The sequence below is a fragment of the Tateyamaria sp. syn59 genome, assembly GCF_007995245.1.
GTDB lineage: Bacteria > Pseudomonadota > Alphaproteobacteria > Rhodobacterales > Rhodobacteraceae > Tateyamaria.
Genome location: NZ_VCBA01000001.1, coordinates 431,732 through 650,556 on the forward strand (window position 1 = coordinate 431,732; position 218,825 = coordinate 650,556).

The window sequence follows — 218,825 nt, forward strand, 5'->3', positions numbered from 1 at the left end:
GCGTGGCAATGACAGCTTCCAGCCGATTTTGATCCGGCGGGGGGCTTTGGGCAAGGGGCTTCCAGAGCGCGACATGCTCGTGTCGCCGCAGCACCGGATGCTGGTGAATTCCGACCTGGCCGAGGTGATGTTTGAAGAACGCGAGGTTCTGATCGCGGCCAAGCATTTGACTGGTCTGGACGGCGTGGACCAAGTGCAAACCGGCGCGGTCAGCTATCTGCACCTGATGTTCGATCAGCACGAGGTTGTGCTGGCCGATGGCGCGTGGTCGGAAAGCTTCCAACCGGGTGATCATTCGTTGCGCGGCATCGGCGCGGATCAGCGTGTTGAGGTTCTGGAACTGTTCCCCGAACTTGATACGCTTGTCGGTCTCGACAGCTATGGCGCCGCGCGCTTGTCACTGAAACGGCACGAGGCCCAGATTCTGGTGGATCGACTCAAGTGATCAGACGGGCCGCCCGCCAGGCGGCCCAATCCTCCGGCGTGTCGAGGTCGAGGCGCGCGCGCATATCCGGCAACCGCACAAGTCGCACCCGGTCGCCAGCGGAGGCGACCACGTCGCGCCCTCCATCATCACCGGTCAGCTTTTGCAAGGCTGGGAAGAGCGCCCGCGCAAAGACGATCGGGTGCCCGCCGCGTCCCTCCCATGTGGAGCCACGCCAGATCAGTGCGTCGGGGTGGGTGTGCACCGCATCCAGGACAGCGCGCAGATCGGCAGCGGTGATCTCCGGCAGATCGCCAAGCAGCAGCATCGCATGGCTGTGGGTGTCGAGTGTGGCAAAGAGCGTACGAATGCTTGCGCCCATCCCTTCTGCAGCCCCTGGAACCGGCACAGGCTGCGCGCGTGTGCCCTCAAGACAGGCATAACGCGGATGCGGCGGCGGGGGCAGTGCGACACGAATGTCGGAACTGACCGCCTCGGCCACACGGATCTGTCGAGCGAGCAGGGGCTGGCCGTCCACGTCCTCAAGCAGCTTGTCAGCGCCGCGCATGCGCGACGACGCACCGGCGGCTAGGATCAGGATCGGCATCATGGCCGAAGCGTATGTGTCTGGTCAAAGCCCTGCAACACTGGCGATCGCATGACTGCACGCTCCGGCAAAGCCAGTTTTTGATCGCAGACGTCATTGGCAAGGGTCAGGTCGAGGGACGTCAGCCGCGCATTCTGGCGCCATCCGCGTCGAATAGTGGTTTTGTTGCAAGGCGCGCGCTGCGCATCTGGCCGAGGATTTCGATCTGCACCTTCAGGTCATCCGCGACCCTGTCGGTGGGCACAAAGCCAAGAGCAACGGACGCCTCTGCATGGTGGGAGTAGCCGCCCGAGGTGCAGAAACCCACGACAGCGCCATCCAGCCAGATTGGTTCATAACCCTGCACATCTGCGCCATCCGCATCGACAATGAAGGCGCAAAGCTTTCGGGCGGTACCCTTTGCGCGTTCGGCTTCGGCGGCGCTGCGCCCGATGAACTGGGTGTTCTTCTTCCACGAGATGAAGCGGTCGAGGCCGGTTTCGGCAGCGGTGTAGTCGGGGGAAAACTCCGACAGCCAGGAGCCGAAGAACTTGTCGAGCCGCAATGACATCATCGCGCGCATGCCGAAGGGGGTGATGCCGTAGGCTTGCCCTGCCTCCCACAGCGTCCACCAGAGCTGGCGTTGGGCCATGGGATCGCAGTAAATCTCAAACCCCAGATCGCCGGTGTAGCTGACGCGCTGGACGACGCAGTCGGTCATGCCGACGGTGAGTTCGCGGACGTCGAGGAACTTCATGTCTGCGATGTCTGTGCGTGTGCAGGATTGCAGCACGTCGCGGGCGCGTGGGCCTGCGAGTTGGAAGCCGTTGCGTTTATCGCTGATATTTTCGATGGTTACACTAGGTTCTTCATGTATTTGGAAGTGGCGCATATGGACGGCTTGCGCGCCGTAGCTGGCGGTAAGTTGGAAGTCGGTTTCGCTGAGGCAGGACATGGTGAAGTCGCCGATCAGTCGCCCCTTGGCGCTGAGCATCGGTGTGAGCGAGATACGCCCCGGTTGCGGCACGCGGCCCGCCATGATGCGGTCGAGCCAGGTGCGGGCGTTCGGGCCGCTGACGCGGTATTTGCCGAAGTTGTGGACTTCGTTGATGCCGACGCTTGCGCGGACGGCTTTGACTTCGCGCGCGGTGGCGGCGAAGGCATCGGAGCGGCGGAAGGATGGGGTTTCGAAGGTGGGCTCGCCCTCTTGGGCGAAATAGTTGGCCACTTCCAGCCCGTATTGCTGGCCCCAGACGGCGCCCATGTCGGTGAAGATGTCGTACATGGGTGTGGTGCGGTTGGGGCGGGCTGCGGGCAGTTCCTCGTTCGGGTAGGCGACGGAGAATCGTTTTTGGTAGTTTTCGATGACTTTGGGGCGGGTGTAGCCGGGGCTGATCCAGTCGCCGAAGCGGGCGACGTCCATGGCGGTCACGTCGCGTTCGCATTCTCCTTCGGTCATCCATTGGGCAAGCATGAGGCCGACACCACCGCCTTGGGAGAAGCCTGCCATGACGCCGCAGGCCGACCAGTAGTTGTGCAGGCCCGGGACGGGGCCCACCAGTGGATTGCCGTCGGGTGCGAAGGTGAAGGGGCCGTGGATGACGGATTTGATCCCTGCGGTTTCGAGGACCGGGAAGCGGTTGTAGGCGAAGGCGATGGAGTCCTCGATCTTGTCGAAATCGTCGGGCAGGAGTTCGTGGCCGAAGCTCCAAGGCGTGCCGTCGACGGCCCAGGGGCGGCAGGGCTGTTCATAGAAGCCAATGCAGAGGCCGCGGCCCTCTTGCCGCAGATAGCTTTCACCGGCCGGGTCCATGACGTGCGGGTGTTCGGCATTGCGATTGTAGATGTCAGAGATGTCATCGGTGACGATATACTGGTGCTCCATCGGGTGGAGCGGCAGGTAAACGCCTGCCATTGCGCCGACCTCGCGTGCCCAGAGGCCACCCGCATTGACCACATGTTCGGCGTGGATCGTGCCCTTGTCCGTGACCACGTCCCATGTGCCGTCGGTGCGTTGGTTTGTTTCCTGCACCATGTTGTGGGTTTGGATCGTGGCGCCGCCCATGCGTGCGGCCTTGGCATAGGCGTGGGTGGTGCCTGACGGATCGAGATGGCCGTCGAGCGGGTCGTAAAGCGCGCCGAGGATGCCGTCGGTGTTGGTGATGGGGGCAATTTTCGCGATTTCGTCGGGGGTGACTATTTCTGTTTCCAGCCCCATGAAGCGGTGCTTGGCCCGTTCGGCGAGCAACATGTCGAAGCGGTCCTGATTGTCGGCCAGCGTCACGCCACCCACGTGGTGCAGGCCGCAGGACATGCCGGTGATCTCTTCCAGCTCCTTGTAGAGCTTGATCGTGTAGCCCTGCAGCGCGGCCATATTGGTGTCGCCGTTGAGCGTGTGGAAGCCACCGGCGGCGTGCCATGTCGATCCCGACGTCAATTCCGAACGTTCCAGCAGCATCACGTCGGACCAGCCGAGTTTTGTCAGATGGTAGAGGACAGAGGCGCCGACGACGCCGCCGCCGATGACGGCGACACGGGTGGTGGTTTGCATGGTTTCGATCCTTGGCTTTGGGGTGGCAAGCCGACCCTTCGGAGAGAGTTTATTTGGCAAGATGAAGCCGCGCGGGTGGTTATCTGCGACATGTTCTGTCGGTATTGGGAACGGCGTGGCGCTTCACGGAGTTTGCCGGGCATGGAGTTTATCAAGCATTTGCCGGCGACGGCCCTGTCCTTGGTTCGCCACTACGGCCGCAAGCTGTGGGTGCGCGTCGCTGCGATGGGCCTTTTTGCCTTCTTTGCGCTGGGGCTGAGCCAGTTGGTCGAGCCGCTTGTGCCGGAGGACATGGCGACCACGTTGCCCGGATCAGCGGCGGACCGGCTCTTGAACGTGATTGCCAATGCGATGCTGGCGGTCACGACCTTTTCGCTGACGGTGATGGTCAGCGTGTATCAGTCGTCCTCGACCCAGTGGACGCCGCGGGTGCATCAGCTGATCATGCAGGACAGCGTGACACAGAACACGCTTGCGGCGTTCATCGGAGCATACGTCTACGCGCTTGTGGCCATCGTGCTGCGCGAGGTTGGCATTTACGTCGATGATCGTGCGCTCGTCTTGTTCTGGTTGACGGTTCTGGTGCTGGCCTTTGTCGTGTGGTCCTTGATCCGTTGGACGCTGCACCTGCAGACGCTAGGCTCGCTCATCGACACGACCCGGCAGGTCGAAGAGATCACACGCCAGCAGTTTCAGGAGCGGCTGGACACCCCGTGTCTTGGGGCCTGTCCGTGGACCAGCGATTTGCCACAGAGCGCCTGGCCCGTACCCGCGGGTGACAGTGGTTACTTGCAATATCTCTACCCGGACGCGTTGCAACAGGTCGCTTGCGAGCATGATGTGACCCTGTATTTCCCGTGCAGCATCGGCAGCTTCGTCTTTGTCAACGAACCGATGGTTTACGTGGTCGGGGCGCCGGAGGATCGCGACGCTCTGGTCGAGGAGGTCGAGCGCCTCGCCGTTATCGGCGATGTGCGCACATACGACCAGGATCCGCGTTTTGGCCTGTTGGTGATGTCGGAGATTGGGTCGAAAGCCTTGTCGCCCGGCGTGAATGATCCGGGCACCGCGATTGACGTGCTGAACCGATCCGCGCGCATCCTGTCGCTTTACAAGGATGAAACAACGAGCGACCGGCCTCCCGACCACGACCGGTTGCACGTGCGTCCGCTGGCATCACAGGATCTGATTATTGATGCCTTTGCCGGAATTGCCCGCGACGGTGCAGGCGAGGTTGAGGTGCAGCAGCGGCTGCAACGGGTGATGGCCGGGTTGATGCAACACCCTGACCGCGGTCTGAGCGCGGCTGCGACCGAGTTGGGCGCCGAGTTCCTGGACCGGGCGAAAGAGGCGATCACCTGGGCGCCAGATCGGGACCGGCTGGTGTCCAAAGCGGCCAAGCGACTGCACGACTGAATTCGGCCCTGCTTGGTCCTCAAGCGACGTGCAATGTCGCCGCTGGGCAATCGGGCACCGACGGGCGCGCGCAGGGTACACGGCAGCGAAACACAGCAAAGGCATATCCATGCGCACCCACGCACAGGCCGTCGTGATCGGCGGCGGCGTTATCGGCTGTTCCATCCTGTATCATCTGACGAAACTAGGTTGGACGGACGTCATTCTGCTGGAGCGGGATGAGTTGACCTCCGGCTCCACCTGGCACGCGGCGGCTAATATCCACGGTCTGCATGACAGCACCAACATCAGCCGGATCCAGCACTACACGATGGGACTGTATAAGGAGTTGGAGCAGGAGACCGGGCAGGGATGCGGTGTATTTCAACCCGGTTCGCTCTATCTCGCGCAGACGGAGGCACGGGACCATCAGCTACGCTTGCAGGCGGCGAAAGCCAAGCTTTACGGCATGAACTTTCACGAGGTGAACCGGGCCGAGGCCGAAAGATTGCATCCGCTGGTCGACTACGACGGCATCCGCTGCATCATGTGGGAACCCGAGGGCGGCAACGTGGACCCGTCTGGTGTGACGGGTGCCTATGCCGCTGGCGCAAAGCAAAACGGGGCGGAGATTGTGCGGTTTTGCCCTGTCATTGGGACGGAGCAACAGCCTGACGGCACATGGATTGTGCGAACCGAGAAAGGCGATATTGCAACCCCCTGGGTGGTCAATGCTGCGGGCCTGTGGGGCCGCGAAGTGGCGGCGCTCGCCGGGATCGAGCTGCCGTTGCAGCCAACCGAGCATCAGTATTTTGTGACCGAAACCATTGTAGAGGTCGCAGCGATGGATCGCCGCTTGCCGTCTGTCGCGGATCGGGACGGCGAATACTACCTGCGGCAAGAGGGGCAGGGGCTGCTTGTTGGGGCCTATGAAAAGGATGTCCGCTTCTGGGCCGAGGGGGGCACGCCGCAGGGCTTTGGCCACGAGCTTTTCGCTGATGACCTCGAACGGATCGAAGAGAACATGATGCGTGCCATCGACCGCGTTCCAGTGGTCGGCACGGCGGGGATCAAGCGGGTGATCAACGGGCCGATGATCTGGTCACCTGATTCCAACGTGCTCTTTGGTCCAGTGCCGGAACTAAAGGGTTACTTTTGCTGTAACGGCATTATCCCCGGATTTTCCCAATCCGGCGGGATGGGGCTGCTCGCTGCGCAGTGGATGGTCGAGGGTGAGACGCAGTACGATATGTTCGCGTGGGACATGGCGCGGTTCGGACCTTGGGCTGGCAAAGCCTTTACCAAGGCGCGGGTGGGCGATCAGTATGCGCACCGCTTCAAGATCCATTTTCCGGGCGAGGAACGGGCCGCAGGACGTCCCGTACGCATCCGTCCGGCGCATGACATGCAGGTGCGTCTTGGCGCCAAGATGGGACTGAACTACGGATGGGAGCATCCGCTGTATTTTGGCGATGTCGAGGACACAGCGGGCTTTACCCGCCAACCATGGTTCGACCTGGTGGGGGCTGAGGCGCGCATGTTGCGTGACCGTGGCGGTATCATCGACATCTCGAATTTCGCAAAGTACGTGTGTCACGGACCGGGCGCGGAGAATTGGTTGAACGCCGTCTTTGCCAACCGGATGCCGGTCGCCGTCGGGCGATCTTGCCTGACGCCTCTCATTGGCAAGCGGGGCGGGATTGCGGGGGATTTCACCGTGACCCGACTGGGCGAGGATGAATTCTGGATCATCGGATCGGGGATGGCGGAACGCTATCACCAGCGGTTTTTCAACGAGGTTCCGTTGCCCGAGGGCACCAGTTTTGTCAGCCAGACAGAGGCGGTCTGCGGCTTTAACGTGGCGGGTCCCGACAGCCGAGCGCTGTTGCAGCGGTTGACCAACGCGTCTCTCGAGAAGGCAGATTTTCCGTTCATGCGATCGCAGCGGATCACCCTTGCCGGAGTCGAGGTCGTGGCGTTGCGCGTGTCCTTTACCGGGGATCTGGGGTGGGAACTGCATTGCAAGACCGAAAATCAGCAACAACTTTATGCGGCACTTGTTGAGGCCGGACGGGCATTCGGCATCGGACCGGTTGGCAGCCGCGCCTTGATGAGTTTGCGGGTGGAAAAGGGATATGGCTCGTGGAGCCGGGAATACAGCCCGGAATACTGGCCACAAGAGGTGGGCCTGGATCGCTTGATCAGGCAAGATAAGGATTTTCTCAACAAGCAGGCTGCAGTCGATGTGATGTCACACGCACCGCGCGAATCATTGGTCATGCTGCACGTAGACACGGCTGACACGGATGCGTCACAGGCGGATGCAACCGGAGGTGAGCCGATTTTCCGCGACGGTGCGGGCATCGGTCGCGTCACGTCGGGGACGTATGGTTACAGCGTCGGAATGAGCCTCGCGCTTGGGTTTGTGCGCGACGCGGTCGCAGGCGACGTGGTGGACGTGAGCATTCTTGGCCGCCCTCATAAGGCAACCATTCTTGGCTCTGCGCCGTTTGATCCGACCGGAGAGAGACTGCGATCCTGACCCGATTTTTTGAAGTTGGCGGGGGCACGAACAAGCACACATACCAACCGATACAGGCCTTTAACTCTCACCGAATGTGAAGCCTGTCCGCGCCCCGGTTAGGCCTGGGAATGCGTTTACTCTATTTAGCGTCACATGTTAGACGGGAGTTATGGATCGGTCGCTGTTTGATCACGAAGTGCAGGTTTATGTCTCGAATGGCAGCTCTGCGCATTTCACGATACGTGAAGTGTACGAGCTGTATTTGTCTTGGCAATTGTGGGTTCTCGTCATGGTTGGCTTTTTGATCATGGCGACGGGGCACCCGGTGACATTGCCGCAATTCGACAGTTTTGGACTGCGATTGGGGTTCTGGTTCGTCGCTCTGTTTGTGTATTTGCTGCTGTCACTGGTTTATACACCGTTCACTTATCGCGGGTGGTACGCAGTGTTTGGCCGTCCGATCCCATTGATCGTTTTGTCGACGCCGCTGGTTCTGGTGGCCACATATGTGACGTCGGGCGGGCTTACCGTCCTGTTTGAACCAGGCAATCCGCCGTTTTCGAGCATGACCTGGCAAATGAACGTCCGCAATGTGTTGGTTGCACATGTGTTCGAAACGGCGGCCCTGATGTGGTTGCTGCCAGCGCAGCGTGCGCGCAAGGCGGCGGCAACTGACGCGCGGGAGGTGACACTTTCAGGCCGTACGATGTCGCTTGATCGGGTTGTGCGGGTCAAGGCTGCTGAACACTATCTTGAAATCCACACGGCCGACGGCGTTGAAGTTCTGCGCGAGCGTTTGGCCACGTTTCTCGAACAGGTCAGGCCGGAAGATGGCATCCAGACGCACCGCTCGCACTGGGTTGCGCGGGACACAGCGCAATCGCTATCCGGGTCCAAGCTGACGTTGCATGACGGGGGCAAAGTGCCGGTCGCGCGCGGACGGATGGACGATGTGCGCGCCTGGCTTGATGCGCACGCGGATGACCAGAAAGTGGCGTGAAGCCCGTCGTCAGTCCAGGCCGCGGATGCGTAGCGCAGTGATCCTGTTGCCTTCGCGCTCGGTCACCTCGAACCGAAACCCATGAAAGCTGAACACCTGGCCCACCGTCGGGATCATCTGCGCCTCGTGGATCACAAGCCCCGCGACCGTGTTCGCCTCGTCATCCGGCAGGTTCCACTCCGTTGCCCGATTGAGGTCGCGGATCGTCATGGCGCCGTCGATGTAATAGTGCCCATCCTCGCCGCGCTGCACGACGTCATCGCCGTCGGGGTCAAACTCGTCCGTGATCTCGCCCACGATTTCTTCTAGGATGTCTTCGAGCGTGATGAGGCCCTGCAGTGAGCCATACTCGTCTACGACCAGGGCAAAATGCGTGCGCATCCGCAGAAACTGGCGCATCTGATCATCGAGCGTCGTTGTCTCGGGTACGAAATAGGGCGGCATGGCCACTTGGCGGATGTCGAAATTCTTGAGCGCCGCGGCTTCGCCATCCGGTCCGCCGATCACCTGGTACATCGCGCGCAGCAGGTCCTTGGCGTGGATCACGCCGATGATGTTTTCCTGTTCGCCGCGGTAGACGGGCAGGCGGGTGTGGTTCGACTGCAGGCATTGTTCCAGTATGGCCTGCGGGTCGTCGTCGGCATTGATCATCTCAATGCCCGAGCGGTGGAGCATGATCTCTTCGACGGTGCGGTCACCCAGATCCAAGGCTCCCAGAATGCGGTCGCGGTCTTCTTTTTCAACGACTCCTTCGGAGTGGCCAAGTTGCAGCGCGCCTGCGATCTCTTCCCTGACCGCCATGATATGGCTGTCGGGGTCAATCCTGACGCCGAACACGCGCAACACGCCCCGGACCAACAGGCGCACCGCTGCCACGATGGGCGAGAACACCAGCACGACCACTGAAATTGGCCGCGACACGAGCGAGGCGGCCTTTTCCGCGTTGGTGATGGCGTATGTTTTCGGCAGCACCTCGGCAAAGACGAGGACGAGGATGGTCATCACCAGCGTGGCCAGCGCCACACCGGATTCGCCAAAGGCTCGCGTAAACAGGGCCGTGGCCAGCGATGTGGCGAGGATATTCACAAGGTTGTTGCCCAGAAGGACAGAGCCGATCAGCCGTTCGTTGTCTTCGGTGATGTCCAGCGCACGCTCGGCCCCGCGTGACCCCTTGTCAGCCTGTGCCCGCAGCTTCCCGCGTGAGGCCGCAGTCAGAGCCGTTTCCGAGCCGGAAAAGAAGCCGGACATGACAAGCAGGCCAAGGATAACCGCGCTGGTGATCCAGAAGGCTGCGTCCAGCGTCGATGTGGGGTCGTCCATTCGTGATTTATCCTTTGGTGGTGCATGGGTTATGGAGGTGCAAAGCGATGCAATCAAGGGATGCAGCGGGATGCGGGTGCACGATCTGGGTATGCTGGACGGACCTGTTCTTTTGTTCGGCGGGCCCTATTCCAATCTTCAGGCGACAAGGGCGGTTCTGGAACAGGCCAGCCGTTTCGCGGCAAAACCGGTCTGCACCGGTGATGTCGTCGCTTACTGCGCGCGCCCCGCGGAAACTGTTGCGGCCATTCGCGCGGCGGAGTGCGCTGTTGTGGCGGGTAACTGCGAGGCGCAGTTGGCAGCTGAAGCCGACGACTGCGGCTGTGGGTTTGAGGATGGCAGCACCTGCGATCTGTTGTCTGCCGGATGGTACAGCTTTGCCCAATCGCGGATCGATGCCGATGCGCTGGCCTGGATGGCCAGCTTGCCGGAAATCATATTGTTTACGCATGCTGGCGCACGCTACGCTGTGATCCATGGCGGCGTGTCGAACGTCGCGCGATTTGTGTGGTCATCCTCTCCGATGTCGGTGTTCCAGGCCGAGTGGGCGGCGGCCGAGGCGCAGGTCGGCCCCGTGGATCATGTTGTTGCGGGCCATTCAGGGCTCCCGTTTCAGCGCGATGTCGGAGCGGGTCGGTGGATCAATGCAGGCGTGGTCGGAATGCCGCCGCACGACGGATTGAAACAGACTGCCTTCATGGTTCTGGACAACGGTCAGCCCGTCCTACACCGCCTCGATTATGACGTGGATGCAGCCGTGTCCGACATGGAAAACGCCAGGTTGACCCAAGGCTATGACATCGCCTTGCGCACGGGCTATTGGCCGTCCGAGGATGTTCTGCCGCCCGATTTGCGCTTGTCCTTCGCCAACGGGTGATGATCCAGCACCAGCTGTGTCAGTCGTTCGTCTACCACATGCGTATAAATCTCGGTCGTGGCGACATCTGCGTGACCCAGCATCGTCTGGATCGCCCGCAGGTCAGCGCCGCCCGCCAACAGATGCGTGGCAAATGCGTGGCGCAGAGTGTGGGGTGTCACCTTGCCCGGATCGACACCGCCATGGACGGCGAGCGACTTGATGCGTGCATAGAACCAGTGCCGGGTTAGAAAGCCGGAGGCGCCGCGCGACGGGAACAGAAAGCGTGAAGGCGGGGCGCCTTCCGCTTCGACCATCTCGCGCCGTGCATCGCGGCATTTGAGCCAGGCGGCAAGCGCTGCACGCGCCGACGGAGAAAGCGGGACCATACGCTCCTTGCCGCCCTTGCCGAGGATCAGCAGCATTTGCGGATCCCCGCGGGCGGAAGATGCAGGCAGGCTGACCAGCTCGCTGACGCGCATGCCGGTGGCATATAGCAATTCCATCAGGCAGGTGTCACGCAGCCGGTCGTGATCGCCGCGCCCGAAGGTGCGTGCGGACAGCAGCAAGCGGTCAACCTCCTCCTCGTCCAGCGTTTTGGGCAGGCGTTTGTCCTGGCCCGGGCTGGCGATCTGGATGGCAGGGTTATCGGCGCGCCAACCTTCCTCGAACGCAAAACGGTAAAGCTGCTTGATGGCGGACAGGCGCCGCGCGCGGGTGGATTTGGCCAGCCCCTGTGCATCGCAATGGATCAGGTAGGCTTTGATTTGGGTCGTATCTGCAGTTTCAAAGTCCGCGTCCTGCCCGGCCAGCCACGCATCCGCGTCCTTGAGGTCGCGGCCATAGGCCAAGAGCGTATTGCGCGCGGCCCCAAGTTCGGCCGCTTGGGCGTCGAGGAAAGTCGAGATCCAACGGTGGCTCATCCCGCGCCTCGCAGCAAAAGGACCTGCAGGGCGGTGCGTCTGGCAACATCCTCCAGCCCAAGCGCGCGCAAGGTGGCAAGCCCGGTCGTCAGCCGCGCGACGTCGCCGCCCGCACCGCCGTGGGTTAATGTGATTGCGTTTGCCAGCGCCAGGCCAAGTTCACCGGCCTGTGCCGCGGCTACAATCCCTGCGTCAGGCGGTGCGTCGCGAAACGCGGCGAGAACAGCGCCCTGAACCCCGTCGGCGGTCAGGTTGGTTGGCACCTCACCCGTCGCGATGGCAATGGGGACCGGGCGATCCATTGCGCGCGCCGGGAATTGCGTTAGCGCCGTTTCATAGGCGGGTGACAGCAGCACCACATCAAATGCCAGATCGGCGGTCGGCCCGCTCAGAACGAGTTTGGTCAGATCCTCGGCAAACATGCTGGCAAAGACCGTCTGCAAGCCGATCTCACCCATCGCGCGCCAGGCGGCGGGCAAGGTTTTGGATACAGCCGCAGGGCTGCCCGTGCGCAATGCCGTTTCAAAGCGCTGGACCGCAGCCACCCGGTCCCAGACGCCGCCCGATGCCGCAGGTTGGCGCTGTGTGTACAACCCGAGGAGGCGATTGTCGCCAAGCGCACCGCGTTGCGCCAGCCGCTCGGCGGCTTCAAGTTGCGCCTTCCAACCTGCATTGGCCGACAGGTCTGCATTGGCATAGACAAGCGGCCAGGTGCGTGTCGGGATCGGCGTGCCGATCGCTTCGAACAGGCGGAAGGTCAGGGGATCCGGGGTCGCGGGGACAGGCAGGGGCGGCTCGCCCTCAAAGAGTTCTGGGTCTAGGAACCGCTCAAGTGCGGCGGCCTGATCTTCGGGTACGAGGTCCAGAACCCGCGCTGTGCCGAGGACAAGGGCGGCATCCTCCCAGTTTCCTGCACGCGCATTGCAAAACACCTCGTCCCCCTTGCCCGGAGACAGCTTGGGAGTGGCGAGGATTAACCTACAGGCTGTGCTGGGATCACCGGACACCAGCGACAGGTCCATATAGCGCTCAAGATGTCCGGCGCGCTTGTCGATGGCAGTTTGTTCCAGAAGCGCCAGCGCCGGGTCGAGCGCGCCGATTTTTGTCAGCGCATCCACGCGGGCGAGGTCAAAGCGCGACGCATCCCCCTGCGGCGGGTTCGCCTCCGCCAAAAGCAGGGTCAGGATCAGGTTTTGAAGCGCGGGCAGGGGCGCGTCGGGCAGCGCGCCGACGGCCCGCGTCAGGGTGGCCGCATCGGTCGATTGCCACAGCGTATCGGGCAGGCCCGTCACGTTCGACGGGGCCAGCCCAACCCGTTGGGCGGCGTCCGTTTGCAGGGGCTGCACAGTGACCTGGGGCACTGCGCCACTGGCTGCGATGTCTGGTTCGGGCGGGGCTGGCAGGGCCGCGTCGATAGCGCCTTGGGTGTCCAGCCAGTCGATCACGCTAAGTGGTGCCGTGGCCTCGCCCTGCGCGCCAAGTGTCGTGCCCGCGCAGACCAGCGCGGCAATCAGAGGGGCAAGACTATTCCGCATCCAATGTCACAGGCGTGCGCACTTCATCCTGGGGCGGCGAAAAGTTGGCGCCGAAATACTCTCCGACATAGGCATAGCCCACAAGCCCGACAAATCCGATGATCGCGAGAAAGATCAACAGCTTGAATAGACGGATCATGTGTTTGCCTGCCCCAGAAGTCTTGGTTGTGTTTCTTAGTTTTGCCCAAAGCATATATGGCCTTTTTTGCAAAATCACGTCATTGACAGCGATATGAGCGAAATTCAGCAGGACAGTGTGGTCGGGGCGACCTACCGACTGAAGAAAACCGTCGTGATGGTCGGCATGATGGGTGCGGGCAAGACCGCTGTCGGGCGTGCACTGGCCTTGCGCCTTAATGTGCCGTTTCTGGACAGCGACGCAGAGATTGAGACGGCGGCGAACATGACTGTTCCCGAAATCTTCGAACGCGATGGCGAGCCGTTCTTTCGCCGTAAGGAAACGCAGGTCATCTCGCGGCTTCTGGACGAGGAACGTGGCATCCTGTCGACGGGCGGCGGTGCCTTTCTGGCCCAGGAAAACCGGGCCAACATCACCGCGCGCGGGGTGTCGGTGTGGCTGAACGCGGATCTTGATCTGCTGTGGCAGCGGGTGCGCCACAAGGACACGCGCCCCTTGCTGCGCACCTCTGATCCTCGGGCCACTCTGGCGGAGATCTATGCCGCGCGCGTGCCGCTTTATGCGCTGGCCGACGTTACCGTGCGGTCTGAGGCGGAGAAGAGCATCGAACAGATGGTTGACAGGGTCGTCGGCACCCTTTTGACGGAACGCCCGGACGTGTTGGAGATGATGAATGCGTGAAACCGTGCATGTGCCCCTGGGCACGCGGGCCTATGACGTTGTGATCGGGCCGGGCCTGATGGCCGAGGCGGGCACGTTCATCGCGCCCATGCTGCCCCGCCCCCGCGTCGCTGTCGTGACGGAGAGCCGTGTGGCCGCTTTGCATCTTGCGGCCCTTGAACGGGGACTGTCGGCTGCTGGCATCGACTGTGTCGCGCTGGAACTGCCACCGGGCGAGAGCACCAAAAGCTGGACATATCTGTCGCAAGTGACGGAATGGCTGCTGGACCAGAAGATCGAGCGCCGTGACGTGGTGGTGGCCTTGGGCGGCGGCGTCATTGGTGATCTGGTCGGCTTTGCCTGCGCCATCCTGCGCCGTGGTGTGCGGTTTGTTCAGCTGCCCACGTCACTTCTTGCGCAGGTTGATAGTTCGGTCGGCGGCAAGACCGGGATCAACACCGCGCAGGGCAAGAACCTGGCGGGCGCCTTTCACCAACCGAGTCTTGTTCTGGCAGATACGGACATGCTGGCCTCGCTCGCCCCGCGCGATTTTCTGGCTGGCTACGGCGAAGTGATGAAATACGGCTTGCTTGGCGACGCCGCGTTCTTTTCCTGGCTTGAAGATAACGCCCCCGCAATGGCTGCGGGCGACGTTGGCATGCGCGTTTCAGCCGTCAAACGGTCGGTCGAGATGAAGGCCGACATCGTGACCCGTGACGAAACAGAGCAGGGAGATCGCGCGCTTCTGAACCTGGGCCACACATTCTGCCACGCGCTCGAAGCGGCGACCGGCTATTCCCAGCGGCTGCTGCACGGCGAAGGCGTCGCTATTGGCTGCGGCCTCGCCTTCGAACTCTCCGCCCGGCTGGGCCTGTGCAGTCAGGAAGACCCGAGCCGGGTGCGGGCACATCTCAAGGCGATGGGGCTCAAGACAGACCTCTCTGATGTTCCCGGTGAACTCCCGGATGCGCGCGGGCTATTGGATCTGATGGGGCAAGACAAGAAGGTCGTCGCCGGAACGCTCAATTTCATCCTCGCACGGGGGATTGGCGAGGCGTTTGTGACCTCGGATGTGCCGCCAGACACCGTGATTGCGGTGCTCGAAGACGCTCTTAGGGCTCGATAACAGATGACAGGAGGGACCAGCGGATGACGCCGGAAAGACTGCGTGAAATCTATGGTGACGTTCATGAAAGAGCGGCGGCCAAGGTCATCCATGCGTTCGATACACATTGTCGGCAATTCATCGAACACTCCTCATTTCTGATCCTTGCCACTTCGGATGGCGACGCGCTCGATATCTCGCCCAAAGGTGATCCGGCGGGGTTCGTGACCGTGGAATCCGACACCACGCTGTTGCTGCCGGATCGGCCGGGCAACAATCGGATCGACAGCCTGATGAACATTCTCGCCCACCCGAAAGTGGCGCTGCTGTTCCTGATCCCGACAGTGGACGAAACCCTGCGCGTGAACGGCACGGCCGAGATCAGCGAAGACCCCGCGCTGCGTGAACAGTTTCAGGTGAATGGCCGCAGCCCAAAGACCGTGCTGCGGATCACGGCTGAGGAAATCTACACCCATTGCGGCAAGGCGCCGATGCGAGGCGGTCTGTGGAAGCCCGACGGTTGGCCGTCGCAGCGGCCGGTTGCCACTCTATTGGATATGTTACGCGATCACACCGCGATACCGCAGGAGCGGACAGGGCAGGACGCGGTCGATAAGCTCTATCGCGATACGCTTTACTGATCCAAGAAAAAGGCCCTCCGGAATGGGCGGGCCTTTTGCAATCAGATTGTTTGTGGTTCAGAATGGAATTTCGTCGTCCAGGTCGCGGCTGGGGGCCGGGCTGGGCTGGCTGCTTCCGCCGCCATAGCCACCGCCTTGATCGTCATAGCCCATCTGGCCACCACCACCGCCACCAAAGGAGCCGCCACCGCCGCCGCCTTCGCCGCGGCCATCCAGCATGGTCAGGGTCGAGGTATAGGGGCGCAGCACCACTTCGGTCGAATAGCGGTCCTGTCCCGATTGATCCTGCCACTTGCGGGTTTCAAGCTGACCTTCGAGGTACACCTTGGATCCTTTGCGCAGATACTGTTCGGCCACACGCGCCAGCGGTTCCGAGAAAATCGCAACCGAATGCCATTCGGTCCGTTCCTTTCGCTCGCCCGTGTTGCGATCCTTCCATGTCTCGGATGTGGCGATGCGCAGGTTGCACACCTTGCCACCGTTCTGGAATGTCCGAACCTCGGGGTCGCGCCCCAGATTGCCGATCAAAATGACCTTGTTGACTGAGCCTGCCATGTCTTTTCCCTTTGTCCCGTGCCGGGCTGATTCCACGCCTCGGCCTTGCGTTCTGGCTAGACTACACATGGTTAACGCAGACTTAAATCTCAGAGGTGGCAAAGGTGTGAAAAACCCGTATATTGCGCGCAAAGAAACGGTGGCAGTGTACGAACTGGGGGACGGTCATGATGCGGGCACTCTGGGCTGGGGCGATAGTCGCCGCCTTCGTTGCAGATGCGGGCATGGCACAAAGCGTGTCGTCGAAAAGCCGGAATAGCCTGTTCAAGTCTCAGACCAAGGTCCTCGACACGCGCGCGGCCAAACAATACTCCAACTCGGTTCGCTTGCAGCCGCGCAAGGTCGTCACGCCGACCAAATGGGACACCGAGACGCGCAAGTTCAACGGCAAGTATCGGGGCCCGTACCTGAACATGGCTCGCGATGCGGCCCGCCGCCACGGCGTGCCTGAAGATCTGTTTCTGCGCCTTGTACAACAGGAAAGCGGCTGGAATTCCAAGGCCGTGTCGCACAAGGGCGCCTACGGTTTGGCGCAGCTGATGCCCGCCACAGCCCGCAGCCTCGGCGTTGACCGCGAGGACCCTGCACAGAACCTCGATGGCGGTGCGCGCTATCTCAAGGAACAGTACCGCACATTCGGCAGCTGGCGTCTGGCGCTTGCCGCCTACAACGCCGGTCCGGGCGCGGTGAAGAAGTACAACGGCGTGCCGCCATTCCGCGAGACACGCAATTACGTCAAGGTGATCTGGGGCAGCTGACCGATCGCTGCCGCGCCTTGGCGCCAGTTTCGCCATAAACCTGCCATGTCGCTTGCCTAACCCGTTAGACGAGAAGCAAAACGGGGGCGGGCATGAAGCCGGGACAATCCACTTTCGACGAACGGTTGGCACGGATCAACAAGGGGCGCACCCTGAACGCGGCGGATGTCGTTGTGGCCAAGCCCCGGATGATCCACCATAGCCCCTCGGCACGGCGCCTCCATCTCGACATGCTGGCGGCAGGCGGTATCGCAGGGGCCATCGCCGGAACGCTCTTTGCGGCGAATATTGGCTTTTTGTTTCTGATCGCGCTCGACCACCTGACCCTCTACGAGCTGGTCGCGGCCGACAACGTGATGGCCGCCTACATGGCCGCAGTTCTGATCGGACCGCTTGGCTTCCTCTGGACACTCATCCTGTCGCGCACGGCCAAAAGGGCTTGGCAGTTCTGGAGCGCGTATTGCATCGGCACCTTGGCCACCAACGCAACCGATCTGCGCTACTGGGCGGACACCACAGCGATCCCTGCATTCTGGCAGTTTATGGAGAATTACGTTGCCGCTGCAGATGCGCTCTGATCATTCCGCTGCAACTTTGATTACCGGTTCCATACGCTCAAGGATGTCGTCGGCGAGGTGGCACTTCACCTGATGTCCCTCGGCTAGATGGCGCACGGGCGGAACCTCTTTCTCGCAAAGACCGCCGGGCACATCCGACTTCCAACGGCACCGCGTCTGGAACGGGCAGCCGGATGGTGGGTTCATAGCTGACGGAATGTCGCCCTCAAGCACGATATGCTGTTTTTCGACTGATGTGTCCGCGATAGGCACCGCAGACAACAGGGCTTCCGTATACGGGTGGTAAGGCGGGGCAAAGACCTGTTCGGTCGACCCAAGCTCCACCACGTGGCCCAGATACATCACCATTACACGGTCGCTGAGATAGCGGACGATGGACAGGTCGTGGCTGATGAACAGGAGTGTCGTCTTCTGCTCACGCTGGATCTCCATCAGCAGGTCGGTTACGGCCGCCTGTACCGACACGTCGAGGGCGGAGACCGGTTCGTCCGCCACCACGATCCGCGCATCCCCGGCAAAGGCTCGGGCAATTCCCACGCGCTGTTTCTGACCGCCCGACAGTTGCCGCGGCATCCGTTCTGCAAAGGCGCGGGGCAGTTTCACCAGATCCAGAAGTTCCAGCATCCGCTGTTGCCGCTCGGCTTCATTCTTGCCGACCTTGAAAATCTCAAGCGCGCGAATGATCTGGCGGCCCACGGTCATGGACGGGTTCAGCGTGTCAAAGGGGTTCTGGAACACCATCTGCACATCGGCCACCGTCTGCGTATCGCGGTCCTCAATCGGCACATCCTGAATGGCCTTGTTGCCGATGGTGATCGACCCTTCGGTCGCGGTTTCAAGCCCCATCAGCACCTTGGCAAAAGTTGACTTCCCGCACCCGGATTCACCCACGATGGCCAGCGTTTCGGATTCCCGCGCCTCAAAGCTCAGCGTCTCGTTCGCCTTCACGACCTTCTTCTCGCCGGATGAGAAAAGGGCAGAGGCAGCCACCTCGTAATACTTCTTGAGCTTGTCCATCTTCAGGACGACGTCACCCACTTCGCCCTTCTCCTTCTGTTCGCCCACGGTCAGCGGGGCGTTCCAGTCGATCTCCTTGAACTTCAGGCAGCGCGTTTCGTGGCTGCCATCGTCATTGGCGGGGAACATCGGGATCGGCTTGTTCTCATTGCATAGGCCCTCCTCGAAATAGTCGCAGCGCGGGCCGAAATTGCAGCCGGGCGGGCGTTCGTGGGGCAGGGGGAAGTTGCCGGGGATCGCCACCAGGGGCCGCGCATTCTTGTCCGCGCCGGGCAGAGGGATCGAACGGAACAGCGCCTGAGTGTAAGGGTGCCGCATCTCGTCAAACACCTGCTTGATCGAGCCACGCTCGACCGCTTCACCCGAGTACATCACGCAAATTCGGTCGCAGGTTTCGAGCACAAGGCCAAGGTTGTGGCTAATGAACAGCATCGAGGTGCCGTATTTCTTGCCCAGATCCTTCACCAGTTCGACCACGGCCGCCTCGACGGTCACGTCAAGCGCCGTGGTCGGCTCATCGAGGATCAAAAGCGACGGCTCGGACATGAGCGCCATGGCGATCACGATGCGCTGCTGCTGACCGCCCGAAAGCTGATGGGGAAAGCTGTTCAGGATGCGCTTGGGGTCGGGTAGCTTCACGTCCGTAACCACCTGCAAGGCACGGTCGTAGGCGTCCTTTTCGCTCATGCCCTGATGGATCATCGGCACTTCCATCAACTGCTTGCCGATCTTCATGGCGGGGTTCAGGGACGCCATCGGCTCCTGATAGATCATGGCAATCTCGGACCCGCGGATGTCGCGCAACTCCTCCATGCTCATCTCACCCAGATCACGACCCTTGAACTTGATGGACCCACCCACGATCCGTCCGTTCTTGCCCAGATCCTGCATGACGCCCAAGGCCACAGTGGACTTGCCGCAGCCGGATTCGCCCACAAGCCCCACGGCCTCACCCGGTTGCACGGTGACCGAAAAGTCCATCACAGCCGGGATCTCCCGCAGCCGCGTGAAGAAGGAAATGCTCAGCTTGTCGATCTCCAGGATCGGGCCGTCATAGTCCAGTTTCGCCATTCTATCTCTCCCCGTCAGCCCGTGCCCTTTGGGCTTCTTCTGGCCAAAAATACCACGGGGGACCGGGGGCTGGCCCCCGGTCCCTCCGCTTCCATCAATCCTTGAGGCTTTCTTCCCGCAGCCCGTCGGCCAACAGGTTCAGGCCCAGCACCAGCGTCAGAAGTGACACCGCAGGTGCAATGGCCGCGTGCGGATACACAGACAGCAAGCGCCGACCCGCGTTGATGGTCGTGCCCCAATCCGGGCTTTCGCTTTCAAGACCCAGACCGAAGAAGCCCAAAGTGCCCAGAAGGATCGTGGTGTAGCCGATGCGCAGGCAGAAATCGACGATCAGCGGCCCACGCGCGTTGGGCAGGATCTCCCACAGCATGATGTACCAGGGCCCTTCGCCGCGCGTCTGCGCCGCCGCCACATAGTCCCGCGTTTTGATGTCGAGGGCGAGGCCGCGGACGATCCGGAACACGGTGGGCGCGTTGACGAAGACCACCGATACGAAGACCACGAGAATGCCAGGATCAATGTCAAAAAGATCAAGAAATTCCGGCAGCACCGCCACCTTCGATCCGCCGTCGGAGATCAGTGACAGATAGATCCAGCCCATAACTCCCAGCACCACGATCAGCAGCGGCGTGCGAAAGCTTGGCTGGGTGTAGTAGCGCGCATTCAACAGCACGCCGACAAAGATCAGCGGAAAGACGAACAACACCGTCGCCATGTAGTTCGGAATGCCCGTCGCCACGATTTCCGGTGTGACCAGCAGGTAGAACAGCAGGATCACGGGGAAGGCGAGGATCAGGTTGGCCAGGAAAGACAGGAAGGTGTCGAGGCGCCCTCCATAATAGCCCGCAGGCAACCCAAGCGTGATGCCGACCATAAAGGCAAAGAGCGTCGCCAGCGGTGCGATCTGCACCACGACCCAGGCGCCCTTGAACAGTCGACTGAACACGTCGCGCGCCAAGTTGTCGCCGCCCAGCAGATACCAGGCATATTCGCCCTCTTCGGCGCCGCGCATTGGCGTGCCGGGCACCTTGTTCTTCATGCCGGACACTTGGCTCAGGCTCTCGTGGGTGGTGATCCAGTCGAACAGGCCCGCCATGGCCCCGGCATAGACCCAAAACATCACCAGAGCGAAGCCGATCATGCCCACTGTGGAATCAAAGAGTTTGCCGTAAAGCCCCAGCTTGCGTTTGAAGGTGATCGACACCGCGAAGGTGGCGATCAGCGCGATCCAGACCGGGATCAGTTGCTGGCTCATCCCGCCGACAATGCCCGTGGCCGCCGGTCCGCCGAAGATGCCCAAAACCACGTAAGCCAGAATGATCAGCAACAGCGCCAGGCCCGACCACCGCGTCGCGCTTGCCGACAGGTCATAGGCCCCGCCCGCCGTGCTCAGCGTGCCGTCGGGGTTTGTGACAACACGCGTGCCGCCCGAGGCGATGCTCATCACGATCTGGATCACCACCGCGATCAGAAAGATGACAGCCAGCGCATAGAACACCGGGTCCAGAAATTGCCCAAGAGGGCCGGTCCATGTCAAAGGGTCCATGGGTAAGCCTCCTTAGGAAATGCGAATGCGCGGGTTGAGAAACACGTAGCCGATGTCGGAAATCAGCTGCGTGATCAGCACAACGACGACAGAAACGACAGACACGGCCAGCAGCAGTTCGATGTCATTGTTGCCTGCCGCTTGCACCAGCAACCAGCCAAAGCCCTTGTAGTTAAAGAGCGTCTCGACAATCACCACCCCGTTCAAGAGCCACGGGATCTGCAGCATGATCACCGTGAAGGGTGCGATGAGCGCATTGCGCAGCGCGTGCTTGAGGACGATGTTTCCGAAACTCACGCCCTTCAGTCGCGCCGTTCGGATGTATTGCGCCGTCATGACCTCGGTCATGCTGGCCCGTGTCATCCGCGCGATATAGCCCATCCCGTATAGCGCGATGGTCAGGACCGGCAGGGTAAAGTTCTCGAAGGTGGCGTTCTCGATGGCTTGCGTCGCCGATCCTTTGAACCATTTGAGCCCAAAGGCTGACGACGCGAAGACCGCGATAAAGATGACGCCCGACACATATTCCGGCGTCGCGGTCGTCGCGATTGAAAAGGTCGACAGCGACCGGTCCAGACCCGACCCCTCGCGCATCCCCGCAAGCACGCCAACCAGCAGCGACATGGGCACCATCACCAGAAGGACAAAGCCCATAAGCTTGCCCGTGGCGCCCAGCCGGGTCGCAACGATGTTGCTGACCTCGTCTTTGAAGACCAGCGAAAAGCCCCAATCGCCCTGTAGCACGCCACAGAACGTGGCCCGATCCTCGACCGGCGCGTTTTCCGCGAAACACTGGCCGGTGACGGTTCCGTCGTCCTTTTCCGTGACCCAGCCCGGTGCGACGCCCAGCCATCTGCCGTATTTGACAAAGGTATTGTCGAGGTATCCGCGGTCATCCAGCCAGCTTGCGACGGCCTCGTCCGACATGCGGAAGTTGCCTTGCGTCTTGGCCAGCTTTTCCAAGTTTGGATAGAGATTGGTCAGAAAGAACACGATGAAGGTCAGGCACAGGGCCGTTAGCAGCATCACGCCCAATCGTCTGAGTATGAAAAGTCCCATGTATCGCCCCTGTTGGGTGGCTTCGGGCGGGTAGGGTCCGCCGCTCTTTTGGCTGCCGGACGTTCTTTAGGTGACGTCTCTGGCAGGGCTCGTGTGAGCCGAATAATGGAGTGGGTGTTGAATCTGCCTACACTGACGCCCCCAGTGACCGAAGTAGACCAATATGTCGGCCCAGCGTGCGTTCATCCGGTTTGGCCCGGACGCATTCGTGCACATCTGCGGTCTTTGTTGTTCCCTGATCTTATGAGGCAACAGATATGCACACAGGTCAACGGGGACGTTTCAGAAATCGGAACACGTTTGCGACATTTGCATATCCTGTTTGCGACATCGCTGATCTCGCGTGCGAAATTCGGACCGACGGCTCAACGCGACGTTTTGCGCAGCGCCGTGGGCGTCTGCCCGGTGTGCTGCTGCATGAATCGGGTAAAATACGCGGCGGATCCAAAGCCCAGGTGGCGTGCTATGTCCTGAACCGGGACGGTGGTTTCGATCAGCGCCATGCGAGACGCGTAAAGGATACGTTCGGTCAACAGATCGGCGGCCGTGCGCCCCGTCGCAGCCTTGCACGCACGGGTCAGGTGGGTGGCGGTGACGCCCAGTTCAGCGGCGTGTTCGGCCATAGACAGCCCATCGGCGTGGTCGCGTGCGACACGCTCGCAAAACCGTGCGCTGAGGCGTGCGGCGGCATTCATGGCCACAGGCAGATGCTCGGGCAAAGCAATCTGGCGGCGCAACCACACCGACATCAACGCCATTTGCGCATCAATCGCGTCCTGGGCGAGCGCGCGACCTTGGGTCATTTCGCGGTGCGCGGCCTCGAAAATGCCTGTCAACTCGCCGATGGCATCGACCTCGCGTACCCGGAGCTGCCGCGGCCCGATCGGCAGGCGGACATCTGTTCCATCGGGGATCAAGGCCACCATTGCGATTCCCTGGCGACCAAGATCCAGCGAAAAAAGCGTGCGGGGCGGAATGGTCAGTGCATTATGCGTGCCAACGCCGCGCCGCGTCCCGTTCAGCAACAGCCGCCCCTGACCGCGTGTGATCCAGATGACAAGGTGTTCCGGACGGTCATGAGCCAGTGCAATACGCCAGTCCTGACCAAACGTCAGCTGGCTGAGCGGTTTGATCTCGACCGGGGGCAGAGACATGGGCAATGGTCCGTTTTGGACAAGTACATGGGGCGATTCCCTGCCGCATTGGCCGCTCCCGCTGCAATTATGTCAAGCCTCAACCATGGCGGGAGATGAAATCCAGTGCCATTCCGCCATCCGGCTGCGAAACCATGTGCGCTGCCGCTTGGCATATTGGCGGGTTGCAATCGTTGCCCGTTCGACGGCCGCTTCGTGATCCATCTCGCCCCGCACCACTGCCAACGCCTCGGCCACACCGATAGCACGGCACGAGGGCAGGGCGGGATTGTGGCGGTCCAGCATTGCGCGGGCTTCTTCAAGTGCGCCGCCCTTGAGCATCTGGTCGAACCGCGCCGCGATGCGCGGGGTCAGCCACTCTTTGGGGCTGTCCATGACGACACCGGCAAAAGCGCCCGGGCCCAGAACAGGGTCACGCGTCTGGTCCTGCCAATGGGACAGCGGCTGCCCGGTGGCGTGCTGCACCTCCCAAGCACGCTGGACACGGGCGCGGTTGGCAACGTCAATCCGCTGCAAGGTTTCACGATCCAGCGCCGCCAGCATCTTGCCCAGATCCAGCGCATCGGCCTGCGCGCGGACCTCGGGCGGCGTGTCAGGAATATCGGCCAGCCCCTCCGTCAGCGCGCCGAAGTAAAGCCCGGTGCCACCCACGATGATCGGGCGCGCGCCGCTCAATAGCGGCGTGACCTCGCGCAACCAATGGCCGGTGGAGTAAGGCGCGTCATACGGGATATGACCATATAGATGATGCGGCGCGCGCGCTTCTTCCTCCGCCGACGGACGCGCCGTCAGCACCCGCCAGCAGTCATAGACCTGGCTTGCATCGGCGTTCACGATGACCCCGCCCTGTGCCTCTGCAATGGCCAAAGCCAGCGCGGATTTGCCCGATGCGGTCGGCCCGGCAATCAGAACCGGCAGGTCCTTGGGCAATTTGGCGATCAGGTCGCGCATCATGTCGTCTCGTCCATTGAAACCTCGCCGCATTTAGGACAGGTTGCGCGCAATTTCAAAGAGCGGGGGCGCACCATGACCGAGACCGAAACACAGGCGACTTTCAAACGGGTCATGTTGAAGATCTCTGGCGAGGCGCTGATGGGCGATCAGGGCTTTGGTCTGCACCCGCCGACCGTCGAACGGATCGCAGGCGAGGTGAAGGCTGTCCACGACATGGGGGTCGAGATTTGTATGGTCATCGGCGGAGGCAACGTCTTTCGCGGCCTGCAGGGCTCCGCCCAAGGGATGGAGCGCACAACCGCCGACTACATGGGCATGCTTGCGACCGTAATGAACGCGCTTGCCATGCAATCCGCGCTTGAGGGGCGGGGGGTGTTCACCCGCGTGATCAGCGCCATCACGATGAACGAGGTGGCCGAGCCCTATATCCGCCGCCGCGCCGTACGCCACCTTGAGAAAAAGCGGGTCTGCATCTTTGCCGCCGGAACGGGCAACCCGTATTTCACCACCGATACCGCAGCGACCCTGCGCGCCAACGAAATGTCCTGCGAGGCCATCTTTATGGGCAAAAACGGCGTCGACGGTGTCTATGACAAGGACCCGAAAAAGCATGACGACGCCAAACGCTACGACGTCGTCACCTATGACGAGGTGCTGCAAAAGCGTCTGGGTGTCATGGACGCATCAGCCATCGCACTTGCCCGTGACAACAACCTGCCTCTGATCGTCTTCCCGCTCGACACGCCGGGCGGGTTCAAGGAAATCCTTGAAGGCAAGGGCACCTTCACGCGCGTACAGGGCTAGGCCACAACTCGCGCTGGTCATATACGCGCCGCTTGATTTATATGCATGTGAAACGCCTATTTGGCGACAAGAAGAAACACGGGGAATACCATGTCTGACGATTTCATGCTGGACACAGACGACCTTGAGCGCCGGATGGACGGCGCCATGGCCAACCTCAAAACCGAGTTTGCATCGCTGCGCACAGGCCGGGCCTCGGCCTCCATGCTAGAGCCGGTGATGGTGGATGCCTATGGCTCCATGACGCCGATCAATCAGGTGGGCACCGTCAACGTGCCAGAGCCGCGGATGGTGACGGTCAACGTCTGGGACAAGGGTCTCGTGGGCAAAGTCGAAAAGGCCATTCGCGAAAGTGGGCTGGGCATCAACCCGCAACTCAACGGCACCATCATCATGCTGCCGATCCCCGAATTGAACGAAGAGCGCCGCCGCGAACTGGGCAAGGTTGCGGGCAGCTATGCCGAGAACGCCCGCGTCAGCATCCGCAACGTGCGCCGCGACGGTATGGACCAGATCAAGAAAGCCAAGGCCGACGGCATGTCCGAGGACGACGAAAAGCTGTGGCAGGACGAAGTTCAAGAGATGACGGACAAATACATCAAGTCCGTCGACAGTGCGTTGGAAACCAAGCAAACCGAGATCATGCAGGTTTGACACTCGAACCTGCGCCGCAGGCGCAGGCAAACGCTCCGGGGGAGCGTTTGGAGTGTCAAAGGGCGGAGCCCCGGACAACCAAGGGCGGAGCCCAAACCGCAGGCACCAACAGCCCAAAGCCAAGGACAGCACCATCGCAGATGCCTCTCATAACGGTCCGCGCCACGTTGCCATCATCATGGACGGCAACGGACGCTGGGCCACCCAGCGGGGCCGTCCACGCCTGTTCGGACACCACGCCGGTGCGCGCCGCGTCCGTGAGGTGGTGGAAACATGCCCGGACATCGGCGTCGAGTACCTGACGATCTTTGCCTTCTCGACCGAAAACTGGAAACGAACCCAGGTCGAGGTGGCAGGGCTGATGAGCCTCTTTCGTCGCTATATTTCTAAAGAGGCGCGTTCGCTAAACCATTTTGGGGCCCGCGTGCGGTTCATAGGCGACCGGGTTCGGCTGGATGCCAAGCTGATTTCGCTGATGGACGAGCTTGAAAACCTCACGTCCGACAATACGACCGTAAATCTCACCATCGCATTGAACTACGGCGGCAGGGATGAGGTGGCCCGCGCCACGCAACGGCTCGCGCGCGATGTCTCGGAGGGCAAGCTGCACCCCGACAGCGTCGACGAGGAAACGCTGCCGCGCTACCTCGACACGTACGTCCTGCCCGACCCCGATCTGGTGATCCGCACCAGTGGCGAGGCGCGGATTTCAAACTTTCTGCTCTGGCAGTCGGCATATGCCGAATACGAATTCATCGACACGCTCTGGCCTGATTTCAGCCGCGAGGAGTTTACCCGCCTCTGTGCCTCATACGGGATGCGGGACCGCCGGTTCGGCGGGGTAAAGAAATGAACGAGAAGTGGTCGGATCTTGCCGCCCGCATGGGGTCGGGCCTGCTGATGGTGCTGGTCGGCGTCTGGGGCATTTGGATGGGTGGCGATGTCTTTCACGTCCTCGTGGCGCTCGTCTGCGGCCTGATGGTGTGGGAACTGGTGCGCATGGTGTCGCCGACCCAAGCCAGTCTCGCGCTCCAGCTTGGCGCGGTGTCGGGTGTGGCCGTTCTGCTCGCGATCTATCTGCCTGTCGGGTTCGCCCTGCCGATCCTGCTGGCCCCCTGCATGGTGGGTCTTGGACAACTGGCGCAAAACCGGTCCACCTACATGGTCTTTACCGTGATGGTCCTGATGGCCGGTTTCGGCATGATGCAGGTGCGCGACGATCTCGGTTTTGGCTGGATGACCTGGCTGGTCATGGTGGTCGTGGTGACTGATGTGGTCGGTTATTTCGCAGGCCGCGCCTTTGGCGGGCCAAAGTTCTGGCCCCGCGTCAGCCCCAAGAAAACATGGTCCGGCACGGTTGCGGGCTGGATTGGGGCAGGGGTCGTTGGCGCCGTCTTTGCCATCAACACCGAAGCGACGCTGCAACTGATCGGCGTGTCGGTGGCCCTGTCGATGGCGAGCCAGATGGGCGACATCGGTGAAAGCGCCATGAAGCGCCGTATGGGGGTCAAGGACAGCTCGTCCCTGATCCCGGGTCATGGCGGCGTGCTGGACCGATTTGACGGAATGCTGGGCGCTTCCGTGTTCCTGCTGATGCTCGGCCAGGTGGCGGGCTTTCCGGGCGGTGTGCTGTGACGCGGCGCGTGTCGATTTTCGGGGCGACGGGCTCCATCGGCCAAAACACTATCGACCTGATCGCGCGCGAGCCGGACGCGTATGACGTGGTCGCCCTGACCGGGGCGGCAAATATCGACCAACTGGCCGCCGACGCCATCCGTCTGCAGGCCGACATTGCGATCACCGCCGACGACGCACGGCTTGATGATCTACGCACTGCTCTTCATGGCACCGGAGTCGAAGCGGCAGCAGGGCAAACAGCCCTGACCGAAGCTGGCTGCCGCCCCGCAGATTGGGTCATGTCGGCCATCGTGGGCGCCGCAGGTCTCGCGCCCGGCCTCTGCGCGCTTGAACAGGGGGCGACACTCGCTCTTGCGAACAAGGAATCACTCGTCTGCGCGGGCCAGCTCATCCTGTCGACGGCCAAGGCGCACGATGCCCGGCTTCTCCCTGTAGACAGCGAACACTCTGCCGTGTTTCAGGCGCTCGTGGGCGAGGACATGGACGCGGTCGAGCGGATCATCATCACCGCCAGCGGCGGTGCTTTCCGCGATTGGCCGCTGGACAAGCTGGCGCACGCCACGCTGGCCGAAGCATCCTCGCACCCAAACTGGGACATGGGCCAGCGCATCACTATCGACAGTGCATCGATGTTCAATAAAGCGCTGGAACTCATTGAAACACGTGAGTATTTTGATGTTCGACCTGATCAGATCGAGGTGCTGGTGCATCCCGAATCCATGATCCACGCCATGGTCGGGTTCAACGACGGGGCGCTGATGGCCCATGTGGGCCCGGCAGATATGCGGCACGCCATCGGCTACGCGCTGCACTGGCCCGACCGCCGCGCGCTGCCTATCGAACGGCTCGATCTCGCGCAAATCGGCGCGCTCACCTTTCGCCCCCCGGACGAAGACCGCTGGCCTGCCTTGCGGCTCTCACGAGAAGTTATGGAGCGGCGCGGCCTCTCGGGCGCGATCTTCAACGCGGCCAAGGAAACGGCACTGGATGGCTTTATTGCTGGGCACATCGGCTTCCAGACCATGGCGCAGGTGGTCGAACAGGTGCTAAATGACACAGATCCGGGCCATATTGATGCCCCAATGACCCTTGATAACGTGCACGCAGCGGACCAAATGGCACGACAAGCCGCACGCAGCGTGATCGAGCACAGAGCAGGATAAAGCCTTGGACATTTCGGCCCTGATTCCCGCCTTTGGCGGTTTTGCCTGGACCATTTTCTTCTTCATTGTCGCGCTCAGCGTGATTGTGGCGATCCACGAATACGGTCACTACATCGTCGGCCGGTGGTCTGGCATTCATGCCGATGTTTTCTCGATCGGCTTCGGCCCGGTGATTTACAGCCGCGTGGACAAGCGCGGCACCAAATGGCAAATCGCGGCGCTGCCCTTTGGCGGCTACGTGAAGTTCGCGGGCGATTCCAACGCAGCATCCGGCAAGGACGAAGCCGCGATGGAGGCCGCCGCGAGTGATCCGGTCGCCCTGCGCCGCACGATGCACGGTGCACCGCTGTGGGCGCGTGCAGCGACCGTTTCCGCTGGCCCCGTCTTTAACTTTGTGCTGTCGATTATGGTTTTTGCGATCGTCGGCTATACCAACGGCGTGCCACGCGACCCGCTGACGGTGGGCGAGCTTTACACTCTGCCGACCGAGGCAGAGGGTCTGCAAGCGGGTGATGTCGTTCTTGAAATTGACGGCACACCAGTGCCCAGCCTGTCGGACCCGGCCTACGGCGACTTGATCGCGAACCTGCCCATCGCGCCACAGCTTGAGTATACGGTCGAGCGTGATGGCGAACGGATGGTGGTGCAGGGCCCGTATCTGCGCCCGCCCTTGGTCCGGTCGGTTACGCCCCGGAGCGCAGCGCTTGCCGCAGGGCTGGAGCAGGGGGACGTCATCACCTCCATCAATGGCGAGCCTGTCTTTGCCTTCCGCCAATTGGTGAACGCGGTGGAGGGATCAAACGGTGCAACGCTCGAACTCGGCGTCTGGCGCGATGGAGAGACTCTGGAAAAAAGCCTGGCGCCCAAGCGCGTGGACGAGCCGCAAGACGGTGGCGGCTTTACGACGCAATGGCGGATCGGCGTGGCAAGCGGCAATGCCTTTGACCCGGCAAGCGAGGCGCCGGGCGTCGTGGACGCGGTCACCGGCGGCGTTGAACAGACGTGGCGCATCATCACCGGGTCCATCTCGGGCCTTGGTCACATGATCACCGGCGCCATCAGCACCTGCAACCTGTCCGGTCCCATCGGCATCGCACAGGTGTCGGGCACCATGGCCAGCCAGGGCGCGCAAAGTTTCGTCTGGTTCATCGCGGTTCTGTCGACGGCAGTCGGCCTGCTGAACCTCTTTCCCATTCCCGCGCTCGATGGCGGGCACCTCGTGTTTTATGCCTACGAGGCGGTGACCGGCAAACCACCCAGTGACGGGGCGCTGCGTGTGCTGATGGCCTTTGGTCTGACGCTGGTGCTCAGTCTGATGATCTTTGCGGTGGGCAACGACCTGTTCTGTCCCTGACGTGCGTCTGGGGGCATTTGCCCCATTCCTGACACATTCGGTCCCATCTGCTGCCGCATTCGGCATCTAAGTCTGCACCAGTCAGAGGGTGGATAGATGCAGACACTTCAAAGCGGATACAGGGGCTTGAGCCTGTTGATGATGCTGAACTGGGATCGCGCCTTGTATTGCGCGACTTTGGCCGGTGCGCTTGCGGCAGGTGCCTGGGTGGGCAGTCTCTAGCTTCGGGCATTTATCCACAAGATGTGCTACCCGCCTCGTGGTCACCCACGGGGTTTTGCGCTTTTGACAACCCCTCGCAATGCCGTTACTCACGTTAATATTGTATGTCTGAACACGTGGGGCAAAACCATGGGACTGGGGTTGAGGGGCGCAATCGCGCAGGCACAGAGGTGCGGGCGCACGGCGTTTTTTAGAGCAGCAATTTTCGTACTGGTGTCAGTGTCTTGGGTCGGAAGTTTGGCTCCGGCACAGGCGCAGAGCTTTCAGTTTTCGCGCATTGTCGTGGACGGAAACCAGCGGGTTGGTGACGCCGCAGTTCTTGCGCGCGCAGGAATCGCAGCCGGTCAGACCCTGACCGCGGGTCAGGTCAATGACGCGCGCCAGAACCTCGAAAACAGCGGTTTGTTTGAAGAAGTGTCTGTCGCGGCTCAGGGCAGCACACTGCTGATCACCGTCACCGAATTCCCGACCATCAACCGTATCTCGTTCGAAGGGAACCGCCGTGTCGACGACGAAGCGCTTTCGGCCACTGTGCAAAGTCAGGAACGCCGCGTGTTTTCCCCCGCACAGGCAGAACGCGATGCAAGCGCCATTGCCGAAGCTTACAGCACCCAGGGCCGCGTCTCCGCACGCGTGACCCCGCGGATCATCCGCCGCACCGACAACCGCGTCGATCTGGTCTTTGAGATTTTCGAGGGCGACGTTGTAGAGGTCGAACGCATCAGCTTCGTGGGCAACCGCGTTTATTCGGATCGCCGCCTGCGCCGCGTGCTCGACACCAAACAGGCGGGCCTGCTTCGCCTGCTGATCCAAAGTGACACGCTGGTCGAGGACCGGATCGAGTTCGACCGCCAGGTCTTGAATGACTTCTACAGCTCGCGGGGGTACGTCGATTTCCGTGTTGTCAGTACAAACGCCCAACTGACCGAAGAACGCGACGGCTTTTTCCTGACCTTCAATGTGCAGGAAGGGCAACAGTTCTCATTCGGGGACGTCACCGTGGTCAGCGAGCTGCCAGAGGTTGATGGCGACGCATACCAAGAGCTGATCAGGGTCCGGCCCGGCGTTATCTATTCGCCCACGCTGGTCGAAAACGAAATCACCCGCCTTGAACGTCAGGGCCAGCGCGACGGCGTCGATTTTCTGCGGGTCGAGCCACGCGTGACTCGCAATGACCGCGCATTGACCCTCGACGTCGAGTTTGTCATCTCCCGCGGCCCGCGCGTCTTTGTCGAGCGCATCGACATCGAAGGTAACACGACGACGCTTGACCGCGTGATCCGCCGCCAGTTCCGCATTGCCGAAGGTGATCCGTTCAACCCGCGTGAAATTCGAGACGCCGCTGAACGCATCCGTGCGCTGAATTACTTCAGTGTCGCTGACGTCAACGCGCGCGAAGGCTCCACACCGGATCAGGTCGTGATTGATGTCGACGTGGAAGAGCAGCCCACCGGGTCGCTGAACTTCGGTGGCGCGTTCTCGCAGGAGAACGGGTTCGGCCTGATCGTCAGCTTTACCGAACGAAACTTCCTCGGTCGCGGACAGACGCTGGGTTTCAACTTCTCGACTGCCGAAGAGTCGGAACAGTACGGCATCAACTTTGTCGAACCAGCGTTCCTGGGCCGTGATGTCGCCTTTGGCCTGAACCTGCAATACAGCGAGGCTGACTCGAGCTTTACGAACTACGACAGCGAATCCCTGTTGTTCCGCCCCAGCCTGACTTTCCCGATCAGTGAGCGCGGGCGACTGCAGTTGAACTACTCGTATCTCGAAGATCAACAACTTGCACGCGATCCGGTCACGAACGGTGTGATCGTGCAGCGGGAAATTGATGCAGGTGAACAGGTGTCCTCCTCCATCGGGTACACCTACACCTACGACACGCGCGAAAGGGGCCTGAACCCGAACGCCGGCGTCCTGGTGGAGTTCTCGCAGGACTTCTCCGGAATCGGCGGCGATCAAGAGTTCATCCGGACCCGTGGCCGCGTCGTCGGTCAACGTCTTGCCTTCAACGAAGAAGTCACGCTGCGCGCCTCATTCGAGGCCGGGTACCTGGCCTGGAACGGTGGGACCAGCCGCAGCGTCGACCGCTTCATTCTGGGGCCAAACGTAATTCGCGGGTTTGAACCCGGCGGGATCGGTCCCCGCGACTTGAACGTGCCGGGCACCGAGGCCGATCCGCTGGGCGGCAACATCTTTGTCGCGGCCCGGTTCGAAGCTGAATTCCCGCTTGGCCTGCCCGAAGAACTGGGGATCCGTGGCGGTCTGTTTTACGACGTCGGCAACCTATGGGACCTCGACTCTGTCGACCTGTCGGGCGGCAATGTCGTTGGCGAAGGCGGTTCGTTCCGCCACGTCATCGGCTTTTCGATCCTGTGGGATACGGGCATTGGTCCGCTGCGCCTCAACTTCTCGAACGCCTTGAGGAAAGAGGATTTCGACCGCGAACAGTCCTTTGATCTGACCATCTCGACCACGTTCTGATCGTATGGGCAGGCTCGCGCGCGCGCTTGTGCTCTTGGCTGCGGCCCTGTTCTGGGCCACGGCGTTGCCCGCACAGGACGTGCGTAGTCCGATTCTGACCATCGACAGCGAACGGCTCTATCGCGACAGCGCCTTTGGACAACGCGTGCTCGACGAGATCGAAGCGCGCACAACGGAACTCTCCGAAGACAACCGACGCATCGAGGCAGAGCTTGAGGCCGAGGAACGCACCCTGACAGAGCAGCGCGCCGACATGACACCAGACGCGTTTCGAGCGCTTGCTGATGCGTTTGACGCCCGTGTCGAGGCCATCCGGCGCGACCGCGATGCCCGCAGCCGGGCCATCGCCGACCTTCTCGAAGAAAACCGCGACCGGTTCCTGATCTCTGCCGCGCCCGTGCTCGAAGACATCATGCGCGACACAGGCGCCGCCGTGATCCTGGAACAGCGCAGCGTTTTCGTCAGCGCCAACGCCATCGACATTACCGATCTTGCCATCTCGCGGATGGACGAGACGTTGGGCGACGGCGGCCAACAGCCATAGGCGCGCTTGCGGGCCTGCGCCCGTCTTGCTACGCAAAACCGGAACAAAGACCAAAGGGCCGAGCACGACATGACTTCTGAACTTAAAACCGCTGACATCGGCCTGATCCAGCGGATCATCCCGCACCGATACCCGTTTTTGCTCGTAGACAAGGTCATCGACATCGACGGCCACGCCAGTGCCACAGGCATCAAAAATGTGACGATGAACGAGCCGCATTTTCAGGGCCATTTTCCCGGTCACCCGATCATGCCCGGCGTCACCATTGTCGAAGCGATGGCCCAGACAGCGGCCGTGATGGTGGGTGTGGCGCTTGACCTCGCGGACAAGGACTTGCTGGTCTACTTCATGTCCATCGAAAAGTGCAAGTTCCGCCGTATGGTGACCCCGGGTGACGTTTTGAAACTCAATTTGACTACAACTCGGGGCAAGCCAGGTGGTAAAGTATGGAAGTTCGCCGGGGTTGCCGACGTGGAGGGTGAGATGGCTTGCGAGGTCGAATTTACTGCTATGATGGATATCCCCAAAACATGAGCGACGGTGGCGTCCACCCCTCGGCTGTCGTCGAACCGGGGGCCCGGATAGACCCGTCAGCCACGGTTGGTCCGTTTTGCGTCGTTGGCCCAGATGTCGCCATCGGGCCGGACGTCACGCTGAAAAGCCACGTTGTTGTGACCGGTCAGACCGAAGTGGGAGAGGGCACAACGATCTTTCCCTTTGCAGTCATCGGCGAAGTGCCGCAGGACCTCAAATTCAAGGGTGAAGCGAGCCGCCTGATCATTGGCAAGCGCAACCGCATCCGCGAGCATGTCACGATGAACAGCGGCACCGAGGGTGGCGGCGGCGTCACCCGCATCGGGGACGACGGTCTGTTCATGGCAGGCTGTCACATTGCCCACGACGCGCATGTCGGCAACCGGGTCATCGTTGTGAATTCTGCCGCCGTCGCGGGCCACTGCATTCTCGAAGATGACGTGATCGTGGGGGGGCTTTCGGGCATCCACCAGTTCGTGCGCATTGGCAAGGGCGCAATCATCGGTGCGGTGACGATGGTGACCAATGATGTGATTCCATACGGTCTCGTACAGGCGCCGCGCGGCGATCTGGACGGGCTGAACCTCGTAGGTCTCAAGCGCAAAGGCGTGGCGCGCAGTGACATCACAGCTTTGCGGGCCGCGTTCCAGATGCTGGCGCAGGGCGAGGGCACCTTTCACGACCGCGCCGAGCGGTTGGGCAAGGAAACCGACAGCGAGTATGTGCGCGAGATTGTGGCGTTTGTGATGGGCGACAGCGATCGGTCGTTCCTGACGCCGCGTTGATGCTGGCGCTGGTCACGGGAACAGGCGCACTGCCCGCCGTGGTAGCGGGCGCGCAATCGGCACCGCCGTTCGTGTGCGCGCTTGAAGGCTTCGCACCCGACGGGCTTGAGGTAGACCACTGGTTCCGGATCGAAACCATCGGCACGCTGCTCCATACGCTCACGCAGCGCGGTGTGACCGACGTGTGCCTGTGCGGCGCAATCCAACGGCCCGGCTTCAACCCGCTCCGGATCGACGCCCGTACGATGCCGCTTGTCCCCACCATCGCCAAGGCGGTGAAGGCGGGCGAGGACGCGGCTTTGCGCGCGGTGATTGGCCTTTTTGAAGCGCGCGGTATGACCGTGCGCGGCGCGCATGATCTGGTGCCCGACTTGCTGCCGCCATCCGGCGTGCTCACGCAGGTGCAGGTGTCGGACGACATCGACTTGCAGGTCAAGGCCGCCGAAGAGGTGTCCATCGAACAGGGCAGGGTGGACGAGGGTCAATCCTGCGTGATCCGGTCTGGCCAGGTCATCGCCCGCGAGGATGCGCGCGGCACCGACGCGATGCTGCGCGGGCTGCTGGAGCGGCCGGTGAAACCCATGCCGCCGCCGGGGGATGACCCCTTTGCCGCCGCGATGGATTTTGTTGGTGACATTTTGGATGACGCGGCCGATTGGCTGTCTGGTCCCGTGGCCGAGGCGCGCGCTCAGCCGGGCGGTGGCATCTTTTTCAAGGCGCCGAAACCGGGGCAGGACCGTCGCATTGATCTGCCGACCATCGGCCCAGACACCGCGCGCGCGGCTGTCGCGGCGCGTCTTGACGGTCTCGTGCTTGAGGCGGGCGGCGTGATGGTTCTGGACCGGGATGAGGTCGTACGCGTGCTGGATGAGGCGGGGCTGTTTCTATGGGTCCGCTGAAGGTCTTTGTCATCGCGGGCGAACCGTCGGGCGACGCCTTGGGCGGTGCGCTGATGGCCGGGCTCAAGCAAGAGGCGCAAGAGGTCAGCTTTGACGGCATCGGCGGTCCGCTCATGCAGGCACAGGGTCTCACCAGCCGGTTCGACATGTCCGAACTCAGTGTCATGGGCATCGCCGAGGTCCTGCCAAAATACCGCCACCTCAAACGCCGTATCGCCGAGACGGCGCGGGCCATTATTGACCTGAAACCTGACGTTTTGATCACAATCGACAGCCCGGATTTCTCGCTGCGTGTCGCCAAGCTGGTGAAGGCCGGATCAGACATCCGCACGGTTCACTATGTCGCCCCCACCGTCTGGGCGTGGCGGCCGGGCCGCGCCAGAAAGATGGCGGCGATGATCGACCATGTGCTGGCCCTGTTCCCCTTCGAGCCGCCCTACATGGAAGCCGAAGGGATGGCGTGTGACTTTGTCGGCCATCCCGCCGCAACCGTTCCCCGCGCCAGTGTCGCCGAAAGGGCCGCGTTTCGCGCACGTCACGGGCTGCGAGACGCTGATCCGCTGCTCTTGGTCCTGCCCGGATCCCGGCGGGGAGAGATCAAGCGCATGGCGCCTACATTCGGCGCGGCTCTGGGCCGGTTGGCTCAGAAAAGGCCGAACATGAAGATGGTTTTGCCGGCCGCCGGTGCCGTGGCGCCGCTCGTGCGCGAGGCGGTCGCTAAATGGCCGGTCAGCCCCCTTGTGCTGGACCCAACCGGGCAAGATCCGGGCGCGGCGGCCAGCGAAAAGCGGATCGCTTTTGGCGCGGCGGATGTGGCGCTTGCCACCTCCGGCACTGTGTCTCTGGAACTTGCTGCAGCGGGCACACCGATGGTCAGCGCCTATGATCTGCACTGGCTGAGCCGCGCGATCATCAGCCGGATGGTGACGACCGATACGGGCAGCCTGATCAATCACGTCTCTGAGACGCGGGTGGTGCCTGAAGTCGTCGGGAAGGACTTTACCGTCGACAACGTGGTGCGCGCGATGGAGGGGTTGCTAGCCGATCCGTCGGCGCAGCAGGACGCGATGGAGTTGACGATGGACCTGTTGGGCCGCGGCGGTGCGGACCCGGGATTGCGCGCAGCGCGGGCGGTTTTAACGCGGATGGGGTGATCTGTCCCCGCGGGGACAGATTTGACCGTACGGTCTAGGATTAACCGATTTGGACGAGCGCGTGCCGCTTTTTACCTGCCGACAGCTTGATCGGTTCCGAAAGTGTTAACGCGTCTATCATCGTCCCGGCTTCGGTGAGTGGGGCGTCATTCATCTTGGCGCCTCCTTCGGCGATGAGGCGCTTGGCTTCCTTGCCGGAGCCGGCGAGGCCGGATTTGACGATCAGCTGCACGATGGAGATACCGTCGCCCACATCCTCTGCCGAGAGCGTCAGTGTGGGCAGGTCGTCTCCGACGCCGCCCTTTTCAAAGACCTCGCGCGCCGTCTCCGCTGCCGCTGCCGCCGCTTGGGCTCCATGCAGGAGCGTGGTGACTTCCGTGGCAAGCCGCGCCTTCGCCTCGTTGATTTCGGACCCTTCGAGCGCGCCGAGACGGTTACACTCATCGAGCGGCAACTCGGTGTAGAGCTTCAAGAAGCGCCCCACATCGGCGTCTGTGGTGTTGCGCCAGAACTGCCAGAACTCGTAAGGGCTCAGCATCTCGGCGTTCAGCCACACGGCACCGGATTGGGACTTACCCATCTTCTTGCCGTCGGAGGTTTCCAGCAGTGGCGAGGTCAGGCCGAACACCTCTTTCTGGATCACGCGGCGTGTCAGGTCGATGCCGTTGACGATATTGCCCCACTGATCGCTGCCGCCCATTTGCAGGATGCAGCCGTAGCGACGGTTCAACTCCATGAAGTCATAGGCCTGCAGGATCATGTAGTTGAATTCGAGGAAGCTGAGCGATTGTTCGCGGTCGAGGCGGGATTTGACGCTCTCGAACGACAGCATCCGGTTGATCGAGAAATGCCGCCCGATGTCGCGCAGGAAATCGAGGTAGTTCAGATCGTCGAGCCATTCGGCGTTGTTCAGCATTTGTGCGCCGGCGTCGTAGTCGATGTAAGCGGAGAAGACCTGTCTGATGCCAGCGATGTTCGCCTCGATCTGCTCAGGGCCGAGCAGGGGGCGTTCGTCGGCGCGGAAGGACGGATCGCCCACCTTGGTCGTGCCGCCGCCCATCAACGTGATGGGTTTGTGCCCCGTCTTCTGGAACCAGCGCAGCATCATGATCTGGATGAGCGAGCCCACATGCAGCGATTTGGCCGTTGCATCAAAGCCGATATAGGCCGTTTGCCCCGGAACCAATAGCGTTTCGTCCAGCGCCTGCATGTCGGTGCAATCGGCCAGGAACCCGCGGCTTTGCATCACGTGCACAAAATCGGATCGGGGGGTGTAGGTCATTTGGCTTGTCCTTGGAACGGCTCCGGCGCAGTCTATAAGCGGGGGACGGGCAAAGGAAAAGGCCATGGATAAGGTCAAAGAGAAAGGGGCGGTTGTAACCGCGCTTGGGGCGATGTCGGGCACGTCGCTGGACGGGGTCGATGCGGCGGTATTGCAGACCGATGGTGTTTCGATTCATGGTTTCGGGCCGCAGGATTATCGGGAGTATGCGGAAGAGGAACGCGCGGCGTTGCGTTCGGCCCTCGGGCATTGGTCCGGGCCAGCTTTGGAGCCTGCGACTGAGGTTGTGATGGCCGCCCATGAGGCGTTGCTGTCCGGCTTTGAGGGCATTGATCTGGTTGGGTTTCACGGACAGACCGTGGCCCATGCGCCGCGTTTGCAGGGCACATTGCAATTGGGCGATGGGGCGGCCTTGGCGCAGGCTTTGGGCAATCCGGTTGTTTGGGATTTTCGGTCGGCGGATGTGGAGTTGGGTGGCGAGGGTGCGCCGCTGGCCCCGTTTTTTCACTTCGCCTGTGCCAAGTGGATGCAAGCCACCAGTCCGGTTGCGTTTCTGAACCTTGGGGGCGTGGGCAATCTGACATGGGTCGATCCGATGCGCGATGCGCCCGAGGAAGAAGGGGCGCTATTGGCCTTTGATACCGGGCCTGCCAATGCGCCGGTGAATGATCTGGTGCAGGCGCGGCGCGGCGTGCCCTTTGATGAGGGTGGGCGGATTGCGGCGTCGGGCACGGTGGAGACAGGGGCGTTGGAGTTGTTTCTGGCCGAGCCCTATTTTGCGCGGATGCCGCCGAAGTCTCTGGATCGAAATGATTTTGCTGAGATGGTAGGGCTGGTCCAAGAGTTGAGCGATGCGGATGCGGCGGCGACGCTGACCGCCATGTGTGCTGCGGGCGTGGCGGAGGCGATGCAGCATTGTCCGTCTCCGCCGTCTCAGGTGCTTGTGACGGGCGGAGGGCGGCACAATCCGGTGTTGATGAAGATGCTGGAGGTGTCTTTGGACTGTCCGGTGCGACCCGTCGAAGATGTCGGGCTGGACGGTGATATGCTGGAGGCGCAGGCCTTTGCCTATCTCGCCGTGCGGGTGGCGCGGGGGTTGCCGACGTCGTGTCCGGGGACCACGGGTGTGCGTGCCGCTGTCGGTGGTGGGACCGTTAGCTACCCCTAGGGATGTCGAAGCCTTCGGGGGCGAGCGTGAACCCTTCGAACTGGAAGCCGGGGGAGACGGTGCAGCTGACGAGTGTGTACTCGCCCGTGGTCCGGGCCGCTTGCCAGTGGTGTTCGGGGACGATGATTTGTGGTGCGCCCTGGGTCAGGTCCGGGGTCAGGAGGTGATCCTGGGCGGGGGTCTCTTCGCTGGCGCTCATCGACAGGATGAGCGGCGCGCCTGCGTGGTAGAGCCAGATTTCGGTGGCATCAACCTTGTGCCAGTGGCTGGCTTCGCCCGCTTTCAGCAGAAAGTAGATGCAGGTGCCTGTTGGGCGGCCTGCGTTCTCGGCCACCCAGGTCTGGCGGTAGTGGCCGCCTTCGGGATGGGGTTGTAGGTGCAGGTGGGCGATGATGTCGTCGGCGGTCATAGCGGATGCTCATAGTAGCGCAGGTGTGGCAGGAAGGCGGGCGGCACGTCGTAGTAGGGATCGCAGGGTTTGAAGCCCAGCCGCTCGTAGAGTGCGATTGCTTCAGTTAGTCGTTCCATCGTGTCGAGCACCATGCGGGTGTAGCCATCGGCACGAGCGTGGGCCATGGCAGTTTCGATCAGCTTTCGTCCCGCGCCGGTGCCGCGTGCCTTGGGGTCGACGTAGACCCGCTTGATCTCGGTCACGCCGTTGAGGGCGAGCGGGTAGTACATGGCGCATCCGACCACCGTGCCGTCCATTTCTGCCAGCAAGATGTCGCCGCGCGGGCGGGCGTGGATGCGTGGGAGGTCGTCGATTAGGGCGCGATAGGTGTCTTCGGGATAGAACTTGGCGGTCATGGGCGGCAGCCCTGCCTCGCGCTCGATCAGAAGGGCGCGGTAGGCCCAGCAGAGATGGGCGATGTCGTCCATGTCGTTGGGTGTTGACGGGCGGATGGTGAGGTCAGTCATGGCCTATGAGTAGGTCGGTGAGCAGGTCGGGTGCAATGGGGCAGCGGAGGGAGATTTCGGTGACGCTGTCGGGCGTGTGTTTGAGCCCGTGTTTTGAGCGGTTTTGGCGGAAAGCGTCGAGGCCAGCGGTGAGCGGGACATAGAGCCAGTCGCCCCGGCGGGCGTGTGCGCCGCCCTGGGTGAAGTTGCCGGAGTTGATGGGGCTGAGGTCGATATGCTCGGTGACGGCCTCGGCCAGTTTGACACTGTCGAGCCAGAGGATCGTGATGTCGAGATCGCGTTTGATGGAGGCGGCGAAGGCTTGCCCCTTGCGCTCGGGCCAAAGGAAGACGCGCTGGTCCAGTTGGTGTGCCCAGCTTTCGGGCGTGTGGCCGTCGAGGACGCGGTTGGCGGCGTTGAGGCCGCGCAGGATCGGTTTCTGGTGGTTCAGCGTGGCGGGGCCGACCTGCATTCGGTGGTTGCGCAGGGCGATGTCCGTAGGGTCAATTCCTGCGTCCGCTGCCAGCTGACTGGCGGGTCGAAGGCCGTTTGCGCGAATTGATCGCACGTTGGCAGAGGCGGTGACGTGGGCGAGCGTGCCGCCCACGGCTTTGACGAAGGCGTCAATCACTTCAGGATCGAACGGCCTGCATATTCGGCGGTTTCGCCCAACATTTCTTCGATGCGGATCAGCTGGTTATACTTCGCCAGCCGGTCCGAGCGGGCGAGCGAGCCGGTTTTGATCTGCCCGCAGTTCGTGGCGACGGCGAGGTCGGCGATGGTGGCGTCCTCCGTCTCGCCCGAGCGGTGGGACATGACGTTGGTGTAGCGGGCGCGGTGGGCCATATCGACAGCTTGAAGTGTTTCCGTCAAGCTTCCGATTTGGTTGACTTTTACCAGCATGGAGTTGGCGCAGCCGCGCGCAATGCCATCGGCAAGGCGGGCGGGGTTCGTGACGAACAGGTCGTCGCCCACAAGCTGCACCTTGTCGCCGATGGCGTCGGTCAAGGCCTTCCAGCCGTTCCAGTCGTCTTCACCCATGCCGTCCTCGATCGAGATGATCGGGTAGTCGTTCACCAGCGCTTCGAGATAGGCGACGTTTTCATCTGACGTCAGCGTTTTATCCTCACCCGCAAGGACATACTTGCCGTCCTTGAAGTATTCCGTGGCGGCACAGTCGAGCGCGAGATGGATGTCGTCGCCTGGCTTATAACCAGCTTTTTCAATGGATTTTAAAATGAAATCAAGTGCGTCGCGAGTGGAGTTGATGTTTGGGGCAAAGCCGCCCTCATCACCGATGCCAGTAGAAAGACCCGCAGCCGACAGCTCTTTCTTCAGCGTGTGGAACACTTCGGAGCCCATGCGCACCGCCTCGCGGATGTTGTCCGCAGCCACCGGCATGATCATGAATTCCTGGATGTCGATGGGGTTGTCGGCATGTTCGCCGCCGTTGATGATGTTCATCATCGGGACAGGCAGGATGCGGGCTGAGGTGCCGCCCACGTAGCGGTAAAGCGGTTGCGAGGTCCAGTCGGCGGCGGCCTTTGCGGCGGCCATTGATACACCGAGGATCGCATTGGCACCCAAGCGGCCCTTGTTGTCGGTGCCATCGAGTTCGATCATGGCGCGGTCAAGTTCGACCTGTTCGGTGGCGTCGATGCCGACGAGCGCCTCTGCAATCTCGCCATTCACCGCTGTGACCGCTTCTAGCACGCCCTTGCCCATGTAGCGCGCCTTGTCGCCGTCGCGCTTTTCCACCGCCTCGTAGGCGCCTGTCGATGCGCCCGAAGGCACTGCGGCGCGACCCATAGTGCCGTCTTCGAGGGTCACATCGACCTCAACTGTCGGATTGCCGCGGCTGTCGAGGATTTCGCGGGCGTGAATGTCGATGATGGTTCTCATGGGAGGGGGGCTCCTGTCTTGGAAAGTTACGCTGCGTCTAACGCGGTGTTTGCGCTAACAACAAGTGCTTTTACGCCGCATCGGGTGATTTCCTGATCTGCTCGCGCCACAGTGTATAAAGGCCGGACAGAATGATGATGGCTGCGCCCAGCAGTGTGAGCGCGTCGGGGCGTTCGTTGAAGACGAGCATGCCGAGGATCAGTGCAAAGACCATGCGCGAGTAGCGGAACGGGGTGACAAAGCTGATCTCGCCCACGCGCATGGCGACGGTGATTCCGAAGTAGGCGATGCAGCCGATGGCCACGGATGCAATCAACAGGCCGAGCTGCGCCTGGGTGGGTACGACGATCTGGTCGCCGCCGAGATAGAGTAGAATGGCGGCGCCGGGGATGGCGACCAGAAAGGCGAGGAAGCTGAGTTGGACCGAGCTGACATTCGCCTGGACCCGGCGGGTGGCCAAATCGCGGGCGGCGAGGCCCAATACGCCCACGACGGCGAAAAGCAGTTTCCAGTCGAAGGCTGCAGTGCCAGGTTTGATGATCAACATCACGCCGAAGAAGCCGACGAAGATGGCGGCCCAGCGGCGCCAGCCCACATCCTCGCCCAGGAACACGGCGGCGCCGAGTGTCACGAGCAGGGGGGCAGCTTGCAGGATGGCGGAGGCGGTGGACAGCGGGATCAGGGCAAGGGCGGTGACGAAGCCGATCAGCCCGACCACCTCTGCCAGGTTTCGGATCATGATCGCGGGCGTGAGGAACGCGCGGTCCCACAAGCGTTGTCCCTGCATCCGGGCGGTGATCGCAAAGACCAATGTGCCGCCGATGCCGAGAAAACCGATCACCTGACCAACCGGCAAGGCGCCTGCGAGGAATTTGATCACAGCGTCCTCTATGGCGAAGCCGAGCATCGCCAGCACCATGATGGCCGCACCGCGCAGGTTGTCCATGTGATCAGCCCGTCCGCTTGAGGCGCATCATCAGCTGATTGCCTTGCTTGCGGGTCTCGACGCCTTTGAGCGCCTGCACCAGTGCCGACAATTTGCGGTGCCCGTATGTGCGCGTGTCAAAGTCGGGGTGGGCGTTCTGGATGGCTTGGCCGATCTGGCCCAAAGCGTACCAGTCATCGTCCTGATCGATCTTGTTCATTGCGCTTTCGATCAAGGGCAGAGCGTCTTTGGGCGCAGCGCGGCCCTTGGGCTGTTCGGTTTCGCCCACGAGGTTTTCGATCAGGATGAAGCGGTTGCAGACATTGCGCAGCGCCTCGGGCGCTTTCGCCTCACCGATGCCGATGACCATCAGCCCGTCTTCTCTCAGGCGGTTGGCCAGGGCGGTGAAATCGCTGTCGGAGGATACGATGACGAAGCCGTCGAAGCGTCGCCCATGCAGAATGTCCATCGCGTCGATGACGAGCCCGATGTCGCTGGCGTTCTTGCCGGTGGTGTTCGACGTGTCCTGGTGGGCGACGAGCCCCAGTTCCAGGATGCGTTCCGACCACGCCTTGAGACGACCAGAGGACCAGTCACCATAGACGCGGCGCAGGGCCGGCTCGCCGATGGACGTCACCTCGCGCAGCACGGCGTCAGCGAATTTGGCAGGCACGTTGTCGGCGTCGATCAGGACGGCAAGCAGCGGGCGGTCACGGTCGGCCATGTGGCCCCTTTCATGCGGTCACCGCTTGCGCGGCACACCATAGAGTTCCAGCCGATGCCCGCGCAGTTCATAGCCCAGCTTTTCGGCGATCTTTTCCTGTAGCGCTTCGATCTCTTCATCGACGAACTCGATCACCTCGCCCGAGTTCATGTCGATCAGGTGGTCGTGGTGTTCGCGTTCCGCATCTTCGTAGCGGGCGCGGCCATCGCCGAATTCAAGCTTGTCGAGCAGCCCCGCCTCTTCGAACAGTTTGACCGTGCGGTAGACCGTGGCGATGGAAATCCCCGAATCGACAGCGCTCGCGCGGTTGTAGAGTTCCTCGACATCCGGGTGGTCTTCGGAGGCTTCAAGCACCTGTGCGATCACCCGGCGGGGGTGGGTCATGCGCAGGCCCTTGGCTTCGCTGCGGTCGGTGAGGGTGGCGCGTTTGCTGGTCATGGGCGCGGGTGTACCGAAAGGTTGAGGCCGGGGCAATTGCGGTTGACGCTGGGGGGCTATGGGTTCACTGGGGGCCATGAGCGATTTTGACATGATGAACCTGCCCGAGGCTTTGGCGCGCCGGGTGGCAGAGATGGGTTTGACCCAGCCGACGCCCATTCAGGCGCAGGCTATTCCCCACGCGCTGAACGGGCGCGACGTGATGGGCCTGGCCCAGACCGGCACCGGCAAGACGGCAGCCTTTGGTATTCCCCTCATTGCGCGGCTGATGGAGGAGGGCGGCAAACCGGCTCCGAAGACGGCGCGTGGTTTGATCCTTGCGCCCACGCGCGAGTTGGCGGGGCAGATCGCTGCCGTGTTGCGGGACTTGACCAGCATGCGCGTGCAGATCGTTGTGGGCGGCGTGAGCATAAATCCGCAGATCCAGCGCCTGTCCAAAGGGGCCGACATTCTGGTGGCCACACCGGGCCGTTTGCTGGACCTGGTGGATCGTCGAGCCATCAAGCTGGCCGATACCGGTTTTCTGGTGTTGGACGAGGCGGATCAAATGTTGGATCTCGGCTTTGTCCACGCGCTGCGCAAGATTTCTTCGCTGATGGGCGAGGACCGCCAGACGATGCTGTTTTCGGCCACCATGCCCAAGCAGATGAACGAGATTGCGCAAAGCTATCTTCAGAACCCCATCCGGGTCGAAGTGAACCCGCCCGGTAAGGCAGCCGACAAGGTGACCCAAGGCGTGCACTTCATCGCCAAGGCCGAGAAGTCGGCCTTGCTGATCGAGCTGCTCGACAAGCACCGGGAGAACCGGGCGCTGGTCTTTACCCGCACAAAGCACGGGGCTGACCGGCTGTCGCGTGCGCTGGAGCGCAAGGGATTTGCCGTCGCAGCGATTCACGGTGACAAGCGGCAGGGGCAGCGCGAGCGTGCGCTGGCGGCCTTCAAGGCGCGCGAGATACGGGTGCTGGTCGCGACGGATGTGGCGGCGCGTGGGCTGGATATTCCGGATGTGAAGTTCGTCTATAACTATGAGCTGCCCAATGTGCCCGAGGCATATGTCCACCGCATTGGCCGCACGGCGCGGGCAGGCAAGGATGGTTCCGCCGTTGCGTTTTGTGCGCCGGAGGAGATGGATCACCTCAAGGACATCCAGAAGGTGATGAAACTGTCGATCCCGGTGCTGTCGGGGCGTGCTTGGGAGCCGGTGCCGGATCCCGATGCCAAGCCCGCCGGTGGCCGGGGCCGTGGGCGCGGACGCCCCGGTGGCAAACCCGGTGGCGGGCGCCCCGGTGCGCCGGGCACATCGAAGCCGTCGAACCGGCGGCGTCGCAAGCCAAAGCCCAAGGGGCCGCGCGCGTAACGCGGCCCGCGCCGGTCAGGTGTAGAGCGACGGAACACCCAGTTGCGCATGGATGTCGTTGACGCTGGCGGCATCCATGTTCAGCGCCTGGGCCAACTTGTGCAGGTATTGCGCCTCAGCCTGACTGTCGAGATCGATGGCAAGCACGGACATGGCATATACCTGCGGGCCCATGGCGTTCGGCACTTGCCGGGCCAGGGCCTGGGCGTCCACGGGACGCTGCATTTCCGTCTTCAGAAACGCGGCCTCTTGCGCGTCGATGTCGCCACCAAGCTGGCCCATCAGTTTTTCCTGTTCGGCATCATCAAGCTGGCCATCGGACTTCGCGGCCTGGATCATCGCGCGCAGCATCAGTGCTGCGGCAGCTTCCTGATCTGCGGTGGGTTCAATGGGCTCTTCGGGCGTTTGGTCGAAGTTCGAGTTCAGGACCTGACCAAAGCTCGCGCCGTTGTCAGTGGGGCGTCCGCCCATGGCACCACCGAGGGCACCCAAGAGACCGGCAGCACCTGCGCCACCGGCCAAGCCGCCGAGCATCCCTTGCAAGCCCTGACCCGAGGCGCCCGCGCTGCCCAACCCTTCCAGAAGGCCGCCGAGGCCACCCGTACCACCGTGGGCCCCACCCATGAGCCCGCCCAGCATGTCCTGCAGACCTGCGCCGCCCTGAGCCTGACCACCGGACAGGCCGCCGAGCAGACCGCCGAGGCTGCCGCCCGCGCTGGCCGTCCCGCCGCGGTTTTTCATCATCGCGCTGGCGCCCTTGGCCACGGCCACGCCGATGGCCACTTTGGCCAGTGTTTTCATCAAGCTCATGGTGTCTCCTCCATCCTCCCGGGGATTCGCTGGCTGTCAGCTTGGCACATATCGCGCACCAAACGGCGGGGAATGTTTGTGCGCGATTGACATTGACCAGCAAACGAGCCGTTCTGCGCCGATGACCCGCAAGTCGCATATCGACCTGATCGGTGCCGTGGCACTGACGCTGTTTTCGCTGAACTTTGGGTTCAATCAGGTGGTGATCAAGGTTGCGAATGAGGGGTTTCAGCCAGTGTTCATGGCGGGCCTGCGGTCCTTTGGGGGGCTGGTTTTACTAGCCCTTTGGATGTGGGCGCGGGGCATTTCAATGCGCCTGCCTGCCGAGGGGCGCGTCGGCGGGATCATCGCCGGGCTGCTGTTTGCAGTTGAATTCATCTGCCTGTTTATCGCGCTCGACCTAATCAGTGTGGCGCGCACATCTATCCTGTTCTACTCGATGCCGGTTTGGCTTGCGCTTGGCGCGCATGTCTTTCTGCCGGGAGAGCGGCTGACCGGTGTGCGGGTGGTCGGCCTTGGATTTGCGATGGGCGGTGTTGTCCTTGCCCTTTTGGACCGCGATGCCGCACAGGGCAATCTGCTTGGGGACCTGTTTGCGTTGGGGGCGGCGCTATGCTGGGCGGGCATCGCGCTGTGCGTGCGGGTCACGCAGTTGTCGCGCATTCCGGCCGAGCAGCAGCTGTTGTGGCAATTGCTGATCTCGACCCCGGTACTGATCCTGCTGGCGCCATATTTCGGGCCGCTCTTGCGCAATCTTGAGGTCGTTCACATCATCGGCCTTGGCTACCAGATCGTGTTCATCGCCAGCTTTGGCTTCCTGTTCTGGTTCTTCCTGATGAAGATCTACCCGGCCTCCGGTGTGGCGTCCTTCAGCTTTCTGTCGCCGGTCTTTGCGGTGGTGCTGGGTTGGGTGATCCTGGGCGAAGACATCTCGGCCACGATCTGGTTGGCGCTGGGGCTGGTGGCCGTCGGGCTGGTGCTGATCAATCGGCAGTAAGGCTGAGGTGTCCTCCGGCCGTCAGGTGCCGCAGAATGTGGCCGGAACGATTTCGTCCTGCGTCGGTGGGCGGCGCAGGTCGTCGTAGCCCGCGGGCAGGTCGTAGGGTGCTGTCAGGGCCGTCATCAGCCGCTCGAATGGATTCATGTCCCCTGCAACGGCGGCGTCTATCATGGCTTCGATCCGGTGGTTGCGCGGGATGATCTGTGGGTTGGTGCGGAGCATCAGGTCCGTGTCGGGCCCGCGTGCGCGCCATTTCTGAGCCCATGTGTCAAAGGCGCCCCGATCGGTGAACTGATCGCGCGCCTGATCCGTGTGCAGCGTGGCGAAGGTGTTGGTGAAGTCGGCGCCGTCCGTTTGCATGAGCGTCAGCAGGTCCTCGATCAATGTCTGATCCTCGGGCGTGGGGTCGGACAGTCCGATCTTCGCCGCAAAGCGGTTCAGCCATTCCGCCTGAAGCTGGCCAGGCATGGCGTGGACGATGGCGGTTGCGTCTTCAACCGCTTTGTCCTTGTCCTCGAACAGCTGGATAAGGGCCGTCGCAAGCTGCGCCATATTCCAGACGGCAATGCGCGGCTGGTTGCCAAAGGCATAGCGCCCCATCTGGTCAATGGAAGAGAACACGCGCCCCTCGTGATAGGCGTCCATGAACGCGCAGGGGCCGTAGTCGATGGTTTCGCCCGAGATGGTGCAATTGTCGGTGTTCATCACGCCGTGGATGAAGCCCACGGACATCCAAGCAGCCACGAGTTTCGACTGGGCTGCGCAGACGGCCTTGAGCAATCCCATGGGACCATCCGCGCCCGGGTGATGGCGCGTGATGGCGTAGTCGGTGAGTGTGCGCAATTCGTCGATATGCCCGCGATGGGCAAAGATCTGGAACGTGCCCACGCGCAGGTGGCTGGACGCGACGCGGGTGAGCACGGCACCCGGCAGCGCGCCCTGTTCGCGGTAGACAGGCTCGCCTGTCGCAATGGCGGCGAGGGCGCGTGTTGTTGGGATGCCAAGGGCGTGCATGGCCTCACTCACCACATATTCGCGCAGGACTGGCCCGAGCCATGCGCGTCCGTCGCCCATCCGGGAATAGGGCGTGGGCCCGGAGCCCTTGAGCTGGATGTCGCGGCGCTGACCATGCTGGTCGATCACTTCGCCCAGAAGGATCGCGCGACCATCGCCAAGCTGTGGATTGTAGTTGCCGAACTGGTGACCTGCATACAGCTGGGCTAGGGGGGCCGCCCCCTTCGGTACGGTCGTGCCCGCAAAAACGCTGTCGTCGGCCCCTTCGATCCCAAGCTCTTGCGCCAGAGCGCTGTTCCACGCCAGCCGCTCGGATTTCGCCACAGGCGTGGGGTTCAGCCGGGTGTAAAACGCACCCGGCAATGTCGCGTAGGTGTTGTCGAAGGGGATGTGCAGGCTCATGCGCGGGATATAGGTCTGCGGGAGCCGTGATACCATCGAAAGGTTGAGATTGGTGCATGCGGGCTATCGTTAACTGAACAACACTTGTTCGGGAGATATGCGATGGCCACCTCAAACCGGGTCGGAATGCAACTGCGCGACCGACCAGAATACGAAAACAAGCCCAGACCGCTGACATTTGCGCCGGAGGCATCAGTCGCCGAGGCGGTCGATGCGATGTGCAAGAAAAACTTCGGGTCGGTGATCGTTGTCGATCCGGAGGACAAGGTGATCGGCGTGATGACCGAGCGCGATGTGATGCGTAAGCTGGTGCATGCCGGGCTGGATGCCAAGACCACCAAGCTGACCGAGATCATGACGCATGAGCCGCGTGTGGCGCAAGAAACGGATGATGTGGTCGACTGGCTGCGCATCATGTCCAACGACCGCTTTCGCCGCCTGCCCGTGGTCGATCAGGAGGGGCGGATCAAGGCCGTGTTCACCCAAGGTGATTTCGTCAGCTATACGTGGCCGGACCTCGTTTACCAGGCGTCGCAACTGGCGCGCGCGTCGCTGGCCCGTAACTATGCGGTGTGGCTGATTGGCGGGGGCATCGCCCTTTATACGCTGCTGATGATCATCGTGGTGCGGTCGCTCTAGCGCAGCGCTACAGTTGTCGTGTCATCAGCGCGTAGCCGTCGCGCAGTTTGAAGCCCGCGCGGGCGTAGAGACGCTGGGCGACGCTGTTTTCATGGCTGACTTCTAGGTGGAGCGCCTTGACGCCCGCCTCTCCCAACGCACGGGGCAGCGCCAACAGAACCTCCGTCGCGATGCCGCGTCCGCGGACGCCGGGCCGGATGAACAACTCGTCCACAAACCCGTCCATGCCGCCAAACTCGATGGACCAGCCGAAGGTGACAACAATGTATCCGATAGGTGCACGGGGCGGGCCAATGAGGTAAGCCGCGCCATGCGGTATACCATCGAGCAGCGGCTGAATCCCCGCGGCGCGTGCCTCGTCGGTGAGTGCGATCCCCTCCTCGGCGTGGAACGCTGCCACAAGGCTGTCGAGACGGTCAAAATGCTCGGGCGTGGCAAGGGTCAGGGCGGCGCTCACAAGCGGGCCAGCCGTTGAGTGAGCAGATCAAAGAAGCCGTCCGCATCCAGATCACCGATGAACAGTGCGTTAGCCGGACGATCCGTGACGCCCCACCAGTCGGCGACGGTCATGCCCATGGTCAGTTCCGACGTTGTCTCAATTTCGACGTTAATGTGTCGCCCGGAAAAAAGATCGGGTCGGATCAGGTACGCGGTCACGCAGGGGTCGTGCAGCGGCGCCCCGGCTGAGCCATATTTTTCCTTGTCGAAGCGTTCGAAGAAGTCGGTCATTTCTGCCACCGCCGTGCCCGCGCCCGTGCCAAGCGCCCGGAAGGCGTCGTTGCGGGTTTTGGTGACAAGCGCCTTGTGCGTGACGTCAAGGGGCATGACCACAATCGGCGCGCCGCTTTTGAACACGATATCAGCAGCTTCTGGGTCGACATAGATGTTGAATTCGGCCGCGGGGGTGATGTTTCCGACCTCGAAATAGGCACCACCCATCAGCACGATCTCTTGCACGCGGTCCACAACGTCGGGCGCCTTTTGAAAGACTGTCGCGATGTTTGTAAGTGGCCCAAGGGGGCAGAGCGTGACGGTGCCCGCATCATGGTTGCGCAGCGTGTCGATGATAAAATCAACCGCGTGCTGGACCTGCAGCGGCATTGTCGGATCGGGCAGGTCAGGACCATCGAGGCCGGTCTTGCCATGCACATGCTCTGCCGTGACAAGATCGCGGCGCAGCGGGCGGTCGCATCCCGCAAACACGGGGACATCAGGTTTCCCCGCCAGTTCACAGACAATGCGGGCATTCTTGGCCGTCAGGTCCAGTGGGACATTCCCGGCAACAGCGGTGATGCCCAGCACGTCAACATCCTCTGGGCTGGCCAGGGCCAGCAGGATCGCAACGGCGTCATCCTGTCCGGGATCGGTGTCGATGATTATCTTGCGCGCTGCCATGCCGCCTCCGCTTCGGGTTTGGCGCACCGTGGCCCCTTTGGCACCCCTTGTCCAGAAGCCGCGCGCGCCGATACGCAAATCCTTGCGTGGCCCGGATGTGCTGCGTTAAGGGCCGAAAGCATGGCCGACGCCCCCATCTTCATTCACGCCGGTGCGCACCGTACCGGCACGTCTTCTTTTCAGCTGTGCCTGCACGACAACCGGCAAGCGCTTGACGCGATGGGATGGACAACGGCCTATCCCGGTCGTGATGGAATTCCGTCTGGCAAGCTCGCGCTGCGGCTGCCTTCGGGTACGCGAATTGATGCGGATGCAGCTGCTGCCAAGGCATCGGAAACGCTGGAGCCTTACCGCGATGGCCGGCCTGTCATCCTGTCCGAGGAAAACATCACCGGGCGCATGTTCCACTTCATGCAAGGTCAATTCTATCCCTTTGCCGAGGACCGATGCCGCGCACTCCGCACGGCGTGGACAGGGCCGGTGGCGCATGTGCTGCTTGTTGTGCGCCCCTATGACGAGCTTTTCGTGTCCGCCTATCGAAAGCGGGCAGAAGACAACGCGATGCCTGATTTTTCCGAGGTTAAGGACAGTTACCTGAACGTTGACCGGGGCTGGCCGGATTTGGTGGGCGGCATATACGATATGTTGCAGCCAGACGTGATTACTGTTGTGCCTTACGCATCACGGGGCAGCAATGTGGACCTGTTGCGCCGATTGGTCCCGGACCTGCCCGTGGATGGGTTGGTCGAACCAGCGCGCGTCGTGAACAAAAGTGCCACCGACGCCGCCCTGATGGTCCTGCAAGAGCATTACCGTGCGGACAAGACACTGTCGCGGGCAGAATGGACGAAGGTCATCAACGCGCATACGGATGACCGTGAGGCACGCGGCATTGCAGAGTTTACAGCGGAAGAAAAATCATATTTGTCCGCGCGTTATGCGTCAGACCTAAAGCAAATCGAGTGGATGCAGCATATCAATTTCGTATAGCTTTTTCCTGAGCTTTGACCGCGTCCCAAAGCGCGTCCATTTCTTCCAGGGTGCTGTCCTGCGGGCGCTTGTCCCGCTCGGCCAGCGCCGCCTCGACCGCTGTGAAACGGCGGGTGAACTTGGCGTTTGTGCGCCGCAGAGCCTCCTCCGGCTCAACGCCGAGATGCCGTGCGAGGTTGGCGACGACGAACAGAAGATCGCCCATCTCGTCCACCATCTCTTCGTGACCCATCGTGTCGCGCGCCTCGACCAGTTCGGCGGCTTCTTCTTTGATCTTGTCGATCACATGTGCGGTTTCGGGCCAGTCAAATCCGACGCGGGCCGCGCGCTTTTGCAGTTTCACCGCGCGCAACAGCGCGGGCAGGTTCATGGCGACGCCGTCAAGCGCGCCTTTCTGCGCTCTGCCCGCGCGCTCGGCTGCCTTGATTGCCTCCCAATCGCGGGTCTGCTGTTCGGCGCTTTTGTCACGGGATTCGTCGCCAAAGACGTGCGGGTGACGGTCCACCATCTTGTTCGAGATGTTGGTGACAACGGATTGAAAGCTGAAATGCCCGGCCTCTTCGCCGATGGCGGTGTGGTAGACCGATTGCAGCAGGAGATCGCCCAATTCGCCCTCCAGCTCGGCCCAGTCCTGCCGTTCGATGGCGTCGGCCACCTCGTAGGCTTCTTCGATCGTATAGGGCGCGATGGTCTGGAACGTCTGTTCGACGTCCCAGGGACAGCCGGTGTCCGGATCGCGCAGGCGGCGCATGATTTCCAGCAGGCGCTCGATGCCTGCGTTTTGGTCGTGGATCAGGTCGTCGCCCATTGCAGCCCCCGCCGGTTTCAGGTTTGCTGACATCTGACGTATCCCATGGCCCGGAGTCCACCCATGCCCATCATCAACCGCATCGGCGATCTTGCCCCCGACATAGCGGCGTGGCGCCAGCATCTGCATTCGATCCCGGAACTGGCCTTTGACTGCCCCAAGACCTCGGCCTTTATCCAGGAGCGGTTGGCGGAAATCGGCGTGGATGAGGTGCATGCAGGCATCGCGCAGACCGGCGTGGTCGCGATCATCAACGGGCAGGGCGACGGGCCGACCATCGGCTTGCGCGCCGATTTTGACGCGCTGCCGATCGAGGAGGAGACGGGGGTGCCTTATGCCTCAACCCATCCGGGCAAGATGCACGCCTGCGGCCATGACGGTCATACGGCGATGCTGCTGGGGGCGGCGAAGTATCTGACGGAGACGCGCAATTTCTCAGGCCGTGTTGCGTTGATTTTCCAGCCTGCCGAGGAAGACGGCGGCGGTGGCGAGGTCATGGTGCAGGAGGGGATCATGGACCGGTTCGGGGTGGGCGAGGTCTATGCCATCCACAACGCGCCCGGAAAGGATTTCGGCAAGTTCCACACCCGTGCTGGTCCGATCATGGCAGCGGCTGATCAGTTTCATGTCCACGTGACGGGCAAGGGCGGCCATGCGGCGCGCCCTTACGATGCGGTGGATCCGGTGGTAGCGGCCTGTGCCATCGTGACCGCGCTGCAAACCATCGTCAGCCGAAATCACCACCCGATGGAACAACTGGTGATCTCGACCACCCAGATCCATACCGGCACGACCGACAACGTGATCCCGGAAAGCGCCTATATCAACGGGACAGTGCGGACCTTTTCCAAGGACGTGCAATCCATGGTCGTGCGCCGGATGGAGGAGATTGTTGCGGGCACGGCAGCAGCCTATGGCTGTACCGCGACGCTGAACATCGACTTTGGCTATCCACCCACGGTGAATGATGCAGACAAGGCCGGCTTCGCAGCGCAGGTCGCCGCTGAGGTCGCGGGCGAGGCCGGAGTGGAGCCGGACGTGGAGCCCGTGATGGGGGCGGAGGATTTCTCCTACATGCTGGAGGCCCGGCCCGGGGCGTACCTGATGCTTGGGCAGGGCGACGGGGCGGGCGTGCATCATCCGAAGTACAACTTCAATGATGAGATTGCGCCGATTGGGGCGTCGTTCTTTGCCCGGCTCGTCGAGACGGCGCAGCCGCTGCGCTAAGGGGCGCTGCCCCTCGGCGCTGCGCGCCTCACCCCGGGATTTTTTGAAACAGGGAAGTGGGATACGGGATGGCGTTGGAAGACGCGAAACATCAGATGGATCACGCCTTTACCCGCGATGATCCGAGAGGGCCGTCGTTCGAGCTGACCTTTGGCGGGGCGACGTCGTTCTTGCGGCGGCGGTACACCAAGGAGCTGTCCGGTGTGGATATTGCGGTGACGGGGGTACCGTTTGATCAGGCGGTGACGAACCGGCCCGGCACCCGGTTGGGGCCGCGCGCGATCCGCGAGGCGTCTTCCTTGCAGGCGCCTGACGCGCCTTATGGCTGGCCGTTTGATGTCGTCAGTGAGCGGGTGATCGTGGACTATGGCGATGTGGCGTTCGACTATGCTGACATTCCGTCTTTCCCCGATACGCTGACCGCGCATATTCGCGGTATTCTGGACGCGGGTGCTGCAAGTGTCGTGCTGGGGGGCGATCACTACATTTCTTTCCCCATTCTCAAAGCCTATGCTGAAAAGCACGGGCCGATGTCCCTGATCCAGATTGATGCACACACCGACACATGGGCCGACGACGACATGAGCCGCGTGGACCACGGCACCATGTTCTACAAGGCGGTGAAATCCGGTATCGTTGACCCTGCAACGTCGGTCCAGATCGGCATCCGCACGACCAACGAGGACACGCTCGGAGTGAACATCATCGACGCACCGGAGTTTCACCGCATCGGGGCGGAGGCGGCGGCGGCGCGGGCGCGGGAGATCGTGGAAGACCGGCCGGTTTACCTCAGCTTCGACATTGACGGCCTTGACCCGGCCTTTGCCCCAGGCACGGGAACGCCGGTCTGGGGCGGTTTGAGCTCCGCCCAGGCGGCGGCGCTGCTGCGGGGGCTTGCGGGCATCAACATTCAGGGCGGCGACGTGGTCGAGGTCTCACCTCCCTTTGACACGACAGGAGCCACAGCCATCGCCGGCGCGCATGTGGCGACCGAGATTTGTCAGCTTCTGGGGTGGAGGATGCGCGGTGGCGCCTAGGAACCAGCCGATCAGCGGCAACGATCTGGCCCGTTTCTCGGGACCCAACACGTTCATGCGCCTGCCGTTTTCCAACGAATTGCACAAACTGGATGCAGCAATACTGGGCGTGCCGATGGACATCGGAACCTCGTGGCGGTCCGGCACGCGGTTCGGGCCCAAGCAGGTGCGCAGCGAATCGGCGATGATCCGGCCTTACAACCTGCAAACCGGCGCGGCGCCTTTCGACAGCTTGCAGGTGGCCGATATTGGCGACCTCGCGATCAACACGTTCTCGCTGGCCGACAGTGTGCGCATCATTGCAGAGAGTTATGAGGCGATCCTCAATTTTGATGCAGTCCCATTGGCCATCGGCGGTGACCATTCTATTACCCTGCCGATCCTGCGCGCCATGGCCAAGCGGCACGGCCCGGTCGCGCTTGTGCATGTGGATGCCCACGCTGACGTCAATGACGAGATGTTTGGCGAGAAAGAGACCCATGGCACCGTGTTCCGCCGCGCCTACGAAGAAGGGTTGTTGCAGCCGTCCAAAGTGTACCAGATCGGTCTGCGCGGCACCGGCTACTCGGCCGAGGATTTCACCGAAGCGCAGGGCTGGGGGTTTCAGCATTTTACGGCGTCCGAATTGTGGGGCCGCAGCCTGAGCCAGTTGGGGGCGGAGATCCGGCGCGATATCGGGGATGTGCCGACCTATGTTAGTTATGACATCGACAGCCTTGATCCGGCTTTTGCACCGGGCACCGGCACGCCGGAGATCGGGGGGCTGACGACGCCCCAAGCCTTGCAATTGATCCGTGCCTTGCGTGGTCTCAACATTGTGGGTTGCGACCTGGTTGAAGTCTCGCCGCCCTACGATACATCGGGAAATACAGCGTTGACGGGGGCGAATATCCTCTATGAGCTGCTCTGCGTTCTTCCCGGCGTTGCCTATCGCTGACAGGGCGGCAGACTACTCAGCCAAGTGAAGGGAGTGAGATGAAAATTGCGATGTATCTGACTGTCATCCTTTGTATAATTGTCATTGGCGTGTTGGCCTTTGTTCGGCTTTCACCAACCGATGCAGCACAGTGGCACGTGCCTGTCGCTCAGACGGACAGCCAGGATATGGCGAGCGGGGCGATCCGTGTGATGGAGGCGGATCCAGATGCGTTGGCGCGTGTCGACGCAGCGGCACGCGATTTGCCGCGCACGCGCGTGGTCGCCGGATCGGTCGAAGACGGGCGCATCACATACGAGACGCGCAGCAAATGGATTGGATTTCCTGACTACACTACTGTCGAATACGCCGACGGGCTGCTCAAGATGCATGCCAGACTGCGCTTTGGCCAGTCAGATCTGGGAGTCAACCGCGAACGATTGGAGCGGTTGCTGGTCGCCGCCCAAGAGGGATGAGCTGAGGCATCCTTCCTCGACCTGGCGCCACATGGGCGAGTTCAGCGACATCTGGCATTGCGCCATGAACATGCGACCATCGACCTGCATGCAGATTGTCTGCCCCAATTCAATGCGGCTGCCGGTCTTGTCGGTGCAATAGCACTCGACCGTCTTGCCGGAGGGCGATGTCACATCCGCCAGTGCAGGGCTGGCCATCAACAGGAATATCAATGTTTTGCGCATCATGGATGGTAGTATAGCACAGTCCGCCCCTTGACCAATACCCGGGCTTGGATCAAACCGGCGTTATGATCCCCGAAGACCGCCTTGTTCAGATCACACAACGCTTTCAATATCTTGAGGCTGCCATGGCCGATGGGTCCGGCGATATTGCGGCCCTGGCCAAGGAATACTCGGACCTCAAGCCGGTCGTGGACCAGATCAGCGCCTACCAGCAGATCGTCGCCGACATGGCAGAGGCGGAGGCGATGTTGGCCGATCCGGACATGGCTGAGCTTGCCGAAGAAGAGCTACCGCGTCTCAAGGCCGCGCTGCCCGAGGCGGAGGCGGCGTTGCAGATTGCGCTGTTGCCCAAGGACGCGGCAGACGCCAAGCCCGCAATGCTGGAGATCCGGCCCGGTACGGGAGGCGATGAGGCCGCGCTTTTTGCCGGTGATCTTTTGCGGATGTACCACCGCTATGCCGAAGCGCGCGGCTGGAAGCTGGAGATCGTCGAAGAGCAAGCGACAGAGCTGGGCGGGATCAAGGAAGTCGTGGCCCATATCACCGGCGAAAACGTCTTTGCCCGGATGAAGTTCGAAAGCGGCGTGCACCGTGTGCAGCGGGTGCCCACCACCGAAAGCGGGGGGCGTATTCACACCTCTGCCGCGACCGTGGCGGTGTTGCCGGAAGCGGAGGATGTGGACATCGACATATCGCCCCAGGACATCCGTATCGACACCATGCGCGCCTCTGGCGCAGGTGGGCAGCACGTCAACACCACCGACAGCGCCGTGCGGATCACGCATCTGCCCACGGGTATCGTTGTTACCAGCAGCGAGAAATCGCAGCACCGCAACCGCGAGATTGCAATGCAGGTTCTGCGCGCGCGGCTCTATGATCTGGAGCGCAGCAGGGTGGACAGTGAACGCTCTGCCGATCGGGCGGCGCAAGTGGGATCCGGCGATCGGTCCGAGCGCATCCGGACCTATAACTTTCCGCAGGGTCGCATGACCGACCACCGGATCAACTTGACACTCTACAAGCTGGATCAGGTGATGCAGGGGGATCTGGATGAGGTCATTGACGCGCTGACCGCTGATGCGCAAGCGCGGCTGATGGCAGAGATGGGCACGTGACCACTGCGGCAGAAGCGATGGTGGCGGCCACCGCGCGGCTCCGTGCGGCCGGTGTGCCGGACCCTGCCCGCGACGCACGCGTCTTGCTGGCGTATGCAGCACAAGTGGATGCCGCGCGCGTCACTCTGATCGCGCCCGAAGACATCGCACCCGACATAGCCGACCGCTACGACCACCTGATCGCCCTGCGTGCAGTACGCGTGCCGGTCAGTCATCTGATCGGTCAGCGCGACTTTTACGGACGCGCCTTCAAGGTGAGCGCAGATGTTCTGGACCCAAGGCCCGAAACTGAAACACTGGTTGAAGCGGCGCTGAGCGAGGACTTTGCGCGCGTTCTTGATCTGGGCACCGGGTCCGGGTGTGTGCTTGTGACTCTGCTTGCGGAGCGGGCAGAGGCGCATGGGGTGGGCGTTGATCTGTCCGAGGCGGCCTGCCTGCAAGCGTCTGCCAATGCGGTGTTGCATGGTGTAACCGCGCGAGTCGCGATCCGGCAGGGGGACTGGTTCAATCCGGTCGAGGGGCGGTTCGACCTGATCGTCGCGAACCCGCCCTACTTGTCAGCCTTTGAAATGGAAGAGGTTGCACCGGAATTGCGCGACCATGAACCCCGCATGGCGCTCACGGACGAGGGGGACGGGCTGACGGCCTACCGCACCATTGCCGATCAGGCGGGCAGCTATCTGACGGCGCAGGGCCGTGTCCTGTGCGAGATCGGATGGCAACAAGGCCCCGAGGTGCGCGCCATTTTCGAGAACGGCGGGTGGGGGATCGTGGACATTCTGCCTGATCTTGATGGGCGCGACCGTGTCCTTCTTGCGCGGAATCCGGCGTGACTGGGTCAAAAAGTGTCGAAACTGCCCCTTTAACCCTTGTCGTCCGGGCCTGAGCGTGCATATTCGAGTTCAGACGCAGATCGCGCAGCTTCGGTGGTGCAGCAGCGTCCCATCCACAAGATCGCCAAGAGACTGTGACACGCAACCACGATGATGCGGCACAGGCGATCCCAAAGTATTGTGCCAGAGAGCTTAACACATCCATGAAGTCTTCGAGATCCCGGTCCCGGTCCAAGAGCAACCGCAACCGCAATTCCGGCGGTGGCGGCGGCAACGTCGTCAACCGCGTGTTCGACAGTTCCGGCCCCGAGGGTAAGGTGCGCGGCACGCCGCAGCAGATTATCGACAAATACAACCAGCTGGCCCGCGACGCGCAATTGTCGGGCGACCGCGTCGCGACCGAGAACTTCCAGCAGCACGCAGAGCATTACCTGCGCATGCTGGCCGAAGCGCAGCGCGAGATTGACGCCCGCCGGGAAGAGCAGGAGCGCCAGAACCGCGAACGCCAGGCCGAACGTGATCGCGAACGTGCCGCCCGGCAAGAGCAGGAGGCCAATGCCGCCGATCCCGCCCAAGCGCCGCAACCTGACGTGGTCGAGAGCGAGGGTGACAGCGGGCTGGTGGAAACGCCGGAAAGCCAACCCAAGCCCAAGCCGAAATCGACCCGCAGCCGGACCCGCAAGCCCAAGGCCGAGCCCGTGGCAGAGCAGGGCGATGCGCCGCCGCAGCCTGATGCGGACGGCCCTGCACCCGAAGCTGCCGAATAGCCAGCGATAGAGTTTTCGAAGACGGGCGTGCCATCGGCGCGCCCGTGTTCGTTTCAGCCCTTTGCCACTTCGCGGGCGAGGGCGCAGAACGCCTCCAGCGGGACCTGTTCGGCCCGGTCGGTCGGCTTGATGCCTGCGGCGATCAAACGGTCCTCAATGTCGGGGGCTGTCCCCTTGAGGGCCGCCCGCAGCATCTTGCGACGCTGATTGAACGCGGCAGCGACCACGCTGCTGAGCACTGCGGCGTCCGCGTCGAACTTCGGCTGAGGCAAAGCGTTCAGATGAACAACTGCACTGGAAACTTTGGGCGGCGGTGTGAATGCCCCTGGCGGCAGGGACAGCACGATCCGCGCCTCCGCGCGCCATTGCGCCAGCACAGCGAGGCGGCCATAGGCCTTTGAGCCCGGCTGCGCCACGATCCGTTCCGCCACCTCGCGCTGAAACATGAGCGTAAGCGATTGCCAGAACGGCGGCCAGTCGGGCGGAGTCAGCCAGCGCACCAGCAGTTCGGTGCCCACGTTGTAGGGCAGGTTGGCGGCCACGCGGATGGGTGCGGTCAGGTGGGCTAGCGGATCAACCTCAAGCGCGTCGCCCTCGATCACCTGTAGGCGACCCGGATAGCGGTCGGCAATCTCGGCCAGCGCTGGCAGGCAGCGGGCATCCTTTTCAATGGCGAGCACCTTGCGCGCGCCCTCCGACAAAAGCCCGCGGGTCAGACCGCCGGGGCCGGGTCCGATCTCAAGCACGTCCGACCCGCTCAGATCACCGGCCTGCCGCGCGATCTTGGCCGTCAGGTTCAGGTCCAGCAGAAAGTTCTGCCCCAGCGCTTTGCGTGCGCTCAGCCCATGGGTGGCGATCACCTCGCGCAGCGGGGGCAGGTCGTCGATGGCGCTCATGTGTCCTGCGCCATTTTGTGGGCCAGGCGGATCGCCTCGATCATGCTCGTGGGGTTGGCGATGCCGCGTCCTGCGATGTCGAAGGCGGTGCCGTGATCAGGCGACGTGCGGATGATCGGCAGGCCAAGCGTGACGTTCACCCCCCGGTCGAAATCGAGCGTCTTGATCGGGATAAGCGCCTGATCGTGATACATGCAGATTGCGGCGTCATAACGGCTGCGCGCGGCGGCGTGGAACATCGTGTCCGCGGGCCAGGGGCCGGTGACGTCCAGACCGCTCTCTGCCAGTTCGGCAATCAGGTCGACGATCCAATCCACCTCTTGCCGTCCCATGGCGCCGCCTTCGCCTGCGTGGGGGTTCAGCCCCGCGACGGCGATGCGGGGGGCAGGCAGGTGAAACTGGTCGCGCATGGCCTGTGCCGTGATCTCTATAGTCTCGCGCAGCAAGTCCGGCGTGAGGGCGTCCCGCACATCTTCCAGCGCGATGTGGATGGTGGTGGGCACGACCCGCAGCGCGTCAGAGGCCAGCATCATCACCGCGCGTGGTGCATCGGTGAGCGCTTCGAGATATTCGGTGTGGCCGGGATATGCGAATGCCGCACCGTCCATCAGCACCTTTTTGTGGATCGGCGCCGTGCACAGAGCCGCCGCGTCTCCGCGCCTCACCAACTCCACGCCGCACGCGATCACGTCGATGACACCTTGGGCGTTTTCAAGGGTTGGATTGCCCGATGTGACCGGCGCCGGGAAGTCGTGCCGCAAGACCGGCAGCGCTTCTGCCGCGTTTACGTCTTTGCAATCGGTAACTTCGGCCCACGGCGTATCCGTAGGAAGGTGCGCGGGATCACCCAACCACACCATCGGGATATCGTGGCGCAAGATGGCCCATGCTTTGGCTGCAATCTCTGGACCGATGCCTGCCGGTTCGCCACAGCAGATGGCGACAGGCCGTGCGGTCATTCGAAAATGCGCACGTCAGCCTCGGCCCGCAGATCCGCCAAGAGCGTCTCGGAAAAGGCGTTCAGGCGCTGGTTGCGCAGTTGCGACGCGACCGCCGCGCGGTCGACCTCCTGATCTTCTTCCAGCGCGGGCGTGCGACCACATAGCATCAGGAACACGAGCGTGTTGCCGCCAGCGCGGGTCAGCGCCGTAGAAACTTCGCCTGGGTCCAGCTTGGATAGCTCAATTGCGATGTCGTCTGGGATCTCCTCGGGCGGCAGGCTGCCACGGTCGAGCACGTTGTCGGGCTGGCCTTGGGCCACGCCATAAAGATCATCACAGCGGTCCACGCGGGCGGCAATTGACTGGGCGCGCGACAGCGCTTCGGGGGTGCGGCCGCCGTTGATGTAGTAGGCCGCGTATTCGATGGCCGAAAACGTCTGCTGCGGAGCTTCGGTCTCGCGGATATCGCGCAACTGGAACAGGGCTACGGCGTTCGGGATCTGCAACGGTGCCGTCACATCACCCGGCCCAAGCGCCAGAAGCAGCGGGCGCAAAACAGGCGGCAGTTCCGAGATCGGGGTCCAGGGCAGGCGACCACCGGCACCGCGCGATGCGGTCGCCGAAAAGCGGCGCGCAAAGCTGGAAAATTCGGCTTCGGTCGTGGACTGGGATATGATCTCGGCCTGCTCCAGCACGCCGTCCACTTCTTGGGGCGGGGCAGGGATGATGATCTCGGACACCAGGACCTCAATACCGGAATTGCCGCGCGCGGACTGGACGGCGCGGTCGATCTCGCGGTCGCCAACATTCACGCGGTTGCCAAAGCGGGCGCGGATGTAGTCGCGCCAGACCAACTGTACGACCACGAAATCGCGGAAGGTCTCTTCGGCAACGCCTTCGCTTGCCAGGCCCTGTATGAACTCTTCGGTGGTCAGATCAGCACGACCGGCAAATTCGGACAGCCCTGCAGCCACTTCATCGGGGCCCAGCACGATGCCCACGGCGCGCGTTTCCGCTTCGCGCAGGCGGTCGCGGATCAACTCTTCGATCACTTCGGTGCGAGTGCTGCCGCTGGCGCCCAGCAGGCGCAGAAAGCGCTGGCGCTGCTGCACCTCGAACTCGGTGATGGTGCGCTGGTCGACCTTTGCAACCGGGTCAAACAGGCCCTGAGCAGGTGCCTGTGCCGTGGACAGGACCAGCGCACATGTTGCAATCAACGCTTGCCGAAATTTCTTACCGCTCATCTCGCCTGCTTTCCGCATGATCGTGTTTCCACGCGCTCTCCGGTGTTGACCGAAAAACCACGCAGGGACACTGTTAACCCTAGACTGGTCGAGGGCTCAAGTGTTGTCGAGTCCGCGAAGGTCCGATTGACCGACAGGCCCACCCTGACGCATTCGTTGGTATAGGCAACGCCGGCGCCTGCCGTTGCGGCGCGGCCTGCCTCCAGATCATACCGCCAGGTCGCGTTCGCGGTCCAAAAGCGATCGATCTGGAACCCGCCGTCAAACGTGACCTCGCCGATATTCGATTCCAGGTCGATGGCGGAATCCTCGGATATCCAGACATAGCTCCCGCCCACCCGCAACCTGTCGCGGGTCCACGCGCCGCGCACTTCGGCCTTCGACACGTCAAAGCTTTCGTTAAAGAGCGTGCGCCCATAAAGCGCCAGCCCACCATTAAATTCCAGCTTGCCCGCCAGCAGGAAGTCCGATGTGGTGCCCGACAGGCCCGAAGTGTCGTTGAAATCGGCCTGGGCCTCTTCGCGCAGGATCTGGGCCAGTGTCACGCTTGCCGACCAGCCCTCCGGGTCCATGCGCGCCCAGGTGCCGCCATAGGCCAGCGCCCAGCCGCGCTCGCGCCGGTCCTCGGAGGGAAAGCGGCTGAGGGACAGCAGGTTGCCTTCGTCGAATTCGACGCGCGTGCTTTCGTCATTCGGCACAAGCAATCCGTCGCCGCCGACCCAGGACAGTTGTGCAATCGGCTCGAAGAACTGCCGCACGCCGTTGTCACTGCGCCGGACCATCGGGTAGCGCAGTGTGACCCCCGCCTGGGGCGCAAGGCCGCTGTCACCGGTGCCAAAGGTAGCGTCATCGCTGACCCGAATGACGTCCGCAGCCATCCCGAGCGTCGATTGCACCTGAAGACCACCGAACTGCATCGTCCGCAGCCATTCCGCATCAAAGCTGAAGCGCAGCACATCGGTGCCATCGACAAAGCCGTCGCCATCGGCATCGAAATCCACGTCTGAGGGGCGTTCATGCGCATGCGCTTCGGCCGCAAGGCGTATTTCACCTCCGATCCGGCCCGGATGAAACCGGCGCTCATAAAGGGCGTCGACCACGTCCGACGGCAAAAGGTCATCGTCTTCGCCATCGCGCAGCGACTTGAAGTTGATATAGGACAGGCGGATGAATTCGTCGCGCCGGGCGCGGGTCAGCTGGATCGTGCTGTCTAGGCGGTCTTTGCCGAACAGGCCGTAGTCGTTGAGGTAGGCATCGTCCGATACGGATTCGATATCGAACTCGAGAACAAAATCGCGGCGCAGCGCAAACTCACCCGCCGCGAACAGGTAGCCACGCGCGTCATCCGGTTGCAGGTCGTCATCTGAATAAGCGCCCTGCACGATGATCCGTCCGCGCCGAAACGCCTGGCGATAACGGAACTCGAGCGTGCGCGTGCCGCTTGAGAAATACGGGGTCAGCGTCAGATCCCGGTGATCGCCCAGCTTGAAGAAATAGGGCACCGCCAACCCCGTACCCAGGCGTGAATTGAACCGGATCTGCGGCAGCAGGACACCCGTCGCCCGTTCAAGGGTCGGGTCGGGCAAGCGAAGCCGTGGCAGGTAGAAGATGGGTGTGTTCAGCACCCGCAACTGCATGCCGTCAAAGTACAGCTGACGCTCTTCCTGGTCGTGGACCACGCGCTTGGCCCGGATCTGCCAAAGCGGTGGGCGGGGGTCGTTTTCGCAAATTCGGCAGGATGTGACGGCAGTTTTGTAAAGCTGCGTGTAGCGCCCGCCGACGCGGTTCATCTGAACCGACGCAAGCTGCAACTGGTCGTTCAGGACAAGCCGTGCACCGGTCAGCAGGCCGTTTTCGAGGTCTTCGCTCAATTCGGCCTGACTGGCGAGGATCAGGACACTGGCACCGTCCTCGATCACGATGGGGCCCGTGATTGTAAGGGCGCCGGTGTCAGGATTGTATTCGATGGCCTGCGCGCTCAGCCGCGTGGTGCCCTGGAATGCCTCGACATTGCCGCGCGCAATGAGGCGGCGGTCGCGCGTGACTTCGATGTCATCGGCCACCAGCACCGCTGCAGGGGTCTCGGTGCTAGGCGCGTCCGGTTGCGCCTGCGCAAGAGCGTGGCCGGTGAGCGCAGTCAGCAGCAGGCCCGCCACTGCGATATGTCGTAAGACCCGCCGCACCCTAGCCATCCTCCGCCCGCAACAGCAGGCCGAGCGCCAGCAGGATGGAGGCTACAGGCGGTGCCCATGCCGCCAAAAGCACTGGTATCTGGCCGTTTTCGCCCAGTATCTGTGCAAAGCTTCGGATGAAGTACAAACCAAACCCCAGCAACACCGCAGCCAGCACTGCCGTGCCGGTCCCCCCGAACCGGGTATGGCGCATCGTGAACGCTGCGGCAACAAGAACCATGCCCATCAGGAAAATCGGGCGGGCAAGTTCCGTCTGCATCCAGACCACGTGTTTGCGGGCGGAAAATCCGGCCTGTTCCAGCTGTGCAATGAAGTCCGGCATGTCCCAGATTGACACACCGGCCGGTGTGCCCAGACGTTCACGTATGCTGTCCAGAGTCAGGGTTGAGGGGATTTCGAGCAATTCATGTTCGACCGCGTTGGCCTCCGGGTTGATCCCGACGGTCAGCGGCCACGCCTTGGCCATGCGCAGCGACCAGGCGCCATCCCGCAGGGCTGCACTTGCCGCCTCGATCCGCCGGACCGGGCCGCCATTTGGCGCGTAGGCCACGAAGGTCACGCCATACAGTACGGAGGCGTCCGCATTCGACCGGGCCGCGCGGATCACCGTTTGCCCCGCGTCGCTGCCCTGGCGCAGCCACAACCCTTCCTCAGAGATGGACAGGGCAGACACGCCACCCGACCGGTAGGTTTCGGCCAAGGTCGCATAGCGCTTGGAGGTGGCGGCAACCATCGGGCCAAGGGTGGTTGTGGCCAGAATGCCCATGATGAGCGACACCACGACCGGCCCGACCAGTGCCCGCAGCGCCGAGCGCCCCGCCGCGCGTGTCACCACCAGCTCCGACGACCGGGCCAGCGACACGAACAGGGCCACGGTGGCCAGAATCATAATCAGCGGCAAGATCTGGTTCAGCGTTTCCGGCACGTTCAGCATCGTCAGTCCGATCCGCTGGCCAAATCCGATGCCGAATTGCGCGAATTTGCGGGTCTGGTCGATCAGGTCCACAAGGGCCACGAGGGCGGTCAGCACCGCCGCAATCCCCAGAATGGCCAGCGCAAATCGGCGCGCGAAATACATATGCAGGATCATGCCATGCCTCCCCGCATCCGGCGCAATCGGGCACTGCCGCCCGATGCCAGCCACAAGAGGACCCCTGTGAGCGTGAGGCCAAGCACCGAGGGCGCGTAGAGGATGGGCCACATGCGCGGGTTGTCGAGCACGGGCGTGGAGAGCGGGCTGCGCATCCCATCAAGCGCGATCAACAAAAGGAATGCGATCACCACCTCGCGCCAGGCCCCGAAGCGCGAATAGCCGCCCACCAGCAGCGTCGCAAACCCGATCAATGCGGTGACGAGGCAGAAGGTCGCGCGGGCAAAGCGGCTGTGCACTTCCTCGGCCACAGCGCCGGGCGTCGTGCCCAAAGCGCGCGCGATACCCTCCCAATTCTGCAGCAGCTCCCCGGTGCGCAAAAACGGCAACGACGGCGCGATCTGATCTTCGCCGCTCATCATCGGTGAGATATCAAAAGAGAAATCCTGAAACTTCGCCGTGGAGAGACGGTTGTCAGTGGTGGCCAGCCGCTGGGCCAGCCCATCAACCATTATCAGCGCCGTGCCATCCGCGTTGCGCACAAGATAGGCCTCGGCGGCGGTGTAAATGACCCGTTCGTTCGGCGTGCGGCGGTCTGCGAGGAACACGTCCTGCAAAACCCCGTCTTCATCGATGGCGCGGGTGTAGAAGGTGACACCAGGTGTGGGGCTGAGGAACGTGCCCTCGGTCAGCAGGCGCGAGGTGATGTTGCGCGAAATCTCGGCCTCGCGCTGGGTCAGCTGTTCGCTTGCGGCAGGCACCAGGATATGGCTGAGGACCGACATCATCAGGGCAGAGATCAGGCCGAACACACCCACGGGCCGCGCCAGCCGCCACGGCGACGTGCCGGTCGACATCATCACCGTCAATTCGCTTTCGTTGTTCAGCCGGTTGGTGACATAGACGGCGGCGGCGAATGTCGCGATCGGCAGCACGGTCGTGATCAGGCGCGGCAAGCCCAGAGCGGAGAATTCAAGAAAGACAAGTGCCGTCTGGCCGTCGCCGATCAGTCGGTCGAACAATTGCACGGCGCGATTGATCCAGAATACGGATACAAGCACGAGGGCGAAGAAGCCAAAGAGCCACATGAGCTGTGACAACATATAGCGGTCAAATCGGACCAAGTGCCCCCCGGTTGTGGTGTGTTCGTCTTTTTGAACGCGGCAGCGTGTGTCCCGAACCTACCCCAAGGGACCGGCGGGGAAAACTCTAAAACTGCGCGGTCGGCGCTGGTCAGTCGGGCGGTGCCGCGTTACCTGTTGTCCAATGACATAATCGGAGCACCCAATGACCGACCTGACCCCCGTCACCTTCACTGCCACGGACCTTGACGCCATTGCTGGGCACGAGGGCCGCGTCGCGGTCATCGTCACGCCCGAGGGCAAGCTGGAGCAAAGCGCGCGCCGCGCCAACCGGCTGACTAAGGGCGCCGTGCAGCGCTTTGTCGACAGCGAGGCGTTCGAAAAGGTGAAACCCGGTCAAGTCACCAGCTTTGCCTGGCCCGTGGGCATGGCGGCCGAAGCACTGGATGTCGTGTGCCTGGCACGCAACCACACCGTCGAAGACGCCCGCAAGGCGGGGTCGGCCCTCGGCAAACTGCGCAGCGGCAAGGCCGTGCTTCTTGCGGCGGATGGCGCCCGCCGCGTGGCCGAGATCGCCTTTGGCCTTGTCATGCGCGATTACGACTTTTCCGCACACAAGACGGATGCCAAGGACAGCGACACCGGCGTGACGGTCATGTGCTCGAAACCTGATGAGGCCGAAGCGGCTGCGGCACCGCTGATGGCGATTGCAGAGGGTGCGTTCATGACCCGCGACCTGACCAATGAACCTGCCAATGTGCTGACGACGACCGAGTTTGCCGACCGCCTGGTCGAGATGAAAGACCTTGGCCTCGACGTCGAGGTGTTGGAAGAGGCGGAGCTGGAAAAGCTGGGCATGCGCACGCTCCTGTCCGTGGGGCAGGGCTCTGACAGCCCGTCTAAGGTCGTCGTCATGCAGTGGAACGGGGGCGAGATGGGTGCGGCCCCTCTGGCTTTGGTGGGCAAGGGTGTTGTGTTCGACACCGGCGGCATCAGCCTAAAACCAGCCGCTGGTATGGAAGACATGACCATGGACATGGGCGGCGCGGGTGTCGTGGCCGGTACCATGCGGGCACTTGCCAAGCGCAAGGCCAAGGCGAATGTCGTTGGTCTGGTTGGGCTTGTTGAGAACATGCCATCCGGCAATGCGACGCGACCCGGCGATGTCGTGACTTCGATGAAAGGCGACACGGTCGAGATCATCAACACCGACGCCGAGGGGCGGCTCGTTCTGTGTGACGTCATGTGGTACGCGCAGGACCGGTTCGAACCCGCAGGCATGGTGGATCTGGCGACCCTGACGGGGGCCATCATCATCGGGCTGGGCCACGAAAAGGCCGGCGTGTTTTCCAACAATGACGACTTCTGCAATGCCTTCCTGAAGGCGGCTGACACGGAAAACGAGGGGGCGTGGCGGATGCCGCTTGGCAAAGCCTATGACGAGCAACTGAAATCCCGGATCGCAGACATGAAGAATGTGGGCGGACGGCCTGCGGGCTCGATCACGGCGGCGCAGTTCCTGCAGCGCTTCGTAAAAGAGGATACGCCGTGGATCCACCTGGACATCGCGGGTGTCGCTTCGGTCAAATCCGCCACGGCGCTGGCACCTGCGGGGGCCACGGGCTGGGGCGTGATGGCGCTTAACCGCCTCGTGGCCGACGGATACGAGACGGAGTGACATGGGCGCCGCCTATTTCTACCACCTGACGCGCCGCCCGCTTGAGGACACGCTGACCATGCTGCTGGGTAAGGCCCTGCAGGCCGGTTGGCGTGTGGCTGTGCGTGGGCCGGATGTGGGGCGTCTGGGCTGGCTGGATGAAAAGCTGTGGCTTGAGCCGGATGAGGGGTTTCTACCTCATGGGCTTGCAGGTGGACCGCATGATGCGGATCAGCCTGTTTTGCTGACGACAGGCCCTGCCGCCAACAACGCGACTTGCGTGATGACCATTGACGGAGCTGAGGTGACGGCGGATGAAGTGGCGGCTCTCGACCGTGTTTGCGTGCTGTTTGATGGCAACGACCCGGATGCACTGAACGTGGCGCGCGCGCAGTGGAAGGCGCTGAAGGACGCGGGCGCATCGGCGCAATACTGGTCCGAGGAAAGCGGGCGCTGGGAAAAGAAGGCCGAGACCTAGCGGCTCAGCGTCATTTCTCCGCCCGCGATTTCGATCCGGCCCCAACGCTGCAAATAACCCATGCCCAGCAGTGATTGCCACAATTCGCCATTGTTGACGACCGCGGGCACGTTGCTGTCTTCATGCGGCCCGATGGCGACGGTATCGAGGCGCACGGGCGCGGTCCGCACCTCACCATTCGCGGTTGCTGCGCGGCCCAGGAACGTCAGGTTGGCCGGGTCCAGCCCGGCGGCTTCGGCATCCGCGAGGTTCAGCACAATGTCGGTGGCACCTGTGTCCACGATGAAATCAGTGGGCTGGCCGTTGATGTCGAGGGTCAGGTAATAGTGCCCGTCGGAGCTGCGCGGGATAATGATCGTGCCGCTGTCGTCAAATCGGGTCTGGTTGGCGAGCAGGTCATCCTGAATGTCGTCCCAGAGGCCCACGACCCCGATGGCCCCGATGAAGATCAGCGCCCAGATCGCCGCCATCTGCAGGGTCTGGCTGAGTTTCAACTTGGTCGAAAGGAGAAACCCGCCGCCGAGGACAAGGGCAAAGGTGCCCAAGTAGATCAGTTGTGCAATACTGTCGCCGCTCATGCAGCTGATATAGGGCGGGTGCGCACCTCTGTCAGCCCGGCATCAGTCCAAAATTGCGCAGACCGTCCAGAACGAACTGCACCGATAGCGCGGCCAGGAGCATGCCCAGAAGGCGCGTCACGACGGTGATGCCAGTCTTGCCCAAGGCGCGTTCCAGCAGGCCTGAGGCAAGGAAGAGGACAAGGCAGACGCCCAGCACAAGGGCGGTAATCGCCAGCACGAGGGCCAGCCCCTCGACCCCCGGTTTCTGCCCGGTGAGGAGGATCACGGAGGCGATGGAGCCGGGCCCTGAAATGAGTGGGATCGCGAGCGGGAAGACAGACGGGTCGTCGTGATCTGCGTCCTCTGACTGATCCTCGCGCCGTTTGGTGCGCCGTTCGAACAGCATGTCGAGGGCGGTGAGGAACAGCAGGATACCACCCGCGACGCGGAAGGCGGGCATCGAGATGCCAATGAAACCCAGCACCGCCTCACCAAAAAGCGCAAAGACGATCAGGATCGCCATGCTGATCGCACAGGCGCGCAGGGCAATGGCGCGGCGTTGGCGTTCGGGGACGCCTTGGGTGAGCGCTACGAAAAGCGGTGCCAGTCCGATGGGGTCGATCACCACGAACATGGTCACGAAAGCGGTGATGAGGAAGGCGGTGTCGAGCATGGTGTTGTCAAAATGTGCGCCTTTGGCGCGTTCGATTTGTTTTCTTGATGAGGGGTTCCACCCCTCAAACTCCCCGCCGTATTTGCAAAGAGAAGAAGGATCAGATGCGTTCGGCGGTTTCGAGCTTTTCGAGGTCCTGCATCCAGATGCTTTCGGCGCGGTCGAGGGCGTCCATGACCTCGGCGTATTTCTTTTGCCAGACGGCCATTTCCGAGATGTTTTCGTCTTCATAGAGGGCCGGGTCCGCCAGCTTGGTCGCCAGCTTATCCCGCATCTGGTTCAGCTTTTCCACGCGCGCCTCGGATTTGCGCACTTCGGAGCGCAGGGCGAGGATGGCGTCGCGGCTGGGTTTCTTTGGTTTTGGAGCGTCGGTTTTCTGCGCTTTGGCCGGTTTGCCATCGCTGAGCAGGAGTTTGCGGTAGGCTTCGAGGTCGTCCTCAAACGGTTTGACTGTGCCCTTTGAGACCAGCCATAGGCGATCCGCCACGAGTTCCAGCAGGTGCATGTCGTGGCTGACGAGGATCACTGCACCGGTGTAGTTGGTGAGCGCTTCGACCAGCGCCTCGCGACTTTCGATGTCGAGGTGGTTGGTGGGCTCGTCCAAGATCAGCATGTGCGGTGCGTCAAGCGTGGCGAGCAATAGCGACAAGCGCGCCTTTTGGCCACCAGAAAGCTGGCCCACGACTGTGTCCGCCTGGTCCGCCATCAGGCCAAAGCCCGACAGGCGTGCGCGCCACTTGGCAGGCGTTTCCGTGGGCCGTTCGCGGCGCAGGTGGTCGAGCGGGGTTTCGTCCACGTGCAACTCGTCCACCTGGTGCTGGGCGAAGTAGCCGATCCTCAGCTTGGACGACTTGGTCATCTTGCCTGACATCGACGGCAGCCGGTCGCTGAGCAGTTTGGACAGGGTTGATTTGCCCTGACCGTTCTTGCCCAGCAGTGCGATGCGGTCGTCCTGGTCGATGCGCAGGTTCAGTTTGCTGAGAATGGTGGTGTCGCCGTAGCCTGTGCTGGAGCCGTCGAGGTGGATAATGGGCGGCGAAAGCTCTTCCGGATTGGGGAAGTCGAAGCGTTTCAGCCCCGCCTCTTGCGGGGTTGTGATGGGCTGCATCTTGGCCAGCGCCTTGAGCCGCGATTGCGCCTGCCGGGCCTTGTCGGCCTTGTAGCGGAAGCGGTCGACATAGGATTGCAGGTGGGCGCGGCGCGCTTCCTGTTTCTTGGCCTGGGCGGCGGCCAGTGCCAGCTTCTCAGCACGTTGGCGTGCGAACTGGTCGTAGGACCCCTGGTAGTAGGTCAGTTTGCGGTCCTCGAGATGCAGGATGCTGCCCACGGCGCGGTTCAAGAGGCCGCGGTCGTGGCTGATGATGACGACCGTGTGGGGGTATTTGGCGAGGTACGACTCCAACCAAAGCGCCCCTTCGAGGTCGAGATAGTTGGTGGGTTCGTCGAGAAGGAGCAGGTCGGGCTGGGCGAAGAGCACCGCGGCGAGGGCCACGCGCATGCGCCAGCCGCCGGAGAAGTCGGCGCAGGGTTTCAGTTGATCCTCGTCGTCAAAGCCGAGACCCTTGAGGATCGTTGCGGCGCGCGCCTCTGCCGACCACGCGTCGATATCGGCGAGGCGGGTTTGGATTTCGGCGATGCGGGTGGCGTCTTCGGTCTCTTCCGCCAGCAGCGCCGCGCGTTCGGTGTCAGCCGCCAGCACCGTATCCAGCAGGGAGGTGTCAGAGGCTGGCACTTCCTGCGCCACGCCGCCGATCCGTGCGCCGGAGGGCAGGCCGATGTCGCCCGATTCTAGCGCCAATTCGCCCCGTATCAGGCGGAAGAGCGTGGTCTTGCCGGTGCCGTTGCGGCCCACGAGGCCGACCTTGTGGCCCTCGGGGATGACGGCGCTGGCCCCTTCAAAGAGGGGGCGGCCCGCGATGGCGTAGGTGATGTCGGATATGCGCAGCATAGGCGCGCTCTAGCAGAGGGTTGCGGGGCGTGCTAGCCCCGGCGGATGACCCGGACGCCGCCCCATCTCGTGACCCTTGTTCTGCTGACAGCGCTGAGCGTGCTGACGCTCAACATGTTCCTGCCCGCGCTACCTGCCATGCGTGAGGCGTTTGGCGTGTCGGAGGCGGTCATGGGGCGGGCCATTTCCCTCTATATGCTGGCCGCTGCGGTGCTGCAGGTGCTGATAGGACCGCTGTCGGATCGGGTCGGGCGGCGGCCTGTGATCCTCGGGCTTCTGGTCGTCTACGCGGTGGCGTCGGTGCTGTGTTTGGTGGCGGACAACATCACCCTGTTTCTGATCGCGCGGACGGGGCAGGCGGTGGCTGTGGGGGGCAGTATCCTCGCCTCCGCCGTGGTGCGGGACATGTATGCCGGGCGCGTGGCGGCGGCGAAACTGTCGCTCATTGCCTCGGCCATGGCGATTGCGCCGATGCTCGCGCCGATGCTCGGTGGGGTGCTGGACACGGCATTTGGCTGGCGGTCGGTTTTTGTCACCTATGGGGCGCTGGGGCTAGGCCTGCTCATGTGGTGCTGGCGAGATCTGGGCGAGACGCATGTCGCAGGACCGGGCCAGCCAATGGAGATCGGTGCCTTGTTGCGGGCGCGGCTCTTTTGGGCCTATGTCGGGGTGCAAGCCCTTGGGGTTGGGACGTTTTTCATGTTTCTGACCGGCGCGCCCTTTGTGGCGGCGGACGTGTTCGGGCTAAACCCGGCGCAGATCGGGATCGGGTTAGGGTCCACGACGGCGGGGTTCATCCTTGGTGCCGGTATTTCGGCGCGGTCAGTGCAGCGGGTGGGGCCGATGCGGTTGATCCTGCTGGGCCGAGTGGTGCCCATTGCGGGGCTGGGCGTTGCTTTTGCATACTACACTGGCGGCGGTGCGCTGGTCTGGCCGCTGTTTCTCAGCACGGTGACTGTGGGGATCGGCAACGGCCTTTCGCTGGCCAACGCCAATGCCGGCGCGCTGTCGGTGCGGCCGGATCTGGCGGGCAGTGCGTCGGGGTTCGGCGGGGCGATTGTGCTGGCTGTGGGAGCGGGGCTCAGCTGGGTGACGACGGCCGCGCTGAGTGGGCGGGCGACGGCTGACGGTCTGCTTCTTCTGATGCTTGCCACGCTGCTTCTGGCGCTGATTGCAGCACTGGCCGCCGCGGCCTGGGACACAAGCGAGACAGGGGTTTCCAAGCCCAAAACCCCGTGATACGGGGGCGCAGAATTTTGCACCGGGACGGTCCCGGATGCCGCTGACAGGAGAGACCCAATGGCGCTCGAACGCACCTTTTCCATCATCAAACCCGATGCCACCCGCCGCAACCTGACGGGCAAGATCAATGCCAAGTTCGAGGACGCGGGCCTGCGGATCGTGGCCCAAAAGCGCATCCACCTGACCAAGGCGCAGGCGGGCGAGTTCTATGCCGTGCACAAGGAGCGTCCGTTCTATGACGAACTGTGCGAATTCATGGCGTCGGCCCCGATCGTGGCACAGGTTCTGGAAGGCGAGGGCGCCATTGCCAAGAACCGCGAAGTGATGGGTGCGACCAACCCTGCCGACGCTGAGCCGGGCACGATCCGGGCGGAGTTTGCGGAGAGCGTGGGTGAGAACTCGGTCCACGGGTCGGACGCGCCGGAGACGGCTGCGGTCGAGATCGCCTACTTCTTCTCGGGTCTGGAGCTGGTGGGCTAAGCCTGCGGCACTTTCCGTGCAGTTGTGATACACCGGCGCGCCCATTGGGTGCGCCGGTTTTTTGTTGGTTGATTGGTGGTTAATGGTCCGCGCGGGCAACGAATGTTGTTTTCCATGCGCTTTGAGTTCAAGATCGTTCGATAGATCTCTGAAAATGAATTATTTTTATCGTCCGTAGGTTCGGTGACATCTATGCACCACCCGCACACCCGGTGTGCAGCCCATGTACACCGGCCTTGTGTTCGTTGGCCGGAGAGCGACCGGATGTGGTATCCGGCAGAGCTTGGTCTTTGATGGTTAAGAGGACGTGGCCCTACCATCCGGTGCTGGCTCCGGGTGTCGTTCAAAATACCTTCGCAACAGGGCCACGTTGCGGGTGTTGGCTTTCCAGCCGATGTCGAAGAGGTCGCCGACGAGGGGGATGGATCCGATCAACGCGTCGATGCCGATATTGCCCATCATGCGCGCCTTAAGGACACCGGGCGTGCCCATTCTGTGCGCTTGCAATACGATGTAGCCTGCGGGGCCCAAAGCTACGGCATCACCGATGCCGGGGATCAGGCCCAGAATGCTGTCCCAGCCGACCTGCACGCCGACAATGGGCAAGCGCGCCGCCCGGTCCATGGTCCGGGCGACGCGGTCAAGATGGTCAAGCCGCGCCTGACGATCAGGCATGTTCCGGGGTGCGTGCGATGACCCAGACGGCGTGCACGATACCAGGGATGTAGCCCAGAAGGGTCAGCAGGATGTTGATCCAGAAGTGTTTGCCGATGCCCACCTGCAGGAACACGCCCAGCGGCGGCAGAATGACGGCGAGGATGATGCGGATCAGGTCCATGATGTCGTCCTTTCGGTTGTGCTGCATTTGCACAATCAACCGGGCGACGGCGGCAGAAGTTCCCAAAAATGTCAGGTTTTGGCGATTACGCCGATCTCGTCCAGCGCGCGTTCGAAGGCGCTGAGATCGGTGTCGAAGGCCTGTGCCTTGATCTGATCAAAGCGTTTCCTCAGGGCCTTTTTCTCGTCGCCCTTGCAGTCGTTCCAGGGTCGACCCTGCAGCCCCATGACCAGTACATAGTAGCCAATGAAATGCGGGCGCATCCCGCTGCGCAGCAGGCGGGCGTAGGTTTCGTCCGCGCCGAGCGTGCGGAGGGTTTCGGCATCGTGAATGCCCGCCTTGGCACAGGCAGCGTCCATGGCCGGGCCAAGGTTGCGGATGGAGGACACAGGCTCGCTCATGCCGCGACCATATCCAGCCGTCTTCGCGCTGTCACGCCGCCTTAGATGCTGGCGTAATCCGTGATCACCGGGGCCGGTTTGGCCTCTTTCTTGGGTTGCGGTTGCGGCGGTTGTTGAGCCGCTTCGGGGCGTGGTTTGCTCGACATTTCGTTACCTCTTACGTTTTGTCACTGGCCGCGAACAGGATGCGACCCCATCACCCCAGCACGGGTCTGTGCCGAAGGCATGGCTGAAATGTGGCAATTATGTGGCGCGTTTAGGCGGCGATGTCAGTGTATATGTCGTGATCTGCACGTAAGGGTGATCCGGCGTTACGATGACATTTGGGAAATGCGTGTGGTTGACGGCGTCGGGCCAGCCCTGCGGTTCCAGCGCGATGCCCGCGAGGGGGGCAATGTTCGCCTGCGGGATCTCGGGCAGGAACGCGCCGGAATAGGCTTGCAGCCCCGGTTCCGTGCTGTCGATACGCAGGGTGCAGTGCGCGGTGCGCAGCTCGGCCATTGGGCGTGGCTCTGCGGCGGGCGCCGTGGATATGCAGAAATTATGATCTGTATCTTTGTCGATGGGACGCGGCGTACGGTGATCGAACGGGGTGCCCGCGACGTCCGCGACATCGCCCGTGGGTAGGTTGCTTGCGTCTGTGGGCAGGTAGTGGTCTGCATGGATGCGCAGGCTGTGACCGCCCGTGACCCGCCAGTAGGGGTGATGCGCGATGGAGGCGGGCGTGGGCGCGTCCGTGGTCATTGTGATGCGCAGCGTCAGGGTGTTCGACGCGAGTTTGAACGTGACCGACACGTCCCGGTTGCCGGGCAGGCCGCCATGGCCATCGGGCAGGTGGCAGGTGAACGTCAGTGTAGCGTTGTCCGGTCCGCATGGCGTCCATTGCGTCCGGTCGAGCCCCTCAGGCCCGCTGTGCAGCGCCGTGATCCCGTTTTCGTTGCAGGGCATTTGGTGAATGGCGGTGCCCGTGGGCACCTTGCCGCCGCGCACCCGGTTCGCCAAAGGCCCTACGATGGTGCCCCCGTATGCGTCACGCAGGGCCGAGGTGATGGCGTCATCCGCGTCGAGGATCAGGTTTGGTCCGCCATCGAGGTGCAGGCGGCGCATCCGTGCGCCATCGGAGTCGAAGGTGGCCGTGAGCCTGTCGTTCCGGATCGTGTGGGTCGTCGTCATCGCCGCACCATGGCGCAGGTCTTTTGCCCATGCAAACGGGTCTGTGCCTAGAGGTCGTAGCGTTTACAGACCAGCCCGTCGGGCTCGCGGTAAGTGCGGAAGCCCATGGCTTCGTAATAGGCTTGACCCTCGGCATTGGTGGCGCCGATGGAGGCGTCGATGAAGGCCAGACCGGCCTCGCGCGCTGCTTGCCTTGTGATAGGGAACAGCGTGCGTCCGACACCGCGCCGCGCGGCCGCGGGGGCGATATGGGTGCCGATAACGCCCCAGCCAGGCTCGACCCCCCATTGGTTGCCGGGTGTTGCGAGGCTCAGGGCCTGGAAGCCGAGGATGGTGTCGTCTTCTTCCGCCACGGTGAGGCGGATCCTGTTTTCGCCGAGGATGTAGTAGTTGCGCACGTGGTCGGGATCGTCCGGGCTGGTGCGTTTGCCCAAGGCGGTCAGTTCCTGCAGGAACGCGCTCATCTGCTCCACGTCGTCGAGTGTGCCGTCCCGTGTGATCATCCGTGCGCGCTCCCTTACTGCCGTGTTGTGACAAGACCTACGCCAAATGTGCGGGGAAGTTCAAAGCCGTTGTCGGCCCTTGTGCGGGTCCGCGCCGTGATGGCATCACGGTACGGTAAGGAGTGCGCGATGACCGAAAAACCCATTTCCACCCACGATGCGGTGGCCGACGACCGCAACGATCACATCCTGATCTATGTCGATGGCCAGATTGTGCCGCGCGATCAGGCGGTTGTGTCGGTCTATGACAGCGGCTTTATGCTGGGGGATGGCATCTGGGAGGGGCTGCGGCTCTATGACGGGCATATCCCCTTCTTTGACGATCATCTCGACCGGCTGTTCGAGGCGGCGGCTTATACCGAGATTGACATTGGGCTGGATCGTGACGCGCTGAAGGCTGCTGTGTGGAAAACATTGCAAGCCAATGACATGCACACGGATGTTCATGTGCGGCTGATGGTGACGCGCGGTCGCAAGGCCAAGCCGTTCCAGCACCCGCATCTGAGCCTTTGGGGGTCCACCATCGTGATCATCGCCGAGCATTCGAAGCCGGATGAGAGCGTGGTGGAGCGCGGCATCCGCCTGCACACGGTGCCGCACCACCGAGGTCTTCCGTTGACGCAGGATGCCAAGCTGAACTCGCATTCCAAGCTGAACTGCATCATCGCCCTGAACCATGCGGTGCGGGCGGGCGCAGACGAGGCGCTGATGCTCGACCCGTTCGGCTTCGTGAACACGACCAATGCCTGCAACTTCTTCATCGTGAAGAAAGGGGCGGTTTGGACCTCGACCGGGGACTATTGCATGAACGGGATCACGAGGGCCAAGGTCATCGACCTGTGCCGGGCCGAGGGGATCCCGGTGTTCGAGCGGAACTATTCGCTGGTCGACACCTACAGTGCAGACGAGGCGTTCCTGACCGGCACCTTCGGGGCGCAGACCCCAGTGTTCGAGATTGACGGGCGGGTGATCGGCGGTGGCGTGGCCGGGCCGGTGTTTCTACGGCTGCGCGCAGCCTACAAGGCGCTGATCGCGTCGGGTGTGTGAAGGAAATTGGCTCCGGCGGTAGGGATCGAACCTACGACCAATTGATTAACAGTCAACTGCTCTACCGCTGAGCTACGCCGGAACGGTTTGTGCCGTATAGCAAGGGCGATTCAGGTCGTCCAGAGGGATTTGCGCAGTGGACGGGAAAAATTTCACGCGCCTTCAGAGGCGGGCAAAGCGGGCGTCTGCGCTGAGCAGGTCCAGCGGTTGAACCTGTGATTTTCCCATCAGATCAATGAGATGCGCCAAAACATTGCGCGTCGCTGCGGGCAGCAGGGCGGGCGGTGTGTCGGTGTAGACGGTGTGGGCAATCTCGGCTGCGGTTGCCGGGCCTGCGGCGAGGGCGCCCAGGATGGCCGCTTCGCGCGCCATCCGGTGATCCACAAGCCATCTCAGCCGTGCGTGCGGATTGGCAATCGGCGCGCCGTGGCCGGGGTAGAAGATCCGCCAGTCGCGCGCCATCAGCGTCGCACAGGACGCCATGAAATCCGTCAGATCGCCGTCGGGCGGGGACACAAGCGAGCTGGCCCAGCCCATCACGTGATCCGCGGTCAGGCACGCGTCGCCCAGGCTAAGGCTGATGTGATTGCCCAGATGGCCGGGTGTGTGGATCACGTCAAGCTGCCATCCATCGCCCGTGATCACGTCGCCATCCGCGACGATCTGGTCGGGGGCAAAGCGCGTGTCGATGCCTTCGCCGCTGCCACAAAGCCCGGCATCGGCAAGGCGCTGCATCACCGCGCTGCGCCCCGCCTGCGCATCGCCGAAGGCGAGCACCGGCGCGCCGGTTGCCTGCGCCAGCGGGCGGGCGAGGGGGGAATGATCCAGATGACTGTGGGTCACGACAATATGCGTGACATGCTGGTCCGGTTTCACTGCGCTTAGGATGGCGTTCAGATGCGCTGTATTATCAGGCCCCGGATCAATCACGGCCAGTCCGGTCGTCCCCACCAGATAGGTGTTGGTGCCGCGATAGGTCATGGGCGAGGGGTTGGGCGCCACGATCCGGCGCAGGCCCGGCTCCAGCACCTCTGCCACGCCGATCGGCGGATCAAAATCATCTGGCGGCTGCATGGCGTCTTTCGTCCCCGTTCCCGGCCCGATAGGGTCTAGCCCATGTCCTTTGCCTGGCTCAAACACTATATGCCGCGCGGCATCTATGCGCGGGCGGCGCTGATCCTGCTCTTGCCGGTCGTGGTGGTGCAGATCGTCGTCTCTGTCCTCTTTGCCCAACGCCATTTCGAAGGGGTGACCGTGCAGATGGCCGACACGGTCGAACGTGAGATCCGCCTGGTGCTGCAGGAGCTTGCGACGCTGCCACAAGGGGCGGATATCCAGTTTGCCGTGGCAGATATCACGGACCCGCTGGATATGCTGGTCGAACGCATTCCCGAAGACGACCTGACCGCCCCCAATACGCGGGATTGGGACGATTTTTCGGGCCGCGTCGTGATCCGCCGCCTGAGCGAGCAGGTGCCCGAGATCCAGTCCTTTGATCTTGCCGGTACTGCCACGGTGCGTCTGGCCGTTGCCTCGCCTGCGGGCCCTGTCGCCATCACCTTCGACCGGCGGCGCATCTCGGCCCGCAACCCGCACCAGCTGCTTGTTTACATGGTGTTTTTCTCGGTCCTGACGACGATGGTCTCCTTCATCTACCTGCGCAACCAGCTGCGGCCCATCCGCCGTCTGGCCCGCGCCGCCGAGGCATTCGGGCGCGGGCGCAACATGCCGTTCACCCCGGCCGGGGCGACCGAACTCCGGGCCGCGGGCACCGCCTTTGTCGACATGCGCAACCGGATCGAGCGGCAGATCGAAACCCGCACGCTGATGCTGTCGGGGGTCAGCCATGATCTGCGCACACCGCTCACCCGGATGCGCCTGTCGCTGTCGATGCTCGACGACGATGACCGCGCGGCACTTGAACAGGACGTGGACGACATGCAGGGCATGATCGACGCCTTTCTCGACTTCGCCAAAGGGGATGGGGAGGGTGAGCCGGAGCGCACCGATCCTATCGCACTCGCCACTACAGTGGTCGAGGACGCGCAGCGCGCGGGCCAGCCGGTGACGCTCGCCGAGGTGGAGGGCGAGGGCACCGTCCGCCTGCGCCCGCTCGCCATGCGCCGCGCGCTGGACAACCTTGTGTCCAACGCCGTGCGCTATGGTGGCAAGGCGGAGGTATCGGTGCGTGTCACCGACAAGTCCCTGCGCTTCCGGGTCGAGGATGACGGCCCCGGCATCCCCGAAGAGCAACGCGCCGACGCCCAACGCCCCTTCACCCGGCTTGATCCCGCGCGCAATCAGGACAAGGGGTCGGGCGTGGGCCTTGGCCTCGCCATTGCGACAGACATCGCACGCGGCCACGGCGGCACGCTCCGGCTTGGACACAGTAGCAAACTGGGCGGGCTGCGCGCCGACATCGTCATCGCCCGCTGATCTGCCGCTGCGGCACGCTTGCTGCCGCACGTGATCCGTCTTTACTGGCGCAAACAGCACGAGGAGCGCCCGAAATGACCCCCTATGACATGATCCGCGACCAACTGGGCAAGGCGGTGCCCTTCGCCAACCACGTCGGTGTCGAACTGATCGAGGTCGGCGACGGGCTGGGCGTGGCCGCACTGGACCAGCGGCCAGAGACGTCAAACCACATCCAGACCCAGCACGCAGGGGCCATGTTCACACTGGGCGAGGCGGCCTCGGGCGCTGCGCTCGCGGGTGCCTTTGGCCCGATGATCTTTCAGGCGCGGCCCGTGGCCTCAGGCGCCCAGATTTCATACGTCAAGATCGCCAAAGGCCGACTTGAGGCGCATGCCAAGACCGAACGCCCGGGCCCGGAACTCGTCAAGGAACTGCAAGAGGTCGGCAAGACCGCCTTCGACATCAACGTGGACATCCGCGACAGCGACGGCGACACAGTGGTGACCATGACGGTCGGCTGGCACGTGCGCCAAGCGTAAGACAAGCGGCGGATATGGTAGGCCCGGCAGGACTTGAACCCGCAACCAAAGCGTTATGAGCGCTCTGCTCTAACCAATTGAGCTACAGGCCCGCCATGCGTGATGCGTATGCGGCACGCGCGGTGGCGTCAAGACGTCCGTTGCGCCGGGCCGCGCGTTGGTCTAGCAGGTGCGCAACCAGCGGACGGGGACAGTGATGGCGCAGGGCAAGAACGGAATGACATACGCCGATGCGGGCGTCGATATCGACGCGGGCAACGCGCTTGTGGACCGCATTAAACCGGCGGCGGCGGCCACGAAACGGCCCGGCGTCGCCTCTGGTCTGGGCGGCTTTGGCGGGCTCTTTGATCTGAAAGCGGCGGGTTTTGTCGATCCGGTTCTGGTCGCGGCCACTGATGGCGTGGGCACCAAGCTGCGCATCGCCATCGATACCGGCAATGTGGATGGCGTCGGCGTCGATCTGGTCGCCATGTGCGTGAACGATCTGGTCTGCCAGGGCGCCGAGCCGCTGTTTTTCCTCGACTATTTCGCCACCGGCAAGCTGGAGCTGGATCAGGCTGCCCGCATTATCGAAGGGATCGCACGCGGCTGCGAAGCCTCGGGCTGCGCCCTGATCGGGGGAGAGACGGCAGAGATGCCGGGCATGTACCCGCCGGGTGATTTCGACCTTGCAGGCTTCTCCGTCGGCGCGATGGAGCGGGGCACCGTCTTGCCCGCGGATGTGGCCGAGGGCGATGTTCTGCTGGGCCTAGCCTCGGACGGCGTGCATTCCAACGGCTATTCGCTTGTGCGCAAAATCGTCGAAACCTCAGGTCTGGGATGGGACGATGCCTGTCCATGGGGTGAGGGCACGCTGGGCGCGGCGCTGCTGACCCCAACGCGGCTCTATGTCAAAGCGTCCTTGGCCGCGATCAAGGCAGGCGGCGTACACGGCTTTGCCCACATCACCGGCGGCGGGCTGACGGAAAACCTGCCGCGCGTGCTGCCCGAGGGCCTGGGCGTGACGGTCGACCTCGACATGTGGGTGCTGCCGCCCGTGTTCCAGTGGCTGGCATCGCAGGGTGGCATGGATCAGGCCGAAATGCTCAAGACCTTCAACGCAGGCATCGGCATGGTCGTGGTCGCGGACGCAGCCTCAGAGGCGGACGTGACCGCAGCACTTGAGGCCGAAGGCCAGACCGTCACCCGCATCGGCAGCGTGGGCGCGGGGCAGGGCGTCACCTACACCGGGTCCCTTCTTTGAAAAAACGGATCGGCATCTTCATCTCGGGCGGCGGATCGAACATGCGCGCGCTGGTCGAGGATATGGACGCCACACATCCGGCAGAGCCCGTGGTGGTGGTCTCGAACAACCCTCATGCGGGCGGCATCACCTGGGCGCAGGACGCTGGCCTTGCCACCGTTGTGGTCGAACATCAGCCCTTTGGCCGCGACCGCATCGCGTTCGAGGCGGCGATCACCGAAGCGCTTTTGCCCCACAATCTGGACCTCATCTGCCTTGCCGGGTTCATGCGGGTGCTCACGGCGGGGTTCGTGACCCCGTGGCGCGACCGGATGTTGAACATCCACCCCTCGCTTCTGCCCAAATACCGCGGTCTGCACACGCATGCGAGGGTACTGGAGGCGGGGGATCGCGAGCACGGCTGCACCGTCCATCTGGTCACGCCGGAACTGGACGACGGCCCGATCCTCGGGCAGGCGCGCGTGCCGGTCGAGGACGGCGATACGCCCGACACGCTGGCCGACCGGGTGCTGGTCCAGGAACACAGGCTCTACCCGGCGGTGCTGCGCCGTTTCGCAGCCGGAGAGCGTACGCCGCTGATGCTCTAGCCATGCTCGGCGAGTTGGTGTAGGACCAAACAACCAGACGGTGAAAAGCAACAAAAAGAACCGCATATGAGAACCATCACGACAACGGATGCGCTGGCCGAGTTCTGCACCGAGGCCCGTGCGCAGCCGTATGTGACCGTCGATACCGAGTTTCTGCGCGAACGGACCTACTATTCGAAACTGTGCCTCGTCCAACTGGCCATGCCGGGCGACGATGACGACAGCGCCGTGCTGGTCGATCCGCTGGCCAAGGGCCTGTCGCTGGAGCCACTCTATGACCTGTTTCGCGACACGTCCGTGGTCAAGGTGTTCCACGCCGCGCGCCAGGATCTCGAGATCTTCTATGTCGACGCCCAGGTCTTTCCCGAGCCTCTGTTCGACACGCAAGTGGCCGCTATGGTCTGCGGCTTTGGCGAGCAGGTGGGGTATGAGACCCTCGTGCGCAAGATCGCCAGGCAACCGCTCGACAAGACCTCGCGCTTTACTGACTGGTCGCGCCGGCCCCTGACGGATGCCCAGAAAACCTATGCCATCGCGGATGTGACGCATCTGCGCCAGATCTACGAATTCCTGGCGGCCAAGCTTGCTGACAGCGGCCGCGCGCGCTGGGTATCCGAAGAGCTGCAGACGCTGCTCAGCCCAGACACCTATATCATCGCCCCCGAAGATGCCTGGAAACGGGTCAAGACGCGCACCAATTCGGCGCGCTTTCTGGCGGTGGTCAAGGAGTTGGCAGCGTTTCGCGAAGCGCATGCGCAGTCGCGCAACGTGCCGCGCAACCGCGTGTTCAAGGATGACGCGCTGGTCGAACTGGCCAGCAACAAGCCCAAAAGCTACGAGGACCTGAACCGCTCGCGCCTCTTGTTGCGCGAGGCGCGCAAGGGGGACATCGCCAACGGCATTCTGGCCGCCGTCAAGCGCGGGGTCGAGATGGACCCCGACGCCATGCCGCGCCCCGACCGGTCCCGCGAAAAGCTGCAGGTGAACCCGGCGCTTGCCGACCTGCTCCGCGTGCTGCTCAAGGCCAAGACGGAAAGTGCGGGTGTCGCCGCCAAGCTGATCGCCTCAGCCGCCGACCTCGACGCGCTGGCGGCTGGTATGCGCGATGTGCCCGCGCTGCATGGCTGGCGGTCAGAAGTGTTCGGCACGGATGCGCTGCGGCTTTGCGACGGGCAGGTGGCGCTGACGGCCAAGGGCGCTGACGTTCAGATCATCCCGCTCGACTGACCCGCATATGCGCCAAGGCGGCTCAGCGGCGGGTCGTGGACTGCGCGTTGCGCCGCCCCTCGACCCGGATCACCCGGATCTCCGCCAGTTCCTGATCGGTCAGACGGCGGGCCGCTGTCACGGTGCGCACCCGCTGGCTGAGCGTGCGGCTCGATCCCGCCAGATGGATGCCGCGCAGCTGATAGGTCAGAACCCCATCGACGGGTTCGTTCTCATCGCTGTCGGTGGTCAGGCGAATGTCATAGACGTCGTCCTGATCGACCACGCCCGTGGCCCGCACGATGGCGCCGCCCGGCACGCGTTCAATCACCAGGTCGGTCACCTGGTCGATGGGCGTGCCGACATAGACGACTTCCCGGTCCCCGCGCAGGTTCCTGAAAAGCGGCGCGCGCGTCTGTTCGGGGATGAGCGGATTGGTCTCAGCGCGCGGATCGGGCCGGATCGGTTCGGAGCGGCTGCCGCCAAACCAGTTGAACGGGTTCACGCGGCTGTCGCGGACGGCTCCACAGGCCGACAGGGTCAAGGTGGCCACCAAAAGGGCTGGAAGGATCTTGGGCATCGTCCGCTCGCGTCTTTGCTTTTGCCAAGGTGGTAACGGATGCCGCCGCACTTGAAAAGCATCCTTTGCCGCACTGGACCTTTGGCGCGGGTGCGCCTAGGTCAGATGCAACACGTGACCGTATCCGAGGGCCGCAGATGGCAACGCCAAGTTTCGAGGAAATCGTCGAGGATTTCGAATTCCTTGACGAGTGGGAAGACCGCTACCGCTATGTGATCGAGCAGGGCAAGGCGATGGATCCTCTGCCTGACGCACTGAAGGTGCCCGCGACCAAGGTCGACGGCTGCGCCAGCCAGGTCTGGCTGCACCCGCAGGTCGAGGACGGCGTGTTCCGCTTTGATGGCGACAGCGATGCGATGATCGTCAAGGGGCTGATCGCCGTGCTGCGGCGGCTTTACAACGGGCTGCCGTTGGCCGAGGTGCGCGCGGTGGACGCCCGCGCCGAGATGACCCGGCTGGGGCTGAACGATCACCTGTCGGCGCAGCGCTCGAACGGGTTGCGGGCGATGATCGAGCGAATCCAGTCGGTGGCCGCCGCCTGATCCAAAGGCCGCTGCGCGACGCGATTTAGTTTTGCTGACGAGGGGGCTGTCTGCCCCCTCGAGCTTCCCCGACCGTATTTATCAAAGAGAAGAAGAGCTAGAGCGCGCCCAATGTCCCTTGCAGGTCGCCGTAGCCGGTGAAGCGGCGCTCGAAAGTGAGGCCGAGCGTGGTCGCAGCGGCGCGCGCCTTTTCGGTCAGGGCGGGATCGTCGGTTTGCGCCTGGTAGACCAGTTTTTCGTAATTGCCGAAATACATGTCGCGCAGCTCGGGATGCCGGTCGAGGCCCATGGGCTTCATGATGAAGGCGTCGAACTGGCGGACCAGAAAATCGGTCAGGTAAAAGGTCGTGATCTCACTTTCGCTTTGCGCCACAAAGCGTTCATTTCCCTCAAAAAAGCTGTAGCAATGCGGGCCCGCGACCATCTCGACACCCATCTCGTCGCAGGCGGCCTGTAACAGCCCGCCGGTGCCGCAATCGGCATAGACGACAAAGACCGTGTCATAGGCATCGCGGTGCTTGGCGACAGTCCCGCGCACCGCCTGTGTGATCTTGTCGGGATAGAGGTGGTACTTGGCGGGCAGGCAGGTCAGGTCCATGTGGTCCCAGCCATTCATGGCCTTCAGGTCCAGGATCTCGCGTGCCAGCGCGCCGCAGGCGATCAGCAGAATGCGGCCCGTTCCGGTGGCCGCCAGCCCGTCTTCGGTCAGGGTCGCGTCGCTCAGCGCCATTTGATCGAACAGCCCATGCTGGGCGTCTGGTCGCGCGGGCCCACACCGGTCTCCGCGATCTTGCGCATTGCGCTGACCAGTTCGGGTGTCCGGTCGCTGGCATCACCCATGCGCACGTCATCGAGGCGTCCGCGATATTGCAGCAGCCCATCCGCGCTGAAGCCAAAGAAGTCGGGGGTGCACACTGCGCCATAGGCGCGGGCGACCGACTGGTCCTCATCGATCAGGTAGGGAAAGTCGAACCCGTGTGCCTTGGCAAATCCGGGCATCTTGTCCGGCGCATCGGCGGGATAGGCAGCGTAATCATTGGCGTTGATCGCAACCACGCCGATGCCTTCGGCCTGCAAGGTCTTTGCATCCGCAGCCAGCCGGTCGGCCAGGGCAACGACATAAGGGCAATGGTTGCAGATAAAGGCGACCAGAACGCCATGTTTGCCCGATACGTCGTTCAGGCTGTGCATCTGGCCGTGGGCGTCAGGCAGGGTAAAGTCCGGGGCAGGGTCCCCAAAATCGCACCCTGGCGTTTCAAGCAACATGTCGGTCTCTCCCAGCAGGGCGCGGATGGGCGCCCGGTCGGCACCGATGCGGTGTTGGCCCCCAGGTCATTCCAGCCGCACCGCGGTGCCATAGGCGACGATTTCGGACGCCCCCGCCATGATGGCAGAGGTTTCCATGCGCACCGCCACGATGGCATCGGCCTGCAGCGCGACAGCCGCGTCAATCATGCGATCCAGCGCCTGTTCGCGGGCCCCGGCCATTAGCGCCGAATACCCGGTCTGTTCGCCGCCTACGAGGTTGCGCAGGCTTGCCACGAAATCTGTGCCGATATGCTTGGACCGGACTGTCGCCCCGCGCACCAGGCCAAGGGTCTCGGTAATGCGGCGCCCCGCGATTGTTTCGCTCGTGACGATCAGCATCAGTTTTTCATTCCGTCATAGTGGTCTTCTGCCGGGTTGCCCAAGCGTTCGGACAACAGGCGCCACAAAACGTAGACGACAAAGCCGATCACCACCACAGCGCCCGCGAGCAGCAGGGGATGAAACAGGCTGCTTGCGTACAAAAGCGCCACGGCGCCTGCAGATCCGGCGATGCCGACGATCACGCAGAACAGGATCAGGAATATCTTGTCCAGCGACATCAGTGCTGTCCCGCCAGCGGCCCCGGCATACATGGGCCGACCCAAGCCACACTGGGCTGCCGCATCGCGCTGCATTTCAAACCATCAAGCCGCATGTCGTCCTCCGGATGTCCGGGGCGACAGGGTTATCCCGCCGCCAACTGGTTGTGTTTGCGCGCCACGAATTCCTTGGCGGTCTCCACCGCGACCGCCGCATCGCGGCAGTAGGCGTCGGCGCCAATGGCCTTGCCGAACTCTTCGTTCAGCGGTGCACCACCGACCAGCACGATATAGTCATCGCGAATGCCCTGTTCGACCATCGTGTCGATCACCACCTTCATATAGGGCATCGTGGTCGTCAGCAGGGCCGACATACCCAGGATGTCCGGACCTTCCTTTTCGATGGCGTCCAGGTAGTTTTCGACCGGGTTGTTGATGCCCAGATCGACCACTTCGAACCCGGCACCCTCCATCATCATCGACACGAGATTCTTGCCGATGTCGTGGATGTCGCCTTTGACCGTGCCGATCACCATCTTGCCCACGCGCGGTGCGCCGGTTTCGGCCAGCAGCGGCTTGAGGATGGCCATGCCGCCCTTCATCGCGTTGGCGGCCAGCAGCACTTCGGGGACAAAAAGGATCCCATCGCGGAAGTCGTGCCCCACGATGGTCATGCCGCCGACAAGCGCCTTCGTGAGGATGTCATAGGGCTGCCAGCCGCGTTCAAGCAGGATGTTGACCGCCTCTTCGATCTCTTCCTTGAGACCGTCATAGAGGTCGTCGAACATCTGCTGGACCAGCTCTTCGTCATCCAGTTCGGACAGGATGATGTCGTCTTCTTCGGACATGGTGCAATCCTTATGCGTGGGTGCCGGACCCGGTGCCTATTTTCCAATATATCGTTCAGAATGTCGCACCCGGACTGTCCGGATTGCGACATGGCCCGCTTCTGGTGCGACGCAGGCGTGCGGTTTTCGTGTGCAATTGTATGCGCTTTGCAGGGCGGCCAGGGGGTGGGACTGGCGGATGTTCTTGTTGTGTTCTATATTTGGCCCATGAAACCCGACCTGCAGACCCGGACGCCCAAGGCGCGCGGCGCGGTGACCAACGTGGTCAGCCGCTATGACAGCGTCACGCGCCATGCCGAGGCGGATGGCTGGGATGCGGACGACGACCTGCCGACGCTGCGGACCGAGGTCAGTGTCGAACGCCCACGGTCGTTGATCACCTACAACCGCTCGCCCGATCTGCCCTTTGACCGGTCGATCAACCCCTATCGCGGGTGCGAACATGGCTGTGTCTACTGTTTTGCGCGGCCCAGCCACGCCTATCTGGGCCTGTCGCCGGGCCTCGATTTCGAGACGAAGCTGGTGGCGCGCCCCGACGCGCCAGACGTGCTGCGGGCCGAGCTTGCGCGCAAGAGCTACCGCGTCGCGCCCATCGCCATCGGCACCAACACCGACCCGTACCAACCGATTGAGCGGGACCACGGCATCATGCGCGCCTGCCTTGAGGTGCTGGAGGGCTGCCGCCACCCCGTCGCCATTGTGACCAAGGGCACGCTGATCGAACGCGACATCGACATCCTGAGCGCACTGGCGCAGCGTGGACTGGCGCGGGTCGGCATCTCGGTCACGACCCTCGATGTGGCCCTGTCGCGTAAGATGGAGCCGCGCGCGCCCAGCCCCGCAAGGCGGCTCACGATGATCCGCAGGCTGGCGCAGGCGGGCATTCCGGTGCGCATCATGGCCTCGCCCATGGTGCCCGCGCTGACCGACCCGGAACTTGAGACGATCCTCGCGGCAGGCAAGGACGCAGGTGCCCGCACCGCCAGCTGGATCATGCTGCGGCTGCCGCGCGAGGTCTCCCCGCTGTGGCAGGAGTGGCTGGCCGTGCACTACCCCAACCGCGCGGGCCGCATCATGTCCAAGCTGCGGGACATGCATGGCGGGCGCGACTATGACGCGCGCTGGGGGCATCGGATGCGGGGGGAAGGGGCTTATGCCGAACTGGTACAGCATCGCTTCAAAATCGCGCTCAAACGCTTCGGGTTGCGGGAAACCGCACCGCCCATGCGCACCGACCTCTTCCGGCCTCCGCGCACCGACAGCGCACAACTCAGCCTGTTCTAGGCCGCACGGCGACCGCGACGCTTGCGCACCGGCCGACCGTCATCATCGCCTGTGCCGTCGCTTTCCGACGAAAACGCGCCCAGGGCCGCCACGATCTGATCGAGGGTCGGGGCGGGGCCTTTGGACCGCACATCCAGCGCTTCGCGCATCGTCTCCAGATGCGCAGGCGTGGTGCCGCAACACCCGCCAATGACTTTCGCACCGCAATTGCGCGCCATTTCGGCATAATCCGCCATCAATTCCGGCGTGCCGTCATAGTGAATATGCCCGTCGTGATACTTGGGGATGCCCGCATTGCCCTTGGCCACGATGGGCAACTCGGTCCCCGTGGCGGCAAAGCCCAGCACGGTACGCAAGAGATCCGACGCCCCCGTGCCGCAATTCGCCCCAAAGGCAATCGGCGGAAACTCCAAACCACCCACCAAGGTCACCATGTCCGTACTGGTCACACCCATCATGGTGCGCCCGGCAGTGTCGAAACTCATGGTCCCGACCCAGGGCAAGCCAGCCAGCGCAAACCCCTCGGCAGCAGCGGTATATTCCTCGGGGGCGGAGATTGTCTCAAGCCAACCAATATCCGCGCCACCCGCCTTCAGCCCGGCGGCGGTCTCGTGAAACATCTCGACCGCATCGGCATGGGTCAGGCTGCCCACAGGCTCCATGATCTCACCCGTCGGCCCGACAGAACCGGCGACCAGCACCTTGCGACCTGCGGCATCCGCGACATCGCGACCAATCTCTGCCGATATCTTGCTCAACTCGAACGCGCGATGCCCTGCATCGTGCAGCTTCAGCCGCGACGCATTGGCGCCAAAGGAGTTGGTCAGAAACACATCGCTGCCTGCATCGACTGACCCTTTGTAGAGGGCGCGCACCTTGGCAGGCTCCTCTTCGTTCCACAGCTCGGGCGCATCGCCCGACATCAGACCCATGGCAAACAGGTTTGTACCGGTGGCCCCATCAGCCAAAAGCGTCCCTTTTTCAGCCAGAAGGGTGGTCAATGGATCGGACATGGTCAAAACCTCTCGCGCGCGGTGATTGCCCCGTCTCTCACGCTGCCGAAGGTGAAGCCAGTTCATAATTCTCATCTTCTTGATGAGGGTTGTTTGCATTCTTTGCCGACACAGCTTCGAAAGCCGGTGCGGGCAAAGGATCCGGCGCGCGAATGGTGCGCGCAATATCCGCCAGCCCCAGGGCCAGTGCGAGCCAATTGGGCGCCGCCGCATATCGGGGCACCCAGCGCGGGGCATAGGCAGATTTGAACTGCCGCAAGCCCGTCCCACCCGCATGGACAACCGCCCGCGCCGTGGCCCACCGCCAGACCGCCCGCTGCGGATCCGGGCAAGCGATGACGGAGGCGAGGCTGACCCGCGCCACGCCCATCCCCTGGGCCGCCTCCAGTCCACGATGCACCAGCGCATGCATGGTGCCGTCCGGTGCGGTGGGGCCCTGCCGCATGATGTCCAGGCACCATTCCCGCGCGCCGCGATGAAAGGTGGCGAAGGCGATCAAGGCGTCACCTGAATAAGCACTCACAACCCATTGGTCTGAAACATAATCAGGGCAGTACCGCCCCATGCTGCCACCGCGCGCAGGCCCGCACCGCCTTTGCCAATCCCGGTCCAGTTGGGCCGCACTCTGCGCGTCCGGCATGTGGCCCGCACGTATCGTGATCCCGGCCTTCTCCGCCGCGCGCAGCTTGCGGCGCAGCCGTCGCCGCGCCGGGCTGGTGAGGTCATAGCCATCCAGATCGACAATTGCGTCATCGGCAACATGCAGGATTGCCCAACGGGCATTCCGCGCCACCTGTGCCAGCCGCCGCCCAGCCTTGTAGATCACCGGTATGCGCCCGTGCCGTGCCGCCAAGCGCGTCAATCCTCGCACCACGTCTGGTTGCGTGGCGGTCGGGTCGGTGAACAAGGTCTCCGTCTGCGCCGTCCGCCAGACCGGCGCCATCGCAGATCCCGCGCGCGCGATCTGCCCCCCGTTCTGGCGCAGCGCCAGCGCCTCGCTGCGGGGCAGGCTATGCCATCCGGGCTGCTGCCGTTCAACCACCTGCGGCACCGGCAAGGGGCGCAACATCGCCGCCATAGCAAGGCAGGCGGGCGCGGCATAATATACAAGGCGAAACGCAAGGATCGCCGCCAAAACCCCCGCCTCGGCGCCCAGCGGGAGGGCCGACACCAGCACCAGTTCAAAGGGACCGATCCCGCCCGGCGTGTTCGACACCAGCCCGCAGCCAAGCGCCACCATGAACAGCGGCAGCAGCGCAAAATAAGGTAACGTCCCGGCGGGCAGCAGGACCCAAAGTGCTGCCGCCGCCAGCACCATGTCCACCGTCGCCCACAGCAGGATCGCACCTGACACGCGCAAGCTGGGCAAGGGAATGCGGTGTGTGCCGATCCGCAGCGTCGGGCGCCAGAAGAGCAGCGCCGCCGCTGCAGGCAACAGCACTAGCGCCGCCAGCGACAGCGCCATCGTCCAGGGCGGCGCGGGCAGCACCGCACAGATAATCCCCGTCACACAGGCCCAGGCCGCCACAAAACTCAGCGACACGAAGGTCGACAATTTCAGCGCCTGGCCCACGCCCATGTCAGGCAACATCCGCCAGCGCGCCACGGCCCCGGACAGCAGGCCAAATCCCACCGTTTGCCCGATCGCGATGCCCACGGCGCCTGAAATACGCCCGCGCCGGGCGCTGATGCCGGTGTTCAGCGTGCGATGCGCCTGCACGTCATATTGCGCCACGGCGGCAAAGCTGCCCACGGTTAGCAGCGCGGCGCAGGCCCATTGCAGGACCGAGATGTCCGCCAGTTGCCGGGGCAGGGTGGCCAGCACATCGCCGGGGATCTGCCGCGACAAAAGCATCGCACAGCCCAGCAGGATCAGGATGGGAAAGCTGATGCGCACCGCGGCGCGCAGGGCGGTCACCGCCTGTGATCTGTTCATGTCTTCGCCCCCTTGCTCGACCACCCGCGTTAAGACCTAGCGCGCGATGGTAAGGCAGGTCTTAACAGGGGCCAGTCAAATACGGACAATGCGATGGAATGGGGCAATGAAAAGGGGGCGCGCATCCGTCAGACCACGCGCCCCATTCACATGAACTACGTATTGCAGTTAATTGTTATGTATCAATTTCCTGCATCAGCTGCGCCTTCGCCTCGGCCATCAATTCAACCATTTTTGCGCGAATTGTCGCTTCATCGGCTTTGGTGCCCAGATCGCCCGACACCTTGCGATAGACGTCCTCGTCTCCCGCCTCTTCAAAGTCGGCCTTGATCACCTCGCGGGCGTACTCTGTTGCCGCGTCTCCGGTCTTGCCCAGGAGGTCAGCGGCCCACAGTCCCAACAGCTTGTTGCGGCGGGCCTCGGCCTTGAACTGCATCTCCGCGTCATGGGCGAATTTGTTTTCGAATGCGTTTTCGCGATCTTCAAAGGTGCTCATCGGCCCCCCCCTTTGTGGCAATGTTTCCTTACCAGATAGGCAGGCACGCCCGGCCCATGCAACCCCCCTCTGACCGTTCAGACCACCCCATCGCTTGCGGCAATTGGGTCGATTGCTTATGAGGTGCCCATTGCAGGGCAGACTCAGCCGCCCGCACACGCGAAAGGACGCCCATGGCGCGACGCAAGAAGATCTATGAGGGCAAGGCCAAGATTCTCTACGAAGGTCCCGAGCCCGGCACGATTGTCCAATATTTCAAAGATGATGCCACCGCCTTCAACGCCCAGAAAAAGGACGTGATCGAGGGCAAGGGTGTGTTGAACAACCGCCTGAGCGAGTTCTTCATGACTGGCCTCGGCCAGATCGGTGTGCCGACCCACTTCCTCAAGCGTCTGAACATGCGCGAGCAGCTGGTGCGATCCTGCGAAATCGTGCCGCTTGAGGTGATCGTGCGCAACTACGCCGCCGGAACCATGAGCGAGCGGCTGGGCATCGAGGAGGGAACGCAACTGCCGCGGCCCATCGTCGAGTACTGCTACAAAGACGACAAGCTGGGTGATCCGCTGGTCACCGAAGAGCACATCGCAGCCTTTGGCTGGGCCAGTCAGCAGGATATGGACGATATTTTGAGCTTGGCCCTGCGGGTCAACGATTTCCTGTCGGGCGTCATGCTGGCCGTGGGTATCCGGCTGGTGGACTTCAAGATCGAGATCGGGCGGATCTACGAAGGTGATTTCATGCGCCTGATTATCGCCGACGAGATCAGCCCCGACAGCTGCCGGCTTTGGGACATCGAGACGGGCCAGAAGCTCGACAAGGACGTGTTCCGCCGTGACCTTGGCAACCTGGCGGACGCCTACACTGAAGTGGCCCGGCGCCTGGGTGTGATGCCCAAGAACGCCGCGCCCATCACCAAACCGACCCTGATCAACTGAAGGACCGACCCGAGATGAAAGCGATCGTGCATGTGATGCTCAAGAACGGGGTGCTCGACCCGCAGGGCGAGGCGGTGCGCCATGCTCTGGGGGCCTTGGGATTTGACGGGGTCAATGGGGTGCGGCAGGGCAAGGTGATCGAGTTGGACCTTGCGGACGGCATCAGCGAGGCGGATGTGACGGCCATGTGCGAGAAGCTTTTGGCCAATACGGTGATCGAGAGCTACCGGGTGGAGATGGGGTGAGAAGTTCACAGGTGTGAATGGTTAATGGATGATTAAATTGATTATTATCAATTTCTTGCGGTCCGTTTTTCATCTTATTTTTTTCTTCAATTCTTACCCGGACCTTAACGCTGAGGAGTGTGTGACGTGAAAGCTGCCGTTGTTGTCTTCCCCGGATCAAACTGTGATCGGGACCTGGCCGTGGCCTTTCGGGCGGCGGGCGCCGAGGTCGAGATGGTTTGGCATAAGGACACTGACTTGCCCAGCGACATCGACATCGTGGGCGTGCCGGGGGGCTTTTCCTTTGGCGACTATCTGCGCTGCGGGGCCATCGCGGCGAACTCGCCCATCTGTAAGACGGTGAAGAGCCACGCCGACAAGGGCGGTTACGTCCTTGGCATCTGCAACGGGTTTCAGGTGCTGACCGAGACCGGCATCCTGCCCGGTGCGCTGTTGCGCAATGAAGGGCTGAAATACATCTGCAAGACCGTCGGCCTTCGGATCGAGACTTCGCAATCGGCGTTCACCGAAGGCTACAACGCGGGAGATGTGGTCGACATCCCCATCGCGCATCACGACGGCAACTATTTCGCGGACCAGACCACCCTCGACGCGTTGGAGAGCGAGGATCGTGTGGCCTTCCGCTACACCGACAATCCGAACGGGTCGCAACGAGATATTGCGGGCATCCTGTCGGACAACCGCAGGGTGTTGGGTATGATGCCGCACCCGGAACGGGCGGCGGATGCGGGCCATGGCGGCACGGATGGACAGGCGCTCTTCCGCGCAGTGGTGGGACAACTGACATCGGCGTGACTTGAGCGAAACCGACCGAGGCCGTAGGGTCGCGGACATGCCAGTTGCATCGCGTAACAAGGAAACCCGGACCTCGACCACCAGTTGGCGTGTACGTATCGCATTGGTGGTGCTGACCGTTGCGGCGGTGATCACCGTCTTTTTCACCAACAGGCTGCTGACCGACCGGTTTACGGAAACGACGCGCAACCGGGCCGAACTGCGCCTCGCGCTGTATTCCGGCAACCTGCTGAGCGAGTTGCGTCAGAACCAGATCGTGCCGCAGCTGCTGGCGCGTGACCCGACGTTGATCGGCGCGCTGAACAGCCAGGATTACCAGCAATCCACGCAGCGCCTGATTTCCTTTGTCGAGGAGATCGGTGCGGCCAACCTGATGCTGCTGGACAGCGACGGGCGTACCGTGGCCGCGACGGACCGCAGCAGGCTGGGGTCAAACCACCGCACAGCGCCCTATTTTATTGACGCATTGCGCGCCAGCAACACGATTTTCACCGTCGCAGAACGTGAGGCGGGCGGGTTCACCTTTACCTATTCGCGCCGGGTGACGGCGGGGGGCGATGTTCTGGGTGTGATCGCTGTTGAGGTCGATCTGCAGAAGTTTGAACGCGCCTGGGCCGGGATTTCGGCGGCGGTTCTGGTGACTGACAGCGCGGGGCAGATCATCCTAGCAACCGAGCCGCGCTGGCGCGGGCGGACCGAAGAGGTGGCGTTGGCGCGCCAGACCCCGCAAAGCGCCATCGAGCGCGCGATCCGGGCCACCGCCGATTGGACCGCACTGCCGCCAGATGCCTATTTGCAGGGCGAGGGGGTCATGCGGCTGGAGGCGCGGATCCCGTTCCGGGGGTGGCGGATGACATCCTTTACCACATACGAATCCGTACGCGAGCGTGTGAACGGGGTTCTGGCCCTTGAAATCATGGGATTCGCCATCTTTCTGGCGCTCGCTTTTTATGCAATGAGCCGCAGGTCCGCCCTGCGCGTGGCCTTGTTTGCACGCGAGTCGGCAGAGCTTCGCCATCTGAACATCCAGTTGCAGCGGGAAATCGCCGAGCGAAAACGGGTGCAGGAAGACCTCGCTCAGGCCGAACAAACCCTTGAGCAATCGTCGAAACTGGCCGCCCTTGGCGAGATGTCGGCCGCCGTCAGTCACGAGCTGAACCAGCCGCTGGCTGCGATGAAGACCTATCTGGCCGGGGCGCGTCTGCTGCTGCGTCGCAACCGGCCCGACGAGGCGCTGGTCAGCTTTGGCCGCATCGACGATCTGATCGAGCGGATGGGTGCGATCACGCGCCAGCTCAAGTCCTATGCCCGCAAGGGGCAGGACGCGCTAAGCCCTGTAAATATGGGCGATGCGCTGGCGTCTAGCCTGTCGATGATGGAGCCGCAGTTGCGTCAGCGTCAGGTGCTGATCAACCGCGTGGTGCCGCCGGAACCCATCGAGGTCATGGGAGACCGGATGCGTATTGAGCAGGTGATGGTGAACCTGTTGCGCAATGCCATCGACGCCACCAAGTCGGAGCGCGAGCCGCAGGTCGATATCATCCTGTCGGCTGGAGAGACCGCCACGCTGACCGTGCGCGACAATGGTCCGGGGATCGAGGATTTGGACAGCCTGTTCGAGCCGTTTTACACAACCAAGCAGCCCGGCGACGGTGTTGGCCTGGGACTTGCTATCTCGTCCGGCATTGTGAACGATTTAGGAGGACGGTTGGTGGCCCGGAACGGACAGATGGGCGGCGCCGTATTTGAAATGCAGCTTCCGGTGCTGGATGACGACAGCACCGCGGGCGACAACGACAAGATCAGCGCGGCGCAGTAGCGACCCGTGAGGAGCATAAGATGACACAAGCCATGAAAATCGCCATCGTCGATGACGAGCAGGACATGCGCCAATCCATCAGCCAGTGGCTGGCCCTGTCGGGCTACGACACCGAGACCTTTGCCAGCGCCGAGGACGCGCTGAAGGTGTTGGGGCCGGAATATCCCGGCATTGTGATTTCCGACATCAAGATGCCCGGCATGGACGGGATGCAATTTCTGAAAAAGCTGATGGGCAATGACAGTGCCTTGCCCGTCATCATGATCACGGGCCACGGGGATGTGCCCATGGCGGTTGAGGCCATGCGGGTGGGGGCGTTCGATTTTCTTGAAAAGCCCTTTAACCCCGACCGGATGAGCGAGCTTGCCAAGCGCGCCACCGGGGCCCGCCGCCTGACCATGGACAACCGTTTGCTGCGTCGCGAATTGAGCGATGGCGGGCAGTTGATGAAGAAGCTGATCGGCCAGAGCCCGGTGATGGAGCGTCTGCGCGAGGACATTCTGGATCTGGGCCAGGCTGACGGTCATGTGCTGATTGATGGCGAGACGGGCACCGGCAAGACGCTTGTCGCCCATGCTTTGCACGCCGTGGGCAGCCGGGCCGGCAAGAAGTTCGTGCTGGTCAGCTGTTCGGCCTGGGAAGAAGAGGCGCTGGCCAAGCGTCTCTTTGGCCCGATGTTGCCGGAGGATTCCGCGCTTCCTGCTGTTGAGGAGGCCCGTGGTGGGACGTTGGTGCTGGAGGATATCGAAGCGCTGAGCGAGAGCCTGCAGGCCCGTTTGCTGTCGGTCATAAACGATCAGGGCACCCCTGCCGAGACCCGCATCGTGGGTATCTGCAACATGCAGGAGGCGGGCAAGACCTGTGAGGATGCGCTGCGTCCGGACCTCTATTACCGGTTGGCGGCGTTGAAGATCACGGTGCCGCCGCTGCGTCAGCGGGGTGAGGACATTCTGACCCTGTTCACGCGGCTGAGCGATCAGTTTGCCGATGAATATGGCTGTGAGGCGCCGAAGGTGTCTGCGCAGGAGGCCGCGCAGCTGTTGCAGGCCCCGTGGCCGGGCAACGTGCGTCAGTTGATCAACATTGCCGAGCGGGCCGTTTTGCAGGCGCGGCGTGGGACGGGGTCTATCGCATCGCTCTTGATGAACGACCACGAAGAGATGCAGCCCGTCATGACCACCGAGGGCAAGCCGCTGAAGGAGTATGTTGAAGCGTTCGAGCGGATGCTGATCGACAACACGATGCGTCGCCACAAGGGCTCGATTGCCTCTGTCATGGAGGAGTTGTGCCTGCCGCGCAGGACCCTGAACGAGAAGATGGCCAAGTACGGGTTGCAGCGGTCGGATTACCTCTGATCCACCTGTAACAGCCTGTTGGAACATGTGACCGCCGGTGCCCCCGGCGGTCATTTCATGTGGGGGGCTGGCGTGGCATGAGGGGGCCATACTCATGCAAGGATTTTCCCGATGATGCCCCCACACGCGTATCTTTTCGACATGGACGGTCTGCTTTTGGACAGCGAGCGGGTCTATGGCGCTGTGGCGCGGGATATTCTGGTGCCGCGGGGGTTTGCGGCCGACGCCGTGGATGCGTTTTTTCTAACGATGGTGGGCTGTTCGGGGGCCGAGAGCCTGCGGCGGCTGGAGACGTTTCTGGGCGCGGAGGCGGCGGCGTTCAACAGCGCCTGGCACGCGGAGGTCGAGCGCCGGGTGAGCGCGCATGTGGCGCTGCGGCCTACGGTGCGCGACAGTCTGGCCCGGCTTGCGGGGCAGGGCGCGCGGATGGCCGTGGTCACCTCGACCAACGGGGACGCGGCGCGCGGGCATCTGGCGCGGGCCGAAATCCTCGACCACTTCGAGGTGGTGCTGGGCGGCGACGAGGTGTCAGCGCGCAAGCCGGACCCGGCGCCCTATCTCGAAGCGGCAGCACTTTTGGGCGTCGCGCCTGATCTATGTGCCGCCTTCGAGGACAGCGACCGGGGGATCACGTCGGCCGTTCACGCGGGCTGTCGCGCAGTGCAGGTGCCTGATATGCGGCCCGCGGACCTGCCGCTGCCCGCGCTGGGGCAGGGGGTCGCGCAGGACTTGGCGACGGCCCTCGACATGGTGGGCGCTTTTGGCCGGCGCAGCGTAGCCGAATGATCTTGTGACCGGCTTCGCTTGCGGGGAACGGCCTTGGATGGTTGGCTGCTGCAGCGTGATGCGGGGAGTGCCATGAACATCGTCAGTCTGAATGCGTGGGGCGGGAAGGTGTGGGAGGCCCTGGCACCCTGGGGTGCGGCGCTGTCGCCGGATGTCCTGTGCCTGCAGGAGGTTACGCGCGCGCCGGTGCCAAGCCCGGATTGGCTGCGCTATGTCGATCCCTATCGTGATCTGGCGCAGCGCGCGGACCTTTTTTGCGACATCTCGGCGCTGCTGCCGCACCATCAGGCGCTTTTCGCTCCGGCCACGCGGGGCACGTTGACGGATGATGCGGGGGCGGCGGTGCCCTCGGAACACGGGCTTGGGATGTGGGTGCGGCGCGATCTTGCCGTGACGCAGGTCGCCCAGGATTTCATCCACGGCACCTATCGTTCAGACGGCTGGGGAGAGGAGCCGGTGCCCCGCACGATGCAGGTGGCCCGGATCGCGGAGCCGGAGACCGGACGGCATGTCTGTGTCGGCCATTTTCACGGATTGCGCGACCCGGCTGGAAAGGGCGACACGCCTGCGCGGGCGGCGCAGACCGAACGGGCAATAAGTCTGTTTCGGCAGGTGTGGGACGGGCAGGCGCCCGCCGTTCTGGCCGGAGATTTCAACCTGTTGCCGGGCAGTGCGGCCTTCCGCCGGTTCAAGGAGGTCGGCCTGCATGACCTGATTGCGCATCACGGGATCACCGACACGCGGACCGCCCTTTATGAAAAACCGCAGCGCTTTGCCGACTACATGCTGGTGTCGGATGACCTGCTGACGGCACGCTTTGACGTGCCGGGACAGCCTGTGGTGTCGGATCATCGACCGTTGATCCTTGAGGTCTGACGGGCGCGGTTTTCGGCGCGAAAACCGGTTGGAAACCGACGCGGTTTCCGTACGTACTGGCGCGCTCCGCCCACGCATGAAATCCATTTGACAGCTGGTGTCCGGGGCGGCGTTTTCCGCGTCGGAAAACGGGCCGGAAAATGCGTCATTTTCCGGTCCATGCGATTGGCCATTGTCATTTGCCGTGCCTTGCTCTTATCTAAGGGGATGAAGCAGTCGTGTGCACTCGCACCGCTTCATGTGAGTTTCGCTGTTGATTGATCCGTGCAGGGACCCTGCCGCTTTCAACAGGCCGATTGGGCCAGATATGGCCACGAGTTGCTGACGCGGACCAAGGTCTGGCGCAGCGTATGAACGGACACCGCGCACCTTGCGCGTGTGTCGGAGAAGAACCGCGATGACGCGCGTGAGGACATCACTGATCCCGGCAGACGGCCCACCCGGCCTGATCTGCAGCGCGTCCCCAATCGCCCAGACAAGACACGCCCCCAAAACCGCTGCGCCGCCAGGTGACAGCCGATTGCGGGCGCGCAATGGACTTTTATGCCAAAGAAAATGCTTATCGACGCCACCCACGCGGAAGAGACCCGCGTCGTGGTGGTGGACGGAAACAAGGTCGAGGAGTTTGACTTTGAATCCGAAAACAAGCGCCAGCTTGCTGGCAACATCTATCTTGCCAAGGTAACGCGCGTCGAGCCGTCGCTGCAGGCGGCGTTTATCGACTATGGCGGCAACCGCCACGGGTTTCTTGCGTTTTCGGAAATCCACCCGGATTACTACCAGATCCCCGTCGCCGACCGTGAGGCGCTGATGGAGGAAGAGCGCGCCTATGCCGAGGCGATGAAGGCGCGCGACGAGGAAGAGGACAAACCCAAGCCCAAGCGGTCGCGGTCCCGGTCGAAGTCGAAAGCCGCCAAGACCGAGGACACCGATGCCACGGTGTCGACAGAGATCGAGGGGATGGAGACCATTGACCTTGATCCCGAGGCCGGCACCGATGTGGCCGTGCCGGAGGACGAGGCCGCGTCGCCCATGGAGACCGTCAAGGACACGCCGGTCGAGACCCCTGAGGCGGGCGAAGAGGCCGCCGAGCCGGAAGAGACAGCGGAGACGGACGATGCTGTGGCGTCCGAAGCTGATGCGCCTTCGGATGACGATGACGAGGTCGAGGCCAAAGGGTCCGATGCGACATCGAAGGATGACAGCATCGAATCCGTGGCGGACGAGGATGACAGCGAGGACATCCGTCCGCCGCGCAAGCCCCGGCCGCGCCGCTACAAGATCCAGGAGGTCATCAAGGTCCGCCAGATCCTGCTGGTGCAGGTCGTCAAGGAAGAGCGCGGCAACAAGGGCGCTGCCCTGACCACCTATCTGAGCCTTGCCGGGCGCTACTGCGTGCTGATGCCGAACACCGCCCGTGGCGGCGGCATTTCCCGCAAGATCACCAATGCCACGGACCGCAAGAAGCTGAAGGAGATTGCGAACGAGATCGAGGTGCCGCAGGGCGCCGGGCTGATCGTGCGCACCGCCGGGGCCAAGCGGACCAAGGCTGAGATCAAGCGCGACTACGAGTACCTGCAGCGGTTGTGGGAGCAGATCCGCGAGTTGACGTTGAAGTCGATTGCGCCTGCGAAGATTTATGAAGAGGGCGACCTGATCAAACGGTCGATCCGTGACCTCTATAACCGCGAGATCGACGAGGTGTTTGTCGAGGGCGAGCGCGGCTACCGCATCGCCAAGGACTTCATGAAGATGATCATGCCGTCCCATGCCAAGAACGTGAAGCAGTACCAGGACGCTCTGCCGCTGTTCGCGCGCTACCAGGTCGAGACCTATCTGGCGGGCATGTTCAACCCGACGGTTCAGCTGAAGTCGGGTGGTTACATCGTGATTGGCGTGACCGAGGCGCTGGTGGCCATCGACGTGAACTCGGGCCGCGCGACCAAGGAAGGGTCGATCGAAGAGACGGCGCTGAAGACAAACCTGGAGGCCGCCGACGAAGTGGCGCGCCAGTTGCGGTTGCGTGACCTTGCGGGCCTCATTGTCATCGACTTCATCGACATGGATGAGCGCAAGAACAACTCGGCTGTCGAAAAGCGGATGAAGGACCGGCTCAAGACCGACCGCGCCCGCATTCAGGTGGGTCGGATTTCGGGCTTTGGCCTGATGGAGATGTCGCGGCAGCGTCTGCGCCCCGGCATGATCGAGGCGACGACCCAGCCCTGTCAGGCGTGTCACGGCACAGGTCTGATCCGGTCGGATGATAACCTGGCCCTGTCCATCCTGCGTCAGATCGAGGAAGAGGGCACGCGCCGCCGGTCGCGCGAGGTGCTGATCAAGGCGCCCGTGGGCATCGCCAACTTCCTGATGAACCAGAAGCGCGAGCATATTGCGCAGATCGAAGGCCGCTATGGTCTGTCAGTACGCATCGAAGGGGATCCGCATCTCGTGAGCCCCGATTTCTCGCTTGAGAAGTTCAAGACGGCGACCCGCGTTGTGAAGGCGGTCGATATGCCTGTGGTGTCGGTTGACACGTCGATCATGGATCAGGTGGACGAGGAAGATGACGCCGTGGCCGAGGCGCCGGATGCCCCAGCTGCCGAGGAAGGTGAGGCCAAGCCCAAGCGCCGCCGTCGGCGCCGTCGGAGCCGGAGCCGGAGCAAGTCGTCGACCACAGAGACGGCTGAGACGACTGAAACGGGCGATCAGGCTGAGGCTGCGGCAACAGAGACGACGCCCGCCGCCGAAACAGACGGTGCGGATGCTGCGCCGAGCGATGCTGAGGCCGCCGACGCCCCTGCGGAGGAGGCACCCAAGAAGGTGACGCGCAGCCGGTCGTCGCGGTCGCGGACGTCTTCCAAGGCGAAAGCGGAGGCGGTGGAGGCTGACGCGCCTGCGGCCGAAGCTGTGGCGGAGCCTGCGGCGAGCGATGCCGCTGAGGCAGACACGCCCGCAGAGGCACCGAAGAAAACGACACGCTCCACCCGGTCGCGCACCACCACGGCCAAGACGACGAAGGCGGAGGACGTGCCTGCGGTGTCGGCCGAAGCCAGCGTTGATGGCGCCGCCACCGTTGCCGCGGAACCGGCGGTGCCGGAGGCCGCGCCAGAACCAGCGCCGGTAGAGGACGTGGCCGCGGAAGAGGTGAAGGTGCCCGAACCTGTCGCGGAAGCTGCATCCCCCGCGCCCGAAGAGCCACCGAAGCCGAAAAAGCGTGGCTGGTGGTCGTTGGGCAAGTAAGCCCATCACCTGAATGGATCGAGAGGGGCGTGCCGGTTGGCGCGCCCCCTTATCCTTTGCGGATGGCGTAGCGCTGGATGGGGCCGCTTGTGTCGGCGGAGACGAGCGTGTGTCCGGCCTCGGCGCAGAAATGGGGCACGTCCACCACCGCCGCCGGGTCATCTGCCGCGACGATCAGGACATCGCCTTTGGCGAGCGCCTGCAGGCGTTTGCGTGCCTTGAGCACAGGCAGCGGGCAGAGCAGCCCAACGGCGTCGAGTTCATGTGCGTTGTCGTTCATACGGGCAGAATTAGGCGCGATGTTACATCCTGTCCACAGACATGTGACCGTTGGCCCCCGTGACGCAGGCGCGCATGACCGCTAGGTGGGAGACATGTTCGGAATTGACATCATCGACGCCAGCCTGATCCCCGCCATGACCGTGGCGCTGTTTGCAGGCATCATCAGCTTTCTCAGCCCCTGCGTGCTGCCCATCGTGCCACCCTATCTGGCCTATATGTCGGGCATGAGCGTGGGCGAGATGTCGGACGACCGCGCAGGGCGCAACCGCGCAACGGTGACGGCACTGTTCTTTGTGCTGGGCCTGTCGACGGTGTTTATCTTTCTTGGCTTTGCCGCGTCGGCCTTTGGCGCGTTTTTCTTGCAGAACCAGGTGCTCTTTGCGCAGATCTCGGGCGTGATCATCATGATCTTTGGCCTGCACTTCTTGGGCGTGTTCCGCATTCCGTTTCTGGACCGCGAGGCGCGGATGGAGGCGGGGGATCAGGGGGGATCGGCTTTTGGTGCGTATATCCTCGGCCTGGCCTTTGCCTTTGGTTGGACCCCGTGCATCGGGCCGCAACTGGGCGCGATCCTGACGCTGGCCGCGACCGAGGCATCGCTGACGCGCGGTACGTTCCTGCTGGGTGTTTATGCGGCAGGCTTAGGCATTCCGTTCCTGCTGGCCGCGATGTTCATGAGCCGCGCCATGGGCCTGATGAACCGGATCAAGCGGCATATGGCGCTGATCGAGAAGGTGATGGGTGGCCTCTTGCTGCTTGTTGGGGCGGCGATGCTCTTTGGCCTGTTCACGCGGTTTTCGTTCTGGCTGCTGGAGCAGTTTCCGGCGCTGGCGACGCTGGGCTGATCGGTCTTTGACGCAAAGACCGGGTGGAAATCGACGCGATTTCCTTTGCCATTTGCGCCGGTTTTCGCGTCGGAAACCTGACGGACACCGCGTCGGTCTCCGCCTTACTTTGGTCCCAGACCTGCGCTAGAGTACGCTCAAGAGGTGCAGGAATGAGCAGGTCGCATCCCAATCCAGTCACGCGGCGCCGGGTGTTTTACATTCCCGGTTACGACCCGATTCATCCCCGCCGGTATCGGGAGCTTTACCGCAAGGAGGGAGCCGCACAGGCGGAGATTTCGGGCTATGAGATCGCGCTGACCCCGGCTGCGAAAGCAGAGCATTTCGGCTGGCAAGTGGATGCGCGGATGGACGGGCGGCCCGTGCATGCGGATGTCGAGGTGCTTGTCTGGTCCGACATCGTGCGCGACAGTATGGAGGCGACCATTCCCGGCACCTATCTGCAACTGGTACGCACGGCGTGGATCTACATCGCCTCGGGTGCGCTGCGGCGCTTGATGCGTTTGCGCAAGGGGCCGGTGATTGCGGCGCTTTATCCGGTGGGCATGCTTGTCGGGCAGGCGCTTCTGGCGCTGGCGCTGTGGTATGCGTTTTGGCGTGTGGGCGGTCTGCTTGGTCCGGTGGGCACGTGGGCCGGTGCGGCGTTGGGCGCTGTGGCTTTTGTCGCGCTGTTGCGGTGGTTCAAGGCGAAGGATGGCACGTTTTTTGCCTATTACCTGATGCACGACTACGCCTATTCGGCGGCGTCGCGCGGGGCCAATCCGCCTGCGCTGGAGGCGCGTATGCGAGCCTTTCAGGACAGCATTGCGGCGGCATTGCAGACGGATGTGGACGAGGTGCTGGTGGTTGGCCACTCTTCTGGCGCGCATTTGGCCGTGTCGATCCTGTCCGATCTGATCCGCGGGGCCCATGTGCCTGCGGAGGGGCCAGCACTGGCGTTCCTGTCGCTGGGGCAGGTGGTGCCGATGGTTTCGTTTCTGCCCGATGCGCACCGATTGCGGGCCGATTTGCAGTATTTGTCGGCACGGGAGGAGTTGACATGGGTTGATGTGACGGCGCCCGGCGATGGCTGCGCCTTTGCCTTGTGCGATCCGGTGGCGGTGTCGGGTGTGGCACCGCCGGACAAGCGCTGGCCGCTGGTATTTTCCGCAGCCTTTACGCAGTCCCTGAGCCCGGCGCGGTGGAAAGAGTTGCGCTGGCGGTTCTTTCGCCTGCATTTCCAGTATCTCTGCGCGTTTGATCGGCCTCGGGACTACGACTACTTTCAGATCACGGCGGGTCCGGTAACCTTGGCTGACCGCTACGCCGACCGTCCGCCGTCGAAATCGCGCATCGACGTGCCGGTATCGAAATACACCAGCGTCGCCGCATGATCCCACCGAAGCCCCCGAGCCGCCCGGATCGCGTGTCGCTGTGGCGATACATGCAGCTTTTTCGGCAGGACATTCTGTCTGCGCAGCCTGCGCGCCTCTATAGAGCGTGGATGGCCGAGTTTCGGACGCCGTTTTTCCGCAGCTACCTAATGAACCAGCCGGAGCTGGTGAAAACGGTGCTGAAGGATCGGCCGGATGATTTCCCGAAGTCTGATCGTGTGGGCGAGGGACTGCGCCCGCTGCTTGGCAATTCGGTGTTTCTGACCAATGGCGAGGTGTGGAAGCGGCAGCGGCGGATCATTGATCCGGCCTTTGAAGGGGGGCGGCTGCGCGAGACGTTTCCGGCGATGTGGGACGCGTCAGAGGCGGCGGCGGCGCGGTTGCCGGAGGGGCTGGTCGAGATTGAGGAGCAGACGAGCCATGCGGCGGCGGATGTGATCTTTCGCACGTTGTTTTCGATCCCGATCGAGGATGCTTTGGCGAGCGCGGTGTTTCATGAGTTCCGCACCTATCAGCGCAGTCAGCCCATCCTGAACCTTGCCGCCTTTGTGCCGCTTCCGCGCTGGATGCCGCGGCTGTTCCGGCGTGAGACTCGGGCGAGTGCGGCGCGCATTCGGGGGCTGATCGGGCAGTTGGTGGACCGGCGGGCGGAGGACATTGCGGCGGGCGCGGCGCCGGATGACTTGGCGACCAAGATCATGACGACGCGGGATCCGGTGACAGGCGCGACGTTTACGCCCGAGGAGATGGTAGATCAGGTGGCGATCTTTTTCCTCGCCGGGCACGAGACAAGCGCGTCAGCTCTGGCTTGGGCGCTCTATTTGATGGCGCTCTATCCGGAGTGGCAGGAAAAGGTGGCGGCCGAGGCGCAGGCGCTTGTGGCCTGCGACTTTGCCGTGATGTCGAAGCTGCCGGTGACGCGCGATGTGTTTCGCGAGACGCTGCGGCTCTATCCTCCGGTGCCGATGATGGTGCGTGAAGCGACGTGTCCCGAGCGGTTCCGGGACCGGGATGTGAGACGGGGCAGCCAACTGGTGCTGAGCCCGTGGCATCTGCACCGCCACGCGCGGCTCTGGGATCGGCCCGATGACTTTGATCCCGGTCGCTGGCAGACGGAGAATGGGCGACGCTGTGGGCGTGACGCCTATATCCCGTTCTCTGCCGGGGCGCGGGTGTGCACAGGGGCGGGCTTTGCCATGGTCGAGGGGCCGCTGATTCTGGCGCGGCTTTTGCGCGATGTAGTGGTTTCGCCGGTGGAGGGGCGCGTGCCGGTGCCCGTGGCGCACCTGACGGTGCGGGCGCGGGACGGGATTTGGCTGAATCTCGCCAAAAGATAGCGCAAACAGGGACTTGGCGGGATGACGTTGGGGGCCGGAATGCGCTAGGTCTGAGGCAATTGAAGCCATGACTTTGGAGCACGGTATGACCGACTTTGCCAAGATGCGGGATCAGATGGAAAACGGGAGCGGATTCATCGCCGCTTTGGACCAGTCGGGCGGGTCCACGCCCAAGGCGCTGGCGTTGTATGGTGTGGACGCCTCAGCTTACGGGTCCGAGGAGGAGATGTTCGCCGAGATCCAGAAGATGCGCGCGCGGATCATCCTAAGCCCGGATTTCACCAGCCAGAAGGTGATCGGCGCGATCCTCTTCGAAAAGACGCTGCATGAGCAGATCGAGGGACAACCGGTGCCGTCCTATCTGTGGGAAAAGCGCGGTGTGGTGCCGTTTCTGAAGATCGACAAGGGGTTGCAGGACGAGGCCGACGGTGTGCAACTCTTGAAGCCCATTCCGGGATTGGCCGAGATGCTGGCGGCGGCCAAGCCGATGGGCATTTACGGGACCAAGGAGCGGTCGGTGATCCACAGCGCCAATGCGGACGGGATCAAGGCCATTGTCGACAACCAGTTCGAGGTGGCGCACGAAGTGATTGCGGCAGGCATGGTGCCGATCATCGAGCCGGAGGTGAACATTCATTCCGAGACCAAGGCCGAGGCCGAGGCGATGCTGTCGGAGGCACTGATGGCGCAGACCGAGGCGTTGGGTGAGGGGCAGGACATTATGCTGAAGCTGACGCTGCCCGAGCAGCCTGGCATATACGATGCCTTGGCCGATCACCCGCGCGTGCAGCGCGTCGTCGCGCTGTCGGGCGGCTATTCCACGGATGATGCCAGCGCGCGTCTGGCGCAGAACCACAAGATGATTGCGAGCTTTAGTCGGGCGCTGACCGAAGGGCTGCAGCGCGATATGAGCGATGACGGCTTTCACGCGGCGCTGGGTGGGAATATCGACCAGATTTACCGCGCTTCGGTGGCTTGATCGGTTTTCGGCGCGAAAACCGGGTGGAAATCGGCGCGATTTCCAGTGAAGTGCCGGTTTTCCGCGTCGGAAAACCCTCGGAAAGCGCGACGCTTTCCGGTTATGTCAGGACACGGACCGGTTCGGCGTTGCAAAAAACGATGATCTGCCCCGCATTTTCAACGGCCCGAAATCCGCGTCTGTTGAGTTCTGCCAAGAAACGGTCGCGGCCGATCAAGCGATCAATATCGCGAGATTTGCGGCGGATGACTGCGCCGTCGCGCACCGCCTTCGACCGGAAAAGGTCTCGCATATATGTTTCGGGATCGAGCGGTCTGGACAGCGCATGTTGTGTCATGGGCCAAGCCTGCACCGATCTCGGTTAACGTTCCGTGAAGTGCTGCAGAACAAAGACCCGAATGGCTGACGCCAGCCCGACATCCCCACGCTCTACATCAATTTCAGCGGCCAAATCATTGATTGGGCGACCTTCTTTCGCTGCAATGGCGCGGAATGCATCCCAAAACTCAGGTTCAAGCGACACGCTGGTGCGGTGTCCCTTGAGCGTGAGCGAGTGCTTTTGCGGCCGTGTGCTCACGGCAATTTGCTCTTGCCGTCCAGATCCCGCTTGGCGCGTTCATTGTCTTTTTTGACGCGCTCTTTTTCGGCCTTGGTCAACCCGAACGTCACCGCGTTGGCATCTGCGCGCGCTTTCTTTTCAGCGCGCGCACGGGCCTTGCGGGCCTTGTTAAGGTTGACGGGTGTGCTCACTTGGGCCCGATCATGTTCTCAGGGCGCACCACTTCGGCAAATCGCTCTTCGGTCACAAAGCCCAGTTTGACCGCTTCCTCGATCAGCGTGGTGCCGTTCTTATGCGCCGTCTTGGCGACCGTGGTGGCGTTGTCATAGCCGATCTCGGGCGCAAGGGCGGTGACCAGCATCAGCGATTCGCGCATCAGCTTGTCGATGCGGACCTCATCCGCTTGCAGCCCGTCGATCAGGTTGTCGGTGAAGGCCACGGATGCGTCCCCCAGAAGCTGCATGCTCTGCAACACGTTATAGGCCATCATCGGTTTGTAGACGTTGAGTTCGAAATGCCCCTGCGATCCGGCAAAGCCCACGGCGGCATCGTTGCCCATCACGTGGGCGCAGACCTGCGTGAGCGCCTCGCATTGCGTCGGGTTCACTTTACCCGGCATGATGGACGAGCCGGGTTCGTTTTCTGGCAGCACCAGCTCGCCCAGACCGCAGCGGGGGCCGGAGCCAAGCAGGCGGATGTCGTTGGCGATCTTAAAGAGCGACGCGGCGACTGTTTTGAGCGCGCCCGACATCTCGACCATGGCGTCGTGCGCGGCGAGAGCCTCGAACTTGTTAGGGGCGGTGACGAAGGGCAGACCTGTGATGTCGGCCATGTGGCCCGCGACGGCTTCGGCCCAGCCGACCTTGGTGTTCAGGCCCGTGCCCACAGCGGTGCCGCCCTGGGCCAGTTCATAGATGCGGCCCAGCGCGTCCTTGACCCGCTGAATGCCCATAGCGACCTGGTGGCTGTAGCCCGAGAATTCCTGTGACAGCGTCAGGGGCGTTGCGTCCTGCGTATGGGTGCGCCCGATCTTGATGATGCCGTCGAACTGGGCGACCTTCGCCTCAAGCCCCGCATGCAGCTTTTCGAGGCCCGGCAGCAGCACGTCGCGCGCGGTCATCGCGGTCGAGATATGCATCGCCGTCGGGAACGTGTCGTTCGAGGATTGGCCCATATTGCAGTGATCGTTGGGGTGGACCGGATCCTTGGATCCGATCACACCGCCAAGGATTTCGATGGCGCGGTTGGCGATCACCTCGTTGGCGTTCATGTTCGATTGCGTGCCGGAGCCGGTCTGCCACACGACAAGCGGGAAGTTGTCGTCGAGCTTGCCGGCGACCACTTCGCTGGCGGCCTCGATGATTGCATCTGCCAGCTTCGCATCCAGCGTGCCTTGCGCCTTGTTCTGCATCGCGCAGGCTTGCTTGATCACGCCCAGCGCGCGCACCACAGCCACGGGCTGCTTTTCCCAACCAATCGGGAAATTCATGATCGAGCGTTGCGTCTGCGCGCCCCAATACTTGTCGGCGGGGACCTCCAGCGGGCCAAAGCTGTCGGATTCGGTGCGGGTGTCGGCCATCGGGCGGCTCCTTGTTGCGCAGTGTCGTCTTGGCTCTTGCATGTACCGGGCGCGCGCCCGCCAGACAAGCGCGCGGCGCGCATGTCCTTGCCATGTGATCACACGCCGCATTACCTAGGGTGCATCCGCGTACCTGGGCCCCTATATTGGGAGGTGCCGGAGGAAAGAGGGCCTTACCATGATCGCCACAGCACGCGTCGCACGCATGTCGCCTCAGAATCTACTGACCGGGATGATGGCCCTTGGCCTTGCCATGCTGGCCTTGGCCGATGTTGCGCGGGCCGACATTGCCCAATTTGTCGGCGCCTACTCTGGAAGCGCGGAGGTGGTGCAGGTCGATGGCACGAGCGTGCCACGCGACATGAGCGTCGAGATTGGTGAAACCCCGGACGGCTTTACGGTCACGTGGACGTCGGTGACCTACCGCGCGTCGGGCAAGGTGTCGGAAAAGTCCTATACCGTGGACTTCGTGCCCAGCGGGCGTGGACAGGTCTATGCCGCGGCCCAGCGGAAAAACGTGTTTGGCCATGAGGTGCAGCTCGATCCGATGAAGGGCGAGCCTTACGTTTGGGCGCGGATCGACGGGAGCACGCTGTCCGTGTTCTCGTTGTTTGTGGATGTCGACGGGGGCTACAACCTGCAGCAATACGACCGGACTGTGACCGAGGGCGGTCTTGATTTGCGGTTTCAGACGATCCGGGATGGACGCATTCTGCGGGCCGTCGACACGTTCCTGGAGCGCAGCGGCTAAGGTATCACTTGCGGAAACTGTCGAGTGACACGATGTCGGCGTCTTTGCCTTCTTTGGCGTCGTTCGTGGCCTTGTCCGCCGATTTGGGCGCGGCGGGTGCGCGGCTGGGCAGGATTTCGGGCGGGGTGGCCGGGACGGTGTCGTCGTCTTCGTCCCCTTGGGTTTCGAACCGCAGGCCGAATTCCACGGACGGATCGACGAATGTCTTGATCGCGTCGTAGGGGATATAGAGCGGTTCGGGCGCGTCGCCGAAGTTGAGGGTGACGGCAAACCCTTCGCTGCCGACATCCAGGTTGTCGTACCAGTGCTGCATCACCACCGTCATCTCGCCCGGATAGCGGTCGCTGAGCCAATCGGCGAGTTCGGCATCGGGGTGGCTGGTGTCGAAGGTGATGAAAAAGTGGTGCGCGCCGGGCAGACCATTTTGAGACACATCCGTGAGGACCTTGCGGATGAGCCCCCGCATGGCCTCGTGCATCAGGTTGCCGTAATCAATGCTGCGGCTCATGTTGTCCCCCGTGGTACTTGGGTCAACCATATCCCAATTTGGCGTAGAGGGAAGGGGCCGCGGCGCTGTTCGTGTTAAACCGCCCCCGCAAGCGACAGTGCGCAGCCCGCGGCGGCCATGACCGCCAAAACAGTGAGCAGCCCAAGTTTGAGGCGCAACATGAGATAAGCCGCCACGACTGTGAGCACGACAGCCCAGCCATTCAGCGTTGATATGTCGGGCAGCGGCAGGGCGAGGACGGTGCCGCTCTGGACGGTTCCAAAGATCACGTGGAGGGCGAACCACACTGACAGGTTCAGGATGACACCGACCACCGCAGCCGTGATTGCCGACAAGGCAGCCGACAGGCGGGGCCGCGCGGAAATGTGGTCGAGATAGGGACCGGCGGCGAAGATCCACAGAAAACACGGCACAAACGTCACCCAGAGCGTCACCGCGCCCGCCGCGAGGGCCAATGCGACGCCGCCTTGCGCGTAGCCCGCCAGCAGCGCCACGAACTCGGTGACCAGGATCAGGGGGCCGGGCGTCGTCTCGGCCAGGCCCAGCGCGTCGATCATCTGGCCGGTGGTGATCCAGCCGTGATCCTGCACCACCTCTTGTGTCATGTAGGCCAGCACCGCGTAGGCGCCGCCGAATGTGACGACGGCCAGCTTGGAAAAGAAGAGACCAATGTCGAGCAGGAACGCCTGCGCCGTCATCCAGAGGAAGGCGAGGGGGGCTGCCCATAGCGCTGCTAGCGTCAGCAAGGTGGGAAGGATGCGTGTCCGGGGTGCCGGTGGCGCGGGCGCTGCGCTGTCCGAGCTGCGCCATGCACCAAACAGACCCGCAGCGAGGACCACCAGCGGAAAGGGCAGGCCCACCACGAACAGGGCAACGAATGCCGCACCTGCGAGCGCCCAGGCCGTGGGGCCCGTCAGTGCCTTCTGACCCAGCCGCAAAAGCGCTTGCAGGACCACGACAATCACGGCGGCCTTGACCCCCAAAAAGGCCGCCTGCACCAGCGGCACGTCCCCGAACTGCACATAGGCCAGCGCCAGCGCGAGGATCACGAGCGCCCCAGGCATCACGAACAGGAGGCCCGCGAGCAGACCGCCCGCCACACCGCGCAGTCGCCAGCCTGCATAGGTGGCCAGTTGCATCGCCTCTGGCCCCGGCAAGAGCATGCAGAGCGACAGGGCGCGCAGGTATTGCTCTTCTGTCAGCCACTTCTCGCGGCTGACAAGCGCGTCGTGCATGAGCGCGATTTGCGCGGCCGGACCGCCAAAGGACAACAGGCCGATGCGGCCAAAGACACGGGTCATCCGGGACCAGTTCTGAACCATCACGCGGCCTCCTGCCGTTGGGTGTGGCGGTGCGCGGCCCAGGCTGCGTCGAGAACAGGCAGGGCGGCATCCGCCAACCCTTCACCAGTTTCATGAAGATTGGACAACATGTCGAGCCAGTCGCCTCCCTGTGCGGTTGCGCGCTCCAGCGCGGCGACATGTGTGAGGAGGCTGCTGCAGGCCAGCCCGCGTTGGGACAACAACTCGGCCAGCGGCGCTGTGTCCGGCACCGCGTGCGCGCCGAAGCGTTCGGCCACGTCGTACACATGGTCTGCAGGCACCCATAGAATGCGCGCATCCGCGTCATACCAGCGGCGGATCACCCACGCGCAAAGTGCGGCGCGCCGGTCACGAGGCGCGGGACAGACCCAGACCGTACCCCATGGGGGCGCCTGGTCCAGCGCAAGCATGGGCCGGTCCGCCGCGCGCCAGGCTTGATTGCCACCGGTCAGCGCGCTGGCGTCAAATCCCATGGCCCGCAGATGGGCCGCAGCCCCGTGCGACAGCTTGAGCCCCTTTTGGCAAATGGTCACAATCGGGCGGTCCGTGTTCCAGGCGCGCGCTCTTTCGGAGATCTCTGTGTGCGGCACATGCTGGGACGTGGGGAGGCGATGCGGGTTGGCGGCGATGTCCTCGGGCAGACAGACGTCGATGAGCCGCGGCAGTTTGTGGGTTCCCAAGAGTGGCAACAGGTCATCGGCGGAGATGGAAAGGCGAGCGTGGTCCATGATGGCATCCTTTGAGCACAACAAAAGGATGCGACATTTGGGCCAGCGGTGTGATCAAGCCTGATGGGGCAGTCGCGTCAGCCCCGCGGTGTGAGGTAGCGGGGATATGAGGCTCTCGTCAACCTTTTCGATTGGTGGCGCTTGGCTGTGAGAGGTTCTTTCAATTCTTGGCACATCGGGAAAATACGGGCCGGCGCAGCGCGATCGCTGCGCGCCCGGTGAACACGATAGGCTGCGGAAATGCAGGCTCAGCGCAGGCGGTTTCCGCTGAGCATGACGGCCATGGCGTTTTCGGGAAGCAGGCCCAATTGTTCGAACATGGTCAGGGAATCAGTGCCGGTATAAACCTCGGCGATCTGCTCGCCTTCGAACCGGGCGATGACCTGACCGAAGACATGGACCGGATCACCGGTGTCGGCCGAATGGCTCTTGATCTCGACCAGGGCAGACAGCCAGTCACCCTGCTCCATCGTGATGGGCAGCGTGATTTCGATGTCGCCCAGCAACTCGCGCACCATGGTCACAAGTTCGGTCAAATCCTCGATCGAGAAGGGCATGTCGCCCATGATGCCGCGCGAGCGGGCATTGGGGGCGAGAAATTTCGGGATCGCATCGAGATCCCCATTGGTCCACACTTCGTCGTACCATCCTTGCAGGGTTTTGACTTTGTGCGGCATGCAATTCGTCCCGAGTAGCCTGTGTCGAGCCAACTGGTAGCGGGCGCGGGTTAACAAGCGTTGAAGCTGTGGAAAAAAGTCGCGCTTTGGGACGGATGTCGTTAGGGTGAAAGTGCAGGCTTCTGTTGCCAGGTGCCTGCGAACCCCGCCTTACGCGGCTAGGCGCAAGGGCTTAAAGTCGGTTCGACAAGGACTGCTTACGCAGCCATTGCAACCGGAGCACGATTGTCGTTTGCAATTGTACTGTTTTCGCCGGTAACGGTGGCAGACAGCCGAGACAAAGCAAACCCCTTTAGACGTCCGTCGATCCTGTTTCGGCCCCATGATCCCGCAAACGACAGAATGTTTGGTGGAGCCGCCGGGTACCGCCCCCGGGTCCGATCCGCTTATTACGAGCGCGTTTATGTCCATAGTCCCGAAGGACACCATGTAAATATGTCAGCCGCGCGCTTTTTGCAATCTGCGGGAGCCTCCGGCGGGGATTTTCTTGAAACAGGGAATATGCTGCCTCAGTGCATAAGCTTCGCCGTGTAGTGTATTGATTAGAAAGGATTTGCAGCTATGAACCATGCGGCGAGCGCCGCTTCTATTCCGCCAAATAGAAGCACTTTTTTCAATGGTGGTTTGTCCAATATCAGAGAAATGACCCGACCCGCAGCGGCACCCACAAAGGCGAAACCGATCATCGCGTAGGCCAATGGCGCATCTATCCAAATCGCAGCGATGCCCGCCACGACAAAGAGCCCACCGACGGAAGCGCGCATCTCGCTCAGTCCCATTGTGCTGTCTGTGGGTGCCAGGTCGAGGGCAGAGGCCGTGTAGCGCGGGGCCAGAAAGCCGAAAAGCCCGAATGCGATGGTCAGCAGGGCGGTGAAGATGTTCAGGATGTCAATCATGCGCGGCAGTTAGCGCCGGTGGCGCGGCGCGGCAAGGTCAGAAGTGGTCGCGGAGGGGGCGGTTCAATCGCTCTTCCAGATCCCGGTTGAACTCGGACAGCTCCATCTGCGGATCGAGGTCATCCACCGTCTTTATGTCGACGGAGATATGACGCCGGCCTTTGCTGCGCCCGATGAAGGTCCAGAAATAGTCGTAGCGGGCGGGTTGAAAGCGGCCGAGCCCGTCGATGCGGAGCAGCAGGACAGGTCGGTCGGGCCGCTTCTGCAGGATGTCGCGCGCGCCTGAGAGGTGTGGGGCGATGATTTCAGGGCCGACCTGCCGCGTGTGTCCGGCTGGAAAGAGCAGCACGCTTTCGCCGCGGTCGAGTGCCGCCAGGATGCGCGCCATGCTGCGCTCTTTTTGCGCCTGACGCTTTTCGGCGGGCCATGATTTGGGGGAACTGACATGGATGGCGCGGGCCACGAACATCGGAAACCACTGCATCCAGTTGTGGTATTCGCGGTAGTGCACCACCGGTCGGATGCGCTGGGTCGTGTAAAGGATGGCCGCGATCAGTGGCCCGTCGAAGCGGCTGACATGGGTGGCGAGGATCAGTGTTCCGTTTGAATCCTGCAGCAGGTGTTTGCCTGCGCAACTGACATTGTAGAAGAGCGAAAAATAGGTGCGCACGATGGCGAAAAAGAAGTGCCGCAGCCATTTGCCCAGCGTGTTGTCAATGAACCGAACCATGTCTTGGGGCACCTGAACGTCGTCGCACTCGTACCAGAATTCGCGATCCGGTGACGTTTGGTCAATCGGTTTTTCAGAATGCAGTCCAGAGGCCGATGCCGCCGACAAGGATGAGGCTGAGCGCCCAGACGAGTTCCAGATCGAACCAGCCACGCTTGAGGAAATTAAGGCCGAGCCAGCGGTGGACGGCATAGGCGACGGCGCCCCCTGATCCCATCATCGCGGCGGTGTGCAGGACGGCAACGGCGAGAGCGAGGGCGGTTGTCGCCATGAGCGCCGAGGCAGCGCGGTGGCCTGCGTCGAGTTCTTCGATGGCGCAGAGGCCGAGATATATAGGCACCAGCATCAGGGCTGCACCGTGTGCGAGGGCCACTAGGAACGACCAGAGCGTCAGCTTGTGCGGCGGGATGCGGGCGAGGAAGCGAGGGTGTTTGCGGGTGATGGCGAGGTAAAGGCCCATGCCGATGACCAGAATGCCTGCGCCGATGCGGATCTGGCTTTCGAAGTCGATGAGCAGGGTCATCATAGAAAAGGGGAGCAGGATGCCGAGCATCGCTGCAAAATGGCCCAAAGATAGCGCCCCAAGCGCGGGCCAAAGCGCGCTGCGACGACGCTCGAACAGGGCCGAGGAGACGGCGAGGGGCCAGCCCATGCCGGGGTTCAGACCGTGGTAGAGGCCGGAGAGGATCACGGCGAGCCAGAGGCCCGCCGCGGTTGTCATGTCCATCAGCCCACCGACGGGTAGCAGAAGCTGTCGGTGGAACAGTCGCCCCCCTCAAGCCGGATCTGGTGGCTGCGGTAGCCTCCGGGGAAGTCGATCCAGAAGTCGGGATCGAGGGCAAAGCCGCCATCCTCGCCCACGCGCGCCATGACCATCGCCGCCCCCCGGTCACCGGGGTAGAACTGGTCGTCCCAGGTGGAATAGAGCGAGTTGGTCCAGTAGACCCGCTTGCCGTCGCGGCTGACCTCGACCATCTGCGGGCCGTAGCCGAACGCCTTGCCATTGGGGTGCTTGTGGTTGGCAACGATGCCGCCGATCTCGACCTTGCCGGCGAGCACCGGGTTCATCGGGTCGGATACGTCATATTGGTGCATCTCGCCCAGTCCCCAGCACGCGACGTAGAGGTACTTGTCATCGAGGCTGAGGTCGATGTCGGTCACCAGCGGCGGCACGGCGCCGAAGCCTTTGAGCAACTCGGGCAGATCGTCGGCATCCGCGGGCACGGGGTCAATGGTGATCGTCTTCTTGGCCTGCCACTCGCCATCTTCGTCGCGCCACCAGGTGAAGATCGCGCCCTGCAGGTTGGTGGTGTCAACCACCACACCGCAGAAGCCGTATTCCTTGACCGGATCGTGGGCGGGCCGGATCTCCAGCGCCATCTGGTGATGCGCGCCAAGATCAATCGACTTCGTCACCTTGCGTCCACGCAGATCCCAGAAATGGATCGTGTGGCCGTATTTGTTCGACAGTAAATCCTCAGGCACCACGCCGTTTTCAAACTGCGGCGGCAGGCCCCACTCGGAACTCACCATGTAGTCACGCGGCAGGTTCCACCAGAAATCGTAGTGCTTGTCCTGAATGCCCCGGTCCATCTCGTAACGGCCAAGGATATCGAAGCTCTCGCAGTCCATGATGAAGATGCCGGGCGGGCCGTCGGTGCCATCCTCGCCACCGCCACCCAGGGTCGAGACATAGATGCCTTCGGGGCCGCAATGGATTGTGTGGGGGCGGGAGTAACCCGTCTTGGCCATCAACTCTTCGGGTTCGATGATCTTGTGAATCTTGGCGTTCAGCGGCTCTTTCACATCAATGATGTAGATGCGCGAGGACCGGATGCCGGGAATGATGAGGTAGCGACGTTCCAGGAAGGCGTGGCCGGTGAGCGGCGACAGGGCCGAAGAGCAGGCGTTCCAGCCGAAATGGTGAAATTCGTCGCCGAGGTTCGGCACATAGAGTTCATGGACGATCTGGCTGTAGGTCTTGCTTTCCGGGTCCACGTCCACAACGGCCAGACCGTCGGGTTTCGTGCCATCCGGGCTGAGCATCAGCGTAAAGGCCAGCTTTTCCACCGGCGCGTGGATCGCGTCATTGGGCGAGGGGTAAAATGTGGGGTCAGGTCTTAAATTCATGGCTTCCTCCCTGAAGCATATGTCTGTCGGTGCCCGGCCCCTCGGCTGCCTTTGCGACTTTTTCGGGGAGGGATCAGGCGGTCTTGTGCTCCTTTTCTGCGGCCCGGTTTTCATGGGACTTGACGACAGAGTGCGCCAAGAGCCGCGTGTAGGCTTCTAGTTTGATGAGTGCCGCGTCGAGTTTCGGCGCATCCTGCGCTTCAACCGCGTTCGCGATGTCCGTGTGTAGTGCCACGATCTCTTCCCGCGAGCGGGCGGTGAAGGTGATCATGTTCATGAGGGGCTGCATGGCCTCGACCGCGCCTGCAAGCTGGTAGCTGAGCACCTTGTTGCCCGCACCATCGACAAGCGCGCGGTGAAAGGTGACATCGGAGGCGCAGAAGGCTTCATCGGTGAGACCCGGTTGACCCTGGCGGTGGATTTCAGCCCGCATGGTGGCGAGTTGATCGGGTGTGCGCCGTTCTGCTGACAAAGGCGCGCAGGCCCGTTCGAGCGCGTAGCGTGCTTCGCAGGCGACGTCGAAGCTGACCGCGTTCATAGATAAAAGCAGGGTCGATGTCGTCACCTGCTGGGCATAGGCATCTTCAAACCGCAACCGGTTGACGAAAGCACCGCCCGATGCGCCGCGTTGCGTGCGGATCAGCGATTGCGCTGCGAGTCGCTTGAGCGCCTCGCGGACCGTCGGGCGGGAGACATCAAAATGGTCGGCAAGTTCGGATTCAGATGGCAACCGCTGATCGACAATCAGATCACCCGCGATGATCGCATCCCGGATTGCCTTGGCAATCTGGGCCGACAGGTCAACCGTGCTGTCGGGATCAATTCTCATGCGCGCACTTTTTCATTTGTCATACATTTTATTGTCTGACATTTAATCTGGCAAGCGTTGAGTCGTGTGCGTCGGGGAGGACACATGCCGCATCTCGTCAGATCAACACTCTGGCTGGGGTTCTTTGGGGCCATACTGGTGGCGTGGTGGGTCATGTATGCCATGTCGGTCGACATGGATGTGGACCTGATCGGGCGGCCGGGCGAAATGGGCGCGCGCATGGCCGCCATGGACCCGCGCATGCCGATGTACATGCCGATGGCGAATTTCGGACCGCTTTTCGCGATGTGGGCGATCATGATGGCGGCGATGATGTTGCCGACGCTGGTGCCCACCTTGCGCAGCTATGAAGACCTGATGGTCAGTGCCAACGGCACGCGGGCCGGATGGTTGGGCGTGCTGGCGGGCTACTCGATCGTCTGGGTCGCCTTTGCGGCCCTGATCACAGGCGTACAGCTTGCGCTGCTCTTTGGCGGTGTGATCGACATGCTCGGCATATCCAAGACCACCACATTTGCAGGCGCGCTTCTCATCGCCGTTGGTTTGTTTCAATTCACCCGAGCGAAGGAAATCTGCCATGGCGTCTGCCATAGCCCGATGACGTATTTTCTTGGACACTGGCGCACCGGCTTTGCCGGTGGGCTGCGGATGGGGCTCGGCCTCGGCGCGTTTTGCGTGGGCTGCTGCTGGGGCTTCATGGCGCTTGGATTTGTCGGCGGCGTAATGAGCCTGCTCTGGATGGGCCTCGCCACGCTTTTCATGGTGATCGAAAAGCTGCCGCAGATCGGGCATGTTGTCACCAAACCCATGGGGGTCCTGCTGACCCTTGCAGGGCTGGCCGTGCTGGCCTGGCCCTTTGTGAACGGAGGATAGAATGGCCGTAAAGAAACGCCCCGACGCCGACAAGCTGCCGGTCAGCCAGCGCATCGACAGCCGCATGCCGAACCCCGGTCGCCGCCAGATGTCGCCCACCGAATGGGCCATCAAGGGCGAGCTGTTCCTCAACTGCTCGTGCGAGGTGTTCTGCCCCTGCGTCGTCTCGCTGGGCGCACACCCGCCCACCGAAGGGCACTGCCACGCCTGGATGGCCATCGCCATCGACGAGGGGCACTACGAGGGCGAGGACCTGTCGGGCCTGAACGTGGGCCTGATGGTCGACATTCCGGGCCGTATGGGCGAGGGCGGCTGGCGCGTTGCGGCCTACGTGGACGAGCGGGCATCAGGCAAGGCTTACAACGGACTGCTGCAAATCTTCTCGGGCGCTGCCGGGGGCACAACAGGTCTCTTCACGATGCTGGTGAGCGACATCGTCGGGGCCGAGCGGGAAAAGGTCGAGATCGTGCGCGAGGGCAAGAAGCGCGGACTATACATCGGGCGCAAGATCCAGGGCGAGATCGAGATGATCGACGGCAAGTCACCCGATCACCCGGTGATGATCTCGAACTCCAAATACTGGATGGGTCCGGACATCATCGCGGCGCGCGGCGTGAAATCCAAGGTGCGCGACTATGGCCGCATCTGGGATTTTGGCGGCAAATCGGCCGAGATCTGCCCCATCGACTGGAAAGGCCCCAAGCCGTGATCGAGGCGGGTTATGCACGCACAATGGCCCGTTACAACGCCTGGCAGAACCGCCAGTTGACGGAGATTCTGACCGGCGTGCCAGACGACGAGCTACGCAAGGACCGTGGCGCATTCTTTGGCTCAATCATGGAGACCTTGAACCACATCCTGTGGGGCGACACGATGTGGATGAGCCGGTTCAACTCGGACATTTCGCCCCCCTTGATCCCGTCCGACCAACATAGGGAATTCACGCCCACCTTCGCGGTCTGGAGTGCCGAACGCTTCCGCATGGACGGGGCGATCCGACTTTGGGCCGACAGCCTCGATACCGTGGCGCTGAAAGGTCAACTGACGTGGTATTCCGGCATGACCAAGCGCGACCTCAGCGAACCGCTTGAGACCTGTGTGGTCCATATGTTCAACCACCAGACCCACCACAGGGGTCAGGTTCACGCCATGATGACGGCTGCCGGTCTGCCTGCGCCCGTCACTGATATCGTATTCATGCCAAAGGACGAGTGATGGCCGTTATCTCCCCATCGCGCCGCCTGCGCCGCACGCCGTTTTCGGACGGGGTCGAGGCGGCAGGCGTCAAAGCCTATACCGTGTACAACCGGATGCTGTTGCCCACGGTCTTTGAAAGTGTCGAGGCGGACTACCGCCATCTCAAGGACCATGTGCAGGTCTGGGACGTGTCCGTCGAACGCCAGGTCGAGTTGCGGGGGCCCGACGCGGGCCGCCTGATGCAGATGCTCACCCCGCGGGACCTGCGCCGGATGCTGCCGGGCCAGTGCTATTACGTGCCCATCGTTGATGAGACGGGCGGGATGCTGAACGATCCTGTCGCCGTGAAGCTGAGCGAGGACCGCTGGTGGATCTCGATTGCCGACAGCGATTTGCTGTTGTGGGTCAAGGGCATTGCGAACGGCTATCGGCTGGACGTGCTGGTCGACGAACCCGACGTGTCGCCGTTGGCCATTCAGGGGCCAAAGGCGGACGATCTGGTCGAGCGTGTCTTTGGTGAACGCGTCCGGGACATCCGGTTCTTCCGCTTCGACATGTTCCAGTTCGAGGGGCACGACCTCGCCATCGCGCGGTCGGGATACTCCAAGCAGGGCGGGTTCGAGATCTATGTGCCGGACAGCGCGATCGGCATGCCGCTGTGGGATGCACTTTTTGATGCGGGTGATGACCTGCAGGTGCGCGCCGGTTGTCCCAACGGGATCGAGCGGATCGAGGCGGGGCTTTTGTCCTATGGCAACGACATGACCGACGACAACACACCTCATGAATGCGGGCTGGGCCGGTTTTGCGACACGCAGACGGCCATCGGCTGTATCGGGCGCGACGCGCTCTTGCGTGTGTCGAAGGAAGGGCCGGTGCAACAGATCCGCGCCATCTCCATCCATGGCGAGCCTGTGCCGTCCTGCGACCGGCCCTGGCCATTGCTTGCCGGTGGCAAGCGCGTTGGGCAGGTAACCTCCGCCGCGTGGTCGCCCGACTTCAAGACCAACGTGGCCATCGGTATGGTGCGTATGACTCACTGGGATCCGGGCACTGAGTTGGAGGTTGAGACCCTGGACGGCATGCGCCGGGCGACGGTGCAGGAGGCGTTCTGGTTGTGACGTCGGACCGGGGCGCTGCCCCGGACCCCGGGATATTTTTAGCAAGAGGAAGCAGGGGATGATCCCTGCCGAAATGGAGAGCGATATGTTCAATGCACTGGTGGTCAATAAAGATGAAGAAAGCGGGAAGACATCCGCTGCGGTGACCGAACTGTCGCTAGATGACCTGCCGGAGGCCGAGGTGACGGTGGCCGTCGAGTATTCGACGGTGAACTACAAGGACGGGCTGTGCATCGGGCCTGGTGGCGGTTTGGTGCGCAAGTATCCGCATGTGCCGGGGATCGATTTTGCGGGCACGGTCGAGACGTCCGACGACGACCGCTACAAGCCGGGTGACAAGGTCGTGCTGACCGGCTGGCGCGTTGGTGAAGCGCATTGGGGTGGCTATGCGCAGAAGGCGCGTGTGAAGGCAGATTGGCTGGTGCCACTGCCCGACGGTCTCGACACGCGTCAAGCAATGGCCGTGGGCACCGCAGGGTTCACCGCGATGCTGGCCGTGATGGCGCTGGAAGATCACGGGATCAAGCCGGGGCCGGTCCTTGTCACTGGGGCCGCCGGGGGCGTCGGGTCGGTCGCGACCGCAATCCTTGCCAACCTTGGACATAAAGTCGCCGGTGTCACCGGGCGGCCCGAAACGGCAGAATACCTGACCAGCCTTGGCGCCACCCAGATCGTTGCACGCGAAGAGCTCAACGAGACAGTGAAACGCCCGCTCGAATCCGAGACCTGGGGCGGCTGCGTCGATGCGGTTGGTGGCGCGATGCTGGCGCGCGTGCTGGGTCAGATGGAATACGGTGCGTCCGTTGCCGCCGTGGGTCTTGCTGGTGGGGCGGGGCTGCCTGCAACCGTCATTCCGTTCCTGCTGCGCGGTGTGAACCTGCTGGGCATCGACAGTGTGATGCAGCCCTATGACAACCGGGTGCGCGCCTGGCAGCGGATTGCCAAGGACCTGCCCATGGACAAGCTTGAGGCGATGGTCCAGCCCGCAACTCTGTCGGATCTGTCGCAGCTGGGTGCAGACATCCTCAAGGGTCAGGTCAAAGGCCGCGTTGTCGTGGACGTCAACGCCTGATCGGTCTACACGGGTCTCCGATAATGCATTCGGAGACCCGCATGACCGCCTATGACGACAGCAATATTTTCGCTCAGATCCTGCGTGGCGAGATCCCGTCTTTCAAGGTTTACGAAGACGATGACACACTGTGCTTCATGGACATCATGCCGCGCACGGACGGGCATTGCCTGGTGATCCCGAAAACGCCGTGCCGCAATGTGCTGGATGCGAGCGACGCGCAGCTGGCGGCGGTGATGTCGACGGTCAAGAAGGTGGCGAATGCAGCCAAGGCGGCCTTTGACGCCGACGGCATCACGCTGCAGCAGTTCAACGAAACGGCAGGCGGGCAAGAGGTGTTTCACCTGCATTTCCACATCCACCCGCGCCATGCGGGTGTGTCCATGCGTCCAGCCGGAACGATGGGCGATATGGAGGTGATCAAGGGCCACGCCGAAAAGATCAGCGCGGCCCTGTAGGGTGCGCATTCATTGCGCACCTCTTTTTTCGTGAAAGCTGCGTGGGGACCGCACACCCTACGGGATCATTCAGCAGGCTGCCCCACCACATCGTCCGCCTTGGCGCGGCGGCTGTCATTGAACAGCGCCTTGGCCAGCGACACCGCCATCAGCACCATGATGAAGGTGAAGGGCAGGGCGCCCACGATCATCGCGTCCTGAAGCGGGGCGAGGGCGTCGGCGTTGTTCGGATCAATAGCGCCCGCGATCAGCAGGCTGGCGATCACACCGGTCAGGATCAGGCCCCAGATGACACGGTGCCGGATACCGGTTTCCTGCGCGCCGCCCGACATGATCGTGTTCATTACCAGGATGCCCGAATCTGCCGATGTGACGAGGAATGTCATGATCAGCACCACGCACATCAGGATCACCGCGCCCAGCAGCCATTCCGGTAGGATCATCGCCAGCGAGACGAACAGCTTGTTGGTGTTGGATGCCGCGATGATCGCCCCATCAGCCACGCCTTGCAACTCGTTGTTAACTGCCGTGCCGCCCAGAATAGTCAGCCAAGCAAAGCACACCAGAGACGGAGCAACGACGCAGCCCAAGATGAACTCGCGCACCGTGCGGCCTTTGGAGATACGCGCAAGGAACAGGCCCACGAAAGGCGAGAACGCGATCCACCAGGCCCAGTAAAACGTGGTCCAGCCCGACTGCCAGCCGAACAGACGGCCTTGCGTACCCGCGTCGTAGGCTGCCGCCTGAACGGACGGATCGAGCGCTGCGGCATCGCCTTCGAGGCCAGCTACGAAACCGTCATAGCTGCCCCAGGCATTCGTCGCGCCGGAATACAGCGCACCTGCGACCGGCTCGGCCTCGGGCGGTAGGGTCGCCGTGAACGCCTCTTGTGACAGCGGGCTGTAGGCCTCGAAGCTGAGCGGGATGAAGTTCCAGATGTAGTCGGCAAGCGCCGTGCCATAGGTGGTCAACGCAAAGAGGAATGAGCCGAAAACAATGAACGTCAGCAGGAGCAGCATCGACAGCACCAGGTTCAGGTTCGACAGGTATTTGATCCCGCGCCCGACACCGGACACAGCCGACAGGATCGACATGCCCATGATGATGCTGAGCGCCGCGATCAGCCCGACGGTGGACGGCTTCGGTGCAGCACCATCGACAGCATCGCCCATCAACCACTCCATCCCCGTGACGTTATAGACGCCATCGACGAACTGGCTCACGCCGTAGCCGATGGTGACGGCCACGCCGAGGATCGTGGCCACGACGCCCAGCACATCGACGATGTGCCCTAGAAACCCGTTGGCAAAGCGTCCGAGAAGCGGGGTCAGCGCCGACCGGATCGTCAAAGGCATGTCGCGGGTGTAAGCATAATAGGCCAGGCTCAGCCCGGTGATCACGTAGATCGCCCAGGCGTGAAATCCGAAATGCAGCAGCGAGTAGCGGAACGCGGATTGCACCGCCTCGGCACTGTTGGGCGTGGCGTCCTGCGCCACGGTGATCGGGTTGGACCCCCACAGCCCCACGGGTTCAGCGGTGGCAAAAACCATGAGGCCCACGCCCAGACCAGCGCCGAACATCATGGCGAACCAGGAAAACGTCGTGAATTCGGTTTCGGTGTCCGGCCCGCCCAGCTTGCGCTTGCCGATGGGCAGGGCGGCTAGAACGAACAGAAAGAATGCAAAAAAGCCCACCGAAATGATATAGAATGTGTTGAAGTCCTGCAGCGTCGCCCAGTTCCAGGCGTCGAGTGTCTGGGTCGCAGTGACGGGCCACAGGATTGCCCACAACACCAGCGCCACCATCGTGACCTTGGATATCAGCGCGATGGGCAGGCTATGTCCCTCGTAAAAACCGGAGTCCTGAGTGTTGATCTCAAGATCCGTAAAAGGTTCTTTCAATGCCATTTGACTGGCTCCCTGTTTTTGTTTGATCCGGCGTCTGTCTGACCGGTCATGTCGGGGCGTCGGTTGCGTGGGTTTGCACGCTGGCCTCCGGTCAACGCATCTGAGTGCGTTCAATCGTTCAAGGGTGGCACGGTTCCGCGCGAAAACTGGTGATTCTGCGACAGCGCGCCGCCCGCATTTGACGTTTTTTGTCGGTCATTTGGCAAAATAGCGGAAGAATCGCGAAAAATTGAGACAAAATTTCCGAATGACCGCCCGTCAGCGGCACGAAAACTGTGCGCTTGGGGGCACAATCTTTGAAATTCAAGTGCGGAATTTCATATCCGACACAGAAACGGCGATCTGACGCCAATTGCGACCTGGAAACGCGAATTTTACCCTTCGCCAAGAACGGGAGCCGTGCTTTGCTGTTGTCATAAAAATGACAACAGGAAGGTAGCCATGTCTATTCAACCCCCTTTGACGGAGCTTCCGATCAAGACCGCCGACAGCGGTTTTTATCGCGGGTTCAGCGTCAATGTTGCTGTGATCAGCAAAATCATCATCAGTATGCTCGTCGTCTGGTGTATCGTCTGGCCGACCGAGGCTGGCACGATCCTGGGCGACTGGAACAGTGTCATCCTCGAAAACTTCGCCGCCTGGTACATCTGGGTTGTGACGTTCTTCGTGATCGTGTGTCTGGGCCTTGCCATCTGGCCAACTGCCGGGAACCTGAACCTTGGCCAGCCCGGTGAAAAACCCGAGTTCTCCAACTTTTCGTGGTTTTCCATGATGTTCGGCGCCGGGATCGGTGTCGGGATGCTGACTTGGGCCGTGGCCGAGCCGGTCGCGCACTTCAAGAACAACCCCTCTGTCATTCAGGGCGCCACGACGGCCTTGGGAGAAGACAACGTGCGCGAGGCCTATGTCTGGTCGTTCCTGCACTGGGGTCTGGGCGCTTGGGCCTGCTACGCAATTGCGGGTCTTGCTCTGGCGTTCTTCAGCTACCGTCGCGGTCTGCCCCTGACGATCCGGTCGTCGCTGACGCCGCTCTTTGGCGCCAAGCTGTCTGGCTTCCTCGGCAACCTGATCGACATCGTGGCCGTTGTGGCGACCATCCTCGGGGTGGCTCAAACGCTTGGCTTTGGCGTGGAACAGTTCGTGGCGGGCCTCACCCGGATCGGGATCGGCGGCCTGATGGAAGAGGGCGGCTCCGCAACCACGCTCGGCATCATTGTGGCTCTTTTGGTCATCATGGGTGCCTCGACGCTGTCGGCGCTGTCTGGCGTCGGCAAGGGCATCAAGTGGCTGTCGAACATCAACATGGTGCTGTCGATCTTCCTTCTGGGCTTCTTCATCCTGTTCGGGGCGACGTTCTTTGGTGCCGCGGCCTTCTTTGTGGGCATCTGGGACTACCTGATCGCGCTGCCATGGCTCAGCTTCAACGTCTACGCCTCTGACGGTGTCGAAGGGTCCGAAGCGTTCCTGCTGGCACAATGGCAGGGCTGGTGGCCGGTGTTCTACTGGGCCTGGTGGATCGCGTTCGCACCCTTCGTGGGCCTGTTCCTGGCGCGCATCTCGCGCGGTCGGACCATCCGCGAGTTCGTGCTGGGTGCCATGATCGTGCCGTCGCTGATGTGCTTTGTCTGGTTCTCCTGGGCTGGTGGCACGGCCATCGACCTTGAACTGAACGGGGAAGCGAACGGTGTCATTCTGGACGCGGCCAATGGCGACAAGATCTTTGCCATGACCGAGTTCATGCTGGCGCCTATCGCGCAATTCCTGGCGTGGGCCATGGCCGTGGTGATCGTTGTCCTGCTGATGACGTTCCTCGTCACATCCGCCGACTCCGCCGTGCTGATCGTGAACACGATCAACGCCGCTGGTGACGAAGGGCCCAAAGCGCGCCCCCACATCCTGTTCTGGGGCTCGGCCCTCGGCCTTGTGGTGGCGGGTCTGCTGATTTCCGGCGGAACCGGGGCCATTCAGACCGCCATGGTGATCGGGGCGCTTCCGTTCTCGATCGTGATGGCGCTGATGTGCATCGCATTGATCAAGGCGATCTACAATGACGGTCGTCGCGAGGCTGCAGGCGTGCCTGCCGTTCACTCGGAAATTCCGGGGGCTACGGGCAACGGGCTGTCGCCTGCCGAGTAGTACGCAGTCACACGCGTGAATCATGGGCCCCGGCGCTTGCGTGCCGGGGCCTTTTTCGTACTCTGGGGGTGACGTTGAAAGGTCCGCCCATGTCTCTTGATCTCGACTTTGTCCGCGCCCAGTTTCCAGCGTTTTCCGAACCGTCCCTGCATGGGCAGGCGTTCTTCGAGAATGCAGGTGGTAGCTATACCTGCAAGCAGGTCATCGACCGGCTTTTCCGCTTTTACACCCAGCGCAAGGTGCAGCCCTATGCAGATTACGAGGCCTCTCGGCTGGGCGGGGAAGAGATGGACGAGGCGCGCACGCGCATGGCGGCGCTCCTCGGGGTGGATACGGACGAGTTGAGTTTCGGCCCATCCACAACGCAGAACACTTATGTGCTTGCGCAGGCCTTTGCCGGGATGATGCAGCCGGGCGAGGCGATTGTTGTCACCAATCAGGACCACGAAGCGAACTCCGGCCCGTGGCGGCGCTTGGCAGAACGCGGGTTTGAGGTACGCGAATGGAAGGTCGATCCGGGCACCGGACATTTGGACCCCGCGGCGCTTGAGGATCTCCTGGATGAAAGGGTGCGGCTGGTCTGTTTCCCCCATTGCTCAAACGTGGTCGGAGAGATCAATCCCGTGACCGAGATCACGGCACTCGCCCATGCTGCCGGTGCCTTTGTCTGCGTTGATGGCGTCAGCTATGCGCCCCACGGATTTCCCGATATCGGCACGCTTGGCCCGGACATCTATCTGTTTTCCGCCTACAAAACCTACGGTCCCCATCAGGGCCTCATGACCATCCGCCGCACATTGGGAGAGCTGCTGCCGAACCAGGGCCATTGGTTCAACGCAGGGTCACTCTACAAGCGCTTCACGCCAGCCGGCCCCGATCACGCGCAAGTGGCGGCCTGTGCGGGCATGGCAGATTATGTAGACGCCCTTTACGACCACCATATTTGTAGCGGTGAGGCACAAGTGTCCCCGCGGGGACAGATCGTGCACGACCTGATGCGCACCCGCGAGATAGAGGCGCTGACCCGCGTGATGGACGCGCTGAAGAACCGCAATGATGTGCGCGTGATTGGCCCAACGGATGCGATTGCCCGCGCGCCAACGGTTGCGCTGGATTTGGGCCGCGATCCCGTTGCTGTCGCAGCGGACTTGGCAAAGCATGGCGTTATGGCGGGCGGCGGAGATTTCTATGCCGGACGCGCTCTGCAGGCCATGGGCGTTGATCCGGACCGAGGCGTTCTGCGGTTGAGTTTCACGCATTACACGAACGACGCCGAGATCGACCAATTGCTCAGTGCACTCGATGCCGTGCTTTGACGCAAGGGCACCCTGCGACATCTTGATCCAACTGGACGCGCGCTACGTAAGCCTCGGTAACTAAAAGGGGCGGGGCATTGAGCAGCACACCGATCATCATGTGGTTCCGCCGTGATCTGCGGCTGAGCGATCACCCGGCGTTGAAAGCCGCCTGCCACAGCGGTCGTCCGGTCATCCCGGTTGTGATCCGGGACCGAAGCGTTGATGACCTGGGCGCAGCACCGAAGTGGCGCTGGGGCCTTGGGGTCGCGCATCTGGCCGAGGCGCTTGCCGAAAAGGGCAGCAAGCTGATCTTTCGCTCGGGCGACGCGCTGGACGTCCTGCAAAAGCTCATCGAAGACACGGGGGCAGGGGCCGTCTATTGGTCGCGGCTCTATGACCCGCAAGCGGTTGAGCGCGACAGCAAAATCAAATCGACGCTCAAGGATCAGAACATCGACGCGCGCAGCTATGGCGGGCACCTGATGTTCGAGCCGTGGACAGCCGAGACCAAGACCGGTGGGTTCTACAAGGTCTACACGCCCTTCTGGCGGTCGGTGAAGGATCGAGACGTCGATACGCCGCTGTCCACACCGGGCAGCATTCCCGCGCCGGACGCATGGCCGGACAGTGAGGCGCTCGATGATTGGGCTTTAGGGGCCGCAATGAACCGCGGAGCTGAGGTCGTACGCCCATACGTGCGCCTAGGTGAAAGTGCGGCGCAGTCCCGGTTGGGTGCGTTCATGTCCTCGAAAGTCGGCAGCTACGACGAGGGGCGCGATATTCCCGCCGAAGATCGCACCTCGAACCTGTCGGAAAACCTGGCCCTCGGAGAGATCAGCCCGCACCAGTGCTGGCACGCGGGCGTGCGTGCGCTCAACGAGGGGAAGGCCGGTGCGGAAACCTTTTTGAAGGAATTGGTATGGCGCGAGTTTGCGTATCACCTCATGCACCACACGCCGCGCATCGTGGACCAGAACTGGAAAGAAGATTGGGACGCCTTTCCCTGGAACGAGGATGAGCGCAAGGCCGAGGTCAAGGCGTGGAAGCAGGGGCGCACGGGCATCCGCTTCGTCGATGCCGCCCTGCGCGAAATGTATGTGACGGGCCGTATGCACAACCGCGGGCGCATGATCGTGGCGTCGTATCTGTGCAAGCATCTGATGTGTCACTGGCGCATCGGGCAGCAGTGGTTCGAAGACTGCCTGATCGACTGGGATCCGGCCAGCAATGCGATGGGCTGGCAGTGGTCGGCGGGGTCGGGGCCGGATGCGACGCCTTATTTCCGCGTATTCAACCCGGTCACGCAGCTCGACAAGTTCGACAAGAATCGCGACTACGTCAGCCGCTGGATCGCAGAGGGGCGCAGCAACAAGGCGCCCGAGGCCTTGACCTATTTCGATGCGATCCCGCGGTCGTGGGCCATGTCGCCCGATGACAGCTATCCTGACCCGATCGTACCTGCTGACGAGGGGCGCAAACGCGCGCTAAGTGCTTATGAAAACCGCAATTTCTGAGGGCAAACGCGTGGGAACGGTTGCGCCAGTGAAAGTGTCTAGCTAACTTGACAAAAACGCCTATGGGGAGCGTGTATGATCCTGACAACGACGGACGGCCAGTCAAACTTGCCGCGCTATTTTGCCCGTGTCTTCGACATGGCGCAGGGGATGAACAACGGACGTGTTGACTTTGTACTGCCGGATGGCCGCCAGTTTCGCGCCGAAGGGCCGAACCCCGGTCCGGTCGCCGAGGTGCATATCCACAATGATGACCTCTTTGCCCGCCTGATCCGCGAAGGGGATCTGGGGTTCTGCGACGCTTATCTGGATGAATGGTGGAGCACGCCGGATTTGCAAGCCTTCATGGATTGGGTGCATGCGGACAATGACGACATCTATGACGGCTTTCCCGGTATGGGGCTTGTCCGGCAGTTCGAGAAGTTCCGCTTCTGGCTGCAACGCAACCACCGTGAGCAGGCGCGCAAGAACATCAGCTATCACTACGACTTGGGCAACGACTTTTACGGTCTATGGCTGGATGACACGATGACCTATTCCTCGGCCCTTTTCGAGACGGGGCAGGAAAGCCATGAGGCGGCGCAGATTGCGAAATATGCCAGCATGGTGGACCAGATGGGCGCGCAGCCGGGCGATCATATCCTTGAGATCGGCTGCGGCTGGGGTGGTTTTGCCGAATACGCGGCCAAGGAACGGGGACTGAAGGTTACGGGCCTGACCATCAGCGAAGAGCAGTTCAAGTACGCACGAGAACGCATTGAGAAGGCAGGCCTTTCTGATCTCGTCGATTTCAAACTGCAGGACTATCGCGATGAGCGCGGCACCTATGATGGCATCGCTTCGATAGAGATGTTTGAGGCTGTGGGCGAGAAATACTGGCCGGTCTATTTCGAGACGGTCAAGGAACGGCTTAAGCCGGGCAAGAACGCGACGCTACAGATCATCACGGTGCAGGACCGCCGATGGAAGGTCTATAAACGCGGCGTTGATTTCATCCAGAAATACATCTTTCCCGGCGGCATGTTGCCCAGCCCATCCGTCTTGCGACAGCAGATCACGAAGGCGGGGCTTGGCGTCGAGCGGTCCATCGAGTTCGGAGCCAGCTACAACATCTCGCTGCGCCGCTGGCATGAGACCTTCAACCAGAAGTGGGACGAGATTGCCGAGATGGGATTTGACGACCGTTTTCGGCGGATGTGGAATTTTTACCTGACCTCTTGCGCGGCCACCTTTGAAAGTGCCAACTGCGATGTGACCCAGATCACGATCAAACGACCCGGATAAGAATGAAAGACCTGAACGATGCCTGACGCAGCCAAACTTGTCGGTGGCGTGTGCCTGGCGATCCTGGCCTTTGTCGTGTCCGGCATGATCATGCCGCTGTTCGAGGAAGACAAGAATTTCGGCTGGTTCGTCTATGTCAACGTGGCCGTCGGCTTCATTTCCGGCTGGATGGTGATCGGCACCCGCGCGGGCCGGGGCATGACATCTGCAGTGAATGTCGGTCTGACGGGACCGGTGGTCATGGTGTTCTGGGGGCTGTTCATTCAGTCTTGCAACGAGATGGTGCGCGTGGCCATGAAGAACCGCTATGATGGTGCATTCGAGGCCATCGTCGCCATCTTTCAGATCGGTGCGGAATGGGCCCTGTTGATGGCCACGATACCGATTTGGGCGACTTTGCTGGCCGGCGGGGTCATCTCTGGCGTGTTGACCGAATACGCCTGGCGCACCTGGCGATAGGGCGATGACCACAGTTTTCTTCTATGGCACGTTGCAATATGTGCCCCTTTTGGACTGCGTTATGGGGCGCGAGGGGCCGCTTGATTTTGCTGCAGCGGCGCTGCCAGGCTACGTGGCCAATGCGTCGCCGGACGGTCTGTATCCTGTCTTGCGCGCAGCAACCGGCGCGTTGACGCATGGGATCGCCATGCGGGATGTGACGGAAGACGAGGTTGCGCGCCTCAATTTCTACGAGGGTGGTTTTGACTACGAACTGACGCCCGTTGTGCTGGCATCGGGGGAAGAGGCGCATGTCTTTGTGCCGGGGCCGGACGTCTCTGCCACGGATGCGATATGGGACTTTGAGGCATGGCAGGCGAAATGGGCCGAGATGACCCTGTGGGCGGCGCAAGAGGCCATGGCGGGCTATGGTCATCTGAGCCCGGCCGTCATTGCCGCACGCTTCCCCCGCATCCGGGCGCGTGCCTGGAGCAAGGTGCTGGCGCAGTCGGGTCGGCATGGCCGCGATGTTCTGGACGGGCGGGTCGAGATCGTGTCGCGCCGCCAGGGCTATGTGAATTTCTTTGCGCTCGAGGATGTCGTCTTGCGGCACGAGACGTTTGATGGCGCCATGTCGGAGCCGATGGAGCGTGGGGTGTTCGTGTCTTCGGACGCGGCGCTTGTCCTGCCTTATGATCCGGTGCGGGATCGGGTCTTGCTGGTCGAGCAGATCCGCATGGGGCCTATTGGTCGCGCGGATCCGGTGCGCTGGCAGCTCGAGCCGGTGGCTGGCCTGGTCGACCCCGGCGAGACCCCGGAAGAAGCGGCGCACCGCGAGGGGCGGGAGGAGGCCGGGCTTTCCTTTGATGCGCTTGAGCCGGTGGGCGAATGCTATGCCTCGCCCGGTGCGACGACGGACTTCTTTCATATGTTCGTCGGGCTTTGTGATTTGCCGGATGGTGCAGCGGGTATCGGTGGGGAAGAGGCCGAGGGCGAGAATATCCGCAGCCATGTCATCACGTTCGATGCCTTGCTGGCCATGGCGGATGACCGGCGCATCGCCAACGCGCCCCTTGGCCTGCTGACCTATTGGCTGCATCGCCACCGCGATCGGCTGCGTGGACGGTCCTGACCCGACGCGGCTTGAGGTCGCGTCATTGCACCGCTACATCTCGGAAGGAACGACGGAAGGAATGCCCCATGCGCTACGCATCTGATCTGGCCGCGGCCATTGGAAACACGCCCCTGATCAAGTTGCGGCAGGCGAGCGAGGAGACGGGCTGTACCATTCTGGGCAAGGCCGAGTTCATGAACCCCGGTCAGTCGGTCAAGGACCGCGCGGCACTGTCGATCATTCAGGAGGCTGTCGCGAGCGGCGCCTTGCGCCCCGGCGGTACGATTGTCGAGGGCACGGCTGGCAACACTGGCATTGGACTGGCGCTGGTGGGCGCGTCGATGGGGTTCAAGACCGTTATTGTGATCCCCGAAACGCAGAGCCAGGAAAAGAAGGATATGCTGCGCCTGGCTGGTGCCGAGCTGGTGCAGGTGCCCGCAGCACCCTATCGCAATCCGAACAATTTTGTGCGCTATTCCGGGCGCTTGGCCGAGGAGCTTGCCAAGACGGAGCCGAATGGCGCCATCTGGGCCAACCAGTTCGACAACGTCGCCAACCGCAAGGCACATATCGAGACGACAGGGCCCGAGATCTGGGAGCAGACCGACGGCAAGGTCGATGGCTTTATCTGTGCCGTGGGCTCGGGCGGCACGCTAGCCGGTGTCGCCGAGGTGTTGCAGCCGAAGGGGGTCAAGATCGGTTTGGCCGACCCGGATGGTGCGGGGCTATTCAGCTACTACACTACCGGTGAGATCGCGATGGAGGGTGGCTCAATCGCCGAAGGTATCGGGCAGGTGCGCATCACCAAGAACCTTGAAGGGTTCACGCCTGATTTCAGCTACAACGTGTCGGACGCAGAGGCTTTGCCCATCGTCTTCGATCTGCTTGAACACGAGGGACTGTGCCTGGGCGCGTCATCCGGCGTAAACATTGCGGGTGCGATCCGGTTGGCCAAGGACCTGGGGCCGGGCCACACCATCGTGACGATCCTGTGTGACTTTGGCACGCGCTATCAGTCGAAGCTGTTCAACCCCGACTTCCTGCGCAGCAAGGATTTGCCGGTGCCGGACTGGCTGGAACAAGGGCCATCCAGCATTCCTGGTGTTTTCGAGGACGTTTGATGATCATCGCGTGGATGCGCACCGCGCTTCTAACACTTTGTCTTGTGCTCTTTGCGTCCTTTGCGGCCGCGCAAGGCAATGGACCGGACTATGGGGCGTGGGAATCGACGGCCACGCGGGCAGAGCGCGCCGTGGAGATCGCCGAAGCCTCGGACCAGGCATTTGAGACGCTTCGCAGTGAGATTGCCGATTGGCGCGTGCAGTTTCAGAACCAACTGAACGCCAATGACAGCCGCCTGCAGACCCTGCGTGAGCAGATTGCGGCCCTGGGTCCTGCGCCCGAGGAAGGGCAGGACGAAGCCACTGAAATCGCCAACCGCCGGGCCGAGCTGAATACGCAGCTGGAGCGGCTCAGCACACCGCGCCGCACCGCCGAAGAGGCATTCAGCCGTGCGAACGGCATCATCACCGAGATCGACGGCATCCTGCGCGACAGGCAGACCGAAGAGCTGTTGAACATGGGGCCGTGGCCGGTCAATCCGGGCAATTGGCCAGCCGCGTTACGGCACGCGCAGGAGTCCTTCACCGCACTTGTGACGGGCATACGCCAATCCTGGCAAAATCCGTCCCGCAGATCGAACGCCAGCGACAACCTGCCCCTGGTGCTGTTCCTCCTGGTGATTGGCGGCGTCCTCTTGGCGCGATCCAGGTATTGGACGGAAATGCTCGCGGTCCGCATTCAACGCGGCAGTGGCGGTTCGAGCGCGGGTGTTGCCAGTTTCGTGGTGTCGCTCGGCCAGATCATACTGCCTATGCTTGGTCTGTTTGCCTTTATCCGCGCGGTGCGTGCCACGCAGCTTTTTGGCCCGCGGGGTGACCTTCTGCTGGACGGTTTGGAGATCTTTGGCCTCGTCCTGTTCTTTTCACGTTGGCTTGCCAGTCGCTTGTTCCCTAAGGACGATGCGCTGCGCGCACCGGTGTCCATTCCTGATACCCGGCGCGCGGAAGGGCGGGCTTATGCCGTCATTCTGGCATGTGTGTTCGGGGTGGCCGTTCTGCTGGCCGGCGTGTCAGATTTTGACCGATATGACGCCGGATCGGATGCCGTCTTGCACTTCCCGCTGGTCATCATTGCGGGTCTGATCCTGGCCCGGTTCGGGTGGCTTTTGCGGCGACAGGTGCGCGCACGCCGGGATGATCCGGAGCAAACTGTGGCGTATGGCGACCGCATCGCGGGCACGGTCGGGCGCGGCTTGATCGTGGTGGGGATGCTGGCCCCGTTCCTCGCCGCCTTTGGATTTGGAGCGGCGTCAAAGTTCCTGATCTATCCAACCATTCTGACCCTAGCGCTGATCGGCACGGTGGTGCTGCTGCAAGGCTTTGTGCGTGACGTCTATGCCGCCATCCGACCCGGCGATGGTGCGCGTGAAAGCCTTGTCCCGACCCTGATCAGCTTCCTGCTGGTTCTGATCGCCATCATCCCTCTGTCGCTGATTTGGGGTGCACGTGTCACCGATCTGACCGAGGTGTGGGCGAGGGTGCGGTCGGGCCTGACCATCGGCGATATGACCATTTCTCCGGGCAGCTTCCTGACTCTGATCATCGTCTTTACGATTGGCTATGTGCTGACACGCGCGGTGCAGAACGCGCTGAAAACCTCTGTTCTGCCCAAGACCAAGCTGGATCCGGGCGGCCAGGTCGCGATTGTGTCCGGCCTTGGCTATGTCGGGATATTCCTGGCGGCGCTGATCGCCATCACCTCTGCCGGGATTGACCTGTCGAGCCTTGCGATCGTGGCTGGTGCGTTGTCGGTGGGTATCGGCTTTGGTTTGCAGACCGTGGTGTCCAACTTTGTCTCGGGCATCATCCTGCTGATCGAGCGACCCATTTCCGAGGGCGACTGGATCGAAGTGGGCGGGCAGATGGGCTATGTCCGCTCGATCTCGGTCCGGTCGACGCGGATCGAGACCTTTGACCGCACCGATGTGATCGTGCCCAATGCCGATCTGATTTCCGGCACGGTCACGAACTACACCCGTGGCAACACGGTTGGCCGGGTGATCGTACCCGTCGGCGTGGCTTATGGCACCGACACGCGTCGGGTCGAACGGATCCTGAAAGAGATTGCGGACGCCCATCCGATGGGGCTGGCCAACCCGCCGCCCGCGATCCTCTTCATGGGCTTTGGCGCTGACAGTCTGGACTTTGAGATCCGCATGATCCTGCGCGACGTGAACTGGATGCTCTCCGTCAAGAACGAGATCAACCATCAGATCAACGAGCGGTTCCAGCAGGAAGGGATCGAGATACCCTTTGCCCAGCGGGATGTGTGGCTGCGCAATCCCGAGGTGCTGCAAACAAAGGTCGCGCCTGCGAACGTTGATAGGACGCCTGTCGATGAGAACGAACCCGTTGTCGAGCATATGGACCACAGCGATCTTGAGCCGGACGCCCCGGAAGGTGACGGTGAAGGAGACGCGCGATGACCACGCCGCTTTTTCGAGAAGATGCCTATGCCCGGGACGCGGATGGTGTGGTGCAGGCGCATACGCCCGAGGGTGGCATCATTCTGGATCAGTCCGTGTTCTATCCAACCGGTGGCGGGCAGCCCGGTGACAGCGGCACACTGCGCTGGGACGGCGGTGCCTTGACCATCGCCACCACAGTGAAGGGCGAGGGCGAGGGCATCGTACTTGTCCCGTCCGAACCGCGCGCCTTGCCCCCCGTGGGCGCGCGTGTCACGCAATCGCTGGATTGGGACCGACGCTATGCGCATATGCGTGTTCATACTGCGCTGCATCTGTTGTCAGTTGCTTTGCCATTTGGCGTGACCGGTGGCTCCATTTCCGCCGGTCGCGGGCGGCTGGACTTCGACATGGCCGATGCGCCTGAAGACAAGGATGCGCTTGCCGCCGTTCTGAACGACCACGTGGCCGCCGATGCGCGCGTCAGCGCCGAGTGGATCACCGAAGCCGAACTTGATGCCAACCCTGACATTGTGAAGACCCTGTCGGTGAAACCGCCGCGCGGGGCGGGCAAGATCAGGCTGATCCGGATTGGCGGAGGCCCGGCGACCATTGATCTGCAACCCTGTGGCGGCACCCATGTGGCCCGGACCGGTGAGATTGGCGCCCTGCGCATCGGCAAGATCGAAAAGAAGGGGCGCATGAACCGGCGCGTCTATCTTCATCTGGACGGCTGAGATTTTTCCCGACGAACCTGCTTGCATCCCGGTGCCTACATTGGATAGAGACGGCGGTGGACAGGTGGCCGAGTGGTCGAAGGCGCGCGCCTGGAAAGTGCGTAGGCGGGAGACCGTCTCGAGGGTTCGAATCCCTTCCTGTCCGCCACCCACCCCCGTCGTTTGAAATGGTTCGTGCTGATGCCTCTTGGTTTTTGCGCAAGCTGTTGTCGGGGCGTTTGATTTCCGCTCTGCGCCGCTTAGCTTCCGTTTGAGGCAAGGACACGCGACGCAGATGACAGATCACTCACATCTTTCCCGGCCCTTGGCGGTTCCGGCGGGGCGTTTGACCCGCTTTGGCCGCATGGGGTCGATGGCGGCGGGCGTGGCGGGGCGGATGGCCTTCGACGGGGTGCGGCAGCTGGGGCAAGGCGCGCGCCCGAATGCGCGTGACCTTCTGCTGACGCCTGCGAACATGCGCCGTGTCGCGGACGAGTTGGCGCGGATGCGCGGTGCGGCCATGAAGGTGGGCCAGCTTGTGTCGATGGACACGGGCGATGTGCTGCCACCCGAGCTAGCCGACATCATGGCGCGGCTGCGGGCCGATGCGGATTTCATGCCGCCGCGGCAATTGCGCGATGTTTTGAATGCGGAATGGGGCACGGGCTGGCGCGCGCGTTTTGCGTCTTTTGACGTGCGCCCGATTGCCGCCGCCTCTATCGGGCAGGTGCACCGTGCGCAGTTGCCCGATGGCACTGACCTGGCGATCAAGGTGCAGTATCCCGGCATCGCCCGCAGCATTGACAGCGATGTCGCCAATATCGGGCGATTGATCCGTCTGTCCGGCTTGCTGCCCGAAGGTTTTGCGCTGGAACCTTACCTGGATGAGGCGCGCGCGCAATTGCGGGAAGAGGCTGATTATGGTGCCGAGGCCGCCCACCTGGAGCATTTCATCGGATTGCTGGGCGACGACGACAGCTTTGTCCTGCCGCGTGTTCATGCGCCGCTCAGCACCGAGCGTGTCCTTGCGATGTCCTTTGTTGGCTCCGATGCCATCGAAAGCGTAGAGGGTGCGCCGCAGGACACGCGTGATCGCGTGATGCACGACCTGTGCCATCTGGTTCTGCGCGAGCTTTTCGAGTTCGGCATAATGCAGACAGATCCGAACTTTGCCAATTACAGGTTCGACCCGACATCGGGGCGCATCGTCTTGCTGGATTTTGGCGCAACCCGAACGGTGCCGTCTGGTCTGGCCGACCAGATGCTGGCGCTGATCCGTTCGGGCATGCAGGACGCACGTGAAGAGGTGTCCGACATCGTTGCCGAGATGGGATTGGTCCCGCTGACCGTTGCGCCTGAGTTCCGCACACGCATCCTCGACATGATCATGCTGGTCTTTGACGAGCTGCGTGCGCATCCGGTCCTCGATCTGGCTGCGTCCGACCTGTCGCGCCGGTTGCAGCACATGGGCGAAAGCCTTGCCCGTGACGGTTTTGTGCCGCCGCCCGTGCCGATGGATTTGCTTTACGTGCAGCGCAAGGTTGCGGGCATGTTTCTTTTGGCGCGCCGCTTGAGGGCGCGCGTTCCGGTGGCCGAGATGATTGCACCCTTTGCGGAGCCTGCATGACAGAGGCCGCACCCGTCCTGCATCTGAGCGGTGTTACGAAGTCCTATGCCGTTGGCGCTGATGCTGTGCCCGTGCTGCGCGGTGTGGACTTGCACCTCAACCCCGGTGAGACGCTTGCCCTCACAGGTGAGTCCGGCAGCGGCAAGAGCACGCTCTTGCACATTGCGGGCGGGCTGGAGACGGCGGATGCGGGGCAGGTGCGCGTCGCAGGCCAGGACCTGGTCCCGATGACGGATACCGAGCGTGCGGCGGTGCGGTGCAAGGATATCGCCGTCGTCTTTCAGCAGTTCAATCTGATCCCGTCATTGAACGTTGCGGACAACATCGCGTTTCAGGCCCGGTTGGCCGGGCGCGTCGATGCGCAGTTCGTCGATCATTTGGTTGCAAAGCTCGGGCTGTCCGAACAACTGAAGAAATACCCCGAGGCGCTGTCAGGTGGTCAGCAACAGCGGGTGGCCATTGCCCGTGCGCTGGCGGCGCGCCCGCGCGTCCTGCTTGCCGATGAACCGACCGGCAACCTTGACGAAGGCACGGCGGGCGAGGTGTTGGAGCAGCTTTTGGCACTTGTCGCAGACACCGGCGCCGGGCTGCTGCTTGTTACGCATTCACCGGGTATTGCCGCGCGGATGGACCGTCGCCTGCATCTGAGCCGGGGGCAGGTTGAATGACGCGCGCCTGCCTCGCAGCGCTCATGTCGCATTGGCGGCGCAATCCGCTCCAGCTTTTTGCCTTTCTGGCGGGCCTCGCTTTGGCAACCGCGCTCTGGTCTGGCGTGCAGGCGATCAACGCGGAGGCGCGCGCCAGTTATGATGCCGCTGCGTCAACGCTGGGCGAGGGCCAGTTCGACCAGATTGTGCCGGTGTCTGGCGACCGCATCGAACAAGCCGATTTCGTCGCCCTCCGGCGGGCAGGCTGGCTGGTGGCACCGGTGATTGAGGGGCGCGTGGGCGACGTGCGCCTGCTGGGCATCGACCCGCTGTCCTCGCCCGCGGGCTTTGGTGCTGGGCAGGATGGCGATCTGGCGGGCCTGTTGAGTGAAGACCGCATCTTTGCGAACGCAGAGACGGCCGCCAAGCTGCCTGTCGATCTGTCGGTGGCTGTGGACGCGAGCATCGCGCCCAACCTGGCCGTGACGGACATCGGTGTGGCGCAACGCGTGTTGGAACGCACGGATCTGAGCCGCTTGCTCGTGCAACCGAACCAGCCGCTGGTGCAACCGCCGCTAGCCGATGTCACGCCGCATTTGCGCCTGCAACCCGCAAGCCAGACAGCGGATGTGGGCGAGTTGACGGACAGCTTTCACCTCAACCTGACAGCCTTTGGCTTGCTTAGCTTTGCGGTGGGCCTGTTTATCGTCTACAGCACCATTGGCCTTGCCTTTGAGCAGAGGCGCGGGGTGGTCCGGACGCTGCGCGCGCTTGGTGTGCCGCTGCCGCGGCTGATCACCTTGATGGTGGTCGAGGTTTTGATCCTTGCTCTCATCGGCGCAGGTCTGGGCGTCATTCTGGGATACGTCATCGCGGCGGCCCTGTTGCCGGATGTCGCGGTGACCTTGCGCGGGCTTTACGGAGCCGACGTGTCGGGCAGTTTGCAGTTTCGCGTGTCTTGGTGGGGGTCCGGCCTGGCCATTGCTGTGCTGGGGGCGCTTTCGGCGGCGGGGGTCACGCTGGCGCAGATTGCCCGCATGCCGCTTTTGGCCAGTGCGCGTCCACGCGCCTGGGCGATGTCATCGCGCCGGGCGCAGCGGGCGCAGGCCGTGTGCGCGGCAGCGTTGTTTGCCGGGGCGCTCGCGCTGGGTGTGGGCGGGCAGGGACTGCTTGCCGGTTTTGCCCTCTTGGGCTGTTTCCTGATCGGGGCCGCCCTGATCCTGCCGGTTCTGATCGCGCCGCTGTTGCGCATGGCTGAGCGGAGGACGCATTCGCCGGTGGCACGCTGGTTCTGGGCCGACACGCGACAACAATTGCCCGGTCTAAGCCTCGCGCTCATGGCGTTGCTGCTGGCCATTTCGGCCAATATCGGTGTGGCGACGATGGTGTCGAGCTTTCGGCTGACCTTTGTCTCCTTTCTGGATCAGCGTTTGGCACCAGAACTCTACGTCCAGACCGAAAGCGCGACGCAGGCGGACGCTGTGGAGGCAGGTTTGGCGCAGGCGGGCGCGATCGTGTTGCCGCTGCTCGTGGCCGAGGCGCAGATTGCCAATCAACCCGCGCGCCTGTTCGGGGTTCGGGTTGGACCGACATATCGCGAGAATTGGGTGTTTCTGGATGAGGGCGCCGGGGCCTGGGATGCCGTGGAGGCCGCGCAGGCCGCCGTGGTCAATGAACAGCTTGCGCGCCGGGGCGGCCTGTGGCTGGGCGACGTGATCGAGGTTGCGCCGGGCGTGCCTTTACCGATTGCCGCGATTGTCGCCGATTACGGCAATCCCAAGGGGCAGGTGATCGTGAGCGAAGATCTGTTCCGCACGCTGTACCCGGAGGTGCGCCCGCGGCAGTTCGGTGTGCGCACGGATGACATTGCTGCCATGCGGCGCATTTTGACTGACGATCTGGATGTGTCGGACAGCGCGATCACGGATCAGGCGGCGCTCAAAGCGTTCTCGCTGCAGGTGTTCGAGCGCACCTTTACCGTCACGGCTGCCCTGAATGTGCTGACGCTGACCGTGGCGGGGTTTGCGATGTTGATGAGCCTGCTCACGCTGGCCGATTTGCGCGTTCCGCAATTGGCGCCTGTCTGGGCACTGGGCCTGACGCGGCGCACCATCGGGCGGCTGGAGTTGTTGCGTACGGTTGTGTTTGCCGCCGTGGTGTTCCTTTTTGCCCTGCCGGTGGGTCTGGGGCTGGCCTGGGTGCTGCTGGCCGTCATCAATGTCGAGGCCTTTGGCTGGCGCCTGCCGATGTTTCTGTTTCCCGGCGATTATACGCGCCTTGGGCTCTATGCATTGCTGGCCGCTGTGGCGGCGGCGGCTTGGCCTGCATGGCGTTTGATGCGGACGCCACCAAATGCGCTGCTGAAGGTGTTTGCCCATGAACGCTAAGGTTCTGTTGCTGGTCCTGTTATGGCCCTTTGCAGCGCTGGCGCAGGGGTTTGCCGGTCTCGGCACCGATGCAGAGGGCTTTGCCATCCCGCAGCCTGACCCCGTTTTTGACTTTCCGGCCGATCACGGCCCGCACCCGGACTACCGCATCGAATGGTGGTATCTGACGGCCAATCTGAAGGACGCGCAGGGCACGGCCTATGGTTTGCAATGGACACTGTTTCGGTCGGCGCTTGCGCCGGGTGAGGCGGCCGGGTGGCAGTCGCCACAGGTGTGGTTCGCCCATGCTGCCGTGACCACGCCCGCGGCGCATTTCGCAACCGAACGGTTTGCGCGCGGCGGGACGGGCCTCGCCGGTGTAGAAGCAGAGCCGTTTCGGGCCTGGATCGACGAATGGGTGATGGAGGGACCGACGCTCGATGCCGTGACCTTGCGCGCCCAGGGGCCGGAGTTTGGCTATGATATGGCGCTTGAGGCGCAGGGGCCGCTGGTGTTTCAGGGGCAGGGCGGCTTTTCCGTCAAATCCGCGGAAGGGCAGGCGAGCTACTATTACTCGCAGCCCTTCTACGACATCAAAGGCACGCTGACGCTTCCGGATGGGCCAGTAGAGGTCACGGGTCAGGCGTGGCTGGACCGTGAATGGTCGTCTCAGCCACTGTCCGACAACCAGACCGGATGGGATTGGTTTTCGCTGTCCTTTGACAGCGGCGACAAGATGATGGGCTTTCAATTGCGCCAGCGTGACGGCACGCGGTTCAGCGCCTCCACCTGGATTGAGGCTGACGGATCGACCACCGCCTATCCCGATGGCGCCTTTGTGGCAGAGCCGCTGGACGTGACCTCTGTCGTGGGTCGGGAGGTGCCGACCGCGTGGCGCATACGCCTGCCCGACAAAGGCGTGGATGCGCGGGTGGAGGCCGTGAACCAAGACGCTTGGATGCCGCTGAGTATCCCCTATTGGGAGGGACCGGTGCGCATTTCTGGCAGTCACACCGGTGTCGGATATTTGGAGATGACGGGATATGAGTGACCCCGCCAATCTGGCCGCGTTCCTCGAGGATGCGTGGCAGCTGTTGCGCCGCGGCGTGGCCGACAGCCGGTCGCCTGCCCGCTACCCGACCTTTGCAACCGTGTCACCGGGCGGCGTGCCCGAAGCGCGCACAGTGGCCTTGCGGCATGCCGCGCAGGCAGAGGCGGTGCTGGAGGTGCATACCGACATCGTGACACCCAAGGTCACCGCCCTTCAAGCGTCGCCGGTGGCTGCATTGCATGTCTGGCTGCCCAAGTCGAACCTGCAAATCCGGCTGACAACGACGGTCGCGATCCTGAGGGGCAGCGCGGTGGAGGAGGCATGGTCCAAGGTACCGCCCGCCTCACGCGTATCATATGGAACGGTGCCTGATCCCGGCATGCCCATCGACGACGTCTATGATTACGAAAAGCCACCCGATCAGACGCGGTTCGCTGTTCTGCGCTGCACGGTCGATCACATTGACCTCGTGCATCTTGGCAAACGGCATCGTCGCGCGGCCTATGTGCGCAGTGACGGGTGGGCAGGGACCTGGCTGGCGCCCTAGCTGCCCAAGAGCAACGTGCGACAGGTCGCGATATGCCGCTGGGCGACCTTCTGCGCGGATCGGGCACGGGCAGGCGTTGTGCCGAAGGTGGCCTGCTGCAACAAGGCGGCGTGCGCCAGTTTCACGTCAATCCTGTGACTGAGGATGCTGCGCCCGTCGTTCGGGGCCATCGTGGCGGAGGTCAGCATGACAAAAGAAGACCTGTCGGCCGCGATATCCGATGCGCCGGGGTCGTTCATCAACCACGCATGTTCCATTTCAGCAGAGAAGCGGCCCGCGCATTCGGCAAACGTGTAGGCAAGGTCGTCATGCGCCGGTGCTGCGCCTGACATGCCGCATATGACTGCTCCGGCGGCTATCATTGTTTTTAATCCGCTCATTTTTTAAGCATTGCGGCTGAAATCAAGTACGTCAACTGTGCGGTATAAAAACTTTGAGGGATTTCAACCGCTCCGCGAGCTTTGTGCATCTCGTCTCGTGTCGGTGGTATGTTGAAAGCACACACCGCAGAGCAACGACATTTCATGCGCGCCCAAAACGCAGATCGGATACAATTGTCGCGCCTGCATGACTGGCATTGAGCCTGTGCGCATGACCCGTTATCTGCACGGTATACTATGGTGTGCAGAAAGCGCACCGGACGCCCGAACCCGAAACAAGCGAAAGATCGCCCCATGTCCCACGACGCCGCACCCGATATCATCTACACCGTCACCGACGAAGCGCCGCAACTGGCGGCGGCCTCACTGTTGCCCATCGTGCGCAAGTTCGTCTCTGCGGCGGGCATTGATGTGTCCACGCGCGACATCTCGGTTGCGGGGCGTATCTTGGCCACGTTCCCCGAACGCCTGACGGCCGAACAGGCGCAAAGCGACGATCTGGCAGCCCTGGGTCAATTGGTGACCACCGCGCAGGCAAACGTGATCAAATTGCCGAACATCTCGGCCTCGGTCCCGCAACTTCAGGCAGCGATTAAGGAGTTGCAGGGGCAGGGGTACGATGTGCCCGACTATCCCGAGGCGCCCGCGACCGACGAGGAAAAGAACATTCGCGCGCGTTACGACACGATCAAGGGGTCGGCTGTGAATCCGGTTCTGCGTGAGGGCAACTCGGACCGTCGCGCGCCTGCCGCCGTCAAGGCCTACGCCAAGGACAATCCGCATTCGATGGGCGTGTGGACGTCTGACAGCAAAACCAAGGTGTCCACGATGGGCGCCAATGACTTCCGCTCGAACGAGATGTCCGTCACGTTGAGCGCTGCACAAGCCGGTGCGTTGAAGATTGAGCATACGGCAGCCAATGGGACCGTGACGGTGCTAAAGGACGGGATCGACATGCCCGAGGGCGCCATTGTCGACGCCACATTCATGTCTCGCGCGGCATTGATGGATTTCCTCGCGAAAGCCATCGAGGACACCAAGGCAGACGGCACTCTGTTTTCGTTGCATATGAAAGCAACGATGATGAAGGTGTCAGATCCGATCATCTTTGGTCATGCCGTGCGCGCGTATCTCAAGCCGGTCTTCGACAAGTACGAGGCGGAATTCACGGCTGCTGGCGTCAACCCGAATTCGGGCCTTGGCACCATGCTTGAGGTCATCGCAGGCATGGGCAAGGGCGCCGAGATCCAAGCCGAGATCGACGCCGTCATGGCTGACCGCCCGCCCATGTATATGGTGAACTCGGACAAGGGCATCACCAACCTGCACGTGCCCTCGGATGTGATCATCGACGCCTCGATGCCCGCTGTGCTGCGCGCAGGCGGCAAAGGCTGGGGCCCGGATGGCAAAGAGGGCGACACGAACTGCGTGATCCCCGACAGCTCTTACGCGCCGGTCTATGCCGAGACGGTGGACTTCTTCAAAGCCAACGGCGCGCTTGACCCCACCACCGCGGGCACCGTGCAGAACATCGGTCTGATGGCGAAGAAGGCCGAGGAATACGGCTCGCATCCGACCACGTTTGAAATTCCCGCCGATGGTACGGTCAAGGTGATCGCGGCCAACGGTAACGTGCTCACCAGCCATGAGGTTGAAGCGGGCGACATCTGGCGCATGGCCTCGACCCGCAAGGAAGCGGTTCTGAACTGGGTCGATCTGGCGATTTCCCGCGAGGCGACAACCGGTTACGCGTCGGTCTTTTGGCTGGATGAAACGCGCGGGCATGATGCCGAACTGATCAAGATGATCACGCCGATCCTTGAGGCGAAAGGCAAGGCAGATACGTTCCAGATCATGGCCCCCGCAGCTGCCACACGCCACGCGCTTGAGGTCATCACCAAGGGCGACAACTGCATCGCCATCACAGGCAACGTGCTGCGCGACTACCTGACGGACCTGTTTCCGATCCTTGAGGTTGGCACCTCGGCCAAGATGTTGTCGGTCGTCAAACTGATGAACGGCGGCGGCATGTTCGAAACCGGTGCGGGCGGGTCCGCTCCCAAGCACGTTCAGCAGTTGATGGAAGAAAATCACCTGCGTTGGGACAGCTTGGGTGAGTTCTGCGCCATCGCGGAAAGCCTGCGCTTTTTTGGCGACGCCCATGGGAATGCGAAGGCGAAGGTCATGGGCGACGCGGCGGATGCGGCCATCATCAAGTTGCTGGCCGAAGGCAAGTCGCCCGGTCGCAAGGTGGGTCAGCCCGACAACCGCGACAGCCACTTCTTCTTCGCGCTGTACTGGGCTGAAGCGCTTGCAGGTCAAAACGATGATGCGGCGCTGTCAGCCACCTTTGCCGAGTTGGCGGGTGCACTGAGCGGGCAGGCGGACACCATCGCGACCGAGATGATGACCGGTCGTGGCGCTGCCGTGGACCTTGGCGGGTACTACAACACAGACGACGCCAAGGTCGCGGCTGTCATGCGTCCGTCAAGCACGCTCAACGCCTTGATCGACGGCTGATCTGACCCGGTGTCAGTATTCGGGATGTGAATGCTGCATCTGCGAAACAACTGAAATTGAGACAAAACACCGGCCCATCTTTCGGTTTTCGAAAGGTGGGCCGATTTGTTTTTGAAACTCGCAAATGGCGTCCGGGATGATCTTGCGTCGCCCCGCACCCTCGCCCTAGCGTGCGCGCAATCAGACATCGTTCAGGGCACGGCATGGCACGCGAATACCTAAAGAAAGCAACATTGACCGCGACCTCCGGCGCGTCGGACGTCCACGATATCGTCACCGGCATTCTGAGCGACATCGAGGCGCGCGGGGATGAGGCGGCGCTGGAATACGCGGCCAAATTCGACAAATACGAGGGCAACATCCTGTTGACCCCGGAAGAGATCGAAGCGGCCTGTGCCCTTGTCCCCGACAAGCTGAAGGCCGACATCCAATTCGCCCACGACAACGTGCGCCGCTTTGCTGAAACGCAAAAGGCCACGGTCGCCGATGTCGAACTTGAGATCGTGCCGGGCCTGATTGCGGGCCAAAAGGCGATCCCGGTGGACGCGGCGGGCTGCTATGCGCCCGGCGGGCGCTACAGCCACGTGGCCAGCGCCATCATGACTGTCACCACGGCCAAAGTCGCAGGCTGCAAGCATATCACCGCATGTTCGCCGCCGCGCCCCGGTGTGGGCATTGCCCCTGCCATCGTCTACGCCGCGCATATCTGCGGTGCGGACAAGATCATGGCGATGGGCGGCGTGCAGGGTGTGGCCGCGATGACCTTTGGACTGTTCGGCCTGCCCAAGGCGAACATCCTTGTCGGTCCCGGCAACCAGTTTGTGGCAGAAGCCAAACGCATCCTCTTTGGCCGCGTCGGTATCGACATGATCGCGGGCCCAACCGACAGCCTGATCCTGGCTGACGGGCAGGCGGATGCGCATATCGTGGCCACCGACCTGGTCAGCCAGGCCGAACATGGCTACAACTCGCCCGTTTGGCTGGTCACCGACAGCCGGGATCTGGCCGAGACGGTGATGGAGATGGTGCCCAAACTGATCGAGGATTTGCCGGACGTGAACCGCGAAAACGCCACTGCGGCGTGGCGTGATTATGCGGAGGTGATCTTGTGCGCCGACCGCGAAGAGATGGCGGCCTGTTCCGATGATTATGCTCCCGAACACCTCACGGTGCAGGCGGAGGATCTGGATTGGTGGCTGGCTCGGCTTACCTGCTACGGCTCGCTGTTTCTGGGTGAAGAAACGACGGTGTCGTACGGCGACAAAGCCTCGGGCACCAACCACGTTCTGCCAACGTCGGGTGCAGCGAACTACACCGGTGGCCTGTCTGTCCATAAGTACATGAAGATCGTCACCTGGCAGCGCGCAACGCGCGAAGGGTCGAAACCTGTGGCCGAGGCGACCGCGCGCATCTCGCGTCTCGAAGGGATGGAGGGCCACGCCCGCTCTGCGGATGTGCGGCTGGCCAAGTACTTTCCGGGTGAGAACTTCGACCTCAGCGCCAATGAGTGATGCCGTTCCCCACGGTTCCTGTGACTGCTACGATGCAGCCGGGGAGGCTGTGAGATGAAGGCATTGGTCTATGAAGGCGTTGAGACGCTGCGGTTTCGCGATGTCGCGGATGCAGTACCTGACGCAGGCCAAGAGTTGGTGCGCATTGCATCGTCGGGCATCTGCGGGTCCGATATGCACGCCTATCTGGGCCATGACGACCGCCGCCCGGCGCCATTGATCCTGGGCCATGAAGCGGCGGGCACAATTGTTGGCGGACCGCGCGACGGTGAGCGGGTGACCATCAATCCCCTCGTTGGGTGCGGTGTCTGCCGCTATTGCCGTTCGGGGCGCGAAAACCTGTGTCCCGAGCGCAAGATCATCTCGATGCCGCCGCGAGAAGGCGCCTTTGCCGAACTCGTCGTCATGCGGCCCAGCAATCTCGTGACAGTGCCCGATCACGTTCCCTTTGACAAAGCGGCTCTGGCAGAGCCTCTGGCTGTCAGCTGGCACTCCATACGATTGGGTTTGGCAGCGCTCGATCCCGGTGCGACGCGCTCGGCGCTCGTGCTCGGTGGAGGTGCAATAGGAGTGGCGGCGGCACTCGCGCTCAGAGCACAGGGTTTGGGGGATGTCACCATTGCCGAACCCAACGAAACACGACGCCAGTTCGTTGAAAATCAGTGCCTTATTCCATCTGTCCCCGCGGGGACAGGCGAATACGGCATGGTCGTCGACGCCGTCGGTTACGCCGCCACGCGCGAGATTGCGTCGTCACTGACCGAGCCCGGCGGCGTCATCGTCCACATCGGTCTGGGCGAAGATCTTGGCGGCCTCGATATCCGCCGCATGACCTTGCAAGAGATCACGTTCATAGGCACCTACACCTACACACCTCAAGACTTCCGCGACACCTGCGCCGCCATTTTCGATGGTCGTCTTGGCCCGCTCGACTGGACCGAACAGCGCGGCCTGTCCGATGGCGCCGCCGCCTTTGCCGATTTGCGCGCAGGCCGTGTCGCTGCCCCGAAAATTATTCTGCACCCCTGATGCCGGAGATTGCAAACAGATGGACATAGACAAGAAGATCACTGACGACCTGGTGGCGAATGACATTTCATTCGTAACCACCGTGCCGTGCAAGCAGCTTGCGGGGGTGATTGAGGAAATCGACAACCGCGACGACATTTTCCATATCCCGTCGAACAAGGAAGACGAGGGCATGGGCCTTTGCGCCGGCGCATGGATGGGCGGCAAACGGCCCGCCATCATCATGCAGAACACGGCCATAGGCGTGACGATCAACACGCTGGCGACGCTGATCCAATACTACCGGATGCCGCTGCCTATGCTCATTTCGTATCGCGGCGAACTGCGTGAACCCGTCGCCTGCCAGGTCGAGATGGCGATCCACACCAAGGCGCTGCTCGCGCAGATGAACATCCCGACCTACCACTTCCACCAACAGAAGGATGTGGAAGAGCTGGATATGATTCTGAAATACACCTTCATGTGCAACAAACCCGTGGCGATCCTGACCGACGCCAACTTCTGGGGAGGCTATGGCGACCAATGATCCGTTCTGAAATCCTCAAAGAGATTGCGCCCATTCTTCGTGACCAGCTGGTGGTCTGCAACATCGGCATACCCAGCCAGGAGCTGCATGCCATCGACGATCAACCCACGAATTTCTACATGCTGGGCACCATGGGCCTAGCCTCCTCGATCGGGCTGGGCCTGGCGCTGGCGCAGGACAAGACTGTCATCTCGATAGATGGCGACGGGTCGGTCCTGACAAACCTTTGCACTCTACCGACCATCGCCAACAACGTGGCGGACAACTTCATCCTGATGATCATCGACAACGGCTCCTATGGCTCGACCGGCGATCAACCGACATATACCGGTAAGAAAACGTCCCTTGCGGGCATGGCGCGGGCCGCTGGTTGTGACAATGTTGTCGAGGTGATGGACGTGGATACCGGGCCTGCCTTGGAAAAAGCCATCGCCGAGCGAAAGATGACGGTGATGGTTGTAAAGTGCGACAGCGGCAACGCCAAGATGCCGGTGATTACGATGGATCCGGTCGTCATCAAGGATCGGTTTATGAAAGCCGTCAGCGCCTGACAGACGTCATGCGGTGCCCGTCTGATTTTGGGCACCGCCATTAACACGGCGTTCATGCGCGGATCTTAAGCTGTCAGCCAATGTTTTGGCACACTGGTGGACAGATCACTTTGCGCGTTGCGGTCTCCCAAGAAACAATACACCGGTACGCGGCAGCCTTGGCATAGCGCGGTGGGTATACACGTCTCCTCAACCGTCGAACGCAAACCACACCGGGTTGTTGTGATCGACGATTCAAAGGTCATGCGGCGGTGGTTGGGCAGCATGATTTCCGGCGATCCGCGCCTTGAGCTTGCGGGCACCGCCGCATCGGCGGAAGAGGCGCGGCAGGTGATCAAGTCAACCAACCCCGATGTCCTGACACTCGATGTCGAAATGCCGGGGATGGACGGCATTGAATTTCTGTCGCACCTCATGCGTCTGCGTCCAATGCCGGTTGTGATGTTGAGCAGCCAGATGCGTCACAACACGGAACACGCACGGCGCGCGCGTGCGTTGGGCGCGGCCGTCTGCCTTGCAAAACCGTCCATTCCCACGCCCGAAGCGCTGGCAAGACTGTGCGACAAGATCGTCGCAGCGGCACGGCAGGATGCGGATGCCGATCACGCCAGTTGTGCAACATCGGATAAGGTCATTCTGATCGGGGCATCGACGGGTGGCGTCACGGCTCTCGAGAGCATCCTGCCACTGTTTCCTGCCAACGGACCGCCCATCGTCATTGCACAGCATATGCCGCATGCGTTTCTTGGTCGGTTCATTGAGCGGCTCGACCGGAACCTGGATCAGAGTGTGGATTTCGCTGCGGATGGGGAACGCTTGACCGACGGTCAGGTTCGGCTGGCTGCGGCGCGGGACACACAAACAGTTCTGACCTGGCACAGCGATGGCTGGCATGTTCAAGCCATACGGCGCGGGCGCAGTGACGTGTTTTGTCCATCTGTGGACGTTCTTTTTGGCTCGGCTGCACCGTGGGGCGCGCAGGTCGGCGCCATCATCCTGACCGGGCTGGGCAATGATGGGGCAAAAGGGATGCTGATGCTGCGCCGCAACGGCGCGAAGACCTTGGGCCAATCGGAGCGTACATGCGCCGTCTATGGCATGCCCGCAGCAGCACTTGCACTCGACGCCACAGAGGAAGAGCGTGATTTGATGGAATTGCCTTCCAGGATGGCGGACCTGCTGCTGCTCGGAGACACCGTCACGTGACGCAACAGCACATCCATATCACGCAAGGCGAGCATGCAACGGGCACTGATCCAGATCTGGTGATCTCAACCTTGCTGGGGTCATGCGTGGCCTGCTGTCTCTGGGATGCTGATGCCGGTGTCGGGGGTATGAATCACATGCTTCTTGCGCACGCGCCGGGCCGCAGTACGCATCACACATTGTCTGGCATTAATGCGATGGAATTGCTGATCAATGACCTGGTCAAACTTGGCGCTGCGCGGCGCAACTTGTGTGCCAAGGCGTTTGGTGGCGCGCGCATGATCTCGGGCCTGTCGGATATCGGAGCGCAAAATGCGCAATTCACACTGCAGTATCTTGAACAGGAGGGGATTCCGGTTGTGACCCATTCGCTTGGCGGACAAATGGCGCGCAACATTCGGTTTTGGCCAAACACCGGACGCGTCATGCAAAAGTTCACGAATGCCGCTGCGGGCGATCCGGATCTAACGGTTCCGATTTCAACGGGGAACGGGCTGGAACTCTTCTGACATGTCGCGGAGGGACCGCGACTAGAAAAGCTCGATCGACCCTGCCACCGGGCTGACAGTGGCGCAACTGTCAGATGACAGGATCGCCCGCGACTCGGCAAGTTTCAATTGTGCATCCTGATGGCGTTCGCCATCGGACACTTCCGCCAGGATCGCTGAGATAATCGACAGGTCGTGCAGTGACTGACCAATATGGTCCAGTTTTTGCAGCTTCTGTATGTGCGCCTCGGGCAATGCATTGCCATGAAGCGTAGTTAATTCTGACACCAAATGCGTAACGGTAGATAGATCATCGGTTAACTTCGCCAACACGCCGGACATGCGCGCCATAGCGCGTTTAGCCGCTGCGTCTGGTCCGTTTGAGGTCACAGCGGGCCAACCACGGATTCAATGCACTGACGAAGCTGTGGCGCGTCAAATGGTTTCTTGAGATAGTTGTTCATCCCCAACTTGCGCCCGTGATCAATGATCTGGTGTTCGGTACGACCCGTGATCAGGATAAATCCGACGCCCTTGGTTCTGGCGCCACTGCGCAGGGTGTGCAGCAGTTTGAGGCCATCCATGTTCGGCATGTTGTAGTCGGATATGACAAGATGCGCGGGCGTCTTGCTGAGCACGTTGACCGCGTTCACACCGTCCGCTGCGATAAAGATGTGGCGGATACCCAATGCCTCGAGCCCTTGAACCAGGAGCCCGCGACTCGTCGACATATCATCAACGACCATAATGCGTATTTGGTCTCGCAACGCCATGTGCGTCTCCTATCTGGAATTGAAATGAGAAGGTGCCGTTTTGGTATATGCGGTTGGTCCACATGACCGAAATCCATGTGCGCCCGGCTCTGCAATACGCTCGGAATGCCCAAGAAAGAGCAGCCCGCCCGGACGTATACGAGTGCTGAACCGCGGCCAGAGCCTTTCTTGCGTGGGCTGATCAAAGTAAATGACCACGTTCCTGCAAAAGATCGCATCAAATGGAAACTGCATCGGCCAGTCGTCAAACAGGTTCAACTCTCGGAACGACACAACTGTCTTCAATCTCTCCGACATGACGCGGTCGCCGCCGTCATCCGGATGCGCCATTGTAAAACCGTGCAAATGCGATTTCGGTACGCCTTTCAGCTGTGCAGGCGCATATTTTCCCTGCTGCGCAAATGCGATGACGTTCGGGTCGATATCTGTTGCCAGGATCCGAAAGTCAGCGTCTGCGAGCGATGGCTCAAGCGACAGCAGATGCATGGCGACCGAATAGGGTTCTTGACCGTTCGAACAGCCCGCTGACCAAATCCTGATCCGCTGCCCTGTTCTGATGCGCTCACGGAACGTTGGCAAAAGCGCGTCGCAAAGCATATCGAAATGCTGTGCTTCGCGAAAGAACTGCGACACATTTGTCGTCAGGGCCGAGATCATGTAGCGGCGTTCGTCTATACCTTGCGTCGATGTCACGTGATCCGCGTAGATTGAAAAGGTATCAATGCTCAGCGCGCGCAGCCGATGCCGCAGCCGCGATTGCACCATCAACTTCTTTTCGCGCACAAGCCTGATGCCGCTTTCGCTATAGGCGAGCGCCGCGATCCGATCGAATTGCTGATCGTTCATGTGAGCTTGGCCGGACGGGTGGCGCATCAGGCGGCGTCGCTTTCTGCCTTGGTCACGACAAGGGCCAAATCCAAGACGCGGATCATCCGATCGTCGATCAGGGTCAGCGACTTGATCACGCTCAAACCATCGCGCACGCCGGTATCGGGCGGGTTTTGCATGTCGCCGGCTTCGAGCGACACGATATCAGACACGGCATCGACAAGAAGCCCCGTCATTTGTCCCTCATGTTTGACGACGATAATGACGTTGCGATTGTTTTGGCCGCATTTTGGAAGGCCCAAACGCTCCGCCAGATCAATCACGGGCAAGACAGTGCCCCTCAGATTGATCACGCCGCGCATGAAGCTGGGCGCCAATGGCATCGGTGTTGCTTTTGTCCAGCCGCGGATTTCACGAACGCTCATGATATCAAGCGAGTATTCCTGATCACCCAGTTTGAACGTCAGCAATTCTATGGGCTGTGCAACGTTTTCGTCACTCATGCGCGCGCCTCCAGTTTTTGTTGCGTGGCCGTGATGGCCCCGGCTGTATTCGCGTGGACAACGATGTCGGCCGGATCCAGAATGAGGGCGATCTGGCCATCGCCCAGAATGGTCGCCGCGGCGATGCCGGGTGCGCGGTAGAAACTGTCATCAAGCCCTTTGATCACGACCTGGCGCTGATCGTGGATTTCATCCACCATGAGCGCAACGTTGACCTCATCCTCGAGCGTCAGCAGCAGCGCGATGCGATCCACGTAACTGTCGCCCGGTCCGCGATACCCAAGAAGGGCACCAAGATCCAAAAGCGGTAGAAAGGCGCCGCGGCTTCGCACCACAGACCGGCCGGGGCTGAGCATTTCCACGTTGGCATCGGTGAGAGTGAGCGTTTCGGACACTGCGCTCAGGGGCAGCACCAAGGTTTCGCCTGCGACATCCACAACCATCCCATCGAGCACGGCCAGCGTGAGCGGAAGGGAGATACTGAACAGAGTGCCATGACCCGGTTCCGAACTGATCGTAATGCGGCCCCCAAGAGCATGGATCGCGGTGCGCACCACATCCATGCCGACGCCGCGGCCAGACAAGTCAGACACGCTGGACGAGGTCGAGAAGCCCGGCATAAACAGAAGGTTGTCGATCTCTGCCTCTGTCAAATGGGCGTCGGCAGGGATCAGTCCTTTGTCACGCGCGATTTGCAGCACGCGCGGACGGTCGATGCCGCTGCCATCATCCGAAACGTCGATCACAACCCGACCCGAACGATGAGATGCGCTGAGCCGCACAGAACCTTGCCGGGGCTTTCCGATGGCCAATCTGTCTTCGGGCCGCTCAATTCCGTGATCCACCGCGTTGCGGATCATGTGTGTCAGCGGGTCGGCGAGCCTTTCGATGACGGTTTTATCAACCTCTGTCGTGTCTCCGTCCGTGATCAGACGCACATCCTTCGATACGGATGCGGAGGTTTCGCGAACGATTCGCGACATCCGTTGGAAGAGCGATTTCACCGGTTGCGCCCGGATCATCATTACACTGTCCTGTATGTCACGGGTGAGGCGCTGAAACTCTTCCAGCCCGTTCATGGCGTCGGAATGCGGTGACAGGCCAGCAGACTGCATGCTTTGCGACAGCATGGCCTGGTTGATCACAAGCTCGCCTACGAGGTTCACCAGCCGTTCAACGCGCTCGATATCGACGCGCACGACCGTCTTTTTAGCGGTGTCGCGGGGTGGGGCGGATGCGGCCGGTTCGGGCAGCGGCGCCAAAACCGCACCTGCACTCGTAGGCTCAGCCGCCGTGCCCGTGTCAGTCGGATCGGATGTGGGTGCGCCCGCGCCGACGGGCAAGATCTGCAATTCGCACAACCCCTCGACAAACTCGAAGATGGACGCAATTTCCGCCTCGTCTACAACGGTGCGGATCGAAATGGACCAACTGAGATAGACCGCCTCTGCCGCCAGCTGATCCAGGGTTGGAATGCGGCTGGTGTCGCATTTGACATCCAGTTCGCCCAAGTCGGCCAATGCAGCAAGGATGTGCGGAACGTCGTTGCCGGTTTCAAAAAGTTCCGGTTCCGGTATGAAGACGATCTGGAAGTGATTGAGCGCAGCGTCGTACTCCGTTTCAGGATCGTCCTCAAAATCAAGAGAGAGTGGGACAGGCGCGAAGTCGACGTCTGCCGGTTCCTCGCTTGGTCTTGAACCTGCTGCTTGAGCGTCCAACTCGGACAAAAGCGCAGCGCTTGACTCAACCGGGAATTCCGCGTCTTCGCGGGCCGCGCGCACAATGTCTGCCAAGTGGTCTGCGGCCCGAAAGAACAGGTTCAAAAGGTTTGTCGTGACCGCCAAACGTGCATCACGAACCGCATCCAGCACGGTTTCATAACGGTGCGAAAAGCGCACCATATGGTCCAGGCCAAACGCCCCGGCGCCGCCCTTGATCGAGTGGACGGCGCGAAACACCACGTGGATGGTTTCGCTGTCTCCAGTCTCGGTCTCCAACGCGTGGAGACCATCGTGCAGGGCTTCGAGCAGTTCCTCGCATTCCACGAAAAACGAAGCGCGAATTTCCGCCATTGGGTCCGGGGCCGTCATGTGCGCTGCTACCCGGCGACCATCTGCAACGCTTTGACGAGTTTGCTTGGATCAAACGGCTTTACGATCCAGCCCGTGGCACCAGCAGAGCGGGCGCGCATCTTCATTTCGGGGGCTGCTTCGGTTGTCAGAACGAGGATGGGCGTCGTCTTGTGACTGCCGTTGTCGCGCACCGCGTCGATAAAACCAAACCCGTCCATCCGCGGCATGTTGATATCTGTGATGATCACATCCGGATTTATGCCGGCCAGCACCTCGGTGCCGTGCACACCATCGTCGGCAGTGTGTACGGTGAACCCGACGGGCTCGAGCGCCAAACGTATCATGTCCCGCATCGTGCGGCTGTCATCTACGGCGAGAATTTCAAGGCTCATATCGCCTCCTGCGGTGCCATCAGTGCCGTCAGGGCCATCAGCGTCAATTGCTGCTGCGCGCGCGGTTGCAGATTGGTGATCGACAACGCCGTGCCATTGACCTCGGTTGTGCGATGCGCGCTGAGCAAGACTTGGGCGCCCAAGGCGCCGATATGGATCGTTTCGGTGGCATCCAGGCGGATGTCAGCGGTCTGATCGCAATCCAACAGCTTTGCCAACAGCGTGGGGGCAGCCACGGCATCCAGCCGGGGCGGCAGTGGGATCACATCATTCATGATGTTTGCGGAAAGCTGCACGGCATTGACGGCTCATCTTGTCCCTCCGGATTGCGACTATGCTGCTTCGTGTAGCGGACGCTCCGTTAAGACCGGGTTACCGAAAGTGTGCCGCAATACGGCCTGGGCCCAAACGAAAACCGCCCAGGCGAAAACCCAGGCGGACGATGAACTCAATGATACCTCTAGCTTGATCAGCCGCGACGACGTCGACCACCGCGTCCGCCGCGCCCGCGGCTTTCCTCGCCTGCCTTGGCAGGGGCGCGATTGAACTTGATCCACTCGCCGCCGCCTTCGTCATTATCGGTCAAGAAGTTCGCCGCGCGGATCGCCTCCATCTCCTTACCTGGGAGGGGCTTTGTGGACCCCATACCGAACATCTGCACAAAGGCTTCGTCATCCATCCCATCCGGCAGGACAATGCCTGCCGCCTCGACCTCGGCGCGCTTTTCCGCGATTTTCTTTGGTCCAACCGGCAGGGCGACCGGGTTCATGATGGCCGATGTCATCCCGGCACCCATTGCCATGGGGAGAAAAGCGTTGTTGATACCGTGACGGTTGGGAAGTCCGAAGGATATGTTTGACGCACCACAGGTCGTGTTGACGCCCAATTCTTCGCGCAAACGCCGGACAAGCGTGAAGACCTGCAATCCGGCGGTGCCCATCGCACCGATGGGCATGACCAGCGGATCGACGACAATGTCGTGCGCTGGAATGCCGAAGTCAGCGGCGCGTTCCACGATTTTCTTGGCAACGGCGAACCGGACGTCGGGGTCTTCGGAAATCCCGGTGTCATCGTTTGAAATCGCCACGACGGGCACGTTGTACTTTTTGACCAAGGGCAGAACCAGCTCAAGCCGCTCTTCTTCTCCGGTGACAGAGTTCAAAAGCGGGCGGCCTTCGGCGGCGGCCAAGCCGTTTTCCAACGCGCCAGGCACTGAACTGTCGATACAGAGCGGGCAATCCGTGACCGCTTGCACCGTCTCGACAAGCTGTTTCATCAATTCAGGCTCGACAAAGTTGTTGTCGGCATAACGCGGGTCTTCGGCCATCTTGTTCGAGAAAACGGCGCCCGAATTGACATCCAGTACGGTCGCACCCGCCGCAACCTGCGCGACGGCATCTGCTTGCACGCGGCTGAAATCGCCACGCTCCAACTCTTCGTTCAGGATCTTGCGGCCCGTGGGATTGATCCGCTCACCGATCACGCAGAAGGGTTGGTCAAAACCAATCAGGGCTGTCTTGGTTTTGGATTCGATGACGGTGCGGGTCATGGGCGCTGCCTTTTTGCATTTGGTTGGCGAAGTGTTGATCCGAGGCCCGCAGCGTTGCGCAGGTCAAAACGACGTCTCGCGGATTGAATAAGACACCTACCGCGCAGAAACGATCTGCGCGAGAGGGGCGGGGTTGAAACCTTTTCAGGACTGTTATGAAGCAGATTAGCCAGCCGCGGCAGGCATAGCAGATGCGCCACCGTTTTCGATGGCCCAGTTTGCGTTCGTCTTGATGCCACCGAGGGGAAAGAAGTGGACCTGCGCGATGTTGAACTCCGGGTTGGCCGCCTTGTGCGCGGCAAGCTCTGAGACAACGTCCGTCGGCTCGAATGGGAGCAGCAGCTTGGTCACATCTCTGGCCCGGCGCTGGAGCACGCGCAGGGAGGGGCCAACGCCGCAGGCTATCGCAAACTTGATCATCGTCTGCAGCTTCGCCGGTCCGGCAATCCCAATATGGATCGGCAGGTCGATCCCTGCGGCCTTCAAGTTGTCGGCCCATTTGATAATCGGGCCTGCCTCGAATGCGAACTGCGTGGCGATGGCCATGTCAGCATCGGTGCGTTCAGAAAATTTCTGTTTCCAACCAAGTGCCTCATCGACGTTCTTCATGCTGCCATCGGCGTCGATGTCCTTGTTCCCCTCGGGGTGACCTGCCACGTGCAAACGTTTGAAACCTGCTCGATCAAAGGCGCCGCTTTCCATCAACTGCATCGAACTGTGGAAGTCGCCATGCGGTTGGTCCACGCCGCCCGCCAACAAAAGTGCTTGATCGACACCGGCCTCGCCCTGATACCGGGCGATCCAGTCTTCGAGCGTTGCCTGATCCTTAATGATGCGGGCCGGAAAGTGCGGCATGACGGCAAAGCCTTCTCCAGCGAGACGCCGAGCGGTGGCCACCATGTCCCCGATGGGCGTGCCTTCGATATGCGCGATGTAAACGCGGGTGTTGGCGGGCAGGATCGCGCGGAAATCATCCACCTTCTGCGCCGTACGCGGCATCACTTCGATGGAGTATCCCTGCAGGAACGCCTCGACCTCGGGGGAGAGCGCACCAGCCACAGGGCCGTCGTCGCGTTTGAAGTTCAGCAATGCCATGGCGGCACCTCCCAATTGCCGGGGCCTGGGGTCAGGCCCATCCGTCGTTGTCAATCAATGCCTTGATGCGGGCCTGATCATATTCCTGTTCCAGCCGTGTGGCCTCTGCCTCGGCCACTTCGGCGGCGTCACCCTCTACGGGGTAGGGGGCTGCCTTGCGCCATTCGGCCAGATAGGCGTCTGCATCCTTGGCGTTGACCTTCATGGCCGCGCGGTCGATGGCCTGCTCGAACCGTTCCTCAAGCTGGCGTTTGGCGCCGCGTCGTCCCTTGCCGACAATCACCTGCGCGGGGATGTCCCGCCAGTAAACGATGGTGACGTCAGGCATGTGATTCCTCCGTGCGTGTTGATCCTGCATACGCGACGACATAAGCGCACAGCGGCCCGTTTTCGACAAAGAAACGTGCACTTGCGACGCGGACATGGCCCGGAAATGCAACAGGCCGACCGTTTCTGGTAAGTGCGTGTTTCGACATGAAACCTTTAGTCTATGGTGCAGATACTCAAAAGAAGATCGAGCAGGCAAACATGGTTATTCGGGTCGATGCCCTTCGCCTCGCGTATATGGCGGTTCCAAAATGCGCGAGCTCGACGGTAAAGCGCGCGCTGGCGGAATTGGATCCGGATGTGGATACGGAGAACCTGATCGCTCCGTCCGATCACAGCAGCTCCAGATGGCATAAAGTGTATCCCACAAGTCGGTTCCGCCCGCATCGCTGGGAAACTGTGCCTGACGAGTGGTTCGGGTTCACTGTCGTCCGCGACCCGCTAGATCGACTGTTGGCCTGCTATACGAACAGGGTTGTGGAGCGACGGGAACTGCACAACAGTCCAAAGCTGCGGGACGGGATCATCGATCTTCCCAAGGATCCTGACGCAGACTTCTTTTTTCAGAACCTGCAGGCCTATCGCGAAGCCTCCTCCGTCGTGAAACACCATTCGATGCACATCTGGCTCTTTACCGGTCCGAAACTGGAAAAGTTCAAGCGCGTCTACACGGTCGAAGCGCTTAGTAAATTACAGGACGATTTAGCGGATTGGATCCAGACGCCGGTTCATTTTCACCGCGAAAACACCAGCAGTGTGCCACTGACAGCCGATGACTTGTCGGGTGACACGCATGAGGCGCTCAGCGACTGGTTGCAGCAAGAATATGACTTTCTGTCGGACTTCTACGCACGGCCTTAATCGGGCGGGCCAACATGGCTGCCAACCCTCTTGCGTGAATGCGTCACAGGACATATCGTCAACCTAACCCGTTATGAAAGGCGCAGAATTATGGCGCCACAGCGTCCCCGAGGTGCGGGCGCGACAAAGACCAAAGGCTCCCGGACCGGGGCCAAGCCCGTGCCGCGTGCCCCAGGATCGCCCGAGCTTTATGCCGCGCTTGATCTGGGTACGAACAGTTGTCGCATGTTGATCGCCGAGCCGCGAGGCGCGGGTTTTCATGTTGTCGACAGTTTCTCGAAATCTGTGCAGCTTGGGCTGGGGTTGGAGAAGTCCGGTAAACTGTCGCGCGGGTCCATGACGCGCACCGTGCAGGCGATGCGTATCTGTCAGCAAAAATTGAAGCGCCACAAGGTCAAGCGCATGCGTCTTGTCGCGACAGAGGCCTGCCGCAGGGCAGTGAACGCCCTTGAATTCGTGCAACGTGTGCATCGTGAGACGGGTCTGCGCCTCGACATTATCGAACCCGAGGAAGAGGCGCGGCTTGCCGTGATCTCTTGCGCGCCGCTGGTCAGCCCCAAGACAGAAAACCTGCTCGTGGTGGACATTGGTGGCGGCTCGACCGAATTGGTGTGGATTGATTTGTCGGCCGTGGCCCGGCCGGATCGTCCGCAAGCCATCATGCGCCTGCACTCAGGCTTCAAGCAGGCCGCGTCCGACATACCTGAGGCGCGTGTGGTCGACTGGATCAGCGTGCCACTGGGCGTTGCCACCTTGCGCGAGCAATTCAATGACGTAGAGGACGATTCCGCCCGTTTTGCCCTGATGAGCTGGTTTTTCGAAGAAAACCTGGCCGACTTTTCGCCGTACCATGCCACGGAACCGACAGAGCGGTTCCAGATCATCGGCACCTCCGGCACGGTCACGACAGTCGCGGCCTCCCACTTGGGGTTGAAACGCTATGACCGGACCAAGGTGGACGGCCTGCGCATGACATCGGACCAGATCGACACCGTTATCCGGTCCTATCTTGCGATGGGGCCGGGGGGGCGGCGGGCCGATCCACGAATCGGATCCGACCGGCACGCCCTGATCATGTCGGGTGCGGCGATCTTGCAGGCGCTCATGCGCTGCTGGCCGACCAACCGCCTGTCAGTCGCCGACCGCGGCCTGCGCGAAGGGTTGCTTTATGCGCAGATGAGTGCGGACGGTGTGTTGGATGATCAGATGGCCTGATGCGCGCCCTTCACTTTCCGGGTCGTCGCATCGTGAAACGGTATAAATGGTGCTAAACTGACGGTCCCTTGAAGCGACCCACAGTGCAATGTATCGCGCAGGCAACAAGACAGGTGACAGCGTGGCCAAGACCCCGACAGGCAAGAACACATCCGGACGCGGGCAGCGCGACCTCAAGGTCAAGGTCAAGACCGCGCGCGGGCGCAAGCTGTCGTCCACGCGCTGGCTGCAACGGCAGTTGAACGATCCTTACGTCAAACGCGCGCAAGCCGAGGGGTATCGCGGACGCGCGGCGTTCAAGATCCTTGAACTCGATGACAAGTACCGCTTCCTCGTGCCCGGCGCGCGCGTTGTCGACTTGGGCGCGGCACCGGGTGGGTGGTGCCAAGTTGCCGTGAAACGGGTGAACGCTTTGGGCGAAAAGTCGGGCAAGGCAGTGGGCACGATCCTGGGTATCGACCTCCAGGAGATGGAGCCGATTGCAGGCTGCGACCTGCACCAGCTGGATTTCATGGCGGATGACGCGGACCTGCAGGTCAAGGAATGGTTGGGTGGCAAAGCCGACGTCGTCATGTCCGACATGGCTGCGGCGTCCTCGGGCCACAAGCAGACAGACCATCTGCGCATCATCGCACTATGCGAGGCCGCGGCGTACTTTGCCTTTGACGTGCTTGATGAAGGCGGCACATTCGTCGCCAAAGTTCTGGCGGGTGGGGCAGAGGGCAGCTTGCAACAGTTGCTCAAAAAGCGCTTCGCCAAAGTGGCAAACGTCAAGCCGCCCGCTTCACGCGCCGACAGCTCGGAAAAGTTTGTCGTTGCGACAGGTTTTCGTGGCGCTGCCGATTGAAGCGTTGGGCTTTGAGATGGTGAAAAGCCGATGCCTGCTCATGACCCTACAGCACAGCTTTATGCAAGTGGCTCAGCGCCGGAGTGACGCCAAAGCTGCAGCTTGCAACCTTGCCCACGCGTCGCGATCTGCTCGATCGGGCTGATAAGCGGCGACCTTTGCGAGACGTTGTTGCCGCATCAACTCAAAGAGCCGCATGTGCGCTGTCGTGGGCGAATAAACCAGTTTCATGCGAGAACGATGCACCCGCATTTCGGCCCAATGATGAAGCCGACATGGCAAAGACGTGGCGCAGTGCGATCAGATAGACAGACGGGCTGCGTGCGTTCCACGTTCGCGATACGGGGTCGTGTCGTAATGCGCCCGGTAGCATTTCGAGAAATGCGAGGGCGAAGCAAAGCCGCAGGCCAAGGCGACGTTGATGACGCTCATATCCGTCTGCATCAGCAGGTTGCGCGCCTTCTGCAGGCGCAATTCCATGTAGTACCGCTTGGGGCTGCGGTTTAGGTAACGGCGGAACAGGCGTTCGAGCTGCCGTGTCGACATGCCGACGTCCTTGGCCAGGATCGACGGACTGATCGGCTCTTCGATGTTTTGCTCCATGATCTGGATCACCTGGCTGAGCTTTGGATGCCGGACGCCAATACGCGTGGGCACGGACAGGCGCTGCGTGTCCTGATCGGTGCGGATCGACGAATAGATCAACTGATCGGCGACCGCGTTTGCCAATTCTTCCCCGTGATCATCGGCAATCAATTTCAGCATCAGGTCAATGGACGAGGTCCCGCCCGCCGTCGTCAATCGTTTTTCATCGACCACGAACACGGATTTCGTCAGCTCAACTTCTTGGAATTCCTCGGAAAAGCTATCCTGGTTTTCCCAATGGATCGTCGCCTTCTTTCCGTCCAGCAATCCTGCCTTGGCCAGTGAATACGCCGCCGTACATAGGCCAGCCATCGGAACGCCCTTGCGCGCCTCACGCCGCAACCACCCTAGCAGACGCTTCGTCGTCGCTGCTTGCACGTCGATGCCACCGCATACCATGACGACATCGTCACGCGTCAACTCATCCAGATCCCCATCCAGCTTGAACCCGGTTCCGGCCGAGCAATAAGCCACGTCGCCGCCGTCCCCGATGATCCTCCAGGCATAGAGTTCTCGGTCCGCCATGCGGTTTGCAATCCGCAGGCTTTCAATCGCGGCCGAAAAGCACAGCATCGTAAAATTGTCGAGAAGGACAAACACGTAACGCTTGGTTTTGTCGACCTCTTGGCGGGTCTGATTTGCCTGGCGAGAAAGCGACATCGCGGCGCGCATCCTGTTGTCGTTGCCGGGTGTGAGCTGCCCGGGTGTTTTGTCAGCCTGATCACGGGCCAAACGCCACGTCAAGGGGCTGCAATTGTGATATGGTGTCCGCCAGATACCTTTTGTATAGAGGCCTACGGTCACGTGACCGCTAACAGCTTATTGCGGAGAGAGAAGATGAGCGATTGGACGAAATCTGACTGGCGCGCCAAGCCCCGGATCCAGATGCCCGATTACACCGACACTGCGGCACTGAACGCGGTTGAGGCGCAGCTTTCCAAGTATCCTCCGCTGGTTTTTGCAGGCGAGGCGCGGCGGCTAAAGGCTCATCTCGCCGATGCTTCCCGCGGTGACGCGTTCCTGCTGCAGGGCGGTGACTGCGCCGAGGCCTTTGATCAGTTCAGCGCCGACGGGATCCGCGACACGTTCAAGGTCATGCTGCAGATGGCGATGGTGCTGACTTACGGCGCCAAGGTTCCGGTGATCAAGCTGGGCCGCATGGCCGGTCAATTCGCCAAGCCACGCTCGGCCCCGACCGAGGTGGTGGATGGTGTGGAATTGCCCAGCTACCGCGGCGATATCATCAACGAGCTGGCCTTCACGCCCGAAGCCCGTATTCCCGACCCCAAGAAGATGCTGCAAGCCTATACCCAGGCGGCCGCCACGCTGAACCTGCTGCGCGCGTTCTCGACCGGTGGTTTTGCCGACATGAACATGGTTCATTCCTGGACGCTTGGTTTTGCCGACGGGCAGGGCGCTGAGAAGTACCGCGAGATCGCGACGCGCATCCAGGACACTATCGACTTCATGGCCGCCGCGGGCATTGATGCGGACACGACGCACGAGTTTTCGTCCGTTGAATTCTACACCAGCCATGAATCCCTGCTGTTGGAGTACGAAGAGGCACTGACGCGCATCGACAGCACAACCGGGAAATGGCTCGCGGGCTCCGGCCACATGATCTGGATCGGCGATCGCACACGGCAGCCGGACGGCGCGCATGTGGAGTTCGCCCGCGGTGTACAAAATCCCATCGGTCTGAAATGCGGCCCCACCACAACCGCAGAAGATCTGAAGATCCTGATGTCCAAGCTGAACCCCGAAAACGAGGCGGGCCGGCTGACGCTGATCGCCCGCTTCGGAGCCGGTTCAGTGGGCGAGCATCTGCCGCGCCTGATCAAGACCGTTCAGGAAGAAGGCGCGAATGTCGTCTGGGTCTGTGACGCGATGCATGGCAACACCATCAAATCGTCGACCGGCTACAAGACGCGCCCCTTTGACAGTGTCCTGCGGGAAGTGCGCGAATTCTTTGGCGTTCACGCAGCCGAAGGCACGGTGCCAGGTGGTGTGCATTTCGAGATGACCGGCCAGGACGTCACGGAATGCACCGGCGGCGTCCGCGCGGTCACCGAAGAAGACCTGAGCGACCGCTATCACACAGCTTGTGATCCGCGGCTAAACGCGTCGCAATCACTGGAACTGGCGTTCCTTGTCGCAGAAGAACTGTCTCAGTTGCGCGCAACGTTGTCCAAAACGCGGGCAGCAAGCTGACATTAAAAAAGCGCCGGGTGTTTCCGCCCGGCGCCTGCCATATCTTGCTAATCACGCGCCTAGCGGTCGTTAGGCTTGACCAAACGCAGATACGGTACGTCTGATCGCGGCGTTGTTGTCTCGAAACTCTTCTGGCTTTCTGCAAACCCATCGATCCGCGCGCGTTGCGCTTCGGGTTGCGGCGTCGGTTTGACCGGCGCAGGCACTGTCGAAGGGGCGGAGACAGGTCTGATGCGCGCGCCAACCACGTTAAAGCGTCGCGGGGTGTGACCGATGTCGCCATGCGCAACAAAGCAGCCCAGGATGCGGCTGACATCACCCAAGTCGCTTTTCAAAGGCAACAGCAACAACCGCGCATCCATCTGCGGTTTTGCAATTGTCGTCTCTGCGCTCATGCGCAGTTCACATACGGCAGGGCGCTGGCAGACATCTTCAATCGCGTCCGAAATCTGGCGGCGGCAGGGCGGCGTGATCAGGGATGTCAGCGGCATTCCGCGCACTTCCATGCCCATCAAATCGCCAAGGTGACTGCCTGCGATGCGAATGCGGGCCATGCCCGGCGCGATCCGTTCAAGGACGAACGTATATTCCAGCGCAGACTCGATCCCGCGCGGGTCAATCTCCGAGCGTTTGGGCATCAGCCGCGCACCGCGCAGGCCTTCCCAATACGCCTCGACCTGCGAAATCGCGGAAAAACCAATCTCTGCACGAAACTCTGTCATAGCCAACACATTGTGCGGGTTCCGGTCGGATTTGTCCATCTGTTCATACTTTCACTGACTCGTTGCACCGTTGTGTGGCGCTGTTGGTGCAAAACATATCAAATTTGACCGGTTCCGCTCGCTTAAAGCTAACAAATGGTTAATCCTGCCCTGTCCCCGCGGGGACAGACCTCGCGGCTTGCTCCGCCCCCGACTTCCCCCTAAACGCTTGGGCATGACGAAAAAACGCCAAGACGCCGCGTTGCGGTCCATGACCGGGTTTGCCGCTCTGACCGGTGCGTCCCCGCCGTTTCGCTGGACGTGGGACATCCGCAGTGTAAACGGCAAGGGGCTTGACCTGCGCTTGCGGGTGCCGGACTGGATCGACGGGTTGGAAACAGCCCTGCGCCCTCTGGTCGCCGGGCACGCCAAGCGCGGCAATGTCACTCTGTCACTGCGCATCACGCGCGACGATGCCGCTGTTGGCCTGTCGCTGAATGTCGATACGATGCGGGCCGTTGTCCAAAACCTTCTTTCGATTGAAGCTGAGGCGATGGAACAGGGCCTATCCTTGGCGCCTTCGCGGGCGACTGACATTGCCGTCATGCGCGGTGTCATGGATACTGGGGCGACCCAGGACGACCCTGCACCTTTGCGCGCGGCCCTCGTTGCAGATGTGCCCGCGCTGCTGGAAGCCTTCGACGACATGCGCACGCGCGAAGGTACAGCACTTCAAGAGGTCCTGATTGGCCAACTCACGGCCATCGAGACATTGACCGAACAAGCCGCAGATCTGGCCGAAGCACGCAAAGATGATGTCGCCGCCACCCTGAAACGCAATCTCGCGCGTGTTTTGGACAACACGGACGGCGCGGACGCGGACCGGGTCGCACAGGAGCTTGCTCTACTGGCGGTCAAGGCGGACGTCACCGAGGAGATCGACCGGCTTCACACCCACGTGCAAGCGGCGCGCGCACTGCTCGATGGTGGCGGGCCCGTCGGGCGCAAGCTGGATTTTCTGATGCAGGAGTTCAACCGCGAGGCCAATACCCTGTGTTCCAAGGCGCAAAACGCGGACCTGACCTCGGTCGGGCTGGAGATGAAAGCGCTGATCGACCAGATGCGCGAGCAAGTCCAGAATGTGGAATAAAAGATGACGCACGTCCCGACCCGCCGCGGTCTTCTGATCATCCTCAGTTCGCCCTCGGGCGCAGGCAAAAGCACGCTGGCGCGACGCCTGCGTGACTGGGACCCCGGCCTTGGCTTTTCGGTCTCCTGCACCACCCGCAAGCCGCGCCCCGGCGAGGTGGACGGCGAGCACTACCATTTTGTGTCCGAGGCGGCGTTCAAGGGGGACGTGGCGCAAGGAGAGATGCTGGAACACGCGCATGTCTTTGGCAATTTCTACGGCTCTCCCAAAGGTCCGGTCGAAGACGCGATCAACAAAGGGCGCGATGTGCTGTTCGACATTGATTGGCAGGGCGCACAGCAGATCACGAACTCGGCGCTGGGGCAGCACACCTTGTCGATCTTTATCCTGCCTCCGTCCATCGCGGAATTGCGCCGCCGTCTTGAAACCCGCGCTCAGGACGATGAGGCGACCATTGTGCGTCGGATGCAGAAAAGCTGGGACGAGATCAGCCATTGGGGCGGCTACGACTATGTTCTGGTCAACGACGATCTGGATGCGACCGAAGCGCAATTGAAGACCATCATTTCGGCAACCCGACTGCGCCGCTTGCAACAACCGCAGCTCACCGACCACGTGCGCGCGCTGCAATCCGAATTCGAGGAACTGACATGACCCTCTATGCCTTGAGCGACAGCCGCCCGCAGATCGCTGATGACACCTGGGTGGCGCCGGATGCCAACCTGATCGGCAAGGTCATTTTGGAAGAAGGCGCCAGCGTCTGGTTCGGCTGCACCATCCGCGCCGACCACGAAGACATCCGCATCGGCGCAGGCACGAACGTGCAGGAAAACTGCGTCATGCATATCGACGCGGGTTTCCCCCTGACCATCGGGCCAGGCTGCACCATCGGGCACAAGGTCATGCTGCACGGCTGCACGATTGGCGAAAACAGCCTGATCGGGATGGGTGCTACGGTTTTGAACGGTGCAAAGATCGGCAAGAACTGCTTGATCGGGGCAGGGGCCTTGATCACCGAAAACAAAGAGATCCCCGACGGATCGCTTGTCATGGGCGTGCCGGGCAAAGTGGTGCGCAGCTTGGATGAACAGGCCATTCAGGGTTTGCGCGCCTCTGCGCTTCACTATCAAGAGAACATGCGCAGGTTCCGCGACACGATGGTTGAGGTGCCGGGCTGATGCCGCATTGCGAACTCAGCTACTCCAGTGATCTGGACATCAATGCCTATGCAATTCTGCAAGAGGTCGAAGCCTGCATTCTGCGCCATGATGGCGATGCGGGCGAAACCAAGGGCCGGGCCTACCCTGCGCCAGACTTCCTGCATACGCATCTCAAGGCCACCGTCGCCTTGCTGGCCAAACCGCACCGCGGCGCCGCGTTCACGGCCGCTCTGCAAAAAGATCTCGTTGATGTGATCTCGGCACACCTGCCGCGTCCCTGCTGGCTAAGCGTTGACATCACTTTCAGTTCCCAGACCTACTACACGGAATTTCTGGAATGACAGCAAACACCAAGGGGTCGCTGATGCGGCCCACACCCTTGCCCGAAAGCGCATCGCGCCCGGTGGTCACCCCGCTCAGCCCATCGGTGGTCTATGCCTCGGACACGCCAGACATGCTCGATGCGCAGTACGACGGCGACCTGCAGGGCTACACCTACAGCCGTGAGGCGCACCCGAACGCCGATGTGGTGGCGCAGGCCATTGATCGGATGGAAGGCGCGCCGCATCTGGGTGTGCTGACGTCCTCTGGTATGGGGGCGGTATCTGCCGTCTTGCTTGGACTGCTTAAGGCTGGTGATCACGTGATTGGCGGCAACCAGCTGTACGGCCGCAGCCTGCGCATGATGGCTGAGGATTTGCCGCGCCTTGGCATTGAAACCTCCATGGTCGACCCGGGCGACGTGGAGGCCGTCCGCGCAGCAATGCGTCCTGAAACGAAGATGATCCTCGTCGAAGTTGTGTCGAACCCGACCCTGCGCGTGGCGGATGTGCTGGGCCTGTCGGCACTTGCGAAAGAGGCGGGCGTGCTGTTTGTCATCGACAATACGTTCACGACGCCCCGCGCCTTCAAGGCGTTTGATCACGGGGCCGACATCTTGATCCACTCGCTCACCAAGCTGCTGTCGGGGCATTCTGACGTGATGCTGGGCTATGTCGCGGCGCGCGATCAGGCCATCAACGACCGGCTGCGGGTTTTCACTGTAACGGCTGGGATGACGCCAAGCCCGTTCGATTGCTGGCTGGCGGAACGCGGTCTGCTCAGCTTTGATCTGCGTTATGACCGGGCGCAGGCGACGGCCGCAGTGCTGGCAGAACATCTTGCCAGCCTGACCGGGGTCAAACGCGTGATCTATCCCGCGCGGCGCGACCATCCCGACCACGCCCGCGCCGAAGCGCTGCTCAAGGGGCAGTATTGCAATATGGTCAGCTTCGAAATCGACGGCGGACGTGCGGCCGCCAATGCGTTTGCGCGCGGCGCCGAAGGTCTGAATTTCGCGCCTACGCTGGGCGACGTTGGCACGACGATCTCTCACCCGGCGTCGTCGTCGCACCGGGCGCTGACGGCAGAGAAACGCGCGGAACTTGGCATGTCCGAGGGGTTCTTCCGCATTTCCGTCGGTCTGGAGGATCCGGATGCGCTGTGCGAGGTCTTTAGCCGCGCGGTTGAGGCGGCTGTCGGCTGAAGGGGCAGGCCATGGGCAATGACGTATTGGATGCGCTGCTGGCCGCCTTTCCGCTGCCTACACTGGCCATTGACGGCTCCGAACGGATCATCGCGGCCAATGCCGAAGCACTGACGCTGATCGGGCAACAGGCGCTGGGGCGCAATTACGTGACGATGCTGCGCCAGCCCGCGCTTCTGGACGCGGTCGAGGCGACCTTGCTGGACGGCCAGCCGCGCGGCACCAGCTATCTGGGCAACGATGGGGCGCAGGACACCACGTTCCGCGTGAGCATCCGCGCTGTCACGGGCGTCGGGCGAGGCGGGGCAGGGGCCGCCGTGCTGGTGTTCGAGGACATCACCCATGTGGAACAGGCCAGCCAGATGCGCCGCGACTTCGTCGCAAATGTCAGTCACGAATTGCGCACCCCCCTGACGGCGTTGATGGGGTTCATCGAAACCTTGCGTGGCCCGGCCCGTGACGACGCGGCAGCCGCAGAGCGGTTTCTGAACATCATGCAAGACGAGGCGGAACGCATGAACAGGCTTGTCGGCGATCTGATGTCGCTCAACCGGGTGGAAGGGGACGAGCGTGTGCGCCCGACCGAGGCTGTGGTCCTGAATGACATTCTCGATTCCACCCTGCGCACGCTGCGGTCCCTCGCCGAAGAGGCGGGCGTGACCTTCGAACGGGAATTCAACGGCGATCCCGTCTACGTCATGGCGGATGCGGATCAGTTGAAGCAGGTGTTCACCAACCTGATCGAGAACGCGATCAAATACGGCGGCACAGGGCAGCGGGTGACGGTTCGTATGACCAGCAGCGCGCGAGAGCCCGCACTGCGCGCGCCAGGAGTTCGGGTGCAAATCGTGGATTACGGTCCCGGCATCGACCCGGTCCACCTGCCGCGCATCACCGAACGGTTTTATCGCGCCGATGATCATCGCAGCCGCGCGCTCGGGGGCACCGGGCTTGGCCTCGCCATCGTGAAGCACATCATCAACCGACACCGCGGGCGTCTGCGGGTCGAAAGCACATTGGGTGACGGTGCGACATTCACGGTGATCCTGCCGGTGCAGACCGTTTAGGGCGACGAATTGCGGTCACTCCAGCATCGCGTCCGAAGGTATTCCCGTTTGAAGGGTGGTCTCGATCTTTGGCAGCGACACCGATTCTTTACAAACCGTCTGGTTTTACGGATTGGTGCGGTTCGGCACTTCAAAGTTGTCGAGTTGTTGAGATCCGGGGATCTTTGAAAATTTGGCACAAGAACAATGCGTTGCATGCGTCTTTCCCAAAACCGCACGCGACCATAGTCAAAGATGTCTATTGTCATACAGCTGTTACAAAACTGACACAAAAGCTGCGCCTATGTCGCCTAAACGGGCGCTCGAGATCCTCATGGGGGGGATCACCAAAAATGCACAAACAGGAGACATTCATGTCCTTTGTGAAACTCACCACATCGGCATTGGCCCTTTCGGCCATGGCTGCAACCGCCGCTGTGGCGCGTGACCAGGTTCAGATTGCCGGGTCGTCCACCGTTCTGCCTTACGCTTCGATCGTGGCAGAGCTTTTCGGCGATAACACCGACTTCCCGACACCGGTTGTAGAATCGGGTGGCTCCTCGGCTGGTCTCAAGCGCTTCTGCCAGGGCGTCGGCACCGAGCACACAGACATCGCAAACGCATCGCGCGCCATCCGCGACAAGGAAATCCAAGCCTGCGCCGAAGCTGGTGTGACCGACATCATCGAAGTGCGCATCGGCTATGACGGCATCGTCTTTGCAAGCCAGATCGACGGCCCTGCCTACACGGCCTTCACACCTTCCGACATCTTCAACGCGCTTGCCCCGCAGGTGATGGTTGACGGCGAACTGGTCGACAACCCGCACACGCAGTGGTCCGACTTCAACGCCGACCTGCCTGCCGACGACATCCTGGCCTTCATCCCCGGCACCAAACACGGCACACGTGAAGTGTTCGAGGAAAAGGTGATCGCGGCTGGCTGTGAAGCCACGGGCGCGATGGAAGCGATGATCGCGGGCGGCATGTCCGAAGATGACGCCGAAGATGCGTGCCTGAGCGTGCGCACGGACGGCCGTTCGGTGGACATCGACGGTGACTACACCGAAACACTGGCCTCCATTGACGCCAACGCCAACGCCATCGGCGTGTTCGGTCTGGCATTCTACGAAAACAACACCGACAAGCTGAAAGTGGCAACGATGTCCGGCGTCCAGCCGACCACAGAAACCATCGCAGCCGGTGAATACCCTGTGTCGCGTCCGCTCTACTTCTACATCAAGAAAGCCCACATCGGCGTGATCCCCGGCCTCAAAGAGTTTGCTGAGTTCTTCGTCTCCGACGCCGTTGCTGGCCCATCCGGTCCGCTGGCCGCCTATGGCCTCGTGTCCGACCCCGAGCTGGCTGCAACTCAAGCAATGATCGCTGACGAGCAAACAATGGGCGGCGGTTCCTGATCTGACCACGGATCCATACCGTGCCACGATAAACGACCGGGCGGCGCCGCTGCCGCCCGGTTTCTGCTTTCAAGGCCGTCGCAAAAGCGGCCTTAGCACTTTGGGGGAAATATGCCTGTTTTCTGGCTCATCCTGATCGTATTGGCGATCTCGGCCGTTGGGTTTGTCGTGGGTCGGCGTCGCGCGCTGGCCAGCGCGGATGGTGACAGTCGCAACCTGCATTCATTGCCGATCTATTACGGCTCAAACGCATTCATGAAATCAGTCGTTCCGGCGTTGGGCCTCATGTTTGTGTGGCTGTTGGTGCAACCGCTGTTCATTGATAACCGCATTTCCCAGATGATCCCTGAAGCTGAGGTGCGAGAGGGCTCGAACATCGGTTTGGTGATGTCGGAAGTCCGCCGCACCGCGGACGGCCTGGAAAACGCGGTCAACCTGAGTCTGATTGACGACGAAACCGCCAAAAACGCGCGCATCGAGCTTACCGACATCACGCAACGCTTGCGCGATGCAGGACAGGTGGTGACGAACCAGATCACGCAACCCGTTCTGCGGGCCGCTCAAGCGTACCGCGCAATGAGCCAGGCCTCGAACCTACTGATGACCATCGCGGTGCTGATTGTTGCTGCCCTTGGCGCGGCGTGGGGCATGATGGAGGGCCAAAAAGCGTTTCGTGCGCGAAACACCGTGGAACAGGGCGTTATGGCCCTTCTGATCGCGGCGGCATCTGTGGCCATCCTGACAACGATCGGTATCGTCCTGTCGCTGATCTTCAACACTATTGAGTTTTTCAGCCTGTATCCGGCGTCAGAGTTCTTTTTCCTCCTCGAATGGGCGCCCAGCTTCTCCGGTCGCGGCGGTGCATCCAGCCTGGGGATCATCCCGCTTTTGTGGGGCACGCTGTATATCTCTTTTGTCGCCTTGCTGGTTGCGGTGCCGATTGGGTTGTTCGCCGCGATTTACCTGTCGGAATACGCTGGACCAAAGATGCGCAGCATCGCCAAACCTCTGCTTGAGGTTCTGGCCGGTATTCCTACCATCGTCTACGGCCTGTTCGCCCTGCTGACCATTGGTCCGATCCTTTTGTCGGTGTTCGGCGACGATGGGCTGGGTTGGATGCAGGGCCAGCGCGCCGTGCTGACGGCGGGTCTCGCCATGGGCATCATGCTAATTCCCTTTGTCAGCTCACTGTCCGACGACATCATCAACGCGGTGCCACAGGCAATGCGCGATGGCTCTTACGGTCTGGGCGCGACGAAGTCAGAGACGATAAAGCAGGTTGTTCTGCCCGCTGCCCTTCCTGGCATTGTGGGCGCGATCCTGCTGGCCGCGAGCCGCGCCATCGGTGAGACGATGATCGTGGTGCTGGGGGCAGGGGCGGCAGCCCGGCTGAGCCTCAACCCGTTCGAGGCGATGACGACCGTAACGGCCAAGATCGTGTCGCAGCTGACCGGTGACAGCGACTTTGCCTCGCCCGAGGCTCTGGTCGCCTTTGCCCTCGGTATGACGCTCTTCATCATCACGCTCGGGCTGAATGTCTTTGCCCTCTACATCGTGCGCAAATATCGGGAGCAATACGAGTAATGACCGACGCAGCCATGACCCCCGAAAGCGCGCGACCCACAAAGTCGCTGACCCACGAGGACGCGCGCACCAAGAAACGCAACGCGTCCGAGCGCCGGTTTCGCGCCTACGGCATCGCAGCAATCTGCACCGGCCTGTTCTTTCTGCTGGCGCTGCTGGCCGCCATCCTGAGCGCAGGTTTGCCCGCGTTCCGTCAGGCTGTGGTCGAAGTGCCCTTTACCATGACGCAGGAGCAATTCGACGAAGCCGAAGAAGCGATGCTGAAGACGGCCATTTACACCGATTACTTCATCACATCGCTGTCGGACACGATGCAGGCCGAGGGCGTGCAGATCGAATTTGACGAAGATGCGGTGGACCGCCTGCTGGGCAAGGTGGGTGGTGACCTGCGCGCCTACTACCGTGAAAATCAGGACCAGATCGGCGAACAGATCGGCTTTGAGCTGGCGGCATCATCTCGCGTCGACCGGTACCTTAAAGGAACCTTTACGCGCGACGACCTGCAAAGCGGCAACCGCTTCTTCATGCCGGAAGACTTCGATCTGATCGACGCCATGCAAGAGGCGGGATTGATCAAGCAAGTGTTCAACTGGAACTTCATCACGGGCGTGGATACCGGCGTGGACAACCCCGGCGGCGCAGGGATCGGGGCGTCGGTTCTGGGGTCATTCTTCATGATGCTGGTGGTTCTTGCGCTCAGTCTGCCCATTGGTGTTGCGGCCTCGATCTATCTTGAGGAGTTTGCGCCCAAGAACCGGTTCACCGACTTCATTGAGGTGAACATTGCAAACCTCGCCGCCGTGCCATCCATCGTCTTCGGTATCCTGGGCCTTGCCGTGTTCATCCAATTTGCACATCTGCCGCAATCGGCGCCTTTGGTGGGTGGCCTGGTGCTGACGCTGATGACGTTGCCGACGATCATCATTTCGACCCGAGCATCGCTCAAGGCTGTGCCGCCGTCGATCCGGGATGCGGCGCTTGGGGTAGGGGCCTCGAAGATGCAATCGGTGTTCCACCACGTGCTGCCACTGGCTGCGCCCGGCATCCTGACGGGCACGATCATCGGTCTGGCGCAGGCTTTGGGTGAAACAGCACCGCTTTTGCTGATCGGCATGGTGGGCTTTGTGGCACGTTACCCCGACACCTTTGTCGAAGGGTTCCTTGAACCGAACTCGGCCGTGCCGGCACAGATCTACAACTGGGCTGCCCGCTCGGATGCGGTCTTTACCGAGAAAGCCTGGGGCGGCATCATCGTGCTGCTCTTGTTCCTGATCACAATGAACACGATCGCCGTTATCCTGCGGCGCCGGTTCGAACGCCGCTGGTAGGGGGCAAGCACATGAACGACATGAGAATTGTGGAGAGAGACGTGGACCAAAACGACGTCAAGATCGCGGCCAAGGGCGTGCAGGTCTATTACGGAGATACACATGCCATCAAGGACGTGGATGTCGATATTGAGGACAAGACCGTTACGGCGTTCATCGGTCCGTCTGGCTGCGGCAAGTCCACTTTCCTGCGCTGCATCAATAGGATGAACGACACAATTGATGTATGTCGCGTGATGGGTGACATTCATATTGATGGCGAAGACATCTACGACAGCAAGGTTGACCCTGTGCAACTGCGGGCCAAGGTCGGGATGGTGTTTCAGAAACCAAACCCGTTCCCGAAGTCGATCTATGACAATGTTGCCTACGGCCCGCGCATCCACGGCCTTGCGAAGAACAAAGCGGAACTGGATGATTTGGTTGAGAAATCCTTGCGCCGTGGCGCAATTTGGGATGAGGTCAAAGACCGGCTTGATGCGCCTGGCACCGGCTTGTCGGGTGGGCAACAACAGCGTTTGTGCATCGCACGCGCCGTTGCCACGGAACCCGAAGTTCTGCTGATGGATGAGCCATGCTCGGCGCTGGACCCCATCGCGACCGCCCAGGTCGAGGAACTCATCGACGAATTACGTCAAAGCTATTCGGTCGTCATCGTGACGCACTCGATGCAACAGGCCGCACGGGTCAGCCAGAAGACCGCGTTCTTCCACCTCGGCAACCTTGTTGAATACGGCGAGACAGGCCAAATCTTTACCAATCCCGTCGATCCGCGCACCGAAAGCTACATCACTGGCCGCATCGGCTAAGGAGCATGACCATGCAAGACCAACACATCGCCTCGGCCTTTGACCGGGACCTAGAAGCGATCCAGGCCCAAATCATGAAAATGGGCGGGCTTGTCGAGAACGCCATCCTTGAGGCTGCCATCAGCCTTGAAACCCGCGACGAAGAGCGCGCAGAACGTGTGCGCAAGGGCGACAAGGCCATCGACAATCTTGAGGAGCTGATCAACGAAGAAGCTGCGCGTGTCATCGCGCTGCGTGCGCCCACGGCAATTGACTTGAGGCTGGTGCTGTCCGTCATCAAGGTGAGCGCCAACCTGGAACGCATTGGAGATTATGCAAAAAACATGGGCAAGCGCACCAGCGTCTTGTCGCAAATGGCGCCCGTGAACGACAGTGCTGCCGCCTTGCGCCGCATGGCGAAAGAGGTTGAACGGATGCTCAAAGACGCGCTTGATGCCTATGTGGCGCGCGATGCCGAACTGGCGCAGGACGTGATCGACCGCGATACCGAGGTCGACCAGATGTACAACGCGCTGTTCCGGGAATTCCTGACCTTCATGATGGAAGACCCGCGCAACATCACGGCCTGCATGCACCTGCATTTCATTGCAAAAAATATCGAGCGGATGGGTGACCACGTCACATCCATTGCCGAGCAGGTCGTCTACCTGGTGACGGGCGCAATACCCGATGAAAACCGCCAAAAGGCGGACAAGACATCGCTTCAGGCATAGGAGAAAGCCCCAATGTCCGTCGATCAACCCCGTGTTCTGGTTGTCGAAGATGAACTCGCGCAACGCGAAGTTCTTGCCTATAATCTGGAGGCTGAAGGCTTTGCCGTGAGCCGCGCACAGAACGGCGACGAAGCCTTGCTGCTTGTCGACGAGGATATGCCGGACATCATCGTGCTGGACTGGATGATGCCGAACCTCAGCGGCATCGAAGTGTGCCGCAGGCTCAAGATCCGGCCAGAGACGCGCAGCATTCCCGTCATCATGTTGTCGGCCCGGTCAGAGGAGGTCGACAAGGTCCGCGGGCTCGAAACCGGCGCCGACGACTATGTGGTCAAACCGTATTCCGTGATCGAACTGATGGCGCGCGTGCGCAGCCAGTTGCGCCGTGTGCGGCCAGCCACTGTCGGCCAGCGTCTGGAATTTGACGACATTATTCTGGATGCCGAAAGCCATAAGGTTACGCGCGGCGAAGACGAGTTGAAACTGGGGCCAACCGAGTTTCGCTTGCTGAGCACATTTATGGAAAAACCCGGTCGCGTCTGGAGCCGTGAGCAATTGTTGGACCGTGTATGGGGCCGCGACATCTATGTCGATACGCGGACTGTCGATGTTCATATCGGTCGGTTGCGCAAGGCGTTGACGTATTTCGGAGGAAGCGATCCGGTCCGCACAGTGCGGGGTGCTGGGTATGCACTTGGGTGAGCTGAGCCGTGTAAGCATCGGATTTTACTGACTCCGGTCACTCCCTAAATTTACATAATGTGGATTATAGGCCTTACGGATCAACCGATGAAATGAGCCAGTCACCGCGTCAGCGCTCGTGACGTTCGGTCAGAGCGCATCCCTCCCTTGGCAGCCTTGCGCACCGAGCCTAGGCTACTCCCGCGTGCATGTTCTTTTCCGGCATGTCAGCAATTGGGAGAAGCAATGGACATCAAGAACAAGGCCGTGGTCGTGACAGGCGCCGCTGCCGGCATCGGTCGTGCGTTGTGCGAGGCATTTGCGGCCCAGGGTGCTGCCACGGTGGTTTGTGCCGACATCGACATCACTGGTGCAAAGGAAACAGCGCTTGCGATCAACGGCTTGGCCAGAGAGGTTGATGTCTCCAAGGAAACAGAGATCGCCAGCCTCATTGAAGATATTGAGGCCTCGGTTGGCTCGATTGACATCTTCTGCTCGAACGCGGGCGTTCTTGTCGAAGGCGGCGCTGATGCGCCTGATGCTGCATGGCAGCGCCTTTGGGAAATCAATGTCATGGCGCATGTCTGGGCCGCTCGTCATGTTGTGCCGCGAATGATCAAACGTGGCGGCGGCTATCTGCTAAACACCGCATCTGCGGCCGGATTGCTGAACCAGATCGGATCGGCGCCCTACGGGGTCACGAAACACGCGGCCGTCGGGTTGGCGGAGTGGCTGGCCATCACCCATGGCGACGCGGGTATAAAGGTATCTGTCCTGTGCCCGCAGGCCGTGCGCACCGCCATGACTGAAGGCCACGAAGATCACGTTGCCGCAATTGACGGTATGCTGGAGCCTGAGGATGCAGCGCAAGCCTGCATGGACGCCATTCGCGACGAAACATTTCTGGTCCTGCCGCACGCCAATGTTCTCAAATATATGCAACTGAAAACGGCCGATTACGACCGTTGGATCGCAGGGATGCAGAAGCTGAACCGCGCCTATTCCGGCTGAGCCTTCGGAGTGATCGGGCGGATCAACCCCTCTTGCGCAACGGAAGCGACAAGCGTGCCGTCCTTGGCGTAGATCATCCCGCGGTTAAATCCCCTGCCCTTGCCCGACCACGGACTGTCCATCGTGTAGAGGTGCCAATCACAAAACGACGCGGGTGCATGAAACCACATCGCGTGGTCGAGGCTCGCCGCCATGACGCGGCCTGTGAACCAAGTCTGGCCATGTGGGCGCAATGCCGTGCCCAACAGGTTCAGGTCCGACGCGTAAGCCAGCAAACAGTGCTGCAATTGCGGGCTGATGCCGCGTGCCGCCGCCATGCGGAACCACAGATGGCTGCGGTCGTCCATCGGCTCTGGCGTGAAGAAATCGCGCGGGGCAACTTCGCGGATGTCGATCGGACGCGGGCGCAGAAACTCCTCATGAAACTTTTGCGGAATGCGGTCAACGACCGTTTCACGGAGCGCCTTGCGGTCGGGTAGGTGCGCGGGACCCTCGACCTCGGGCATCGGGTGCTGGTGTGACCACCCGTCCTCGTCCGCGTGAAATGAGGCGGACATGTTCAGGATCTGGCGACCGTGCTGGATGGCGACGACCCGCCGGGTGGTAAAGCTTCCGCCATCGCGGGCGCGATCCACCTGGTAGATCACCGGGATCGACGGGTCGCCGGGCCGGATGAAATAGGCGTGCAGCGAATGGCATAACCGGTCCTCAACCGTACGATAGGCGGCGGCAAGCGCCTGGCCAATCACCTGACCGCCGAAAATGCGCGTGGGTGTCTCGCCGCCCTGCCCCGTGCCGCGAAACAGATCGACCTCAAGCCGTTCTACGGCCAGAAGGTCCAGCAAAGTCTGGTGTGCATCCGTCATGGTCGCCGTCCTGTCACATCAGCGCGCCATGCACCAGCGCCTTGAGTTCGGCGCGGGCGGGATAGCTGGAGGATGGGCTGAGCTGTGTAAACAGCACCGTGCTGATGTCGTGCGCGCGGTCGACCCAGAAAAACGTGGACGCCATGCCACCCCAACTGAAGTCTCCAATCGAAGACGGCACGCGACTGCGCGCCGGATCAATGACGACCGCACCGCCGATGCCAAAGCCCATGCCTTCCATAGGTTGTTCGGCAAAACTTGCTGGGCCCAGGCTCGCAATATCGCCGGGCAGATGGTTCGACATCATGAAGTCTGCGGTCGAGGGCGAAATCAGCCCCTGCCCGCGCAACCGCAAGCACTCAGTAAATGTCATGTAGTCGTCGATGCTACCGACAAGCCCACCACCGCCGCTGAAACACGTGGTACGGCGAAAGGGCGAGCCCTCCGCATCATCGAAAAGGCGCAGCGCGTTGCCACCCTTGGCTTGCGCATTCAGGTCCATCGCGTTGCCCGCCAGCGGTGTGTAGAGGCTGGCAAAGCGGTCGAGCGCGCCATCGGGCACGGCAAACCCGGTATCGACCATGCCCAACGGTCCAAGAACGCGTGTGCGAAACACCTGATCCAACGTCTCGCCCGTCACAACCTCGATGACGCGTCCGATAACGTCGATCCCGACCGAGTACTCCCACCGCGCACCGGGCGCAAAAGCCAGCGGCAAGGTTGCAAGCTGCGCACATTGTTCAGCCAGCGTGCCGGCTGTCGGTTTGAAGAGCAGATCGAGGTCTTGCATTGCCTTGGGCAGGACACCGGGATTGAACGGGTAGCTGAAACCGGACCGGTGCGTCAGTACCTGATGCAGTGTCGGTGACGGACTTGGGTCTGTGTCCGAGATATCCTTGGCGTTTGGTCGCAACGCGTGCATCTCTGCGAAGTCTGGCAAGAAAGTTGAAAGGGGCGCATCAAGGTGCAGACGCCCCTCCTCCACCAGCATCATCAGGATGAGCGAGGTGATCGGCTTGGTCATCGAATAGATGCGCGCAAGCGTGTCACGCTCAAAAGGCGCGGCACTGTCGAGGTCGCGCACACCCGACTGGGCAAACAAGACCTCCTTGCCATGCTGATGGATCAGCACCGACAGTCCTGCAAATTTCTTCGCCCTCACGTACGCCTCTGCCCAGGTCTGGATGCGGGACAGTCGGGCGGGATCGAGGGTCAGGGACATGTGGTCACGATACGGTGCTGTGCGGTGTTGCCAAGGCAAAACGACCGGGCATAGCGTCGGCGCGAGGGGAGATCGCGATGCTGACACTTCATTTTGCGCCACGCAGTCGCGCGGTTCGTGTGACCTGGTTGCTCGAAGAAATGGGGTTGGAATACGACCTCGTGTCTTACGATCTGGGCGATCCGGTCATGCGCAGCGCTGCGTTTCGATCACAGGTGCATCCGATGGGGCGTGTGCCTGTGCTCGTTGACGGGGACGTGCAGATCATGGAAAGCGGCGCGATTCTCGAATACCTGCTGACGCGCCACGGCGATGGCCGCTTACGGCCTGCCCCTGACAACGCGGACTATCCCACGTATCTGCAATGGCTTCACTACGCCGAGGGCATGATCATGCCGCAGGTCAACAGCTACATGGTCGAGACATTCTTTCTGCCGCCCGAGCGTCGATCAGAGGTGCATGCCAAACGCGCCATGAAGCTGATGGGGCAGATGTTGGTCCCGGTAGATGCGGCGCTGGAGGGTCGGGACTTCCTTGCGGGCGCGTTTTCAGCGGCGGACATCATGACGGGATCGGCGGCAATATCGGCCAAAAGCATCGGGGGCGATATGTCGGCCCTGCCCCATCTGTCTGCCTATACGGACCGGCTGTTGGCCCGTCCGGCCTACCAGAAAGCCGCGGCGCTTTGATGCAAAGGACGCCTGGCGGCGACGCGATTCATTTTTGGGAATGAGGGGCGTCACCCCTCAAACGCCCCACCGTATTCGAAAAGAGAAGAAGATCAGACTTCCAGCCATTCCTTGCGCACGTCGTCGCGCGCCTTGAGTTCAGCGGGCGTGCCTTCGAACACGACCTGCCCGTGCCCCATGACGTAGACGCGGTGCGCGATGTCGAGAGCGATGGACAGTTTCTGCTCGACCAGAAGTGTTGCAATCCCGCGTTTCGCGATCTCTTGCAGCAATTGGGCTACCCGCTGGACCATCTGCGGTGACAGCCCCTCGGTCGGTTCGTCAATCATCACGAGGTCCGGGTCGCCCATGAGGGTGCGGCACATGGTCAGCATCTGCTGTTCGCCCCCCGACAGCACCGACGCCTCCACATCGGCGCGGCGGGCGAGGTTTTCGAACATGTCGAACATGTCCTGCATCGACCAGCGCCCTTCCCCGTCCTTTTGCCCCGGCTTGAGGCCGAGGATCAGGTTTTGCCGCGTGGTAAGTCCAGGAAAGATGTCGCGGTTTTCGGGCACGTATCCGATGCCTAGATTGGCCACCTCATAGGCTTTCTTGCCCGCGATCTCCTGCCCCCTAAACTTGACGGATCCATGCGGGGCCACCTCGCCCATCACGGCCTTGCAGGTGGTCGAGCGGCCCACGCCATTGCGGCCCAGAAGGGCCACGATCTCGCCTTCGGCAATCTGGATATTCACACCCTGAAGGATGTGGGATTTGCCGTAGTACGCATGCAGGTCAGTGACATCCAGCATCAGTGCGCCTCCAATGCTTCGCCAAGGTAGGCTTCCTGCACCTTGGGGTTCGCGCGCACGGCCTCTGGCGTGCCGGTGGCGATGATCTCACCGTAAACCAGCACGCTGATCTGGTCGGCGAGGCCAAATACGACGCCCATGTCATGTTCGACCATCACCAGCGTCTTACCCTCCGTCACCGTACGGATCAGCTCGACAATGTAGTCGGTTTCGGAATGGCTCATCCCAGCCGTGGGTTCATCCAGCATGATAACATCCGCGCCACCAGCAATGGTGATCCCGATCTCAAGCGCGCGCTGCTCGGCATAGCTGAGGACACCCGCAGGCAGATCACGACGGGCGGTCAGGTTGATCTGGTCGAGGATTTCATCGGTGCCTTCGGTCAAGGCACGCGAGCGGCCCACCATGGACCAGAAGTTATAGCGGTATCCCATCGACCACAGCAGCGAACAGCGCACGTTTTCGAACACTGTCATCTTTGGGAAGATATTGGTGATCTGGAAGCTGCGCGACAGCCCCATGCGGTTGATCTCGAACGGCGCTTTGCCGGCGAGGTCCTCCCCATGCAGCCGAATGTGCCCTTCGCTCTGCGGAAAGCGACCGGTGATCAGGTTGAACAGGGTCGATTTACCCGCCCCGTTTGGACCGATGATAGCGTGGCGCTCGCCTTTACCGATGCTTAGATCGACTCCGCGAATGATCTCGGTCTTGCCAAAGGACTTCTTGAGCCCATCCAACTGCAGCGCGGCCGTCATCGCATGGCTCCGTCGGGTGTATTGGCCTGCCCCCAGGCCTCTGCCAGGGCTGGCGCGGTACGGCGCGCGATGCCAAAGCCGATCAAGGTAACGGCAATGGCGATAATCCATGGCACGACCGAATGGGTGTCGAATGTGGTCCAGTAGATCGTCATCTCGTGATCGCCTGCGCTGGCGTGGCGCGCGTGAAACGTCATCTCGATCAGCGCCGCGGCACCCAGACATCCCACCGCACCCGACCCGAGCGTCTTGAGATATGGCATGCCCAGAAGGCCAAGTTTGCCCAAACGCATGGCAGGCACATGCATCATGATCAGCCCCGCCAGACCGCCGGGAAAGAACATGACCGTTACTACAAAAACGATGCCCAGGTAGAAGCCCCACAGCTCGGTTTGCAGGCTCAGCACGGTCTGCACCAGCGTAAACACGATGGCCCCGAGTATAGGTCCGAAGAAGAAGCCTACTCCGCCCAGGAAGGTGGCCAGCAGGATCAGCCCGGATTGGGTGGTGTTCAGGTTCTCTTCGGTCAGGATTTCATAGTTGATGGCAAAGAGTGCGCCCGCGACACCCGCGAAAAAGCCCGAGGCGACGAAGGAGAAGAAGCGCACCCAGCGGGCAGAGTACCCCAGAAACTCGGCCCGTTCGGGGTTGTCACGCACGGCATTGGCCATCCGCCCCAGCGGGGTGCGCGAATAGAGGTACATGAGGGCCGCTGAAATCAGCAGCCACGCGGCGATCAGGTAATAGACCTCGATCTGCTGCAGGAATTCGACCCCAAAGAACGGCATGCCGTAGGTACGGTCACCCGATATGCCTTCCTCTCCACCGAAGAAGGCGACGATGATGACCGAGCAGGCGGCAATCAACTCACCCACGCCAAGCGAGATCATGGCAAAGACTGTGCCTGCCTTGCGGGTGGAAAACGAGCCGACAATGGTCGCCAGCCCCATGCCCATCAAGCCGCCAAAAACAGGCAGCAGTGGTAGCGGGATCTGGGCAAAGAAGTCGTCCATGTTCATGATGTGAACACAGGCAAAGCCGCCGACGCCGGCGTAAACGGCATGGCCGAAGCTCAGCATCCCGCCTTGCCCCAGCAGCATGTTATAGGCCAAAGCGAAGATGATGGTGATCGCCATCTGGTTCATGATCGTGATCGCGGAATTGGCCGTGAAGATGAACGGCAGGACCATCAGCAGCGCCGCGGCCAGCACCCAGGGGATCAATGGGACCGTCAACGATCCCGCGCGCATCCGTTGCGCGGGCTTGGTCGGGTCGGTGGTCAGCTGATCTGTCATGCGTCACGCTTTCCGAACAGGCCATACGGGCGGAAGATCAGGATCAGCACCATCAGGATGTAAGGCAGGATGTCTGCAATCTGCGGGCTGGTGATCGACCACAGGTCACGCCAGGCGCTGTCCCAGATCGGTTCGGGCTTGGTAAAGCCGAGCCAGGTGAGCAGATCCTCCATCCGCAGGTTGTACGCTTTGGAGAACGTTGTGATCCATCCGATGAGCAAAGAAGCCACCAGCGCGCCCCACAGGCTGCCTAAGCCTCCGATGACAATGGTTACGAAGACGATGGAGCCGAGGACAAAGGCCATGCCGGGGAATGTGCCCAAGACCGGGCCTGCAATGACACCTGCAACACCCGCAAGCGCGGTGCCCACGCCAAACACGCCCATGAAGATAAGCGGCACGTTGTGGCCCAAAGCTTCAACCGTTTTGGGATATGTCAGGGCCGCCTGGATGATCATGCCCACCCGTGTGCGCGTCAGCACGTACAAGAGCCCGATGAAAATCGCGATCGAGATGAAAATCATGAAGATTTTGTAGGCCGGGATCGAATTGCCCGCGATGGAGAAGGCGGTGAATTGCAGGACCTCCGGCGTGGCATAGGGCATCTGGTTCTTGCCCCAGATGAACTGCACCAACTCCTCGATCAGCAGTGCAAGGCCGAAGGTAAAGATCAGCTCCGGCACGTGCCCGTATTGGTGCACCCGCCTGAGCCCATAACGCTCCACCCCTGCCCCAAGGACGCCAACCACCAGCGGCGCAATCAAGAGGCCCATCCAGAAGCCGAGATACAGGCTGATCTGGAAGGCGAAATATGCGCCCAGCATGTAAAAGCTCGCATGGGCGAAGTTGAGCACGCCCATCATGGAAAAAATCAGCGTCAGACCCGCTGACAGCATGAACAGGAGGAGGCCCGTGACGAGCCCGTCGATGAGATTGACGAGGATGAGGTCCATATCAGCCGTAATCCAAAGGACGCCTTGCGGCGACGTGATCCATGTTTCGGGAATGAGGGGTTTCACCCCTCAAACTCCCCACCGTATTTGGAAAGAGAAGAAGCAAAAGGGGCGCGGGACCGCCCCCCGTGCCTATCTTTTACGGGCGCCGCATCTTGCAGGTCGTGGGGCTGTCGGCGGCGGCCATCTCGACCGTCTTGACCACCTTCACGCCGAAGCCGGAATTGTCATGGTCGTGCACCACGTCACTGGTGTGCTCCATAATGTGCACGTTCTGGATCAGCTGGTGATCGCTTTCGCGCATCATCAGGTTGCCGCCCCATAGGCTTTCATGCTCCATCCCGGCAAGCGCATAGGCCACCGGCACCACGTCATCTGCCGTGCCCGCCTCGTTGATCGCCTTGGCCAGCATCTCGATGACGTTTGTGATGCGCGCCTGGCTCATGTTCCCGTCCGGATACTTCGCCTTGAACGCCTGAATGTACTCCGAGGCGCGGTCATTGGGTGGCGGGTTCAATTGCCCTTCCGCGACGAGGCGCAAGCTGCCGACGCCCGCGTCGCCAAAAGCTGCGGTGATCCCGTCAGCGGCGGCGTAGTAGGTATAAATCGGCCCGGTAAAGCCGTTTTCAAGCACGGACTTGCCCAACCCCACCATATCGGCGCCCCAGTTGCCGGTGATGACTGCATCGGCCCCCGACGCCACGATCTTGCGGCTGTAAGGCGTGAAATCCTTGACCTTGCCGATGGGGTGCAATTCGTTGCCGACGATCTCGATCTGGGGGGCCTTTTCGCCCAGATACTTCACCGCCGCCGAAGCGACCGCTTTGCCAAAGCTGTAGTCCTGGCCGATGATATAGACCTTTTCGATCTCGTCATTGCTGACGATGCTGTCCGTCAGTGCGTCCATCTTGATGTCTGCATTCGCGTCAAAGCGGAAGTGCCAGAAGTTGCACTTGTCGTTGGTCAGCGCGGGATCCACCGCCGAGTAGTTCAAAAACAAAACGCGGTCGTCCGGATTGCGGCGGTTGTGCTTGTTGATGGCTTCGGTCAACGCGTTTGCAACGCCGGACGAGTTGCCCTGCGCGATGTACCTGATGCCCTGGTCGATCGCGACCTGCAGCTGGATCAGCGACTCCTTTGGGCTGATCTTGTTGTCGAACGCGACAATCTCGAACATGTCGCCGTCCAGCACGCCGCCCTTCTTGTTCACAAGCTCTTCAGCCGCGAATTGATACTGGTGCAGACCATTGGTTCCGGTCCCGGCAAAGGGTCCGCTCAGCGGGTCAATGAATGCAATTTTGATGCTGTCGGCGCCAGCGGCAAAGGCGCTGACGGCAAGAGTCAGGGCTGTCGTTAGCCCAAGCATGGTCTTGGTGCGCATGATGTTCCTCCCTAGAACGCGGTCCGCCAGGCAGCCTCTATCGGGCCAGTTTGCGAAGCGGGATAGGTCCAGCGTTGCACAGGTACAGTAGAAGTCAAGCGTCTAGGTTGAATCCGTCTTCAAGCTCCGACGTAGTCGCATTACATTCATGTATCGCATTAATTTCAATATGTAGAGTATTGCTATTTATCAACTTCTAACGCTTTTAAGCCGTTCTCGGCGAAGACCGGAACAAAGGCACCCAGTTGCATGGCACGTTTTGGGTTGGATGCATTCCCGTCCAGAGCCCTCTTGAGCACGCCTTGGATGATTGCCCCCATGCGGAAAAAGCAAAACGCGACGAAGAAACCAAAGCGGTCCACCTTGTCCAATCCGCGTCTTTGGCAATATTCCGCCACAAACGCGGCATCCGTTGGCAAGCCAAGTGCCGCACGATCAACACCCATCAGGCCCCGTCCTTCCGGTCCGGCCGGAAGTTGCCACTGCATGATGACGGATGCGAGATCGGCATAAGGGTGGCCAATCGTGCTGAGCTCCCAGTCAAGCACCGCAAGGCAGCGTGTGCCGGTCTCCTCGAAGATCATGTTGTCGATCCGGAAGTCACCATGCACCAGCGTACGTTGGCCATCATCGTCCGGCATATCAGCCTCCAACCGCGCGATCAGTCTGTTCATGGCCGGAATATCCTGCGTTTCCGACGCGCGGTATTGCTTCGTCCACCGTCCGATCTGGCGTTCTAGGTAATGGCCGGGTGGGCCGTAGTCGCTTAGCCCCACCGCGTCGATATCCACGTCATGCAGGGCCGCCAGCACACGGTTCATATCGGCTATCAGAGCGGTTCGATCTTGGTTCGACAGCCCCTCCATCGTCGGTTCGTTGAAATTCCGGCCCCGCACGTGATCCATCACGTAAAAATCAGACCCGATGACCGATGGATCTTCACACAGCACATGCATCTTCGCGACCGGTACCTCCGATCCGGCGAGGGCCTTTTGCACGCGAAACTCGCGGTCCACGGCATGGGCGGATTTCAGCAGCTGACCCGGCGGCTTGCGGCGCAACACGTAGTGTCCCGCGCCAGTTTTCAGCAGGAAGGTCGGATTGGACTGGCCGCCGGTGAACTTCGTGGCAGAGATCGGCCCGTCAAATCCGGGCAGCCTGCCCCGCAAGTACAGTGCGACGGCGTCGGTATCGAGCGTTTGTGTATCCATGTTTACCCTTGGAAGTCCTGCGCCAGTCTTGCGCCCGCGGCCGCGTATTCCTCTGCGATGCGTTCCACGATTGCCCCTGCTGGCTCAACGGATTTGACAGCGCCGATGCCCTGCCCTGATCCCCAGATGGTTTTCCACGCTTTCGGTTTGGATGACCCGAAGGAGAAATTCATCGAAGATGCGTTCGCCACCGGAAGATTGTCCGGATCCATGCCCGCCGCCTCGACCGATCCGCGCAGGTAGTTGCCCCAGACCCCAGTAAAAAGCGAGGAATAGACGATGTCTTCGGCGCCGCTGTCCACAATCATATCCTTGTACCCTTGCACGGCGTTCGCCTCGTCAGTCGCAATGAAGGGCGAGCCGACATAGCCGAAATCGGCCCCCATCGCGCGGGCAGCCAGCAACGCTTCGCCCGTTGCGATGGCACCGGACAGGGCAAGCGGGCCATCGAACCATTCGCGGATTTCCCTGATCAGGGCAAAGGGCGATTGTTGTCCTGCATGTCCCCCGGCACCTGCCGCCACCGCCACCAGACCGTCGGCACCCTTTTCGATGGCCTTGCGCGCAAAGGTGTTGTTGATGATGTCGTGCAAAACGACACCGCCGCAGGAATGGGCGGCCTCATTCACCTCGACGCGCGCGCCCAGCGACGTGATCCAGATCGGCACCTTATGGCGCGCGCAAATCTCAAGGTCCCGGTCCAGCCGCACATTCGACCGGTGCACGATCTGGTTTACGGCAAAGGGTGCTGCGGGTTGGTCGGGGTTGGCCTGGTTGTGCCGATCCAGCTCCTCGGAGATCCGCGTCAGCCAGGCCTCCAGCAATGGCGGATCACCGTCAGCCTCCCGTGCGTTCAAAGCCGGAAATGATCCAACGATGCCTGCCTTGCACTGGGCGATGACCAACTCCGGTACCGAAATGATGAACAGGGGTGCCGCGATCATCGGAATGCGCAACCCCTGCAAGGCCGATGGTAAACGGGTCTCCGCCATTACATCTCGGGCCACGGGTCCATCCTTCCCTGTTTCAAAAAATCCCCGCCGGAGGCTCCCGCACTCTCAATCCACGCCATGGTCAGAGCACCTCGAACAGACCAGCCGCGCCCATGCCGCCGCCTACGCACATGGTGCAGACGACATGCTTGACCCCTCGCCGCTTGCCCTCGATCAGTGCATGACCAACCATGCGCGCGCCAGACATGCCGTAAGGGTGACCGATCGAAATAGCCCCGCCATTCACGTTCAACAGCTCGTCCGGAATGCCCAGCGTATCGCGGCAATAGAGCACCTGAACCGCAAAGGCCTCGTTCAATTCCCAAAGCCCAATATCGTCCATGCCCAGCCCATGCGCCTCAAGCAGCTTGGGCACAGCAAAGACGGGTCCAATCCCCATCTCATCCGGCTCGCACCCAGCGGCCATGACGCCGATACACCGGCCCAAGGGTGAAAGCCCCTTCTTCTCGGCGAGCGACGCTTCCATCACGACAGCGGCAGACGCGCCATCGGACAACTGCGAGGCATTGCCCGCAGTGATGTACTCACCCTGCTCCACATGGATGCCGTTGGCAAAGACGGGCTTCAGACCCGCGATGTTCTCATACGTTGTGCCGGGGCGGTTGCCCTCGTCCTTGTCCAGAGTGACCTCATGTTCCGAGATCGCCTTGGTTTCCTTGTCCTGAAACTTCATTACGGTGGTAAGCGGTACGATCTCATCATCGAACTTACCCGCCTCCTGCGCCGCTGCTGTCCGTGCCTGCGACTGAACGGCATATCTGTCTTGCGCTTCGCGGCTCACGCCATAGCGCGCGGCGACCGTCTCTGCCGTTTCCAGCATGGTCATGTAGATCTCGGGCTTGTTCGCCTTCAGCCACGGATCGGCATGGGTCCGCATCTCCTGCGTTTGCACCATGGACACCGACTCGACCCCGCCGCCGACGACCACATCCATCCCGTCATGCACCACCTGTTTCGAGGCCGTTGCAATTGCCATCATGCCAGAGGCGCATTGCCTGTCCACGCTCATGCCCGCAACGGTCACAGGCAGGCCCGCGCGGATTGCGGCTTGTCGCGCCACATTGCCCGCCTGGTGACCTTGCTGGAGCGCCGCGCCCATGATCAAATCCTGCACTTCGCCGCCTTCCAGCCCCGCCCGCGCGGCAGCATGTTCAATCGCATGGGCTGCAAGCGTTTGCGGTGGTGTGGCGTTGAATGCGCCACGGTACGCCTTGCCGATGGGCGTGCGGGCGGTAGAGACGATAACAGCGTCGCGCATGATCAGATGTCCTTTTGGTTTGTGGCGGTTGGACCGGGGCGCTGCCCCGGGCCCCGGAGTTTATTTGGCAAGATGAAGCGGATTGGACGCTTACCAGTCAAGGTCCACCCCCTTCGCTTTCGCCGCCCGCAGCGCGTATTTGCGGGTCTGGGCAAATGCATTTTCAAGCGGTTCGGCACCCGTCGGGTCGGTTATCTTCGACCATGCAGCCGCCACGGCTTCCGGTGTGACATCACCGTCGATCAGCGCGCCTTGGGTTTCGGTGATCTGCGTTACGGCAAAGGTGCCGCCGCCCGCCGACAAGATCGTGCGGCTCGGCGCGTCCTTGCTCACCAGATACAGAACGCCGGGTGTGATTGTTTCCGGCTGCAAGAGGGCAAGGGCTGCGTCCGGCAGCAACCCTTCGGTCATTGCCGTAGCGGCAGTCGGGGCCAGCGTATTCACGCGGATATCGTCACGTGCACCCTCCAAATGAAGCGTATTCATCAACCCGACCATCGCGGCCTTGGCCGCTGCATAGTTCGACTGGCCGAAATTGCCGTAGAGCCCGGATCCGGATGACGTCAGAACGATCCGGCCGTACCCCTGCGCCCGCATAATCGGCCAGACCGCATGGCAGCACAGCGCCGTGCCCATCAGGTGCACGTCAATGACTTTGGCGAAATCGACCATGTCCATCTTGGCAAAGGTCTTGTCCCGCAGGATACCCGCGTTGTTGACCAGAATGTCGATCCGACCCCAGCGCTCCATAACCTGCGCAGCCATATCTGCGACGGCTTTTGCATCGGAGATGTCTGCTGCGAGGGAAAACGCGTCGCCGCCTGCCGCCTTGATCTCGGACACGACATCATCCGCGACATGCATATCGTTGATCACGACCTTCGCACCGCGTGCGGCCAATCCGAGAGCATGTGACCGCCCCAACCCGGCTCCTGCGCCAGTGACGATGGCCACCTGGTCGTCGAAGCGGATCATCCGCCCAGGGCCGCGCGGAACAGGTTCGGCCCGGTCATCACCTGAACTCCGCCTGACACCGGCAAGACTGCGCCAGTCAGATAAGCGCCGCCGCGCCCGCACAGGAATTGCATACAACCCGCGATATCCTCGTCCCGGCCCACACGGCCCAGTGGCACATCGGCACCGACTTTCTCGCGCATCCCTTCATCTGCGGTTGCAAAAGCTGTCATCTTCGACACAAACGGCCCCGGCGCCAGCGCATTCACCGTGACATGATGCGGCGCCAGTTCCTTGGCCATGATCTTGGTCATATGCAGAACGGCCGCTTTGGATGCTGCATAGGAATAAGCTCCATCCCCCATCGGCACCTCGCCCATCACAGAACCGACATTGACGACGCGGGCCGGGTCATCCGCCGTGCCGGTCTTGATCAGGACCGGCAACAGCGATTGCGTCAGATGGAACATGGCAGCGACGTTCACGTTCATCACCTTGTCCCAGGCCGCATGCGGAAACTGGCCCATGGGTGCGCCCCAGGTCACGCCCGAGTTGTTCATCAGGATATGCAGCGCGTCTGTCCGGCCCATCACCTCGGCCACCAAGGCGTCGATTCCCTCTTCGCTCCCGACGTCACCGGCGAAACCTTCGACCGAGCCGGGCGCGTCCATCGCATTCAACTCAACCGCCACCGCTTCGCAGGCATCGCCCTTGCGGCTCGCGATCAGCACGCGCGCACCGGCCATCATAAGGCCGGTGGCGGCCATCCGCCCGATACCGGTCGCACCACCGGTCACAAGGGCCACCTTGCCCTCCAATGAAAACAGGGTCTTGGGGTCCATCGCTTTTCCTCCCTTGCGCGGGCTACCGCTACGTCGCCCGGGCTTGCCGCTTTACAGCAGCATCTCCTCAACTGCAGGATGTGGCAAAGGCAGGCACATTGCACCCCTGCCGTTACGTCATGGGTGGGAGGACCCGATATGCACGCCATGCTCAGCACCGCCCCCGGCGGGCCAGAAACCCTGGAATGGACCAAAGGACAGACGCCTGAGCCAAAAAAGGGCGAGGTGCGAATCGCGGTCAAGGCAGCTGGCGTGAACTTCCCCGACACGCTGATCATCCGCGATCTCTATCAGGTCAAACCGCCGCGCCCCTTTGCGCCGGGCGGTGAGGTCGCGGGTGTTGTGGAGGCCGTCGGCGACAGTGTCACAACCCTTGCTATTGGTGACCGCGTGCTGGCGATGACCGGCTTTGGCGGTTTCACCACGCATCTGTGCGCGCAGGCGACGGCATGTGTGAAGATCCCTAATGACATGCCATTCGAGGATGCCGCCTGCTTCATTTTCACGTACGGAACGTCGCATCACGCGTTGAAAAACCGTGCAGAACTGAAATCAGGTGAGACGCTCCTGATCCTCGGTGCCGCCGGTGGTGTCGGTGCCGCAGCCATCGAATTGGGTAAAGCGGCAGGCGCACGGGTCGTCGCCGCGGTCAGTTCGCAGGACAAGGCGGATTTCTGCCAAGACCTCGGCGCTGATGACACGATCATCTACCCGCGCGAGATGGATCGCGATGCGCAAAAAGCACTGTCAGCCGAGATCAAGAAGGTCGTTGGACCCGATGGCATCCACGTCGCCTATGACGCGGTGGGCGGCGACTATGCCGAACCGGTGATCCGGTCCATGGCCTGGGGCGGGCGGTTTCTGGTGGTCGGGTTCCCAGCGGGCATCCCGTCGATCCCGCTGAACCTGACATTGCTCAAATCCTGTCAGATCGTCGGCGTGTTCTGGGGCGCTTCCATCTACCGTGATCCGGCGGGGCACATGCAGAACATTTCAGAACTCTTTGACATGTATGCCAAAGGACAGGTCAAACCGCGCATCTCGGCACGCTTTCCAATGCAGGACGCGGCCAAGGCGCTAACCCTGATCGCTGACCGCAAGGTGCTGGGCAAGGTGGTGCTAACAAACGCCTAAAGGTGGTGCAGATGCTGCGTGTCGTTAAAGCCCCGGACAATCATCCTGTCCTTGTGGATCACAAGACGGCTGATCGAGCCATTGGCAGCACCATGAAATGCAAACGGCTGCGCACCGCTGGCAATGGCCAAGGCGGCGCCAATCACACCACCATGAACGACGACGGCAACCCGCTCGTCCGCATGCGTTTCAGCGATGCTGAACAATCCTCTGCGCACGCGCGTAAAAAACGCATCGCGCGTCTCGGCGCCCGGGATGACGCCCCAGTCCTGCATTTCAACAACGCGCCGATAGATCGGATCCCCCTCCGCAGCCTTGATGCGGTACAGACCACCATCCCAGTCGCCCAGGCTCACCTCGTGCAAGTCGGGGTTTTCAATCGGCGTCATGCCCAGCTGCGCGGCCAGCGGTGCAGCCGTCTGGTGCGTGCGGATCAACTTTGTCACGTAAAGCGCTGCAAAGGTTTCATTTTTCAACCGCTCCGCCACGGCAATCGCCTGCCGCTCGCCTTGCGGGTGCAGGGGCGGATCACCATGCCCGTCCTTCATCGGAAAGGACACGCCGGGGCGCGCAGGCGCGCTTTCACCATGTCGGATCAGATACAGGTCTGCCGCCCCCGCAGGCGGCGCATAAACAGGCTGGCGGTACTCTTGCGTCATGCCCCATCACTTACACGAGGAGCCACCAGATGACCAATCGGCAGATCGTCGTCGCGAGCCTGCCCCTAGGCACTCTTGGTCCCGAGCATTTCGAGATGCAGGAGGCGCCCATGCCGGCGCCGCAGGACGGAGAAGTGCTGCTGCGCACCATCCTGATGAGCATCGACGCCGCGAACCGCTCATGGATGCAGGGCGCCACCTATCGCGACGCGGTCAACGCAGGCGACCCCATGCCCACCTACGCCATCTGCGAAGTGATGGAGAGCGCATCGCCCCGCCTCAGACCCGGTGACATCGTCGCCGCCGAAAGTGTCTGGGCTGATTATGTGACCCGGCCCGCCCACAAGCTCCAGAAGCTGCCCAAGGTCGAACCGCTGAGCCACTTGCTCAGCGTCTACGGCATTGCTGGCAAAACAGCCTTTCACGGGCTCATGCAGATCGGCCAGCCGCTTGCAGGCGAGACCATTGTGGTCAGTGCGGCGGCCGGTTCCGTTGGCGGCTATGTGGGTCAGATCGGCAAGGCGCTCGGCTGCAGGGTCGTGGGCATCGCAGGTGGGCCGGAAAAGTGCGCGTTTGTAACCCAAGAACTCGGCTTTGACGCCTGCGTCGATTATCGCGCAGGCGGCGTCTTCAAAGCGCTGCGCGCCGCCTGCCCCGATGGGATTGACGTCTATTTCGACAATGTCGGTGGCGAGATCCTCGAAACCACGCTGGGCCTGATGAATGAACGTGGGCGAGTCGTGTGCTGCGGTGCCATCAGCCAATACGACACGACCAACCCGACGGGGCCACGCAACCTACCCGGCGTCGTTGTTGTCAAACGCCTGCGTATGGAAGGGTTCATCGTCATGGACTTCGCCCGCGACGACGCAAAGGCAACCCGCGCCCTGCAAGCCTGGGTGGCCCAAGGCAAGATCAAGGTGACCGAAGACATCGTGGACGGCCTCGAAAACGCGCCGCACGCGCTGATCGGGCTGCTGAACGGCGACAACACCGGAAAGCGCATGGTTCGCGTGGGCGCCGATCCATGAGCATCGAAGCGGCCCTCAAAGGACTGCAAGCGCAGATCGGCACCGAGGTCGGTGTGTCGAACTGGATCGTCATAGATCAACCGATGATCGACCGGTTCGCAGACGTGACGCAGGACGACCAGTGGATACATACTGACCCTGCCCGCGCCGCGGAGACCAGCCTGGGCGGCACGATCGCGCACGGTTTTCTGACACTCAGCCTGGCGTCGCGATTCGCCTATGACTGTTTTCCGCTGCTGCCGGGGCAAAGCGTGGGCATCAATTACGGCTTCAACCGGCTGCGTTTCCTGACACCTGTTCGACCCGGGCAACGGTTGCGGGGACGCTTCACCCTACGGGACGTCACCCAGCGCTCCAGATCCGAGCTTCTGCGCGCATTCACTCTCACCATCGAAAGTGATGCGGGCGAAACCCCTGCCATTGTTGCAGAATGGCTCGCGCTGGCCGTGTTTGCGCAATCGCCACAAGGTACCTCTGGACAGACCTAGTCCAAACTCGCTAACACCTTGGGAACATCAAGGTATTTTCGATGACTTCTGCTCTGGTTCTCAATGGGCCCAACCTGAATCTCCTGGGTACACGGCAACCCGAAATCTACGGCGCGACCACCTTGCCGGAGGTGGAACAGATGTGCCGAGACCACGCCGCGGCGGGCGGTTACGACGTCACCTGCGCCCAATCCAACCACGAAGGCGCGCTTGTGGATGCGATCCATGCGGCCAAGGGCGTGCATGACGGTATCGTCCTGAACGCGGGCGCCTACACGCACACATCCATCGCGCTGCATGACGCCATCCTCAGCACCGAGTTGCCGGTTGTCGAACTGCACCTCAGCAACATCCATGCACGCGAAGCCTTTCGCCATCGCAGCTACATTGCGCCTGTGGCAATCGGAATGATTTGCGGCTTTGGCGTTGCTGGGTATACTTTGGCTTTGGACGCATTGATCGGGCATCTTGGGGGACGCACGTGAAAAGCTATCTGCACAGAATGTCGAACTGTCAGACCATCGAAGAGCTGTGGGAAGCCCACACGCGCAAGATGGAAGGCTACGGGTTTGACCGGCTGATCTATGGCTTTACCCGCTACCGCTCCGGCACGTCGCTTGGCGATCCCGAAGACTTCATCATCCTCACCAATCACGCCAAGGAATACACCGACGTCTTTCTGGGCGAACAGCACTACGCGCACGCGCCCATGGTCAACTGGGCCCTCAACAACGAGGGTGCCTGCAGCTGGGGCATCCTCAGCCAGATGCAATCTACCAAGACGCTCACGCCCTCCGAACAGCGTGTGCTGGAGTTCAACTATTCCAAGGGCGTGACAGCCGGTTACACGATCAGCTTCAAATCCGTGTCGGCACGGTCCAAGGGCGCCATCGCCCTGACCGCACGCGAAGGGATGAGCCAGGACGACATCGACGCCGTCTGGGCCGAGCACGGCCGCGACATCCACCTGATGAACAACGTGGCCCACCTGAAAATCCTGACCCTGCCCTACAGCGCGCCAAACCGGTCCCTGACCAAACGGCAACGCGAGGCGTTGGAATGGGTCGGGGACGGCAAGACCATGCAAGATATTGCAGTCCTCATGGGCCTTACATCGGCAACGGTCGAGAAGCACTTGCGTCTTGCACGCGAGGCACTGGCAGTGGAAACAACGGCACAGGCCGTTCTTAAGGCGGCCTTCGCCAACCAGATGTTTATCCTCGAGGCCTAACCCATGACAAAATCCGTTCTGCGGTATCTGAGCCACCCCCAGGTTCAGATCAATCCCGATGTGGAAATCACCGAATGGTCCCTGAACGACGTCGGTCGTGCGCGCATCGACGCACTGGCCGCTGTTGCGCAAGACCGTCTTGACGGCACCGTCGCGGTCTTTTCCAGCCCCGAACGCAAAGCCTGTGACGCGGCAGAGCCGATTGCCGCCGCGCTCGACCTGAGTGTCCAGATTGCGCCGGACAGCTACGAGAATGATCGCAGCTCAACCGGCTATTTGCCCTCTGCGGAGTTCGAGAAAACCGCCGACATCTTCTTTGGCAAGCCCGAGGAATCTGTCCGTGGCTGGGAACGCGCCGTTGACGCGCAAACAAGGATTCTCCGCAGTGTTAAAGGGGTTTTGCGGGACGCACCCGCCGGAGATGTGTTGATTGTCGGACACGGTGCGGTCGGAACGCTGCTTTTTTGTGCGATCAAAGGATATCCCATCACACGGACCTATGATCAGGGCCCGGGAGGTGGCGGAAATCTTCTCATGTTTGACCGTGAAACACTTGAAATCAATAGTGAATGGCAGAGTTTGGAAAGCCACTTTTTGCTTTAGAAATTAAGAGGTTCGGCTCCGGGTCCGTATAGCCCGCAGTCCCCTATATGAAACAATAATACCGGTAACCTTGCGTCATTCGTAATTTTTGACCGTTAGGTAAGGAATCCCCCACTTTGCTAATCCCCGGTAAATTTGGCATTGTATGCGTGTTCCGTGAGTGGTGGCTTTAGCCAGGGAACAGCGGGGCGGACCCTTCGCCATTTCGAAGGCTCTTCGCGTCGACCGGTCTAACCGGAGCCGGTTCACCTGTGTATTGATCCGCAGGTGGGCCGGATTTGTTGCGTCCACGAGTCTCATCCCCGTGGCCAAGGACGCAGACAAAAGGGCGGGATTGCGACCCCAAACGCGATCCCGCCCACCCTTCCTTTTTCTCAGGCTATGATTGCATCCGTCGCCGTCCGGATGGTGGTAGACATATCTGCATCCAGCGCCGAATGCGCCGTCCCGCCCAGTATCTGCAACCGGGACGCGGGCCAGTCTTGTGCTAACGCCCATGCGGTTCGCAACGGACACGACGGATCGAACCGGCTGTGGATCATGGTGCACGGAATATGGGCCATGGCCGCGACATTCCTGCGCAGCGCGTCTTCGCCTAACCAAGCCTGATGCGCAAAATAATGCGCCACGATCCGCGCAAACCCCAGGCGAAAGCCCGGCTCGGCATAGCGCGACGCGGGATCCCGAATATCTCCCCCAAAGATCGCCGTTTCCCACTGGCACCACGCGTCCGCCGCCGCCTGTGCCCGGCCCGGATCCCGCAACCGCTTCGCGTAGGCCGCTATGCGCCGGGGCGTCGCCGCCGCCTCATCTGAGACCTCAGGTACATGCCCGCAAAACGCCGCATAGGCTTCGGGAAACATTGCGCCCACGTCGCCGTACAGCCACTGCAGATCGCGTGCCGCCGTCGTGGCCACGCCCGCCAGTACCATCGCGCGCACGCGGTTAGGATGCGCTTGAGCATATGCCATCGCCAGCGTCGTCCCCCACGACCCGCCAAACAGCACCCACGCCTCAACACCCAGATGCGCGCGCAACGCTTCGATATCCGCAATCAGATGGGCCGTCGTATTCGCATCCAACGCGGCCAGCGTTTCGGACGCCAGCGGCCGCGACCGGCCACAGCCCCGCTGGTCCAGCAAGGTCACCCGGTAGCAGCCGAGGTCAAACAGATCATAATGCCCCGGCCTGCACCCTGACCCCGGACCGCCATGCAGCACCAGCGCATCCACGCCCTGCCCCACCTGCTCAAACCACAGGCGGTGTCCATCGCCCACATCCAGAAACATCGCAGCCCTCCAAAGCAAAACGGCGCGCCCTCATGGACGCGCCGTTTCGAACTCAATGCAAGGAGAAGCTTAACCTTGAGCGGCCTTGGCCACCTCGGCTGCAAAATCTTCCTTTTCGACCTCGATGCCTTCACCCACTTCCAGACGGGCAAAGCCAGTGATGGTGGCACCAGCCTCGGTGGCTGCGGCTTCGACCGTCATGTCAGGATTCACCACGAAGGACTGGTTCAGCAGCGTCGCCTCGGCCACGAACTTCTTCATGCGGCCCACAATCATCTTCTCGATGACCTGCTCTGGCTTGCCGCTCTCGCGGGCGATGTCCATCTGGACCTGCTTTTCCTTCTCGACCACGGCGGGGTCCATGTCGGCCTCGGACAGGGCAGCTGGGTTCACAGCGGCGATGTGCATCGCAACCTGCTTGCCAAACGCCTCGTCACCACCATCCATGGCCACCAGAACGCCGATCTTGCCCATACCGGCCGTCGCGGCGTTGTGGACATAAGACACAACCGTGCCGCCCGAGATTTTCGCCATGCGACGCACGGACATGTTCTCACCAATGGTCGCGATCTTGTCGGTCACGACGTCGGCCACGGTCTTGCCACCCATGTCGGCAGCGACCAGCGCGTCCACATCATCAACGCCCAGAGCGGCGGTTGCGATGCCCGATACCATTTCCTGGAACTCGGCGTTCTTGCCGACAAAGTCGGTTTCCGAGTTCACCTCGACGGCCACGCCCGTACCACCGTCCACGACGACAGCCACCAGACCTTCGGCAGCCGTGCGGCCCGACTTTTTGGCGGCCTTCGCCAAACCCTTGGTGCGCAGCCAGTCCACGGCGGCTTCCATGTCGCCATCGGTTTCTGTAAGCGCTTTTTTCGCGTCCATCATGCCTGCGCCGGTGCTGTCGCGCAGTTCTTTCACCAATGCTGCTGTGATTGCCATCTCTCGGCTCTCCTCAAGTAGGTGTGTGCTGCGGCAGGGATTAGCCTGCCGCATATGTCAGTTCCGTGACGCTTCAGCTCTCGGCAGGTGCTTCTGCTGCGGCTTCCTCGGCAGGCGCCTCTTCGGCGACAGCTTCTTCGACCGGGGCCTCTTCCATCGCACCCAGGTCAACGCCAGCGGCACCCAGTTGGGCACTCATGCCGTCCAACGCTGCGCGCGAAGCCAGATCGCAATAAAGCGCGATGGCACGGGCCGCGTCGTCGTTGCCGGGGATGATGTAGTCCACACCATCGGGCGAGCAATTGGTGTCCACGACAGCGACAACCGGGATGCCAAGCTTGTTGGCTTCGGCCACGGCCAGCGCTTCTTTCTTGACGTCGATGACGAACAGCAGGTCGGGACGGCCGCCCATCTCACGGATACCGCCAAGCGAAGCCTGCAGCTTGCCCTGGTCACGCTCCATGCCCAGACGCTCTTTCTTCGTCAGACCTTCAAAGCCCGTCTCGGCTTGCTCGTCGATGGACTTCAGACGGTTGATCGACTGCGACACGGTCTGCCAGTTGGTCAGCGTGCCACCCAGCCAGCGGTGGTTCATGTAGTATTGCGCGCATTTCTCAGCAGCTTCCGCCACGGGGCCGGACGCTTGACGTTTCGTGCCCACAAACAGGACGCGGCCGCCCTTGGCGACGGTGTCGCGGATCGCCTGTAGCGCCTGATCCAGCATCGGAACGGTCTGTGTTAGGTCCATGATGTGGATACCATTGCGAGAGCCGTAGATGAACGGCGACATGCGCGGATTCCAACGCTGTGTCTGGTGACCAAAGTGAACGCCAGCTTCCAGCAGCTGGCGCATGGTGAACTCGGGAAGAGCCATGTGCTTTATCCTTTTTCCGGTTTTCGCCTTGCCCAGGGTATCAACGCGGATGCGTCAACCGGTGGACATCTGGGGATGTCTCCCCCATCTGCCCGCCCCGAACTGCGGATTGATGCGCGCGCCTTACGGCAGCCGCCCCCGATTGACAAGTCCCAAATGCCCCACCGGCCGCAATACCATTTCTTCTGGCCGCAAATACTTCGGGAAATCCGCAGGACGGGGCAGAGCCCTGGAAAAATATCGTCGCGCGCCAGCGCGGCCTTTGGATCGGCCAACTCTATATCTTGTGGGTAAGGTCCATCAGACACATAGTCCGGTGCACAACCGGTGCACAACCGGTGCACGGGATGTGCACAAGGGGCGCACGCATGGTGCACACTGTGCAGCGCGCGCCGACATGCCGCGCGATGCAACAGATGGTTAAATTTCTGAATTGCTGTTAACCCGCCCTTCATCCGCAGCAAGGCTATGACTGCCGCGTACAACCACCTCTGCCGCAGCCGCCAGCGCCTTGCGATCCGCCACGTCCGAGACCGCAATCGCCGGGTGATAGATAACCTCGACATGACCATGCCGCGGCAAGGCAAGCGTCGCCAGCAGATGCGTGCCAAACTCCATTTCCCCCCACCAGCCATAGGTCCGCGGGTCGCGCCCCTTGGGGGCATGATAAACCACAGTAACCGGCTGGACCGACATGCGCGGGCGCAGAGCATCCGCAAAAAAGGAGGCAAAGAGCGTCGTCTTGAACGGCAGCACGCGCAGCCCGTCGGTGCTGGTTCCTTCAGGAAAAAACAGCAGGCGCTGACCGGCCAGAAGCCGTTCTTCGAACAGCGCGGTCTGAACCTTGGCTGCTCGTCGATCCCGTGCAATGAACAAGGTGCCTGTGGCGCGCGCCAGCGCGCCGATCCCGGGCCAGCCCGCCACCTCCGACTTCGACACGAAATAGATCCTGTCCGCCGCGTTCAGCGCAAAAATATCCAGCCATGACGAATGGTTAGCCACAATAGCACCCTGCCCCGTCATCGGTTTGCCCGTCCTGCGATAGGCCAGCCCAAGCCAACGCAGCGACGTACGGCAAACGATCTGCGTGATCCACGGTGTCCACGGGCGGCGGAGCCCGAACAGGGGGCCTTCGATCAGTCGCAGCGGCAGCAACAGGGCAAGACCGGTCAGAATGATCAGGATGATCCCAAGGCCGCGCCAGACGATGCGCAGCGTGGCACGCAACCCACGCGCCACATGCTCGGGCGGCGGCGCACCATCCCATGTCATGCTCATGATTGTGCACCATAAATACGCTTTTGCCGTTCGGACATGGCGGCCGTGTCCATGACCAGGCAAACGTCGGTTGTGTTGAACCCATGATCCACATATGCGCCTTCGCCAACCATGCCGCCGAGCCGCAGATAGGCCTTGATCAACGCAGGCACTTCGACCATCGCAGCGCGCCGGTCGATCTCGTTTTCGGGCAGCAGATCCATCGACACGGCATGGGGCGCGCGGGCCTGCACCCGCAGCTCTTGCGGCGCCAGATGGCGGTGGTGCAGCAGCGACAGGGGCTGCGCGAGGCGCTGCACATCCGTGCCGTGGAAGGACGCCACGCCGAACATGATGTCGATCCGGTGCTCCGCCACATATGCCGCGAGGCCGTTCCACAGATGATACATCGCTGGCCCGCCCCGATAGGCTGGATGCACGCAAGACCGGCCCAATTCCAGCAGGCGCCGTCCCGTGGCGCGCAAGGGTGTCAGATCATACTCATCCTCGGAATAGAACTGGCCCGCCGCCTCAGCCTGCGTGGCGCGCAGCATCCTGTAGACGGCCACCACCTGCCCTGCGGCATCGTCGTGCAGGATCAGGTGGTCAAAGAACGGGTCAAACCGGTCCCGCTCCAGCCCCGCTGCGTGATCAACCAGAGGCCCACCCCCGCCCAATTCGCGCACGAACACATCATATCGCAACCGCTGCGCGGCTTGCAGTTCGGCAGCAGTGTCCACAAGCGAGACGCGGAATTCAGGCACGTGGGTCAGGGTCATCGCGGGCGGTGTAGCGGGATCATTTGAATTTTGGTAGCCGCTGGGATGCAGATGCGACCACAGGTTGCAACGCGTTAACAATTCGGAAAGGATGTTCAGGCATCAAACACTGGGATCAACGCAACCCGCGTCCCGTCGATCACCACCTTGCCCTCATTGGGAAAATTCACGGTGACCTTGGCGGCGACGTTGCTTTGAACCTGTCCGATCCCCCAGTCCTCATACTGGGGATGACGCACCAACATACCGGGGGCCAGAATGGCGTTTAGATCTTCCATGATGTGGCCTTACCAAATTCTTAACTGGGGGGCCGCTGATGGGCCAAAGTAACATCAACCTTGCGGCATTGATTGGCAGCAGGATCTGCCATGACCTCATATCGCCGATCGGAGCGATCAACAATGGGCTCGAACTGTTGGGTATGTCCGATGCGCGTGAGGGGCCGGAACTTGATCTGATCTCGGAAAGCGTCGGAAACGCCAGCGCGCGCATCCGTTTCTTCCGCATCGCCTATGGTGCCGCCAGCGATCAGTCCCTTGGCCGGGCCGAGGTGGTGTCGATCCTTGCCGACAGCATGCGCGGCGAGCGACTGAAAGTGGTCTATGGCCCGCTGGATCCGCAGCCCCGATGGGGGGTGCGTATGGCGTTCCTTGCGGTGCAGTGCCTCGAAACCAGCCTGCCCTATGGCGGTCGGATCGAGATTGCCTGTTCCAACGGGGTATGGGACATCACTGGCCATTCGCCCAAACAGAGCGTGGATGCGGGCCTTTGGGGCCTGCTGAAGGGGCAGGACGTCGATGAACTCGCGCCCGCCCATGTTCAATTTGCCCTGCTGCACGAAGTGGCGCAGGACGCAGGCCGCAGTTTGGAGACGGAAGTGACGCCCGAAAAGCTGTCGATCCGGTTCTGATGATCAGGACCTGACAGTCCCGTCACCACGCACCAGATACTTGAAGCTGGTCAGTTGCGCCGCCCCGACCGGACCGCGAGCGTGCATCTTGCCCGTCGCAATCCCGATTTCGGCGCCCATCCCAAACTCGCCGCCATCGGCAAACTGGGTGGAGGCGTTGTGCATCAGGATGGCGCTGTCCAATTGTTCAAAGAACTGAGCAACGGCCCCTTCATCTTCGGTCAGGATACAATCCGTGTGGTTCGACCCGTAGGTGCGAATGTGCGCGATGGCGGCGTCAATATCCGGAACGATCCTAGCCGCGATGTCCATGTCGAGGTATTCCTTGCCCCAATCGGCCTCAGATGCGGCCAACACGCCGTCAATGGTCTGTAAACCGATATCGGCATGCACGCGCACTCCGGCATCCATCAAAGCCCGCACCACACCTTGTCCGATGGTGTTTGCAATATCAGCGTGGATCAGCAGGCATTCGGCGGCGCCACAGATGCCGGTGCGGCGCGTCTTGGCGTTCAGAACGACCTTCAGCACCTTTTCGGGGTCCGCCGCCTTGTCGACATAGATGTGTACGATCCCTTCCAGGTGGGCGAACACGGGCACGCGTGCCTCGCGCTGCACCAGACCCACCAGCCCCTTGCCGCCGCGCGGTACGATCACGTCGATGGTGTCGGTCATTGTCAGCATCTCGCTGACCGCCGCGCGATCACGGGTGGGAACCCTCTGGATCGCGTCTTCGGGCAGGTTCGCATCGCGCAAGCCGGCTTGTAACGCGGCATGAATAGCAGCAGAGGAGTGAAAACTCTCGCTCCCGCCGCGCAGGATCACGGCGTTGCCCGCCTTGAGACACAGCGCACCGGCGTCGGCCGTCACGTTGGGACGGCTTTCATAAATGACACCGACGACGCCCAGCGGCGTGCGGACGCGCTGAATGCTCAGACCTGTCGGCTGCGTCCACTCGGCCATCACCTCGCCCACCGGATCGGTCTGTTCCGCAACGGCGCGCAACCCGTCCACGATGCCCCGAATGCGGTCTTCGTCCAGCCGCAGCCGGTCCATCATGGCATCTGTCAGGCCCTTTTCACGCCCGAACGCCATATCCTTTTCGTTGGCGACCAGGATCGCATCGCGACTGTTCCAGACATGATCCGCGGCTGCAATCAACGCAGCATGCTTGCGTTCCGCGCTTGCGAAAGCGAGCGTCGCGGCAGCGGCCCTGGCACGCGCGCCAATATCGGCCATGAGCGTGGGGATGTCAGCGAAGTCTTTCATGTGTGAGGTCCTTTGCAGGCGATGCGCCAGAAAGTTTCGTGCCTCTGGCGGTCGTATTTATAGTCAGATGAAGATCACAGTGCCATGTCGTCCCTGTGGATCAAGGCAGCGCGACCTGGATAGCCCAGCAGTGCTTCGATTTCGGCGCTTTGGTGTCCCTTGATCTTCTGTGCCTCGTCGGCGGTATAGCGGCTGAGACCCAAGCCCAATTGCCGTCCGTCCGGTCCGGAGATCGACACCGGGTCGCCGCGCCCGAACGCGCCGATAACCGCATGAACACCGGCAGGCAAGAGACTGTTTCCATTGGATAATGCCCGCGCCGCACCGGCATCGAGCGTGACAGACCCCAGTGGTTTCATCGCCGCGATCCACCGCTTGCGCGCGGCTTGCGGGTCGAGCGTTGCGGTGAACCATGTGGCGTTGGCGCCATTTTCCAGAGCGGTCAGCGGGCGCAGCGCGGCGCCGTGGCAAATCGCCATGCGGCATCCCGCTGCAGTTGCCGTCTTGGCCGCCATCAGCTTGGTTTTCATGCCACCCTTGGACAGACCAGATCCGGCGTCCCCAGCCTGTGCCTCGATTTCGGGCGTGATTTGTTCAATCACGGCGTAGCGTTGCGCGGTCGGATCGGCGGTCGGGTTTGCGGAGTAAAAGCCATCCACATCAGACAAAAGCACCAATGTGTCCGCACCGATGGTTGCGGCGATCTGTGCCGCGAGGCGGTCATTGTCCCCAAAGCGGATTTCATCCGTAGCAATGGTGTCGTTTTCGTTGACGATGGGCACAACACCAAGCCCGACCAGCTGTTCCAACGTGGCGCGCGAATTGAGGTAACGCCGCCGATCGTGGCTGTCTTCCAGCGTCATCAGGACTTGGGCGGTCGTGATGGCGTGCGGAGCGAGCGCCTCTTCATACGCGCGCGCAAGCCGGATTTGGCCCACGGCTGCTGCAGCCTGGGATTGTTCCAGAGCTAGATCGGTCGCCGGCAGGCTCAGCACACCACGTCCCAGCGCAATCGAGCCGGAGGAGACAAGTACGACCTGAACTCCCTGCCCCTTGAGCCAGGCGACATCCCGCGCGAGGGCGGCAAGCCAGTCCGTGCGCAGCGCGCCTGTGGTCCGGTCGACCAATAGAGCCGAACCGATCTTGACCACCAGCCGTCGGGCTGTGGTCAGGGACGCCATGGTTCTGCCTCTTCGGCGGGTTTATGGCGCAGCCTGTCGTCGTCGATCTGGTTGCGCAGTGCGCGCAGCACGTCTGTAACACCTTCGCGGGCGACGCTGGACATGAGCATGACGGGACCGCCTGATGCCTGTTCCAAAGCATGGCGCGCTTCATCCCGTTGGTCTTCGTTCAGGGCATCAATCTTGTTCAGGACAGTGACGCGAGGTTTATCGGCCAGATCCCCGCCATAGGCTTCAAGCTCACCGATAATGGTCGCGTAATCGTCTGCGACCGTTTCGGATGTCCCGTCGACCAGGTGCAGCAAGACCGCGCACCGTTCGACATGGCCCAGGAACAAATCACCCAGGCCCCGCCCCTCTGACGCGCCTTCGATCAGGCCGGGGATGTCGGCCACGACGAATTCGGTGTTGTCGACGCCCACGACACCGAGGTTCGGGTGCAGCGTGGTGAAGGGATAGTCGGCGATCTTTGGCCGCGCATTCGATGTGGTGGCGAGGAACGTGGATTTGCCTGCATTGGGCAGCCCCAAGAGGCCCACATCCGCAATCAGCTTGAGGCGCAGCCAGAGCGTGCGCTCGACCCCCTCTTGCCCCGGATTGGCGCGGCGTGGCGCCTGGTTCGTGGCGGATTTGAAGTGCAGATTGCCCCAGCCGCCGTTGCCACCGCGCGCTAGCTCCACCGTATCACCCACATTCACCAGATCGGCGATCACCGTTTCCTGATCCTCATCAAGGATTTCTGTCCCCGCGGGGACACGCAGCACAATGTCGTCGCCGTCCTTGCCCGTCCGCTGCCGCCCCATGCCGGGCTGGCCGTTCTTGGCAAAGAAGTGCTGCTGATAGCGAAAGTCGATCAGCGTGTTAAGGCCGTCCACAGCCTCGGCAATGACAGAGCCGCCGCCGCCGCCGTCACCGCCGTCAGGGCCACCATATTCGATGTATTTTTCGCGCCGGAACGAGATGCACCCGTTTCCGCCTGCACCCGAGCGGATGTAGACCTTGGCCAGATCAAGAAATTTCATGGGGTGGGCTTAGTCCAGTTTTGAACGGATTGGAACGGGGATTGGGCGCGGAACCGGGGGCCAGCCCCCGGACCCCCGCGATATTTTTCGCAAGAGGAAGGATATACGACGACTTAGAGTTTGCGACTGTAGGTCCAGGTTGGCACCGTCGCATCGCGTGCCACCGAAAAACTTTCGGCGTCGCCCAGATATTCGAACCCGCAATGGGTCAGCACGCGGGCCGAAGCGGGATTGTCCTGAAACACGCTTGCAAACATCGTGGCGTGTGCCATCGGGTTTGCTTCAACCAGCGCCTGCACGGCGTCAGAGGCGAGGCCTGTGTTCCAGAATGGCGGTGCGACCCAATAGCCGACTTCCGACTGGTTGCGGTCCATCCGTGTCAGGGAAATGAGGCCCATGACCTCGGCCCCGCCGGATTTGTGACCGTCCATGGCCCAGACATCTTCGTCGCGTTCACCGGCCATCGCCCGCGTAACGAAAGCTTCGGTCGACCCTGGAGGAACAGGGTGCGGGATGGATGCTGTCATATACGCGACGCGCTTGTCGCTCGTGTACATCTCGATCAGACCCATGTCGGATTTGCGCAAAGGCCGCAGCACAAAGCGCTCGGTCTCGATCACATCCTGGGTCACGATAGTCTCCATCTCCATTGTCATGTTCCTCCTCCGAACAAAACAAACAGGACCGATGCGACGGTCAGCGCCGCAAGGCTGTACATCAGATAAGGTTCCGCCGGCGTCCCTGCGAGGGTGCGCGCAATGCGATCACCCGCAAGTGTCCAAAGCGGGTGCAAAACCAGCTGTGTGGCCAGCAGTATCCCGCCAATGGTTGCCGTGGCGTATACGGCGTCCGTGCCAGGGGCGACAAAGCCCGTGAAGCCCGCGATGATCATCGCCCATGCCTTGGGGTTCAACGGGTGCACGATCAGCCCGGCAAGAAAGCCCGGCGCTTTCGGTGCATGATTGGAGGGTCCGAGCCGCAGTTGCGACACTTTCCACGCCAGCCAGATGATATAGGCGGCAGAGACCCATTTAAGGGTTTCGAACACCCACGGCGCGCGGTCGGCAAGCTCCATCAGGCCAAAGCCCACGGGCCAGATGATGAACTGCTTGCCCACAGCAACGCCCGCCACAAAGGGCAGCGCCGCCTGGAACCCGTAGCGGGCACCGGTCGCCAGCAGCGCCATGTTGGCAGGACCGGGTGTGCCCACTTGGCTGGCCGCAAACACAGCGAAAGATGCGGCTGCAACGCTCATGTGAGCCGCACCAGATCGCGGTCGAGCAGGCCCATGATCAGATCATCGTGCCAGTCTGTGCCAATTAGAGCCGCCTCGCGCTCGCGGCCCTCGACCTTGAAGCCCACCTTTTCATAGGCCGCCGTCGCACGCGCGTTGAATTCGAGCACCCGGCAGCCGAGGCGGTGCAACCCCATCTGGTCAAAGGCATGAGTGGCGAGCACCTGCATCGCCTCGGTCCCGAACCCTTTACCCAGAGCGTTCGGATCCAAGATCCCGATGGCAATCTGCGCGCGCTTGTCGGCATGGTTGACCGTGTGCAAACGCACCGAGCCCAGCAGCGCGCCGGACGCTTCAATGATCCAACCATAGGGCTCCGCCTCTTGGGCCTGCACCCAGGCCTCCGCCGCCTCGCGCGTGATGTCACGCACCTGGCTGGGGTCGCCGCCGAACATCTTGATGATGTCCGGCGTGTTGCCCAGGGCGAAGCGGGCGTCGACGTCGGTCGGTTGCGTGCCACGTAGAAGAACGCGGGGGCCGCGCAGAACGGGTTTGGATGCGGTGGTCATCCCGGTGCCTCCCATGCCGATTTGGTGAGAACCATCTTTTGCAACACGTGGCAGTCACCGGTTGCGGGACACCGCGCTTGTTCCTGCGAGGTCCGCACGAAACCCAGCTTTTCCAGCACATGCCGCGACCGTCCGTTTTCGACGAAGTATCCGCTCTGCACCTCGTCATGGCCCTGCGCAAAGTGGCGGTCGATCATGGCACGGCAGGCCTCGGACGCATAACCGCGGCCCCAGTGGTTTTTGCCCAGCCAATATCCCAACTGTCCCTCGGTGCCGATACAACCGACCAGTTGTGTGCCGACACAGATGACAAAGGTGTTGCCGTTCCCGTTCTGCACGGCCGAGATAAACTCATACGCATCGGACAAGCCGTAAGGGTGCGGCGCGCGTGTCAGCCAGCGCGAGACGTCCAGATCACCCACAAGCGACGCGATCGCCGCCGCATCGGCCATCTCGGGGCGGCGCAGGGTCAGGCGTTCGGTTGTGATATGGTCTGTCATTGGACCGTCCTCGCTGGTTGCGGGGGGCGGAAACGAAGAAAGGGACCGACGTTTCCGCCGATCCCCCTGAATTTCGAAAAACCCGTTTTGGTTCGGCTTATTCAGCAGCCTCCGCGACCGGAAGCACCGAAATAAATGTACGACCTTTCAGACCCTTGTGGAATGTGACCGAACCTTCTTCGGTCGCAAAGATCGTGTGGTCCTTGCCCATGCCAACACCCTGGCCCGGCCAGAATTTGGTGCCGCGCTGACGGACAATGATGTTGCCGGGGATGGCCGCCTGGCCACCATAGAGCTTCACGCCAAGACGGCGGCCCGCGGAGTCGCGACCGTTACGGGATGAACCGCCTGCTTTTTTATGTGCCATGCGTCTCTCTCCTTAGCCTTTGGCCAGTTCTTTGGCCTGGTCGATCCAGCCTTCGCGCTCGATCCGGCCTTTGAACGACAGTTTCTCGTCCATAGCAGCAACGTCCTCTTCGGTCCATGCTGCAATCTGCGCGAACGTGGTCACACCCGCGTCGTGCAGTTTCTTCTCAAGCGCGGGGCCCACACCGGACAGTTGCTTCAGATCGTCGCCAGCTGCGTCCGCTTTGGGGGCGGCTTTCTTGGCTTCTTTCTTCGGCTCTGCCTTGGCTTCGGCTTTGGGTGCCTCGGCTTTCTTCTCGGCCTTTGCGGCAGCAGGTGCGGCGGCAATGCCAAAACCTGCGCCATTCTCGGCCGCCATCACGCCCGACTTGTCCGCGCCCGAGGCGAGGATGTCGGTGATCTTGACCAGCGTCAGATGCTGACGGTGACCCTTCGTGCGCTTCGACGAGTGCTTACGACGACGCTTGACGAAGTTGATCGTCTTGGGGCCCTTGATCTGTTCGATGACTTCGGCCTGCACGCCTGCGCCTGCAACAACGGGCGAGCCAACGACGGGGCTGTCACCACCGACCATCAGCACTTCGTTGAATTGAACCTTGTCACCTGCATTTGCGGCCAGCTTTTCAACGCGGAGCGTGTCGCCCGATTGAACTTTGTACTGCTTGCCGCCGGTTTTCATAACCGCGAACATTGCGTTCTTCCCTTGTCTGCCGCGTTCTGTGGCCCCAGTTGCCTGGTATTGTGGCATATGCCGCCTCGAACAGCGCGCCCTGCATGGAGCGTCATTTAGAAATAAAGCACCGCCGGAGAGACTCCAGCGGCGTGTGTGCGGGCGTTTTGGTGGAAGGGCCGAAGGATGTCAACGGCTAACTACGCGTTGGGCAAGAGATGACCCATGTCACAACTCGTTTTGCGGCAAGAGACGGCCCGCCGCCTGCCCAAGCGCGTATGACAGCGTGGTATAGCTCTGCCCAAAAGCCAGAAACAGCGCGTCATCAACCTTCGCGCCGACCTCGGTCTCCCAGAATGCCGTGTAGACCGCGATGTCGTCCTCGCTGAGTGCCGATTGCACCAACGCGTTGTAACCGCGCAGCCAGCTTTCGGTGTCAATCAGGACACGGGCACGCAGACGCTCCAGATCAGGTGCAGAACCCTGCACACCCGATACATCCGCCATGCCATCCAGAAATGCCGCCTGCGCCGCCACGGCCACATCTGTATTCCGTTCAATCAGGTTGCGAGTCAGCAGGTAGTCGGTGACAGCATCCCCCGATGCCGATTGCGCGGATTTGGCGGCTTCTTCCACACTGTCGTCCATGAACGCGCGCCGTGCTTCGACTTCAAGCGTGATGATGCGTTCGCCCAACGCACTGTCAAAGAACAGTAGCGCCTGTTCGGCGACGGCCGGATCCAGTTCTTCGGCCATCACAAACCTCAGTTCGGTTTCCATGCGTTGCGGGTCGTACAGGCGCGATACGGTTTCCGCCCAGACTGCACCGCCCTGCCCGTTCAGAAATGCCTCGTCGATTGACGCACCCGCATCGCGCCCCTCGGCCACAAACGCCTCGATCAGCTGCGGCACGCCCATGGCGTCAATCAACCGGTCAACATCCGCGAGCGCTGATTGGGCCAATAGTCCGAATGAGAGGGTCAGAGCAGCAAGGCGCATTTACAGTTCCTGGCTGGGCTGCAGCGACTGCATCGCCCGCGCAAGCGCTTCGAACCGGTTGGCCATGACCTCGTATTGCACGGCGTTCATCAGATCATAAACGTTGCGCATCTTGGGATGCTCCAACGCTTCGGTGTATGCGAGCACTTCTTCGTCCGAAAACGATTGGTATGTGTAGGCCGCACCGGTCAGCGCACTGGCGGCAATCTCCTCCTTCAACACATCTGTGTCACTGGACAGCAATTCGCGCAGATCGGGTTCTTCGAGTTGCAACTCGATCACGCCCGCACCGGCCGCAGCCAGAAGGAACCGCACCTGGATTTCCTGGATCGCCCGCACGCTGACCCCGGCTGTGTCCGATGCTTCGTTCATGCGTTTGAGATATTGAAGGCGCGGGCTGTCAAGCCGCTCAAGGCCCGCCACGATGGCCTCACCGCTTTCGTCCTTGAGAGTGTCGTCGTCTTTCATGTGGCTGGCATTTTCCGCCTCCACCAGGCGCTGCCCCAAGTCGGATGCGTAGAAGTCGGCCGCATGGGTCAGCATGTCGTCGTCGAGCGTCTTTTCGAGGATGTCGAGCGCCATGTCATGCATTGTCTCGGTTTTGAACACATCTGTTGTCAGCCGCGTCCATTCCGAGCCGAAATCCTCGGCCTGCATACCCAGCATCTGCGGTGCGGATTCCGCCGACAGCCGGATGCTTTCAAGGGCCACATCAAAGCCTGTCACTTCCAGGAAGTCCTGCAGCTTAGCCCGGTCAGCTGCCCAGGCCATCATCGGCATGGCCATCGTCAGGACGAGTGCGGTAAATCCCGCTCTTAGCGCGCGCATGGTCATCATCTCCTATCGGTCTGCTCGAGCGTCTCGGTCTTGCTAACAGGTTATGGCTTTTTGCGTGCGCGTCCATCAAATTTCCCGTGTGGGCCTGATCGCACAAAAACTGCCTTGCGCGTGCGCGCGCTTCCCTCTAATTGGGCGCACCAGACCCCCGCGGAGAGGTGCCGGAGTGGTCGAACGGGGCGGTCTCGAAAACCGTTGTGGGTGCAAGCCCACCCAGGGTTCGAATCCCTGTCTCTCCGCCACTATGCTGCCGCCGTCGGTATGGCGTTTGGCCAAAAATCATGATTTTTTAGTTGCTTACCGAGCTTCGACAATGTTGGACGTCTAAAAGCCAACATCGGTTTTGGCGTAGCTAGGCATTCCATAACTGAAGATGATCCACGGGGTTAAACCTGGACCGTCCGCTAAACGGCGTTGCGATAAACCCACCGAAGCATTTGTTCGGCACGTCAAAAGCGAGGCCATCGCAGCCCAGCATGAATGTCCCACTTTACGTGACAACATTGCGTTTTGGATAAAAGCGTACCAACTCAGATCACACATGGTACCGGAGTGAAGTCCACATTCAGGCTGTCGCGTTCAGCCCAACTCTTGAATTCTTCCGTACACAGCACAACCCTAGGTTTGCGTTCATCAATGCCGATATGGACGTCGTCCGGCATGGGTCGGGTTATGACGTAGTCCATGAGTTTGAATTTCTTGAAACGCGGCCACAAGTGCATGGGAGTTTTCTCGTCATCTATGGCGTCGAGCTTCGGAAACCGCGCGGCATAGAATGCCCGAGTGCCACCCGGCATCGCGGGAGCGACGTCCTGCCCATTGCGGATGACGCGGACCTTGACGAAATCAGGCTGCCGCATGGGGTATAGTCGCATGGCTGCAACGAACCGATCTGTGACCAGCGTGGTGTCAGCGTTCGGGATCCAGTCACGAAGTGCCAATTCAGTTGGATCCACGTCGTCAGCAATGTAGGGCCCCAGATAGATATCACCTCGGCTTTCGGCCTCGTAGTACGCATCAAGGTCTTCGGCGTAGATGGTGTCGATTGGTTTGAGGCTTGGGCCTTCGATGAGGCTGTAATACTTTGCAGTGTTCGGATTGGTAGCGGCCTGGGACCTAGTCATAGGGCGATGTCGGGTATCGGGATTTGGACGCGATCCAGCCACGCTCGCCGAAAAGCTCGCCCGCGAGGCCGTCTGAGAGACCCGCGATCTCATGGTTTTGGTCGTCCAGTTTGACTTCAACAACGAGCCCGTGTTCGAACTCTGCGTCTTGGATCGCAACCAAGAGGTTGAACACAGTATGATCGACAATACCGGTCAAAAGCTCTGGCGAGAGGTCGTTCTGGCGCAGCAGGCTGCCTAAGCCGCTGACGTTTGATCCGTCCTGCGCATGGTCTTGCAGGATATCCCCAAGCGCTGCGTCGCGCACGTGCGCGATGAGGGTGCCAAATCTGTCGAGGGCTTCACTTTCGGACATGGGACTGCCAATTCAGATCGCGCATGGGACCGGAGTGAAGCCGACCATCAAGCGGTCGCGTTCGGCCCAGGATTTAAAGTCTTCTGTGCACAGCACCACGCCTGGTTGGCGCTGGTCAATGCCGATATGAACGTTGTCGGGCATGGGTCGGGTGATGACGTAGTCCATGAATTTGAATTTCTTGAACCGGGGCCAGAAATGCATCGGCGTTTTGTCGGCGTCAATCACGTCAAGCTTCGGAAACCGCGCGGCATGGAACGCCTTGGTCGAATTGGGCATCAGCCGGGCAAGGTCTTTGCCGTTGCGGGTCACAAGGACCTCGACAAAATCTGGCTGCTGCATGGCATAGGATTGCATCGCTGTGACAAAGCGGTCCGTCATAAGCATTTCGTCGGCATTAGGTATCCAGTCACGCAACGCCAGTTTTTTGGGGTCCACGTCGTCGGCAATGTAAGGTCCACGGTAGATATCACCGGTGTTGCGCGCGTCGTAGTAAGCGTCGAGGTCTTCGCTATAGAGGTTATCGACGGGTCTGAGGTTTGGGCTTTCGATCAGGCTGTAATATTGCATGGCTTCGGTCTTGTTCCTTTGCGAAGGGCATAATCCGCGGAGGAGACCCTCAGCGACAATTTGCAATTTGAATAGCTCCTGTTTGCAGCATGGTGCGATGGGCAAGGACAAAGGATCGAACAGCAAGCCTTTTGCACGTGGTGCTCATGTTAGATGTGCGCTGATCCAGTTGTCTCAATTGAGCGTCCATGTAGGCATTATATGCACTGTGGCCGTTGAAGCCTCTGTGTTGTGCCGCGGTTCTCGGCGCCAACGCGCCGCCACCAGATACCGATGCACAGGTTCTGGGCAAGTACATTAGGTTAAGCTGCGAATCGATGTCGAAGCCTACACTTCGCAAAAGGGGCCTGGTTCGGAGGTGAAAGGGAATGATGTGATGTCTTTCGAAGCCAGCGCGCGGTGGCATCGAGGCTGGAAAATTTCTTTGCAGCCCTAGCGGATCAATCCAGTGTAGCGGATTGCTGACGTAGCCATGCGCGCGCGTGCCGGCGGACGCACCGAGTGGATCTATGGACAGATACTGCCCGACATTCGGGTCATAATACCGGAAGCGGTTGTAGTGAAGCCCGCTTTCCGCGTCATGCCATTGGCCGGGGAAGCGGATCGGGCAAAGGGTGGGATCACCCCATTGACCCCTTTCCTTCCCCCAGAGGCGGTAGGTGGCCGACCACAGGATAGCGCCTGAGCCATCCACGATCTCGCGCGGGGTGCCGAGGTGGTCGGTTATGACGTGGCCAAGCGTCTCGCCGTCGCGAAGAAGCGGGCGGTGGCTGCGCGGCTCAAAGTGCCAGTGGACAGCGGCGATCCCATCCGTCGCTTCAATGGCGATGACATCGCCGTCCCAGAGGAATTGTGTGCGCGTACTGGCCGAGCGTTTCTCGATGCGCCGCCCGAACGGGTCATAAGTGTAGTCCCAACGCTCGCCTTCCGGCGTGATGCACGCGACCAGCCGATCCATCACATCCCAATGGTAGGTCCAGGTCTGGGGCCGAAATCCGTCCCGTTGCACGCGGCGTTCGGTCACGCGCCCGCAGGTGTCGTAAGACAGGGTGATGCGCTCGCCCCCCAGCCCTGTGGCTTCGTGCACACGGCCGCCCGGCGCGGTGCGCCAATACGACAGCGGCTGGTCCAGCGGCATCTGTGGTTGTGCGATATCGGCGGCTTCGACATCCTGCGTGCGCTTATAGGTGAAGCGTTCGACCTCAATGGTCTCGGACGGGAAGCCCGGCACATCACTGGGCACGGGCGTGGCAAGGCGCATTCCGCTCCCGGCGGGCACGCCATGGCGCGCTTGGGTGATCTGGGCGTTCGCATCGGACTGATACTCGGTAGCGCCCCAGAGATCGTCGGTGATGTGCGTAGGCGTATCGCGCCGGTCCCAAGCATAGCTGCGGGTAAAGCCATCGGGGCCATAGGCCAGCTGGCGGATCAGTTGCCCGGCGCTGTCAAACTCCTGCAACAGTTCGAACGCCCCTGCCCCGCGCATGGCGATGGGGCGCCCCAGCGGATCACGGTCAATGGTGAGCGTATCCGTCCCATTGAGGCAAAGCCCCGTCAGAAAGCCGGAGGGTCCATAGCTGTATTCGGTCAGATGTGTCCCGATGCGCCGTTCGGTGACATTGCCGCAGCAATCGAAGGCGCGTTCAATCCGCTGGCCGTTCTGGACCTCGGCAATCTGATTGCCCACAGCATCATATTCCAGTTCGATCACCGCGTCGGCCCCGGTGGCCCGCGTGATCAGGCCACGGCTGTCATAGTCAAACCGATCTTCGACCTGGACCGTGCCGTCTGGCGCGACACCGATGCGGGCGATCAGTTGATCTGCTGCGTCCCATTCAAAGCGCATGGTTCGTCCATCGGGGAAATGCAGCGCAATGGGCCTGTCCGCGTCATCAAAGTCGTGACGCAGTTCCAGGCCGGCGAAGTCCACCTCACGGATGATTCGGCCCGCGGCGTCCCGTTCAAAATGCCAAACCTCGCCCGCCTGGTTTGTAACCTCGCTGAGTGCAAGTTGGTCGTCATAAGTGAACCGTAGGCTGCCTCCGCGCGGGTCGACCATCTCGATCAAATTATCAAATGCGTCGTGCACGAGGCGGGTAACGGCCCCTTCTGCGTCGCTCATTTCAACGATACGGCCATGCGCCTGACCGCGCAGCTCGGTTCTCGCGCCATCGGCACGGATCACGCGCGCGGCAGTCCAGAAATCGAGGCCCGGCTGATCCTCGTATTCGAAGCGGATCGTGGCCCCCAACTCATCGGTGGTCGAGGTGATGCGCCCCCAGGTGTCGCGTATGAATGTCGTCTCTGCACCGTTGAAATCGACCTCAGAAATCAGCCGGTGTCGATCATCGTAGCTGTAGGTCCGGATCATCCCGTCATGTCGGCATTCCCCGACGACAAGACCCCGGTCCGATACCTTGAGATCAGTGATATGTCCAAGCGGATCACGAACCGACACGAGGTTTCCGCGCTCGTCGTATTCATATTCCCATGTCGCGCCGGACGGGTCGATAACCCGGTCAATCTGCCCGTCAGCGGACCAGCCGTAATAGGTGATCCGGTCTAGCGGATCGCGGGTGGATTTCACATTGCCGTCGGCGTCATAGAGAAATCGTGTTCGGTGACCGAGGGGGTCGATGGTTGCGCTGACAAGGCCCTCTGCGTCTTCCTCAAAACGGGTCAGATGGCCAAGAGCATTTTCCTCGGCGGTGATGTTGTCGTTGTCGTTGTAATGATAGGTTTGCGCGCGTGCTTGATCGCCGCCGGGCAAATACACGGTTTTGCGCGCATCGCTGTCATAGGCGACGCGGTCACCGTGATAAGGGCCCGACGTGTCGCTGCCCAGGCGGCGGCCCTGATCGTCAAGCGTATAGGTCGCGTCATAGACCTCGTTGCGTTGCAGACCGATGATCCGGTTGCGTTCGTCGTAGCGGAATCGGTGGTGTTCCCCATAAATGGCGCGCGCTTCCAGCATGTTGCCGTGTTCATCGTAGCGCCATTCCAGCACACGCTTGCTCTGCCCGTCCGGTGCGACAAGTTCGGCAGACGTGCGTAACGCACCGTCGTAGCCGAAGACCACGGTAAGGCCTTCGGGTGTCGTGATCCGGTACAACTGACCGTCCGGGCCGCGCTTGAAATCCAGGGTGTTGTCATTGGCATTGTAGATGCGGCTGATCCGCCAGATGCCATCGGCCCCTTTGTCAAAGTGATGAAACAGCAGTCCATCGCGTAGGATCAACGCCCGCGCCTTGCCCTGCATCAGCTTCAATGGCCGGGTTGTGCTGCCGTCGACCCAGCCTTCGGGGATCGGCGTCGGCGCAGGAAATGACACGACATAGCCGTCATCATCCAGCAGGTCGAACCCGCCCCTGAGGTTTCGTTTGATCACGGCGTCGTAAGGCGCCATGCGGTTTGTCCCATGGGGCGAGACGTGGTCGATGTCGGACCAATAGATCGAGTGTAGCGACAGCTCGATCAGGCCGGGTATGACGAAGAAGGGATCTTCGTGATTGCCGACGCCAGTGGGCAGCATAAACGGGTTCGACGCCCGGCGACAATTGCGCCGGTCCCGCGTGCGGTTGCGGCGCCCGTTCACGCGGGCCGTCCGGCGCCCCCGCGACAACGCACGCGGCGCGTTGCGAAGTCCAGCCCGCAGCCCCCGTTCGGCAATTTCGCGCGTGGCGCGCCGCATAAGAATGCCGCGCGGATCCCATTGCAGGATACGATCCAGCGGATTCAAAATGTTGTAAAAGAACCAGTGATCGTCTTCGACGCGTTCGATCAACTGTTCGTTGAACTCAGTATACGTCTCCATCTGCTGGTTAAAAATGGCCGCATGATCCGGGTTGGTCGGATCCATCTGCATCTGCTCGGCCCATTGATTGAAATCGCGGATTTCCCACTGCCCGGTTCCGCTTTCGTATGGATTGAAGGCACCTCCGAATTCTGCATCAATCACCGAAAGGTCGATACGCGCCTCGGCCAGGTCAGCCTCGATCATCTGACGCATCAACGGGTCGGTCTCGGCCGCAAGCTCGGCCTCCATTGCCTCGATCTCGTCTTCGAGGGCTTCCTTTTCATCTTCCCAGCGCTGCTGATAGTCGTCGAAGGCCGTAATCCAGTCGGCCAGCATCTCTGGCCCCCCTGCCCCTACGGCGGTGCGCCCATTGGCATTGGCGTCATACCCGCTGGTATCGGTGCCGTCGGAACTGGAGGTCACGTCCTGGGATTGGGAGGGGTCGAAATCCTGCATGGCTGCTTAAAAATGCCCAACCGAGCTGCTGGATTTAGACCGCCTGCCCTCCTGCGGCTGCGGGTCGGGATGGTTGATCCATGCGGGATCGGCATCACGAACAAGCGCAAAGCCTTCGGAGAAAACGGTTGAGGCTGCGGTGCGAGCATGCGCGAAGCCCTTGTAGCCCGCAACCTTCGCACCTTTCTTGGTCCCCGGTTCATGCCCGGTGACCGACCGTGTGCGGGAATTCAGCTGAAAATCGGGGTTCGAGTTGTCCCGCACCGAATGCGACACACGGATGCTGCCCGCCAACGTCACCATCGAGGTGTAGGCCACGGGAACGACCCTTTTGCCAATGGGCGTCATGCAGACGTCCGGGCCGGTTGTGTGCATGATGTTGCTGCCGTCTTTGCGGGCAGAAATCGGGTGGCTCATCCAGCAGCCTCCTCTGAGTCATCAATGGGTTGGGGGTCTAGCAAGGCAGGATCGCAGGACACGTCGCAGGGGTGATATCGGCGTGGCGAGATGTCGGCGCTGTCGTAGGGACGGTAGATTTCCAGCCGCTCGACGCGATCCATTGGAAAGACGGCGCGCAGCACCAAAAAGGCGCGCGGATCATCCGCCGCCTCGGAACCGACATCCAGGAACACACTGTCCAGAACCAGCTCCAGATCTTCGTCGGTGCCGTCGGAATAGGCGGCAAAAAGGCTGAGACTGGGATAGTCGATCTGAAAACGCCACTCGGCCCGGGTCGGGTGGAGATGCGTGAGCGTCACATCAAGCGGCGCTTGCAGGAAGCGAGTGCTGCGCAGATCGGGATGGGCGGAATTGTGATAGGCAAAATCGTAATCCGGCGCCCAGTTCGGCCAGATGTTGTCGAGCCAGTTCTGATCATAGGTTCCGCCAAGCGGTCGGCGCGGCAACCAGGCCGGCGGGATCGGGCCAAAGCCCGCTGGCTCGGGAGCGTCCGTTACGGTTTCATAGCGTTGGCCCGCGGCCAGGATTTGCGGCGCAGGCACCGCGGACGGGGTTTCATCCTCGACAAAGGCTTCGGGAACGCGGCCGCAGCCGATGGGATTGCGTTCGTCATAGTCTTCATCCAGCGCCCCATCCGTATTGCGGATCACCTTGGGTCCGCCAAAGGCGTGCTCGTACCGGATCGGCACGGCATCGACATCCTCGGGGTCAGTCAGCTGCCAATCGGTCACGCGCGTCGTCCGGGGCAGAAAACGCGGTGTCCAGCTGCGCGGCCCAAAAATGTCCAGCGCTGCGTTGACCTGCTGATCTGCAGCATCCTCGACCCTGACCGATGCGGTCCATTGGTGCGCCTGCCCACCGGGTGCGTACGCCACTGCATCCAGAAGGACATCGGTCGTCGGTTTGTACGGCACCAGGTCACTGGGATAGCGCAAAGACGTCTCGTTCAGCGCACCGGTGTATTCGTCGGTCAGGACCAGCGGCTCCTGCTCATCGGAGATGGCGCAGGTGCCACTTTCGGGGACGTCAAAGGCCAGTTTGACCATGACCACGCCGAATTCCCGACCGTCCGCATCAAGGTTCGAAAAGCGAAGATTTGCGAAAGGCGTGCGATTGATAAGGTCAATGGCCATGTCAGTTCAGGTCGATAACCTTGCCGATCTGCTGGAAAGATCCCTCGGCCTCGAAATGGAAGGTGACGCCGGTAATGATCACTGTGCCGTCGGATTTCATGATCATTTTGGACTTGCCGACTTCGATCACGTATTCCTCGCCTACGATGAGTTTCTTGGACTTGCCGACATTTTCAATTGCGGTCTGGCCGATATTGGTCACTTTGCTAACGCCGATCTGCTCGGCCCGGGCCACACCAACCGTGTCGGATTGGAACGTGCCAACAATGGTATTCTTGACGCCGGGCATCGGGAACAGTCCTGCTGCTGCCGATCCAACGCCGCTACCCGCATCGCCAAGCGCACGCCCCGCATCAGGCCGATTGCTGGCGCCGCCCACAACGCCGGACCGGCTCATCAGACCGCCCGGCCCAAAAAACCCAAGCGCCGAAGATGCCAGCGTTCCCGCAAAGGCCGACAACGCCGGGCTTCCCGCTCCGGCGATTTCGCCGGCCTCTTGCAGGAAGCCTGCGGTGTTCTGTGCCAGCCCTCCCACACCCGCCATGAGCGCGAAGGCGGACACGCCTGTGCCTCCGACCACGGTGTTCATCGAGCCGCCGATTTCGTGTTTCTGGTTGCCACCAACCTCGACCGCGCGGTTTGATCCGATGGCCGCGACCTCGTGGCGGTCGATCCGTTTCGTGCGGTCGTTCAGCACCCGGGTCGTCTGATCTTTCTGGGCATGGAAGAACATGTTTTCGATCCCACGCTCATCCTCGAAGGTGATCTCGTTGAAGCCCTGGCCCTTATGGGACTGGCTGCGCATGACCGACTTT

The 218,825-nt window shown here is 61.8% G+C and carries 226 protein-coding genes, 4 tRNA genes, 1 other RNA gene and 2 pseudogenes (1 of these 233 cut by a window edge); 115 read left to right on the forward strand and 118 right to left on the reverse strand.

The window, feature by feature from the left end; all coding sequences use genetic code 11:
- A protein-coding gene (locus FD715_RS02165; protein WP_147104492.1) for a Hint domain-containing protein crosses the window boundary here: on the forward strand, positions 1–445 show its end. It extends 1,427 nt beyond the left edge of the window; the window shows 445 of its 1,872 coding nt (coding positions 1,428–1,872); its start codon lies beyond the left edge, outside the window; the stop codon is at positions 443–445.
- Here the strand turns inward: FD715_RS02165 and FD715_RS02170 are convergent.
- On the reverse strand, positions 438–1,034 hold the full coding sequence (locus tag FD715_RS02170; protein ID WP_147104494.1) for an NTP transferase domain-containing protein: 597 nt from the start codon (positions 1,032–1,034) through the stop codon (positions 438–440). The two genes, FD715_RS02165 and FD715_RS02170, sit on opposite strands and share 8 nt — an antisense overlap.
- Positions 1,035–1,152: 118 nt before the next feature.
- On the reverse strand, positions 1,153–3,561 hold the full coding sequence (locus tag FD715_RS02175) for an FAD-dependent oxidoreductase (protein ID WP_147104497.1): 2,409 nt from the start codon (positions 3,559–3,561) through the stop codon (positions 1,153–1,155).
- 141 nt (positions 3,562–3,702) lie between these two features.
- Here FD715_RS02175 and FD715_RS02180 point away from each other — a divergent pair, with 141 nt between their 5' ends.
- The 3 genes from FD715_RS02180 (at position 3,703) to FD715_RS02190 (ending at position 8,480) form a co-directional block, all read left to right on the forward strand.
- Positions 3,703–4,977 carry a DUF2254 domain-containing protein gene (locus FD715_RS02180; RefSeq protein ID WP_147104500.1) on the forward strand — a complete coding sequence of 425 codons (1,275 nt, stop codon included), beginning with the start codon at positions 3,703–3,705 and terminating at the stop codon, positions 4,975–4,977.
- 109 nt (positions 4,978–5,086) lie between these two features.
- Positions 5,087–7,498, forward strand: coding sequence for an FAD-dependent oxidoreductase (locus FD715_RS02185; protein ID WP_147104504.1), 2,412 nt, complete (start codon positions 5,087–5,089; stop codon positions 7,496–7,498).
- A 151-nt stretch (positions 7,499–7,649) separates the two neighbouring features.
- Positions 7,650–8,480 carry a LytTR family DNA-binding domain-containing protein gene (locus tag FD715_RS02190; RefSeq protein ID WP_147104507.1) on the forward strand — a complete coding sequence of 277 codons (831 nt, stop codon included), beginning with the start codon at positions 7,650–7,652 and terminating at the stop codon, positions 8,478–8,480.
- 9 nt (positions 8,481–8,489) lie between these two features.
- On the opposite strand, the gene FD715_RS02195 is transcribed toward FD715_RS02190, so the two are convergent.
- Positions 8,490–9,800: an HlyC/CorC family transporter gene (locus FD715_RS02195; RefSeq protein ID WP_147104510.1), complete on the reverse strand. Its 1,311-nt coding sequence runs from the start codon at positions 9,798–9,800 to the stop codon at positions 8,490–8,492.
- On the opposite strand from FD715_RS02195, the gene FD715_RS02200 reads away from it, so the two are divergent.
- The gene (locus FD715_RS02200; protein ID WP_370455324.1) at positions 9,757–10,677 is read left to right on the forward strand and encodes a metallophosphoesterase; all 921 of its coding nucleotides are present in this window, start codon (positions 9,757–9,759) and stop codon (positions 10,675–10,677) included. The two genes, FD715_RS02195 and FD715_RS02200, sit on opposite strands and share 44 nt — an antisense overlap.
- Here FD715_RS02200 and FD715_RS02205 read toward each other — a convergent pair.
- Genes FD715_RS02205 through FD715_RS22435 form a run of 3 tightly spaced genes read right to left on the reverse strand, consistent with a single transcriptional unit; the run spans position 10,617 to position 13,253 of the window.
- On the reverse strand, positions 10,617–11,579 hold the full coding sequence (locus tag FD715_RS02205; protein ID WP_147104513.1) for a site-specific tyrosine recombinase XerD: 963 nt from the start codon (positions 11,577–11,579) through the stop codon (positions 10,617–10,619). The genes FD715_RS02200 and FD715_RS02205 overlap by 61 nt on opposite strands.
- Positions 11,576–13,114, reverse strand: coding sequence for a hypothetical protein (locus FD715_RS02210; protein WP_147104516.1), 1,539 nt, complete (start codon positions 13,112–13,114; stop codon positions 11,576–11,578). The genes FD715_RS02205 and FD715_RS02210 overlap by 4 nt, the downstream gene beginning before the upstream one ends.
- Complete coding sequence (locus FD715_RS22435) at positions 13,104–13,253, reverse strand: hypothetical protein (RefSeq protein WP_172839363.1); 150 nt, start codon at positions 13,251–13,253, stop codon at positions 13,104–13,106. The genes FD715_RS02210 and FD715_RS22435 overlap by 11 nt, the downstream gene beginning before the upstream one ends.
- A 93-nt stretch (positions 13,254–13,346) precedes the next feature.
- Between FD715_RS22435 and FD715_RS02215 the strand changes: the two genes are divergently transcribed.
- The 3 genes from FD715_RS02215 to FD715_RS02225 are packed head-to-tail and all read left to right on the forward strand — an operon-like array spanning position 13,347 to position 15,659.
- Complete coding sequence (locus tag FD715_RS02215) at positions 13,347–13,934, forward strand: shikimate kinase (RefSeq protein ID WP_147104519.1); 588 nt, start codon at positions 13,347–13,349, stop codon at positions 13,932–13,934.
- Positions 13,927–15,039, forward strand: a complete 1,113-nt coding sequence (gene aroB / locus FD715_RS02220; protein ID WP_147104522.1) for a 3-dehydroquinate synthase — start codon at positions 13,927–13,929, stop codon at positions 15,037–15,039. The genes FD715_RS02215 and aroB overlap by 8 nt, the downstream gene beginning before the upstream one ends.
- Before the next feature lie 23 nt (positions 15,040–15,062).
- Positions 15,063–15,659 (forward strand): pyridoxamine 5'-phosphate oxidase family protein, encoded by a 597-nt coding sequence (locus FD715_RS02225; RefSeq protein WP_147104525.1) that lies wholly within the window; start codon positions 15,063–15,065, stop codon positions 15,657–15,659.
- Between the two features lie 57 nt (positions 15,660–15,716).
- On the opposite strand, the gene ssb is transcribed toward FD715_RS02225, so the two are convergent.
- Positions 15,717–16,214, reverse strand: coding sequence for a single-stranded DNA-binding protein (gene ssb / locus FD715_RS02230; protein WP_147104528.1), 498 nt, complete (start codon positions 16,212–16,214; stop codon positions 15,717–15,719).
- Between the two features lie 167 nt (positions 16,215–16,381).
- Between ssb and FD715_RS02235 the strand changes: the two genes are divergently transcribed.
- Both FD715_RS02235 and FD715_RS02240 read left to right on the forward strand, forming a co-directional pair.
- Positions 16,382–16,972, forward strand: coding sequence for a lytic transglycosylase domain-containing protein (locus FD715_RS02235; RefSeq protein ID WP_370455325.1), 591 nt, complete (start codon positions 16,382–16,384; stop codon positions 16,970–16,972).
- Positions 16,973–17,064: 92 nt separating this feature from the next.
- On the forward strand, positions 17,065–17,550 hold the full coding sequence (locus FD715_RS02240) for a hypothetical protein (protein ID WP_147104531.1): 486 nt from the start codon (positions 17,065–17,067) through the stop codon (positions 17,548–17,550).
- On the opposite strand, the gene FD715_RS02245 is transcribed toward FD715_RS02240, so the two are convergent.
- From FD715_RS02245 to miaA, 5 genes are all read right to left on the reverse strand, one after another.
- Positions 17,551–19,638, reverse strand: a complete 2,088-nt coding sequence (locus FD715_RS02245) for an ABC transporter ATP-binding protein (RefSeq protein WP_147104534.1) — start codon at positions 19,636–19,638, stop codon at positions 17,551–17,553. It lies immediately after the preceding gene.
- 94 nt (positions 19,639–19,732) lie between these two features.
- Entirely contained in the window at positions 19,733–21,184 is a 1,452-nt protein-coding gene (locus tag FD715_RS02250; RefSeq protein WP_189799389.1) for an ABC transporter permease, read from the reverse strand.
- Between the two features lie 12 nt (positions 21,185–21,196).
- The gene (locus FD715_RS02255) at positions 21,197–22,243 is read right to left on the reverse strand and encodes an ABC transporter permease (RefSeq protein ID WP_147104536.1); all 1,047 of its coding nucleotides are present in this window, start codon (positions 22,241–22,243) and stop codon (positions 21,197–21,199) included.
- Between the two features lie 365 nt (positions 22,244–22,608).
- On the reverse strand, positions 22,609–23,397 hold the full coding sequence (locus FD715_RS02260) for an AraC family transcriptional regulator (protein ID WP_147104539.1): 789 nt from the start codon (positions 23,395–23,397) through the stop codon (positions 22,609–22,611).
- A gap of 72 nt (positions 23,398–23,469) precedes the next feature.
- Positions 23,470–24,351 (reverse strand): tRNA (adenosine(37)-N6)-dimethylallyltransferase MiaA, encoded by an 882-nt coding sequence (miaA, locus tag FD715_RS02265; protein ID WP_370455326.1) that lies wholly within the window; start codon positions 24,349–24,351, stop codon positions 23,470–23,472.
- Positions 24,352–24,423: 72 nt separating this feature from the next.
- Between miaA and pyrH the strand changes: the two genes are divergently transcribed.
- From pyrH to lpxB, 13 genes are all read left to right on the forward strand, one after another.
- Complete coding sequence (gene pyrH / locus FD715_RS02270) at positions 24,424–25,155, forward strand: UMP kinase (RefSeq protein ID WP_147104542.1); 732 nt, start codon at positions 24,424–24,426, stop codon at positions 25,153–25,155.
- Between the two features lie 90 nt (positions 25,156–25,245).
- Positions 25,246–25,809, forward strand: a complete 564-nt coding sequence (gene frr, locus FD715_RS02275) for a ribosome recycling factor (RefSeq protein ID WP_147104545.1) — start codon at positions 25,246–25,248, stop codon at positions 25,807–25,809.
- 133 nt (positions 25,810–25,942) lie between these two features.
- A complete protein-coding gene (uppS, locus tag FD715_RS02280; protein WP_255450631.1) occupies positions 25,943–26,662 on the forward strand; it encodes a polyprenyl diphosphate synthase in 720 nt (239 codons plus the stop codon).
- Positions 26,659–27,444: a phosphatidate cytidylyltransferase gene (locus FD715_RS02285; protein WP_147104548.1), complete on the forward strand. Its 786-nt coding sequence runs from the start codon at positions 26,659–26,661 to the stop codon at positions 27,442–27,444. The genes uppS and FD715_RS02285 overlap by 4 nt, the downstream gene beginning before the upstream one ends.
- Complete coding sequence (gene dxr, locus FD715_RS02290) at positions 27,441–28,610, forward strand: 1-deoxy-D-xylulose-5-phosphate reductoisomerase (RefSeq protein WP_147104551.1); 1,170 nt, start codon at positions 27,441–27,443, stop codon at positions 28,608–28,610. The genes FD715_RS02285 and dxr overlap by 4 nt, the downstream gene beginning before the upstream one ends.
- Before the next feature lie 4 nt (positions 28,611–28,614).
- Positions 28,615–29,964, forward strand: a complete 1,350-nt coding sequence (gene rseP, locus FD715_RS02295; RefSeq protein WP_147104554.1) for an RIP metalloprotease RseP — start codon at positions 28,615–28,617, stop codon at positions 29,962–29,964.
- 96 nt (positions 29,965–30,060) lie between these two features.
- Positions 30,061–30,186, forward strand: coding sequence for a hypothetical protein (locus FD715_RS22925; RefSeq protein WP_255450628.1), 126 nt, complete (start codon positions 30,061–30,063; stop codon positions 30,184–30,186).
- A gap of 129 nt (positions 30,187–30,315) precedes the next feature.
- On the forward strand, positions 30,316–32,670 hold the full coding sequence (gene bamA / locus FD715_RS02300) for an outer membrane protein assembly factor BamA (protein ID WP_147104557.1): 2,355 nt from the start codon (positions 30,316–30,318) through the stop codon (positions 32,668–32,670).
- A 4-nt stretch (positions 32,671–32,674) separates the two neighbouring features.
- Positions 32,675–33,214, forward strand: a complete 540-nt coding sequence (locus FD715_RS02305) for an OmpH family outer membrane protein (protein ID WP_147104560.1) — start codon at positions 32,675–32,677, stop codon at positions 33,212–33,214.
- A 69-nt stretch (positions 33,215–33,283) separates the two neighbouring features.
- Positions 33,284–33,748, forward strand: coding sequence for a 3-hydroxyacyl-ACP dehydratase FabZ (fabZ, locus tag FD715_RS02310; RefSeq protein WP_147104563.1), 465 nt, complete (start codon positions 33,284–33,286; stop codon positions 33,746–33,748).
- Positions 33,745–34,533, forward strand: coding sequence for an acyl-ACP--UDP-N-acetylglucosamine O-acyltransferase (lpxA, locus tag FD715_RS02315; RefSeq protein WP_147104566.1), 789 nt, complete (start codon positions 33,745–33,747; stop codon positions 34,531–34,533). Before fabZ ends, lpxA begins: the two co-directional genes overlap by 4 nt.
- Positions 34,533–35,432: an LpxI family protein gene (locus tag FD715_RS02320; protein ID WP_147104569.1), complete on the forward strand. Its 900-nt coding sequence runs from the start codon at positions 34,533–34,535 to the stop codon at positions 35,430–35,432. Before lpxA ends, FD715_RS02320 begins: the two co-directional genes overlap by 1 nt.
- Complete coding sequence (lpxB, locus tag FD715_RS02325) at positions 35,420–36,586, forward strand: lipid-A-disaccharide synthase (RefSeq protein WP_147104572.1); 1,167 nt, start codon at positions 35,420–35,422, stop codon at positions 36,584–36,586. The genes FD715_RS02320 and lpxB overlap by 13 nt, the downstream gene beginning before the upstream one ends.
- 40 nt (positions 36,587–36,626) lie before the next feature.
- Here lpxB and tyrS read toward each other — a convergent pair whose 3' ends face one another.
- Entirely contained in the window at positions 36,627–37,868 is a 1,242-nt protein-coding gene (gene tyrS / locus FD715_RS02330; protein ID WP_147104575.1) for a tyrosine--tRNA ligase, read from the reverse strand.
- 64 nt (positions 37,869–37,932) lie between these two features.
- Here tyrS and FD715_RS02335 point away from each other — a divergent pair, with 64 nt between their 5' ends.
- On the forward strand, positions 37,933–39,036 hold the full coding sequence (locus FD715_RS02335) for an anhydro-N-acetylmuramic acid kinase (protein WP_147104579.1): 1,104 nt from the start codon (positions 37,933–37,935) through the stop codon (positions 39,034–39,036).
- Here the strand turns inward: FD715_RS02335 and FD715_RS02340 are convergent.
- The 7 genes from FD715_RS02340 to FD715_RS02370 form a co-directional block, all read right to left on the reverse strand.
- A complete protein-coding gene (locus FD715_RS02340; RefSeq protein WP_147104582.1) occupies positions 39,023–39,445 on the reverse strand; it encodes a cupin domain-containing protein in 423 nt (140 codons plus the stop codon). The two genes, FD715_RS02335 and FD715_RS02340, sit on opposite strands and share 14 nt — an antisense overlap.
- On the reverse strand, positions 39,442–39,954 hold the full coding sequence (locus tag FD715_RS02345) for a GNAT family N-acetyltransferase (RefSeq protein ID WP_147104585.1): 513 nt from the start codon (positions 39,952–39,954) through the stop codon (positions 39,442–39,444). Before FD715_RS02345 ends, FD715_RS02340 begins: the two co-directional genes overlap by 4 nt.
- Positions 39,947–40,564 (reverse strand): hypothetical protein, encoded by a 618-nt coding sequence (locus tag FD715_RS02350; protein WP_147104588.1) that lies wholly within the window; start codon positions 40,562–40,564, stop codon positions 39,947–39,949. Before FD715_RS02350 ends, FD715_RS02345 begins: the two co-directional genes overlap by 8 nt.
- Entirely contained in the window at positions 40,561–41,835 is a 1,275-nt protein-coding gene (gene eno, locus FD715_RS02355) for a phosphopyruvate hydratase (RefSeq protein WP_147104591.1), read from the reverse strand. Before eno ends, FD715_RS02350 begins: the two co-directional genes overlap by 4 nt.
- Before the next feature lie 70 nt (positions 41,836–41,905).
- A complete protein-coding gene (locus FD715_RS02360; protein ID WP_147104593.1) occupies positions 41,906–42,781 on the reverse strand; it encodes a DMT family transporter in 876 nt (291 codons plus the stop codon).
- Positions 42,782–42,785: 4 nt separating this feature from the next.
- Positions 42,786–43,484: an NYN domain-containing protein gene (locus FD715_RS02365; RefSeq protein WP_147104597.1), complete on the reverse strand. Its 699-nt coding sequence runs from the start codon at positions 43,482–43,484 to the stop codon at positions 42,786–42,788.
- A gap of 18 nt (positions 43,485–43,502) precedes the next feature.
- Positions 43,503–43,922, reverse strand: coding sequence for a Fur family transcriptional regulator (locus FD715_RS02370; protein WP_147104601.1), 420 nt, complete (start codon positions 43,920–43,922; stop codon positions 43,503–43,505).
- A gap of 76 nt (positions 43,923–43,998) precedes the next feature.
- Here FD715_RS02370 and FD715_RS02375 point away from each other — a divergent pair, with 76 nt between their 5' ends.
- Positions 43,999–45,279: a DEAD/DEAH box helicase gene (locus FD715_RS02375; RefSeq protein ID WP_147104604.1), complete on the forward strand. Its 1,281-nt coding sequence runs from the start codon at positions 43,999–44,001 to the stop codon at positions 45,277–45,279.
- Positions 45,280–45,294: 15 nt separating this feature from the next.
- Here the strand turns inward: FD715_RS02375 and FD715_RS02380 are convergent, their stop codons facing one another.
- Complete coding sequence (locus FD715_RS02380; RefSeq protein WP_147104606.1) at positions 45,295–46,089, reverse strand: DUF533 domain-containing protein; 795 nt, start codon at positions 46,087–46,089, stop codon at positions 45,295–45,297.
- Positions 46,090–46,210: 121 nt separating this feature from the next.
- Here FD715_RS02380 and FD715_RS02385 point away from each other — a divergent pair, with 121 nt between their 5' ends.
- Complete coding sequence (locus FD715_RS02385; protein ID WP_147104609.1) at positions 46,211–47,086, forward strand: DMT family transporter; 876 nt, start codon at positions 46,211–46,213, stop codon at positions 47,084–47,086.
- A gap of 21 nt (positions 47,087–47,107) precedes the next feature.
- On the opposite strand, the gene FD715_RS02390 is transcribed toward FD715_RS02385, so the two are convergent.
- Positions 47,108–48,505, reverse strand: coding sequence for a YdiU family protein (locus tag FD715_RS02390; protein ID WP_147104612.1), 1,398 nt, complete (start codon positions 48,503–48,505; stop codon positions 47,108–47,110).
- Positions 48,506–48,607: 102 nt separating this feature from the next.
- Here FD715_RS02390 and FD715_RS02395 point away from each other — a divergent pair, with 102 nt between their 5' ends.
- A complete protein-coding gene (locus FD715_RS02395) occupies positions 48,608–49,144 on the forward strand; it encodes a CBS domain-containing protein (RefSeq protein WP_147104614.1) in 537 nt (178 codons plus the stop codon).
- Between the two features lie 7 nt (positions 49,145–49,151).
- Here FD715_RS02395 and FD715_RS02400 read toward each other — a convergent pair whose 3' ends face one another.
- Together FD715_RS02400 and FD715_RS02405 are read right to left on the reverse strand one after the other, a co-directional pair.
- Positions 49,152–49,601 carry an N-acetyltransferase gene (locus FD715_RS02400; RefSeq protein ID WP_147104617.1) on the reverse strand — a complete coding sequence of 150 codons (450 nt, stop codon included), beginning with the start codon at positions 49,599–49,601 and terminating at the stop codon, positions 49,152–49,154.
- On the reverse strand, positions 49,598–50,539 hold the full coding sequence (locus tag FD715_RS02405; protein ID WP_147104620.1) for a nucleoside hydrolase: 942 nt from the start codon (positions 50,537–50,539) through the stop codon (positions 49,598–49,600). Before FD715_RS02405 ends, FD715_RS02400 begins: the two co-directional genes overlap by 4 nt.
- Positions 50,540–50,659: 120 nt before the next feature.
- Between FD715_RS02405 and FD715_RS02410 the strand changes: the two genes are divergently transcribed.
- Positions 50,660–51,529 (forward strand): hypothetical protein, encoded by an 870-nt coding sequence (locus tag FD715_RS02410; protein WP_147104623.1) that lies wholly within the window; start codon positions 50,660–50,662, stop codon positions 51,527–51,529.
- Here the strand turns inward: FD715_RS02410 and mazG are convergent.
- The gene (gene mazG, locus FD715_RS02415) at positions 51,516–52,370 is read right to left on the reverse strand and encodes a nucleoside triphosphate pyrophosphohydrolase (protein WP_223274704.1); all 855 of its coding nucleotides are present in this window, start codon (positions 52,368–52,370) and stop codon (positions 51,516–51,518) included. The genes FD715_RS02410 and mazG overlap by 14 nt on opposite strands.
- Before the next feature lie 30 nt (positions 52,371–52,400).
- Here mazG and FD715_RS02420 point away from each other — a divergent pair, with 30 nt between their 5' ends.
- The 4 genes from FD715_RS02420 to FD715_RS02435 all read left to right on the forward strand — a co-directional run bounded on the left by FD715_RS02420 (position 52,401) and on the right by FD715_RS02435 (position 55,993).
- Positions 52,401–53,564 carry a M20 aminoacylase family protein gene (locus FD715_RS02420; protein ID WP_147104626.1) on the forward strand — a complete coding sequence of 388 codons (1,164 nt, stop codon included), beginning with the start codon at positions 52,401–52,403 and terminating at the stop codon, positions 53,562–53,564.
- Between the two features lie 68 nt (positions 53,565–53,632).
- Positions 53,633–54,601 (forward strand): agmatinase, encoded by a 969-nt coding sequence (speB, locus tag FD715_RS02425; protein ID WP_147104630.1) that lies wholly within the window; start codon positions 53,633–53,635, stop codon positions 54,599–54,601.
- Positions 54,591–55,538: an agmatinase gene (gene speB / locus FD715_RS02430; protein WP_147105184.1), complete on the forward strand. Its 948-nt coding sequence runs from the start codon at positions 54,591–54,593 to the stop codon at positions 55,536–55,538. The genes speB (FD715_RS02425) and speB (FD715_RS02430) overlap by 11 nt, the downstream gene beginning before the upstream one ends.
- Before the next feature lie 38 nt (positions 55,539–55,576).
- Positions 55,577–55,993 carry a DUF1499 domain-containing protein gene (locus FD715_RS02435; RefSeq protein WP_223274705.1) on the forward strand — a complete coding sequence of 139 codons (417 nt, stop codon included), beginning with the start codon at positions 55,577–55,579 and terminating at the stop codon, positions 55,991–55,993.
- Here FD715_RS02435 and FD715_RS02440 read toward each other — a convergent pair.
- Entirely contained in the window at positions 55,931–56,221 is a 291-nt protein-coding gene (locus tag FD715_RS02440; RefSeq protein WP_147104633.1) for a hypothetical protein, read from the reverse strand. The genes FD715_RS02435 and FD715_RS02440 overlap by 63 nt on opposite strands.
- A gap of 62 nt (positions 56,222–56,283) precedes the next feature.
- Between FD715_RS02440 and prfA the strand changes: the two genes are divergently transcribed.
- The 3 genes from prfA (at position 56,284) to FD715_RS02455 (ending at position 58,933) form a co-directional block, all read left to right on the forward strand.
- Positions 56,284–57,333, forward strand: coding sequence for a peptide chain release factor 1 (prfA, locus tag FD715_RS02445; RefSeq protein WP_147104636.1), 1,050 nt, complete (start codon positions 56,284–56,286; stop codon positions 57,331–57,333).
- A 17-nt stretch (positions 57,334–57,350) separates the two neighbouring features.
- Positions 57,351–58,166: a peptide chain release factor N(5)-glutamine methyltransferase gene (gene prmC / locus FD715_RS02450; RefSeq protein WP_147105189.1), complete on the forward strand. Its 816-nt coding sequence runs from the start codon at positions 57,351–57,353 to the stop codon at positions 58,164–58,166.
- 203 nt (positions 58,167–58,369) lie between these two features.
- On the forward strand, positions 58,370–58,933 hold the full coding sequence (locus FD715_RS02455) for a DUF4167 domain-containing protein (RefSeq protein WP_147104639.1): 564 nt from the start codon (positions 58,370–58,372) through the stop codon (positions 58,931–58,933).
- Between the two features lie 53 nt (positions 58,934–58,986).
- Here the strand turns inward: FD715_RS02455 and rsmA are convergent, their stop codons facing one another.
- From rsmA to lptF, 6 genes are read right to left on the reverse strand one after another with little or no spacing between them, the layout of a single operon-like run.
- On the reverse strand, positions 58,987–59,829 hold the full coding sequence (rsmA, locus tag FD715_RS02460; protein WP_147104642.1) for a 16S rRNA (adenine(1518)-N(6)/adenine(1519)-N(6))-dimethyltransferase RsmA: 843 nt from the start codon (positions 59,827–59,829) through the stop codon (positions 58,987–58,989).
- On the reverse strand, positions 59,826–60,788 hold the full coding sequence (pdxA, locus tag FD715_RS02465) for a 4-hydroxythreonine-4-phosphate dehydrogenase PdxA (RefSeq protein ID WP_147104645.1): 963 nt from the start codon (positions 60,786–60,788) through the stop codon (positions 59,826–59,828). The genes rsmA and pdxA overlap by 4 nt, the downstream gene beginning before the upstream one ends.
- Positions 60,785–62,032, reverse strand: coding sequence for a peptidylprolyl isomerase (locus FD715_RS02470; protein ID WP_223274706.1), 1,248 nt, complete (start codon positions 62,030–62,032; stop codon positions 60,785–60,787). The genes pdxA and FD715_RS02470 overlap by 4 nt, the downstream gene beginning before the upstream one ends.
- Positions 62,011–64,170, reverse strand: a complete 2,160-nt coding sequence (locus FD715_RS02475) for an LPS-assembly protein LptD (RefSeq protein WP_223274707.1) — start codon at positions 64,168–64,170, stop codon at positions 62,011–62,013. The genes FD715_RS02470 and FD715_RS02475 overlap by 22 nt, the downstream gene beginning before the upstream one ends.
- 28 nt (positions 64,171–64,198) lie before the next feature.
- A complete protein-coding gene (gene lptG / locus FD715_RS02480; RefSeq protein WP_147104655.1) occupies positions 64,199–65,296 on the reverse strand; it encodes an LPS export ABC transporter permease LptG in 1,098 nt (365 codons plus the stop codon).
- Entirely contained in the window at positions 65,293–66,399 is a 1,107-nt protein-coding gene (gene lptF / locus FD715_RS02485) for an LPS export ABC transporter permease LptF (protein ID WP_370455329.1), read from the reverse strand. Before lptF ends, lptG begins: the two co-directional genes overlap by 4 nt.
- Before the next feature lie 184 nt (positions 66,400–66,583).
- Here lptF and FD715_RS02490 point away from each other — a divergent pair, with 184 nt between their 5' ends.
- Entirely contained in the window at positions 66,584–68,056 is a 1,473-nt protein-coding gene (locus FD715_RS02490) for a leucyl aminopeptidase (protein WP_147104661.1), read from the forward strand.
- 1 nt (position 68,057) lies between these two features.
- Positions 68,058–68,513, forward strand: coding sequence for a DNA polymerase III subunit chi (locus FD715_RS02495; RefSeq protein ID WP_147104664.1), 456 nt, complete (start codon positions 68,058–68,060; stop codon positions 68,511–68,513).
- Here FD715_RS02495 and FD715_RS02500 read toward each other — a convergent pair.
- The 3 genes from FD715_RS02500 to FD715_RS02510 form a co-directional block, all read right to left on the reverse strand.
- Positions 68,510–69,091: a TIGR02281 family clan AA aspartic protease gene (locus FD715_RS02500; protein ID WP_147104667.1), complete on the reverse strand. Its 582-nt coding sequence runs from the start codon at positions 69,089–69,091 to the stop codon at positions 68,510–68,512. The genes FD715_RS02495 and FD715_RS02500 overlap by 4 nt on opposite strands.
- A 31-nt stretch (positions 69,092–69,122) precedes the next feature.
- Positions 69,123–69,746, reverse strand: a complete 624-nt coding sequence (locus FD715_RS02505; protein WP_147104671.1) for a MarC family protein — start codon at positions 69,744–69,746, stop codon at positions 69,123–69,125.
- A gap of 100 nt (positions 69,747–69,846) precedes the next feature.
- A complete protein-coding gene (locus tag FD715_RS02510) occupies positions 69,847–71,694 on the reverse strand; it encodes an ABC-F family ATP-binding cassette domain-containing protein (RefSeq protein WP_147104673.1) in 1,848 nt (615 codons plus the stop codon).
- Between the two features lie 45 nt (positions 71,695–71,739).
- Here FD715_RS02510 and FD715_RS02515 point away from each other — a divergent pair, with 45 nt between their 5' ends.
- A complete protein-coding gene (locus FD715_RS02515) occupies positions 71,740–72,933 on the forward strand; it encodes a multidrug effflux MFS transporter (RefSeq protein WP_147104676.1) in 1,194 nt (397 codons plus the stop codon).
- A 60-nt stretch (positions 72,934–72,993) separates the two neighbouring features.
- Positions 72,994–73,416, forward strand: coding sequence for a nucleoside-diphosphate kinase (gene ndk / locus FD715_RS02520; RefSeq protein WP_147104679.1), 423 nt, complete (start codon positions 72,994–72,996; stop codon positions 73,414–73,416).
- Between the two features lie 297 nt (positions 73,417–73,713).
- On the opposite strand, the gene FD715_RS02525 is transcribed toward ndk, so the two are convergent.
- The 5 genes from FD715_RS02525 to FD715_RS02545 all read right to left on the reverse strand — a co-directional run bounded on the left by FD715_RS02525 (position 73,714) and on the right by FD715_RS02545 (position 76,331).
- Positions 73,714–74,091, reverse strand: coding sequence for a DUF4112 domain-containing protein (locus FD715_RS02525; RefSeq protein ID WP_147104683.1), 378 nt, complete (start codon positions 74,089–74,091; stop codon positions 73,714–73,716).
- Positions 74,084–74,254, reverse strand: a complete 171-nt coding sequence (locus FD715_RS02530) for a YqaE/Pmp3 family membrane protein (RefSeq protein WP_076627211.1) — start codon at positions 74,252–74,254, stop codon at positions 74,084–74,086. Before FD715_RS02530 ends, FD715_RS02525 begins: the two co-directional genes overlap by 8 nt.
- Before the next feature lie 71 nt (positions 74,255–74,325).
- Positions 74,326–74,655 carry a TfoX/Sxy family protein gene (locus tag FD715_RS02535; RefSeq protein ID WP_147104685.1) on the reverse strand — a complete coding sequence of 110 codons (330 nt, stop codon included), beginning with the start codon at positions 74,653–74,655 and terminating at the stop codon, positions 74,326–74,328.
- 243 nt (positions 74,656–74,898) lie between these two features.
- Positions 74,899–75,828 carry a galactose mutarotase gene (locus FD715_RS02540; RefSeq protein WP_147104690.1) on the reverse strand — a complete coding sequence of 310 codons (930 nt, stop codon included), beginning with the start codon at positions 75,826–75,828 and terminating at the stop codon, positions 74,899–74,901.
- Between the two features lie 47 nt (positions 75,829–75,875).
- Positions 75,876–76,331: a GNAT family N-acetyltransferase gene (locus FD715_RS02545; RefSeq protein ID WP_147104693.1), complete on the reverse strand. Its 456-nt coding sequence runs from the start codon at positions 76,329–76,331 to the stop codon at positions 75,876–75,878.
- Positions 76,332–76,460: 129 nt separating this feature from the next.
- Here FD715_RS02545 and FD715_RS02550 point away from each other — a divergent pair, with 129 nt between their 5' ends.
- Complete coding sequence (locus FD715_RS02550) at positions 76,461–77,378, forward strand: aminotransferase class IV (protein ID WP_147104697.1); 918 nt, start codon at positions 76,461–76,463, stop codon at positions 77,376–77,378.
- A 7-nt stretch (positions 77,379–77,385) separates the two neighbouring features.
- Here FD715_RS02550 and FD715_RS02555 read toward each other — a convergent pair.
- Together FD715_RS02555 and FD715_RS02560 are read right to left on the reverse strand one after the other, a co-directional pair.
- Positions 77,386–77,460: transfer RNA gene (locus FD715_RS02555), tRNA-Asn, on the reverse strand.
- Positions 77,461–77,540: 80 nt separating this feature from the next.
- Complete coding sequence (locus FD715_RS02560) at positions 77,541–78,452, reverse strand: MBL fold metallo-hydrolase (protein ID WP_147104700.1); 912 nt, start codon at positions 78,450–78,452, stop codon at positions 77,541–77,543.
- A gap of 42 nt (positions 78,453–78,494) precedes the next feature.
- Here FD715_RS02560 and FD715_RS02565 point away from each other — a divergent pair, with 42 nt between their 5' ends.
- Positions 78,495–79,814 carry an ATP-binding protein gene (locus FD715_RS02565; RefSeq protein WP_147104702.1) on the forward strand — a complete coding sequence of 440 codons (1,320 nt, stop codon included), beginning with the start codon at positions 78,495–78,497 and terminating at the stop codon, positions 79,812–79,814.
- A 74-nt stretch (positions 79,815–79,888) separates the two neighbouring features.
- Positions 79,889–80,335, forward strand: coding sequence for a DUF4442 domain-containing protein (locus FD715_RS02570; RefSeq protein ID WP_147104705.1), 447 nt, complete (start codon positions 79,889–79,891; stop codon positions 80,333–80,335).
- 15 nt (positions 80,336–80,350) lie between these two features.
- On the opposite strand, the gene FD715_RS02575 is transcribed toward FD715_RS02570, so the two are convergent.
- Positions 80,351–80,427: transfer RNA gene (locus tag FD715_RS02575), tRNA-Ile, on the reverse strand.
- 104 nt (positions 80,428–80,531) lie between these two features.
- Between FD715_RS02575 and purM the strand changes: the two genes are divergently transcribed.
- From purM to rnd, 3 genes are all read left to right on the forward strand, one after another.
- Positions 80,532–81,578, forward strand: a complete 1,047-nt coding sequence (gene purM, locus FD715_RS02580; protein WP_147104708.1) for a phosphoribosylformylglycinamidine cyclo-ligase — start codon at positions 80,532–80,534, stop codon at positions 81,576–81,578.
- Positions 81,575–82,165, forward strand: a complete 591-nt coding sequence (gene purN / locus FD715_RS02585) for a phosphoribosylglycinamide formyltransferase (protein WP_147104712.1) — start codon at positions 81,575–81,577, stop codon at positions 82,163–82,165. Before purM ends, purN begins: the two co-directional genes overlap by 4 nt.
- A 66-nt stretch (positions 82,166–82,231) precedes the next feature.
- Positions 82,232–83,392, forward strand: a complete 1,161-nt coding sequence (gene rnd, locus FD715_RS02590; protein ID WP_147104715.1) for a ribonuclease D — start codon at positions 82,232–82,234, stop codon at positions 83,390–83,392.
- 22 nt (positions 83,393–83,414) lie between these two features.
- Here the strand turns inward: rnd and FD715_RS02595 are convergent, their stop codons facing one another.
- The gene (locus tag FD715_RS02595; RefSeq protein ID WP_147104718.1) at positions 83,415–83,951 is read right to left on the reverse strand and encodes a hypothetical protein; all 537 of its coding nucleotides are present in this window, start codon (positions 83,949–83,951) and stop codon (positions 83,415–83,417) included.
- Positions 83,952–84,088: 137 nt separating this feature from the next.
- Between FD715_RS02595 and FD715_RS02600 the strand changes: the two genes are divergently transcribed.
- Positions 84,089–84,493, forward strand: coding sequence for a SufE family protein (locus tag FD715_RS02600; protein WP_147104721.1), 405 nt, complete (start codon positions 84,089–84,091; stop codon positions 84,491–84,493).
- 97 nt (positions 84,494–84,590) lie between these two features.
- Here FD715_RS02600 and FD715_RS02605 read toward each other — a convergent pair whose 3' ends face one another.
- From FD715_RS02605 to FD715_RS02625, 5 genes are all read right to left on the reverse strand, one after another.
- The gene (locus FD715_RS02605; RefSeq protein ID WP_147104724.1) at positions 84,591–85,223 is read right to left on the reverse strand and encodes a DUF1638 domain-containing protein; all 633 of its coding nucleotides are present in this window, start codon (positions 85,221–85,223) and stop codon (positions 84,591–84,593) included.
- Positions 85,214–85,759 carry a thioredoxin family protein gene (locus FD715_RS02610; protein ID WP_147104728.1) on the reverse strand — a complete coding sequence of 182 codons (546 nt, stop codon included), beginning with the start codon at positions 85,757–85,759 and terminating at the stop codon, positions 85,214–85,216. Before FD715_RS02610 ends, FD715_RS02605 begins: the two co-directional genes overlap by 10 nt.
- Before the next feature lie 66 nt (positions 85,760–85,825).
- On the reverse strand, positions 85,826–86,140 hold the full coding sequence (locus tag FD715_RS02615; protein WP_147104731.1) for a YbjQ family protein: 315 nt from the start codon (positions 86,138–86,140) through the stop codon (positions 85,826–85,828).
- Positions 86,140–86,406: a hypothetical protein gene (locus tag FD715_RS02620; protein ID WP_147104734.1), complete on the reverse strand. Its 267-nt coding sequence runs from the start codon at positions 86,404–86,406 to the stop codon at positions 86,140–86,142. Before FD715_RS02620 ends, FD715_RS02615 begins: the two co-directional genes overlap by 1 nt.
- 80 nt (positions 86,407–86,486) lie before the next feature.
- A complete protein-coding gene (locus tag FD715_RS02625; protein WP_147104737.1) occupies positions 86,487–87,188 on the reverse strand; it encodes a B12-binding domain-containing protein in 702 nt (233 codons plus the stop codon).
- A gap of 207 nt (positions 87,189–87,395) precedes the next feature.
- Between FD715_RS02625 and FD715_RS02630 the strand changes: the two genes are divergently transcribed.
- Positions 87,396–88,472 carry a PA0069 family radical SAM protein gene (locus FD715_RS02630; protein WP_147104739.1) on the forward strand — a complete coding sequence of 359 codons (1,077 nt, stop codon included), beginning with the start codon at positions 87,396–87,398 and terminating at the stop codon, positions 88,470–88,472.
- Here FD715_RS02630 and bmt read toward each other — a convergent pair.
- From bmt to FD715_RS02645, 3 genes are all read right to left on the reverse strand, one after another.
- Positions 88,469–89,485, reverse strand: a complete 1,017-nt coding sequence (gene bmt / locus FD715_RS02635) for a betaine--homocysteine S-methyltransferase (RefSeq protein WP_147104742.1) — start codon at positions 89,483–89,485, stop codon at positions 88,469–88,471. The genes FD715_RS02630 and bmt overlap by 4 nt on opposite strands.
- A gap of 37 nt (positions 89,486–89,522) precedes the next feature.
- A complete protein-coding gene (locus FD715_RS02640) occupies positions 89,523–91,421 on the reverse strand; it encodes a phosphatidylglycerol lysyltransferase domain-containing protein (RefSeq protein WP_147104745.1) in 1,899 nt (632 codons plus the stop codon).
- A gap of 175 nt (positions 91,422–91,596) precedes the next feature.
- Positions 91,597–91,917, reverse strand: coding sequence for a DUF1476 domain-containing protein (locus tag FD715_RS02645; RefSeq protein WP_147104748.1), 321 nt, complete (start codon positions 91,915–91,917; stop codon positions 91,597–91,599).
- Between the two features lie 173 nt (positions 91,918–92,090).
- Here FD715_RS02645 and purC point away from each other — a divergent pair, with 173 nt between their 5' ends.
- The 8 genes from purC (at position 92,091) to FD715_RS02685 (ending at position 101,968) form a co-directional block, all read left to right on the forward strand.
- Positions 92,091–92,852 carry a phosphoribosylaminoimidazolesuccinocarboxamide synthase gene (purC, locus tag FD715_RS02650; RefSeq protein WP_147104752.1) on the forward strand — a complete coding sequence of 254 codons (762 nt, stop codon included), beginning with the start codon at positions 92,091–92,093 and terminating at the stop codon, positions 92,850–92,852.
- 14 nt (positions 92,853–92,866) lie between these two features.
- Positions 92,867–93,097, forward strand: coding sequence for a phosphoribosylformylglycinamidine synthase subunit PurS (purS, locus tag FD715_RS02655; protein WP_147104756.1), 231 nt, complete (start codon positions 92,867–92,869; stop codon positions 93,095–93,097).
- Positions 93,098–93,223: 126 nt separating this feature from the next.
- Positions 93,224–93,892 carry a phosphoribosylformylglycinamidine synthase subunit PurQ gene (purQ, locus tag FD715_RS02660; protein WP_147104759.1) on the forward strand — a complete coding sequence of 223 codons (669 nt, stop codon included), beginning with the start codon at positions 93,224–93,226 and terminating at the stop codon, positions 93,890–93,892.
- A gap of 37 nt (positions 93,893–93,929) precedes the next feature.
- On the forward strand, positions 93,930–95,711 hold the full coding sequence (locus FD715_RS02665; RefSeq protein ID WP_147104762.1) for an ATP-binding protein: 1,782 nt from the start codon (positions 93,930–93,932) through the stop codon (positions 95,709–95,711).
- Positions 95,712–95,731: 20 nt separating this feature from the next.
- A complete protein-coding gene (locus FD715_RS02670) occupies positions 95,732–97,066 on the forward strand; it encodes a sigma-54 dependent transcriptional regulator (protein WP_147104765.1) in 1,335 nt (444 codons plus the stop codon).
- 111 nt (positions 97,067–97,177) lie between these two features.
- Positions 97,178–97,852, forward strand: coding sequence for an HAD family phosphatase (locus FD715_RS02675; protein WP_147104767.1), 675 nt, complete (start codon positions 97,178–97,180; stop codon positions 97,850–97,852).
- A gap of 72 nt (positions 97,853–97,924) precedes the next feature.
- Positions 97,925–98,728 (forward strand): endonuclease/exonuclease/phosphatase family protein, encoded by an 804-nt coding sequence (locus FD715_RS02680; RefSeq protein ID WP_147104770.1) that lies wholly within the window; start codon positions 97,925–97,927, stop codon positions 98,726–98,728.
- Between the two features lie 543 nt (positions 98,729–99,271).
- Positions 99,272–101,968, forward strand: coding sequence for a ribonuclease E/G (locus FD715_RS02685; RefSeq protein ID WP_147104773.1), 2,697 nt, complete (start codon positions 99,272–99,274; stop codon positions 101,966–101,968).
- A 49-nt stretch (positions 101,969–102,017) separates the two neighbouring features.
- Here the strand turns inward: FD715_RS02685 and FD715_RS02690 are convergent, their stop codons facing one another.
- A complete protein-coding gene (locus tag FD715_RS02690; protein WP_147104776.1) occupies positions 102,018–102,248 on the reverse strand; it encodes a sulfurtransferase TusA family protein in 231 nt (76 codons plus the stop codon).
- A 94-nt stretch (positions 102,249–102,342) separates the two neighbouring features.
- Between FD715_RS02690 and FD715_RS02695 the strand changes: the two genes are divergently transcribed.
- The 5 genes from FD715_RS02695 to FD715_RS23020 all read left to right on the forward strand — a co-directional run bounded on the left by FD715_RS02695 (position 102,343) and on the right by FD715_RS23020 (position 107,149).
- Positions 102,343–103,095: a cytochrome c biogenesis CcdA family protein gene (locus tag FD715_RS02695; RefSeq protein ID WP_147104779.1), complete on the forward strand. Its 753-nt coding sequence runs from the start codon at positions 102,343–102,345 to the stop codon at positions 103,093–103,095.
- Positions 103,096–103,247: 152 nt separating this feature from the next.
- Complete coding sequence (locus tag FD715_RS02700; protein WP_147104782.1) at positions 103,248–104,468, forward strand: hypothetical protein; 1,221 nt, start codon at positions 103,248–103,250, stop codon at positions 104,466–104,468.
- Positions 104,465–105,805 (forward strand): cytochrome P450, encoded by a 1,341-nt coding sequence (locus FD715_RS02705; RefSeq protein WP_147104784.1) that lies wholly within the window; start codon positions 104,465–104,467, stop codon positions 105,803–105,805. The genes FD715_RS02700 and FD715_RS02705 overlap by 4 nt, the downstream gene beginning before the upstream one ends.
- An 85-nt stretch (positions 105,806–105,890) precedes the next feature.
- Entirely contained in the window at positions 105,891–106,784 is an 894-nt protein-coding gene (locus FD715_RS02710; protein ID WP_147104787.1) for a fructose bisphosphate aldolase, read from the forward strand.
- Complete coding sequence (locus tag FD715_RS23020; protein WP_189799390.1) at positions 106,781–107,149, forward strand: hypothetical protein; 369 nt, start codon at positions 106,781–106,783, stop codon at positions 107,147–107,149. The genes FD715_RS02710 and FD715_RS23020 overlap by 4 nt, the downstream gene beginning before the upstream one ends.
- On the opposite strand, the gene FD715_RS02720 is transcribed toward FD715_RS23020, so the two are convergent.
- From FD715_RS02720 to fumC, 3 genes are read right to left on the reverse strand one after another with little or no spacing between them, the layout of a single operon-like run.
- Entirely contained in the window at positions 107,146–107,361 is a 216-nt protein-coding gene (locus FD715_RS02720) for a ribbon-helix-helix domain-containing protein (RefSeq protein ID WP_147104793.1), read from the reverse strand. The genes FD715_RS23020 and FD715_RS02720 overlap by 4 nt on opposite strands.
- Entirely contained in the window at positions 107,358–107,534 is a 177-nt protein-coding gene (locus FD715_RS02725; protein WP_147104797.1) for a DUF4169 family protein, read from the reverse strand. The genes FD715_RS02720 and FD715_RS02725 overlap by 4 nt, the downstream gene beginning before the upstream one ends.
- A complete protein-coding gene (gene fumC / locus FD715_RS02730; RefSeq protein ID WP_147104799.1) occupies positions 107,531–108,922 on the reverse strand; it encodes a class II fumarate hydratase in 1,392 nt (463 codons plus the stop codon). The genes FD715_RS02725 and fumC overlap by 4 nt, the downstream gene beginning before the upstream one ends.
- A gap of 178 nt (positions 108,923–109,100) precedes the next feature.
- On the opposite strand from fumC, the gene FD715_RS02735 reads away from it, so the two are divergent.
- Positions 109,101–109,673 carry a hypothetical protein gene (locus tag FD715_RS02735; RefSeq protein WP_223274708.1) on the forward strand — a complete coding sequence of 191 codons (573 nt, stop codon included), beginning with the start codon at positions 109,101–109,103 and terminating at the stop codon, positions 109,671–109,673.
- Between the two features lie 4 nt (positions 109,674–109,677).
- On the opposite strand, the gene FD715_RS02740 is transcribed toward FD715_RS02735, so the two are convergent.
- From FD715_RS02740 to FD715_RS02785, 10 genes are all read right to left on the reverse strand, one after another.
- The gene (locus tag FD715_RS02740) at positions 109,678–110,181 is read right to left on the reverse strand and encodes an SspB family protein (protein WP_147104801.1); all 504 of its coding nucleotides are present in this window, start codon (positions 110,179–110,181) and stop codon (positions 109,678–109,680) included.
- A 74-nt stretch (positions 110,182–110,255) separates the two neighbouring features.
- Complete coding sequence (chrA, locus tag FD715_RS02745; protein WP_189799391.1) at positions 110,256–111,503, reverse strand: chromate efflux transporter; 1,248 nt, start codon at positions 111,501–111,503, stop codon at positions 110,256–110,258.
- Positions 111,503–112,231 carry a rhodanese-like domain-containing protein gene (locus FD715_RS02750; protein WP_147104803.1) on the reverse strand — a complete coding sequence of 243 codons (729 nt, stop codon included), beginning with the start codon at positions 112,229–112,231 and terminating at the stop codon, positions 111,503–111,505. The genes chrA and FD715_RS02750 overlap by 1 nt, the downstream gene beginning before the upstream one ends.
- A gap of 248 nt (positions 112,232–112,479) precedes the next feature.
- Positions 112,480–112,908 (reverse strand): ester cyclase, encoded by a 429-nt coding sequence (locus tag FD715_RS02755; protein WP_147104805.1) that lies wholly within the window; start codon positions 112,906–112,908, stop codon positions 112,480–112,482.
- 111 nt (positions 112,909–113,019) lie between these two features.
- Positions 113,020–113,371: a transfer-messenger RNA gene (gene ssrA, locus FD715_RS02760) on the reverse strand.
- Positions 113,372–113,450: 79 nt separating this feature from the next.
- A complete protein-coding gene (locus FD715_RS02765) occupies positions 113,451–113,804 on the reverse strand; it encodes a DUF4345 family protein (RefSeq protein ID WP_147104808.1) in 354 nt (117 codons plus the stop codon).
- A 37-nt stretch (positions 113,805–113,841) separates the two neighbouring features.
- Entirely contained in the window at positions 113,842–114,534 is a 693-nt protein-coding gene (locus tag FD715_RS02770) for a 1-acyl-sn-glycerol-3-phosphate acyltransferase (protein ID WP_189799392.1), read from the reverse strand.
- A 73-nt stretch (positions 114,535–114,607) separates the two neighbouring features.
- Positions 114,608–115,255, reverse strand: coding sequence for a hypothetical protein (locus tag FD715_RS02775; protein WP_147105198.1), 648 nt, complete (start codon positions 115,253–115,255; stop codon positions 114,608–114,610).
- 5 nt (positions 115,256–115,260) lie between these two features.
- The gene (locus FD715_RS02780) at positions 115,261–116,664 is read right to left on the reverse strand and encodes a selenium-binding protein SBP56-related protein (protein ID WP_147104814.1); all 1,404 of its coding nucleotides are present in this window, start codon (positions 116,662–116,664) and stop codon (positions 115,261–115,263) included.
- 73 nt (positions 116,665–116,737) lie between these two features.
- Positions 116,738–117,493 carry a FadR/GntR family transcriptional regulator gene (locus tag FD715_RS02785; protein WP_147104816.1) on the reverse strand — a complete coding sequence of 252 codons (756 nt, stop codon included), beginning with the start codon at positions 117,491–117,493 and terminating at the stop codon, positions 116,738–116,740.
- An 84-nt stretch (positions 117,494–117,577) separates the two neighbouring features.
- Between FD715_RS02785 and FD715_RS02790 the strand changes: the two genes are divergently transcribed.
- The 6 genes from FD715_RS02790 (at position 117,578) to FD715_RS02815 (ending at position 122,214) form a co-directional block, all read left to right on the forward strand.
- Positions 117,578–118,366, forward strand: coding sequence for a DUF2182 domain-containing protein (locus FD715_RS02790; RefSeq protein ID WP_147104818.1), 789 nt, complete (start codon positions 117,578–117,580; stop codon positions 118,364–118,366).
- 1 nt (position 118,367) lies between these two features.
- Positions 118,368–119,075 (forward strand): DUF1326 domain-containing protein, encoded by a 708-nt coding sequence (locus FD715_RS02795; RefSeq protein ID WP_039687063.1) that lies wholly within the window; start codon positions 118,368–118,370, stop codon positions 119,073–119,075.
- Positions 119,076–119,098: 23 nt separating this feature from the next.
- Positions 119,099–119,581: a DinB family protein gene (locus tag FD715_RS02800; RefSeq protein ID WP_147104821.1), complete on the forward strand. Its 483-nt coding sequence runs from the start codon at positions 119,099–119,101 to the stop codon at positions 119,579–119,581.
- Entirely contained in the window at positions 119,581–120,684 is a 1,104-nt protein-coding gene (locus FD715_RS02805) for a dimethylsulfoniopropionate demethylase (RefSeq protein WP_147104824.1), read from the forward strand. Before FD715_RS02800 ends, FD715_RS02805 begins: the two co-directional genes overlap by 1 nt.
- 85 nt (positions 120,685–120,769) lie before the next feature.
- Positions 120,770–121,756 (forward strand): acryloyl-CoA reductase, encoded by a 987-nt coding sequence (gene acuI / locus FD715_RS02810; RefSeq protein WP_147105201.1) that lies wholly within the window; start codon positions 120,770–120,772, stop codon positions 121,754–121,756.
- Positions 121,757–121,797: 41 nt separating this feature from the next.
- On the forward strand, positions 121,798–122,214 hold the full coding sequence (locus FD715_RS02815) for an HIT family protein (protein ID WP_147104827.1): 417 nt from the start codon (positions 121,798–121,800) through the stop codon (positions 122,212–122,214).
- 65 nt (positions 122,215–122,279) lie between these two features.
- On the opposite strand, the gene FD715_RS02820 is transcribed toward FD715_RS02815, so the two are convergent.
- The gene (locus FD715_RS02820; RefSeq protein ID WP_147104830.1) at positions 122,280–124,121 is read right to left on the reverse strand and encodes a BCCT family transporter; all 1,842 of its coding nucleotides are present in this window, start codon (positions 124,119–124,121) and stop codon (positions 122,280–122,282) included.
- Positions 124,122–124,562: 441 nt separating this feature from the next.
- Between FD715_RS02820 and FD715_RS02825 the strand changes: the two genes are divergently transcribed.
- The 15 genes from FD715_RS02825 to FD715_RS02895 all read left to right on the forward strand — a co-directional run bounded on the left by FD715_RS02825 (position 124,563) and on the right by FD715_RS02895 (position 142,385).
- Positions 124,563–126,257 (forward strand): BCCT family transporter, encoded by a 1,695-nt coding sequence (locus FD715_RS02825; RefSeq protein WP_147104833.1) that lies wholly within the window; start codon positions 124,563–124,565, stop codon positions 126,255–126,257.
- 89 nt (positions 126,258–126,346) lie between these two features.
- Positions 126,347–127,573: an aminotransferase class V-fold PLP-dependent enzyme gene (locus tag FD715_RS02830; RefSeq protein ID WP_147104836.1), complete on the forward strand. Its 1,227-nt coding sequence runs from the start codon at positions 126,347–126,349 to the stop codon at positions 127,571–127,573.
- A 98-nt stretch (positions 127,574–127,671) separates the two neighbouring features.
- On the forward strand, positions 127,672–129,069 hold the full coding sequence (locus FD715_RS02835) for a deoxyribodipyrimidine photo-lyase (protein WP_189799398.1): 1,398 nt from the start codon (positions 127,672–127,674) through the stop codon (positions 129,067–129,069).
- Positions 129,070–129,144: 75 nt separating this feature from the next.
- Positions 129,145–130,353 (forward strand): cyclopropane-fatty-acyl-phospholipid synthase family protein, encoded by a 1,209-nt coding sequence (locus tag FD715_RS02840; protein WP_147104841.1) that lies wholly within the window; start codon positions 129,145–129,147, stop codon positions 130,351–130,353.
- 18 nt (positions 130,354–130,371) lie between these two features.
- Positions 130,372–130,812, forward strand: a complete 441-nt coding sequence (locus FD715_RS02845) for a TrgA family protein (RefSeq protein WP_147104844.1) — start codon at positions 130,372–130,374, stop codon at positions 130,810–130,812.
- Positions 130,813–130,816: 4 nt separating this feature from the next.
- Positions 130,817–131,923, forward strand: coding sequence for an NUDIX domain-containing protein (locus FD715_RS02850; RefSeq protein ID WP_147104847.1), 1,107 nt, complete (start codon positions 130,817–130,819; stop codon positions 131,921–131,923).
- Between the two features lie 68 nt (positions 131,924–131,991).
- Complete coding sequence (locus tag FD715_RS02855; RefSeq protein WP_147104850.1) at positions 131,992–133,026, forward strand: cysteine synthase A; 1,035 nt, start codon at positions 131,992–131,994, stop codon at positions 133,024–133,026.
- On the forward strand, positions 133,026–135,452 hold the full coding sequence (locus tag FD715_RS02860; RefSeq protein ID WP_147104853.1) for a DUF3772 domain-containing protein: 2,427 nt from the start codon (positions 133,026–133,028) through the stop codon (positions 135,450–135,452). The genes FD715_RS02855 and FD715_RS02860 overlap by 1 nt, the downstream gene beginning before the upstream one ends.
- Complete coding sequence (locus tag FD715_RS02865) at positions 135,449–136,168, forward strand: alanyl-tRNA editing protein (protein ID WP_147104855.1); 720 nt, start codon at positions 135,449–135,451, stop codon at positions 136,166–136,168. Before FD715_RS02860 ends, FD715_RS02865 begins: the two co-directional genes overlap by 4 nt.
- A gap of 58 nt (positions 136,169–136,226) precedes the next feature.
- A tRNA-Ser gene (locus FD715_RS02870) sits at positions 136,227–136,316 on the forward strand.
- A gap of 126 nt (positions 136,317–136,442) precedes the next feature.
- On the forward strand, positions 136,443–137,774 hold the full coding sequence (locus FD715_RS02875) for an AarF/ABC1/UbiB kinase family protein (RefSeq protein ID WP_147104858.1): 1,332 nt from the start codon (positions 136,443–136,445) through the stop codon (positions 137,772–137,774).
- Positions 137,771–138,442 carry an ABC transporter ATP-binding protein gene (locus tag FD715_RS02880; RefSeq protein WP_147104862.1) on the forward strand — a complete coding sequence of 224 codons (672 nt, stop codon included), beginning with the start codon at positions 137,771–137,773 and terminating at the stop codon, positions 138,440–138,442. Before FD715_RS02875 ends, FD715_RS02880 begins: the two co-directional genes overlap by 4 nt.
- Complete coding sequence (locus FD715_RS02885; protein WP_147104865.1) at positions 138,439–140,808, forward strand: ABC transporter permease; 2,370 nt, start codon at positions 138,439–138,441, stop codon at positions 140,806–140,808. Before FD715_RS02880 ends, FD715_RS02885 begins: the two co-directional genes overlap by 4 nt.
- Complete coding sequence (locus FD715_RS02890) at positions 140,798–141,838, forward strand: lipocalin-like domain-containing protein (protein WP_147104868.1); 1,041 nt, start codon at positions 140,798–140,800, stop codon at positions 141,836–141,838. The genes FD715_RS02885 and FD715_RS02890 overlap by 11 nt, the downstream gene beginning before the upstream one ends.
- A complete protein-coding gene (locus FD715_RS02895; RefSeq protein ID WP_147104871.1) occupies positions 141,831–142,385 on the forward strand; it encodes a pyridoxamine 5'-phosphate oxidase family protein in 555 nt (184 codons plus the stop codon). The genes FD715_RS02890 and FD715_RS02895 overlap by 8 nt, the downstream gene beginning before the upstream one ends.
- Here the strand turns inward: FD715_RS02895 and FD715_RS02900 are convergent.
- Positions 142,382–142,765, reverse strand: coding sequence for a hypothetical protein (locus tag FD715_RS02900; protein WP_147104874.1), 384 nt, complete (start codon positions 142,763–142,765; stop codon positions 142,382–142,384). The two genes, FD715_RS02895 and FD715_RS02900, sit on opposite strands and share 4 nt — an antisense overlap.
- A 294-nt stretch (positions 142,766–143,059) precedes the next feature.
- Between FD715_RS02900 and FD715_RS02905 the strand changes: the two genes are divergently transcribed.
- The 7 genes from FD715_RS02905 (at position 143,060) to FD715_RS22725 (ending at position 150,617) form a co-directional block, all read left to right on the forward strand.
- Complete coding sequence (locus FD715_RS02905; RefSeq protein WP_147104877.1) at positions 143,060–145,285, forward strand: NADP-dependent isocitrate dehydrogenase; 2,226 nt, start codon at positions 143,060–143,062, stop codon at positions 145,283–145,285.
- Positions 145,286–145,488: 203 nt separating this feature from the next.
- The gene (hisD, locus tag FD715_RS02910) at positions 145,489–146,796 is read left to right on the forward strand and encodes a histidinol dehydrogenase (protein WP_147104880.1); all 1,308 of its coding nucleotides are present in this window, start codon (positions 145,489–145,491) and stop codon (positions 146,794–146,796) included.
- A 54-nt stretch (positions 146,797–146,850) separates the two neighbouring features.
- Positions 146,851–147,825, forward strand: coding sequence for a zinc-binding dehydrogenase (locus tag FD715_RS02915; protein WP_147104883.1), 975 nt, complete (start codon positions 146,851–146,853; stop codon positions 147,823–147,825).
- A 19-nt stretch (positions 147,826–147,844) separates the two neighbouring features.
- Positions 147,845–148,351, forward strand: coding sequence for a sulfopyruvate decarboxylase subunit alpha (gene comD / locus FD715_RS02920; RefSeq protein WP_147104886.1), 507 nt, complete (start codon positions 147,845–147,847; stop codon positions 148,349–148,351).
- Positions 148,348–148,902 carry a sulfopyruvate decarboxylase subunit beta gene (gene comE, locus FD715_RS02925; RefSeq protein WP_147104889.1) on the forward strand — a complete coding sequence of 185 codons (555 nt, stop codon included), beginning with the start codon at positions 148,348–148,350 and terminating at the stop codon, positions 148,900–148,902. Before comD ends, comE begins: the two co-directional genes overlap by 4 nt.
- A 222-nt stretch (positions 148,903–149,124) precedes the next feature.
- On the forward strand, positions 149,125–150,108 hold the full coding sequence (locus FD715_RS02930; RefSeq protein ID WP_147104892.1) for a chemotaxis protein CheB: 984 nt from the start codon (positions 149,125–149,127) through the stop codon (positions 150,106–150,108).
- 179 nt (positions 150,109–150,287) lie between these two features.
- On the forward strand, positions 150,288–150,617 hold the full coding sequence (locus FD715_RS22725) for a chemotaxis protein CheD (protein WP_223274709.1): 330 nt from the start codon (positions 150,288–150,290) through the stop codon (positions 150,615–150,617).
- A gap of 21 nt (positions 150,618–150,638) precedes the next feature.
- On the opposite strand, the gene FD715_RS02940 is transcribed toward FD715_RS22725, so the two are convergent.
- From FD715_RS02940 to FD715_RS02985, 11 genes and pseudogenes are all read right to left on the reverse strand, one after another.
- Positions 150,639–150,938, reverse strand: a complete 300-nt coding sequence (locus FD715_RS02940) for a hypothetical protein (RefSeq protein ID WP_189799394.1) — start codon at positions 150,936–150,938, stop codon at positions 150,639–150,641.
- Positions 150,939–150,982: 44 nt separating this feature from the next.
- Positions 150,983–151,369 (reverse strand): response regulator, encoded by a 387-nt coding sequence (locus FD715_RS02945; protein ID WP_147104901.1) that lies wholly within the window; start codon positions 151,367–151,369, stop codon positions 150,983–150,985.
- Between the two features lie 9 nt (positions 151,370–151,378).
- Entirely contained in the window at positions 151,379–152,026 is a 648-nt protein-coding gene (locus FD715_RS02950) for a protein-glutamate O-methyltransferase CheR (RefSeq protein ID WP_223274719.1), read from the reverse strand.
- A gap of 39 nt (positions 152,027–152,065) precedes the next feature.
- Positions 152,066–152,242: pseudogene (locus FD715_RS22730) on the reverse strand (hypothetical protein); the annotation flags it as partial.
- Positions 152,242–152,700, reverse strand: coding sequence for a chemotaxis protein CheW (locus FD715_RS02955; RefSeq protein ID WP_147104907.1), 459 nt, complete (start codon positions 152,698–152,700; stop codon positions 152,242–152,244). The gene FD715_RS02955 and the pseudogene FD715_RS22730, both read right to left, overlap by 1 nt.
- Positions 152,697–154,790: a chemotaxis protein CheA gene (locus FD715_RS02960; RefSeq protein WP_223274710.1), complete on the reverse strand. Its 2,094-nt coding sequence runs from the start codon at positions 154,788–154,790 to the stop codon at positions 152,697–152,699. The genes FD715_RS02955 and FD715_RS02960 overlap by 4 nt, the downstream gene beginning before the upstream one ends.
- 8 nt (positions 154,791–154,798) lie before the next feature.
- Positions 154,799–155,164, reverse strand: coding sequence for a response regulator (locus FD715_RS02965; RefSeq protein WP_147104911.1), 366 nt, complete (start codon positions 155,162–155,164; stop codon positions 154,799–154,801).
- Positions 155,161–155,439, reverse strand: a complete 279-nt coding sequence (locus FD715_RS02970; protein WP_147104915.1) for an STAS domain-containing protein — start codon at positions 155,437–155,439, stop codon at positions 155,161–155,163. The genes FD715_RS02965 and FD715_RS02970 overlap by 4 nt, the downstream gene beginning before the upstream one ends.
- Positions 155,440–155,633: 194 nt before the next feature.
- A complete protein-coding gene (locus tag FD715_RS02975) occupies positions 155,634–156,713 on the reverse strand; it encodes a dihydropteroate synthase (protein WP_147104918.1) in 1,080 nt (359 codons plus the stop codon).
- Positions 156,714–156,878: 165 nt separating this feature from the next.
- Positions 156,879–157,808, reverse strand: a complete 930-nt coding sequence (locus FD715_RS02980; RefSeq protein ID WP_147104921.1) for a methylenetetrahydrofolate reductase — start codon at positions 157,806–157,808, stop codon at positions 156,879–156,881.
- A 31-nt stretch (positions 157,809–157,839) separates the two neighbouring features.
- On the reverse strand, positions 157,840–158,136 hold the full coding sequence (locus FD715_RS02985) for a virulence factor (RefSeq protein ID WP_147104924.1): 297 nt from the start codon (positions 158,134–158,136) through the stop codon (positions 157,840–157,842).
- Between the two features lie 146 nt (positions 158,137–158,282).
- Between FD715_RS02985 and FD715_RS02990 the strand changes: the two genes are divergently transcribed.
- From FD715_RS02990 to FD715_RS03000, 3 genes are all read left to right on the forward strand, one after another.
- Entirely contained in the window at positions 158,283–158,996 is a 714-nt protein-coding gene (locus FD715_RS02990; protein WP_147104927.1) for a sulfotransferase family 2 domain-containing protein, read from the forward strand.
- A gap of 90 nt (positions 158,997–159,086) precedes the next feature.
- Positions 159,087–160,211, forward strand: a complete 1,125-nt coding sequence (locus FD715_RS02995) for a Ppx/GppA phosphatase family protein (RefSeq protein ID WP_147104930.1) — start codon at positions 159,087–159,089, stop codon at positions 160,209–160,211.
- Between the two features lie 121 nt (positions 160,212–160,332).
- The gene (locus tag FD715_RS03000) at positions 160,333–161,058 is read left to right on the forward strand and encodes an RlmE family RNA methyltransferase (RefSeq protein WP_147105207.1); all 726 of its coding nucleotides are present in this window, start codon (positions 160,333–160,335) and stop codon (positions 161,056–161,058) included.
- A gap of 300 nt (positions 161,059–161,358) precedes the next feature.
- On the opposite strand, the gene FD715_RS03005 is transcribed toward FD715_RS03000, so the two are convergent.
- On the reverse strand, positions 161,359–162,363 hold the full coding sequence (locus FD715_RS03005) for a GlxA family transcriptional regulator (RefSeq protein ID WP_147105210.1): 1,005 nt from the start codon (positions 162,361–162,363) through the stop codon (positions 161,359–161,361).
- A gap of 177 nt (positions 162,364–162,540) precedes the next feature.
- Here FD715_RS03005 and FD715_RS03010 point away from each other — a divergent pair, with 177 nt between their 5' ends.
- Positions 162,541–163,914 carry a class II 3-deoxy-7-phosphoheptulonate synthase gene (locus FD715_RS03010; protein ID WP_147104933.1) on the forward strand — a complete coding sequence of 458 codons (1,374 nt, stop codon included), beginning with the start codon at positions 162,541–162,543 and terminating at the stop codon, positions 163,912–163,914.
- A 59-nt stretch (positions 163,915–163,973) separates the two neighbouring features.
- On the opposite strand, the gene FD715_RS03015 is transcribed toward FD715_RS03010, so the two are convergent.
- The gene (locus tag FD715_RS03015) at positions 163,974–164,675 is read right to left on the reverse strand and encodes a PAS domain-containing protein (protein WP_147104936.1); all 702 of its coding nucleotides are present in this window, start codon (positions 164,673–164,675) and stop codon (positions 163,974–163,976) included.
- A 175-nt stretch (positions 164,676–164,850) separates the two neighbouring features.
- On the opposite strand from FD715_RS03015, the gene FD715_RS03020 reads away from it, so the two are divergent.
- The 13 genes from FD715_RS03020 (at position 164,851) to FD715_RS03080 (ending at position 177,037) form a co-directional block, all read left to right on the forward strand.
- Positions 164,851–165,765, forward strand: a complete 915-nt coding sequence (locus FD715_RS03020) for a YicC/YloC family endoribonuclease (protein WP_223274711.1) — start codon at positions 164,851–164,853, stop codon at positions 165,763–165,765.
- Positions 165,766–165,768: 3 nt separating this feature from the next.
- On the forward strand, positions 165,769–166,419 hold the full coding sequence (gene gmk / locus FD715_RS03025) for a guanylate kinase (protein WP_147104939.1): 651 nt from the start codon (positions 165,769–165,771) through the stop codon (positions 166,417–166,419).
- The gene (locus FD715_RS03030) at positions 166,416–166,943 is read left to right on the forward strand and encodes a gamma carbonic anhydrase family protein (RefSeq protein ID WP_147104942.1); all 528 of its coding nucleotides are present in this window, start codon (positions 166,416–166,418) and stop codon (positions 166,941–166,943) included. Before gmk ends, FD715_RS03030 begins: the two co-directional genes overlap by 4 nt.
- Entirely contained in the window at positions 166,943–167,266 is a 324-nt protein-coding gene (locus FD715_RS03035; RefSeq protein ID WP_147104945.1) for a hypothetical protein, read from the forward strand. Before FD715_RS03030 ends, FD715_RS03035 begins: the two co-directional genes overlap by 1 nt.
- A complete protein-coding gene (locus FD715_RS03040) occupies positions 167,263–168,450 on the forward strand; it encodes a PLP-dependent aspartate aminotransferase family protein (protein ID WP_223274712.1) in 1,188 nt (395 codons plus the stop codon). Before FD715_RS03035 ends, FD715_RS03040 begins: the two co-directional genes overlap by 4 nt.
- Positions 168,451–168,461: 11 nt before the next feature.
- Complete coding sequence (locus FD715_RS03045) at positions 168,462–169,517, forward strand: cell wall metabolism sensor histidine kinase WalK (RefSeq protein ID WP_147104948.1); 1,056 nt, start codon at positions 168,462–168,464, stop codon at positions 169,515–169,517.
- Positions 169,518–169,870: 353 nt separating this feature from the next.
- Positions 169,871–170,911, forward strand: coding sequence for a substrate-binding domain-containing protein (locus FD715_RS03050; protein WP_147104951.1), 1,041 nt, complete (start codon positions 169,871–169,873; stop codon positions 170,909–170,911).
- A 111-nt stretch (positions 170,912–171,022) separates the two neighbouring features.
- The gene (gene pstC, locus FD715_RS03055; RefSeq protein ID WP_147104953.1) at positions 171,023–172,495 is read left to right on the forward strand and encodes a phosphate ABC transporter permease subunit PstC; all 1,473 of its coding nucleotides are present in this window, start codon (positions 171,023–171,025) and stop codon (positions 172,493–172,495) included.
- Entirely contained in the window at positions 172,495–173,823 is a 1,329-nt protein-coding gene (gene pstA, locus FD715_RS03060) for a phosphate ABC transporter permease PstA (RefSeq protein ID WP_147104956.1), read from the forward strand. Before pstC ends, pstA begins: the two co-directional genes overlap by 1 nt.
- Positions 173,824–173,834: 11 nt before the next feature.
- Complete coding sequence (pstB, locus tag FD715_RS03065) at positions 173,835–174,632, forward strand: phosphate ABC transporter ATP-binding protein PstB (protein ID WP_147104959.1); 798 nt, start codon at positions 173,835–173,837, stop codon at positions 174,630–174,632.
- An 11-nt stretch (positions 174,633–174,643) separates the two neighbouring features.
- Entirely contained in the window at positions 174,644–175,345 is a 702-nt protein-coding gene (gene phoU / locus FD715_RS03070; protein WP_147104962.1) for a phosphate signaling complex protein PhoU, read from the forward strand.
- 12 nt (positions 175,346–175,357) lie between these two features.
- A complete protein-coding gene (gene phoB, locus FD715_RS03075; protein ID WP_147104966.1) occupies positions 175,358–176,047 on the forward strand; it encodes a phosphate regulon transcriptional regulator PhoB in 690 nt (229 codons plus the stop codon).
- Between the two features lie 225 nt (positions 176,048–176,272).
- Positions 176,273–177,037: an SDR family oxidoreductase gene (locus FD715_RS03080; RefSeq protein WP_147104968.1), complete on the forward strand. Its 765-nt coding sequence runs from the start codon at positions 176,273–176,275 to the stop codon at positions 177,035–177,037.
- Here the strand turns inward: FD715_RS03080 and FD715_RS03085 are convergent.
- Both FD715_RS03085 and FD715_RS03090 read right to left on the reverse strand, forming a co-directional pair.
- A complete protein-coding gene (locus FD715_RS03085) occupies positions 177,025–177,903 on the reverse strand; it encodes an acyl-CoA thioesterase II (protein ID WP_147104971.1) in 879 nt (292 codons plus the stop codon). The genes FD715_RS03080 and FD715_RS03085 overlap by 13 nt on opposite strands.
- A 13-nt stretch (positions 177,904–177,916) precedes the next feature.
- Entirely contained in the window at positions 177,917–179,125 is a 1,209-nt protein-coding gene (locus tag FD715_RS03090) for a serine hydrolase (RefSeq protein WP_147104974.1), read from the reverse strand.
- Positions 179,126–179,202: 77 nt separating this feature from the next.
- On the opposite strand from FD715_RS03090, the gene FD715_RS03095 reads away from it, so the two are divergent.
- A complete protein-coding gene (locus FD715_RS03095; RefSeq protein WP_147104976.1) occupies positions 179,203–179,814 on the forward strand; it encodes a glutathione S-transferase family protein in 612 nt (203 codons plus the stop codon).
- A gap of 92 nt (positions 179,815–179,906) precedes the next feature.
- Here the strand turns inward: FD715_RS03095 and FD715_RS03100 are convergent, their stop codons facing one another.
- The 10 genes from FD715_RS03100 to FD715_RS03145 form a co-directional block, all read right to left on the reverse strand.
- Complete coding sequence (locus tag FD715_RS03100) at positions 179,907–180,611, reverse strand: ABC transporter ATP-binding protein (protein ID WP_370455332.1); 705 nt, start codon at positions 180,609–180,611, stop codon at positions 179,907–179,909.
- Positions 180,608–181,363: an ABC transporter ATP-binding protein gene (locus tag FD715_RS03105; protein WP_147104980.1), complete on the reverse strand. Its 756-nt coding sequence runs from the start codon at positions 181,361–181,363 to the stop codon at positions 180,608–180,610. The genes FD715_RS03100 and FD715_RS03105 overlap by 4 nt, the downstream gene beginning before the upstream one ends.
- A complete protein-coding gene (locus FD715_RS03110) occupies positions 181,360–182,658 on the reverse strand; it encodes a branched-chain amino acid ABC transporter permease (protein ID WP_147104982.1) in 1,299 nt (432 codons plus the stop codon). Before FD715_RS03110 ends, FD715_RS03105 begins: the two co-directional genes overlap by 4 nt.
- Positions 182,655–183,677, reverse strand: coding sequence for a branched-chain amino acid ABC transporter permease (locus FD715_RS03115; RefSeq protein ID WP_223274713.1), 1,023 nt, complete (start codon positions 183,675–183,677; stop codon positions 182,655–182,657). The genes FD715_RS03110 and FD715_RS03115 overlap by 4 nt, the downstream gene beginning before the upstream one ends.
- 73 nt (positions 183,678–183,750) lie before the next feature.
- Positions 183,751–184,992: a branched-chain amino acid ABC transporter substrate-binding protein gene (locus FD715_RS03120; RefSeq protein WP_223274714.1), complete on the reverse strand. Its 1,242-nt coding sequence runs from the start codon at positions 184,990–184,992 to the stop codon at positions 183,751–183,753.
- A gap of 182 nt (positions 184,993–185,174) precedes the next feature.
- The gene (locus tag FD715_RS03125) at positions 185,175–186,203 is read right to left on the reverse strand and encodes a phosphotransferase family protein (protein ID WP_147104985.1); all 1,029 of its coding nucleotides are present in this window, start codon (positions 186,201–186,203) and stop codon (positions 185,175–185,177) included.
- Positions 186,204–186,205: 2 nt separating this feature from the next.
- Positions 186,206–187,195, reverse strand: a complete 990-nt coding sequence (locus FD715_RS03130) for a nitronate monooxygenase family protein (protein ID WP_147104988.1) — start codon at positions 187,193–187,195, stop codon at positions 186,206–186,208.
- Between the two features lie 82 nt (positions 187,196–187,277).
- Positions 187,278–188,474: an acetyl-CoA C-acyltransferase gene (locus FD715_RS03135; RefSeq protein WP_147104990.1), complete on the reverse strand. Its 1,197-nt coding sequence runs from the start codon at positions 188,472–188,474 to the stop codon at positions 187,278–187,280.
- A 90-nt stretch (positions 188,475–188,564) separates the two neighbouring features.
- Positions 188,565–189,449: an SDR family NAD(P)-dependent oxidoreductase gene (locus FD715_RS03140; RefSeq protein WP_147104993.1), complete on the reverse strand. Its 885-nt coding sequence runs from the start codon at positions 189,447–189,449 to the stop codon at positions 188,565–188,567.
- Entirely contained in the window at positions 189,446–190,270 is an 825-nt protein-coding gene (locus tag FD715_RS03145) for an SDR family NAD(P)-dependent oxidoreductase (RefSeq protein ID WP_147104997.1), read from the reverse strand. Before FD715_RS03145 ends, FD715_RS03140 begins: the two co-directional genes overlap by 4 nt.
- Positions 190,271–190,408: 138 nt before the next feature.
- On the opposite strand from FD715_RS03145, the gene FD715_RS03150 reads away from it, so the two are divergent.
- Complete coding sequence (locus FD715_RS03150; RefSeq protein WP_147105002.1) at positions 190,409–191,404, forward strand: NADPH:quinone oxidoreductase family protein; 996 nt, start codon at positions 190,409–190,411, stop codon at positions 191,402–191,404.
- Here FD715_RS03150 and FD715_RS03155 read toward each other — a convergent pair.
- Positions 191,401–192,063 carry a histidine phosphatase family protein gene (locus FD715_RS03155; RefSeq protein ID WP_147105005.1) on the reverse strand — a complete coding sequence of 221 codons (663 nt, stop codon included), beginning with the start codon at positions 192,061–192,063 and terminating at the stop codon, positions 191,401–191,403. The two genes, FD715_RS03150 and FD715_RS03155, sit on opposite strands and share 4 nt — an antisense overlap.
- Before the next feature lie 29 nt (positions 192,064–192,092).
- Here FD715_RS03155 and FD715_RS03160 point away from each other — a divergent pair, with 29 nt between their 5' ends.
- From FD715_RS03160 to FD715_RS03180, 5 genes are read left to right on the forward strand one after another with little or no spacing between them, the layout of a single operon-like run.
- Positions 192,093–193,094 carry an NADP-dependent oxidoreductase gene (locus FD715_RS03160; RefSeq protein WP_147105008.1) on the forward strand — a complete coding sequence of 334 codons (1,002 nt, stop codon included), beginning with the start codon at positions 192,093–192,095 and terminating at the stop codon, positions 193,092–193,094.
- The gene (locus tag FD715_RS03165) at positions 193,091–193,582 is read left to right on the forward strand and encodes a MaoC family dehydratase (RefSeq protein ID WP_147105012.1); all 492 of its coding nucleotides are present in this window, start codon (positions 193,091–193,093) and stop codon (positions 193,580–193,582) included. Before FD715_RS03160 ends, FD715_RS03165 begins: the two co-directional genes overlap by 4 nt.
- A gap of 41 nt (positions 193,583–193,623) precedes the next feature.
- On the forward strand, positions 193,624–194,067 hold the full coding sequence (gene aroQ, locus FD715_RS03170) for a type II 3-dehydroquinate dehydratase (protein ID WP_147105014.1): 444 nt from the start codon (positions 193,624–193,626) through the stop codon (positions 194,065–194,067).
- Positions 194,068–194,084: 17 nt separating this feature from the next.
- Entirely contained in the window at positions 194,085–194,813 is a 729-nt protein-coding gene (locus FD715_RS03175) for a LuxR family transcriptional regulator (protein ID WP_147105225.1), read from the forward strand.
- 3 nt (positions 194,814–194,816) lie between these two features.
- Positions 194,817–195,416 (forward strand): histidine phosphatase family protein, encoded by a 600-nt coding sequence (locus tag FD715_RS03180; protein ID WP_147105017.1) that lies wholly within the window; start codon positions 194,817–194,819, stop codon positions 195,414–195,416.
- A 374-nt stretch (positions 195,417–195,790) separates the two neighbouring features.
- On the opposite strand, the gene pip is transcribed toward FD715_RS03180, so the two are convergent.
- The 6 genes from pip to FD715_RS03210 all read right to left on the reverse strand — a co-directional run bounded on the left by pip (position 195,791) and on the right by FD715_RS03210 (position 200,838).
- Positions 195,791–196,705, reverse strand: a complete 915-nt coding sequence (pip, locus tag FD715_RS03185) for a prolyl aminopeptidase (RefSeq protein WP_147105020.1) — start codon at positions 196,703–196,705, stop codon at positions 195,791–195,793.
- 69 nt (positions 196,706–196,774) lie between these two features.
- Positions 196,775–197,650: a translation elongation factor Ts gene (gene tsf / locus FD715_RS03190; protein ID WP_147105024.1), complete on the reverse strand. Its 876-nt coding sequence runs from the start codon at positions 197,648–197,650 to the stop codon at positions 196,775–196,777.
- 73 nt (positions 197,651–197,723) lie between these two features.
- Positions 197,724–198,524, reverse strand: coding sequence for a 30S ribosomal protein S2 (gene rpsB, locus FD715_RS03195; RefSeq protein WP_147105027.1), 801 nt, complete (start codon positions 198,522–198,524; stop codon positions 197,724–197,726).
- Positions 198,525–198,944: 420 nt separating this feature from the next.
- Complete coding sequence (locus FD715_RS03200; protein WP_147105029.1) at positions 198,945–199,802, reverse strand: lysophospholipid acyltransferase family protein; 858 nt, start codon at positions 199,800–199,802, stop codon at positions 198,945–198,947.
- Positions 199,799–200,560: a GNAT family N-acetyltransferase gene (locus FD715_RS03205; protein WP_147105032.1), complete on the reverse strand. Its 762-nt coding sequence runs from the start codon at positions 200,558–200,560 to the stop codon at positions 199,799–199,801. Before FD715_RS03205 ends, FD715_RS03200 begins: the two co-directional genes overlap by 4 nt.
- 95 nt (positions 200,561–200,655) lie before the next feature.
- Positions 200,656–200,838, reverse strand: a complete 183-nt coding sequence (locus tag FD715_RS03210) for a DUF3553 domain-containing protein (protein ID WP_147105035.1) — start codon at positions 200,836–200,838, stop codon at positions 200,656–200,658.
- A gap of 38 nt (positions 200,839–200,876) precedes the next feature.
- Between FD715_RS03210 and FD715_RS03215 the strand changes: the two genes are divergently transcribed.
- Positions 200,877–201,470 (forward strand): histidine phosphotransferase family protein, encoded by a 594-nt coding sequence (locus FD715_RS03215; RefSeq protein ID WP_147105038.1) that lies wholly within the window; start codon positions 200,877–200,879, stop codon positions 201,468–201,470.
- 3 nt (positions 201,471–201,473) lie between these two features.
- Here FD715_RS03215 and FD715_RS03220 read toward each other — a convergent pair whose 3' ends face one another.
- The 11 genes from FD715_RS03220 to FD715_RS03270 form a co-directional block, all read right to left on the reverse strand.
- Complete coding sequence (locus FD715_RS03220) at positions 201,474–202,739, reverse strand: glutamate-5-semialdehyde dehydrogenase (protein ID WP_147105041.1); 1,266 nt, start codon at positions 202,737–202,739, stop codon at positions 201,474–201,476.
- A gap of 74 nt (positions 202,740–202,813) precedes the next feature.
- Positions 202,814–203,920: a glutamate 5-kinase gene (proB, locus tag FD715_RS03225; protein WP_147105044.1), complete on the reverse strand. Its 1,107-nt coding sequence runs from the start codon at positions 203,918–203,920 to the stop codon at positions 202,814–202,816.
- Positions 203,908–204,942, reverse strand: a complete 1,035-nt coding sequence (obgE, locus tag FD715_RS03230; RefSeq protein ID WP_147105047.1) for a GTPase ObgE — start codon at positions 204,940–204,942, stop codon at positions 203,908–203,910. The genes proB and obgE overlap by 13 nt, the downstream gene beginning before the upstream one ends.
- A gap of 113 nt (positions 204,943–205,055) precedes the next feature.
- A complete protein-coding gene (locus FD715_RS03235; RefSeq protein ID WP_147105227.1) occupies positions 205,056–205,592 on the reverse strand; it encodes a GNAT family N-acetyltransferase in 537 nt (178 codons plus the stop codon).
- Positions 205,593–205,594: 2 nt separating this feature from the next.
- Positions 205,595–206,197 carry a LysE family translocator gene (locus tag FD715_RS03240; RefSeq protein ID WP_147105050.1) on the reverse strand — a complete coding sequence of 201 codons (603 nt, stop codon included), beginning with the start codon at positions 206,195–206,197 and terminating at the stop codon, positions 205,595–205,597.
- A complete protein-coding gene (locus FD715_RS03245; protein ID WP_147105053.1) occupies positions 206,194–206,745 on the reverse strand; it encodes a GNAT family N-acetyltransferase in 552 nt (183 codons plus the stop codon). Before FD715_RS03245 ends, FD715_RS03240 begins: the two co-directional genes overlap by 4 nt.
- Positions 206,742–207,245 carry a GNAT family N-acetyltransferase gene (locus FD715_RS03250; RefSeq protein ID WP_147105056.1) on the reverse strand — a complete coding sequence of 168 codons (504 nt, stop codon included), beginning with the start codon at positions 207,243–207,245 and terminating at the stop codon, positions 206,742–206,744. Before FD715_RS03250 ends, FD715_RS03245 begins: the two co-directional genes overlap by 4 nt.
- Positions 207,246–207,342: 97 nt before the next feature.
- Complete coding sequence (gene rpmA, locus FD715_RS03255) at positions 207,343–207,612, reverse strand: 50S ribosomal protein L27 (RefSeq protein WP_039686907.1); 270 nt, start codon at positions 207,610–207,612, stop codon at positions 207,343–207,345.
- A 12-nt stretch (positions 207,613–207,624) separates the two neighbouring features.
- Entirely contained in the window at positions 207,625–208,302 is a 678-nt protein-coding gene (locus FD715_RS03260; protein ID WP_147105059.1) for a 50S ribosomal protein L21, read from the reverse strand.
- Positions 208,303–208,509: 207 nt separating this feature from the next.
- Positions 208,510–209,280, reverse strand: coding sequence for a DUF2059 domain-containing protein (locus FD715_RS03265; protein WP_147105062.1), 771 nt, complete (start codon positions 209,278–209,280; stop codon positions 208,510–208,512).
- On the reverse strand, positions 209,281–210,108 hold the full coding sequence (locus FD715_RS03270; RefSeq protein WP_370455330.1) for a DUF2059 domain-containing protein: 828 nt from the start codon (positions 210,106–210,108) through the stop codon (positions 209,281–209,283).
- Between the two features lie 161 nt (positions 210,109–210,269).
- Between FD715_RS03270 and FD715_RS03275 the strand changes: the two genes are divergently transcribed.
- Positions 210,270–210,359, forward strand: a tRNA-Ser gene (locus FD715_RS03275).
- Between the two features lie 288 nt (positions 210,360–210,647).
- On the opposite strand, the gene FD715_RS03280 is transcribed toward FD715_RS03275, so the two are convergent.
- The 7 genes and pseudogenes from FD715_RS03280 to FD715_RS03310 all read right to left on the reverse strand — a co-directional run.
- Positions 210,648–211,241, reverse strand: coding sequence for a hypothetical protein (locus FD715_RS03280; protein WP_147105067.1), 594 nt, complete (start codon positions 211,239–211,241; stop codon positions 210,648–210,650).
- Positions 211,234–211,596, reverse strand: a complete 363-nt coding sequence (locus FD715_RS03285; protein WP_147105071.1) for a hypothetical protein — start codon at positions 211,594–211,596, stop codon at positions 211,234–211,236. Before FD715_RS03285 ends, FD715_RS03280 begins: the two co-directional genes overlap by 8 nt.
- A gap of 12 nt (positions 211,597–211,608) precedes the next feature.
- Positions 211,609–212,166, reverse strand: a complete 558-nt coding sequence (locus FD715_RS03290; RefSeq protein ID WP_147105074.1) for a hypothetical protein — start codon at positions 212,164–212,166, stop codon at positions 211,609–211,611.
- A 49-nt stretch (positions 212,167–212,215) separates the two neighbouring features.
- Positions 212,216–216,418, reverse strand: coding sequence for an RHS repeat-associated core domain-containing protein (locus FD715_RS03295; RefSeq protein ID WP_147105077.1), 4,203 nt, complete (start codon positions 216,416–216,418; stop codon positions 212,216–212,218).
- Between the two features lie 6 nt (positions 216,419–216,424).
- Positions 216,425–216,835: a PAAR-like domain-containing protein gene (locus tag FD715_RS03300; RefSeq protein WP_147105079.1), complete on the reverse strand. Its 411-nt coding sequence runs from the start codon at positions 216,833–216,835 to the stop codon at positions 216,425–216,427.
- A complete protein-coding gene (locus FD715_RS03305; protein WP_147105082.1) occupies positions 216,832–218,010 on the reverse strand; it encodes a DUF2169 domain-containing protein in 1,179 nt (392 codons plus the stop codon). The genes FD715_RS03300 and FD715_RS03305 overlap by 4 nt, the downstream gene beginning before the upstream one ends.
- 1 nt (position 218,011) lies before the next feature.
- Positions 218,012–218,825 (reverse strand): annotated as a pseudogene (locus FD715_RS03310) (type VI secretion system tip protein VgrG); the annotation flags it as partial.

What these genes read in the sequence shown, in the direction of transcription:
- FD715_RS02170 (WP_147104494.1), bottom strand. Translation starts at nt 1,034, where the DNA reads ATGATGCCGATCCTGATCCTAGCCGCCGGTGCGTCGTCGCGCATGCGC.
- FD715_RS02175 (WP_147104497.1), bottom strand. Translation starts at nt 3,561, where the DNA reads ATGCAAACCACCACCCGTGTCGCCGTCATCGGCGGCGGCGTCGTCGGC.
- FD715_RS02180 (WP_147104500.1), top strand. Translation starts at nt 3,703, where the DNA reads ATGGAGTTTATCAAGCATTTGCCGGCGACGGCCCTGTCCTTGGTTCGC.
- FD715_RS02185 (WP_147104504.1), top strand. Translation starts at nt 5,087, where the DNA reads ATGCGCACCCACGCACAGGCCGTCGTGATCGGCGGCGGCGTTATCGGC.
- FD715_RS02190 (WP_147104507.1), top strand. Translation starts at nt 7,650, where the DNA reads ATGGATCGGTCGCTGTTTGATCACGAAGTGCAGGTTTATGTCTCGAAT.
- FD715_RS02195 (WP_147104510.1), bottom strand. Translation starts at nt 9,800, where the DNA reads ATGGACGACCCCACATCGACGCTGGACGCAGCCTTCTGGATCACCAGC.
- FD715_RS02205 (WP_147104513.1), bottom strand. Translation starts at nt 11,579, where the DNA reads ATGAGCCACCGTTGGATCTCGACTTTCCTCGACGCCCAAGCGGCCGAA.
- FD715_RS02210 (WP_147104516.1), bottom strand. Translation starts at nt 13,114, where the DNA reads ATGCGGAATAGTCTTGCCCCTCTGATTGCCGCGCTGGTCTGCGCGGGC.
- FD715_RS22435 (WP_172839363.1), bottom strand. Translation starts at nt 13,253, where the DNA reads ATGATCCGTCTATTCAAGCTGTTGATCTTTCTCGCGATCATCGGATTT.
- FD715_RS02215 (WP_147104519.1), top strand. Translation starts at nt 13,347, where the DNA reads ATGAGCGAAATTCAGCAGGACAGTGTGGTCGGGGCGACCTACCGACTG.
- aroB (WP_147104522.1), top strand. Translation starts at nt 13,927, where the DNA reads ATGCGTGAAACCGTGCATGTGCCCCTGGGCACGCGGGCCTATGACGTT.
- FD715_RS02225 (WP_147104525.1), top strand. Translation starts at nt 15,063, where the DNA reads ATGACGCCGGAAAGACTGCGTGAAATCTATGGTGACGTTCATGAAAGA.
- ssb (WP_147104528.1), bottom strand. Translation starts at nt 16,214, where the DNA reads ATGGCAGGCTCAGTCAACAAGGTCATTTTGATCGGCAATCTGGGGCGC.
- FD715_RS02235 (WP_370455325.1), top strand. Translation starts at nt 16,382, where the DNA reads ATGATGCGGGCACTCTGGGCTGGGGCGATAGTCGCCGCCTTCGTTGCA.
- FD715_RS02240 (WP_147104531.1), top strand. Translation starts at nt 17,065, where the DNA reads ATGAAGCCGGGACAATCCACTTTCGACGAACGGTTGGCACGGATCAAC.
- FD715_RS02245 (WP_147104534.1), bottom strand. Translation starts at nt 19,638, where the DNA reads ATGGCGAAACTGGACTATGACGGCCCGATCCTGGAGATCGACAAGCTG.
- FD715_RS02250 (WP_189799389.1), bottom strand. Translation starts at nt 21,184, where the DNA reads ATGGACCCTTTGACATGGACCGGCCCTCTTGGGCAATTTCTGGACCCG.
- FD715_RS02255 (WP_147104536.1), bottom strand. Translation starts at nt 22,243, where the DNA reads ATGGGACTTTTCATACTCAGACGATTGGGCGTGATGCTGCTAACGGCC.
- FD715_RS02260 (WP_147104539.1), bottom strand. Translation starts at nt 23,397, where the DNA reads ATGTCTCTGCCCCCGGTCGAGATCAAACCGCTCAGCCAGCTGACGTTT.
- miaA (WP_370455326.1), bottom strand. Translation starts at nt 24,351, where the DNA reads ATGATGCGCGACCTGATCGCCAAATTGCCCAAGGACCTGCCGGTTCTG.
- pyrH (WP_147104542.1), top strand. Translation starts at nt 24,424, where the DNA reads ATGACCGAGACCGAAACACAGGCGACTTTCAAACGGGTCATGTTGAAG.
- frr (WP_147104545.1), top strand. Translation starts at nt 25,246, where the DNA reads ATGTCTGACGATTTCATGCTGGACACAGACGACCTTGAGCGCCGGATG.
- FD715_RS02285 (WP_147104548.1), top strand. Translation starts at nt 26,659, where the DNA reads ATGAACGAGAAGTGGTCGGATCTTGCCGCCCGCATGGGGTCGGGCCTG.
- FD715_RS22925 (WP_255450628.1), top strand. Translation starts at nt 30,061, where the DNA reads ATGCAGACACTTCAAAGCGGATACAGGGGCTTGAGCCTGTTGATGATG.
- bamA (WP_147104557.1), top strand. Translation starts at nt 30,316, where the DNA reads ATGGGACTGGGGTTGAGGGGCGCAATCGCGCAGGCACAGAGGTGCGGG.
- FD715_RS02305 (WP_147104560.1), top strand. Translation starts at nt 32,675, where the DNA reads ATGGGCAGGCTCGCGCGCGCGCTTGTGCTCTTGGCTGCGGCCCTGTTC.
- fabZ (WP_147104563.1), top strand. Translation starts at nt 33,284, where the DNA reads ATGACTTCTGAACTTAAAACCGCTGACATCGGCCTGATCCAGCGGATC.
- lpxA (WP_147104566.1), top strand. Translation starts at nt 33,745, where the DNA reads ATGAGCGACGGTGGCGTCCACCCCTCGGCTGTCGTCGAACCGGGGGCC.
- FD715_RS02320 (WP_147104569.1), top strand. Translation starts at nt 34,533, where the DNA reads ATGCTGGCGCTGGTCACGGGAACAGGCGCACTGCCCGCCGTGGTAGCG.
- lpxB (WP_147104572.1), top strand. Translation starts at nt 35,420, where the DNA reads ATGGGTCCGCTGAAGGTCTTTGTCATCGCGGGCGAACCGTCGGGCGAC.
- tyrS (WP_147104575.1), bottom strand. Translation starts at nt 37,868, where the DNA reads ATGACCTACACCCCCCGATCCGATTTTGTGCACGTGATGCAAAGCCGC.
- FD715_RS02335 (WP_147104579.1), top strand. Translation starts at nt 37,933, where the DNA reads ATGGATAAGGTCAAAGAGAAAGGGGCGGTTGTAACCGCGCTTGGGGCG.
- FD715_RS02340 (WP_147104582.1), bottom strand. Translation starts at nt 39,445, where the DNA reads ATGACCGCCGACGACATCATCGCCCACCTGCACCTACAACCCCATCCC.
- FD715_RS02345 (WP_147104585.1), bottom strand. Translation starts at nt 39,954, where the DNA reads ATGACTGACCTCACCATCCGCCCGTCAACACCCAACGACATGGACGAC.
- eno (WP_147104591.1), bottom strand. Translation starts at nt 41,835, where the DNA reads ATGAGAACCATCATCGACATTCACGCCCGCGAAATCCTCGACAGCCGC.
- FD715_RS02360 (WP_147104593.1), bottom strand. Translation starts at nt 42,781, where the DNA reads ATGGACAACCTGCGCGGTGCGGCCATCATGGTGCTGGCGATGCTCGGC.
- FD715_RS02365 (WP_147104597.1), bottom strand. Translation starts at nt 43,484, where the DNA reads ATGGCCGACCGTGACCGCCCGCTGCTTGCCGTCCTGATCGACGCCGAC.
- FD715_RS02370 (WP_147104601.1), bottom strand. Translation starts at nt 43,922, where the DNA reads ATGACCAGCAAACGCGCCACCCTCACCGACCGCAGCGAAGCCAAGGGC.
- FD715_RS02375 (WP_147104604.1), top strand. Translation starts at nt 43,999, where the DNA reads ATGAGCGATTTTGACATGATGAACCTGCCCGAGGCTTTGGCGCGCCGG.
- FD715_RS02380 (WP_147104606.1), bottom strand. Translation starts at nt 46,089, where the DNA reads ATGAGCTTGATGAAAACACTGGCCAAAGTGGCCATCGGCGTGGCCGTG.
- FD715_RS02385 (WP_147104609.1), top strand. Translation starts at nt 46,211, where the DNA reads ATGACCCGCAAGTCGCATATCGACCTGATCGGTGCCGTGGCACTGACG.
- FD715_RS02390 (WP_147104612.1), bottom strand. Translation starts at nt 48,505, where the DNA reads ATGAGCCTGCACATCCCCTTCGACAACACCTACGCGACATTGCCGGGT.
- FD715_RS02395 (WP_147104614.1), top strand. Translation starts at nt 48,608, where the DNA reads ATGGCCACCTCAAACCGGGTCGGAATGCAACTGCGCGACCGACCAGAA.
- FD715_RS02405 (WP_147104620.1), bottom strand. Translation starts at nt 50,539, where the DNA reads ATGGCAGCGCGCAAGATAATCATCGACACCGATCCCGGACAGGATGAC.
- FD715_RS02410 (WP_147104623.1), top strand. Translation starts at nt 50,660, where the DNA reads ATGGCCGACGCCCCCATCTTCATTCACGCCGGTGCGCACCGTACCGGC.
- mazG (WP_223274704.1), bottom strand. Translation starts at nt 52,370, where the DNA reads ATGTCAGCAAACCTGAAACCGGCGGGGGCTGCAATGGGCGACGACCTG.
- FD715_RS02420 (WP_147104626.1), top strand. Translation starts at nt 52,401, where the DNA reads ATGCCCATCATCAACCGCATCGGCGATCTTGCCCCCGACATAGCGGCG.
- speB (WP_147104630.1), top strand. Translation starts at nt 53,633, where the DNA reads ATGGCGTTGGAAGACGCGAAACATCAGATGGATCACGCCTTTACCCGC.
- FD715_RS02435 (WP_223274705.1), top strand. Translation starts at nt 55,577, where the DNA reads ATGAAAATTGCGATGTATCTGACTGTCATCCTTTGTATAATTGTCATT.
- FD715_RS02440 (WP_147104633.1), bottom strand. Translation starts at nt 56,221, where the DNA reads ATGATGCGCAAAACATTGATATTCCTGTTGATGGCCAGCCCTGCACTG.
- prfA (WP_147104636.1), top strand. Translation starts at nt 56,284, where the DNA reads ATGATCCCCGAAGACCGCCTTGTTCAGATCACACAACGCTTTCAATAT.
- prmC (WP_147105189.1), top strand. Translation starts at nt 57,351, where the DNA reads ATGGTGGCGGCCACCGCGCGGCTCCGTGCGGCCGGTGTGCCGGACCCT.
- FD715_RS02455 (WP_147104639.1), top strand. Translation starts at nt 58,370, where the DNA reads ATGAAGTCTTCGAGATCCCGGTCCCGGTCCAAGAGCAACCGCAACCGC.
- rsmA (WP_147104642.1), bottom strand. Translation starts at nt 59,829, where the DNA reads ATGAGCGCCATCGACGACCTGCCCCCGCTGCGCGAGGTGATCGCCACC.
- pdxA (WP_147104645.1), bottom strand. Translation starts at nt 60,788, where the DNA reads ATGACCGCACGGCCTGTCGCCATCTGCTGTGGCGAACCGGCAGGCATC.
- FD715_RS02470 (WP_223274706.1), bottom strand. Translation starts at nt 62,032, where the DNA reads ATGCGGAAAGCAGGCGAGATGAGCGGTAAGAAATTTCGGCAAGCGTTG.
- lptG (WP_147104655.1), bottom strand. Translation starts at nt 65,296, where the DNA reads ATGATCCTGCATATGTATTTCGCGCGCCGATTTGCGCTGGCCATTCTG.
- lptF (WP_370455329.1), bottom strand. Translation starts at nt 66,399, where the DNA reads ATGTTGTCACAGCTCATGTGGCTCTTTGGCTTCTTCGCCCTCGTGCTT.
- FD715_RS02490 (WP_147104661.1), top strand. Translation starts at nt 66,584, where the DNA reads ATGACCGACCTGACCCCCGTCACCTTCACTGCCACGGACCTTGACGCC.
- FD715_RS02495 (WP_147104664.1), top strand. Translation starts at nt 68,058, where the DNA reads ATGGGCGCCGCCTATTTCTACCACCTGACGCGCCGCCCGCTTGAGGAC.
- FD715_RS02500 (WP_147104667.1), bottom strand. Translation starts at nt 69,091, where the DNA reads ATGAGCGGCGACAGTATTGCACAACTGATCTACTTGGGCACCTTTGCC.
- FD715_RS02505 (WP_147104671.1), bottom strand. Translation starts at nt 69,746, where the DNA reads ATGCTCGACACCGCCTTCCTCATCACCGCTTTCGTGACCATGTTCGTG.
- FD715_RS02510 (WP_147104673.1), bottom strand. Translation starts at nt 71,694, where the DNA reads ATGCTGCGCATATCCGACATCACCTACGCCATCGCGGGCCGCCCCCTC.
- FD715_RS02515 (WP_147104676.1), top strand. Translation starts at nt 71,740, where the DNA reads ATGACCCGGACGCCGCCCCATCTCGTGACCCTTGTTCTGCTGACAGCG.
- ndk (WP_147104679.1), top strand. Translation starts at nt 72,994, where the DNA reads ATGGCGCTCGAACGCACCTTTTCCATCATCAAACCCGATGCCACCCGC.
- FD715_RS02525 (WP_147104683.1), bottom strand. Translation starts at nt 74,091, where the DNA reads ATGCCTGATCGTCAGGCGCGGCTTGACCATCTTGACCGCGTCGCCCGG.
- FD715_RS02530 (WP_076627211.1), bottom strand. Translation starts at nt 74,254, where the DNA reads ATGGACCTGATCCGCATCATCCTCGCCGTCATTCTGCCGCCGCTGGGC.
- FD715_RS02535 (WP_147104685.1), bottom strand. Translation starts at nt 74,655, where the DNA reads ATGAGCGAGCCTGTGTCCTCCATCCGCAACCTTGGCCCGGCCATGGAC.
- FD715_RS02540 (WP_147104690.1), bottom strand. Translation starts at nt 75,828, where the DNA reads ATGACGACGACCCACACGATCCGGAACGACAGGCTCACGGCCACCTTC.
- FD715_RS02545 (WP_147104693.1), bottom strand. Translation starts at nt 76,331, where the DNA reads ATGATCACACGGGACGGCACACTCGACGACGTGGAGCAGATGAGCGCG.
- FD715_RS02550 (WP_147104697.1), top strand. Translation starts at nt 76,461, where the DNA reads ATGACCGAAAAACCCATTTCCACCCACGATGCGGTGGCCGACGACCGC.
- FD715_RS02560 (WP_147104700.1), bottom strand. Translation starts at nt 78,452, where the DNA reads ATGCAGCCGCCAGATGATTTTGATCCGCCGATCGGCGTGGCAGAGGTG.
- FD715_RS02565 (WP_147104702.1), top strand. Translation starts at nt 78,495, where the DNA reads ATGTCCTTTGCCTGGCTCAAACACTATATGCCGCGCGGCATCTATGCG.
- FD715_RS02570 (WP_147104705.1), top strand. Translation starts at nt 79,889, where the DNA reads ATGACCCCCTATGACATGATCCGCGACCAACTGGGCAAGGCGGTGCCC.
- purM (WP_147104708.1), top strand. Translation starts at nt 80,532, where the DNA reads ATGGCGCAGGGCAAGAACGGAATGACATACGCCGATGCGGGCGTCGAT.
- rnd (WP_147104715.1), top strand. Translation starts at nt 82,232, where the DNA reads ATGAGAACCATCACGACAACGGATGCGCTGGCCGAGTTCTGCACCGAG.
- FD715_RS02595 (WP_147104718.1), bottom strand. Translation starts at nt 83,951, where the DNA reads ATGCCCAAGATCCTTCCAGCCCTTTTGGTGGCCACCTTGACCCTGTCG.
- FD715_RS02600 (WP_147104721.1), top strand. Translation starts at nt 84,089, where the DNA reads ATGGCAACGCCAAGTTTCGAGGAAATCGTCGAGGATTTCGAATTCCTT.
- FD715_RS02605 (WP_147104724.1), bottom strand. Translation starts at nt 85,223, where the DNA reads ATGGCGCTGAGCGACGCGACCCTGACCGAAGACGGGCTGGCGGCCACC.
- FD715_RS02610 (WP_147104728.1), bottom strand. Translation starts at nt 85,759, where the DNA reads ATGTTGCTTGAAACGCCAGGGTGCGATTTTGGGGACCCTGCCCCGGAC.
- FD715_RS02615 (WP_147104731.1), bottom strand. Translation starts at nt 86,140, where the DNA reads ATGCTGATCGTCACGAGCGAAACAATCGCGGGGCGCCGCATTACCGAG.
- FD715_RS02625 (WP_147104737.1), bottom strand. Translation starts at nt 87,188, where the DNA reads ATGTCCGAAGAAGACGACATCATCCTGTCCGAACTGGATGACGAAGAG.
- FD715_RS02630 (WP_147104739.1), top strand. Translation starts at nt 87,396, where the DNA reads ATGAAACCCGACCTGCAGACCCGGACGCCCAAGGCGCGCGGCGCGGTG.
- bmt (WP_147104742.1), bottom strand. Translation starts at nt 89,485, where the DNA reads ATGTCCGATCCATTGACCACCCTTCTGGCTGAAAAAGGGACGCTTTTG.
- FD715_RS02640 (WP_147104745.1), bottom strand. Translation starts at nt 91,421, where the DNA reads ATGAACAGATCACAGGCGGTGACCGCCCTGCGCGCCGCGGTGCGCATC.
- FD715_RS02645 (WP_147104748.1), bottom strand. Translation starts at nt 91,917, where the DNA reads ATGAGCACCTTTGAAGATCGCGAAAACGCATTCGAAAACAAATTCGCC.
- purC (WP_147104752.1), top strand. Translation starts at nt 92,091, where the DNA reads ATGGCGCGACGCAAGAAGATCTATGAGGGCAAGGCCAAGATTCTCTAC.
- purS (WP_147104756.1), top strand. Translation starts at nt 92,867, where the DNA reads ATGAAAGCGATCGTGCATGTGATGCTCAAGAACGGGGTGCTCGACCCG.
- FD715_RS02665 (WP_147104762.1), top strand. Translation starts at nt 93,930, where the DNA reads ATGCCAGTTGCATCGCGTAACAAGGAAACCCGGACCTCGACCACCAGT.
- FD715_RS02670 (WP_147104765.1), top strand. Translation starts at nt 95,732, where the DNA reads ATGACACAAGCCATGAAAATCGCCATCGTCGATGACGAGCAGGACATG.
- FD715_RS02675 (WP_147104767.1), top strand. Translation starts at nt 97,178, where the DNA reads ATGATGCCCCCACACGCGTATCTTTTCGACATGGACGGTCTGCTTTTG.
- FD715_RS02680 (WP_147104770.1), top strand. Translation starts at nt 97,925, where the DNA reads ATGAACATCGTCAGTCTGAATGCGTGGGGCGGGAAGGTGTGGGAGGCC.
- FD715_RS02685 (WP_147104773.1), top strand. Translation starts at nt 99,272, where the DNA reads ATGCCAAAGAAAATGCTTATCGACGCCACCCACGCGGAAGAGACCCGC.
- FD715_RS02690 (WP_147104776.1), bottom strand. Translation starts at nt 102,248, where the DNA reads ATGAACGACAACGCACATGAACTCGACGCCGTTGGGCTGCTCTGCCCG.
- FD715_RS02695 (WP_147104779.1), top strand. Translation starts at nt 102,343, where the DNA reads ATGTTCGGAATTGACATCATCGACGCCAGCCTGATCCCCGCCATGACC.
- FD715_RS02700 (WP_147104782.1), top strand. Translation starts at nt 103,248, where the DNA reads ATGAGCAGGTCGCATCCCAATCCAGTCACGCGGCGCCGGGTGTTTTAC.
- FD715_RS02705 (WP_147104784.1), top strand. Translation starts at nt 104,465, where the DNA reads ATGATCCCACCGAAGCCCCCGAGCCGCCCGGATCGCGTGTCGCTGTGG.
- FD715_RS02710 (WP_147104787.1), top strand. Translation starts at nt 105,891, where the DNA reads ATGACCGACTTTGCCAAGATGCGGGATCAGATGGAAAACGGGAGCGGA.
- fumC (WP_147104799.1), bottom strand. Translation starts at nt 108,922, where the DNA reads ATGGCCGACACCCGCACCGAATCCGACAGCTTTGGCCCGCTGGAGGTC.
- FD715_RS02735 (WP_223274708.1), top strand. Translation starts at nt 109,101, where the DNA reads ATGATCGCCACAGCACGCGTCGCACGCATGTCGCCTCAGAATCTACTG.
- FD715_RS02740 (WP_147104801.1), bottom strand. Translation starts at nt 110,181, where the DNA reads ATGAGCCGCAGCATTGATTACGGCAACCTGATGCACGAGGCCATGCGG.
- chrA (WP_189799391.1), bottom strand. Translation starts at nt 111,503, where the DNA reads ATGGTTCAGAACTGGTCCCGGATGACCCGTGTCTTTGGCCGCATCGGC.
- FD715_RS02750 (WP_147104803.1), bottom strand. Translation starts at nt 112,231, where the DNA reads ATGGACCACGCTCGCCTTTCCATCTCCGCCGATGACCTGTTGCCACTC.
- FD715_RS02755 (WP_147104805.1), bottom strand. Translation starts at nt 112,908, where the DNA reads ATGCCGCACAAAGTCAAAACCCTGCAAGGATGGTACGACGAAGTGTGG.
- FD715_RS02765 (WP_147104808.1), bottom strand. Translation starts at nt 113,804, where the DNA reads ATGATTGACATCCTGAACATCTTCACCGCCCTGCTGACCATCGCATTC.
- FD715_RS02770 (WP_189799392.1), bottom strand. Translation starts at nt 114,534, where the DNA reads ATGGTTCGGTTCATTGACAACACGCTGGGCAAATGGCTGCGGCACTTC.
- FD715_RS02775 (WP_147105198.1), bottom strand. Translation starts at nt 115,255, where the DNA reads ATGACAACCGCGGCGGGCCTCTGGCTCGCCGTGATCCTCTCCGGCCTC.
- FD715_RS02780 (WP_147104814.1), bottom strand. Translation starts at nt 116,664, where the DNA reads ATGAATTTAAGACCTGACCCCACATTTTACCCCTCGCCCAATGACGCG.
- FD715_RS02785 (WP_147104816.1), bottom strand. Translation starts at nt 117,493, where the DNA reads ATGAGAATTGATCCCGACAGCACGGTTGACCTGTCGGCCCAGATTGCC.
- FD715_RS02790 (WP_147104818.1), top strand. Translation starts at nt 117,578, where the DNA reads ATGCCGCATCTCGTCAGATCAACACTCTGGCTGGGGTTCTTTGGGGCC.
- FD715_RS02795 (WP_039687063.1), top strand. Translation starts at nt 118,368, where the DNA reads ATGGCCGTAAAGAAACGCCCCGACGCCGACAAGCTGCCGGTCAGCCAG.
- FD715_RS02800 (WP_147104821.1), top strand. Translation starts at nt 119,099, where the DNA reads ATGGCCCGTTACAACGCCTGGCAGAACCGCCAGTTGACGGAGATTCTG.
- FD715_RS02805 (WP_147104824.1), top strand. Translation starts at nt 119,581, where the DNA reads ATGGCCGTTATCTCCCCATCGCGCCGCCTGCGCCGCACGCCGTTTTCG.
- acuI (WP_147105201.1), top strand. Translation starts at nt 120,770, where the DNA reads ATGTTCAATGCACTGGTGGTCAATAAAGATGAAGAAAGCGGGAAGACA.
- FD715_RS02815 (WP_147104827.1), top strand. Translation starts at nt 121,798, where the DNA reads ATGACCGCCTATGACGACAGCAATATTTTCGCTCAGATCCTGCGTGGC.
- FD715_RS02820 (WP_147104830.1), bottom strand. Translation starts at nt 124,121, where the DNA reads ATGGCATTGAAAGAACCTTTTACGGATCTTGAGATCAACACTCAGGAC.
- FD715_RS02825 (WP_147104833.1), top strand. Translation starts at nt 124,563, where the DNA reads ATGTCTATTCAACCCCCTTTGACGGAGCTTCCGATCAAGACCGCCGAC.
- FD715_RS02830 (WP_147104836.1), top strand. Translation starts at nt 126,347, where the DNA reads ATGTCTCTTGATCTCGACTTTGTCCGCGCCCAGTTTCCAGCGTTTTCC.
- FD715_RS02835 (WP_189799398.1), top strand. Translation starts at nt 127,672, where the DNA reads ATGTGGTTCCGCCGTGATCTGCGGCTGAGCGATCACCCGGCGTTGAAA.
- FD715_RS02840 (WP_147104841.1), top strand. Translation starts at nt 129,145, where the DNA reads ATGATCCTGACAACGACGGACGGCCAGTCAAACTTGCCGCGCTATTTT.
- FD715_RS02845 (WP_147104844.1), top strand. Translation starts at nt 130,372, where the DNA reads ATGCCTGACGCAGCCAAACTTGTCGGTGGCGTGTGCCTGGCGATCCTG.
- FD715_RS02850 (WP_147104847.1), top strand. Translation starts at nt 130,817, where the DNA reads ATGACCACAGTTTTCTTCTATGGCACGTTGCAATATGTGCCCCTTTTG.
- FD715_RS02855 (WP_147104850.1), top strand. Translation starts at nt 131,992, where the DNA reads ATGCGCTACGCATCTGATCTGGCCGCGGCCATTGGAAACACGCCCCTG.
- FD715_RS02860 (WP_147104853.1), top strand. Translation starts at nt 133,026, where the DNA reads ATGATCATCGCGTGGATGCGCACCGCGCTTCTAACACTTTGTCTTGTG.
- FD715_RS02865 (WP_147104855.1), top strand. Translation starts at nt 135,449, where the DNA reads ATGACCACGCCGCTTTTTCGAGAAGATGCCTATGCCCGGGACGCGGAT.
- FD715_RS02875 (WP_147104858.1), top strand. Translation starts at nt 136,443, where the DNA reads ATGACAGATCACTCACATCTTTCCCGGCCCTTGGCGGTTCCGGCGGGG.
- FD715_RS02880 (WP_147104862.1), top strand. Translation starts at nt 137,771, where the DNA reads ATGACAGAGGCCGCACCCGTCCTGCATCTGAGCGGTGTTACGAAGTCC.
- FD715_RS02885 (WP_147104865.1), top strand. Translation starts at nt 138,439, where the DNA reads ATGACGCGCGCCTGCCTCGCAGCGCTCATGTCGCATTGGCGGCGCAAT.
- FD715_RS02890 (WP_147104868.1), top strand. Translation starts at nt 140,798, where the DNA reads ATGAACGCTAAGGTTCTGTTGCTGGTCCTGTTATGGCCCTTTGCAGCG.
- FD715_RS02895 (WP_147104871.1), top strand. Translation starts at nt 141,831, where the DNA reads ATGAGTGACCCCGCCAATCTGGCCGCGTTCCTCGAGGATGCGTGGCAG.
- FD715_RS02900 (WP_147104874.1), bottom strand. Translation starts at nt 142,765, where the DNA reads ATGAGCGGATTAAAAACAATGATAGCCGCCGGAGCAGTCATATGCGGC.
- FD715_RS02905 (WP_147104877.1), top strand. Translation starts at nt 143,060, where the DNA reads ATGTCCCACGACGCCGCACCCGATATCATCTACACCGTCACCGACGAA.
- hisD (WP_147104880.1), top strand. Translation starts at nt 145,489, where the DNA reads ATGGCACGCGAATACCTAAAGAAAGCAACATTGACCGCGACCTCCGGC.
- FD715_RS02915 (WP_147104883.1), top strand. Translation starts at nt 146,851, where the DNA reads ATGAAGGCATTGGTCTATGAAGGCGTTGAGACGCTGCGGTTTCGCGAT.
- comD (WP_147104886.1), top strand. Translation starts at nt 147,845, where the DNA reads ATGGACATAGACAAGAAGATCACTGACGACCTGGTGGCGAATGACATT.
- comE (WP_147104889.1), top strand. Translation starts at nt 148,348, where the DNA reads ATGATCCGTTCTGAAATCCTCAAAGAGATTGCGCCCATTCTTCGTGAC.
- FD715_RS02940 (WP_189799394.1), bottom strand. Translation starts at nt 150,938, where the DNA reads ATGTCCGGCGTGTTGGCGAAGTTAACCGATGATCTATCTACCGTTACG.
- FD715_RS02945 (WP_147104901.1), bottom strand. Translation starts at nt 151,369, where the DNA reads ATGGCGTTGCGAGACCAAATACGCATTATGGTCGTTGATGATATGTCG.
- FD715_RS02950 (WP_223274719.1), bottom strand. Translation starts at nt 152,026, where the DNA reads ATGATCTCGGCCCTGACGACAAATGTGTCGCAGTTCTTTCGCGAAGCA.
- FD715_RS02955 (WP_147104907.1), bottom strand. Translation starts at nt 152,700, where the DNA reads ATGAGTGACGAAAACGTTGCACAGCCCATAGAATTGCTGACGTTCAAA.
- FD715_RS02960 (WP_223274710.1), bottom strand. Translation starts at nt 154,790, where the DNA reads ATGACGGCCCCGGACCCAATGGCGGAAATTCGCGCTTCGTTTTTCGTG.
- FD715_RS02965 (WP_147104911.1), bottom strand. Translation starts at nt 155,164, where the DNA reads ATGAGCCTTGAAATTCTCGCCGTAGATGACAGCCGCACGATGCGGGAC.
- FD715_RS02970 (WP_147104915.1), bottom strand. Translation starts at nt 155,439, where the DNA reads ATGAATGATGTGATCCCACTGCCGCCCCGGCTGGATGCCGTGGCTGCC.
- FD715_RS02975 (WP_147104918.1), bottom strand. Translation starts at nt 156,713, where the DNA reads ATGACCCGCACCGTCATCGAATCCAAAACCAAGACAGCCCTGATTGGT.
- FD715_RS02980 (WP_147104921.1), bottom strand. Translation starts at nt 157,808, where the DNA reads ATGGCATTGCTGAACTTCAAACGCGACGACGGCCCTGTGGCTGGTGCG.
- FD715_RS02985 (WP_147104924.1), bottom strand. Translation starts at nt 158,136, where the DNA reads ATGCCTGACGTCACCATCGTTTACTGGCGGGACATCCCCGCGCAGGTG.
- FD715_RS02990 (WP_147104927.1), top strand. Translation starts at nt 158,283, where the DNA reads ATGAAACCTTTAGTCTATGGTGCAGATACTCAAAAGAAGATCGAGCAG.
- FD715_RS02995 (WP_147104930.1), top strand. Translation starts at nt 159,087, where the DNA reads ATGGCGCCACAGCGTCCCCGAGGTGCGGGCGCGACAAAGACCAAAGGC.
- FD715_RS03005 (WP_147105210.1), bottom strand. Translation starts at nt 162,363, where the DNA reads ATGTCGCTTTCTCGCCAGGCAAATCAGACCCGCCAAGAGGTCGACAAA.
- FD715_RS03010 (WP_147104933.1), top strand. Translation starts at nt 162,541, where the DNA reads ATGAGCGATTGGACGAAATCTGACTGGCGCGCCAAGCCCCGGATCCAG.
- FD715_RS03015 (WP_147104936.1), bottom strand. Translation starts at nt 164,675, where the DNA reads ATGGACAAATCCGACCGGAACCCGCACAATGTGTTGGCTATGACAGAG.
- FD715_RS03020 (WP_223274711.1), top strand. Translation starts at nt 164,851, where the DNA reads ATGACGAAAAAACGCCAAGACGCCGCGTTGCGGTCCATGACCGGGTTT.
- gmk (WP_147104939.1), top strand. Translation starts at nt 165,769, where the DNA reads ATGACGCACGTCCCGACCCGCCGCGGTCTTCTGATCATCCTCAGTTCG.
- FD715_RS03030 (WP_147104942.1), top strand. Translation starts at nt 166,416, where the DNA reads ATGACCCTCTATGCCTTGAGCGACAGCCGCCCGCAGATCGCTGATGAC.
- FD715_RS03035 (WP_147104945.1), top strand. Translation starts at nt 166,943, where the DNA reads ATGCCGCATTGCGAACTCAGCTACTCCAGTGATCTGGACATCAATGCC.
- FD715_RS03040 (WP_223274712.1), top strand. Translation starts at nt 167,263, where the DNA reads ATGACAGCAAACACCAAGGGGTCGCTGATGCGGCCCACACCCTTGCCC.
- FD715_RS03045 (WP_147104948.1), top strand. Translation starts at nt 168,462, where the DNA reads ATGGGCAATGACGTATTGGATGCGCTGCTGGCCGCCTTTCCGCTGCCT.
- FD715_RS03050 (WP_147104951.1), top strand. Translation starts at nt 169,871, where the DNA reads ATGTCCTTTGTGAAACTCACCACATCGGCATTGGCCCTTTCGGCCATG.
- pstC (WP_147104953.1), top strand. Translation starts at nt 171,023, where the DNA reads ATGCCTGTTTTCTGGCTCATCCTGATCGTATTGGCGATCTCGGCCGTT.
- pstA (WP_147104956.1), top strand. Translation starts at nt 172,495, where the DNA reads ATGACCGACGCAGCCATGACCCCCGAAAGCGCGCGACCCACAAAGTCG.
- pstB (WP_147104959.1), top strand. Translation starts at nt 173,835, where the DNA reads ATGAACGACATGAGAATTGTGGAGAGAGACGTGGACCAAAACGACGTC.
- phoU (WP_147104962.1), top strand. Translation starts at nt 174,644, where the DNA reads ATGCAAGACCAACACATCGCCTCGGCCTTTGACCGGGACCTAGAAGCG.
- phoB (WP_147104966.1), top strand. Translation starts at nt 175,358, where the DNA reads ATGTCCGTCGATCAACCCCGTGTTCTGGTTGTCGAAGATGAACTCGCG.
- FD715_RS03080 (WP_147104968.1), top strand. Translation starts at nt 176,273, where the DNA reads ATGGACATCAAGAACAAGGCCGTGGTCGTGACAGGCGCCGCTGCCGGC.
- FD715_RS03085 (WP_147104971.1), bottom strand. Translation starts at nt 177,903, where the DNA reads ATGACGGATGCACACCAGACTTTGCTGGACCTTCTGGCCGTAGAACGG.
- FD715_RS03090 (WP_147104974.1), bottom strand. Translation starts at nt 179,125, where the DNA reads ATGTCCCTGACCCTCGATCCCGCCCGACTGTCCCGCATCCAGACCTGG.
- FD715_RS03095 (WP_147104976.1), top strand. Translation starts at nt 179,203, where the DNA reads ATGCTGACACTTCATTTTGCGCCACGCAGTCGCGCGGTTCGTGTGACC.
- FD715_RS03105 (WP_147104980.1), bottom strand. Translation starts at nt 181,363, where the DNA reads ATGACGGCCGCGCTGCAGTTGGATGGGCTCAAGAAGTCCTTTGGCAAG.
- FD715_RS03110 (WP_147104982.1), bottom strand. Translation starts at nt 182,658, where the DNA reads ATGACAGATCAGCTGACCACCGACCCGACCAAGCCCGCGCAACGGATG.
- FD715_RS03120 (WP_223274714.1), bottom strand. Translation starts at nt 184,992, where the DNA reads ATGCGCACCAAGACCATGCTTGGGCTAACGACAGCCCTGACTCTTGCC.
- FD715_RS03125 (WP_147104985.1), bottom strand. Translation starts at nt 186,203, where the DNA reads ATGGATACACAAACGCTCGATACCGACGCCGTCGCACTGTACTTGCGG.
- FD715_RS03130 (WP_147104988.1), bottom strand. Translation starts at nt 187,195, where the DNA reads ATGGCGGAGACCCGTTTACCATCGGCCTTGCAGGGGTTGCGCATTCCG.
- FD715_RS03135 (WP_147104990.1), bottom strand. Translation starts at nt 188,474, where the DNA reads ATGCGCGACGCTGTTATCGTCTCTACCGCCCGCACGCCCATCGGCAAG.
- FD715_RS03140 (WP_147104993.1), bottom strand. Translation starts at nt 189,449, where the DNA reads ATGATCCGCTTCGACGACCAGGTGGCCATCGTCACTGGCGCAGGAGCC.
- FD715_RS03145 (WP_147104997.1), bottom strand. Translation starts at nt 190,270, where the DNA reads ATGGACCCCAAGACCCTGTTTTCATTGGAGGGCAAGGTGGCCCTTGTG.
- FD715_RS03150 (WP_147105002.1), top strand. Translation starts at nt 190,409, where the DNA reads ATGCACGCCATGCTCAGCACCGCCCCCGGCGGGCCAGAAACCCTGGAA.
- FD715_RS03155 (WP_147105005.1), bottom strand. Translation starts at nt 192,063, where the DNA reads ATGACGCAAGAGTACCGCCAGCCTGTTTATGCGCCGCCTGCGGGGGCG.
- FD715_RS03160 (WP_147105008.1), top strand. Translation starts at nt 192,093, where the DNA reads ATGACCAATCGGCAGATCGTCGTCGCGAGCCTGCCCCTAGGCACTCTT.
- FD715_RS03165 (WP_147105012.1), top strand. Translation starts at nt 193,091, where the DNA reads ATGAGCATCGAAGCGGCCCTCAAAGGACTGCAAGCGCAGATCGGCACC.
- aroQ (WP_147105014.1), top strand. Translation starts at nt 193,624, where the DNA reads ATGACTTCTGCTCTGGTTCTCAATGGGCCCAACCTGAATCTCCTGGGT.
- FD715_RS03175 (WP_147105225.1), top strand. Translation starts at nt 194,085, where the DNA reads ATGTCGAACTGTCAGACCATCGAAGAGCTGTGGGAAGCCCACACGCGC.
- FD715_RS03180 (WP_147105017.1), top strand. Translation starts at nt 194,817, where the DNA reads ATGACAAAATCCGTTCTGCGGTATCTGAGCCACCCCCAGGTTCAGATC.
- pip (WP_147105020.1), bottom strand. Translation starts at nt 196,705, where the DNA reads ATGTTTCTGGATGTGGGCGATGGACACCGCCTGTGGTTTGAGCAGGTG.
- tsf (WP_147105024.1), bottom strand. Translation starts at nt 197,650, where the DNA reads ATGGCAATCACAGCAGCATTGGTGAAAGAACTGCGCGACAGCACCGGC.
- rpsB (WP_147105027.1), bottom strand. Translation starts at nt 198,524, where the DNA reads ATGGCTCTTCCCGAGTTCACCATGCGCCAGCTGCTGGAAGCTGGCGTT.
- FD715_RS03200 (WP_147105029.1), bottom strand. Translation starts at nt 199,802, where the DNA reads ATGAGCATGACATGGGATGGTGCGCCGCCGCCCGAGCATGTGGCGCGT.
- FD715_RS03205 (WP_147105032.1), bottom strand. Translation starts at nt 200,560, where the DNA reads ATGACCCTGACCCACGTGCCTGAATTCCGCGTCTCGCTTGTGGACACT.
- FD715_RS03210 (WP_147105035.1), bottom strand. Translation starts at nt 200,838, where the DNA reads ATGGAAGATCTAAACGCCATTCTGGCCCCCGGTATGTTGGTGCGTCAT.
- FD715_RS03215 (WP_147105038.1), top strand. Translation starts at nt 200,877, where the DNA reads ATGGGCCAAAGTAACATCAACCTTGCGGCATTGATTGGCAGCAGGATC.
- FD715_RS03220 (WP_147105041.1), bottom strand. Translation starts at nt 202,739, where the DNA reads ATGAAAGACTTCGCTGACATCCCCACGCTCATGGCCGATATTGGCGCG.
- proB (WP_147105044.1), bottom strand. Translation starts at nt 203,920, where the DNA reads ATGGCGTCCCTGACCACAGCCCGACGGCTGGTGGTCAAGATCGGTTCG.
- obgE (WP_147105047.1), bottom strand. Translation starts at nt 204,942, where the DNA reads ATGAAATTTCTTGATCTGGCCAAGGTCTACATCCGCTCGGGTGCAGGC.
- FD715_RS03235 (WP_147105227.1), bottom strand. Translation starts at nt 205,592, where the DNA reads ATGGAGATGGAGACTATCGTGACCCAGGATGTGATCGAGACCGAGCGC.
- FD715_RS03240 (WP_147105050.1), bottom strand. Translation starts at nt 206,197, where the DNA reads ATGAGCGTTGCAGCCGCATCTTTCGCTGTGTTTGCGGCCAGCCAAGTG.
- FD715_RS03245 (WP_147105053.1), bottom strand. Translation starts at nt 206,745, where the DNA reads ATGACCACCGCATCCAAACCCGTTCTGCGCGGCCCCCGCGTTCTTCTA.
- FD715_RS03250 (WP_147105056.1), bottom strand. Translation starts at nt 207,245, where the DNA reads ATGACAGACCATATCACAACCGAACGCCTGACCCTGCGCCGCCCCGAG.
- rpmA (WP_039686907.1), bottom strand. Translation starts at nt 207,612, where the DNA reads ATGGCACATAAAAAAGCAGGCGGTTCATCCCGTAACGGTCGCGACTCC.
- FD715_RS03260 (WP_147105059.1), bottom strand. Translation starts at nt 208,302, where the DNA reads ATGTTCGCGGTTATGAAAACCGGCGGCAAGCAGTACAAAGTTCAATCG.
- FD715_RS03265 (WP_147105062.1), bottom strand. Translation starts at nt 209,280, where the DNA reads ATGCGCCTTGCTGCTCTGACCCTCTCATTCGGACTATTGGCCCAATCA.
- FD715_RS03270 (WP_370455330.1), bottom strand. Translation starts at nt 210,108, where the DNA reads ATGCGCGCGCTAAGAGCGGGATTTACCGCACTCGTCCTGACGATGGCC.
- FD715_RS03280 (WP_147105067.1), bottom strand. Translation starts at nt 211,241, where the DNA reads ATGACTAGGTCCCAGGCCGCTACCAATCCGAACACTGCAAAGTATTAC.
- FD715_RS03285 (WP_147105071.1), bottom strand. Translation starts at nt 211,596, where the DNA reads ATGTCCGAAAGTGAAGCCCTCGACAGATTTGGCACCCTCATCGCGCAC.
- FD715_RS03290 (WP_147105074.1), bottom strand. Translation starts at nt 212,166, where the DNA reads ATGCAATATTACAGCCTGATCGAAAGCCCAAACCTCAGACCCGTCGAT.
- FD715_RS03295 (WP_147105077.1), bottom strand. Translation starts at nt 216,418, where the DNA reads ATGCAGGATTTCGACCCCTCCCAATCCCAGGACGTGACCTCCAGTTCC.
- FD715_RS03300 (WP_147105079.1), bottom strand. Translation starts at nt 216,835, where the DNA reads ATGAGCCACCCGATTTCTGCCCGCAAAGACGGCAGCAACATCATGCAC.
- FD715_RS03305 (WP_147105082.1), bottom strand. Translation starts at nt 218,010, where the DNA reads ATGGCCATTGACCTTATCAATCGCACGCCTTTCGCAAATCTTCGCTTT.